General features: G+C 40.0%; 227 protein-coding genes, 6 tRNA genes, 3 rRNA genes, 5 pseudogenes, 1 CRISPR repeat array and 1 riboswitch (1 of these 243 only partly in view). Of the genes and pseudogenes, 109 read left to right on the forward strand and 132 right to left on the reverse strand.

What is annotated here, in order from left to right; genetic code table 11:
* The 3 genes from X781_RS08290 to ruvB form a co-directional block, all read left to right on the forward strand.
* Positions 1-355: the 3' portion of a LysE family transporter gene (locus X781_RS08290; RefSeq protein WP_025236420.1), read on the forward strand. It extends 272 nt beyond the left edge of the window; only the last 355 of its 627 coding nucleotides appear in the window; its start codon lies off the left edge, out of view; the stop codon is at positions 353-355.
* 108 nt (positions 356-463) lie between these two features.
* Positions 464-1,069, forward strand: a complete 606-nt coding sequence (ruvA, locus tag X781_RS08295) for a Holliday junction branch migration protein RuvA (RefSeq protein ID WP_025236421.1) — start codon at positions 464-466, stop codon at positions 1,067-1,069.
* 10 nt (positions 1,070-1,079) lie between these two features.
* Complete coding sequence (gene ruvB / locus X781_RS08300) at positions 1,080-2,084, forward strand: Holliday junction branch migration DNA helicase RuvB (protein WP_025236422.1); 1,005 nt, start codon at positions 1,080-1,082, stop codon at positions 2,082-2,084.
* Positions 2,085-2,155: 71 nt separating this feature from the next.
* Here the strand turns inward: ruvB and X781_RS08305 are convergent, their stop codons facing one another.
* From X781_RS08305 to X781_RS08315, 3 genes are read right to left on the reverse strand one after another with little or no spacing between them, the layout of a single operon-like run.
* A complete protein-coding gene (locus X781_RS08305; protein ID WP_025236423.1) occupies positions 2,156-3,079 on the reverse strand; it encodes a phosphatidate cytidylyltransferase in 924 nt (307 codons plus the stop codon).
* Between the two features lie 3 nt (positions 3,080-3,082).
* Positions 3,083-3,709 carry a lysophospholipid acyltransferase family protein gene (locus tag X781_RS08310; protein WP_025236424.1) on the reverse strand — a complete coding sequence of 209 codons (627 nt, stop codon included), beginning with the start codon at positions 3,707-3,709 and terminating at the stop codon, positions 3,083-3,085.
* Complete coding sequence (locus X781_RS08315) at positions 3,690-4,349, reverse strand: CDP-alcohol phosphatidyltransferase family protein (protein WP_025236425.1); 660 nt, start codon at positions 4,347-4,349, stop codon at positions 3,690-3,692. Before X781_RS08315 ends, X781_RS08310 begins: the two co-directional genes overlap by 20 nt.
* A 226-nt stretch (positions 4,350-4,575) precedes the next feature.
* Here X781_RS08315 and oppB point away from each other — a divergent pair, with 226 nt between their 5' ends.
* The 6 genes and pseudogenes from oppB to X781_RS12680 form a co-directional block, all read left to right on the forward strand.
* Positions 4,576-5,499, forward strand: coding sequence for an oligopeptide ABC transporter permease OppB (gene oppB, locus X781_RS08320; RefSeq protein WP_025236426.1), 924 nt, complete (start codon positions 4,576-4,578; stop codon positions 5,497-5,499).
* A gap of 63 nt (positions 5,500-5,562) precedes the next feature.
* Positions 5,563-6,411, forward strand: a pseudogene (gene oppC, locus X781_RS08325) (oligopeptide ABC transporter permease OppC); the annotation flags it as partial.
* 9 nt (positions 6,412-6,420) lie between these two features.
* On the forward strand, positions 6,421-8,016 hold the full coding sequence (locus X781_RS08330) for an ABC transporter ATP-binding protein (protein WP_025236428.1): 1,596 nt from the start codon (positions 6,421-6,423) through the stop codon (positions 8,014-8,016).
* 321 nt (positions 8,017-8,337) lie between these two features.
* Positions 8,338-8,673, forward strand: a complete 336-nt coding sequence (locus tag X781_RS12675) for a hypothetical protein (protein WP_235068740.1) — start codon at positions 8,338-8,340, stop codon at positions 8,671-8,673.
* Positions 8,666-9,067 (forward strand): hypothetical protein, encoded by a 402-nt coding sequence (locus tag X781_RS08335; RefSeq protein WP_235068741.1) that lies wholly within the window; start codon positions 8,666-8,668, stop codon positions 9,065-9,067. The genes X781_RS12675 and X781_RS08335 overlap by 8 nt, the downstream gene beginning before the upstream one ends.
* Before the next feature lie 46 nt (positions 9,068-9,113).
* Positions 9,114-9,185 (forward strand): annotated as a pseudogene (locus tag X781_RS12680) (IS3 family transposase); the annotation flags it as partial.
* Positions 9,186-9,242: 57 nt separating this feature from the next.
* Here X781_RS12680 and purN read toward each other — a convergent pair.
* The 13 genes from purN to X781_RS08400 all read right to left on the reverse strand — a co-directional run bounded on the left by purN (position 9,243) and on the right by X781_RS08400 (position 16,064).
* The gene (gene purN, locus X781_RS08340; protein WP_025236429.1) at positions 9,243-9,881 is read right to left on the reverse strand and encodes a phosphoribosylglycinamide formyltransferase; all 639 of its coding nucleotides are present in this window, start codon (positions 9,879-9,881) and stop codon (positions 9,243-9,245) included.
* 88 nt (positions 9,882-9,969) lie between these two features.
* A tRNA-Gln gene (locus X781_RS08345) sits at positions 9,970-10,044 on the reverse strand.
* A gap of 55 nt (positions 10,045-10,099) precedes the next feature.
* Positions 10,100-10,174 (reverse strand) — tRNA-Gln (locus tag X781_RS08350).
* A 25-nt stretch (positions 10,175-10,199) separates the two neighbouring features.
* A tRNA-Leu gene (locus X781_RS08355) sits at positions 10,200-10,284 on the reverse strand.
* 3 nt (positions 10,285-10,287) lie between these two features.
* Positions 10,288-10,364: transfer RNA gene (locus tag X781_RS08360), tRNA-Met, on the reverse strand.
* A gap of 170 nt (positions 10,365-10,534) precedes the next feature.
* Complete coding sequence (aroE, locus tag X781_RS08365; protein ID WP_025236430.1) at positions 10,535-11,356, reverse strand: shikimate dehydrogenase; 822 nt, start codon at positions 11,354-11,356, stop codon at positions 10,535-10,537.
* Between the two features lie 3 nt (positions 11,357-11,359).
* Positions 11,360-11,914, reverse strand: coding sequence for a Sua5/YciO/YrdC/YwlC family protein (locus tag X781_RS08370; protein WP_025236431.1), 555 nt, complete (start codon positions 11,912-11,914; stop codon positions 11,360-11,362).
* Positions 11,907-12,443: a DNA topoisomerase family protein gene (locus X781_RS08375; protein ID WP_025236432.1), complete on the reverse strand. Its 537-nt coding sequence runs from the start codon at positions 12,441-12,443 to the stop codon at positions 11,907-11,909. Before X781_RS08375 ends, X781_RS08370 begins: the two co-directional genes overlap by 8 nt.
* A gap of 9 nt (positions 12,444-12,452) precedes the next feature.
* A complete protein-coding gene (gene yqfB / locus X781_RS08380; protein ID WP_025236433.1) occupies positions 12,453-12,764 on the reverse strand; it encodes a N(4)-acetylcytidine aminohydrolase in 312 nt (103 codons plus the stop codon).
* Positions 12,757-13,236: a recombination regulator RecX gene (gene recX, locus X781_RS08385; RefSeq protein WP_025236434.1), complete on the reverse strand. Its 480-nt coding sequence runs from the start codon at positions 13,234-13,236 to the stop codon at positions 12,757-12,759. The genes yqfB and recX overlap by 8 nt, the downstream gene beginning before the upstream one ends.
* A gap of 57 nt (positions 13,237-13,293) precedes the next feature.
* Positions 13,294-14,400, reverse strand: a complete 1,107-nt coding sequence (gene recA / locus X781_RS08390; protein ID WP_025236435.1) for a recombinase RecA — start codon at positions 14,398-14,400, stop codon at positions 13,294-13,296.
* Between the two features lie 91 nt (positions 14,401-14,491).
* Positions 14,492-15,112: an aminotransferase class IV family protein gene (locus X781_RS08395; protein WP_025236436.1), complete on the reverse strand. Its 621-nt coding sequence runs from the start codon at positions 15,110-15,112 to the stop codon at positions 14,492-14,494.
* Complete coding sequence (locus X781_RS08400; RefSeq protein ID WP_025236437.1) at positions 15,090-16,064, reverse strand: aminodeoxychorismate synthase component I; 975 nt, start codon at positions 16,062-16,064, stop codon at positions 15,090-15,092. Before X781_RS08400 ends, X781_RS08395 begins: the two co-directional genes overlap by 23 nt.
* Positions 16,065-16,149: 85 nt before the next feature.
* On the opposite strand from X781_RS08400, the gene rmuC reads away from it, so the two are divergent.
* The 12 genes and pseudogenes from rmuC (at position 16,150) to lolE (ending at position 27,584) form a co-directional block, all read left to right on the forward strand.
* Positions 16,150-17,769 carry a DNA recombination protein RmuC gene (rmuC, locus tag X781_RS08405; protein WP_038644155.1) on the forward strand — a complete coding sequence of 540 codons (1,620 nt, stop codon included), beginning with the start codon at positions 16,150-16,152 and terminating at the stop codon, positions 17,767-17,769.
* Positions 17,770-17,946: 177 nt separating this feature from the next.
* Positions 17,947-18,519, forward strand: coding sequence for an anthranilate synthase component II (locus X781_RS08410; RefSeq protein WP_025236439.1), 573 nt, complete (start codon positions 17,947-17,949; stop codon positions 18,517-18,519).
* A 128-nt stretch (positions 18,520-18,647) separates the two neighbouring features.
* Positions 18,648-19,730: a peptide chain release factor 1 gene (gene prfA, locus X781_RS08415; RefSeq protein WP_025236440.1), complete on the forward strand. Its 1,083-nt coding sequence runs from the start codon at positions 18,648-18,650 to the stop codon at positions 19,728-19,730.
* 75 nt (positions 19,731-19,805) lie between these two features.
* Positions 19,806-20,339, forward strand: a complete 534-nt coding sequence (locus tag X781_RS08420) for a hypothetical protein (protein ID WP_025236441.1) — start codon at positions 19,806-19,808, stop codon at positions 20,337-20,339.
* Positions 20,340-20,379: 40 nt separating this feature from the next.
* Positions 20,380-20,682 (forward strand): annotated as a pseudogene (locus tag X781_RS12530) (ASCH domain-containing protein); the annotation flags it as partial.
* A gap of 69 nt (positions 20,683-20,751) precedes the next feature.
* The gene (gene prmC, locus X781_RS08425) at positions 20,752-21,627 is read left to right on the forward strand and encodes a peptide chain release factor N(5)-glutamine methyltransferase (RefSeq protein WP_038644157.1); all 876 of its coding nucleotides are present in this window, start codon (positions 20,752-20,754) and stop codon (positions 21,625-21,627) included.
* A gap of 9 nt (positions 21,628-21,636) precedes the next feature.
* Positions 21,637-22,503, forward strand: coding sequence for a SirB1 family protein (locus tag X781_RS08430; RefSeq protein WP_025236443.1), 867 nt, complete (start codon positions 21,637-21,639; stop codon positions 22,501-22,503).
* Positions 22,504-22,533: 30 nt separating this feature from the next.
* Positions 22,534-23,388: a 3-deoxy-8-phosphooctulonate synthase gene (gene kdsA / locus X781_RS08435; protein ID WP_025236444.1), complete on the forward strand. Its 855-nt coding sequence runs from the start codon at positions 22,534-22,536 to the stop codon at positions 23,386-23,388.
* Positions 23,389-23,466: 78 nt separating this feature from the next.
* Positions 23,467-24,414: a 2-hydroxyacid dehydrogenase gene (locus tag X781_RS08440; RefSeq protein ID WP_025236445.1), complete on the forward strand. Its 948-nt coding sequence runs from the start codon at positions 23,467-23,469 to the stop codon at positions 24,412-24,414.
* A 37-nt stretch (positions 24,415-24,451) separates the two neighbouring features.
* Entirely contained in the window at positions 24,452-25,624 is a 1,173-nt protein-coding gene (locus tag X781_RS08445; RefSeq protein ID WP_025236446.1) for a lipoprotein-releasing ABC transporter permease subunit, read from the forward strand.
* Positions 25,625-25,638: 14 nt separating this feature from the next.
* Complete coding sequence (gene lolD, locus X781_RS08450) at positions 25,639-26,322, forward strand: lipoprotein-releasing ABC transporter ATP-binding protein LolD (protein ID WP_025236447.1); 684 nt, start codon at positions 25,639-25,641, stop codon at positions 26,320-26,322.
* Positions 26,319-27,584: a lipoprotein-releasing ABC transporter permease subunit LolE gene (gene lolE / locus X781_RS08455; protein ID WP_025236448.1), complete on the forward strand. Its 1,266-nt coding sequence runs from the start codon at positions 26,319-26,321 to the stop codon at positions 27,582-27,584. Before lolD ends, lolE begins: the two co-directional genes overlap by 4 nt.
* 48 nt (positions 27,585-27,632) lie before the next feature.
* Here lolE and X781_RS08460 read toward each other — a convergent pair whose 3' ends face one another.
* From X781_RS08460 to X781_RS08470, 3 genes are all read right to left on the reverse strand, one after another.
* Complete coding sequence (locus X781_RS08460) at positions 27,633-29,402, reverse strand: SLC13 family permease (RefSeq protein ID WP_025236449.1); 1,770 nt, start codon at positions 29,400-29,402, stop codon at positions 27,633-27,635.
* A gap of 135 nt (positions 29,403-29,537) precedes the next feature.
* Entirely contained in the window at positions 29,538-30,617 is a 1,080-nt protein-coding gene (rluB, locus tag X781_RS08465; protein WP_081732115.1) for a 23S rRNA pseudouridine(2605) synthase RluB, read from the reverse strand.
* 71 nt (positions 30,618-30,688) lie between these two features.
* The gene (locus X781_RS08470; RefSeq protein WP_025236451.1) at positions 30,689-31,309 is read right to left on the reverse strand and encodes an L-threonylcarbamoyladenylate synthase; all 621 of its coding nucleotides are present in this window, start codon (positions 31,307-31,309) and stop codon (positions 30,689-30,691) included.
* A gap of 145 nt (positions 31,310-31,454) precedes the next feature.
* On the opposite strand from X781_RS08470, the gene X781_RS08475 reads away from it, so the two are divergent.
* The 6 genes from X781_RS08475 (at position 31,455) to X781_RS08500 (ending at position 36,036) form a co-directional block, all read left to right on the forward strand.
* The gene (locus X781_RS08475; protein ID WP_025236452.1) at positions 31,455-33,017 is read left to right on the forward strand and encodes an anthranilate synthase component 1; all 1,563 of its coding nucleotides are present in this window, start codon (positions 31,455-31,457) and stop codon (positions 33,015-33,017) included.
* A 9-nt stretch (positions 33,018-33,026) separates the two neighbouring features.
* Complete coding sequence (locus X781_RS08480; protein WP_025236453.1) at positions 33,027-33,617, forward strand: aminodeoxychorismate/anthranilate synthase component II; 591 nt, start codon at positions 33,027-33,029, stop codon at positions 33,615-33,617.
* Positions 33,610-33,996: a tautomerase family protein gene (locus tag X781_RS08485; RefSeq protein WP_025236454.1), complete on the forward strand. Its 387-nt coding sequence runs from the start codon at positions 33,610-33,612 to the stop codon at positions 33,994-33,996. The genes X781_RS08480 and X781_RS08485 overlap by 8 nt, the downstream gene beginning before the upstream one ends.
* A gap of 38 nt (positions 33,997-34,034) precedes the next feature.
* Entirely contained in the window at positions 34,035-35,033 is a 999-nt protein-coding gene (trpD, locus tag X781_RS08490; protein ID WP_025236455.1) for an anthranilate phosphoribosyltransferase, read from the forward strand.
* Positions 35,034-35,096: 63 nt separating this feature from the next.
* A complete protein-coding gene (locus tag X781_RS08495; RefSeq protein ID WP_025236456.1) occupies positions 35,097-35,852 on the forward strand; it encodes a class I SAM-dependent DNA methyltransferase in 756 nt (251 codons plus the stop codon).
* A gap of 107 nt (positions 35,853-35,959) precedes the next feature.
* Positions 35,960-36,036, forward strand: a tRNA-Asp gene (locus tag X781_RS08500).
* A gap of 43 nt (positions 36,037-36,079) precedes the next feature.
* On the opposite strand, the gene X781_RS08505 is transcribed toward X781_RS08500, so the two are convergent.
* Positions 36,080-36,457, reverse strand: coding sequence for a SufE family protein (locus tag X781_RS08505; protein ID WP_025236457.1), 378 nt, complete (start codon positions 36,455-36,457; stop codon positions 36,080-36,082).
* 114 nt (positions 36,458-36,571) lie between these two features.
* Here X781_RS08505 and clpP point away from each other — a divergent pair, with 114 nt between their 5' ends.
* From clpP to X781_RS08530, 5 genes are all read left to right on the forward strand, one after another.
* Complete coding sequence (gene clpP / locus X781_RS08510; RefSeq protein WP_025236458.1) at positions 36,572-37,165, forward strand: ATP-dependent Clp endopeptidase proteolytic subunit ClpP; 594 nt, start codon at positions 36,572-36,574, stop codon at positions 37,163-37,165.
* The gene (gene clpX / locus X781_RS08515; protein ID WP_025236459.1) at positions 37,165-38,412 is read left to right on the forward strand and encodes an ATP-dependent protease ATP-binding subunit ClpX; all 1,248 of its coding nucleotides are present in this window, start codon (positions 37,165-37,167) and stop codon (positions 38,410-38,412) included. Before clpP ends, clpX begins: the two co-directional genes overlap by 1 nt.
* Before the next feature lie 77 nt (positions 38,413-38,489).
* On the forward strand, positions 38,490-39,470 hold the full coding sequence (locus tag X781_RS08520) for a Fic family protein (protein WP_025236460.1): 981 nt from the start codon (positions 38,490-38,492) through the stop codon (positions 39,468-39,470).
* Positions 39,471-39,476: 6 nt separating this feature from the next.
* Positions 39,477-40,463, forward strand: a complete 987-nt coding sequence (lpxK, locus tag X781_RS08525; RefSeq protein ID WP_025236461.1) for a tetraacyldisaccharide 4'-kinase — start codon at positions 39,477-39,479, stop codon at positions 40,461-40,463.
* Between the two features lies 1 nt (position 40,464).
* Positions 40,465-40,626: a Trm112 family protein gene (locus tag X781_RS08530; protein ID WP_025236462.1), complete on the forward strand. Its 162-nt coding sequence runs from the start codon at positions 40,465-40,467 to the stop codon at positions 40,624-40,626.
* Between the two features lie 31 nt (positions 40,627-40,657).
* Here X781_RS08530 and X781_RS08535 read toward each other — a convergent pair whose 3' ends face one another.
* The 3 genes from X781_RS08535 to trxB form a co-directional block, all read right to left on the reverse strand.
* On the reverse strand, positions 40,658-41,077 hold the full coding sequence (locus X781_RS08535; protein ID WP_025236463.1) for a YidB family protein: 420 nt from the start codon (positions 41,075-41,077) through the stop codon (positions 40,658-40,660).
* 78 nt (positions 41,078-41,155) lie between these two features.
* Positions 41,156-41,911, reverse strand: coding sequence for a 3-deoxy-manno-octulosonate cytidylyltransferase (gene kdsB / locus X781_RS08540; protein ID WP_025236464.1), 756 nt, complete (start codon positions 41,909-41,911; stop codon positions 41,156-41,158).
* 9 nt (positions 41,912-41,920) lie between these two features.
* Positions 41,921-42,874 (reverse strand): thioredoxin-disulfide reductase, encoded by a 954-nt coding sequence (trxB, locus tag X781_RS08545; protein ID WP_025236465.1) that lies wholly within the window; start codon positions 42,872-42,874, stop codon positions 41,921-41,923.
* Between the two features lie 167 nt (positions 42,875-43,041).
* On the opposite strand from trxB, the gene dhaK reads away from it, so the two are divergent.
* From dhaK to dhaM, 3 genes are read left to right on the forward strand one after another with little or no spacing between them, the layout of a single operon-like run.
* Positions 43,042-44,112 (forward strand): dihydroxyacetone kinase subunit DhaK, encoded by a 1,071-nt coding sequence (gene dhaK, locus X781_RS08550; RefSeq protein WP_025236466.1) that lies wholly within the window; start codon positions 43,042-43,044, stop codon positions 44,110-44,112.
* Positions 44,113-44,131: 19 nt separating this feature from the next.
* Complete coding sequence (gene dhaL / locus X781_RS08555) at positions 44,132-44,758, forward strand: dihydroxyacetone kinase subunit DhaL (protein ID WP_025236467.1); 627 nt, start codon at positions 44,132-44,134, stop codon at positions 44,756-44,758.
* Positions 44,759-44,767: 9 nt separating this feature from the next.
* Positions 44,768-45,175, forward strand: coding sequence for a dihydroxyacetone kinase phosphoryl donor subunit DhaM (dhaM, locus tag X781_RS08560; RefSeq protein ID WP_025236468.1), 408 nt, complete (start codon positions 44,768-44,770; stop codon positions 45,173-45,175).
* 51 nt (positions 45,176-45,226) lie between these two features.
* Here dhaM and X781_RS08565 read toward each other — a convergent pair whose 3' ends face one another.
* A complete protein-coding gene (locus tag X781_RS08565) occupies positions 45,227-46,072 on the reverse strand; it encodes a co-chaperone YbbN (protein WP_025236469.1) in 846 nt (281 codons plus the stop codon).
* Positions 46,073-46,115: 43 nt separating this feature from the next.
* On the reverse strand, positions 46,116-46,445 hold the full coding sequence (glpE, locus tag X781_RS08570) for a thiosulfate sulfurtransferase GlpE (protein WP_025236470.1): 330 nt from the start codon (positions 46,443-46,445) through the stop codon (positions 46,116-46,118).
* Positions 46,446-46,591: 146 nt separating this feature from the next.
* Between glpE and exbB the strand changes: the two genes are divergently transcribed.
* The 3 genes from exbB to X781_RS08585 are packed head-to-tail and all read left to right on the forward strand — an operon-like array spanning position 46,592 to position 48,407.
* Positions 46,592-47,047: a TonB-system energizer ExbB gene (exbB, locus tag X781_RS08575; RefSeq protein WP_025236471.1), complete on the forward strand. Its 456-nt coding sequence runs from the start codon at positions 46,592-46,594 to the stop codon at positions 47,045-47,047.
* A 36-nt stretch (positions 47,048-47,083) separates the two neighbouring features.
* Positions 47,084-47,521 carry a TonB system transport protein ExbD gene (gene exbD / locus X781_RS08580; RefSeq protein WP_025236472.1) on the forward strand — a complete coding sequence of 146 codons (438 nt, stop codon included), beginning with the start codon at positions 47,084-47,086 and terminating at the stop codon, positions 47,519-47,521.
* A 13-nt stretch (positions 47,522-47,534) separates the two neighbouring features.
* A complete protein-coding gene (locus X781_RS08585; protein ID WP_025236473.1) occupies positions 47,535-48,407 on the forward strand; it encodes a TonB family protein in 873 nt (290 codons plus the stop codon).
* A gap of 54 nt (positions 48,408-48,461) precedes the next feature.
* Here the strand turns inward: X781_RS08585 and thrS are convergent, their stop codons facing one another.
* From thrS to X781_RS08600, 3 genes are all read right to left on the reverse strand, one after another.
* The gene (thrS, locus tag X781_RS08590; RefSeq protein ID WP_025236474.1) at positions 48,462-50,399 is read right to left on the reverse strand and encodes a threonine--tRNA ligase; all 1,938 of its coding nucleotides are present in this window, start codon (positions 50,397-50,399) and stop codon (positions 48,462-48,464) included.
* 168 nt (positions 50,400-50,567) lie between these two features.
* Positions 50,568-51,938, reverse strand: a complete 1,371-nt coding sequence (locus tag X781_RS08595) for an MFS transporter (protein WP_038644004.1) — start codon at positions 51,936-51,938, stop codon at positions 50,568-50,570.
* A 123-nt stretch (positions 51,939-52,061) separates the two neighbouring features.
* Positions 52,062-52,628: a biotin transporter BioY gene (locus X781_RS08600; protein ID WP_025236476.1), complete on the reverse strand. Its 567-nt coding sequence runs from the start codon at positions 52,626-52,628 to the stop codon at positions 52,062-52,064.
* A gap of 80 nt (positions 52,629-52,708) precedes the next feature.
* Between X781_RS08600 and X781_RS08605 the strand changes: the two genes are divergently transcribed.
* Positions 52,709-53,464 carry a BPL-N domain-containing protein gene (locus X781_RS08605; protein WP_025236477.1) on the forward strand — a complete coding sequence of 252 codons (756 nt, stop codon included), beginning with the start codon at positions 52,709-52,711 and terminating at the stop codon, positions 53,462-53,464.
* On the opposite strand, the gene X781_RS08610 is transcribed toward X781_RS08605, so the two are convergent.
* From X781_RS08610 to suhB, 4 genes are all read right to left on the reverse strand, one after another.
* Complete coding sequence (locus X781_RS08610; RefSeq protein ID WP_025236478.1) at positions 53,455-54,249, reverse strand: TatD family hydrolase; 795 nt, start codon at positions 54,247-54,249, stop codon at positions 53,455-53,457. The genes X781_RS08605 and X781_RS08610 overlap by 10 nt on opposite strands.
* A 66-nt stretch (positions 54,250-54,315) precedes the next feature.
* Complete coding sequence (locus X781_RS08615) at positions 54,316-55,902, reverse strand: carbon starvation CstA family protein (protein ID WP_025236479.1); 1,587 nt, start codon at positions 55,900-55,902, stop codon at positions 54,316-54,318.
* 183 nt (positions 55,903-56,085) lie between these two features.
* Positions 56,086-57,939 carry a 1-deoxy-D-xylulose-5-phosphate synthase gene (dxs, locus tag X781_RS08620; RefSeq protein ID WP_025236480.1) on the reverse strand — a complete coding sequence of 618 codons (1,854 nt, stop codon included), beginning with the start codon at positions 57,937-57,939 and terminating at the stop codon, positions 56,086-56,088.
* A 54-nt stretch (positions 57,940-57,993) separates the two neighbouring features.
* Complete coding sequence (gene suhB / locus X781_RS08625) at positions 57,994-58,806, reverse strand: inositol-1-monophosphatase (RefSeq protein WP_025236481.1); 813 nt, start codon at positions 58,804-58,806, stop codon at positions 57,994-57,996.
* 180 nt (positions 58,807-58,986) lie between these two features.
* Here suhB and X781_RS08630 point away from each other — a divergent pair, with 180 nt between their 5' ends.
* From X781_RS08630 to glyA, 5 genes are all read left to right on the forward strand, one after another.
* Positions 58,987-60,012, forward strand: coding sequence for a TrmH family RNA methyltransferase (locus tag X781_RS08630; RefSeq protein WP_025236482.1), 1,026 nt, complete (start codon positions 58,987-58,989; stop codon positions 60,010-60,012).
* Between the two features lie 19 nt (positions 60,013-60,031).
* Positions 60,032-60,916: an NAD(+) kinase gene (locus X781_RS08635; protein WP_025236483.1), complete on the forward strand. Its 885-nt coding sequence runs from the start codon at positions 60,032-60,034 to the stop codon at positions 60,914-60,916.
* 187 nt (positions 60,917-61,103) lie between these two features.
* Positions 61,104-62,081: a DUF1852 domain-containing protein gene (locus X781_RS08640; protein ID WP_025236484.1), complete on the forward strand. Its 978-nt coding sequence runs from the start codon at positions 61,104-61,106 to the stop codon at positions 62,079-62,081.
* Positions 62,082-62,093: 12 nt separating this feature from the next.
* A complete protein-coding gene (locus X781_RS08645) occupies positions 62,094-63,125 on the forward strand; it encodes a methionine synthase (protein ID WP_025236485.1) in 1,032 nt (343 codons plus the stop codon).
* Positions 63,126-63,317: 192 nt separating this feature from the next.
* Positions 63,318-64,580, forward strand: a complete 1,263-nt coding sequence (gene glyA, locus X781_RS08650; RefSeq protein ID WP_025236486.1) for a serine hydroxymethyltransferase — start codon at positions 63,318-63,320, stop codon at positions 64,578-64,580.
* Between the two features lie 235 nt (positions 64,581-64,815).
* On the opposite strand, the gene grxD is transcribed toward glyA, so the two are convergent.
* From grxD to X781_RS08665, 3 genes are all read right to left on the reverse strand, one after another.
* Positions 64,816-65,148 (reverse strand): Grx4 family monothiol glutaredoxin, encoded by a 333-nt coding sequence (gene grxD, locus X781_RS08655; RefSeq protein WP_025236487.1) that lies wholly within the window; start codon positions 65,146-65,148, stop codon positions 64,816-64,818.
* 80 nt (positions 65,149-65,228) lie between these two features.
* Positions 65,229-65,834, reverse strand: coding sequence for a recombination mediator RecR (gene recR, locus X781_RS08660; protein ID WP_025236488.1), 606 nt, complete (start codon positions 65,832-65,834; stop codon positions 65,229-65,231).
* 6 nt (positions 65,835-65,840) lie between these two features.
* A complete protein-coding gene (locus tag X781_RS08665; RefSeq protein WP_025236489.1) occupies positions 65,841-66,179 on the reverse strand; it encodes a YbaB/EbfC family nucleoid-associated protein in 339 nt (112 codons plus the stop codon).
* A 141-nt stretch (positions 66,180-66,320) separates the two neighbouring features.
* Between X781_RS08665 and recF the strand changes: the two genes are divergently transcribed.
* The 3 genes from recF to X781_RS08680 all read left to right on the forward strand — a co-directional run bounded on the left by recF (position 66,321) and on the right by X781_RS08680 (position 69,749).
* Positions 66,321-67,415: a DNA replication/repair protein RecF gene (gene recF / locus X781_RS08670; protein ID WP_025236490.1), complete on the forward strand. Its 1,095-nt coding sequence runs from the start codon at positions 66,321-66,323 to the stop codon at positions 67,413-67,415.
* Between the two features lie 107 nt (positions 67,416-67,522).
* Positions 67,523-68,503: an IS1595 family transposase gene (locus tag X781_RS08675; RefSeq protein WP_158497215.1), complete on the forward strand. Its 981-nt coding sequence runs from the start codon at positions 67,523-67,525 to the stop codon at positions 68,501-68,503.
* 715 nt (positions 68,504-69,218) lie between these two features.
* Positions 69,219-69,749 (forward strand): hypothetical protein, encoded by a 531-nt coding sequence (locus tag X781_RS08680; RefSeq protein ID WP_025236492.1) that lies wholly within the window; start codon positions 69,219-69,221, stop codon positions 69,747-69,749.
* Between the two features lie 25 nt (positions 69,750-69,774).
* Here the strand turns inward: X781_RS08680 and X781_RS08685 are convergent, their stop codons facing one another.
* Positions 69,775-71,646, reverse strand: coding sequence for a hypothetical protein (locus X781_RS08685; protein ID WP_025236493.1), 1,872 nt, complete (start codon positions 71,644-71,646; stop codon positions 69,775-69,777).
* A gap of 106 nt (positions 71,647-71,752) precedes the next feature.
* Between X781_RS08685 and X781_RS08690 the strand changes: the two are divergent.
* Positions 71,753-71,875: pseudogene (locus X781_RS08690) on the forward strand (type II toxin-antitoxin system RelB/DinJ family antitoxin); the annotation flags it as partial.
* Positions 71,872-72,180, forward strand: coding sequence for a YafQ family addiction module toxin (locus X781_RS08695; protein ID WP_144084212.1), 309 nt, complete (start codon positions 71,872-71,874; stop codon positions 72,178-72,180). The pseudogene X781_RS08690 and the gene X781_RS08695, both read left to right, overlap by 4 nt.
* A gap of 36 nt (positions 72,181-72,216) precedes the next feature.
* Here X781_RS08695 and tyrA read toward each other — a convergent pair whose 3' ends face one another.
* From tyrA to pyk, 4 genes are all read right to left on the reverse strand, one after another.
* Positions 72,217-73,338, reverse strand: coding sequence for a bifunctional chorismate mutase/prephenate dehydrogenase (tyrA, locus tag X781_RS08700; protein ID WP_025236495.1), 1,122 nt, complete (start codon positions 73,336-73,338; stop codon positions 72,217-72,219).
* Positions 73,339-73,393: 55 nt separating this feature from the next.
* Positions 73,394-74,455, reverse strand: coding sequence for a 3-deoxy-7-phosphoheptulonate synthase (locus X781_RS08705; RefSeq protein ID WP_025236496.1), 1,062 nt, complete (start codon positions 74,453-74,455; stop codon positions 73,394-73,396).
* Between the two features lie 37 nt (positions 74,456-74,492).
* Positions 74,493-75,530: a glycosyltransferase family 9 protein gene (locus X781_RS08710; protein WP_025236497.1), complete on the reverse strand. Its 1,038-nt coding sequence runs from the start codon at positions 75,528-75,530 to the stop codon at positions 74,493-74,495.
* Positions 75,531-75,627: 97 nt separating this feature from the next.
* Positions 75,628-77,067 carry a pyruvate kinase gene (gene pyk, locus X781_RS08715; protein WP_025236498.1) on the reverse strand — a complete coding sequence of 480 codons (1,440 nt, stop codon included), beginning with the start codon at positions 77,065-77,067 and terminating at the stop codon, positions 75,628-75,630.
* A gap of 126 nt (positions 77,068-77,193) precedes the next feature.
* Here pyk and sixA point away from each other — a divergent pair, with 126 nt between their 5' ends.
* The 3 genes from sixA (at position 77,194) to fis (ending at position 79,191) form a co-directional block, all read left to right on the forward strand.
* On the forward strand, positions 77,194-77,682 hold the full coding sequence (sixA, locus tag X781_RS08720; RefSeq protein WP_025236499.1) for a phosphohistidine phosphatase SixA: 489 nt from the start codon (positions 77,194-77,196) through the stop codon (positions 77,680-77,682).
* Between the two features lie 219 nt (positions 77,683-77,901).
* Positions 77,902-78,864: a tRNA dihydrouridine synthase DusB gene (gene dusB / locus X781_RS08725; protein ID WP_025236500.1), complete on the forward strand. Its 963-nt coding sequence runs from the start codon at positions 77,902-77,904 to the stop codon at positions 78,862-78,864.
* 30 nt (positions 78,865-78,894) lie between these two features.
* On the forward strand, positions 78,895-79,191 hold the full coding sequence (fis, locus tag X781_RS08730; protein WP_025236501.1) for a DNA-binding transcriptional regulator Fis: 297 nt from the start codon (positions 78,895-78,897) through the stop codon (positions 79,189-79,191).
* A gap of 99 nt (positions 79,192-79,290) precedes the next feature.
* Here the strand turns inward: fis and X781_RS08735 are convergent, their stop codons facing one another.
* The 4 genes from X781_RS08735 to gloA all read right to left on the reverse strand — a co-directional run bounded on the left by X781_RS08735 (position 79,291) and on the right by gloA (position 85,258).
* Positions 79,291-82,095: a lactoferrin/transferrin family TonB-dependent receptor gene (locus tag X781_RS08735; RefSeq protein WP_025236502.1), complete on the reverse strand. Its 2,805-nt coding sequence runs from the start codon at positions 82,093-82,095 to the stop codon at positions 79,291-79,293.
* A gap of 91 nt (positions 82,096-82,186) precedes the next feature.
* Positions 82,187-83,959, reverse strand: a complete 1,773-nt coding sequence (locus X781_RS08740) for a transferrin-binding protein-like solute binding protein (protein WP_235068823.1) — start codon at positions 83,957-83,959, stop codon at positions 82,187-82,189.
* A 143-nt stretch (positions 83,960-84,102) separates the two neighbouring features.
* A complete protein-coding gene (gene rnt, locus X781_RS08745) occupies positions 84,103-84,768 on the reverse strand; it encodes a ribonuclease T (protein ID WP_025236504.1) in 666 nt (221 codons plus the stop codon).
* Between the two features lie 82 nt (positions 84,769-84,850).
* Positions 84,851-85,258 (reverse strand): lactoylglutathione lyase, encoded by a 408-nt coding sequence (gene gloA / locus X781_RS08750; protein ID WP_025236505.1) that lies wholly within the window; start codon positions 85,256-85,258, stop codon positions 84,851-84,853.
* A 91-nt stretch (positions 85,259-85,349) separates the two neighbouring features.
* Here gloA and X781_RS08755 point away from each other — a divergent pair, with 91 nt between their 5' ends.
* From X781_RS08755 to X781_RS08765, 3 genes are read left to right on the forward strand one after another with little or no spacing between them, the layout of a single operon-like run.
* A complete protein-coding gene (locus tag X781_RS08755) occupies positions 85,350-86,165 on the forward strand; it encodes a hypothetical protein (protein WP_025236506.1) in 816 nt (271 codons plus the stop codon).
* Between the two features lie 4 nt (positions 86,166-86,169).
* Positions 86,170-88,878 carry a YdbH family protein gene (locus X781_RS08760; RefSeq protein ID WP_025236507.1) on the forward strand — a complete coding sequence of 903 codons (2,709 nt, stop codon included), beginning with the start codon at positions 86,170-86,172 and terminating at the stop codon, positions 88,876-88,878.
* Between the two features lie 16 nt (positions 88,879-88,894).
* Positions 88,895-89,089: a YnbE family lipoprotein gene (locus tag X781_RS08765; protein WP_025236508.1), complete on the forward strand. Its 195-nt coding sequence runs from the start codon at positions 88,895-88,897 to the stop codon at positions 89,087-89,089.
* Here the strand turns inward: X781_RS08765 and folK are convergent.
* The 4 genes from folK to thiB all read right to left on the reverse strand — a co-directional run bounded on the left by folK (position 89,086) and on the right by thiB (position 92,830).
* A complete protein-coding gene (gene folK / locus X781_RS08770) occupies positions 89,086-89,559 on the reverse strand; it encodes a 2-amino-4-hydroxy-6-hydroxymethyldihydropteridine diphosphokinase (protein WP_025236509.1) in 474 nt (157 codons plus the stop codon). The genes X781_RS08765 and folK overlap by 4 nt on opposite strands.
* A gap of 52 nt (positions 89,560-89,611) precedes the next feature.
* The gene (pcnB, locus tag X781_RS08775; RefSeq protein WP_025236510.1) at positions 89,612-91,138 is read right to left on the reverse strand and encodes a polynucleotide adenylyltransferase PcnB; all 1,527 of its coding nucleotides are present in this window, start codon (positions 91,136-91,138) and stop codon (positions 89,612-89,614) included.
* Between the two features lie 53 nt (positions 91,139-91,191).
* Positions 91,192-91,641 carry an RNA polymerase-binding protein DksA gene (gene dksA / locus X781_RS08780; RefSeq protein ID WP_025236511.1) on the reverse strand — a complete coding sequence of 150 codons (450 nt, stop codon included), beginning with the start codon at positions 91,639-91,641 and terminating at the stop codon, positions 91,192-91,194.
* Positions 91,642-91,876: 235 nt separating this feature from the next.
* Positions 91,877-92,830, reverse strand: coding sequence for a thiamine ABC transporter substrate binding subunit (gene thiB / locus X781_RS08785; RefSeq protein ID WP_025236512.1), 954 nt, complete (start codon positions 92,828-92,830; stop codon positions 91,877-91,879).
* Positions 92,831-92,872: 42 nt separating this feature from the next.
* Positions 92,873-93,016: riboswitch (TPP riboswitch) on the reverse strand.
* 268 nt (positions 93,017-93,284) lie between these two features.
* On the opposite strand from thiB, the gene X781_RS08790 reads away from it, so the two are divergent.
* Positions 93,285-94,268 carry an amidohydrolase family protein gene (locus X781_RS08790; RefSeq protein WP_025236513.1) on the forward strand — a complete coding sequence of 328 codons (984 nt, stop codon included), beginning with the start codon at positions 93,285-93,287 and terminating at the stop codon, positions 94,266-94,268.
* A 78-nt stretch (positions 94,269-94,346) separates the two neighbouring features.
* On the opposite strand, the gene tdeA is transcribed toward X781_RS08790, so the two are convergent.
* The 5 genes from tdeA to X781_RS08815 all read right to left on the reverse strand — a co-directional run bounded on the left by tdeA (position 94,347) and on the right by X781_RS08815 (position 99,668).
* Entirely contained in the window at positions 94,347-95,744 is a 1,398-nt protein-coding gene (tdeA, locus tag X781_RS08795) for a toxin/drug exporter TdeA (RefSeq protein WP_025236514.1), read from the reverse strand.
* A 111-nt stretch (positions 95,745-95,855) separates the two neighbouring features.
* Positions 95,856-96,479, reverse strand: a complete 624-nt coding sequence (gmk, locus tag X781_RS08800) for a guanylate kinase (protein ID WP_025236515.1) — start codon at positions 96,477-96,479, stop codon at positions 95,856-95,858.
* 62 nt (positions 96,480-96,541) lie between these two features.
* Positions 96,542-97,015: a xanthine phosphoribosyltransferase gene (gpt, locus tag X781_RS08805; protein ID WP_025216824.1), complete on the reverse strand. Its 474-nt coding sequence runs from the start codon at positions 97,013-97,015 to the stop codon at positions 96,542-96,544.
* A 146-nt stretch (positions 97,016-97,161) separates the two neighbouring features.
* Positions 97,162-98,571 (reverse strand): surface lipoprotein assembly modifier, encoded by a 1,410-nt coding sequence (locus X781_RS08810; RefSeq protein ID WP_025236516.1) that lies wholly within the window; start codon positions 98,569-98,571, stop codon positions 97,162-97,164.
* Between the two features lie 80 nt (positions 98,572-98,651).
* Positions 98,652-99,668: a factor H binding protein domain-containing protein gene (locus tag X781_RS08815; protein WP_025236517.1), complete on the reverse strand. Its 1,017-nt coding sequence runs from the start codon at positions 99,666-99,668 to the stop codon at positions 98,652-98,654.
* 214 nt (positions 99,669-99,882) lie between these two features.
* Between X781_RS08815 and X781_RS08820 the strand changes: the two genes are divergently transcribed.
* The 3 genes from X781_RS08820 to X781_RS08830 all read left to right on the forward strand — a co-directional run bounded on the left by X781_RS08820 (position 99,883) and on the right by X781_RS08830 (position 101,987).
* Entirely contained in the window at positions 99,883-101,337 is a 1,455-nt protein-coding gene (locus X781_RS08820; RefSeq protein WP_025236518.1) for an aminoacyl-histidine dipeptidase, read from the forward strand.
* A 104-nt stretch (positions 101,338-101,441) separates the two neighbouring features.
* Positions 101,442-101,690 carry a type II toxin-antitoxin system RelB/DinJ family antitoxin gene (locus tag X781_RS08825; protein WP_025236519.1) on the forward strand — a complete coding sequence of 83 codons (249 nt, stop codon included), beginning with the start codon at positions 101,442-101,444 and terminating at the stop codon, positions 101,688-101,690.
* Between the two features lie 9 nt (positions 101,691-101,699).
* The gene (locus X781_RS08830; RefSeq protein WP_025236520.1) at positions 101,700-101,987 is read left to right on the forward strand and encodes a type II toxin-antitoxin system RelE family toxin; all 288 of its coding nucleotides are present in this window, start codon (positions 101,700-101,702) and stop codon (positions 101,985-101,987) included.
* Between the two features lie 85 nt (positions 101,988-102,072).
* On the opposite strand, the gene lpxM is transcribed toward X781_RS08830, so the two are convergent.
* The 8 genes from lpxM to rsxA all read right to left on the reverse strand — a co-directional run bounded on the left by lpxM (position 102,073) and on the right by rsxA (position 109,999).
* Positions 102,073-103,029 (reverse strand): lauroyl-Kdo(2)-lipid IV(A) myristoyltransferase, encoded by a 957-nt coding sequence (gene lpxM, locus X781_RS08835; protein ID WP_025236521.1) that lies wholly within the window; start codon positions 103,027-103,029, stop codon positions 102,073-102,075.
* A gap of 377 nt (positions 103,030-103,406) precedes the next feature.
* Positions 103,407-104,090, reverse strand: a complete 684-nt coding sequence (locus X781_RS08840; RefSeq protein ID WP_025236522.1) for an electron transport complex subunit E — start codon at positions 104,088-104,090, stop codon at positions 103,407-103,409.
* A gap of 8 nt (positions 104,091-104,098) precedes the next feature.
* Positions 104,099-104,731, reverse strand: coding sequence for an electron transport complex subunit RsxG (gene rsxG / locus X781_RS08845; protein WP_025236523.1), 633 nt, complete (start codon positions 104,729-104,731; stop codon positions 104,099-104,101).
* Complete coding sequence (gene rsxD / locus X781_RS08850) at positions 104,731-105,786, reverse strand: electron transport complex subunit RsxD (protein ID WP_025236524.1); 1,056 nt, start codon at positions 105,784-105,786, stop codon at positions 104,731-104,733. Before rsxD ends, rsxG begins: the two co-directional genes overlap by 1 nt.
* A gap of 39 nt (positions 105,787-105,825) precedes the next feature.
* On the reverse strand, positions 105,826-106,461 hold the full coding sequence (locus X781_RS08855; RefSeq protein WP_025236525.1) for a trimeric intracellular cation channel family protein: 636 nt from the start codon (positions 106,459-106,461) through the stop codon (positions 105,826-105,828).
* Positions 106,454-108,814 (reverse strand): electron transport complex subunit RsxC, encoded by a 2,361-nt coding sequence (gene rsxC / locus X781_RS08860; RefSeq protein WP_025236526.1) that lies wholly within the window; start codon positions 108,812-108,814, stop codon positions 106,454-106,456. The genes X781_RS08855 and rsxC overlap by 8 nt, the downstream gene beginning before the upstream one ends.
* Positions 108,801-109,418 carry an electron transport complex subunit RsxB gene (rsxB, locus tag X781_RS08865; protein ID WP_025236527.1) on the reverse strand — a complete coding sequence of 206 codons (618 nt, stop codon included), beginning with the start codon at positions 109,416-109,418 and terminating at the stop codon, positions 108,801-108,803. Before rsxB ends, rsxC begins: the two co-directional genes overlap by 14 nt.
* A complete protein-coding gene (gene rsxA, locus X781_RS08870) occupies positions 109,418-109,999 on the reverse strand; it encodes an electron transport complex subunit RsxA (protein ID WP_025236528.1) in 582 nt (193 codons plus the stop codon). The genes rsxB and rsxA overlap by 1 nt, the downstream gene beginning before the upstream one ends.
* 234 nt (positions 110,000-110,233) lie before the next feature.
* Here rsxA and ettA point away from each other — a divergent pair, with 234 nt between their 5' ends.
* On the forward strand, positions 110,234-111,904 hold the full coding sequence (ettA, locus tag X781_RS08875) for an energy-dependent translational throttle protein EttA (protein WP_025236529.1): 1,671 nt from the start codon (positions 110,234-110,236) through the stop codon (positions 111,902-111,904).
* A gap of 76 nt (positions 111,905-111,980) precedes the next feature.
* Here the strand turns inward: ettA and X781_RS12335 are convergent, their stop codons facing one another.
* Positions 111,981-112,139, reverse strand: coding sequence for a hypothetical protein (locus X781_RS12335; RefSeq protein ID WP_155930789.1), 159 nt, complete (start codon positions 112,137-112,139; stop codon positions 111,981-111,983).
* A 190-nt stretch (positions 112,140-112,329) separates the two neighbouring features.
* On the opposite strand from X781_RS12335, the gene dnaQ reads away from it, so the two are divergent.
* Positions 112,330-113,106: a DNA polymerase III subunit epsilon gene (gene dnaQ / locus X781_RS08880; protein WP_025236530.1), complete on the forward strand. Its 777-nt coding sequence runs from the start codon at positions 112,330-112,332 to the stop codon at positions 113,104-113,106.
* 52 nt (positions 113,107-113,158) lie between these two features.
* Here the strand turns inward: dnaQ and rplI are convergent, their stop codons facing one another.
* The 4 genes from rplI to rpsF are packed head-to-tail and all read right to left on the reverse strand — an operon-like array spanning position 113,159 to position 114,549.
* On the reverse strand, positions 113,159-113,608 hold the full coding sequence (rplI, locus tag X781_RS08885; RefSeq protein WP_025236531.1) for a 50S ribosomal protein L9: 450 nt from the start codon (positions 113,606-113,608) through the stop codon (positions 113,159-113,161).
* 15 nt (positions 113,609-113,623) lie between these two features.
* Positions 113,624-113,851 carry a 30S ribosomal protein S18 gene (gene rpsR / locus X781_RS08890; RefSeq protein ID WP_005598105.1) on the reverse strand — a complete coding sequence of 76 codons (228 nt, stop codon included), beginning with the start codon at positions 113,849-113,851 and terminating at the stop codon, positions 113,624-113,626.
* Entirely contained in the window at positions 113,826-114,173 is a 348-nt protein-coding gene (priB, locus tag X781_RS08895) for a primosomal replication protein N (protein WP_025236532.1), read from the reverse strand. Before priB ends, rpsR begins: the two co-directional genes overlap by 26 nt.
* Position 114,174: 1 nt before the next feature.
* A complete protein-coding gene (gene rpsF / locus X781_RS08900) occupies positions 114,175-114,549 on the reverse strand; it encodes a 30S ribosomal protein S6 (RefSeq protein WP_025236533.1) in 375 nt (124 codons plus the stop codon).
* Between the two features lie 231 nt (positions 114,550-114,780).
* Here rpsF and purD point away from each other — a divergent pair, with 231 nt between their 5' ends.
* The gene (gene purD, locus X781_RS08905; protein ID WP_025236534.1) at positions 114,781-116,067 is read left to right on the forward strand and encodes a phosphoribosylamine--glycine ligase; all 1,287 of its coding nucleotides are present in this window, start codon (positions 114,781-114,783) and stop codon (positions 116,065-116,067) included.
* Positions 116,068-116,174: 107 nt separating this feature from the next.
* Positions 116,175-118,193, forward strand: a complete 2,019-nt coding sequence (gene malQ / locus X781_RS08910; RefSeq protein WP_025236535.1) for a 4-alpha-glucanotransferase — start codon at positions 116,175-116,177, stop codon at positions 118,191-118,193.
* Between the two features lie 58 nt (positions 118,194-118,251).
* On the opposite strand, the gene pnuC is transcribed toward malQ, so the two are convergent.
* Together pnuC and cysZ are read right to left on the reverse strand one after the other, a co-directional pair.
* A complete protein-coding gene (gene pnuC / locus X781_RS08915) occupies positions 118,252-118,992 on the reverse strand; it encodes a nicotinamide riboside transporter PnuC (RefSeq protein ID WP_025236536.1) in 741 nt (246 codons plus the stop codon).
* Between the two features lie 78 nt (positions 118,993-119,070).
* Entirely contained in the window at positions 119,071-119,949 is an 879-nt protein-coding gene (gene cysZ / locus X781_RS08920) for a sulfate transporter CysZ (protein ID WP_025236537.1), read from the reverse strand.
* A 114-nt stretch (positions 119,950-120,063) separates the two neighbouring features.
* On the opposite strand from cysZ, the gene zipA reads away from it, so the two are divergent.
* From zipA to adk, 5 genes are all read left to right on the forward strand, one after another.
* Positions 120,064-120,963 (forward strand): cell division protein ZipA, encoded by a 900-nt coding sequence (gene zipA / locus X781_RS08925; protein WP_025236538.1) that lies wholly within the window; start codon positions 120,064-120,066, stop codon positions 120,961-120,963.
* Positions 120,964-121,028: 65 nt separating this feature from the next.
* Complete coding sequence (gene ligA / locus X781_RS08930; RefSeq protein ID WP_025236539.1) at positions 121,029-123,086, forward strand: NAD-dependent DNA ligase LigA; 2,058 nt, start codon at positions 121,029-121,031, stop codon at positions 123,084-123,086.
* Positions 123,087-123,162: 76 nt separating this feature from the next.
* Complete coding sequence (gene galE / locus X781_RS08935) at positions 123,163-124,179, forward strand: UDP-glucose 4-epimerase GalE (RefSeq protein WP_025236540.1); 1,017 nt, start codon at positions 123,163-123,165, stop codon at positions 124,177-124,179.
* Positions 124,180-124,301: 122 nt separating this feature from the next.
* Complete coding sequence (locus tag X781_RS08940) at positions 124,302-125,600, forward strand: AmpG family muropeptide MFS transporter (protein ID WP_025236541.1); 1,299 nt, start codon at positions 124,302-124,304, stop codon at positions 125,598-125,600.
* A gap of 104 nt (positions 125,601-125,704) precedes the next feature.
* Positions 125,705-126,349 (forward strand): adenylate kinase, encoded by a 645-nt coding sequence (adk, locus tag X781_RS08945; protein WP_025236542.1) that lies wholly within the window; start codon positions 125,705-125,707, stop codon positions 126,347-126,349.
* Between the two features lie 109 nt (positions 126,350-126,458).
* Here the strand turns inward: adk and X781_RS08950 are convergent, their stop codons facing one another.
* Together X781_RS08950 and X781_RS08955 are read right to left on the reverse strand one after the other, a co-directional pair.
* The gene (locus X781_RS08950; protein ID WP_025236543.1) at positions 126,459-128,729 is read right to left on the reverse strand and encodes an NADP-dependent malic enzyme; all 2,271 of its coding nucleotides are present in this window, start codon (positions 128,727-128,729) and stop codon (positions 126,459-126,461) included.
* A gap of 122 nt (positions 128,730-128,851) precedes the next feature.
* Positions 128,852-129,688, reverse strand: coding sequence for a hypothetical protein (locus tag X781_RS08955; protein WP_025236544.1), 837 nt, complete (start codon positions 129,686-129,688; stop codon positions 128,852-128,854).
* Between the two features lie 186 nt (positions 129,689-129,874).
* Here X781_RS08955 and X781_RS08960 point away from each other — a divergent pair, with 186 nt between their 5' ends.
* Positions 129,875-130,090, forward strand: coding sequence for a YdcH family protein (locus tag X781_RS08960; RefSeq protein WP_025236545.1), 216 nt, complete (start codon positions 129,875-129,877; stop codon positions 130,088-130,090).
* Positions 130,091-130,130: 40 nt separating this feature from the next.
* Here X781_RS08960 and uvrD read toward each other — a convergent pair whose 3' ends face one another.
* From uvrD to argR, 3 genes are all read right to left on the reverse strand, one after another.
* Positions 130,131-132,329, reverse strand: coding sequence for a DNA helicase II (uvrD, locus tag X781_RS08965; protein WP_025236546.1), 2,199 nt, complete (start codon positions 132,327-132,329; stop codon positions 130,131-130,133).
* A 44-nt stretch (positions 132,330-132,373) separates the two neighbouring features.
* Positions 132,374-133,270, reverse strand: coding sequence for a TIGR01777 family oxidoreductase (locus X781_RS08970; RefSeq protein WP_025236547.1), 897 nt, complete (start codon positions 133,268-133,270; stop codon positions 132,374-132,376).
* Between the two features lie 80 nt (positions 133,271-133,350).
* Positions 133,351-133,812 carry a transcriptional regulator ArgR gene (gene argR, locus X781_RS08975; RefSeq protein ID WP_025236548.1) on the reverse strand — a complete coding sequence of 154 codons (462 nt, stop codon included), beginning with the start codon at positions 133,810-133,812 and terminating at the stop codon, positions 133,351-133,353.
* A 198-nt stretch (positions 133,813-134,010) separates the two neighbouring features.
* Between argR and mdh the strand changes: the two genes are divergently transcribed.
* Both mdh and X781_RS08985 read left to right on the forward strand, forming a co-directional pair.
* Positions 134,011-134,973 carry a malate dehydrogenase gene (mdh, locus tag X781_RS08980; protein WP_025236549.1) on the forward strand — a complete coding sequence of 321 codons (963 nt, stop codon included), beginning with the start codon at positions 134,011-134,013 and terminating at the stop codon, positions 134,971-134,973.
* A gap of 73 nt (positions 134,974-135,046) precedes the next feature.
* Complete coding sequence (locus X781_RS08985) at positions 135,047-135,343, forward strand: hypothetical protein (RefSeq protein WP_025236550.1); 297 nt, start codon at positions 135,047-135,049, stop codon at positions 135,341-135,343.
* A gap of 38 nt (positions 135,344-135,381) precedes the next feature.
* Here X781_RS08985 and X781_RS12340 read toward each other — a convergent pair whose 3' ends face one another.
* The 3 genes from X781_RS12340 to serB all read right to left on the reverse strand — a co-directional run bounded on the left by X781_RS12340 (position 135,382) and on the right by serB (position 136,997).
* A complete protein-coding gene (locus tag X781_RS12340; protein WP_158497216.1) occupies positions 135,382-135,549 on the reverse strand; it encodes a DUF5363 domain-containing protein in 168 nt (55 codons plus the stop codon).
* A gap of 79 nt (positions 135,550-135,628) precedes the next feature.
* Entirely contained in the window at positions 135,629-136,120 is a 492-nt protein-coding gene (locus X781_RS08990; protein ID WP_025236551.1) for a YajQ family cyclic di-GMP-binding protein, read from the reverse strand.
* A gap of 13 nt (positions 136,121-136,133) precedes the next feature.
* The gene (gene serB / locus X781_RS08995; RefSeq protein ID WP_025236552.1) at positions 136,134-136,997 is read right to left on the reverse strand and encodes a phosphoserine phosphatase SerB; all 864 of its coding nucleotides are present in this window, start codon (positions 136,995-136,997) and stop codon (positions 136,134-136,136) included.
* Positions 136,998-137,082: 85 nt separating this feature from the next.
* Here serB and X781_RS09000 point away from each other — a divergent pair, with 85 nt between their 5' ends.
* Entirely contained in the window at positions 137,083-137,742 is a 660-nt protein-coding gene (locus X781_RS09000) for a YtjB family periplasmic protein (RefSeq protein ID WP_025236553.1), read from the forward strand.
* Positions 137,743-137,847: 105 nt separating this feature from the next.
* On the forward strand, positions 137,848-138,066 hold the full coding sequence (infA, locus tag X781_RS09005) for a translation initiation factor IF-1 (RefSeq protein WP_025217878.1): 219 nt from the start codon (positions 137,848-137,850) through the stop codon (positions 138,064-138,066).
* Positions 138,067-138,131: 65 nt separating this feature from the next.
* On the opposite strand, the gene X781_RS09010 is transcribed toward infA, so the two are convergent.
* The 4 genes from X781_RS09010 to X781_RS09025 form a co-directional block, all read right to left on the reverse strand.
* A complete protein-coding gene (locus X781_RS09010; protein ID WP_025236554.1) occupies positions 138,132-139,325 on the reverse strand; it encodes an NAD(P)/FAD-dependent oxidoreductase in 1,194 nt (397 codons plus the stop codon).
* Complete coding sequence (locus tag X781_RS09015) at positions 139,325-139,693, reverse strand: DsrE/DsrF/TusD sulfur relay family protein (RefSeq protein WP_038644009.1); 369 nt, start codon at positions 139,691-139,693, stop codon at positions 139,325-139,327. The genes X781_RS09010 and X781_RS09015 overlap by 1 nt, the downstream gene beginning before the upstream one ends.
* Positions 139,694-139,768: 75 nt before the next feature.
* On the reverse strand, positions 139,769-141,070 hold the full coding sequence (locus X781_RS09020) for an NCS2 family permease (RefSeq protein ID WP_025236556.1): 1,302 nt from the start codon (positions 141,068-141,070) through the stop codon (positions 139,769-139,771).
* Between the two features lie 103 nt (positions 141,071-141,173).
* Positions 141,174-142,160 (reverse strand): oxidoreductase, encoded by a 987-nt coding sequence (locus X781_RS09025; RefSeq protein WP_025236557.1) that lies wholly within the window; start codon positions 142,158-142,160, stop codon positions 141,174-141,176.
* 254 nt (positions 142,161-142,414) lie between these two features.
* On the opposite strand from X781_RS09025, the gene ybfE reads away from it, so the two are divergent.
* The 8 genes from ybfE to dnaN all read left to right on the forward strand — a co-directional run bounded on the left by ybfE (position 142,415) and on the right by dnaN (position 151,571).
* Positions 142,415-142,690, forward strand: a complete 276-nt coding sequence (ybfE, locus tag X781_RS09030) for a LexA regulated protein (protein ID WP_025236558.1) — start codon at positions 142,415-142,417, stop codon at positions 142,688-142,690.
* A 5-nt stretch (positions 142,691-142,695) separates the two neighbouring features.
* Positions 142,696-143,220: a flavodoxin FldA gene (gene fldA / locus X781_RS09035; RefSeq protein WP_025236559.1), complete on the forward strand. Its 525-nt coding sequence runs from the start codon at positions 142,696-142,698 to the stop codon at positions 143,218-143,220.
* A gap of 31 nt (positions 143,221-143,251) precedes the next feature.
* A complete protein-coding gene (gene fur, locus X781_RS09040; RefSeq protein ID WP_006250413.1) occupies positions 143,252-143,692 on the forward strand; it encodes a ferric iron uptake transcriptional regulator in 441 nt (146 codons plus the stop codon).
* Between the two features lie 95 nt (positions 143,693-143,787).
* On the forward strand, positions 143,788-146,448 hold the full coding sequence (locus tag X781_RS09045; RefSeq protein WP_442914791.1) for an MlaD family protein: 2,661 nt from the start codon (positions 143,788-143,790) through the stop codon (positions 146,446-146,448).
* Positions 146,449-146,465: 17 nt separating this feature from the next.
* Positions 146,466-146,975, forward strand: a complete 510-nt coding sequence (gene luxS / locus X781_RS09050) for an S-ribosylhomocysteine lyase (protein WP_025236561.1) — start codon at positions 146,466-146,468, stop codon at positions 146,973-146,975.
* A gap of 71 nt (positions 146,976-147,046) precedes the next feature.
* Positions 147,047-148,894 (forward strand): ABC transporter ATP-binding protein, encoded by a 1,848-nt coding sequence (locus X781_RS09055; protein WP_025236562.1) that lies wholly within the window; start codon positions 147,047-147,049, stop codon positions 148,892-148,894.
* 199 nt (positions 148,895-149,093) lie between these two features.
* Positions 149,094-150,443, forward strand: a complete 1,350-nt coding sequence (gene dnaA / locus X781_RS09060) for a chromosomal replication initiator protein DnaA (protein ID WP_025236563.1) — start codon at positions 149,094-149,096, stop codon at positions 150,441-150,443.
* A 24-nt stretch (positions 150,444-150,467) separates the two neighbouring features.
* Positions 150,468-151,571: a DNA polymerase III subunit beta gene (gene dnaN, locus X781_RS09065; protein WP_025236564.1), complete on the forward strand. Its 1,104-nt coding sequence runs from the start codon at positions 150,468-150,470 to the stop codon at positions 151,569-151,571.
* Positions 151,572-151,639: 68 nt separating this feature from the next.
* Here dnaN and X781_RS09070 read toward each other — a convergent pair whose 3' ends face one another.
* The 14 genes from X781_RS09070 to X781_RS09135 all read right to left on the reverse strand — a co-directional run bounded on the left by X781_RS09070 (position 151,640) and on the right by X781_RS09135 (position 166,168).
* The gene (locus X781_RS09070) at positions 151,640-152,260 is read right to left on the reverse strand and encodes a YfgM family protein (protein ID WP_025236565.1); all 621 of its coding nucleotides are present in this window, start codon (positions 152,258-152,260) and stop codon (positions 151,640-151,642) included.
* Between the two features lie 8 nt (positions 152,261-152,268).
* Positions 152,269-153,540, reverse strand: coding sequence for a histidine--tRNA ligase (hisS, locus tag X781_RS09075; protein WP_025236566.1), 1,272 nt, complete (start codon positions 153,538-153,540; stop codon positions 152,269-152,271).
* Between the two features lie 10 nt (positions 153,541-153,550).
* Positions 153,551-154,660, reverse strand: a complete 1,110-nt coding sequence (gene ispG / locus X781_RS09080) for a flavodoxin-dependent (E)-4-hydroxy-3-methylbut-2-enyl-diphosphate synthase (protein ID WP_025236567.1) — start codon at positions 154,658-154,660, stop codon at positions 153,551-153,553.
* A 95-nt stretch (positions 154,661-154,755) separates the two neighbouring features.
* Positions 154,756-155,742, reverse strand: a complete 987-nt coding sequence (locus X781_RS09085; RefSeq protein WP_025236568.1) for a RodZ domain-containing protein — start codon at positions 155,740-155,742, stop codon at positions 154,756-154,758.
* A gap of 184 nt (positions 155,743-155,926) precedes the next feature.
* Positions 155,927-157,303: an argininosuccinate lyase gene (argH, locus tag X781_RS09090; protein WP_025236569.1), complete on the reverse strand. Its 1,377-nt coding sequence runs from the start codon at positions 157,301-157,303 to the stop codon at positions 155,927-155,929.
* 115 nt (positions 157,304-157,418) lie between these two features.
* Positions 157,419-158,582, reverse strand: a complete 1,164-nt coding sequence (gene mnmA / locus X781_RS09095; RefSeq protein ID WP_025236570.1) for a tRNA 2-thiouridine(34) synthase MnmA — start codon at positions 158,580-158,582, stop codon at positions 157,419-157,421.
* A gap of 275 nt (positions 158,583-158,857) precedes the next feature.
* Positions 158,858-159,103 carry a (Na+)-NQR maturation NqrM gene (gene nqrM / locus X781_RS09100; protein WP_006250397.1) on the reverse strand — a complete coding sequence of 82 codons (246 nt, stop codon included), beginning with the start codon at positions 159,101-159,103 and terminating at the stop codon, positions 158,858-158,860.
* Between the two features lie 12 nt (positions 159,104-159,115).
* Positions 159,116-160,156, reverse strand: coding sequence for an FAD:protein FMN transferase (locus X781_RS09105; RefSeq protein WP_025236571.1), 1,041 nt, complete (start codon positions 160,154-160,156; stop codon positions 159,116-159,118).
* Between the two features lie 185 nt (positions 160,157-160,341).
* The gene (nqrF, locus tag X781_RS09110) at positions 160,342-161,571 is read right to left on the reverse strand and encodes an NADH:ubiquinone reductase (Na(+)-transporting) subunit F (RefSeq protein WP_025236572.1); all 1,230 of its coding nucleotides are present in this window, start codon (positions 161,569-161,571) and stop codon (positions 160,342-160,344) included.
* A gap of 10 nt (positions 161,572-161,581) precedes the next feature.
* On the reverse strand, positions 161,582-162,178 hold the full coding sequence (gene nqrE / locus X781_RS09115) for an NADH:ubiquinone reductase (Na(+)-transporting) subunit E (RefSeq protein ID WP_025236573.1): 597 nt from the start codon (positions 162,176-162,178) through the stop codon (positions 161,582-161,584).
* 1 nt (position 162,179) lies between these two features.
* Complete coding sequence (locus X781_RS09120) at positions 162,180-162,806, reverse strand: NADH:ubiquinone reductase (Na(+)-transporting) subunit D (protein ID WP_025236574.1); 627 nt, start codon at positions 162,804-162,806, stop codon at positions 162,180-162,182.
* Positions 162,806-163,579: a Na(+)-translocating NADH-quinone reductase subunit C gene (locus X781_RS09125; RefSeq protein ID WP_025236575.1), complete on the reverse strand. Its 774-nt coding sequence runs from the start codon at positions 163,577-163,579 to the stop codon at positions 162,806-162,808. Before X781_RS09125 ends, X781_RS09120 begins: the two co-directional genes overlap by 1 nt.
* A complete protein-coding gene (locus tag X781_RS09130) occupies positions 163,572-164,807 on the reverse strand; it encodes an NADH:ubiquinone reductase (Na(+)-transporting) subunit B (protein WP_025236576.1) in 1,236 nt (411 codons plus the stop codon). The genes X781_RS09125 and X781_RS09130 overlap by 8 nt, the downstream gene beginning before the upstream one ends.
* A gap of 2 nt (positions 164,808-164,809) precedes the next feature.
* Positions 164,810-166,168, reverse strand: a complete 1,359-nt coding sequence (locus X781_RS09135) for a Na(+)-translocating NADH-quinone reductase subunit A (RefSeq protein ID WP_025236577.1) — start codon at positions 166,166-166,168, stop codon at positions 164,810-164,812.
* 448 nt (positions 166,169-166,616) lie between these two features.
* Here X781_RS09135 and nfuA point away from each other — a divergent pair, with 448 nt between their 5' ends.
* A complete protein-coding gene (gene nfuA, locus X781_RS09140; protein ID WP_025236578.1) occupies positions 166,617-167,213 on the forward strand; it encodes a Fe-S biogenesis protein NfuA in 597 nt (198 codons plus the stop codon).
* Between the two features lie 109 nt (positions 167,214-167,322).
* On the opposite strand, the gene pyrG is transcribed toward nfuA, so the two are convergent.
* The 5 genes from pyrG to X781_RS09165 form a co-directional block, all read right to left on the reverse strand.
* On the reverse strand, positions 167,323-168,960 hold the full coding sequence (pyrG, locus tag X781_RS09145) for a glutamine hydrolyzing CTP synthase (RefSeq protein WP_025236579.1): 1,638 nt from the start codon (positions 168,958-168,960) through the stop codon (positions 167,323-167,325).
* 182 nt (positions 168,961-169,142) lie between these two features.
* Complete coding sequence (locus tag X781_RS09150) at positions 169,143-169,787, reverse strand: hypothetical protein (RefSeq protein ID WP_025236580.1); 645 nt, start codon at positions 169,785-169,787, stop codon at positions 169,143-169,145.
* The gene (cysB, locus tag X781_RS09155) at positions 169,788-170,771 is read right to left on the reverse strand and encodes an HTH-type transcriptional regulator CysB (RefSeq protein ID WP_025236581.1); all 984 of its coding nucleotides are present in this window, start codon (positions 170,769-170,771) and stop codon (positions 169,788-169,790) included.
* Positions 170,768-171,451: a pyrimidine 5'-nucleotidase gene (yjjG, locus tag X781_RS09160; protein ID WP_025236582.1), complete on the reverse strand. Its 684-nt coding sequence runs from the start codon at positions 171,449-171,451 to the stop codon at positions 170,768-170,770. The genes cysB and yjjG overlap by 4 nt, the downstream gene beginning before the upstream one ends.
* 60 nt (positions 171,452-171,511) lie before the next feature.
* Positions 171,512-172,402, reverse strand: coding sequence for a transcriptional regulator GcvA (locus X781_RS09165; RefSeq protein WP_025236583.1), 891 nt, complete (start codon positions 172,400-172,402; stop codon positions 171,512-171,514).
* 443 nt (positions 172,403-172,845) lie between these two features.
* Between X781_RS09165 and rsgA the strand changes: the two genes are divergently transcribed.
* The 4 genes from rsgA to X781_RS09185 are packed head-to-tail and all read left to right on the forward strand — an operon-like array spanning position 172,846 to position 175,230.
* Positions 172,846-173,883, forward strand: coding sequence for a small ribosomal subunit biogenesis GTPase RsgA (rsgA, locus tag X781_RS09170; RefSeq protein WP_025236584.1), 1,038 nt, complete (start codon positions 172,846-172,848; stop codon positions 173,881-173,883).
* Positions 173,883-174,482 (forward strand): ribonuclease HII, encoded by a 600-nt coding sequence (rnhB, locus tag X781_RS09175; RefSeq protein WP_200865334.1) that lies wholly within the window; start codon positions 173,883-173,885, stop codon positions 174,480-174,482. The genes rsgA and rnhB overlap by 1 nt, the downstream gene beginning before the upstream one ends.
* 12 nt (positions 174,483-174,494) lie before the next feature.
* Positions 174,495-174,854 carry a purine nucleoside phosphoramidase gene (gene hinT, locus X781_RS09180; RefSeq protein ID WP_025236586.1) on the forward strand — a complete coding sequence of 120 codons (360 nt, stop codon included), beginning with the start codon at positions 174,495-174,497 and terminating at the stop codon, positions 174,852-174,854.
* A gap of 4 nt (positions 174,855-174,858) precedes the next feature.
* Positions 174,859-175,230 (forward strand): YcfL family protein, encoded by a 372-nt coding sequence (locus X781_RS09185; RefSeq protein ID WP_025236587.1) that lies wholly within the window; start codon positions 174,859-174,861, stop codon positions 175,228-175,230.
* A gap of 35 nt (positions 175,231-175,265) precedes the next feature.
* On the opposite strand, the gene X781_RS09190 is transcribed toward X781_RS09185, so the two are convergent.
* The 5 genes from X781_RS09190 to proQ all read right to left on the reverse strand — a co-directional run bounded on the left by X781_RS09190 (position 175,266) and on the right by proQ (position 180,883).
* Entirely contained in the window at positions 175,266-175,898 is a 633-nt protein-coding gene (locus X781_RS09190) for an MBL fold metallo-hydrolase (protein WP_025236588.1), read from the reverse strand.
* Positions 175,899-175,914: 16 nt separating this feature from the next.
* On the reverse strand, positions 175,915-176,469 hold the full coding sequence (locus tag X781_RS09195) for a YcbK family protein (protein ID WP_025236589.1): 555 nt from the start codon (positions 176,467-176,469) through the stop codon (positions 175,915-175,917).
* 164 nt (positions 176,470-176,633) lie between these two features.
* Positions 176,634-178,136, reverse strand: a complete 1,503-nt coding sequence (locus X781_RS09200) for a L,D-transpeptidase family protein (protein ID WP_051411646.1) — start codon at positions 178,134-178,136, stop codon at positions 176,634-176,636.
* 120 nt (positions 178,137-178,256) lie between these two features.
* The gene (gene prc, locus X781_RS09205; protein WP_025236591.1) at positions 178,257-180,269 is read right to left on the reverse strand and encodes a carboxy terminal-processing peptidase; all 2,013 of its coding nucleotides are present in this window, start codon (positions 180,267-180,269) and stop codon (positions 178,257-178,259) included.
* Between the two features lie 74 nt (positions 180,270-180,343).
* On the reverse strand, positions 180,344-180,883 hold the full coding sequence (proQ, locus tag X781_RS09210; protein ID WP_025236592.1) for an RNA chaperone ProQ: 540 nt from the start codon (positions 180,881-180,883) through the stop codon (positions 180,344-180,346).
* A 325-nt stretch (positions 180,884-181,208) separates the two neighbouring features.
* Between proQ and X781_RS09215 the strand changes: the two genes are divergently transcribed.
* Positions 181,209-181,421 carry a cold-shock protein gene (locus X781_RS09215; RefSeq protein WP_025236593.1) on the forward strand — a complete coding sequence of 71 codons (213 nt, stop codon included), beginning with the start codon at positions 181,209-181,211 and terminating at the stop codon, positions 181,419-181,421.
* Between the two features lie 53 nt (positions 181,422-181,474).
* Here the strand turns inward: X781_RS09215 and X781_RS09220 are convergent, their stop codons facing one another.
* Positions 181,475-182,632 (reverse strand): 3-phenylpropionate MFS transporter, encoded by a 1,158-nt coding sequence (locus X781_RS09220; RefSeq protein ID WP_025236594.1) that lies wholly within the window; start codon positions 182,630-182,632, stop codon positions 181,475-181,477.
* A complete protein-coding gene (gene proC, locus X781_RS09225; RefSeq protein ID WP_025236595.1) occupies positions 182,629-183,447 on the reverse strand; it encodes a pyrroline-5-carboxylate reductase in 819 nt (272 codons plus the stop codon). The genes X781_RS09220 and proC overlap by 4 nt, the downstream gene beginning before the upstream one ends.
* 87 nt (positions 183,448-183,534) lie before the next feature.
* Between proC and rdgC the strand changes: the two genes are divergently transcribed.
* From rdgC to argE, 4 genes are read left to right on the forward strand one after another with little or no spacing between them, the layout of a single operon-like run.
* The gene (rdgC, locus tag X781_RS09230; RefSeq protein ID WP_025236596.1) at positions 183,535-184,443 is read left to right on the forward strand and encodes a recombination-associated protein RdgC; all 909 of its coding nucleotides are present in this window, start codon (positions 183,535-183,537) and stop codon (positions 184,441-184,443) included.
* 21 nt (positions 184,444-184,464) lie between these two features.
* Positions 184,465-185,070 (forward strand): beta-phosphoglucomutase family hydrolase, encoded by a 606-nt coding sequence (locus X781_RS09235; RefSeq protein ID WP_025236597.1) that lies wholly within the window; start codon positions 184,465-184,467, stop codon positions 185,068-185,070.
* Between the two features lie 11 nt (positions 185,071-185,081).
* Positions 185,082-185,879 (forward strand): DUF998 domain-containing protein, encoded by a 798-nt coding sequence (locus X781_RS09240; protein WP_025236598.1) that lies wholly within the window; start codon positions 185,082-185,084, stop codon positions 185,877-185,879.
* A 23-nt stretch (positions 185,880-185,902) separates the two neighbouring features.
* The gene (gene argE / locus X781_RS09245) at positions 185,903-187,048 is read left to right on the forward strand and encodes an acetylornithine deacetylase (protein ID WP_025236599.1); all 1,146 of its coding nucleotides are present in this window, start codon (positions 185,903-185,905) and stop codon (positions 187,046-187,048) included.
* A gap of 61 nt (positions 187,049-187,109) precedes the next feature.
* Here argE and X781_RS12225 read toward each other — a convergent pair whose 3' ends face one another.
* Positions 187,110-187,298 (reverse strand): hypothetical protein, encoded by a 189-nt coding sequence (locus tag X781_RS12225; RefSeq protein ID WP_235068743.1) that lies wholly within the window; start codon positions 187,296-187,298, stop codon positions 187,110-187,112.
* 5 nt (positions 187,299-187,303) lie between these two features.
* On the reverse strand, positions 187,304-187,399 hold the full coding sequence (locus X781_RS12685) for a hypothetical protein (protein WP_442914781.1): 96 nt from the start codon (positions 187,397-187,399) through the stop codon (positions 187,304-187,306).
* Positions 187,400-187,457: 58 nt separating this feature from the next.
* On the opposite strand from X781_RS12685, the pseudogene X781_RS12075 reads away from it, so the two are divergent.
* Positions 187,458-188,529: pseudogene (locus tag X781_RS12075) on the forward strand (IS3 family transposase).
* Between the two features lie 25 nt (positions 188,530-188,554).
* On the opposite strand, the gene X781_RS12535 reads toward X781_RS12075, so the two are convergent.
* The 12 genes from X781_RS12535 to X781_RS09320 all read right to left on the reverse strand — a co-directional run bounded on the left by X781_RS12535 (position 188,555) and on the right by X781_RS09320 (position 198,209).
* Entirely contained in the window at positions 188,555-188,749 is a 195-nt protein-coding gene (locus X781_RS12535; protein WP_025236600.1) for a hypothetical protein, read from the reverse strand.
* 256 nt (positions 188,750-189,005) lie between these two features.
* Entirely contained in the window at positions 189,006-189,236 is a 231-nt protein-coding gene (locus X781_RS12540) for an IS110 family transposase (protein ID WP_025236601.1), read from the reverse strand.
* Positions 189,237-189,437: 201 nt separating this feature from the next.
* A complete protein-coding gene (gene rraB / locus X781_RS09270) occupies positions 189,438-189,863 on the reverse strand; it encodes a ribonuclease E inhibitor RraB (protein WP_025236602.1) in 426 nt (141 codons plus the stop codon).
* Between the two features lie 14 nt (positions 189,864-189,877).
* Positions 189,878-190,489 (reverse strand): ribosome biogenesis GTP-binding protein YihA/YsxC, encoded by a 612-nt coding sequence (yihA, locus tag X781_RS09275; protein WP_025236603.1) that lies wholly within the window; start codon positions 190,487-190,489, stop codon positions 189,878-189,880.
* A 1-nt stretch (position 190,490) separates the two neighbouring features.
* A complete protein-coding gene (locus X781_RS09280) occupies positions 190,491-190,910 on the reverse strand; it encodes a DUF805 domain-containing protein (RefSeq protein WP_025236604.1) in 420 nt (139 codons plus the stop codon).
* Between the two features lie 3 nt (positions 190,911-190,913).
* Positions 190,914-191,744 (reverse strand): ZIP family metal transporter, encoded by an 831-nt coding sequence (locus X781_RS09285; RefSeq protein ID WP_025236605.1) that lies wholly within the window; start codon positions 191,742-191,744, stop codon positions 190,914-190,916.
* A gap of 202 nt (positions 191,745-191,946) precedes the next feature.
* Entirely contained in the window at positions 191,947-192,363 is a 417-nt protein-coding gene (locus tag X781_RS09290; protein WP_025236606.1) for a hypothetical protein, read from the reverse strand.
* Positions 192,356-192,532: a hypothetical protein gene (locus X781_RS09295; protein WP_235068744.1), complete on the reverse strand. Its 177-nt coding sequence runs from the start codon at positions 192,530-192,532 to the stop codon at positions 192,356-192,358. Before X781_RS09295 ends, X781_RS09290 begins: the two co-directional genes overlap by 8 nt.
* 416 nt (positions 192,533-192,948) lie before the next feature.
* Positions 192,949-193,064 (reverse strand): 5S ribosomal RNA (rrf, locus tag X781_RS09305).
* A 145-nt stretch (positions 193,065-193,209) separates the two neighbouring features.
* Positions 193,210-196,110: ribosomal RNA gene (locus X781_RS09310) — 23S ribosomal RNA — on the reverse strand.
* A gap of 286 nt (positions 196,111-196,396) precedes the next feature.
* Positions 196,397-196,472: transfer RNA gene (locus X781_RS09315), tRNA-Glu, on the reverse strand.
* A gap of 197 nt (positions 196,473-196,669) precedes the next feature.
* A 16S ribosomal RNA gene (locus X781_RS09320) occupies positions 196,670-198,209 on the reverse strand.
* Together the 16S, 23S and 5S rRNA genes with 1 tRNA gene alongside form the textbook arrangement of a ribosomal RNA operon.
* A gap of 529 nt (positions 198,210-198,738) precedes the next feature.
* Between X781_RS09320 and cas9 the strand changes: the two genes are divergently transcribed.
* The 9 genes from cas9 to tyrS all read left to right on the forward strand — a co-directional run bounded on the left by cas9 (position 198,739) and on the right by tyrS (position 210,819).
* On the forward strand, positions 198,739-201,882 hold the full coding sequence (gene cas9, locus X781_RS09325; protein ID WP_025236609.1) for a type II CRISPR RNA-guided endonuclease Cas9: 3,144 nt from the start codon (positions 198,739-198,741) through the stop codon (positions 201,880-201,882).
* A 55-nt stretch (positions 201,883-201,937) separates the two neighbouring features.
* Positions 201,938-202,852 (forward strand): type II CRISPR-associated endonuclease Cas1, encoded by a 915-nt coding sequence (cas1, locus tag X781_RS09330; protein ID WP_025236610.1) that lies wholly within the window; start codon positions 201,938-201,940, stop codon positions 202,850-202,852.
* Complete coding sequence (gene cas2 / locus X781_RS09335) at positions 202,845-203,171, forward strand: CRISPR-associated endonuclease Cas2 (protein ID WP_038644018.1); 327 nt, start codon at positions 202,845-202,847, stop codon at positions 203,169-203,171. Before cas1 ends, cas2 begins: the two co-directional genes overlap by 8 nt.
* A 255-nt stretch (positions 203,172-203,426) precedes the next feature.
* A CRISPR array of direct repeats spans positions 203,427-203,858; the repeat unit is 36 nt; unit sequence ATTGTAGCACTGCGAAATGAGAAAGGGAGCTACAAC.
* Positions 203,859-204,010: 152 nt separating this feature from the next.
* Positions 204,011-204,835 carry a DUF5718 family protein gene (locus X781_RS09340; RefSeq protein ID WP_025236612.1) on the forward strand — a complete coding sequence of 275 codons (825 nt, stop codon included), beginning with the start codon at positions 204,011-204,013 and terminating at the stop codon, positions 204,833-204,835.
* Between the two features lie 112 nt (positions 204,836-204,947).
* Complete coding sequence (locus tag X781_RS09345) at positions 204,948-205,760, forward strand: DNA ligase (RefSeq protein ID WP_025236613.1); 813 nt, start codon at positions 204,948-204,950, stop codon at positions 205,758-205,760.
* A 182-nt stretch (positions 205,761-205,942) separates the two neighbouring features.
* Positions 205,943-206,194, forward strand: coding sequence for an oxaloacetate decarboxylase subunit gamma (locus tag X781_RS09350; RefSeq protein ID WP_025236614.1), 252 nt, complete (start codon positions 205,943-205,945; stop codon positions 206,192-206,194).
* Between the two features lie 32 nt (positions 206,195-206,226).
* Complete coding sequence (gene oadA / locus X781_RS09355; RefSeq protein ID WP_025236615.1) at positions 206,227-208,032, forward strand: sodium-extruding oxaloacetate decarboxylase subunit alpha; 1,806 nt, start codon at positions 206,227-206,229, stop codon at positions 208,030-208,032.
* A 9-nt stretch (positions 208,033-208,041) separates the two neighbouring features.
* Positions 208,042-209,346 carry a sodium ion-translocating decarboxylase subunit beta gene (locus tag X781_RS09360; RefSeq protein WP_025236616.1) on the forward strand — a complete coding sequence of 435 codons (1,305 nt, stop codon included), beginning with the start codon at positions 208,042-208,044 and terminating at the stop codon, positions 209,344-209,346.
* 282 nt (positions 209,347-209,628) lie between these two features.
* Positions 209,629-210,819 (forward strand): tyrosine--tRNA ligase, encoded by a 1,191-nt coding sequence (gene tyrS / locus X781_RS09365; protein ID WP_025236617.1) that lies wholly within the window; start codon positions 209,629-209,631, stop codon positions 210,817-210,819.
* 80 nt (positions 210,820-210,899) lie between these two features.
* On the opposite strand, the gene X781_RS09370 is transcribed toward tyrS, so the two are convergent.
* Genes X781_RS09370 through X781_RS09380 form a run of 3 tightly spaced genes read right to left on the reverse strand, consistent with a single transcriptional unit; the run spans position 210,900 to position 212,286 of the window.
* Complete coding sequence (locus X781_RS09370) at positions 210,900-211,175, reverse strand: deoxyribose-phosphate aldolase (protein WP_025236618.1); 276 nt, start codon at positions 211,173-211,175, stop codon at positions 210,900-210,902.
* 30 nt (positions 211,176-211,205) lie between these two features.
* Complete coding sequence (locus X781_RS09375) at positions 211,206-211,670, reverse strand: glycine zipper 2TM domain-containing protein (RefSeq protein WP_025236619.1); 465 nt, start codon at positions 211,668-211,670, stop codon at positions 211,206-211,208.
* Between the two features lie 25 nt (positions 211,671-211,695).
* The gene (locus X781_RS09380) at positions 211,696-212,286 is read right to left on the reverse strand and encodes a VOC family protein (protein WP_025236620.1); all 591 of its coding nucleotides are present in this window, start codon (positions 212,284-212,286) and stop codon (positions 211,696-211,698) included.
* A 42-nt stretch (positions 212,287-212,328) separates the two neighbouring features.
* Here X781_RS09380 and argS point away from each other — a divergent pair, with 42 nt between their 5' ends.
* The 3 genes from argS to X781_RS09395 all read left to right on the forward strand — a co-directional run bounded on the left by argS (position 212,329) and on the right by X781_RS09395 (position 216,078).
* Positions 212,329-214,056, forward strand: a complete 1,728-nt coding sequence (gene argS / locus X781_RS09385) for an arginine--tRNA ligase (protein ID WP_025236621.1) — start codon at positions 212,329-212,331, stop codon at positions 214,054-214,056.
* A 143-nt stretch (positions 214,057-214,199) separates the two neighbouring features.
* On the forward strand, positions 214,200-215,378 hold the full coding sequence (gene cgtA / locus X781_RS09390; protein ID WP_025236622.1) for an Obg family GTPase CgtA: 1,179 nt from the start codon (positions 214,200-214,202) through the stop codon (positions 215,376-215,378).
* Positions 215,379-215,460: 82 nt separating this feature from the next.
* Positions 215,461-216,078 (forward strand): HI_0552 family protein, encoded by a 618-nt coding sequence (locus X781_RS09395; RefSeq protein WP_025236623.1) that lies wholly within the window; start codon positions 215,461-215,463, stop codon positions 216,076-216,078.
* A gap of 42 nt (positions 216,079-216,120) precedes the next feature.
* On the opposite strand, the gene X781_RS09400 is transcribed toward X781_RS09395, so the two are convergent.
* From X781_RS09400 to hda, 7 genes are all read right to left on the reverse strand, one after another.
* Positions 216,121-218,079: a heme lyase CcmF/NrfE family subunit gene (locus X781_RS09400; protein WP_025236624.1), complete on the reverse strand. Its 1,959-nt coding sequence runs from the start codon at positions 218,077-218,079 to the stop codon at positions 216,121-216,123.
* On the reverse strand, positions 218,076-218,636 hold the full coding sequence (ccmE, locus tag X781_RS09405) for a cytochrome c maturation protein CcmE (protein WP_025236625.1): 561 nt from the start codon (positions 218,634-218,636) through the stop codon (positions 218,076-218,078). Before ccmE ends, X781_RS09400 begins: the two co-directional genes overlap by 4 nt.
* A 208-nt stretch (positions 218,637-218,844) precedes the next feature.
* Complete coding sequence (gene ccmD / locus X781_RS09410) at positions 218,845-219,039, reverse strand: heme exporter protein CcmD (protein ID WP_025236626.1); 195 nt, start codon at positions 219,037-219,039, stop codon at positions 218,845-218,847.
* 17 nt (positions 219,040-219,056) lie between these two features.
* Positions 219,057-219,794, reverse strand: a complete 738-nt coding sequence (locus X781_RS09415) for a heme ABC transporter permease (protein WP_025236627.1) — start codon at positions 219,792-219,794, stop codon at positions 219,057-219,059.
* A 64-nt stretch (positions 219,795-219,858) separates the two neighbouring features.
* Positions 219,859-220,521: a heme exporter protein CcmB gene (ccmB, locus tag X781_RS09420; protein WP_025236628.1), complete on the reverse strand. Its 663-nt coding sequence runs from the start codon at positions 220,519-220,521 to the stop codon at positions 219,859-219,861.
* Positions 220,518-221,159, reverse strand: coding sequence for a cytochrome c biogenesis heme-transporting ATPase CcmA (ccmA, locus tag X781_RS09425; RefSeq protein WP_025236629.1), 642 nt, complete (start codon positions 221,157-221,159; stop codon positions 220,518-220,520). The genes ccmB and ccmA overlap by 4 nt, the downstream gene beginning before the upstream one ends.
* Before the next feature lie 143 nt (positions 221,160-221,302).
* Positions 221,303-222,013, reverse strand: coding sequence for a DnaA regulatory inactivator Hda (gene hda, locus X781_RS09430; RefSeq protein ID WP_025236630.1), 711 nt, complete (start codon positions 222,011-222,013; stop codon positions 221,303-221,305).
* A gap of 219 nt (positions 222,014-222,232) precedes the next feature.
* On the opposite strand from hda, the gene X781_RS09435 reads away from it, so the two are divergent.
* The 5 genes from X781_RS09435 to X781_RS09455 all read left to right on the forward strand — a co-directional run bounded on the left by X781_RS09435 (position 222,233) and on the right by X781_RS09455 (position 228,102).
* On the forward strand, positions 222,233-223,834 hold the full coding sequence (locus tag X781_RS09435) for an ABC transporter substrate-binding protein (protein ID WP_025236631.1): 1,602 nt from the start codon (positions 222,233-222,235) through the stop codon (positions 223,832-223,834).
* A 262-nt stretch (positions 223,835-224,096) separates the two neighbouring features.
* On the forward strand, positions 224,097-225,101 hold the full coding sequence (locus X781_RS09440; RefSeq protein WP_025236632.1) for an ABC transporter permease subunit: 1,005 nt from the start codon (positions 224,097-224,099) through the stop codon (positions 225,099-225,101).
* 104 nt (positions 225,102-225,205) lie between these two features.
* Positions 225,206-226,096, forward strand: a complete 891-nt coding sequence (locus tag X781_RS09445) for an ABC transporter permease subunit (RefSeq protein WP_025236633.1) — start codon at positions 225,206-225,208, stop codon at positions 226,094-226,096.
* 10 nt (positions 226,097-226,106) lie between these two features.
* Positions 226,107-227,108, forward strand: coding sequence for a dipeptide ABC transporter ATP-binding protein (dppD, locus tag X781_RS09450; RefSeq protein WP_025236634.1), 1,002 nt, complete (start codon positions 226,107-226,109; stop codon positions 227,106-227,108).
* A 1-nt stretch (position 227,109) separates the two neighbouring features.
* The gene (locus X781_RS09455) at positions 227,110-228,102 is read left to right on the forward strand and encodes a peptide ABC transporter ATP-binding protein (protein ID WP_025236635.1); all 993 of its coding nucleotides are present in this window, start codon (positions 227,110-227,112) and stop codon (positions 228,100-228,102) included.
* A gap of 65 nt (positions 228,103-228,167) precedes the next feature.
* On the opposite strand, the gene sohB is transcribed toward X781_RS09455, so the two are convergent.
* Positions 228,168-229,220, reverse strand: coding sequence for a protease SohB (sohB, locus tag X781_RS09460; protein ID WP_025236636.1), 1,053 nt, complete (start codon positions 229,218-229,220; stop codon positions 228,168-228,170).
* A 23-nt stretch (positions 229,221-229,243) separates the two neighbouring features.
* A complete protein-coding gene (gene lpxB, locus X781_RS09465; protein ID WP_025236637.1) occupies positions 229,244-230,425 on the reverse strand; it encodes a lipid-A-disaccharide synthase in 1,182 nt (393 codons plus the stop codon).
* Positions 230,426-230,686: the final 261 nt, after the last annotated feature.

Raw genomic sequence — 230,686 nt, forward strand, 5'->3', positions numbered from 1 at the left:
AAGTGTTACATTTAAAGAACATAAAACCAAACTAATGCCGCTCAATAACTGTGAAGAAATTAGAAAAGGCTTATTAATCAATATTTTTAATGCTAAAGCAGGCGTTTACTTTACCAGCGTTGTTTCTGCTTATTTAAGTAATTTCACTCAAATATCACAAATGTTTGAGCTACTCTTTTTATTTGTGATAAGCACATTAGCTTATTTCTGTGTGGTAGCCCTACTCTTTTCTCGTAAGCCTATCAGACAATTTTACTCAAAGCATAGTCGCTATATTGATAACATCTCAGGTGTGATTTTTATCCTGTTTGGTCTGATGTTGATTTATGAAGGATTTACTCATCTCATCAGCTAACAAGCGGTCGTTTTTTTACAAAATTTTGCATATTTAACATAAATTCAATAGTGTTATTTTATACAGTTTCTGCTATGCTACTGCCAATTTTAACTTTCGGATAAAACAATGATAGGACGATTACACGGCAAGATTATTGAAAAGCAGCCACCGGAAATTTTACTGGACGTACAAGGTGTAGGCTATGAGCTGCTACTCCCAATGACAAGTTTCTACAGCCTACCACAAATAGGCGATGAAACGACTATTTTCACGCATTTAGTTGTGCGAGAAGATGCTCACTTGCTCTTTGGTTTTGCTCAAAAACAAGATAGAACCTTATTTCGTGAGTTAATTAAAACCAATGGTGTTGGTCCAAAACTTGCTCTTGCCATTCTTTCTGCAATGTCTGTTTCACAATTTGCGACAGCAATTGAAAATGAAGAATTAGCAAAACTCACGAAAATTCCGGGTATTGGTAGAAAAACCGCAGAACGTTTGCTTGTTGAGCTAAAAGGTAAATTCAAAGGCATTGCCCAAAGCGATTTCTTTGTTGAAGTTTCACACGATCAAATTGTGGCAAGCAGCACACCAGACCCGGCAAATGAAGCTCTTGATGCTCTAATTGCTTTAGGTTACAAACCAAATGATGCAGAGAAAATGATCAAGAAGGTCAATAAAGCAGGAGCAACGAGCGAGCAGCTCATTCGTGAGGCATTAAAAAATTCCTTATAAGTATTAAATTATGATTGAAGCAGATAGAATCATCAGTGCCTCGCCAAAGCGTGAGGAAGAAGTCATCGACCGAGCAATTCGCCCTAAATTACTTACCGATTACGTTGGACAGCCCTCTGTGCGTGATCAAATGGAGATCTTCATCAAAGCCGCCAAATTGCGTGATGAGGCTCTCGATCATTTACTGATTTTTGGTCCTCCCGGTTTAGGTAAAACCACCCTTGCCAATATTGTGGCAAATGAAATGGGCGTGAATATCCGCACGACTTCCGGACCTGTATTAGAAAAAGCTGGCGATTTAGCCGCAATGCTCACTAACCTTGAGCCTTATGATGTACTTTTCATTGATGAAATTCATCGCCTATCTCCTGCTATCGAGGAAGTGCTTTATCCTGCAATGGAAGATTATCAACTCGATATTATGATTGGCGAAGGTCCTGCCGCACGATCAATTAAACTTGATCTACCTCCCTTTACCTTAGTGGGGGCAACTACTCGTGCTGGATCACTCACCTCACCATTACGGGATCGCTTTGGCATTGTACAACGATTAGAATTTTATTCAGTGGATGATCTCACGTTAATTGTGAAACGCAGTGCGGACTGTCTCAATCTTAATTTATCCGCAGATGGAGCTTATGAAGTAGCTCGCCGCTCACGTGGTACACCTCGTATTGCTAACCGCCTACTTCGCCGTGTGCGAGATTACGCTGATGTTCGCAATAACGGCATCATTACGTCTGATATTGCAAAGCAAGCCTTAGCAATGCTTGATGTGGATTCTGAAGGTTTTGATTTTATGGACATCAAACTCTTGCAAGCAATTGTCGAGCGTTTTGACGGCGGACCCGTTGGTTTGGATAACCTTGCAGCAGCGATTGGCGAAGAGCGAGATACAATAGAAGACGTACTCGAGCCTTATCTCATTCAACAAGGCTTCCTACAACGCACGCCAAGAGGCAGAATTGCAACCAATAGAACCTATGCCCATCTTGGTATTACTAAAATTGGCTAACTCACAAGCGGTTGCTTTTGTTTAAAAATTTGCAAAATTTTAGATAAAAACCACCGCTTGTTGAGCATTCCCTATGCCCAATAATACCTCACAATATGGAAGAACACAGGAGCAGAAAAACAAATTGAATCTACTCTATCTAACATTCCGCCGTGTCCTTTAATCATTCTGCCCCAATCTTTTACGCCATAATCTCGTTTAATTGCAGACATCACCAATCCGCCAAAAAAGCCCATTAAACAAATCACAAAACCAATAACACCTGCTTGTAACGTTGAGAATGGTGTAATAGGAGCAAGCAAGATTGCAATAGCAGTTGCACTTAAAATACCTCCTACTGTGCCGGCAACTGTTTTAGATGGCGATAGACTTGGCATAATTTTACGTTTACCGACTAATTTGCCCCAAATGTACTGCAACACATCACTTAATTGAACAATTGCAATTAAGAAAATCAGCAGTTGGATATTTTGATTTTTATCTAATCCTTGAACATTTAAGGTAAGCAATGCCGGAACGTGCGAAAGACAGAAAATACTGATCATCGCCGCCCATTGAATTTTGGCTGAACGCCCTAAAAAATGCTCGGTTTTGCCTGTTAAGCTCCCTACAATCGGCAATAATAAAAAGCCATAAACAGGAATAAAAATAGAGAACATTCCATACCATTCTGTCCACACAAAATAGTATTGTATCGGTAGTAGTAAATAGAAACAGACTACTAAGGCGTAATAGTCGTGCCTGTCTTGATAGACCAGCGTCATAAACTCCCGCAATGCAGCAAAAGAGATAAGGAAAAAGAGCAAAATTGTGCCGTTTTGCCCGAATGCAAAAGCGAATAACAACACAAAAAGCATTACCCACCAGGCATAGATACGAGCATTTAAATTCTCAATGGTATTCGTATTGCCTTTACGTTTTTTAAGCACAAAGCCAATTAATGATGCAAAAACTAAAACCCCGAAAAAAGAGAGAAAAATTGTACTCATTGTCATTATTTACTCCTTATGCGTTGGGGAAAGAGTAAGCAACGCTTGGCGTGTGCGTTCGATAAAATCGGCTTTTTCTTCACCTTCCTGCAATGAAATTGCTTCACCAAAACGAACCTGGCACATTAGCGGAATAGGCAAAATTGCTCCTTTTGGTAAAACTTGTTTCATATTATCAATCCAGACCGGTACAAATTGAATATTAGCTTGTTGTTTGGCGAGATGATAAATCCCACTTTTAAAAGGTTGTAGTACTTCTTCACTTAAATTACGTGTACCTTCCGGGAAAATAATCAGATTTTCGCCTGTTGAAAGCCGGTTAGCCATATTTTCAATCGCAAGTTGCGGATTATCACTGTTACGTTCTACCAACAATACATTAAAAACAGCATTCGCAATAAAACGGCGAATAACTCCTTTCTGCCAATAATCCGCCCCCGCAACAGGTCGGGTTTTTAGGCGTAAATGTTGCGGTAATGAAATCCAAACTAAGATAAAATCACCGTGGCTATGATGGTTTGCGTAATAAACCGTCGGTACGCTATTTTCAGTTAATTGTTGAGGACGAACACCCGTAATAAAAGAGGTAAAAAAGCAAATAACATGGTCAATAAATTTAGCGAGTAACCTTTTCATTCTGTTTCTCCAAAGAATTAAGCTCGGCTGAAATCGCCATTGTACGAACATAGCAAGTATAAGCTGTGCCAAGTGTGATAATAATTAAGGTTGCAGAAAGTGTATAAGCGGTTAAATTAAAATAGATTTCTACCGCAGCAAGCAAACAACCCACCGTGATTGCTGCCATTCTTTGTTGTTTTGCCATCGGACCTTGAAAACGTTGCGGTAATCCTAAACTTCCACCAAAGATACGAATATAGGCAGTTAAAGCCGCCAACAATGCTGCCAGCCAGCCTAACCAGAAAAATGGTGTAGCATAACCTAATGCAATTAAAAATAAACTGTCTGCTACCCTGTCTGGAAATTCATTAAAAATTGCTCCATTTGCGGTTTTCTTTCCGCCTTCTACTGCTACCATTCCATCAAACAAATTACACAACAGACGCATTTGCACCATCAAAGCACAGAAAATCAGTGCTGAAATCGATTGGCTAAAAAATAAAGCAACTGCCCCAAATAACGCAAACAACATACTTAAACACGAAATTTGATTAGGTGTTGGGAAGCTTTTACGGGCAAGCCAAGCCGCAAACCCTGCAAGCCATTTATTGTTGCGAGAACTTAGCGGGCGGCGATTTTCTATCTTATTTTCAGACATCGTATTTTCCTTTTAGATATAAAGGCTTTTACTTTAACTTAACTTTTACTAGATAGATAGCAAATTGTACTACTTTTGTTTAATAAGATTGCAAAATTTCAACAAAAAATAACCGCTTGTAAATTATATTTGATCACAAAAATAACTATAACTAATCAATATCTTTACAAAACCTTTAATTTACGCTATTAATTGCCTACCAATATAACTAAAAAGAGTGGTACTTATGCTGAAGTTTATTTTTAAACGTCTTCTTGAGGCGATTCCAACCCTATTTATCCTCATTACCTTTTCTTTTTTCCTGATGCGGCTTGCTCCCGGCAGCCCGTTTACCAGTGAAAAAGCTTATCCACCAGAAGTAATGGCAAATATTGAAGCCAAATATCATCTGAATGAGCCACTTTATAAACAGTATTTTCTTTATATGGAAAATCTCTCGAAAGGGGATTTTGGTCCTTCATTTAAATATAAAGATCAAACCGTAAACAGTTTGATTGCCTCTGCATTTCCTGTTTCGATAAAACTAGGCATTACTGCTTTTATTTTTGCTGTCATTATTGGCTTAACGGCAGGAACAGTTGCTGCCCTTAAGCAAAACAGTAAATGGGATTATTGGGTGATGGGCTTTTCAATGACCGGGATCATTATGCCAAGCTTTGTATTCGCTCCGCTTTTGGTTCTCGTCTTTGCTATTTATCTCAAATGGTTACCTGCCGGCGGCTGGAATGGTGGTCAGATCTATTATATGGTACTACCTGTTCTTTCTTTAACCATCAGCTATGTTGCTGGGATTGCCCGTATCACACGAGGCTCAATGATTGAAGTGTTACATTCAAACTTCATTCGTACCGCTAAAGCGAAAGGCTTACCGATGAGTAAAATTATCTTCAAACACGCTTTACGCCCAGCTTTACTGCCAGTGATTACCTATTTGGGTCCAGCCTTTGTAGGAATTATTACAGGTTCAATGGTAATTGAAAGCGTATTTGGCTTACCGGGTATTGGGCAGCTTTTCGTGAACGGAGCGTTAAACCGCGATTATTCTTTAGTGCTAAGTCTTACCATTTTAGTTGGCACATTAACTATTTTATTTAATGCGATTGTCGATATTTTATATGCGGTAATCGACCCGAAAATTCGTTATTCATAAGTAGGAGCGGAAATGCAAAATTCTGATAAAAAACAACCGCTTGTTGATGTTACCTCAACGATTCAAGGCAGAAGTTTATGGCAAGATGCCCGCCGCCGTTTTTTCCGAAACAAAGCGGCTGTAGCAAGCTTGATTATTCTTTGCTGTATTATCCTTTTTATTATCTTTGCCCCAATGCTAATGCCGTTTAGCTATGAAGATACCGATTGGAATATGATGGGTATTCCGCCGGATTTTGAGTCTCAACACTATTTTGGTACAGATTCATCAGGGCGTGATTTGCTGGTGCGTGTTGCTATGGGTGGACGTATCTCATTAATGGTAGGCATTGCCGGTGCATTAATTGCCGTGCTTATCGGCACAATCTACGGTGCAATTTCCGGCTACTTCGGGGGCAAAGTGGATATGGTAATGATGCGTTTTTTAGAAATTTTAAGCTCATTCCCATTTATGTTCTTTGTAATTTTACTTGTTACCTTCTTCGGACAAAATATTTTCTTGATTTTTATCGCAATCGGAATGGTGGCGTGGCTCAACCTTGCCCGTATTGTGCGAGGACAAACCCTTTCACTTAAAAATAAAGAGTTTGTGGAAGCTGCGATTGTATGCGGTGTTTCTCGCCGCCAAATTATTTGGCGACACATTGTGCCAAACGTTTTAGGCTTAGTAGTAGTTTATGCTTCCCTTGAAGTACCCTCTCTGATTTTATTTGAATCTTTCTTAAGCTTCTTAGGGCTCGGTACACAAGAGCCGATGAGTAGCTGGGGAGCATTATTAAGCGATGGTGCAGCACAGATGGAAACTTCGCCTTGGCTACTTGCTTTCCCTGCATTTTTCTTATGTTTAACGCTATTTTGCTTTAACTTTATTGGTGATGGCTTGCGTGATGCACTCGATCCAAAAGATAAATAGAGGTTTAAGATGAAATTATTAGAAGTAAATAATCTTGATGTTTATTTAAAAACGGACGAAGAATTAGTTCACGCAGTTCGTAATGTCTCTTTTTCGATTGAAAAAGGGCAAACTCTCGCAATTGTTGGGGAATCCGGTTCAGGTAAATCAGTTACCTCAATGGCGATTATGCAATTATTGCCAAAAAATATCGTTAAATTTGGCGAAAACTCCAGAATTGTGTTTGAAGAGCAGAACCTGTTAAATCTTTCTGAAAAAGAAATGCAGGCAATTCGAGGCGATCGTATCGGTATGATTTTCCAAGAACCGATGACCTCGCTTAATCCTTATATGCCGATTGGTAAACAAGTGGCTGAAGCAATTCAAACGCATAATCCACAAATTACCAATGCTCAAGCCGAAGAATTGGTATTGGAAACCTTACAGAAAGTAAAAATTCCTGATGCCGAAAAGAAAATGGTTTGTTATCCGCACGAGTTCTCAGGCGGTCAGTTACAACGTATTATGATTGCGATGGCAATTATCAATAAACCGGATTTATTAATTGCTGATGAGCCAACGACAGCGTTAGACGTAACGACCCAAGCAGAAATTCTTGATTTAATGCACGATCTACAAAGTGAAATGGGAATGGCGATTATCTTAATTTCTCACGATCTACGCTTAGTGCATAAATATAGTGATATGGTTTGTGTAATGCAAAATGGGGAAATTATTGAGCGTGGTGAAACGGAAACGGTCTTTACCAACCCTCAGCACCCTTACACTGTTGAGCTATTAACTCCGATTCCAAATAACTTAAAAAGTGAATTGCCACTCGATGCTCCAACCTTAATTAAGGCAGATAATATTGAGGTAGACTATATTTTAAAACGCTCGCTATTTGGCAAACCGAAAAAAGTATTTAATGCCTTAAAAAATATTTCACTACACCTTAAAACAGGCGAAACACTAGGAATTGTAGGAGAATCCGGCTCGGGCAAATCCACACTTGGGCGTGCGATTATGCAGATTTTAGACTATCGTGGCAATATCACTTTTGCTGACCAAGATATTACAACACTAAGTAAATCTGAACAGAAAGCGTTAAAAAGAGATATGCAAATGGTATTCCAAGATCCATTTAACTCACTTTCGCCACGTTTAACAGTAGGCGAAATTATTGCGGAAGGTTTAACGGTACATTATCCACAAATGAGCAAAGCCGAACGCCGTGAAAAAGTGATTAAAATTTTGGAAGAAGTAAATCTTAATCCTGCAATGATCAATCGCTATCCGCACGAATTTTCAGGCGGACAACGTCAGCGTATTGCGATTGCAAGAGCAATTATTTTAGAACCAAAATTTGTGCTTTTAGACGAACCAACCTCTGCTCTTGACCGCTCAACACAAATTACCGTGATTGAATTGCTCAATCGATTACAGAAAAAATATGGCTTAAGTTATATATTTATCAGCCACGATTTAGCGGTAATTAAAGCATTAAGCGATCGAGTGATTGTAATGAGTCAAGGCGATATTGTGGAAAGCGGCTCTGTACAGCAGATCTTCGAAACCCCACAACAAGCCTATACCAAGCGGTTAATTTTAGCCTCTAATTTGTAAATAACGCTATAAAAAAGAAGCTGCAATTGCAGCTTCTTTTTTTATGGCATAGTAGACAAAATAGTTGCTAAAAAGTGGCTTAAAGCCTTATAGTACAAGGCTTTAAGCCCTATTTTTGAAAAATGAATAAAAAACTGCCCATTTTGCTAAAGTACGAATATCAAGAAGCACGGTAAGCAAAATAATATTCAACGCCATTATTGCAATCAATGTAATAAAACCTTTACCTTTCAAAAGAAATTAAACGCTATTCAAATTTGGTCTGATTACACGACAGGAAAACAGACTTATCCGCAACTTGCTGAAAAATATCATTGTTCGGTGAGAACTATTCAACGATATATTGAAAAAGCCCCTAAAAGCCAGGCAAATATAATAGAAGGAAAATATCTGAATATTATTATAGATACAACTTTCTTTGGTCGAGAATTTGGTGTATTGGTTTTAATCAATAGTCTGAAAAAGAAGGTAATCTATCATCGTTTTGTAAAAACAGAAAAAGATGTTTATTATCAGTTAGCTCTCAATCAGTTGAGGGAAAAAGGCTATATCATTCAATCAGTTACCTGCGATGGTCGGAGGGGGTTATTAAAAGATTTACTCAATACCCCCGACACAAATGTACCCGTTTTATATGATTGCGATAGTGATGCGTAAATTAGGCAGAAAACACCAATCTCAAGCCGGAAAGGAATTAAAAATTCTTGTTAAGACTTTCACAAAGAGTACGAGAAATATATTTTATAGGGAACTACACAATTGGTATTTAAAACATCAGGACTTTTTAAATGAACGTTCAGATATAGCGAATGAGAGAGGTTATTTCCCTTATAAACATCGAAATATAAGGGGAACTTATGCCAGTTTAAAGCGATATCACGATTATTTATTTACTTTCGAGAAATACCCTGAGCTAAATATTGAAAGAACCACAAATAGAGCGGAAAGTCTTTTTAAAGACTTAAAGCAGAAGTTAAATAATCACAACGGATTAACAAAGAAACATAAGTTGATATTTATAAAGGATTTTTTGAATAAAAAAAGCTACTAACCTAATTAAAAAAATAAGGTTAGCAACTATTTTGTCTACTATGCCCAACAATGAGCGTATTCAAGTGAAACTAAAAGGACTCAGCCCTGTGGAATACAGAACTCAGTCCTTGAATTAAATGAGTCTAACTTTTTGGGGTCAGATCATTGCAGCTTCTTTTTTTATGGTAATGCAATTACTCTTCTGCATACCCTGTAGCAGACAGTTCTTTCCCATCTAAATATGCTTTTCTATTTTTGGCGACTAAACGCTCTGAGCAAAACCACTCAACAACTAATGGATAATATTGATGCTCTTGTTCAACAACACGAGCCATCACATCTTCAACTTCATCATCAGGGTAAATAGGAACTTTTGCTTGTAGCACAATCGCTCCTGCATCAACTTCTTCATTTACAAAATGAATAGTTGTTCCGTGTTCAGAATCACCTGCTTCCATCGCTCTTTGGTAAGTGTTTAATCCCGGATATTTTGGTAATAATGAAGGATGAATATTTAGAATTTTTCCCTCAAAACGTTGGGTAAATTCAGGCGTTAAAATCTTCATATAACCTGCAAGCACGATTAATTCTGCACCTAACTGCTCGATTTTCTCAGCAATAGCTAAATCCATTGCTAAATTACTTTCATAATCTTTACGAGAGAATACAAAGGTTGGAATGCCTTCTTGTTTAGCTCTAACTAAGCCATACGCATCAGCTTTATTGCAAATTACACCACAAATTTGACCGCTTGCATTAACTGATTTTTGACGATCAATAATCGCTTGGAGATTTGAGCCATTACCTGAAATTAACACAACAAATTTTTTCATTTTAATTACTTATTGAAAATTAATAATAGCTTACATTATGCCCTGAATTAACCATACAGTACAGAAATTAAAAAAGAATAGGAAGATATGGCTGGGGTACTAGGATTCGAACCTAGGGATGCCGAGATCAAAACCCGGTGCCTTACCGCTTGGCGATACCCCAAAAGAAAAAAACTAACTTACGTTAGTCTAATAAGATTTGATAATTTGAAATTAGATGGCTGGGGTACTAGGATTCGAACCTAGGGATGCCGAGATCAAAACCCGGTGCCTTACCGCTTGGCGATACCCCAACACTAATTTTTGTTAATCGATAAATGGTGCGGGACGAGGGACTTGAACCCACACACCTCTCGGCGCCAGAACCTAAATCTGGTGCGTCTACCAATTTCGCCAGTCCCGCAAATGGTGGCTACAGCGAGATTCGAACTTGCGACCCCAACATTATGAGTGTTGTGCTCTAACCAGCTGAGCTATGTAGCCCTTTGCGTTCACCATATCGGCTAACGGAGTGCATTATGCTGATTTTAAGGCTCTCCGTCAAATACTTTTTTTTGAATTTTTTGATTTTTTGGTTTGCTTGTATAGATATTCGTCGTTTTGTCGGAAATATACCGTTTTTTGTTTATAAAATAATAGGTTATCTTTTACTATTATGCAGATTGCATCTCTTGCTTTAATTGTTTTAGTACGAATTCAATATCAGGAAACTTATCTTCCCACAATGCAAAAGCAAAAGCAGCTTGTCCAACCAACATTCCTAAACCATCTTGATATTCGATAGCACCACAATCTCTCGCATAATTGAGAAATGGAGTTTGCATATTAACGGCATATTGCATATCATAAATTTTGGCTGAAGCCATTAAAGATGTCGGTAGTTCAACATATTTTCCCTGTAAGCCTAAAGAAGTGGCATTAATGATTAGATCAAACTGTTGTTCGGCAAGCTCCTCTAAGCAAGCGGTCTGAATTTTGCCAAATTTTGCAAATTTTTCCTCTAAAATGACCGCTTTATCTATAGTACGGTTATAAATCGTAATCTCTAGCCCAGACTTAAGTAACGGAAGCAATACGCCTTTGGTTGCTCCTCCTGCCCCTAAAATTAAGGTCTTTTGCCCTGTTGTTAGCCAACCAAGCCGTTCTAAATCAGCCGCTAAACCTTTACCGTCGGTATTATCGGCATATAAACGACCGTCATCTAATCGTTTTAAAGTGTTACAAGCCTCTGCTAATAAGCAACTTTCACTATATTCATCAGCAACAGCAAATGCCCGTTCTTTAAAGGGAGCTGTGATATTACACCCTTTCGCCCCTGAATTAAAAAACTCCTCTAATTGTTGCTCAAAGGCAATTTCATCACCTAATTTCGCAACATATTCAATCTCTCGTTGAGCCTGCAAGCCAAAAAGTTGATGAATACGAGGTGATTTACTTTGTGCAATTGGATTGCCCCAAACAGCATATTTGTTCATTATTTATCCTTGTCTAAAAATCTGTTGCGTGAAAATATCTCGAATTTCGGAAGGATTTTCTCTGCCTAAAGTTTCTGCATTTAATGCAGGAAAATCCTCTCCAAATTGAATTCGTACTTCCTCTGAATTTCTGCAAGGCGGCTCGCCTGTTAAATTGGCACTGGTTGAAGTAAGAGCAAAACCGGTTGCCTCGCAGAGTGCTGCTACAGCAGGTACTTTGCATAAACGCACGGCAATAGAATCAAATTTGCCTGTGAGGTAACTCGGCACACTATTTTTTACAGGCACAATCCAAGTAATGGCTTGCTCACCAATTTGGTTTAGCTGTTGCCAAGCCTGCTCTGTCATTCTGTTGTCATCAATATAAGGAAGAAGATATTTTAAATCGGAAGCCAGTAAAATTAAGCCTTTCTCTTCAGGGCGTTGCTTTAATGCGAGTAGTTTCCTCACTGCTTTTTCACTTTGCGGATTGCAACCTAAGCCAAAAACCGCTTCGGTTGGATAAGCCACAACTTCTTCTTGCTTTAATTGATTAACTATTTCTAAAAAATTATTCATTCGCTTTTACTTCAGTTTGGTGTTGGCAGCTTTTGTTAGCACAGATACTGTATTGTCTACCCTTCACTTTTTTGATGGTAGCAAGTTCGCAACCACATCTTTCACACTGTTGCTTAATCGGTCGAGTTGCTAAGGTAAATTTACAATCAGGGAAGCCTGCACAGCCATAAAATGTTTTTCCCGACCGTCCTTTCCTAGCAACCAGTTTATGTTGCTTGCATTCAGGGCAATCAAATTCTTCTTCTACCTCAGCCTCTTCGTGAACAATAAAATGACATTCAGGATAGTTACTGCAACCAATAAAAATGCCATAGCTGCCTTGCTTTAATTGGAGATGATGTCCGCACTCAGGGCAACATTCTTCCAACGCTTTAATAATATGATTTTCTTGGTGCAATGGCTTGATGTAATCACACTTAGGATAAGCCGAACATCCCAAAAACAAGCCTTTCTTCCCTTGTTTAAGTTGTAAGGGAGAATGACATTTGGGGCATAATTCAACTTGTTTGGTGGATTTAAAAAGTACCATAGCATTAACTTAAATCAGCTTGAAATCAATCACAAAAAAGGAATCGTCATTCGGATAAATCTCTCGGATGACTTTTTTCAATTCAGCTAAGCTCATATTCTCTTGTTGAGCGTGTTGATCATTTAGCTCATCATATTGAATCGGAGTAACAGAAAGTACTTTGATGTTAGCAAAAAATCGATCCGTTTCGTTGGTAAAAACGGCTAATTCTTGGTTAGGGTGAAAGTAAGATTCTGATTTATCCCGAATGGTAATAGTTTTTTTACCACTTACAATATCCGCTTCAAATCGGCTAAAAAAGGTAATTTTCTCTCTATTCATATTCATCACTGTTATAATCTATACCCATTAAATGGCTAAAATGATCATTGTAAAAACCACGGCTGATCATAAACCGCCACATTTTTTGTTTGGCTTTAAGATCCCATACAAGCGGTCGTTTTTTCTCAAAAATTTGCTCGGCTAATTCAAACCAATCTACTTCTGCATTTTCGAGTTCTTGGTTAATTAACCAATCTTTAATTCCTTTGAGCTTTAATTCTTGCTTTAGTCGGCGAGGACCTACACCTTGCATTGAGCGGTAACGAATAAAAGTTACACAAAAACGTTCATCACTTTGCCAATTATTGACTTGTGCCTTTTCTATTGCTTCATCAATTTCATCAAAATCATATTCTTTTTGCTTCAATTTTTGGCGAAGCTCTTGCTCACTGTAATCACGCTTTGAGAGTAAATATAGCAGATAATTAACCGCAGTGTATTTATTTGTTTTGGTTGTAGAAATGGTTGTCATAAGTTGAAATAAAAATGCGATTTTCACATTGAGCGAAAATCGCATAAATTTAGTTAATTATAGTTCTTCTTCATTAAACTCTTCGCTGTCATCATCTGAATTGTTGGAATCTTTAGTAGAAACCAAATTTGGATTAGCAATGAGTAAATCTCTCACATCTTTCTCAATTTTCTCTGCGATTTCAGGGTGTTCTTTTAACCATTTAATCGCATTGTTTTTACCCTGACCGATTTTTTCACCTTCATAAGAGAACCAAGCTCCCGCTTTTTTGATAAAGCCATTTGCTTCTGCCAGAATGAGTAATTCATTAGTGCGAGCAATCCCTTCGCCATACATAATATCGAATTGAACTTCACGGAATGGCGGAGCAACTTTGTTTTTTACCACTTTTACTTTCGTTTCACTACCGATAACTTCATCACCATCTTTTACCACACCTGAACGGCGAATGTCTAAACGCACAGAAGCATAGAATTTTAACGCGTTACCACCTGTTGTAGTTTCCGGATTACCAAACATTACACCAATCTTCATACGAATTTGGTTAATGAAAATAACCAGGCAGTTTGTTGCTTTAATGTTTGCTGTTAACTTACGCAATGCTTGCGACATTAAACGAGCTTGTAAACCCATATGAGAATCACCCATATCCCCTTCAATTTCCGCTTTTGGCGTAAGTGCGGCTACAGAGTCTACAATAATTACATCCACCGCACCGGAACGTACTAGGGCATCACAAATTTCTAATGCTTGTTCACCGTTATCCGGCTGTGAAATTAATAATTCGTCTGTATCTACACCTAATTTACGGGCATAAACAGGGTCAAGTGCGTGTTCTGCATCAATAAAGGCACAAGTTTTACCTGTTTTTTGTGCCTGAGCCACAACAGATAAAGTTAAGGTTGTTTTACCTGAAGATTCCGGACCATAGATTTCAACAATACGCCCCATTGGTAAACCACCAATCCCTAACGCGGAATCTAACCCTAAAGAACCGGTTGAAACTGCTTCAATATCTAATGTTTGCGTATCGCCCAATTTCATAATTGAACCTTTACCGAACTGTTTCTCAATTTGAGCTAATGCGGCAGCAAGTGCCTTCTCTTTTTGTTCCGGTTCAACCTGTTTTACAGGTGTATTTTTTTGACTTTTCTTCTCAGCCATATTTTATCCTTTGTCAATTTTAATAAACGCTTATTGCGTAAAATAACTGTATATTATTATAGTATATACTTATCCAGTTGCAAGTGTTTTTTTAAACTTTTCGATCCAGATTACAAAAATAGATTTGTGAACAAGGTAAAGCTCTTGATTCATCAAATGGGTTAAGTGCATTAATTAACATTATTTTTTCATATTGCCCTAAATCAGCTTGAGTGATTTTCGTTAAATTCACTTTATTCTGTTCTAGTAATTGAGTTAATTGAGTGCCTTTCAACAAATAATCTTTCGGACTACACCAAACTCCATCTTTTAGAAAGAGTAAGTTACCAATGGAGCAATCACTCACATTGCCATTATTGATAATCACCACTTCTTCATTTTGCAAAATATTGAGTAAATCAAACCGCTTGCGATCGCTAAATTTTAAGTGATAATCCCAATTTTCCACCTCCACACAACGAAAACGTTCGACTTGTTTTGGCGAGTATGCAAAAAATTTTATCTCAAATTCGGAAGCATTATAATCAATTCGGCAACGTATTTTGCCTTGTTGATAAGCCTCTGGCACAACTAGAATCTGTGCCAGTGTAAAAGTTGGCTCACAGTCAAAATATTTTTGCACAGCTTGTTCAAAACGCTTCTGATGATAGTCCAAATTCTGAACTTTCCCATCAATAACCGAGAGAGTTTCAAAGAGTGGAAATTGGCACATAGACTTTCTCTAAAATTTCGTTATATTCATCTTCTAACACACTTTGTGAAGTAATTCCGCCGCCGCTGCGGAATAATAATCCATTTGCAGTTTGCTCGATGTAGCGAATTGCTACTGCACTTTCTAAACTTTTGCCATCGAAATAGCCAAAAATGCCCGTGTAGTAACCACGTTTACCTCGTTCTGCCTGCTGAATAATGGAAACCGTTTTCTCTTTTGGAGCCCCACTAATTGAGCCAGCTGGTAATAAAGCAGCTAAAATAGATCCAATATTTTCTTGCCAATTTTCAGCTAATTCACCGCAGATCTCAGAACTTGTCTGCAAAATCGCCCCGCGATGAGTGTGTACCTTCTCCGCATAACGATATTTTGTAACCTCAATATTTTTAGCAACTAAGGCGAGATCGTTTCGGATCAAATCTACAATAGTATTATGTTCAGTAAACTCTTTTTCAGAAGCCATTAATTTCTGCTCAGCATTTTCTTCGCTCGCATTAATCGTGCCTTTCATCGGGTAAGAAAAAATGCGGTTCTGCTCAATTCGCACAAAGCATTCGGGCGAAAAGCAGACAAATTGATCTTGCAGATAACATTTATATTTTGCCTTACTACTTGCAAAAATCTCCGCTAATGAATAATTGGTTTCAATGGCTGTTGGATAGCTTAAATTCAGCAAATAGCTATTACCGGCTTGAATTTCTTTCTTCACTAATTCAAAACCTGCTTGATATTCAGCAAAAGTAATTGGATTTGCTGAAAATTCAAAAGATTTAGCCACTTTTTCAAAGGTTTTTTCTGCATTCGATTTGCAAAAAAACTCAAAAAAAAGACCGCTTGTATGAGCCTCTTCGAGCGGAAAAATAAGCGGCTTTTCCTGCTCAAAATCAATTAAAAAGAAAAAAGGACGTTTGGCTCGCCCATATTGATTGGCTTTGTCTATAAAATCTTGCATAAAACTGAAATGCTTAATATTGGAAAGCTCTGTTATAATGCAAAGTAATAGTTTTGAAAAGCATTTTTTGAAAAAGGTTTTACCGATGAACACATCACTTAATATTGATGAAATTTGGATTTATATCGCTCTTGCAATTTGCGTGATAATGGGGATTTATCTGTTTTTCTTGAAATCACGTTATCAGCGAGATGCTTATGAATTAAGCCAAGATCTCGATATAATCACCACAAAATTCGAGCAAATTCAACAAAAGTATGAGGTTTTAGCCCAAGAAAAACATCAGCTGGAACAGTGGGCGGTGCAACAACAAACGAAATATGAAGCCGTAAGCGAACGCTTGAGTGAACGAGATGCTCAGCTACAACGTTTTCAACAAAAAATCGAGCTTGCTGAGCAGCAAGAAAATCAGCTGGAACGTTATATTAATGAGTTGAAAGAAAGAATAGGTTCTTCACACGCTAAAGCCGAGAGCTTGGAAGAACAGTTGCAATTTAGCCAGAGTTCCCTTTCGCAAAAAGAGCGAGAAAATCAATCGCTTTTTAGCCGCTTAAATGAGGTGCAAAATGAACTGACAGAACTACGCACTACGCTTTCAGAAAAACAGGCGAATTTTGAGCAGCAACAACGCAATTTTGTCGAGGTAAAACAACAGCTTAATATGGAATTCCAACATTTGGCTCAACAAATTTTGGAAGAGAAAAGTAAACGTTTTAGCGAAACCAATCAAAGTTCACTTGAGGCGTTGCTCAAACCGTTTAAAGAGCAAATTGAAGGCTTTCAAAAACGGGTGAATGAGGTGCATAGCGAATCGCTTAAAGGCTCGGCGAATTTAGAGGCGGAAATTAAGCGGGTGCTGCAAATTGGTGTATCAATGTCGGAAGAGGCACAAAACCTCGCCACCGCATTAAAAGGCAACAATAAAATTGCCGGCAACTGGGGAGAAGTGCAGTTAGAAAGTGCATTGCAATCGGCTGGCTTATTGGCGGGCGAGCATTATCAGGCACAAGAGAGTTTTCGAGATGAAGAAGGGCGACGTTTCGCCCCCGATTTTGTCGTACATCTGCCCGACCAAAAGCATCTGATTATTGACAGCAAGGTATCGTTAGTGGCTTACGATCAAGCGGTCAGATCCGAAGAAAATTGTGCGATTTCCCAAGCGTTAGACGAACATTGCCGTTCATTGAGAAATCATATCGAAGGGCTTTCCAAGAAAAATTACAGTGCCTTGTTAGGCGTGAAAAGCCCTGATTTTGTGCTAATGTTTGTGCCGATTGAGCCGGCGTATATTGAGGCGATGAAACACGATCCGCAGCTCTTCAATTTTGGCTACGAACGCAACGTGATTTTGGTTTCCTACACTACGCTAATGCCAATTTTACGCACGGTGGCGAACTTATGGCGAATTGAACGTGGCAACACAGAGGCACGAGAAATCAGCGAAAAAGCCGGTGAAATTTATAACCAAGTATGTGCGGTAGCAGACCGCTTAGCCAAATTAGGTAATACGCTGAACACAGCAAATAATCAATATAATCAAACAGTTACCTCACTCGTTGGGCGACAAGGCTTAATCGGTAAAGTGGAACGTTTTCAACATCTTTCCAGCAAAGCCAGCCAAATAATGCCGCAGGTGGAATTGCTGGAAAACGAGGCAGACACGATAAAACTAGAAATGGTGTCTAGGGAATTATTGGAAGAATAGTCAAATCTCCCCTAACCCCTCTTTATCTAAAGAGGGGGACGAGATCACCAAAATCCATAAATTCATCTTTCATCATTAAAAATCAATAGCCAGATGAATTGAATCTTCCCTCTGAATGATCACCCCTCTTTAGAAAAGAGGGGAGGGGGAGATTTGAAATAACAAAGAACCAACCAAATGCAAAAAAAACTATTAATCATCGACAACCACGACTCTTTCACATTCAACTTGGTGGATTTACTTCGCAAAATTCAAGTACCTGCCAAGGTGGTATTGGTGGAAGAGCTCAACCTAGACGAAGTGGAACAATTTAGCCATATTTTGATTTCCCCCGGCCCCGATGTGCCGAGGGCTTACCCACAAACCTTTGCGATGCTAGAACGCTATCATCAAAGCAAGTCTATTTTAGGCGTATGCTTAGGGCATCAAACCATTTGCGAATTTTTTGGTGGCACTTTGTATAATTTGAAAGATGTCCGCCACGGGCAGCAACGTACGTTAAGCCAAATTCAGCCTAATCCGATTTTTAACGGCTTACCGAATACCTTTCAGGTGGGCTTATATCACTCTTGGGGCATTTTGCAAAATTCTTTGGAAAAGACACCGCTTGTTGCCACCGCTGTTTGCGACCAAAACGTGTTGATGGCATTTAAACACCAAAATTTACCGATTTACGGCGTGCAATTTCATCCTGAATCCTTTATTACCGAATATGGGCTTCAAATTTTACAAAATTGGCTCGATATCTAGTCTTAGAGCAAGATTTTTAGCCGAAAATCCGCTATAATCTACCGATTATTTACCTCCTTTTTAAATTTCCTTTTTTTAATTTATAGAGGCGAAACATTTTTCGCCCCAATACTCAAGAGATAGTTTAAATGAAAGATTCCATCATTAATAAATTAGAAAGTTTAAGTGAACGCCACGAAGAGTTACAGGCGTTATTGGGTGATGCCTCTGTCATTTCCGACCAAGACAAATTCCGTGCTTATTCCAAAGAATATTCCCAATTAGAAGAAGTGGTTGGCACATTCAACCGCTGGAAAAAGTTAAACAGCGACATTGAAGACGCTCAATTACTTCTTGATGACCCAGATATAAAAGATATGGCAGCAGAAGAAATTGCCGAAAACAAAGCAGAAATTGAGAACCTTGAGCAACATTTACAAATTTTATTACTGCCAAAAGATCCGAACGATGAATATAATGCATTCCTAGAAATTCGTGCCGGCACAGGTGGTGATGAAGCAGGGATTTTCGCCGGCGATTTATACCGTATGTACAGCCGCTACGCTGAAAGTAAACGTTGGCGAATTGAAGAAATGTCGGCAAACGAAAGCGAACAAGGCGGATACAAAGAGATTATCGTCAAAATCAGCGGCGAAGGTGTTTACGGACAGCTTAAGTTTGAATCAGGCGGTCATCGTGTGCAACGTGTGCCGAAAACCGAATCACAAGGGCGTATTCACACCTCAGCCTGTACGGTTGCGGTAATGCCGGAACTGCCGGAAAGCGAAATGCCGGAAATTAATCCGTCTGACTTGCGTATTGATACCTACCGTTCATCGGGTGCAGGCGGTCAGCACGTTAATACCACCGACTCCGCGGTGCGTATTACCCATATTCCAACCGGCATTGTGGTGGAATGTCAAGACGAGCGTTCGCAACACAAAAACAAAGCTAAAGCAATGGCGGTGCTTGCCTCCCGCATCGTACAAGTGGAACAAGAACGCCAAGCGGCAGAACAAGCAGACACCCGCCGTAACTTACTCGGTTCGGGCGACCGTTCGGATAAAATCCGCACCTACAACTATCCACAAGGGCGTGTAACCGACCACCGTATCAACCTAACAGTTTACCGCTTAGACGAAGTAATGAACGGTAAAATTGATGAGCTGATTCAGCCGATTATTACTGAATACCAAGCGGATCAGTTGGCGGCGTTGTCGGATCAAAATTAAATTACAAGCGGTCAGATTTTGCATAATTTTTGTAAAATTTGACCGCTTGTGAACTAAAGAAAGAGGAATTTCAATATGAAAAAAATATTATTAGCCATAGCAACTACTCTACTTGCTGCTTGTAACAGCTTTATTAACTCAAGCCCTGCGGTAAAAAACGAAGTTATTACACCAATTACCGAGCATTTTGTTGGAGAGTGGGAATGTGCGATGAATGGTGTTGCAGCAACAACCAATAAAGTGAAATTGGGCAAAGATGGCAAAGCAAACTATCTTGGAAATGTAACGCTCCCTGCTGAAAACCCAATCTTTAACTATGCTCTTGAGCGTTCAGGCAGCTGGAAATTTGCAGATAACGCCTTAACTTATAACTTTACCCAGAGCAAAGTTTCTCGTGCTCACGCTGATGAAGTTCAAGCTAATTTACAAGCAAATCAAGAGTTACAAAGTTTAGAGCAGCAATATTTTGATGCATTAAACCAACAAACAAAAAAAGCAGGAAAAACCAAAGTAAGCCTTGCCGTAAGTAACTTTACAACCAAAGCATTTAGCATCGAACAGAAAGTTGCTGAAACTGTACGTTCGGGGAATTGTGTAAGGGTTTTATAATTTACATTGAGAATAGATCGATTTTTTAGCATATATTAATATGGAACCTAACTTCTCTTATCAATGGCAATTTGGCATAAAACCTAATACCTTAGCCAATCTCGTGGTTGCGGGTAGAAAGACTGCAACTTGTTCTGGTTATTGCTTTTATGCGTTAGAAAATCAACCGCTTCCACAAAAAGGTGAAAAACACATTGTATTAGACAGCCAAAATCAAGCTGTCGTGTGTATTCAGCTAAGTGAAGTCTTCATTGAACGCTTTAATGAAGTCACAGAAGAGTTTGCCCTTGCCGAAGGAGAAGGCGACTATCAATCTTGGAAAATTGCCCACCGCGATTTTTTTAAAGGGGAACTCGGCAAGGAGATTGATGAACACTTTGAAGTAGTTTGTGAACGGTTTTACGCGGTAAATATTTTCCCCAAAACTTACGCAGAATGGCTCACCTTCGCCGAACAAACATTGCTCGAAAATGCTGAAAATAACCCTTTTTTAGATGCTAAGTTCGACGTAAATTTGCTCCTACAAGCAGTTACAAAACGCACAAAATCAGCAATTTTTGCGTTTAGCGAAACTATCTTAACCGAAAATGAGCTAAAACAACTTGCCGAATACTTAGCAAGACGTGCAAACGGTGAACCAATGGCATATATTTTAGGCGAAAGGGAGTTTTGGTCGTTACCGTTAAAGGTTTCAACCGCAACTTTAATTCCCCGCCCTGATACGGAGCGATTGGTTGAGTTGGCGTTAGATTTTGCTTACAAGCGGTTAGAAAAGCAAAAAAATTTGCAAATTTTGGATTTAGGCACCGGTACTGGGGCAATTGCGTTGGCAATGGCAAGCGAGCTAGACGATAAAGCTGATATTATCGGGGTGGATTTTCAGTCTGAGGCAGTTAAACTTGCGGAAGAAAATCGCCAAAATCTTGGTTTAAATAACGTACGTTTTATACAAAGTGATTGGTTTTCTGCGATTAAAAATCAGCAGTTTGACTTGATTTTATCCAATCCGCCCTATATTGATGCAGAAGATGGAAATTTAACCGTAGGCGATGTACGTTTTGAACCTTTAACTGCTTTAGTTGCCGATAATCAAGGGTTGAGCGATTTGCAAAAAATTATTGAAAATGCACCGCTTTACTTAAAGCATCAAGGTACATTAATGTTGGAGCACGGCTGGCAGCAAGGCGAGCAGGTAAGAAATTTATTTGATCCAAATTTGTGGGAAAACATCACAACCGTTCAAGATTACGGTGGTAATGATAGAGTTACCCAAGCAATCCTAAAGTAAAGGCAGGAAATGGACGATATTATTGAAGAATTATTGAAAGAGTTGGCAGAGCCGAAAATTAAGATAAGCGATACCGAGTTGAAAAAGTTTCTCTATCGTGAAATCTTACGGCTTACCACGCTAATTGACGATACGGTAAATGAGCAACAAGTATTTGGGCAGATGTCTGCATTAACTAAAAAAGCTCGCTACAACGTCAATGGTGAAGGCGATGAAGAACGAATTAATCAACTGCTCCATTTAGTTTATAAAGAATGGGGATTTCATTGCTACTATGAAGACTATTTCCACACGGAAAATTTATTGCTGAATCAAGTCATCAAAAAACGTCGTGGAATGCCGGTTTCATTAGGAGCTGTGGTGCTTTATTTAGCCTCTGTGCTAGATTTACCTCTTTACCCTGTAAACTTCCCGACTCAATTAGTCTTAAGAGCGGAAATGAAACAGCCGAATGGGGCAACCAAAGTCCGCTTTATTAACCCGTGGAATGGCGAATTTATCAGCATTGAAATGCTCAATAAATGGCTGGAAGGTGAAATAGGCTTTGGTATGGAAGTTACTCCCGATCTTCTTAGAAGAGCCGAGCCACAAGAACTCCTTGAGCGGATTGAAACAGTGTTTAAAATGGCTCTTACCCGTGAAGGGAAATATGAGGAAACATTGCGTTTAATTGAGTACCGCTTAGCAATGAGCCCTGAAGATCCGTATGAAATTCGTGATCGTGGAATGGTATTAGCAAGTATGGATTGTTACCAAGCTGCGTTGGAAGATATTAATTATTTCATCGACCAATGCCCTGAAGACCCTTCCGCTGAAATTCTAAAAATGGAAGTCAAAGGCTTAGAACAAAAAAGCCAAGGAAGCGTGGTACATTAATTATTTAGAATTTATAAACAAGGAAACCCTATGACAGATAAAATCGTAAAAATTGGTAACATTGAAGTAGCGAACAACAAGCCATTTACCCTATTTGGTGGTATGAACGTGCTGGAAAGCCGTGATATGGCACTTAAAGTGTGTGAGCAGTATGTCGAAGTAACCCAAAAATTAAACGTCCCTTATGTATTTAAAGCCTCATTCGATAAAGCAAACCGTTCGTCAATCCACTCTTATCGTGGACCGGGTATGGAAGAGGGGTTAAAAATTTTCCAAGAGCTAAAACAGACTTTTGGGGTGAATATCATCACTGATGTCCACGAAATTTATCAGTGCAAGCCTGTAGCGGAAGTAGTGGATGTAATTCAACTTCCTGCATTCTTAGCCCGACAAACCGATTTAGTGGAAGCAATGGCTCGTACCGGTGCCGTGATTAATGTGAAAAAACCACAATTTTTAAGCCCGGGGCAAATGGGTAATATCGTGGAAAAAATTGCTGAATGCGGTAATGAAAACGTGATTCTTTGCGATCGTGGCACTAACTTTGGTTACGATAATCTAATTGTGGATATGCTTGGCTTCGGTATTATGAAAAAAGTGTCGAAAGGTTGCCCTGTGATTTTTGATGTAACCCATTCTTTACAATGTCGCGATCCGTTCGGTGCTGCTTCAGGCGGTCGTCGTGATCAGGTAACCGAACTTGCTCGTTCAGGTATGGCGATTGGTTTAGCAGGGCTTTTCTTAGAAGCTCATCCGGATCCAAACTCTGCAAAATGTGATGGTCCGTCAGCATTGCCGCTTTCTAAATTAGAAGCCTTTGTTTCACAAATGAAAGCGATTGATGATTTAGTGAAATCCTTTGCTGAAATCGATACTTCAAATTAACACCGTAGGGGCAAATTACAGTTTGCCCCTATAATTCACATTCCTACTCTGCGATTCTCCATTAATAAGGAAGAAGCTATGCTCAATATTGTTTTTCTTGACCGTACAGGTATTCCTGCCACTCACGAAATCCCTCGTCCTAGCTTTGCTCATACTTGGACGGAATACAATTCCACCACAGCCGAGCAAACCTTTGAGCGTGTGAAAGATGCCGATATTATTGTTACCAGCAAAGTGTTACTACAGCGTGATCTGCTGGCTAAATTACCCAAGTTAAAATTAATTGCGATCACAGCAACAGGTACAAATAATGTGGATTTAGAGGCAGCGAAAGCGTTTGGGATTACCGTTAAGAATGTAACAGGCTATTCAACCGTTACTGTGCCGGAACACGTGATTGGTATGATCTATTCCCTTAAACATCGTTTAGCCGATTATTACCGTGATTTGATTACTTCAGACTGCTGGGCAACTTGTGGACAATTCTGCTATGTCGATTATCCAATTCAGGATATTCAAGGCTCAACCTTAGGGATTTTCGGCAAAGGGAATATCGGTGCGGAAGTCGCTCGCCTTGCACAAGCGGTCGGAATGAAGGTGATTTTTGCAGAACATCAAGGAGCAACGGAAATTCGTGAAGGCTATACCGCTTTTGAAGAGGTATTTAAACAGGCGGATATTATTTCCCTACATTGCCCTTTAACCGATAAAACGAAAAATTTGATTAACGACGAAACCTTAGCCTTAATGAAACCAACGGCTTATATTATCAACACCGGGCGAGGTCCGTTAATTGATGAACAGGCACTTTTGAACGCACTTGAGCAAGGTAAAATTGCAGGTGCAGCACTTGATGTATTGGTAAAAGAGCCGCCAGAGAAAGATAATCCGCTAATACTTGCAGCAAGACGTTTACCGAATTTACTGATTACGCCCCACGTTGCGTGGGCAAGTGATTCTGCAGTTACGACACTCGTAAACAAAGTTACACAAAATATGGAAGAATTTGTAGCAACAGGTAAGTAAAAAACCGCTTGTATCGATCTATTTTTAGAAGAACCAAATGAATTTAACCCCTTTTTTTATTGCTTTTCGTTATTTTAGATCGAAAAGTGCAGACCGTTTCGGGCGGCTTGTAACCAACCTTGCAAGCCTTGGCATTGTGCTAGGTGTGATGGCGTTGGTCATTGTGCTATCGATTATGAACGGATTGGAAAATATGCAGAAAAATAATCTGCTTTCTACCTTACCACACGCCATTATTACGCCACAGGAAGGATATTTTTCCAAACAAGAAAAACTCACTTTACCTGCATTTGCCACGCAAAGTGTGGTGATTAACCGTGCGAACGTGGTCATTCAAAGCTCGGAAGGCATTAATGCCGGGCAGCTGATTGGTGTTGAAAATGCTACAGACGATCCGCTATTAGTTGATCAAAATGTGCCTCAATTATTGCCAACAGGTGAATTTAAGGTGCTGGTTGGTTCTCGTTTGGCTAATAAACTTAATTTAAACGTGGGTGATAAATTGCGGTTAATGATTACCGAAAACAGCCAATACACCCCAATGGGACGTGTACCGGTACAGCGTTTATTTGAAATTTCAGGCATTTACCACTCTAATCGTGAGGCGAGCGAATTTACGCTATTTGCCAATTTAGCTGATGTCGGCAGATTACTGAGAATTACCGAAGATCAAGTACAAGGCGTACGTTTGTATCTGCAAGATCCCTTCCAAGTTACCGAACTTGGCAACCATTTTGATGCAGAACGTTACAAAATCAGCGATTGGCGTGAACAAAAAGGCGAATTTTTCCAAGCGGTAAAAATGGAAAAAAATATGATGGGCTTGTTGATTAGTTTGATTATTGTGGTTGCTATTTCAAACATTGTTACCTCATTGAGCCTAATGGTGGTAGATAAACAGGGCGAGATTGCAATTTTGCAAACACAAGGCTTAACTAAAAAACAAGTAATGCAGATTTTTGTATTTCAAGGAGCGATTGTGGGCGTGATTGGCTCAATTATCGGTGGATTGCTTGGCGTGCTGGTAGTGTCTAATTTGGATCAGATTATTCTCTTACTCAACCCGACAATTCATTTACCAACCTTGATTTCAGGTACACAAATTGCGGTGATTGTAGGCATTTCGATTTTACTTTCGCTACTTTGTACCATTTACCCGGCATATCGAGCCTCAAAAATTGAGCCAGCTCAGGCATTAAGATACGAATAAATAACGGAAATAAAATGACAGAATTACTTCGCTGTGAAAATATCAGCAAATTTTATGATGAAGGTGAACAAAAAGTTCAAGTGCTAAAAGATGTTTCGTTTTCGATGAATGAAGGTGAGTTAGTGGCGATTGTCGGTAGCTCCGGTTCAGGTAAAAGTACCTTATTGCATACGCTTGGTGGGCTAGATCAACCCAGTTCAGGCGAAGTGTGGGTGCGTGGACAGTCGTTACAACATTTAAGCTCTGATAAATTAGCCTTATTGCGTAACCAAAACTTGGGATTTGTTTATCAGTTTCATCACTTAATGGCAGATTTTTCCGCTCTTGAAAACGTGATGATGCCAATGTTAATTGGCAAGCAGAATAAAACCGAAGCGGCAAATCGAGCGGAAAAAATGCTACAAGCGGTCGGATTAGCTCATCGAATGACACATCGTCCGTCAGCACTTTCAGGCGGTGAACGCCAACGTGTGGCGATTGCTCGAGCGTTGGTAAACAACCCTGCTTTAGTGCTTGCTGATGAGCCAACCGGCAACCTCGACCAAAAAACGACCGAAAGCATTTTTGAGCTGATTCAACAGCTCAACCAAGAGCAAAACATTGCCTTTTTATTGGTTACGCACGATTTAAACCTTGCGAATAAACTTTCACGCAGCCTTGTAATGCGAGATGGGGTACTAAGCGAGGGAAGCTTATGAGTACGCCCTTTTTTATTAGCTGGCGTTACCAACAGGGCAAACAGAAAAACCGACTGGTTTCGCTGATTTCTTGGTTTTCAAGTATCGGTATTGCACTCGGCGTGGCAGTGTTGATTATCGGGCTAAGTGCGATGAATGGTTTTGAGCGTGAGCTGAATAACCGTGTACTTTCAGTTGTGCCACACGCAGAGCTGGTTTCGTTTCGGGGTAATCAAGCCCACCCCATTGCAGATAGCCAAAAACTAGAAGCATTGGTAAAAAAATCGGAAAATATCACCGCTAGCTCCCCTTTTGTGAGCTTCACTGCCTTAATTGAAAACGGTTCACAGCTTAAAATTGCACAGGTGAGAGGGGTAGATCCACACAAACAAGATCAGGTGAGCAAACTCAGCCAATTTATTCCGGCGGAACAGTGGCAGGCTTTTACTGCTCAGTTTAAAGCTGATGAAGATGGCTTAATTCTTGGAGCAGGTATTGCAAAAGCCCTCGAAGTAGAAGCCGGCGATGAGGTAACATTACTGATTCCCCAACCGACGGAAGACGGCAAATTAGCTCAACCTCTGCGTTTTAATATGCCTGTTACCGGGGTGTTACGCTTAGATGGTCAGTTAGATCATAGCTATGCATTAATTCCGCTCAATAAAGCCCAAGAGCCGATGGAATATCAGCCAAATCAAGTTTCAGGTATTGAAATGAGTTTAAGCAATCCATTTGCGGTGCAAAGCCTTGCGATGCCCCAGCTTAATGGTTATCCGCAGCCACTTTATTTAAATACTTGGATCGAAAAATTCGGCTATATGTATAACGATATTCAGTTGGTTCGTACGGTAATGTATATCGCAATGGTGCTCGTCATTGGTGTTGCTTGCTTCAACATTATCTCTACGCTAATTATGGCAGTAAAAGATAAGCAAGGCGATATTGCAATTATGCGAACACTTGGGGCAAACAATGGCTTTATCCGCCGAATTTTCTTATGGTATGGTTTACTTTCGGGTATGAAAGGGGCTGTATTCGGTATTATTTTAGGCGTAATTTTATCGCTAAATTTGACCGCTATCATTAAAGCAATTGAAGGCTTCTTCGGCGTAAAATTACTTTCAGACGGCGTTTATTTTGTTGATTTCCTACCGAGTGAATTACATTGGCAAGATGTCGGCTATGTACTCATTGCAACTATTGTATTAAGTTTGTTTGCCAGCCTTTACCCAGCTAATCGAGCAACGAAACTAGAACCAGCGAAAGTGTTAAGCGGACACTAAAAAGAAAACAAAAAAGTGGCTAAATAATTAGCCACTTTTTTTCGTTTATTATGGATTAAACGGGAAGAACATAGGAATAAAAATCACGCCTAAAATCCAGAATATAATATTGAGCGGTAAGCCAATCTTGATAAAATCACTAAATTTATAGCCACCTGCCCCATAAACCATCGTATTAGTTTGATAACCAACCGGTGTCATAAAGCTGGTTGCCGCTGCAAACATTACTGCAATAATAAATGGCGAGGCATCAACACCTAAAACTTGAGCCGTTGAAATTGCTATTGGTGTTAGTAACACGGCAGTGCCGGCATTACTCATAAATTCCGTTAATACCGAAGTAAGTAGGTAAAGCACCGCAAGCACCACTAACGGACCAAAATGCCCTACTTTGCCAAGCGTATTATCTACAATAAATTGAGCAGCTCCACTGTTTGCCATAGCCTCTCCAAGGGGAAGTAAACCGGCAATTACTAAAATAATTTTCCAGTCAATGGATTGGTAAGCTTCATCTGCCGTTAAACAACCCGCTAAACACATTGCAACCGCACCAACTAGAGAACTTATCGCAATAGGTACAATGCCGATTGCTGCTGTACCAACTACACCAACCATTACCCATAAGGCAAATTTGGCACGCCAAGATTCTTCTGTTTTCACTAAATCAGAAGAGAGTACGATAAAATCTTTATCTTTGCGTAAATCGTCCATATCTTCTTTTGGTAACGTTAATAACAGGATATCCCCCATTTTAAAGCTGATACCACGCAAACGCTCTCTAATGACTCGGCTACGACGCTGCAATCCTAATACGGTAGCATCTTTATTCCAACGTTGTTGTAAAATCGGAATTGTGCCCCCCACCCAACGTGAAGTTGGGGAAATCATCACTTCTGCTATCATTAAATCATCAAAATCATCTTCATCAAGATCTCGGCGACCATAAACAACGTGATGTAAGCCATATTTTTCACGTGCACCTGATAAATCTGCCGATTCTCCACGCAGTAATATAATGTCGTGTTTCTGTAATATTTGATGGCTTGGAGTAGATAAACGTTCCCCATTTCGTAGTAAACCTACAGCAAACAAACTAAATTCTTCAATTAAACCAGATTCGGCTAAACTCTTACCAATTAAAACAGAATTTTTATTTACTTTTAATTCAGAGACATATTTACCAAATCCTACCCCTTCTTCAAGTTGCAAGCGTGATTCAGGTAATAAGAAGCGACTGGTCAATAATAAATAAACCGTACCAACTAAGAAGAAAATAATCCCTAAAGGAGCAAATTCAAACATTCCGAAGCCTGAATGCCCTTGATTTTGTGCAATGGAGTTTACCAATAAATTAGTTGATGTCCCAATCAGAGTACAAACCCCAGCCATTTGGGAAGCAAAAGATAAAGGAATTAAGGATTTAGACGGTGCGAGATTAATATTTTGTGATGCTGCAATCACGATTGGAATTAATACCGCAACGACTGCTGTATTATTCACAAAAGGCGAAATTGCCGCATTTACGCCACATAATACCAATATGAATACCCAAGGCGTTTTAACTTTTGCCAGTAAGCCACCGATGCTATCTAATGCTCCACTATTCTGTAAACCTGCCGCTAACACAAACATTGCGGTAACAGCAACTGTTGCCGAATTTGAAAATCCACTTAATGCGGATTTAGTATCAATTTGCCCTAATAATACTAATGACGATAAAACTAAAACAGCAACCGCATCCATACGAATTTTTTCAGTTGCAAATAAAAACACCGCAATAAAAGTTACTGCCAGTGTTACTACAATATCCCAAGACATCCTTTTACTCCAACTTTAATATAAATAAGAGCTGCAATCATAAATCAAGCTATTGTGTTTGTCTCTAAATTTTATTAACTTAAAAATAACAAAAAAGCTGATTATACAAATAATCAGCTCTCTATTTCTCATTGATTAACCACGATATTTCTGGTGTTGCTTAACTGCCTTACGAATTTGACGAATATTGGTTCGACGACGATTTGCAGTTACATCCACTTTTGTTTCAGTTTCAGGCTCTAGCCCAACCAATTCACGCAAGTAATTGACCTGCTCAAGCCCCATCTCTTCCCAGCCGCCACGCGGTAAGCCTTTATCTAATTTAATGTTACCGTAACGAATACGGATTAAACGGCTCACTTCCACCCCTTGTGATTCCCACAAGCGGCGAACTTCACGGTTACGCCCTTCGGTTAAAGTTACATCAAACCATTGGTTTAAGCCGGTTCCGCCAACTACTTTAATTTGCTTAAAGTTAGCCGGACCGTCTTCCAACTGCACACCTTTGCGTAAGCGTTGCAACATTGCATCGTCAATATTGCCGAACACACGCACTGAATATTCACGCTCCACTTCACGGCTTGGGTGCATTAAACGGTTAGCAAGCTCGCCATCTGTAGTAAAGAGTAATAATCCCGAAGTGTTAATATCTAAACGCCCAACTGCAATCCAACGAGCCCCCGTTAAACGAGGTAAGCGATCGAACACCGTTGCTCGTCCTTCAGGATCTGAACGTGTACATAACTCCCCTTCCGGTTTGTAGTACATCAACACTCGGCAAACCTCTTTTTGAGCAGGCATTAAATTCACTAAATGCCCATCAATACGGATTTTGGTAGAAGAACTCACTTGCACACGGTCGCCCAAAGTAGCAATTTTTCCGTCTACACTCACACGCCCGCTAGCAATAATCTCTTCCAACTCTCGGCGAGACCCCTGCCCTGCTCGAGCTAAGATTTTTTGTAGCTTTTCGCCCACTACCTTGGCTTTTTTCTCTTGAGATACCGTCTCACTAGCGGTTGTTTTTTCCACTTTTTTTGCAACTCTCACCGTTAATGGCTTAGAAGTTGGACGTTGTGGTTTTTCTGAGGTTTTACCGAATTTGCGTTCAGATTTCTCATTTAATTTCGGCTCGCCTTTTTTGAAAGATGGACGATTATCCGCGTTTCTCTCTGAGCGGAAAGTATGGCTTGGTTTCTTTTGAAAAGTTGTCATAAAGTTCCTTTTGTCGCTTTCACAAGCGTCTGAATTTTAGTAGATCTCCCTTTATGGGAGATAGGGTAATTTTAATTAAACGGCGTTGGATCGCCCGAACCTTCTCGGATAACGACCGGAGCATCTTCGGTTAAATCAATCACAGTTGTCGGTTGTTGCCCTAAATAACCGCCGTGAATGATTAGATCGACCCTATGCTCTAATTGCATACGAATTTCATCAGGGTCAGATTCCGTCATTTCAGTATCAGGCAACATCAACGAGCAAGAAAGAATTGGCTCACCGAGTGCCGCAATTAAAGCTAACGCAATCGCATTATTCGGCACACGAATTCCCACCGTTTTACGCTTTGTCATCAATCTACGAGGCAACTCTTTGGTTGCAGGCAGAATAAAAGTATAAGGGTTTGGCGTGTTATTTTTAATTAAGCGATAGGCTTGATTATTCACTAACGCATAAATAGAAAGTTCAGATAGATCACTACAAACTAAGGTGAAATTATGATTTTCCGGCAATTTACGAATTGCGACAATTCTATCCATTGCGTGCTTATCGCCCATCGCACAACCTAAAGCATAGCCTGAATCGGTTGGATAAACAATCACACCGCCATCTTTAATAATTTCTACCGCTTGATTAATTAATCGTTGCTGTGGATTATCGGGGTGAATATAAAAAAATTGCGTAGTCATCGTCTTCACGCCTTTCGCTTGATAAAAATTGGGCTAATTATACACCAATATGCCCGAAGCTCTATAAATATCTACAATAATTGCTTGACTTATTTATTTTGTACTAGTTTAATAGTACAAAATAAATTTTCTATAGGAATTTGCAATGTCTTATTTAACTATTACCCAAACAGAGCTTCCTTACTTTTCAGATACAACCCATATTTACTATGCGTTATGTGGCGAACGTACGCATACTTTATTATTAGATTCTGCCGAAATTCAAAGCAAAAATAGTTTAAAAAGTTTATTGTTTGCCAAATCCGCTGTGCATATTTTTTGTGAAGATCAACAGGTTACTTTTCACGCCTTAACCAAAAACGGCGAAGCTGTATTGCCATTGATTGAAAAAGTGTTAAACCAACTTTCTCCAGCTCCAATTTGCAAATTTTTAAGCAAAAATGACCGCTTGCAAGCCATATTCCCAACCATCAGCAACTATTTAGATGAAGACAGTAAACTCAAAACCACTACTGTTTTTGATGGTTTACGCACTGTCAGCCGGCTGTTTGCAAATTCAGCATCGCCAATCTATTTAGGTGGTTTATTTAGCTACGACTTAGTGGCGAATTTTATTCCGATGGAAAACATCAGCCTGCAAGATGATGGTTTAAGCTGTCCTGATTACAGTTTTTATTTAGCAGAGCAGCTCGTTACAATCGATCATCAAACAGAAAAAGCAATACTAAATACGTTTTGCTTTGAGCCAAGCGAGCAATCTCACCTCCAACAACAAGCAGTCGAATTTTCCCAAAAACTTGCAAATCTTTCTGAAACCGAGCTTTCACTAGAAATTAAAGCTGCAACAGATGAAGCAACTGCTAATATTGAAGATGAAGACTTTAAGGCGATTGTCCGAAAAATCAAACACCATATTAACATTGGTGATGTATTCCAAATTGTGCCTTCTCGCCGTTTCAGCTTGCCTTGCCCGAACACGCTTGCCAGCTATAAGCAGTTAAAAATTAACAACCCAAGCCCTTATATGTTCTATATGCAAGGAGAAAATTTCACTCTATTTGGGGCTTCGCCGGAAAGTGCGTTGAAATATTCCGAGAGTAACCGCCAGTTGGAAATTTACCCGATTGCCGGTTCTCGCCCTCGTGGATTTGACGAGTGCGGCAACATCGATCCTGAACTAGACAGCCGTTTGGAGCTGGAACTACGCCTAGATCAAAAAGAGCTTGCCGAACATTTAATGTTGGTGGACTTGGCTCGAAATGATGTGGCTAGAGTGAGCGAATCAGGCACTCGCCGTGTGGTGGATTTAATGCAAATTGACCGCTATTCGCAGATTATGCACCTAGTTTCCCGTGTGATCGGCACACTTCGCTTTGATTTAGATGCCCTTCACGCTTACCAAGCCTGTATGAATATGGGTACACTGACCGGTGCACCGAAAATCAAGGCGATGCAACTTATCTACCAAGTAGAGCAACAAAAACGCCACAGCTACGGCGGTGCGGTAGGTTATTTAACTTCAGACGGCAATTTAGACACCTGTATCGTAATCCGCTCAGCCTTCGTACAAAACGGCATTGCTTATGTGCAAGCAGGTTGCGGTGAAGTATTAGATTCCGATCCGCAATTAGAAGCCGATGAAACCCGCCACAAGGCACGAGCAGTGTTAAAGGCGATAGGGCAAGTAAATGCAAAGGCGAGAGTATAAGGACGAACTATGGCAAACATTCTTTTTATTGATAACTTCGACTCTTTTACCTACAACTTAGTCGATCAATTCCGTGAATTAGGGCATCAAGTTACGATTTTCCGTAATGATTACCCCCTAGCGGATTTCTTAGACAAAGCCTTAAACACGCCTGACTGCTTGGTCGCACTTTCTCCCGGTCCGGGCAACCCGGCTGAAGCAGGCAATTTATTAGAAATTATCCGCCAATTAAAAGATAAAGTACCGATGATTGGAATCTGCTTGGGTCATCAAGCCTTAATCGAAGCCTTTGGTGGAAAAGTGGTGCATACCGGCACGGTGTTACACGGCAAAGTTTCCCGCATTGAACACGATAATCAAGCGATGTTTGAAGGTATCAATAACCCAATGCCTGTGGCACGTTACCATTCATTAATGGGCGATGATTTGCCAGAAGAATTTGAAGTAAACGCCAAATTCGAGCATATCGTGATGGCAATTCGCCACAAAACTTTGCCAATTTGCGGCTTTCAATTCCACCCTGAATCCATTTTAACGGTAGAAGGCACAAAATTACTCAAACAGTCGGTAGAATGGTTGTTAGGGGCAAAAAATGATTAGTGTATATGGTCTAAAGCAGACATTGGCAGACCGCCGACCCCAAATTGCCGAAGTCATTTTTGACTGCTTGGAAATGAGCTTAGGCGTGCCGAAACAACGCCACGCCTTGCGTTTTGAGCTGTTAGAGGCAGAAAATTTTTATCCGCCAATTAATCGTAGCGAAAATTTCATCGTTATTGAAATTAACCTGATGCTTGGACGGAGCGAACAAATCAAAAAACGGCTGATTAAAGGCTTATTTAGCTCATTGCAATCAAAAGTCGGGATTATGCCGATAGATGTGGAAATTACTATTAAAGAACAGCCCGAACACTGCTGGGGCTTTCGAGGAATGACCGGCAATGAAGCAACCGATTTGGAATATCAGGTACACCGCTAATCGGTTGATACATCAAGCGGTCAAATAAGGAAAATTTTATGCAAAAATTACTTGATAAATTATTCGCTAACCAAGCCTTAACCCAAGCGGAATCTCACGCTTTGTTTAGCGAAGTGGTGAAAGGCAACCTTTCCAACGAACAATTAGCCGCTGCCTTGATTGCGTTAAAACTACGAGGCGAAACGGTAGAAGAAATTGCCGGAGCCGCCACAGCAGCGTTAGAAAATGCTAATCCGTTCCCTACCCCGGATTACCCTTTTGCCGATATTGTCGGCACAGGCGGCGATGGACATAACACCATCAATATTTCCACCACCTCAGCGTTGGTTGCAGCGACAATGGGCTATAAAATTGCCAAACACGGCAACCGCAGCGTATCCAGCAAAACAGGCTCAAGCGATGTTCTTACCCATTTAGGCATTAATGTTGACGTAACACCACAAACCGCACGCCTAGCCTTAGATGAAGCCGGTATCTGCTTTTTATTTGCCCCAATGTACCACAGCGGTTTTAAATATGCTGCACCGGTTCGCCAAGCATTAAAAACCCGAACCCTCTTTAATATTTTAGGACCACTTATCAATCCGGCACACGCCAAACGCCAGTTACTTGGGGTTTATTCGCCAGAACTCGTAAAAGTTTATGCCGAAACTGTCAAAACGTTAGGCTATGAGCATACGATTGTCGTTCACGGAGCAGGCTTAGATGAAGTTGCCATTCACGGCGAAACCTTAGTGGCAGAAATTCAAAACGGACAGATTGACTATTACACTCTCACCCCTGAAGATTTCGGCATTTCACGCCATTCTCTTGAAGATCTCAAAGGCGGAGAGCCTGCAGAAAATGCAGAAAAAATCACCGCTATCTTACAAGGTAAAGGCGAAGCCGCTCATATTGATGCGGTGGCGGTAAATGTAGCATTGTTGATGAAACTGTTTGGAAAAGCTGATCTTAAAGCAAATGTCGCAGAGGTTAAAAACACCCTTGCCAGTGGAAAAGCATTTGAAACTTTGAGAAAATTAGCCACATATCAATAACTATATCGTAGAGGCGAGTTTTAACCAGCCTCTATTAACGATCGACTAACAGCCCTAACTAAAGTGAAAAAAAGCATTTACGACACCCCGATTTTCTTTGAACGCTACCAACAACTTCGACAAAACCCGATTAGTATGAATGAGGTCGTAGAAAAGCCGACAATGTTCTCGCTACTGCCTGATTTAAAAGGCAAAAAAGTGTTGGATTTAGGTTGTGGAACTGGGGTTCATCTCGCCCATTATTTAAGTTTAGGGGCAGAAAAAGTGGTTGGATTAGATTTATCCGAATTAATGCTACAGCAAGCCGAAACCGAGCTTTCCGCACAATACCAAAAAGGAAAAGATTTCTCGCTCTACTGCTTGCCGATGGAGCGTTTAGATGAAATTCAAGAGAGCGATTTTGATGTCGTTACCAGTTCTTTTGCCTTTCACTATATTGAGGATTTTGCCTCGCTCCTTGCAAAAATTTCGGCAAAAATGACCGCTTGTGGCACGCTGATTTTCTCTCAAGAACACCCGATTGTTACGTGCTACAGAGAAGGATACCGTTGGGAAAAAAACGAAGCAAAACAACAAGTGGCTTATCGGTTAAATTATTATCGAGATGAGGGCGAGCGGGATCGCAGTTGGTTTCAGCAATCGTTTAAAACCTACCATCGCACAATGGCGACCATTTTAAATCAGCTTATTCAAAGTGGATTTAACATTCTGCAAGTGGAAGAGCCGATGCTTACTGAGCAGCCTGAATGGCATAATGAATTTAAAGATTTACAACATCGTCCGCCATTGCTATTTGTAAAAGTACAAAAACAAAAATAGCAAACAGCGAGTTATCAATGTGGTTATTTTACAATCAATTAAACATTATTTTTTAAAATTTGATTGCTCAATTTTCGTGAACCCACTATTATTTGTACTACCAGTACGGAGCGGTAGTTCAGCTGGTTAGAATACCTGCCTGTCACGCAGGGGGTCGCGGGTTCGAGTCCCGTCCGTTCCGCCAATAAATTTAAGCCTCTGAGAAATCAGAGGCTTTTTTGTTTCTGTCAAACGATAATCAACTTCTGTAACTGACTTATGCCATTCAACCTTGTGCTGGTTAAATTCGGTGAAATTTTCAGCTCATCAAACATTTCTCGTAAATTAAAATTCTCAAGTTCCTCTACAGATTTTTCGGTAAGTGCCGTTACTACAATAAATAAAATCCCCTGCATTAAACGGGCATCGCTATAGGCTTCAACCTTGCGTGGCGAGAGCTGAAACTGAAACCATAATCGGCTTTCACAACCTTCAATTTCGGGTAATTCGGCAAGCTCTTCTTCTGTTGGTTTTGGTAACTGACGGCTAAATTGAATTAACAAGCGGTATCTTTCTTCCCACGATTTGCAATTTTCAAATTTTTGGTAAATCTCTGCTAATGTCATAGTATCCTCAATAAATTTGCAAAAGATTTTAACAATCTGACCGCTTGTTGTTAATGATTTTCTGAAAATTTGCTAGAATAGAGCGATTTTCGTATTACGATAGAGGAAATGATAATGGCATTAGTTCCAATGGTGGTAGAACAGACCTCAAAAGGCGAACGTTCTTACGACATTTATTCACGCTTATTAAAAGAGCGTATTATTTTTTTAAACGGTCAAGTTGAAGACCAAATGGCAAATTTAATTGTGGCACAACTGCTCTTTTTAGAAGCGGAAGATCCGGAAAAAGATATTTATTTATACATTAACTCGCCGGGTGGTGTAGTAACGGCAGGGCTTGCAATTTACGATACAATGAATTTTATTAAACCTGATGTGGCAACTCTTTGCACCGGGCAAGCGGCTTCAATGGGGGCATTTTTACTTTCCGCCGGAGCAAAAGGCAAACGCTTTGCACTTCCACACGCACGAATTATGATCCACCAACCTTTGGGTGGGGCGAGAGGTCAAGCAACCGATATTCAAATTCAAGCAGAAGAAATTTTACGTTTGAAAGAGATGCTTACCCACAGAATGGCAGAGCATAGTGATCAGCCTTTTGAGAAAGTAGCAGCGGACACCGAGCGTGATAATTTTATGTCTGCCAAAGAAGCAGCTGAATATGGCTTAATCGACAAAGTTTTAACCTCTCGCAGTGAGGTGGCATAATGGCGTTTGAAAAAGAACCACATTGCAGTTTTTGCGGTAAAAAACGCACCGAAGTCGATCAGTTAGTAGAAGGTACTGAAGGCTATATTTGTAACGAATGTATTGAAGAATCTTACGCTCTGCTACACGGCGAAGAAGAGCCGCTAATTGATGAAAGCCAAGAAGATGAAGCGAGTTTCTTCACAAATGTCCCAACGCCGCACGAGTTACATCAACACTTAGATGATTATGTCATCGGGCAAGAACACGCCAAAAAAGTACTTTCTGTGGCAGTTTACAATCACTACAAACGTTTAAGAAGTGCGTTATCAAATTTTGATGCTACAAATGGTGTGGAATTAGGTAAAAGTAATATCTTATTAATCGGACCAACAGGGAGCGGTAAAACTTTACTGGCAGAAACGCTTGCTCGCCGTTTAAATGTGCCGTTTGCGGTTGCCGATGCAACAACCCTTACCCAAGCTGGCTATGTGGGTGAAGACGTGGAAAACGTTATTCAAAAATTATTGATGAAATGCGATTTTGAAGCAGAACAAGCGGAACGTGGCATCGTCTTTATTGATGAAATCGACAAAATCACCCGCAAATCGGAAAGTGCTTCAATTACCCGAGATGTTTCGGGTGAAGGCGTGCAACAAGCCTTATTAAAACTGCTTGAAGGCACGGTAGCTAATATCAATCCGCAAGGTGGTCGTAAGCACCCGAAAGGCGAAACTATTCCGGTGGATACTTCCAAAATCCTATTTATTTGTGGTGGGGCGTTTGCAGGTTTAGATAAAATTGTAGAATCTCGCACAAATACGCAGGGCGGTATTGGCTTTGGTGCGGCATTGAGAAAAGATAAAGATCGCCAAGATTTAACAGAATTATTCAAACAAGTTGAGCCTGAAGATTTGGTTAAATTCGGCTTAATTCCTGAGTTAATCGGTCGTTTACCTGTAGTTACGCCACTACAAGAGTTAGATGAAGAAGCCTTGATTCAGATCTTAACCGAGCCTAAAAATGCAATTATCAAGCAATACCAAGCCTTATTCGAAATGGAAGGCGTAGAATTACACTTCACCAAAGAAGCATTAATCGCCATTGCAGGCAAAGCCATTGCCCGTAAAACAGGGGCTCGCGGTTTACGTTCAATCGTAGAAAACTTGTTGCTTGATACAATGTACGATCTCCCAACCTTAAATGCGAAAAAGGTAACTATCGGCAAAGGTTGTGTGGAAAACGGCGATAAGCCGAAGGTGGAATAATAGTTACGAAATATTTGAAAGTTTAGAGGATTTTTAAACAAAAAATTTCAAACTATTTACAATAAGGGAAGAATGTAATGGAACCAAAATTTACCATTAACCATAAAATAGTTAATTATATTGTGGATATTTCTTCCCTTGTTGGTCGGCTATCATTAGAAAAACGGGATCTGCATTTACGGAAAGAGCAACGTATTCGTTCAATCCAATCCTCATTGGCGATTGAAAGCAACCCTTTGACTCTAGAGCAAGTTACAGGTATTTTAAACGGTAAACGTATTCTTGCTCATCCTAAAGATATTAGAGAGGTCGAGAATGCTTACCAAGCATACGATCTTGCTTTTACGCTAAATCCATATAAATCCAAAGATTTACTACTTGCTCACAAACTACTCACTCAAGATCTGATTAAAGAGTCAGGGAAATTTAGAAACAGAGAAGTTGCTGTCTATAGTGGAGAAAATATTGTCCACATTGGTGCTAAAGCTGATTTTGTCCCTAAATTAGTTCAAAACTTACTTAAATGGGCAGAAAAGAGTGAAGTCCATACATTAATCAAAAGCTGTATTGTTCATTTTGAGTTGGAAATAATCCACCCTTTTGCAGATGGAAATGGCAGAATCGGGCGTTTATGGCAAAGTTTAATTTTAAGTCAGTGGGATTCACTTTTTGAATGGCTTCCTATTGAAACTATCGTATATCAGCATCAACAGCGTTACTACCAAGCACTTAATAGTAGCAATATAAAAAACGATTCTACCGATTTTATTGAGTTTATGCTTGAGGCAATCCTTACGACATTAAATGCTTATTCAATAAATAAAATGAGCGATAAAATGAGCGATAAAATAAGCGATAAAATAAGCGATAAAGAGCAATTGATCTTCCAAAGAATAAAAAGCTATTTATCTGAAAATGCGATGATTACCAACCAAAAAGCCGTACAGTTACTAGAATTAAGTCCAGCCACAGCAAGACGATACCTAGCAAAATTTGTGAAACTCGGTTTACTGACAGCACAAGGTGAAAATAAAAATAGAATTTATTATATTGAGTAATATCAAATGAAAATCTGGCAAACAAAATCCCTTATTACTTGGCTGCTCGCACCGTTCTCATTGCTGTTTTGGTTGATTAGCAACGTTCGCAAGCGGTTATATTCTTGGAATATTTTGCAATCGTATCGCTCACCTGTGCCGGTGTTGGTTGCGGGCAATATTTCTGTTGGCGGTAATGGCAAAACTCCCGTGGTGGTTTGGTTGGTGGAACAATTACAACAACGCGGAGTAAAAGTGGGCGTGATTTCTCGCGGTTATGGTGGGAAAAATAAAGTATTTCCACAGCTTGTTACACAGCAGAGTTCTGCTGAAATGGTGGGCGATGAGCCAGTGTTGATTGTGCAACGCACTAATGTACCATTGGCGGTTTCCCCTAACCGTCAGCAAAGTATTGAATTATTACTTAGCCAATTTGAGTTAGATTTAATCATCACCGATGATGGATTGCAGCACTACGCACTACAGCGAGATTTGGAATGGGTGGTCGTTGATGGTAAAAGACGTTTCGGCAACGGTTTTGTCTTACCTGCCGGTGGATTGCGTGAGCTGCCAAGCCGTTTAAATTCGGTAGATGCCATCATTTGCAACGGCGGAATTGCCAAGTCAAATGAACATTTAATGAGCCTAGAGCCAAGTTCAGCGGTTAATCTTCTAACTAATGAATATAGACCTTTAAGTGAATTTAGCCAACATTGTGTCGCCATTGCAGGAATCGGGCACCCGCCTCGTTTTTTCACGATGTTGGGGAAATTAGGCATTCCGCTTGCCAAAACGCAAGGCTTTGCCGATCATCAAGATTTTGATGCCAATCAACTGAAAGCATTAGCTGACAGCCAAACTCCATTATTGATGACGGAAAAAGATGCGGTAAAATGCAAAGCCTTTGCGGAAGAAAATTGGTGGTATGTGCCGGTTTCTGCAAAATTCTCCGAAAAATCGACCGCTTGTTTAATCGAACAAGTGATGAATAAAATCAAAAAAGGAACAACCTAAGATGAATGAAAAATTACTGAATAATCTGGTCTGCCCGATTTCCAATGAAAAATTGGAGTGGGACAAAGAAAACGACCGTTTAATCAATCGTAAACTTAACATTACCTACCCGATTAAAAACGGCATTCCTGAATTGTTACCCGAAGCAGGGAAAGCTTTATAAAGATAGGGCTGATTTAAATCAGCCCTTTGTTTTATTTGAATAAGTTACCCAAAATTCCTTTAGCCGCTTGGGCTAATAAGTCATCAGCCCCCAGATTTTTTAAATCATCTACATTGCCGTTTGGGGTCAAAGTATCCACGATTTTAGGGAGTAGCTGAGCTAATAAATCACTCGCATCTGTCGCATCCACACCGGCGTCTTGAGCTGCATTTTGAATATTTTCTTGACCAAAAACATTACTGATTTGCTCGCTTGATACCGGAGCATTATCTTCATCGCTGCTAACCCAAGTGCGTAATAAATCGTCTAAGCCGCCTTCTTGGAATTTAGCGATTAAACCTTCCACACCACCTTGTGATTGCAGTAAGTTTTGAATTAATTGAATTGCGGTTGATTGGTTGTTGCCGCCCAAAACAGACGATGCCAATGAACCTAAAATATTACCTAACATAATTTCTCCTAGACAAGCGGTCGTTTTTTCTCATAATTTTGCAAAAAATCGGTGAAATTTAACCGCTTGCAATACTGATTAACGAGCTAAAATCGCTCGCACTCTTTCCAAATCTTCCGGCGTGTCCACCCCAACTTGTGGGGCTTCTTTTGCCAGTTCGATATGAATTTTTTCGCCATACCATAAAGCACGCAACTGCTCTAAGGATTCTAATTGTTCCAATGCCGTTGGCTGCCAAGCCACATACTGTTTCACAAAACCGGCACGGTAAGCGTAAATGCCGATATGGCGTAAGTAGCCTTGTGAAACAATAAAACTATCATCGCAATCCGGAAAGCTATCTCTGGCAAACGGAATTGAGGCACGCGAGAAATATAACGCCATACCGTTTTTATCCGCTACTACTTTCACTGCGTTTGGATTGAATAACTCCTCACGAGTTTCTAACTTCACACCAAGTGTTGCCATATTCACTTGGAAACTATCTAAATTGCGAGCAACCTGAGCGACAATCACAGGTGGAACTAGCGGCTCATCGCCTTGAATATTGACGATAATTTCATCATCGGCAATTGCCATTTTGTCGATCACTTCTGCCAAACGCTCAGTGCCTGAATTGTGCTTGTCTGACGTCATACACACTTCCGCCCCAAAGGCTTTAGCAGTGGCTTCAATTTCGGGGTGATCGGTGGCAATAATTACTCGAGTTGCCCCAGAAAGTTGGGCTTTTTCCCAAACGTGTTGGATCATCGGTTTGCCGGCAATATCCAACAACGGCTTGCGAGGCAAGCGGCTAGAGGCATAACGTGCCGGAATAATCACGGTAAAATTCATCACAGTTCCTTATGCTTCTTGAGCATCTAAAAAACGTTCCGCATCAAGGGCTGCCATACAGCCTGTTCCGGCTGAAGTAATGGCTTGGCGGTAGTTGTGATCCATTACATCACCGGCAGCAAATACGCCTTCAACCGAAGTCGCTGTTGCGTTGCCTTCTAAGCCTGATTTCACTTTGATATAGCCGTTTTCAAGCTCTAACTGCCCTTCAAAAATGCCGGTATTCGGTGCGTGCCCAATTGCTACGAAGAATCCATCAACTTTAATTTCTTCGGTTAGTTCTTCTTTAGTTGATTTTAAACGTAAACCGGTTACGCCCATATTATCGCCCAACACTTCTTCGACTGTGCGGTCGGTGTGCAGAATGATTTTGCCTTCTTCAATACGTTTTTGTAGGCGACCTAATAAAATTTTCTCGGCACGGAAGCTATCACGGCGGTGAACCAAATGCACTTCGCTCACTAAATTCGCTAAATATAATGCTTCTTCAACCGCGGTATTGCCGCCGCCAACTACCGCAACAGGTTTATTGCGATAGAAAAAACCATCACAAGTTGCACAAGCGGAAACACCTCTGCCTTTGAATTTTTCCTCAGACGGCAAGCCTAAATATTTTGCCGATGCCCCTGTAGCAATAATTAATGCATCACAAGTAAAAGTGTTTAAATCACCTTTTAAGGTAAATGGGCGTTTAGAAAGATCTACACTGTGGATATGGTCAAACACAATTTCAGTTTCAAATTTTTCGGCGTGCTTGAGCATTTTATTCATTAATTCCGTGCCGGTAGTATGCTCAAATTCACCCGGCCAGTTTTCGATTTCATCAGTAGTGGTTAATTGCCCACCTTGTTGCATCCCCGTAACTAATACAGGGTTTAAGTTAGCACGAGCGGCATACACCGCAGCGGTATAGCCAGCAGGACCTGAGCCTAAAATTAAAAGTTTTGCGTGTTTAGTTGTCATAATCAATCCTCTGAATGAAATTAGCATCTATTTTATCTTAAATTCACATTTAACTCCATTTTCGCTTTCGCTCACATTTTTTTGATTTTGTGACAAACTTAACAGAAATATCAGCATTTTTCCTGTAGATTAGAACAACTTCACTCACTTCTAAAAGGAGAAAACTTATGAAAAAGCTTATTAATTCAATTGAAACCGTGTTAGATGAACAACTCTCCGGTTTCGTAAAAGCACATTCTGACTTAATATTAAATAAAGAACCTGTCTATATTTATCGCACACCACCAAGTAATCAACCGAAAGTCGCTTTAATTTCAGGCGGTGGAAGCGGACACGAGCCAATGCACGCCGGTTTTATTGGAAAAGGAATGCTTGATGGGGCTTGCCCGGGAGCAATTTTCACCTCGCCAACACCGGACCAAATGTTTGAATGTGGTTTAGCACTAGATCGTGGCGAAGGCGTTTTGTTAATCATCAAAAACTACACCGGTGATGTACTAAACTTTGAAACGGCAACTGAATTATTGGCAGACAGTGGTGTTCAAGTGGCGACCGTATTGGTTGATGATGACGTGGCTGTAAAAGACAGCCTCTATACCGCCGGTCGCCGCGGTGTTGCCAATACCGTGTTGATTGAAAAATTACTTGGTGCAGCCGCAGATAAAGGCTATTCCTTAACCGAACTGGCTGAGCTCGGTAACAAACTCAATAATAATGGGCATTCAATCGGCATTGCACTTGGGGCTTGTACCGTTCCTGCCGCAGGTAAGCCATCGTTTACCTTAGCAGAAAATGAAATGGAGTTTGGTGTGGGTATTCACGGCGAACCGGGCATTGAACGCCGTCCGTTTGAGAATTTAGATAAGACTGTCAAACAGATGTTTGAAACTTTAATTGCTCACGGCGATTACACTCGCACAATTCGCCACTGGGATAATCAAAATCAGCAATGGAATGAAGTGGAAGAAAGTAAGCAAGCCTTACAAAAAGGCGATTGTGTTATCGCTCTTGTGAATAATCTTGGCTCGGTGCCGCTTTCAGAACTTTACGCAGTTTATGATGCCCTTGAAAAAGAGAGCCATGCTTTTGGTTTAACTATTGAACGTAGCCTTGTCGGTTCTTATTGTACCTCACTGGATATGCAAGGAATGTCAATCACCTTACTCAAAGCCGATGATGATATTCTACAATTATGGGATGCACCGGTTAATACACCTGCATTACGCTGGGGCGAATAATCACATTGAAGGAAAAAGTATGAAAATATCAAAACAACAAATTTTAAAATGGCTTGAATTATGCCAACAAGTAATGGACGAAAAGCGTGATTATTTGACCGAGTTGGATACCGTTATCGGTGATGGAGATCACGGCTTGAATATGCAGCGTGGCTTTAGCAAAGCAATTGAAAAAGCTAAAACGGTGGAAGACAAAGACATCGGCACAATTTTAAAGACGGTCGGAATGACCTTACTTTCACAAGTTGGCGGTGCAAGCGGTCCACTTTACGGTACATTTTTCATTAAAGCTGCTCAAAGCACAAATGCAAAAGAAGCTCTCAGCTTTTCAGATCTGCTACTCTGTTTAGAGCAAGGGGTTGAAGGCATTGTGCAACGAGGGAAAGCAGAAATTGGCGACAAAACAATGTGCGATCTGTGGTTGCCTTTGCTGGAAGAGCTAAAAAAAGCAGATACCTCTCAATCAATTGGCTCAATTTTGTTACAAGCGGTCGAAAAAGCAGAACATTTTGCAAATCAAACGATTCCACTTATTGCTAAAAAAGGACGAGCCAGCTATCTGGGAGAACGAAGTGCAGGGCATCAAGATCCGGGAGCAACATCGAGTTATTACATTTTTAAAGCCTTAGCAGATGCAGTGCAATAAGGAGCTACAATGGTTAATTTAGTAATTGTTTCCCATAGCGCAAAACTGGCTGAAGGGGTTGCAGAAATTCTTTTGCAAATGACTCAAGGTGGTTGTCAGATTGCTGTTGCAGGGGGAATTGACGATGCGGAGAATCCGATCGGCACTGACGCCGTTAAAATTATGCAGGCGATTGAATCGGTCTTTACACCTGATGGTGTGATTGTTTTTGTCGATTTAGGCAGTGCAGTATTAAGTACCCAAACCGCCATTGATTTACTCGAACCGGAAATTGCCGAAAAAGTGGTTATCAGCTACGCACCTTTAGTGGAGGGAGCTTTTGCTGCGGTGGTAGCAGCATCAGCCGGTGATAGCTTAGAGTTAATTTTAAAAGAAGCCAATGAAGCTGCTCAACTTAAACAAGAGCAGGCTGAATAATCTAAATTCACAAACAAAAATGCCGTAATCAATTACGGCATTTTCATTTCATTAATATAACAGAGAATAAAGCTGCCTTCTGAATTTAGGCACAATAGGATCTGTTCCAAGTGCTGATAATATGGCTAAAAATTGGTTTTTCAGCTCGCCGTTTGATACATTCAAATCTGACTTCAACCAATCAAATAAGAGCGTTAAAGCTTCTTCATTTTTGTGAGCTTGGTGTAATTGATTAGCCAGTTTAATCGCAATTTCAGGTGTTTTGCTTTGAGCATAATCGGCTTGCAACTGTTGCAACTCGGGGGATTCACTCGCCTGCTCTAATAACTCGATTTGAGCCTGCAAACCGTGCCAGCGGCTGTCTCTGTCTTGAATTGGAATAGCTTTTAAGATTTCACGAGCCGGCTCAACATTTCTCATTGCGATATAAGTTTCAGCATAGAGCAAAGCAAAATCGCTGTTTTTCTTGTCCGTCATTTCCCAAGCAGCTTTTAATAGAGGCAATGCTTCATCGTAACGTTGATCTTGTAGAAGCTCTAAGGCTTGGTGAAATTTAAGATCTTCCTCTTTCGGCAGAATGTTAGCAAGCCGAATTCGCAACTCTTGCTCACTTACCGCACCTTGAATAGCATCAATAGGCTGACCGTTCGAGAAGAGATAAAGCGTTGGAATTTGTTGAATGCGAAACTGTGCGGCTAATGTCTGCTGTTCATCGCAGTTAATCGTTGCCAACAAAAATTGCTGTGGATTTTCATCCGCAATACGGCGGAGTAAGGCATCCATTTCTAGCGAGGCAACCTCACGGGGAGAAATAAAATGGAACACTGTAGGCATTTGCCCAGCGGCACTCCACACTTCACTAAAATTTTGTTCGTTTACATTTACCAAATAGTCCATAAAAACCTTCTTTAAGCTAAAAATTACATTTTATATTGTAGCGTTAATAAGAGGTTTCAATAGGTAGCCCGTTTCTTTCCCACGCTTCAAAACCACCTTTTACGCTGTAAACGTTTTCAAATCCCTGCTCAATCAAAAATTGAGCGGTACTTTGGCTACTCACCCCGTGATAACAAATGACAACAACAGGATCATCATAATCAACTTCATCTAAAAATTTGCCGTAGCTTTGGTTAGTTAAATGAAAAGCATCTTGTGGGTGGCTATAAACATAGCGGCGAGCATCACGCACATCGGCAAGTACCGCACCGTCGTTTTCAATCATCTCCCACGCTTGCTGGGGAGTAATTTCTTTAAATGTAATATCAGTCATAATTTATCCTCAAAAATGGCGAAACTATACCACAAAATAGCGAAGGTATCGGCGATTATTTCAAGTTGAAAAATTGATGTTTGTCTTATATAATTGCGAACTATTTTCAAATGCAAGATTTATCCATTTTTTATTTGAGGTTTTATATGAATCAACTTTTTCATTTTTTAGAACGTTATACAGACTTCGTTATTTTAGGCTTACTAGGCTTATTAAGCGTTATTTGCGTGTGGAAAGCAATTGAACGTATTATGTTCTATTCAAAAGTGGATATTTCCAAATATAGCACTTTGGAAGAATTAGAAATCGACTTAACCCACAACCTAACTACCCTTTCTACTATTGGCTCAAATACACCTTATATCGGGCTATTAGGCACAGTTATTGGTATTCTTCTCACCTTCTACAACTTAGGACAATCAGGTGGCGATATTGATGCTGCCGCTATTATGGTAAATCTTTCCTTAGCATTAAAAGCAACTGCCGCAGGTATTTTAGTAGCGATTATTGCAATGGTGTTCTATAACGGTTTTGGTCGTAAAGTAGAAGAAAACAAGTTGAAATGGTTAGCTCTACAGGCTAAAAATCATCAAGCGGTCTAATTTCCTCTATTTTTTGCAAATTAAGAAGGCATAAAGATGAAAAAATTTGATGAAATCAACATCATCCCATTTATTGATATTATGTTGGTATTGTTGGCTATCGTGTTAGTTACAGCCTCTTTTATCTCACAAGGTAAAATTCAAGTGAATGTACCAAAAGCGACAACAACACAGCCAATGCAAGCAGATGAACTTGCTAAACTTTTGACCATTACTGAAAACAATGAATTTTTCTTTAATGATAAACCTATCACAAAAGAGCAGCTTGTGGCAGAGGTTTCAACTTGGGATAAAAGCCAAAAAGTTTCGCTTAAAGTCGATGGTGCAGTTGCTTTTGAAAAATTTGTGGAATTAACTGATGTTTTATCTGCAAATGAGATCAAAAATGTGGCAATTATTACTAAAAAAGAAACCGTTGCTACACCGGCTGCTAATACGCCAGCCTCGCCTAATCAAGCACCAATAACGCCTTAATAGGATAAGAGAGATGAAAAAACACCATTCTCGAATCGGATTAATTGCCTCACTAGCCATTCACGGTGCATTGATTGGTGGTAGCTTTGCTTTACTTAATGAGCAAAAAATCGAAAAAGCGGCAGAGCAAAATTCGCTTTCAATGGAAATGGTTGCTGCTTTATTAGAGCAACCACAGGTGGCAGTTTCACCTGATCCTATTGAAGAAGTAAAGGAAGCTGCTCCAACACCCGAACCAGAGCCTCAACCCGAGCCAAAACCTGAACCTGAAGCTATTCCTGATCCAGTCATAAAACCGAAAAAAGAAGAGCCGAAAAAGGAAAAGCCAAAGGAAGAAAAACGTAAAGAACGTCCAAAAGAGAAAAAAGAAAAACCAAAAGAAGAAAAACGTAAAGAGAAGCCAAAAGAGCCAGAAAAGCCTCAGCAAAAACCGATCAAAGCATTAGAGCGTGGTCCTGAGGTAAAACAAGGTATTGTTGCAAAAGCCATTCCAAATGCTGTACAAGGCGAAAAAATGGTTTCAGGAGTTGTAGGCGGACAAAAAGGTGGCTCATTGAATTCAACCTCTACGACAGGGAGTAACGTAACAGGGGGCAATGCAAGCGAACTTTCAGCCTATAAAACCGCATTACAGCGTGCGTTACAACGCAAGGCAAATAATTCATACCCTCAGCGTGAAAAGATGATGCGGAAAACAGGCACGGTAACCATTAAATTTACCATTACCTCATCCGGTGCAATTTCAAATGTTTCTGTAGTAAATTCATCGGGTAACAGTAATTTGGATAATGCAGCGGTAAAAAGTGCACAGGCAGTGAGTATGCCACCGCCACCGGCAGGTTTCCCACCTTCAGTTACCGTACCAATTAGATTCTCTCTTGAATAAAAAAACACCCTCAGAAGCAATCGCTTTTGAGGGTGTTCATCTTTAAAACTATAATTAGTCTTGTGTTTCGCCTAGTAAAGCCAACTCTCGAGCTTTAATTTGGTTTTTCAGAATGTCCACTAAGTCTGAAACGAGGTAAGTGCCTAAGTCTGCACCTTTGCGGGTACGTACAGATACTTTGCCTTCAGCGATCTCTTTATCACCGCAAACAAGCATATAAGGCACACGGCGTAAGGTGTGTTCACGCACTTTGAAACCAACTTTTTCGTTACGAAGGTCAGCTTTCACACGAATCCCTGCATCGCTTAAGGTTTTCACTACTTGTTGTACATAATCTGCTTGGCTGTCGGTAATATTCATTACCACTGCTTGCACAGGGGCTAACCAAGTTGGGAAGAAACCTGCGTATTCTTCGGTAATAATACCGATGAAACGCTCAATAGAGCCAAGAATTGCACGGTGAATCATCACGGGTGTACGGCGACCATTATCTTCCGCCACATAAGAAGCTTCTAAGCGACCCGGTAGGGCGAAGTCTAATTGCACTGTACCACATTGCCATTCTCGACCTAAGCAATCACGAAGTGCAAACTCAATTTTCGGACCGTAGAATGCACCTTCGCCTTCTTGGATTTGATACTCTAAACCATTGTTGCGAAGTGCGTTTGCTAAGCCTTCTTCCGCTCTGTCCCACATTGCATCATCACCAATACGGTTTTCCGGACGGGTTGAAAGTTTAACCGCAATGTTAGTAAAACCGAATGTGCTGTAAATATCGTACACCATTTTGATACAGCTTGTTACTTCAGACTCAATTTGTTCTTCAGTACAGAAAATATGTGCATCATCTTGGGTAAAACCACGTACACGCATTAAACCGTGTAAAGAACCGGACGGCTCGTTACGGTGGCAAGAACCAAATTCTGCCATACGAATTGGTAAATCACGGTAAGATTTCAAACCTTGATTAAAGATTTGAACGTGCCCCGGGCAGTTCATCGGCTTAATCGCATATTCACGGTTTTCAGATTGCGTGGTGAACATTAAATCCGCGTAGTTTTGCCAGTGCCCTGTTTTCTCCCAAAGCACTCTGTCCATCATAAATGGACCTTTTACTTCTTGGTAATCGTACTCTTTTAATTTGGTACGCACGAAAGTTTCTAATTCACGGAAAATTGTCCAGCCGTCATTGTGCCAGAACACCATACCCGGTGCTTCTTCTTGCATATGATATAAATCTAATGCTTTACCAATACGGCGATGGTCGCGTTTTGCCGCTTCTTCTAAACGAGTTAAATATTCACTCAATTGTTTTTTATCTGCCCAAGCCGTGCCGTAAATACGTTGCAACATTTTGTTTTTGCTATCGCCACGCCAGTAAGCACCCGCCACTTTTTGCAGTTTAAAATGTTGGCAGAAACGCATATTTGGTACGTGTGGACCACGACACATATCAATATATTCTTCGTGATGATATAACGCAGGGGTTGCGGTACGTTCGATGTTTTCATCTAAGATTGCCATTTTGTACGGCTCGCCACGTTTTTCAAACGTATCACGGGCTTCTTGCCACGTTACCGGGCGTTTTACCACATCGTAGTTGGTTTTCGCTAATTCCAACATACGTTTTTCAATTGCATCTAAATCTTCTTGAGTTAAAGAACGATCTAAATCCACATCATAGTAGAAACCGTTTTCGATGGTCGGACCGATAGCCATTTTCACATCGGGGAATAATTGTTTGATTGCGTGCCCTAATAAGTGAGCCGTTGAGTGGCGAATGATCTCTAAACCATCTTCATCTTTTGCGGTAATGATTTCAAGAGTGCTGTCTTGGCTGATAATGTCGCACGCATCACGGCGTTCGCCGTTTACACGACCGGCAATGGTTGCTTTCGCTAAACCTGCACCGATTGATTGAGCAACTTCCATTACGGAAACCGGGTTGTCAAATGAACGTTGTGAACCGTCCGGTAAAGTAATAATTGGCATAATAAATCCTTACAGTGGTAATCCATACGAGAGATTACTTGTTGAGTTTGAGAATGAAAAAACCGCTTACAAGCGGTCTTTTTTGATTAAAATTTTGCAATTTGCTTATTATTTCCCTTACAAATGGGGAATAAAAGCACAATAATTCTAGCACAAAACAAAGGAAAATTAAACCTTACTGTTTTCGCTATTCGTTAGACTATCCTGAGATTTTTCTTCATCCAGCTCAATATTTTCGTTTTCTGTTTGCTGCTCTTCTTCAAATGTTTCAAGCTGAGCTTGGTATTCTTGCACTACCTCTTCATCAAATGGAATAAGTTCTTCCTCAACTAATTCAATTTCTTCAATCGGGCTTGCGGTAGCAATAGGTGTGGCGTATTGCATCTCTGCACGCTCCGCTTTCGGAACAGGTTTAGTTCTGACAGCACAAATGAATAAAATAAGTGAAAACAGACCAAAGAGTGCATAAAAACCGTACTCAGCAGACAGGCTCATCGCAAAACCGATAAGCGGTGGAGCAACCAATGCCCCTAAACCATAGCAAAATAGCAAGCCTCTGCTAACTTCAACGGTGTTCATATTATTCGGCAATTCATCGTTAGCCCGGGCGATACTCAACGCATATAAACTAAATAAACTACAGCCAAATAAAAAGGCAATGATGTATTGTATCCAAGCGGTCAAATTTTCTTGAAAAATTGCAAATAGCCCAATAAGTGCAGTAAGAGTACCGACCACCGCACAAGCTAAAATAGCGTTACGTCTGCCAATGCGGTTTGAGAGCATCGCCATCGGCATTTGGCTGATAAAACCGCCGATCATCGAGATCATCAAATAAAGCGAAATTTCGCTTAGTGAAAAGCTAAATTTCAGCAGAAATACCGACACCATTGTGAAAAAGCCATTGACCAACATTCCGCTAATAAAACTGGTAGCTAAGGCTAATGGCGAAATCGAAAATAGTTTAGGAATGCTAATACGTTCACGAGCTGGAATATCGGGTTGAACCATTTTAGTTAAAGCGATGGGGATCATCGACATCACTACTAAAATGGTCGATAAGGTAAAAATGTTTCGGCTGCTAAGCTCTAAACTTAATAAACTCACCCCTAAAATAAAGGCTAGGTAGAAAATAATATTATAAGTAGCAAGCACTTTGCCTCTGGTATCAACATTCGTTTTTTCGCTTAACCAACTTTCCACTAAAAGCAACAAACTATAATGACAGAAGCCCAAAATGATGCGTAACACACCCCAGATCCATAAATTATCCACCATCATATGACTAAGGGCAGCAATAGCAAAAACGGCACAAAATACACTAAATGAGCGGATATGCCCGACACTCGAAACAATACGGTGAGCCAAAATGGTGCTTAGTGCAGCTCCAATAAAGAAAGCCGCATTGAGTAAACCGATGATAATATCCGTTACCCCCATTTCGGCAAGTTTAATTCCTGCTGAGTTTAGAAATAAACCATAGCCGAAAAACAGAAAAAAGATACCTGAATAAAGGGAGTAAAATTTAGTGCTATTCAATGAATTCTCCTTAATCGGTTTACTATTATTAAAAAACATTGTACCGACTTAATCACTTTTAAGCAAAAATAGGATAATCAGTTGAATAGAAAAGGCTTTGCATTAAGCAAAGCCTTAGAAAGATTAGAGTTTAGAGAAAAATTTGTAGCTTGGGCTAACTAAGATGCTTGCGAGAAGTGCTTTAAGCACTCCACCTAAAATAAATGGATATAAACCGGCTTGTAATACTGTGCCTTCCGGTACAAAGAAATAAAGTTGTGCTAAGCCGAATGCAAAAGTAATCACACTAGCAATCAATGCAACAAATAAGCTCTTCCAAAAAGAATTTAATACGCCTTTATCACTATAATAGCCTAAGAAATAGGCAGTTGGGATATAACCCAATAAGTAGCCCCCTGTCGGACCAAAGAAATGATGGAAACCTGAAGCACCACCGGCAAAAACGGGTAATCCAATAGCCCCTTCAAAGAGATAAAGTAATACTGCTGCCGTTGCCGCTTTACGCCCCATTGCAAAACCAACAACCGTTAAAGCAAGTGTTTGCCCTGTAATTGGCACTGGGTACATTGGTACAGAAATTTGAGCAAAAATCGCAAGTAAGGTTGCACCGATGAAGGTTTTCAACCAAAATGTTGTTGTACTATTGGCTTCTAGCCAACGTTTAGTTTGAGTTAATTGAGTGGTGAACATACTTTTCTCCTTAAATATAGTAAAAATGTTCGCAACGAATTATATAGGAATATATCTTTTAGGGTAAACGTAAATTGTGTATGGTAAAACCAGTTTATATTTATTGTGATGAAGGTAGCAGTGAAATTGGGGCTCAGTCATTGCTATTAGCGGTAGAACAATACTTACCGCACCCGGCTTGCCTGATTAATGCTGAACAAATTATTCAAGGCAAATTATCTGATGGCTGTTTATTGATAATGCCCGGTGGTGCAGATTTGCCTTACTGCAAAAAATTAAATGGAGAAGGCAACCGCAAAATTCGTCATTTTGTTGAACAAGGCGGAGCTTATCTCGGTATCTGTGCCGGAGCTTATTATGGTTGTGCTGAATTGGATTTTATAGGACTTGGCTATAGTGTAAAAGGTAGCCGAGAACTTTCGTTATTTAATGGTGTTGCAAAAGGTAGCTTACCTAAGTTTACGAATGGAAAGCTCTACGATGAAGGGGTCGAGAGTAAAGCGATGATCGAGATAACACTTGCAGAAGGTAAAAAAATGACGTTTTATTACCACGGTGGTTGCTGCTTCGAGCCAACACCTAAAGCAGTTTACCACCCATTGGCTTACTATCCAGATGGATCATACGCGATGATAGAAGGAGATTTAGGGCAAGGATATTATCTGCTCTCCGGAGTGCATTTTGAATTACAAGCGGTCATTTATCAGCAGAAAATTGTAAATTGCTGTGAAGATCGTGAAATAAAAGCAAAAGAAGAAACAATTTGTGCCTATTTTGATAAAAATTATGGCTTGCAGGTTTGGCAACACCTAAAAAGAAGATTAAATCAAGTGTGAGAAAATAATCTCTCACTATTCTGCCAAATGGTTTCAGCGATAATTTGGGGTTGCTCATTTCGCAATTCACACAAGCTATTAAAACTCATAATAAGCCGTTCCGGTCGATTAGGCTGCCCTTGAAAACCGAAAACAGGCATATCAGGAGAATCAGTTTCCAACAATAAACTTTCTAGCGGTAATTTTCGGATTGCTTCACGGGTTTTGTTCGCTCGTTGATAAGTAATTGTGCCGCCCACGCCAATTTTATAGCCGAGATCAACAAAACGTTTTGCTTGTTCATAACTCCCAGCAAATCCGTGAATCACGCCGGTTTGAGAAAGCTGTGCTTTTTTTAAAAACACAAATAACTGATCGTGGCTTTTACGTGAATGAAGATTAACCGGCAAATTGAATTTTTTAGCAAGGGCAAGCTGTGCCTCTAAAAACTCACACTGTTTTTTCCATAGTTCAGGAGAAGAAACTTCGATCACGGCTTTTTCTAAGCCTATTTCACCAATTGCAGTACAGAGTGGCACTTTTTGACTTAATCGATTTTCTAATAAATCTAAATCAGAAAGTTGATGTTGTTGAATATAGAGTGGGTGTAAACCTAAACCATAAACAATATTTTCCGGCTTTTCATTAGCACAAGCGGTTACTTTTTCAAAATTTTTTGCAAAAACAGAAACCACTAATATTTTTCCCACTTGATGTTTTTGAGCATTTTCCACCAGTTCAGAAATACTTAAATTAAGGCTTTCTGAAAGGTAATCAAGATGAGTGTGAGTATCAAAAAATCGCATAGACAAAGTTGTACAGCTAATAAAAATGGGGACTTATTGTCCCCATTTTTGCATTTTTAATCAAGTTTAGCTGGTAGCTAACTCATCTTCATCACGCACATTATATGGTTTAAGTAATGTGAAGAAGCAGATGATACATACTACTGTAATCGCTAAACCGATGTACACTGATAATTGGTAATCTAAACCAAAGCCGATTTTATTATAAGCTAAATAAGTTGCACACACGGTTGTTATGAACCACGCCGGGATTGAACATACCCAGTGGAATTTGTTGTAGCGATATAAGTAACCTGCGGCTGTCCATAACATTACCATTGCTGTCATTTGGTTTGCCCAAGTGAAGTAACGCCATAATACGCTGAAGTCTAATTTCGATACAATAAAGCCAAGAACAAACAGTGGAATTGCAATGTATAAACGTTTTACTAATGCACGTTGTTCGATACCAAAGATTTCCGCTAATTGTAAACGTGCTGCACGGAATGCGGTATCGCCTGAAGTAATTGGTAATACCACCACACCTAATACCGCGAAGATACCGCCGATAAAGCCTAAGAAGTGTAATGAGCTATCATATACTACTTTAGACGGTGAACCTGCTGCGATGGCATCTTGTAATGCTTGTGGGCTTTCATAGAATGCAAGACCTACCATACACCATACTAATGCGATTACACCTTCAGTAATCATCGCACCGTAGAAAATGAAGCGACCTTCGCTTTCATTTTGTGCACAACGTGCCATTAATGGCGTTTGTGTTGCGTGGAAGCCTGATAATGCACCGCAAGAAATCGTTAAGAATAGTAATGGCCAAATTGGAACATCACCTTTCACTTGGAAGTTTTGAGTGAATTTTTCCCACGTTAAGCCCTGACCATCAGCATTTACCGTACGGAAGAAGTCAATTGGATCTGCCGCACTTAAATGAGCACTCACTAAACCATACACCATACCCACAGACATAAAGAGCAATAATGCACCGAAGAATGGGTAGATACGACCGATGATTTTATCCACAGGTAATAAGGTAGCTAAAATATAGTAACCGAAGATAATTAGTGTCCAAACTGAGATAACGGTTGCTTTATCCATTCCCCAGACAGTAATACCGCCTGCTGCAACAGCTTCTTTTACCGCTTCAACATCACCTAATTCCATTGCACCTTGGGTTGCACCTGCAACATCCATTGTAATGGTTGCTAATAATTGAGCCGGGCTTGCAACGAACACCACACCTACTAATAAAAGCAGAACTAATGCCATTACGTTAATAAATAATTTAACCGGACGACCTAAAAACTTACCTGCAAGGTTTGGCATTGTTGCACCACCATTACGGATACTTAACATACCACAGAAATAGTCGTGTACTGCACCGGCAAAGATACAGCCGATAACAATCCATAACATTGCAACCGGTCCGTATAACGCACCTAAAATCGGACCAAAGATAGGACCCGTGCCGGCAATATTTAATAATTGAATAAGCCAAATTTTCGTTTTCGACATTGGCATATAGTCCACACCATCTCTCATTGAGTTAGCCGGTGTTAATTTATTTGGATTAATCACGAAGATTTTTTCGATGATTTTTCCATAGGTAAAATAGCCAAGAATAAGTATGGCTACGCAAAAGAAGAACCACAACATAATAGAAATCCTATAATCTATAAATGAATGAAGAAAGATTTTTAGTATAAATACTAAAAAGTCGTGTCATTGTAAGTAGGAGTATGAGTAAAGTAAAATAAATTGTGAGATTTGTGTGAAATATTTTGCCAGAAATGTGAACTATGTCAAAAATCCCCTGCCTAAAGGGGATTTTTTATATGATTAAGAATAGAATTTTTGAATTTTTGCTTCAATTCCCTTCGCATCTAACTCAAGTTCGGCATAAGCTTCAGGTTGAGTAGATTGAGGCACGAAGAAATCAGGAATACCAAGCATTACAAGCGGTTTAATTTTGCCGATATTTTGCAAATATTCATTTACAAAACTCCCTGCTCCACCTTGAATAGCATTTTCTTCAAGGGTAACGAAAAGCTCGTGTGAATCCGCCATTTTTTGGAGTAAATCTTCATCAAGCGGCTTAACAAAACGCATATCAACAAGCGTATAATCGTGTTTTTCTGCCACAATTTTGGCTTCATCTAATAATGCCCCGAAGTTTAAAATTGCGACTTTTTTGCCTTCACGAATTACCCTCGCTTTACCCACTTCTAATGCTTGCATTGGTTGCAACGCTACACCTTTTGCATTTCCTCTAGGGTAACGAATAGCGGTTGGCGTATTCATTGTATAAGCGGTATAAAGCATTTGACGCATTTCGTTTTCATCGCTTGGTGCCATAATTGTCATATTTGGAATACAACGCATAAAGCTTAAATCAAATGCACCTTGATGAGTTTGACCATCTGCTCCCACAATACCGGCTCGGTCAATGGCAAAAATGACAGGCAAGTTTTGAATTGCCACATCGTGAATAAGCTGATCGTAAGCTCGTTGTAAGAAACTCGAATAAATAGCAACAACAGGTTTATAACCTGCAATTGCTAAGCCTGCACCAAAGGTAACAGCGTGTTGTTCGGCAATTGCCACATCAAAATACTGTTCCGGAAAACGTTTGGAAAACTCCACCATCCCCGAACCTTCACGCATTGCTGGAGTAATGCCGATAATTTTCGAATCACGCTCTGCCATCTCACATAGCCAATCACCAAAAATATTGGAATAGGTTGGCGGAGCTTTTGATTTAGGCAACTCATTAATTGTTGGATCAAATTTAGGTACACCGTGATAGCCGATAGGATCATTTTCCGCAGGACTATAACCTTTCCCTTTCTTAGTGCGAACGTGTAAAAATTGCGGTCCTTTCAACTCACGCATATTGCTTAAAGTTTTCACTAATTCATCAATATTATGACCATCAATCGGACCAATGTAGTTAAAGCCTAATTCTTCAAATAGAGTACTTTCTGGCGAAAAAATAACGCCTTTCATATGCTCTTCACTTTTCTTCATAAAGTTTTTGATGGTCGGCACTTTATCAAGAATTTTTTTGCTTCCATCACGCACAGAAGTGTAAAGCGAGCCAGAGAAGATGCGAGCAAGATGATTATTTAATGCCCCCACATTTTCTGAAATCGACATTTCGTTATCGTTTAAAATCACTAACATATCAGTATGCAATGCACCTGCGTGATTTAACGCTTCAAACGCCATACCTGCGGTAATTGCTCCATCACCAATCACACAAACGGTTTTACGTCCGGCATCTTCTTTTTCAGCTGCAACCGCAATACCTAAGCCGGCACTAATGGAAGTAGAAGAATGCCCAACACTTAATACATCATAAGGGCTTTCTTCACGCCAAGGAAAGGGATGAATGCCATCTTTTTGGCGAATGGTGTGCATTTGCTCACGGCGACCTGTTAAGATTTTATGTGGGTAAGCCTGATGTCCTACGTCCCAAATCAGTTGATCAAATGGGGTTTGATAAACATAATGCAATGCAACCGTAAGCTCCACCACACCTAAACCGGAGGCTAAATGACCACTTGTTCGACTCACAGACTCCAGTAAATAGGCTCGCAATTCATCAACCACCTCTTGCAGTTTATCTGTCGGGAGCAAACGCAAGTCTTCAGGAGAGTTGATTTCATTTAACAGAGGATACTTCTTTTCCATCATATTTATTCCCACAATTTATTCGCAAAATGAGCAAATGATATTGTTATAAAATTAAGCTTTTAATTCTTCAGTTAAAGTTGGTTGAATACTGTTTAAAATTTCTTTTACGACACGACCATTACCAACCACTAAGTTGCCCGATTTTAAGTAATCTGTTCCGCCGACAAAGTTAGTTACAATCGCCCCTGCTTCACGAGCGATTAATTCACCTGCTGCACAATCCCACGGTTTTAAGCCGATTTCAAAGAAACCGTCCACACGACCGGCTGCAACATAAGCTAAATCTAATGCTGCCGAACCTGTACGACGAAAATCAGCCACACCATTATTCATTAATGCTTCAAGCATATTTAAGTGTGCTTCACGATGTCTTAACACTTTAAAAGGGAAACCTGTTGCTAATACAGTGCCTTTTAAATCACGGCGTTCTGCATCAATGCGTAAGCGGAACTCATTTAATTTTGCTCCTTCACCACGCACTGCAGTGAAAAGCTCATTACGGATAGGATCGTAAACCACTCCTACTGTTGTACGACCATTCTCACGAATGGCAATAGAAACAGAGAAATGCGGTAAGCGTTTTACGAAATTAGTTGTGCCATCTAATGGATCAATTACCCATTGCACATTTTCATTGCTACCGTTTAATACGCCTGACTCTTCCGTTACGATAGAATGATCAGGGTAAGATTTACGGATCACATCAATAATTGCCGCTTCAGCCGCTTTATCAATATCGGTTACATAATCATTTGTATTTTTTTGATAAACTTGAGTATCTTGAGGCGATTGCTCATAGCCTTTGGCAATAATATTGCCTGCTTTTCGTGCAGCACGAATAGCAATGTTTAACATTGGGTTCATATTTCCACCAGATTTTAAAGAACATTAAGAAAGCACCGATTATAAAGAAAGTAGCCCGATAAAGAAACAACAAGCGGTCTAATCTGTGAAATTTTTTGCAAAAAAATGGCTTTTTCTAACCGCTTATAAATTGTATTCGTTATAATAAGCTTAATTTTAGCCACAACTTAGGTATGAAAAATGAAATTTAAAGAAAATAATGAGCCTCGTTTTAAAACTAGAGATGAAAAGAGAACGAGTGATCGTTCTTCCCGCTTTTCGGAAAAAGGCAAAGAGCGAAGCTTTGAACGCAAAAATGAGCGAAATGATAACCGTAAAGCCAATTTTCAACGTGAACGCTCTGAACCAATTTACCCAACCGAGGGCAGAAAAGCCAGCGGCGAAGGCAGCGTGCAAATTTGGGTAAAAGGCGGTAACTCATCAAAAGAGAAAAAAACAGGTCCGCTTTCGCCTCGAGCACCGGAAAAAATTAAGAAAAACCGCTTAGAGGAAATGAAAGTGTATGGCGAAAATGCGTGTATCACATTATTCCAACAACGTCCTGAATCTATTGTGCGTTTATGGGCAACAGTTGAAGGTGCGAAGAAATTAGGCGATGTAATGAGCTATTTAGCCGAACATAAAAAGGCATATCACGTTATCGATTGTGAAGAAATGGAACGTGTAACCGGTACTGAACATCACGGCGAGATGTGCTTATTAGTGAAAAAATCGTCATCATTCGTGTTAGAGGGCTACTTACAAGTCCCGAAAAAGCAAGATTGTTTAGTATTGCTAGATGGCGTGAATAATGCACAAAATGTTGGCGGTATTATCCGTACCTGTGCATTTTATGGGGTGAAAGGGATCATCACGGAAAATGTAGATAGCTTAAATTCAAGTGCCGCAGCTCGTGTAGCGGAAGGTGGATTAGAGTTTGTGCGTGCTTTAGAAACGAAGAATAAGCAAATTGCGTTAGTGCAGTTACGCCAAGCCGGCTACCAAATTGTACATCTAACCCGCCATAAGCAAGCTCCATCTTTAACTAAAACGAAATTGGCAGAGAAAGTGGTCTTTGTATTAAGTGAAATTCCGGCAAGCGAGATTGCTTATATGGAAGATACCACCGTACAGCTTTCATTTAACAATCCGTTAAATAGTGGTTTAAATGTGGCAGTTAATACAGGTATTCTGCTTAACCAATGGTATCAAACCCATATTCTCTAGTCGTTTATAGGAATAGAAAATGAACCCACAAAAACCGTTTGAAGTTATTGCAATCGTTGGCACGCCTCGCCACGATAGTGCCTTTGAAACACATCTCGCAGTGTATAACTGGTTAAAAGATCGAGATTACACCATTTTAGTGGAAAAAGAGGTCGCTACCCAGTTACAGCTTGCCGAAAGTTATTGCCTAGATGAAATCGGGCAACGTGCCGAACTTGTAATTGTGATTGGTGGTGATGGCAATATGCTAGGCATTGCTCGTGCTTTAGCCAAATATCGTGTACCGCTTATCGGCATTAATCGTGGTAATTTAGGTTTTTTAACCGATATTGCCCCTCAAACGGCTTTTGAGCAGCTTTATAGCTGCTTAGTGAAAAATGAATATGTCATTGAAGAGCGTTTCTTGCTTGAAGCCTATATTGAACGTAACGGCAAAATCATTTCATTAAATAATGCCTTAAATGAAATTGTGGTTCACCCAACACAAGTCGCTCGAATTATTGAATTTGAAGTTTATATTGACGGCAAATTTGCCTTTTCGCAACGAGCAGATGGCTTAATTGTGGCAACCCCAACAGGCTCAACTGCTTACTCACTTTCTGCCGGCGGTCCAATTCTCACCCCGAATATGAATGCTATCGCACTTGTGCCAATGCACCCACACACGCTTTCATCACGTCCGTTAGTCATTGATGGCGACAGCCAAATTTCACTCCGCTTTGCAAAATATAATACCCCTGATTTAGAAGTGATTTGTGATGGGCAGGAAAAGATGAGCTTTAGCCCTGAAGATCGTGTATTAGTTAGAAAAAGCCCTGATAAATTACAACTACTGCATTTAAAAGATTACAACTACTTTACTGTGCTAGGTTCAAAATTAGGCTGGGCGAGTAAGTTATTTTAAAGTGTAAAATATCCCTGCCCGTTATAGATACTCATTTTTTACAAGCGGTCATTTTTTTCTGACATTTTGCAGGTTGAATATGAAAGTTATTCATATTCAACTTCAAAACATATCATTTTTATTCAACAAAAATTTATGGTTCAATAAGTCATCTCAACAACAATAAGAACTCAAAGGAGACGTTAAGATGACTACAGATTTCAAATGCCAAGTTCACACCATTGAATTTGATGAAAACTATGAACCAGCCAATAGCACTCGCTTAACCACCAATTTTGCCAATCTTGCACGTGGCGAAAACCGTAAGCAAAATTTGCAAAATACGATTACGATGATCAATAACCGTTTTAATGATTTAGCGAATTGGGATAACCCAAATGCGGATCGTTATTCTGTGAAATTAGACATTGTGTCCGTAGATATTGACGTAGAAGGTAAAGGCGAATTTTTCCCTGCTCTTGAATGGCTTAAAACCTATGTAATCGATCACAAAACAGGTAAGACCATTGATGGTATTGTAGGTAACAGCTTTTCATCTTATGTGCGTGATTATGACTTTAGTGTTCTATTACTTGATTACAACAAAGATAAACCAAGTTTCAGCGTACCGGAAGGCTATGGCGATTTACACGGCAAGCTCTATAAACACTTGGTAAACTCCCCTGAATATCAAGCAAAATTCCCAAAATCACCTGTGATTTGTTTAAGTGTGGCAACCACTCGCACTTATCACAAAACCACTAATGTTCACCCAATTTTAGGGGTAGAATATGTGCAAAATGACTATTCATTAACCGATGAATACTTTGCCAAAATGGGCTTAAAAGTGCGTTACTTTATGCCACAAAAATCAGTTGCACCTTACGCGTTCTATTTTGATGAAAACACGGATCTACTGAACGATTATAGTAACTTGGAACTTATCAGTACCATTGCAACAATGGAAGCTTTCCAAAGAATCTATCGCCCGGAAGTGTATAACGCAAACTCTGTAGCAGGACAGGTTTACAAAGCCAGTTTGACTTATGGCGATTACTCTACTACCCAAGTGGAATATGACCGTGAAGAGCGTACTCAGCTTGCGATCAAACAAGGCAAATACACCGAAGAACATTTTATTAAGCCATATCAAGCTATTTTAGATGCTTGGTTAAGTGAAAAATAGGAATAAAAAAAGATGAGCAAAATCCTTCTCCCAACTTCTACCGCTGGCAGTTTACCCAAACCGGCTTGGCTTGCTGAGCCTGAAAAACTCTGGTCTGAATGGAAATTCAGTGGCAGTGAATTACTACAAGCAAAAAAAGATGCTCTTTTAGTTTCACTTGCTGAGCAAACGGCAGCTGGCATTGATATTGTGAGTGATGGTGAACAGACTCGCCAACATTTTGTAACAACCTTCATTGAGCATTTAGACGGCGTAGATTTTAACAAGCGTGAAACCGTCCGCATTCGTAACCGTTACGATGCCAGTGTGCCAACCGTGGTAGGAGCGGTTTCTCGCCCTAAATCCGTATTTGTTGAAGATGCAAAATTCCTTCGAGCCCATACTGACAAACCCATTAAATGGGCATTGCCGGGTCCAATGACGATGATCGACACCTTATACGATGCTCACTACAAAAGCCGTGAAAAGCTAGCGTGGGAATTTGCTAAAATTTTAAACGAAGAAGCGAAAGAGTTAGAAGCCGCAGGCGTAGATATTATTCAATTTGACGAACCTGCGTTTAACGTATTCTTTGATGAATTAAACGATTGGGGCGTTGCTGCTCTTGAACGAGCAATTGAAGGCTTAAAATGCGAAACTGCGGTGCATATCTGCTACGGCTACGGCATTAAAGCAAATACGGATTGGAAACAAACGCTCGGTTCAGAATGGCGACAATACGAAGAGAGCTTCCCGAAATTACAACAATCTAAAATTGATATTGTCTCTCTTGAATGCCAGAATTCCAAAGTACCAATGGATTTAATTGAACTTATTCGTGGTAAAAAGGTAATGGTGGGAGCTATTGATGTCGCAACCAATACAATTGAGACACCTGAGCAAGTAGCAGATACATTGCGTAAAGCATTGCAATTTGTCGATGCCGATAAGCTCTACCCTTGCACTAACTGTGGTATGGCTCCACTATCTCGTGAAGTCGCTCGTGGCAAACTCAATGCACTTAGTCAAGGTGCGGCGATAATTAGAGCAGAATTGGCGGGTTAGAAAAGCAAAACTTACTATCTTACAAGCGGTCATTTTTGGTAAAAAATTTACAAAATATGACCGCTTGTTGCTTTCTGCTTTTATAGGAGTATGATTATTTAAATTAATACTATCTATTAGATTAAAAAATACGTAAAATATCGGCAAATCAACTTACGCAAACGTTTACTTAAGCTTTATAGGAGTCCAACAATGTTAAAACGTGATATGAATATCGCAGATTATGATGCTGTTTTATGGCAGGCTATCCAAGATGAAGATCGCCGCCAAGAAGAGCACATTGAGTTAATTGCCTCAGAAAACTACGCAAGTCCGCGTGTAATGCAAGCTCAAGGTTCACAATTAACCAATAAATATGCAGAGGGCTACCCTAATAAACGCTACTATGGCGGCTGTGAATATGTAGATATTATTGAGCAATTAGCGATTGATCGTGCTAAAGAATTATTTGGTGCTGATTATGCTAACGTGCAGCCACACTCTGGCTCACAAGCAAATGCTGCGGTGTATATGGCGTTGTTAAATCCGGGTGATACCATTTTAGGTATGAGCTTAGCTCACGGCGGACATTTAACACACGGTGCTTCAGTTAGTTTTTCCGGCAAAATCTATAAAGCTGAGCAATATGGCATTACCGCAGAAGGCTTAATTGATTACGATGCATTGCGTAAGCAAGCTCAAGAAGTCAAGCCGAAAATGATTGTGGCTGGTTTCTCTGCTTATTCTCAAGTGATTGATTGGGCTAAAATGCGTGAAATTGCTGATGAAGTAGGAGCTTACTTATTTGTGGATATGGCACACGTTGCAGGTTTAATCGCAGCAGGTGTTTACCCAAATCCACTTCCACACGCACACGTTGTTACAACCACAACACATAAAACATTAGCCGGTCCTCGTGGTGGTTTAATTTTATCTGCTTGTGGCGATGAAGAAATCTATAAAAAACTACAATCTGCGGTATTCCCGGCAGGTCAAGGTGGTCCGTTAATGCACGTTATTGCAGCAAAAGCGGTTTGTTTTAAAGAAGCATTAGAGCCTGAATTTAAAGCCTACCAACATCAAGTAGTGAAAAATGCGAAAGCGATGGTCGAAGTATTTAAACAACGTGGCTTTGACGTTGTTTCTAACGGAACGGAAAACCACTTATTCCTAGTAAGTTTTGTAAAACAAGGCTTAACGGGTAAAGCAGCAGATGCGGCTTTGGGTGCAGCAAACATCACGGTAAATAAAAACTCAGTACCAAACGATCCACAAAAACCATTTGTAACATCAGGTATCCGTGTGGGAACACCATCTGTTACCCGTCGTGGTTTTAAAGAAGATGATGTAGCAACATTAGCCGGCTGGATGTGTGATGTGTTAGAAAGTATCGGTAAAGACAACCACGAACAAGTGATTGCAGAAACAAAAGCGAAAGTATTAGAAATCTGCAAACGTTTACCTGTTTATGCTTAGTATGCTGTAATTTATCTTTAAAAAAGCAAATTATGATCTGCACCTCAAAAGTTGGACTAAACAACCAACTGATTAAGGTTCAGATTTTATCTTCAACATATTCACAAATATTATTTGTTCGTATTCAAATGAAATTAAAAGGACTAAGCCCTTAGAATATCGGGCTTAGTCCTTGAATTAAATCAATCTAACCATTATTGGGAACTGATTAAATTAAGAGCCTTAACGATTGACTTTAAGAATTTGCTGCGTGCTTTTCTGCCGTTGCTTTTAACAATTCTTGTAATTCACCTTTTTGGAACATTTCTAACACGATATCACAACCGCCGATTAACTCGCCTTCTACCCATAATTGTGGGAAAGTTGGCCAGTTTGCGAATTTTGGTAATTCAGCACGAATGTCTGGATTAGCTAAAATATCCACATAACCGAATGGCACTTGGCAGTTGATTACTGCTTCCACCGCACGAGCTGAGAAACCGCAAGATGGGAATTTTGGCGAACCTTTCATATAAAGTAGAATTGGATTTTCGCTAATTTGTTGTTTGATTTTGTCAATAGTTTCCATTTTTTAACCTCAATAAAATAGAATTTTAAAATTAAAATAGTTGAGTAATTATATCAGAATTAAGCCTATACCGAAATAGTTTAAAAGGTAATATCACGTCGCCCGGCAAATGAATGGGAAAGCGTCGTACCATCTACCATTTCAAGCGAACCGCCAACAGGCACTCCGTGTGCAATTCTAGTTGCTTTTACGTTGTACATCTTACACATTTCGGCGATATAGTTTGCCGTCGCATCGCCCTCAATGGTTGGATTAGTGGCTAAAATCACTTCGTGGAATGATTCATTTTCCAAACGCTGTTGGAGTAAATCCAGCCCAATTTCACGTGGACCAATACCATCAATCGGCGACAAATGCCCCATTAACACAAAATAACGCCCTGAAAACTGCCCGGTTTGCTCAATAGCTTGAATATCTTCCGGCATTTCAACCACACAAAGCTGTCCGCTCATTTGACGGCGAGGATTTTTACAAATTGTGCATTCCTCTTCTTCGGTAAAGGTACGGCAAGATTGGCAATGCCCGATATGACTCATTGCTTCGCTTAATGCCTTAGCCAATGCTACACCGCCTGAACGATTACGTTGCAACAGATGATATGCCATTCGCTGTGCCGATTTTGGACCAACGCCTGGCAAAGCTCGTAAGGCTTCCATTAAATTTTCAAGTAAAGGACTGGTTTGCATACTCAATTAGAATGGGAATTTCATACCCGGTGGTAATTGCATACCTGCTGTTACACTCGCCATTTTTTCTTTTTGCATTTCTTCTGCACGGCGAACGGCATCGTTAAACGCTGCTGCAACTAAATCTTCCACCATCTCTTTATCATCTTCCATTAATGATGGGTCGATCTCAATACGGCGGCAGTTGTGTGCCCCGTTAATGGTTATTTTCACCAAACCTGCTCCAGATTCGCCTGTTACTTCTAATTGTGCGATCTCTTCTTGCATTTTTTGCATACGCTCTTGCATTTGCTGAGCCTGTTTCATTAAGCCGCCTAAGCCACCTAAACCGCCTTTTCCAAACATAATTTTTCCTCTAAATTTAGCGATAAAATAAGCGGTTCATTTTACTGAACGCTTGTCTAATCTGCAAGCGGTTAATTTTTCCCAAAATTTTGCAAATTTGGTAAAATACCACTCATTTTTAACCGCTTGTATTCTCACTTTATGGCTTTAACCCGTTTACTGATTAATCATTTCCGCAATATCCAAAGTGCCGATTTAACATTTAGCCCCCATTTTAACTTTTTAGTCGGCTCAAACGGCAGCGGTAAAACCAGCCTGTTGGAAGCCATTTTTTATCTCGGGCACGGACGTTCCTTTAAAAGCCATATCAGCAACCGCATCATCAATTATGATAGTGATGATTTTGTCTTACACGGCAAAATTGACGAAGCCCAACATTCGTGGTCGGTTGGCATTCAGAAATCTCGAAGCGGCGATACCACTCTCAAAATCAACGGCGAAGATGGCAATAAAATTGCTGATCTCGCTCAGTTACTCCCAATGCAAGTGATTACGCCTGAGGGCTTAACACTGCTAAACGGCGGTCCGAGCTATCGCCGAGCCTTTTTGGATTGGGGCTTGTTCCACCAACATTCTGATTTCTACACCCATTGGACTAACCTACGCCGTTTATTAAAACAGCGAAATTCTGCCTTGCAGCAAGTGCGTTCTTACCAAGAGCTAAAAGCGTGGGATATTGAACTGGTGAAAACCACCTATGCAGTGAGCCAAATGCGAGCAGAATATGCCGAAGCTCTCCGCCCTGAAATTGAGAAAACCTGTCAATTTTTCTTGCCGGAATTAGAAATCGGCTTAAGTTTTCATCAAGGTTGGGAAAAGGGAGCGGATTATGCCGAAATTCTGGCACAAGGCTTTGAGCGTGATAAAGCGATTGGTTACACAATGATTGGGGCACAAAAAGCGGATTTCCGTTTTAAAGCGAACGGACTGCCGGTAGAAGATGTGCTTTCCCGCGGGCAACTCAAATTACTGATGTGTGCTTTACGCTTAGCACAAGGGGAACATTTAGTTGCTCAAAAACAACGCCAATGCCTGTTTTTGATTGACGATTTCGCCTCAGAGCTTGACCCAACCAAACGTGAACTTTTAGCCCACCGTTTAAGAGAGAACGGCTCACAAGTGTTTGTTACGGCAATTACCCAAGATCAGCTCAACCAAATGCAGTGGCAAGATAGGGCGGATGATCGCTTGTTTGAAGTGAAAAACGGTGATATTCAGCCACTTGCAAGCGGTTAATTTATGGCAAAAATTTGCAAAAAATATTTTCTCATCTATTTGGTTTTCTCCCTATCGCATTTTTAAAATAAATTGTAATGTCGAAAGACGCTATTTTATTTTTAAAAATGCCTCACAAATTATTAGGATTAGATAAAGAAAACCCAAAATTAACCATAAAATCAATTAGAAATATTAATGAAGAAACCGCTCGCAATTTCTTTCAATATTTACGTTGGGAGAGTTTAAGCGAGCAAATTTGCCCCCATTGTCAAAAAAAGCATCAAGCCTATTATATAAAAACACGCAAACAGTGGCGTTGCAAATACTGCAAACATACCTTTAGTTTAAGTTCCGGCACGATATTCCATTCTCGAAAATTATCTTTTGTTGATATTTATCATTTATTACTATACTTTAATAACCGAAAATGTGCTATTTCTATTTATCAACTAAGTATCGATCTTGGCATTTGTTATAAAACCGCCTTTATGAATGTAAAGAAAATCCAACATACTTTTTTAAAAGAACAAGAAAGCATTTTATTACAAGGTGAAGTGCATATTGATGGAAAATATAAAACCAAATCCATTAGAAAATGCAATTCTCAGCAAGCCAATGCAATAAATAAAGATAAAAACAAACTTGATAAGCAGAAAAACAAATTTTCAATTATTAACGCCACCTGTAAATACAAAGATGAAAAACAGCCGAATAAATGGGTAAAAAAGAGCATTGTTTATATTGCTAAAACAGAAGATAAAGAAACGGTATTAAAAATATTAAATCAGGTAGATAAAAATAGCAAAATTCATACTGATTCCGCCCCTGTTTATTCGATTATTAAACAGCAAGGCTTTAACCACCAAAAAGTTAATCACGCCAAAGAATTTTGCACCCCAAATGGGGTAAGTAATAACATTGCGGAAAATTTTAATAGTTTGCTTGTTCATAATTTAAATATCGTCAAACATATTAGCCAGAAATATATTTTCTTATTTAGCTTAGAAACCGCTTATCGAAGAAACCATAATCAAGATAGCCTTATTCAAAAACTAATACATTTATCTACACTTTGTTTTAATCACCCACCGATTAAGCTTATCTAGCAGCCTTCCAAACTGAAGGCGGTATGCAGAGCAACTTAGTAGGCTAAAACCCTATCAAAACCACCCCTAACGCTTGCGTTCAGGGGCGTTTGTGCTGGAGATTTCTTGGATTTTGTTAAAATCACTGATTATTTTCTGAATAGATATTGACGAAAAAAAAACGATTTAGAATGGTAATCTCAAATTTCAACTATAAAGAGGTTACCAATATGAAATTTATAAATAAAAACATATCACCAATCAGCATCCTTAAAACTTTTAATATCTCATTAGTAGTATTATTTATATCACACATCTGCTTCCTCGCATTGAACTACGAAAAAATATCTTTAAGAGAAGATATAACTTTATTTATTCCAATACCATTTTACATACTATCAATAGTATTCTCCTGTTGCTTTTTAAAAACAGGTAAAACAATAACATATTACTTATTCATCATATTTATGACAGCACTATGTTTATCATTTATTGAAATACATACCCAAACAGAAAAAATGGCAGAAACACTAAATAACATAAGTAGCTGCTTACTCTTTATGATAAAAACATTAAGCATTTTAATATCTTTAACAACTATTTTTATAGGACTATTTTCTAAAAAGATAATTAATTTATTTAACGATAATGAAAAACATTAGAAATTACCATCCCCCCCAAAATGCACAAAATTTTTTATTAAAATAAAGATTACCCATTAAAAATGGAACCCATTATGAAAAAACTTATTACGATTGCACTACTTGCATTAGCCACCGCACACGCTAAAATTGGCGATACGTTTACCGACCCTGAATTTGGGAAGATTACAGTGAAAGCGCCAGCGTTTCCTAACGATGGTAAAACCAAATATGAAATGGTGAATGGTGAGCGAAAAGCGATTTTAACACCCCAATGGAAATTTACTATGAAAGCCTCTGGTGCAAAAGTTAAAATCGAATTCGCATTGGAAAAGTTCTTAAAACAAGAGACTAAATCTGAAAGCGATATTGTTGAGATGACGAAAGTCTTTATTGGGGGGTTACAAGAATTAAAACCAATGCGTAAAACCATTTATTTAGATGGCTATAACCCTGAAATGCTTTTCCAATATGATGCTACAATTAAAAACATTCAGCGAGCGTTTAAATATCAATTTTTAGATTACTTTATAAAAATTGAGGGTACGCCTGAATTTGACCAATTAAGAAATGAAATTAACTTTTCTACTCAAATTCTAAAAAACTTAAAACTATATGAAGAATAATAAAAGCGGGTTAAACCCGCTTTTATTATATTCCAACCTCAATACTCTTTTGATTTAATATATTTTCTGCAACTTGCTCTTTCGTTTGCTCATTTGCATTTTCTTGATTAAATGCGACCGCCTCGTGTTCTTTTGCGACAAGCTTATCTAATTGAGGATATTCTTCTTTAATTTCCCCTAACGGTTTCCCTTGTTTAGATAATTCATCTAGGGCGAACTGTTTTTCTTCCTCGCTAACAGGCTCTTTATTTTTCATTTTCTGTAAAATAACCCCCAAAGTATAAGCGGGCGTTAATTGATTAGCCTCTTCTTTTTTATAAACATTATTGTATGCCCCATAAGCAGAATAACGCATAATTTCATCTTCGGTCATACGATTTATAAAACGCTCTGCTTCTTCTCGATTCATTTTTAGATGAGGATCATTAACATAAGCGGAAATTAATGTTTTTTTCATCGCATTAATATGTTTATCCAACATATCCATTAACTCTGCATTATCTTTATTTTCCAACTTATAGCTCACCAATGCTCTTAACTTCGCATATTGCTCATTAATACCGTTAAATTTTGCCTCATTTCCATCTTCTTCATTCACAAGCGTAAATTTTGTATTGGTATTGGTGAAATCTTTTAAGAAGTCGTCAATTGAGTTAATATCTGTTTTATTTTCCGAAGTTAAATTTTTCAACCCCACTTTCAACATCGCTTCGGTAAAATCCAACATAACTTGTCCGCCATCTTTGGATTTTAATGAAATCACCCCCATATCGGAGCCAAAGCTGCTGATTTTAATTTGATACCCTTTGAGGTTTTCGTCATCTTTTTGTTTTGCAAGAATATGATTAGTTACCCCCACGGTGATTTCAGTGTAAATTAAATTATTAAGCTGTCCTTTTAAATGGGCGGGGACTTCATCCTCTTTGTAGGTGGCGATTTTCGCTTGCAACTCTTTACGTTTTTGAATGGTTTCATTAATATTTGATTCAGCGACAAAAGCATCAAAATAAAAAACTTGGCTTTTTATATCTTGAATCTTTATTTTGCCACTTTCGATATTTTTATACAATTCCAACAAATCTTCTTCTGAAAGCTCACTTTTCCCTATCTTACGTGCAAACTCTCTAATCACATTCGCTTGAAGCGGAGTCAATTTATCACCATTCTCTTTTAAATAAGATTTAAGTTCTAATACACTTTTAATTTGCACAAGCAATAATTCTTTTAATTTTTGTTCTTCACTTAAACTATCATTTTGTAAAATTTGTTGGCTATTTACTAGATACGAAGCACTTGTTTCGGCAATTTTTTCTGCATTTGGCAAAGGAGGAATTGAATTTTTAGCCATTTCAAAAAGTTCTTTAGCCGCAATAAGTTTTCCTTCTGTTGGTTTAACTTCATTCCAAATTTCCGCAAACTCAGGACGTTGAGAAACAAAAGCGTCCATTTTTCTCTCAATTTCTTTATATTCTTGTGATTGGAAAAACGCTTCCACTTTGTCAAAACGTTGTTGTAATACCGCCATTGCAGCTAAATGAGATTGAATATTGTATTGCTGTCTTTCAATATTACGCTGAATACGACTATCCTCTTCACGAGTATTTTGAACCTGTACCGTTTTCTCAATATAGTCAAGGTTTCGCATAAAACGCACACGCTCACGCAAAAGCTCTTGTTTTTCTTGCTGCTCTTGCAATGCGGCTTCTAAAATAATCTTATTGTTCGCCTCTGTCGCAAACTGTTTAAATTGCTCGACTTTATCTTTGATTAAAGCGGAAAAATCCAAATCCCCTTTCACTTGCTCCATATAATCAATGATTAATGCAAGCTGTTCTTTGGTGGCGTTTTCAATGTCTGCTTTGGTTAGGTTGCTGAGGTAGGTTTTGATATTATTCATAGCTTTATTCTTGAAAAATCACTTTGTTTTATTTTAAATAAAAAACATAGAAAACAAGTTCAAGCAAGGAATAACGGCTTTGTGCATTTGGTCAAGAGGGTTTCTTTATCTTCGCCCAAATAAAGAAACCCTAGCATCTATTGATGAATTAGAGAGTTTCTTTATTGAAGCGAGTGAAAATTACTCTGCTGAAGAATTTACAAAACGCATTCTTAATGGCGGTCAATAATGTCAGCAAAGCCATTAAAAGTGAGCTATTCAAAACAGTTTGTAAGGGATTTAACTGATTTAGCTAAACGCTCCCCCAATGTGTTAATTGGACCAAAATACATTACTGTAATAAACTGTTTATTAAATCGCTTACCGTTGCCCGAAAGCTATCAAGATCACGCATTAGTTGGAGAATGGAAAGGTTATCGAGATTGCCATATTCAAGGTAATTTAGTCCTGATTTACCAATACGTTATAAACGATGAATTTGATGAATTAAAATTTTCTCGTTTAAATACCCACTCGCAAACTGCTTTGAAATAGAAGTAATCAATATAGTTTCAAAAATACCCTCAATAACTAACGTCTTGAATCATTCGCCTGTTGCAGCAAAATGCGGCTTTCTTTTAGGAATTGTTCGGAATAGTCGCCAAACCAATGGTGTACTTCATCAAAAGCTTGGATAAAGCCGGCTTTATCGTTACGTTTGAAGAAATCCAGACCTTGTTCAAAGCTCTCTTTGAGTGATTCAATAATGTCTATATTTTCCGGTTTATCGGCAATAATATCTGCGTATAGGCTACCGTCTTGGGCAAATAAACGCCCGATCATCGCTAATTCTAATCGGTAAATTGGTGAAGATAACGCCAATAATTGCGACAATTGTATAGGCTGACGGGAAAGGTGCAGCCCGAATACAAAAGTTGAAAAGTGGCGTAACGCTTGAATATACGTCATTGCGTGGTCGTGTTCTACTGCTTCAATCTGTTCGATTTTCGCTCCCCAAATTTTCATTTGTTCAATCAACCATTCATAACGCTCAGGGTAACGACCATTACAGCAGGCAATCACTTGTTTTGCTTGACTCGCAATATCCGGTCCGAACATTGGGTGTAAGCCAACTACCGCTCCATTATGCACTTCCAGCATTTTTTGCAGTGGCTGATATTTAACAGAAGTTAAATCTGCTAAAATCATATTTTCGGTTAAATAAGGCTTTAAACGCTCGATAGTTTCTAAGGTGTTGGCAATCGGCACACAAACAATCACTAAATCAGCGTTGGCTAAAATAGTTGCGGCATTGCCCCAATCATTTCGCCCTAAGGCTTCAACGTTATAACCGGATAAGGTTAGATAATTGCCGAATAATCCACCTAATTTCCCTTTACCGCCTACAATTACAATTTTTTGGATATCAGAATTCACTCTTTTGAAACCGTGCTTGTTTTCATTAGCGTAAGATTCACGCATTACACGGCGTAGCACATCTTCAATTAGATCGGCAGGAACGCCTTGCTTTTCTGCCTCTTCTCGGCGGGCGGAAATCATTGCGGTTTCTCGCTCAGGGGCATACACAGAAATGCCGTGTTCTGATTTTACTTTTCCCACTTCTGCCACAAGGGCCAGGCGTTGGGAAAGTAATGCTATAAGTTGTTGATCAACTTGGTCAATTTGTTCACGTAACGGAGCTAATGGGTTCATAATTCTTACCAATATAAAAACAAGCGGTCGTTTTTATCTCATTTTTTGCAAATGATTAATCACGCAATTTTGCTGCAAAATTCGTTAAGAGATCTTCTGTAGTTTGCCAGTCAATGCAAGCATCGGTAATAGAAACACCGTATTTCATCTCACTAAACGGCAATTCTGATGATTGATTACCTGCGTGCAAATTACTTTCAATCATTAAACCGATAATCGAGGTATTGCCTGCAAGTAGTTGCTCCAATACATTTTCTGCCACAATCGGTTGGCGGCGGTAGTCTTTATTTGAATTACCGTGACTACAATCGATCATAATCGCCGTAGGTAAGTTTGCTTGTTTTAGCACCCATTCACAATCATCAACGTATTGCTTTTCATAATTTGGGGTTTTGCCGCCACGTAAAATAATGTGTCCATCGGCATTACCTTTAGTTTTGAGTAGAGTTACCTGCCCTTTTTGGTTGATGCCGATAAAACGATGACTTTGAGCAGAAGATTGCATTGCATTGAGAGCAACAGCTAAACCACCGTCTGTACCATTTTTAAAGCCAACCGCCATTGATAAACCTGAGGCTAATTCCCGGTGAGTTTGGGATTCTGTGGTTCTCGCACCAATTGCAGACCAGCTGAATAAATCCGCTAAATATTGCGGTGTCATAGGATCTAAAGCTTCCGTTGCAAGCGGTAAACCGAGTTCTGCTAAATCAAGGCAGAGTTTACGCCCAATACGCAACCCTGTTTCAACATCAAAAGAGCCGTCTATTTTAGGATCGTTAATTAAGCCTTTCCAGCCTACTGTTGTGCGAGGTTTTTCAAAATAAACACGCATTACGATGTAGAGCTTATCGCTTACTTGGTCTGAAAGTGCCTTAAGTTTTTTGCCGTATTCAATGGCGGCGATTGGATCGTGAATAGAACAAGGTCCGATCACAATTAATTGGCGTTTATCACGTTTGTGGATAATATCCGAGATCTCTTTGCGTGAACGTTCAATTTGCTCGCGTAAGTGTTCAGGCAATGGGAACTCTTGTTTTAGTTCTTGTGGGGTAAGTAAAACTTTTTCATCTTGAATATTCACATTATGCACGCTATCTTGATTAAATACAGTGTTCATTTTTATTTCCTTATGTAAACTTTAAATTACAAATACTTTACAGCTTTATTTTTAAAGTTTCAACTATTTTTTGCTTAACCGCATCAACACTGATTTTCTCCATCCAATTATTGCCTTTGGCTTTAGTCGCCCAAGCCATTTCTTGCCAAGATTTACCGTAGGATTGCAAAATCGCTTCATCATACACAGACACCACTTTATCTAAATCTTGATAAGGTCCTGTTCGTCTTGGGTTATGAATAGCATATAAACCAATAACAGGCGTATTTTGAGTAGTAGCAATATGAGCTGGTCCTGAATCTGAAGAGATCACTAAATCAACCTGACGGATAATGCCTGCAAGTTGTTTTAATGACGTTTTACCCGCAATATTTGTACTTTCCGGTGCAAGTTGCTGAATGTTAGCTGCTGTTTCCATTTCATATTGCGAAGGAGAACCTGCAATTAATACATTAATATTTTGCTTACTTAACCAATTAGCAATTTCTGCGTATCTTTCCGGCAGCCAATCTTTCTCTTTTTTACTTGAACAAGGAGCAATTAGTATATTTTTCCTTGTAAAATCAATGAATTGCTTACCATAAGCTAAATCTTCATCATTCACAGGTAAATTCCATTTTGCTGATAGATCCGTTACCCCAATCGCTTTCGCAAACATCATTTGACCATCAAGAACGTGAGGGGAATTTGTTATTTCTACTTTCTGATTGGTAAATAACCATTGCATTTCTCTTGCTCTATCTTTATTAAAGCCGATTTTTTTATCAGCTTTAATGCCAAGCGAAAGCATTGATGCCCGAAATGCAGTTTGCAAATTAAGTAAAAAATCAAACCGCTTGTGAGAAAGTTTTCTCCACATTGTAAATATTTCTTTCCACCCTAATTTTTTATCAAAAGGAATTAATTGCACATTAGGGATATCTTTCATTAAAGCGGCTTCGGTTTTACCGATAATCCAAGTAATTTCAGCGGAAGAATAATGCCGCTGAATAGCTTGCACAACGGCTAAAGTATGGCATACATCACCAATAGCGGAGAGGCGTAAAATACAAATTGAGAGAGGTTTATTTGACATCATAATTTACTGGATTAAACATTGAGTAAGCTTATATTAAGATATAAAAAAAGCCACATAAAGTGTTTTATGTGGCTTTTGGTGCTACTCGGTTAGATTATTCAACTCTTAAAATACGGCAAGTGTTTGTGCCACCTGCTTTTAATTCATCACCGTGTGTCAAAAGCACTAATTCGCCAGTTAATAAATAACCTTGCTCTTTTAATAAAGAGATTGCTTTTTTCGCTCCGTCCATTGTACGGCTGTCTTCATTGTAATATACAGGGGTTACACCACGATATAATGCACAAAGATTTAATGCTTTTTGATTGCGAGACATTGCATAAATTGGTAAGCCTGAGCTGATACGGCTAGTTAATTTTGCTGTTTCACCGGAGTGAGTTAATGAAATAATTGCAGATACGCCTTCTAAATGGTTTGCTGTGTACATTGCAGACATTGCAACGGCTTCTTCAATTGATTTAAATGTGCCTTCCATACGGTGGCGAGAGATGTTGATGCTTGGCATTGTTTCTGCACCTAAGCATACATCAGCCATTGATTTTACTGTTTCAACCGGATAATCGCCGTTTGCTGTTTCGCCTGAAAGCATTACCGCATCCGTACCATCTAATACTGCGTTAGCAACGTCCATTACTTCAGCACGGGTAGGCATTGGTTTTTTGATCATCGACTCCATCATTTGTGTTGCGGTAATCACTACACGGTTTAATTTACGTGCACGACGGATTAAACGCTTTTGTACACCAACTAATGCTGCATCACCAATTTCAACCCCTAAATCACCACGAGCCACCATCACAACGTCTGCACCTAAAATGATGTCGTCCATTGCTTCTTCGGTTGCAACAGTTTCTGCACGCTCAACTTTTGCCACAATTTTAGCATCTAAACCTGCTTCTTTCGCTAATTGGCGAGCATATTCTAAATCTGCACTTGATTGTGGGAATGAAACCGCTAAGTAATCTACACCAATTTTTGCCGCTAATTTGATATCTTCTTTATCTTTTTCAGTTAATGCAGGAGCTGATAAACCACCGCCTAATTTGTTGATCCCTTTATTGTTTGATAAAGGACCACCAACGGTTACTTCAGTGTGAACACGTACACCTTCAACCTCTAATACTTTAAGTTGCACGTTACCATCATCTAATAACAGAATATCGCCCGGTACTACATCATTTGGTAAGTTTTTATAATCTAAACCTACTGCTAATTGATGACCTTCACCACGCGGTAACTCTGCATCTAAGGTAAATTTGTCGCCAATGTTTAAGAAAATTTTGCCATCTTTAAAAGTCGAAACACGAATTTTAGGACCTTGTAAATCGCCTAAAATAGCCACGTGGCGACCTAATCTTGAGGCAATTTCACGCACTTTATTCGCACGCTCGATATGATCTTCAGGAATACCGTGAGAGAAGTTCATACGAACCATATTCGCACCTGCCGCAATAATTTTTTCTAATGTATTGCCACGATCCGTTGCTGGTCCCATTGTACAAACGATCTTGGTTCTTCTGAGTTTTCTAGACATTATTTGACTCCGTAATAAATTTAAAAAATATAAGTTAAAATCTTTCTAAGCACTTGATTATGCGTTAAACGAGGGTCATTATACGCCTAAATGACAAGAGTTTAAATACAAGTTAAGGAGAATGTTATGAATATTTGGATTATGCGGCACGGAGAAGCAGGTTTTAATGCCCCAAGCGATGCTACTCGTAGTTTAACCGACAACGGTATAAAAAATGTTATTTCACAAGGCAAATGGCTTGGAGAATATTTAAACAGCAAGCAAATTAAACTCGACAAAATTCTGGTTAGCCCTTACCTCCGTGCTAAACAAACCCTTGAAAATCTCATTACAGGTATGCAAGCGGTCAATTTTTCACAAAATTTTGCAAATCTTACTGAAGAATGGGAAGAAATTACGCCTGATGGTAATCCTTATGTGGTTGAAGACTATCTCCATTTTCTAAGAGAAGAAGGGGCAAAAAATATTCTACTGATTTCTCATTTACCTCTGGTGTTCGATTTAAGCCAACGTTTAACGAATAATCAAGGTAATGTACAATTTCCAACTTCCACCATTACTGAAATTCATTGGGTTGGAAACAACGGCAAAGTTGCCGAAATAAAACACGTTTAGTCCTATTTTTTATATTGTCAATAAAAATATTTTCACTATTTTTGCAAATTGTCTAATTTATAGACTTCCAAAATGATTAAAAAGTGCGTATTATACGCCCCCTAAATCAGTAAAACTGATAATTAAATGATTAATAAAGAAGTACGGTATTTGCCGTACTTTTTATTTGGATATCCCTCTGGTTAAAATTACTTCAAGTTTGTTAATAAAAGGTTAAAAATGCAAATAGGGCAATATGAAATTAAAAACCGTATTTTCCTTGCACCGATGGCAGGTATTACTGACCAGCCGTTTCGCCGATTATGTAGCCAACTTGGTGCAGGTTTGACGTTTTCAGAGATGATGTCCACAAATCCTGATGTATGGCATACCGAAAAATCGAGATTGCGTTTAGCTCATCACGAAGAAATCGGCATTAATGCTGTACAAATTGCAGGTTCAGATCCAATAGAGATGGCAGAAGCCGCAAAAGTGAATGTTGAGTATGGTGCCGATATTATTGATATTAATATGGGTTGCCCCGCTAAAAAGGTAAACAAAAAAATGGCAGGCTCTGCTCTGCTGCGTGAACCTGAATTAGTCGCTCAAATATTAGATGCTGTGGTTAATGCCGTTGATGTGCCTGTTACGCTAAAAATTAGAACAGGCTGGGATCTTGAAAATAGAAATTGTCTGACAATAGCCAAAATTGCAGAACAAGCCGGCATTAAAGCCCTTACTATTCACGGACGCACCCGCAGTTGTTTATTCAATGGCGAAGCGGAATATGAAAGCATCAAAGCCGTTAAACAAGCTGTATCAATCCCCATTATTGCTAATGGCGATATTATTTCGGCTGAAAAAGCGAAATCTGTTTTAGATTACACCAATGCTGATGCAGTAATGATTGGGCGAGGAAGTTTTGGCAATCCTTGGCTATTTAAGGAAATCAACGATTTTTTTGAAACCGGGCAATATTCCACATTACCCGAAAATGAAAAATATCAACTGATGTTTAAGCATATTGAAGACTTACACCACTTTTATGGGGAAGAAAAAGGCTATCGAATTGCCCGTAAACACGTTGGTTGGTATGTGGAACAGTTACAACCGGAATCAAATTTTAAACGCACTTTTAATACGTTAAGCTCAACCAAAGAGCAATTAAACGCATTAGAAGATTTTGTTAAATCGATTCGTTAGAATCTTAATAATAAAGTTGGATAGAAAAAAATGTTAGAACAACAACCTACACAAAACCCATTAACAGTAACAATGTTAAATGCACCAGCACAACAGGTTAATAAACCTCTTCGTGATAACGTTAAAGCAGCATTAAAAAACTATTTATCTCAATTAAATGGTGAAGATCCAACAGAATTATACGAATTAGTATTATCTGAAATCGAACACCCGATGTTAGATATGGTGATGCAATACACTCGTGGTAACCAAACCCGTGCAGCAACAATGTTAGGTATCAACCGTGGTACATTACGCAAAAAATTAAAAAAATACGGTATGGGTTAATCTGAACCACCATAAAAAACGATTTAATTCGTATATTAATTAGGCAAAATAAAAACGCTGAACATACCATTCAGCGTTTTTTCTATTTTATTTAAGTGCCTAGAACTTCATTTCAAATGCTAAACTGAAATTTCGTCCGGGAGCAGCAAATCGGGTATAATTACTACCTTGGTCTTGATTGACTGCATTCACACTAGATTGGCGTACAGACTCCCAAGTGGAATATTTACGATTAGTTACGTTATAAATACCGCCACGTAAAGTATAGTTTTTATAGTTGAGATAGCCCGTAATATCATGCGTATACCAAGAATTGGTGAGCTTACCGCCTAAATCAACACGATGTATACCGTGGTGTCGTGTTCCTGAAACCTCCTCTGCTTTTTTAGCTCTAGAGTAAGTAGTTGTAATTCCAATTCCCCATTTTTCTTCGGGATGATCATAGCCAAATCCAAACACATAGCGAGCAGGTTGAATCGCATCTAATATCGGATCATTTACGCTGGTCAATCTTTGGTCGGTGAGCTTCCGATCTTTTACTTTGACACGGTTATACGCTACCGAAGAATAAAATCCATCAGGAATTAGTGAGAGAATACCGTGTAGATCGAATTTGGCGATTAAATTCACTCCATTTAAAACCACATCTTGAATATTATGGTAGTTATAGAAACATTCGGATTTCTTATGTGTGAGTTTTTTACAAGCCGTTGCGATCATATTCCGATAATTATTTCGGAAATAGCTCACATCAATATAACCAAATTGCCCTTTAAAACTTACCCCCATTTCATGATTCATTGATTTTTCCGGCTCTAAGCGGTGGTTGCGTTGCTCATTTTGCACATATTCATTATCAATCAAGCCAATATGAGTTCGTTTACCATAAAGTTCGTAGAAAGCCGGTACTCTAAATCCATTGGAAATACGGTATGAAAGTGCAATAAAGTCGCTTGGTTTGAGCGTAATACCACCATTCCAAGACCAATTTCGATAAGTTCGACTAAGTGTCCATAGATCATCAGATTTAAATCGATGTTGATCAAAACGTACCCCTAAGCCAAGATCAACATACTCGCTAGTTATTAAATCACGGAAGCTGACAAAACGGCTGTCTCCTTTAATTTTACGAGGTTCGCAGTTTAAAATACCACCATGTTTATTATCACATAATGATACAGTTTCAATACTACGTGGAAGGCGTCGATAGATATAAGGATCATCTAATCGTCCTCTGCCGCGAATATTGATATAGCCGCCTTTGGTGTATTGGGCATACATATCACCGTGGTTCATTAGAGAATTAAAACGATCAAAGCCAAGGCTAAAATTCATCTTATGAGTCTGTTTAAATATTCCTTGCCCAGCAGTAAATGCTTTATCAAATTCTAAGCGGATCAAGCGGTGTTTTTCTTGATAATTATTGCGTTCAGTTTGATACATAGACCAAGCTTTATCCAAGCTAGGGCGGCAATTTTTATCAACGTTCGGATAATCGCTACAATGCAAGCGGTGCATACGGCTATATAACTCAATATTTTGTTTATCAGCAATGAGTTTAAAACTATCCAGCCAACGATTATTTTCCGGCTTATATTGATAATTGAAACCTAAACGACGTTTATGATGATGTTCATCAAAGAATTTTACACGGCTATAACGCAGCCCGTAAGGGATACTTCTATCAAATACTAAGCCATCTAAAATATTATTACCTTCATAAACAGGGTTCTTACTCCATAGATTATCTAGCTTGATATTAACATCATCTTTTGTGTAGTAAGCCGGCGTTTGCATATCACGTATATCATAACGCTGCTTCGTATCTTCTAACACCGTACCAAGATAATGAGAAGAGTTAAAATGATAACCTAACTTCACGAAAACAGAATTGCTCTTATAATCCAAAGGATTTGGGGCAATACGCTCTTTACCTGTATATTCTTTAGCAGATAACTGCTCTGTACGATAAGGAATTTGCTCAATCTGTTTACGTTCTTCGGAAGTATATTCCGGTGCTTTTCTAAACGGGAAATTATCACGATTCAATTTAACGCTTGCTCGTGGGGTACAATCCAATGTTGGACAAGCATCCTCTACGATAAAAAATGATCCTCCAGGAGCATTTTGTGCAGACCCGGGGTAAAGATCATAGCGATTTTCAAAACCGGTGATACGTTGAATATTATGATGTAGTTTATTGGCTTCAGAGTGAGTTTTAGTCTCTTTACCGTTACGATGGGTCGCAATTACAAGGGCTTCAAATCCGTTGGCTTCTCCCGCAGCGGCAATAGATTGTAAAAAATGGCTATTTTTGCTGGTATAAGCGGTCTTAGTATCTAATCCCCACTGTTGCCCATCTTTAATTACATCCTGAGCATCTTTACTGCGAAAACTAATTGCTCCACCGAGAGCACCAGAGCCATATTCAGCAGAGCTTGCCCCTTTACTTAATTCAATTGAGCGAATATTCTCATATTCGATTTCATTTATCGCCCCACCATTAGCACTTGAGCCAAGAGTATTATAATGCTGTGCTTGTGGTAGACCATCAACTAACATAGCAACTCGGTTTTTATCTACTCCTCGAATAGCATAACCACTACTAGCCCCTCTACCTTGTTCAACAACCGAAATCCCGGGATCATAGCGAGTTAAATCACGAATCCCAAGAATTTGATTTTTACTCATCTCACTATAATTTTTAACAACTTTTCCTAATCCGGTTACTTCGTTTTGACGCTCGTGAGCGTAACGACTTTCTGTTACAATAACTTCGTCTAAAACAGCCACATCACTATTTTCTGTCATTTTTTCATTTTCAGTCGCCGCACTATATGAATGGGAAAGTGCAAACAATACCGCTGACGCAATGGTTGAATAGCGAAAATGATGATATTTCATTATCATTAAGTAGGATCTCCTTTATTTAATTTTGCAAATTTTTATAAAAAATAACCCGCTTGCTTAAGTGAAACGAGCGAAGAAATTATGATTATTTTTCTATTTGACGTTTACCGCCAAACATAATACTGACTTTATCTTTATCCGTTTCTGCACTATGTACAATACCACCTAATTCAGTTGCTTTAGGACCATAAAACCCTCCTTCAAATTGGGTATTGATATGAACTACCGTGCCACCATTGGTACTTTTCGGATCAAGATTAAAACCAGAATCACTCGTTTTGGCAGTCCCTGCAAAACCATTAGCCTTCACTTCACCTTCAAGTGTTAGCATTGGACGTTCTTCAACGCCATCATTAGCAATCAATTTGCCATTGATTTTTTTATTGGCAAAATCTACATCAAAGAGTGAGCGAGTACCACTTTCACTATTACTTGGTGACTCAGCTCCTACCGGACCGGATTTGCTATGAATTGTCCCATTCCAAGTTCCGCGATATTGCACCATTCCGCTTGGTAAATCCATCACAGCTGTACGTTCACCCACCAAATATTGATGAGCACTATCATTATCGTTTTCTACATTGTAAGTCCCAAATTTGACATAGTCTAAATTATTACAACAGACTGAAATTTTGTAATCTTTGCCATTTATGTTTTTTGTTAATACTTGATAAAAATCCATATCAGCAAAACGTGCTTTTCCTTCTGGTAATAAAGCAATTTGAACGCCATCAATAACTAAATGAGTTGCCAGACCAAAAGTATCCATATCTGATTTAGCCAAATCTTTCAAACTCACTTGCACTGAATCAAATTTCTTTTCGACCTTGTCTTCGCTTTTTTCATCACGCTTACCTGCGAATACAACGAAAATCGATTTATCATCTGCCAAAAATTTTCCCGCAAGTTCCTGCGCTTTATCGCCATAAAAACCGCCTTCTACTGTATTACTATCTTTACCAAAGTAAGGATCGTCTGTTTTTAAAGCCTTTGCCTTACCATTAAAGCGGTTTCCGTGGATATTCGCTTCTATCTTATAATGATCAGTAATTTCCTGCTTGTCCTTTTCCCTTGGATTTACATAGCCATTTTTGGTTAAAGTACCTTTAAGTGTTTTCTCACTAAAATTAACCGTAAACTCACTGCTATGCCCTATAGGCTTATCCTTATCATCTGTATTTGCTTGGTTATCTTCTGACGTTGCCCCAACATTCGTGCCAGCATTACTTCCTTCAAAATACTTACTGTTGTTTTTTGCAGATGCATTAGTAGTAAAATCCCAAGTCCCTTTATAAGTTGCTATTTCGGTTGGGAAAGCTTTAGATGGTTGAGTGCCTAAATAATATACATACCCTGTAGGACCTGTTTTTAGAAGACGAGGTTCTCCTCTTTTACTTCTCTCGGCTGAAGCCCCTAAATGAATGAAATAACCCGAACGAACAAATTTCATCTCTCGCTTACGGTGTAATTTTTTTCCATCGTGGGTGTGAATAATGTCATCTTCATCATAACCGAGTTTTTTTACTTCTTCCTCAAGCTTTTTCATTTCTTCTTCAAGAGATAATGGCTTGCCTGGCTCACCAACAATTGGTGTAATTTCACCAATCGCCCCATTTTCCTCTCCAGTGCCACCAAAGAAATTACGACGTGGAATTTTAGTTTGAAATCCTAAGGATGGTTGAGCTGAGCCTTCAGCCGAAGATATCGTTCTGCGTTCTGATTTAGGCTGAGTTGCTGAGTCTTTAGAAGAGCTGGAATGAGATGGGCTTGCCTTAACTGAATTGGTATCAAAACTACCACCGTTTGAAGTACAAGCCGCAAGTAGTACAGCATTTAATAAAATAACGCTATTTTTCATTTTAAACACAATTTTCTCCTTAATTAAAAATGATTACCATTTTATTTATATAGAAGAACTGTGTAAATAGCTAGATTATATTTTTTTAGAGAGCCATCTTTTAAATAATAAAAATTGAAAAATAACGCCCATCTTCCTCTACACTAAATGTGTGGAAAGCCGCCCAAATCTTTTAGTTTATTCACCATAGCACAAAATAGCTCTGTGGTCTTTTCGGTATCGTATAATGCTGAATGTGCTTGGTGTCCGTCAAAACTAATTTGGGCGGCTTGGCAGGCTTTAACTAACACCGTTTGTCCGTACATAAAACCTGCAAGAGTTGCAGTATCAAACATTGCAAAGGGGTGGAAGGGATCACGTTTAGCATTAATCCTTTTAACCGCTGCCTGTAAAAATCCCTGATCGAACGCAGCATTGTGAGCCACAATCACCGCACGTTGGCAACCCTGCTCTTTCATCGCTCTACGCACCATTTTAAACATTTCGGGAATAGCGATATTTTCTGCCACCGCACCTCGCAATGGGTTATCAATATCAATGCCGTTAAACTTTAGCGACTCTGGGTTAATATTCGCCCCTTCAAACGGTTTGATATGAAAATGGCATTTTTGGTCTTCCACTAAGTAGCCGTTTTCGTCCATTTTAACCGTAATTGCCGCCAGTTCTAATAACGCATCAGTTTGAGCATTAAGCCCCGCAGTTTCAACATCAATCACAACGGGCAAATAACCACGAAAACGATTTTTTAATAGATTATAATCGGTTGGTGGTGTAGTCGATTGAGAGGTAGATTCAGTTATATTTTCCATTTTTATTTCAACTTAAAAATACAAGCGGTCTGATTTGCAAAATTTTTTACAAATCCGACCGCTTGTGAATAGATAAAAGGAATTAGTTTCCTAATGCGGCTTGTGCGTTTTTGTTTTCAATAAATTCGATTTTATAACCATCCGGATCTTCCGCAAAAGCAATAACCGTTGTGCCGCCTAATACAGGACCCGGCTCACGGGTAATTTTACCACCTGCCGCACGCACATCTTCAATCGTTTGATAAATATCATCAACACCTAATGCGATATGACCATAAGCCGTACCTAGCTCGTAGCTATCCACACCCCAGTTGTAAGTCAGCTCAATAACTGCACTTTCGCTTTCGTCAGCATAGCCTAAGAAGGCTAAAGAGTACTTGTATTGCTCGTTCTCACTTCTGCGTAACAAACGCATACCTAACACTTCGGTATAGAATTTGATTGAACGCTCTAAATCTCCAACGCGTAACATTGTGTGTAAAATTCGCATATTTTCTTTCCCCCTTGAAGTTAAAAAATCTTGCGTATTATGGCATAATTTGAGCTTAAAATCATTTTCTTTCCATTTTTTAGGATTATTTATGGCTCACGATCACAACAGCCCATCAAAACTTGAAATTGCCACACACGCAGCCCTGCCGATGGTGTTAATGCTATTTATTGAAATGGCACTTAATTTTTACGCCTCTCCGGATAATGCTATTTTCATCTCCCCTTATTTATTGGCGTTGTTTGTTACCTCTTTCATCGCCATTTTAGTATTATGGAAAGGTGAGATTTGTCGTGGGCAAACCAGCCGCTTAACCTTTATTCTGCCTTTTTTACTGATTTTTGCAGTCGGAAATTTTATTTATTCGATTGCTTTCACACCTAAATATAACCCAATGGCAATTGCAAGTTTTGCTGCCATTTTATCTTGCTTGATCTATTTTCGTTTGCCGGAAGATGAAACGCTCTACAACACGTTGATGTATTGTGGTTTTGGCATTGTGGCAATCGGCATTATTCAATATTTAGCAATTTATTGGATTGAACTGCCTTCACTATTTAACGGCATTCGTGCCAATAATTTTGCTCAAGTGCTGCTTGGTATTTTACTCGCCGGCTGGTATTTAATGTTGGCAAAAAGCCGTTTAGAGGTTTTCTTGAAATTATTGGTAAAATCCGCCTTGATTGTCTTGATACTTAACTACTGCTGGTCAGCATTTGTGTTATATCAACATTTGCAAATTATGCCGGAAATGCCATTGCTCTCATTCATTCTTTATTTCGCTGTACAATTTGTGATTTTACTGATGCTGGCGTGGTTACTACTTGGAAAAAATATCAAAAATCCGACCGCTTGGAGTGTCGCTACAACCCTTGCGATCTTATATCCATTCGCCAATGTAGCCTGATTTTATGAAATGGGTATTACGCATTTTCGGCATACTTACCGCAATATTCATTGCGGTGATTGCCTTTTTATGTGTGCCTAATACCCAACTTGCGACTCCCATTAACTGGATTTTACCGAAAGAGTGGAAAGTGAAAATTCCACAAGGGTTACACCTAAATTGGCAAGGTTCATCAGTTTCACAATTTCAACTTTCTTATCGAGATTGCCCGCTGATTAGTGCAGATAAAACAGATCTCACTTGGATTAAGCAAAACCACCTATTTGTTGAAAAATTAGACATTGACTACCACTGCTTATCACTCTTTCCCAAATCGGAAAATAATTCCAACACTTCGCTAAAAGCATTACTGGCGGTGATTCCTGATGGCGAAGCAACTATCCACTCGCTTAATTGGAAAAATCTCCCAGAGAATTTTAACCCAAGAATTATCCACTTGTTAGAACAACAAACCGCCTTGAAAATTTCTCTGTTCAATGCGGAAATCAAGGCTACATTAGCTCAACAGGAGGTCGATTTTTCCGCATTTTTTACAAATGGGAAATTGAATGCCGATTTAACTTACCAACCGAGCAAACAAGAGCAACATAAGCTTACACTTTCTGCTGAAATTGAAGATAATTTCCTTACGCTTCCACACACTCTTTCAGCAGAATATTACTGGCAGCTGCCCGATGAAATCATTACAACCAAAGCCTTACAAAACGGGCACTCAACCTTGAATTGGCAGAAAAACGCCCAACAACAATTTGAAGGATACTGGCAGGCAAGCCTTAGTAGTGAAAATGATAAGCTCAATTTCCCTTTTCTGTTTGACGGCAAAAGCCTAGAAATCAAACAAGGGCGTTTTGATTGGAGCTTAACCGAACGTTTTCCGCTTCACGGCTTTGTTACAGCAAAAGTTACTCCACAATCTTTTACCAACCAGCCATTTTTGCCGCTTAAAACGGCTATTCGTATCAGCTTGCTTTCCCAAAACAGCTTGGGAAAAGGCAATATTGTGATCTCCAATTCAGAGGGCGAAATTACCGAACAAGGGCTAAATTTACCACTACGTTTGACGGGTAACATCAAGCACGGTAACTTTATTTTATACAGCAGTATTCCGCTGGATCTTCAGGGTAATTACGATGATTTAACCTTGAAGTTTTTACCCACTTCCCTGCTTCGTTTGACAGGGAAAGAGCGTTATTTAACGATTGATGATTTACGTTTTCCGCTTGCCGGGATCAAAATAGATAAACAAGGTATTCACGGGCGATTACACGCTATTCTTCGAGGGCAAAGTCCTGACTTTAAAAATATTGAATTCCATTTAGATGGACAAGCTCAAAATTTTAAAGCAGGAGCGTTAGATTTTTTCCAAGATCCGAAAGACCCAAAAGCCGTTAAAGATAGCTGGAAATGGCGAATTTGGGGAAACTCCAATCTTAACGCTTTTAACAGTAAAGTAAATTTAAGCGGTAGAGGGCAATGGCATAAAAATACTGTGCAACTTAACGAACTGAAGGGCGATTTATCCTCTGTGAGGCTTGATGGCACAACTATTTCCAAAACAGAGCTAACCAACGCCCAAGCAATACAATTTAATATCAAAAAATTCACGCTTGACGGAGCTATTCAGCTCAAATCACCTGAAATTAAGTTTGATTACGGTGGGCTGCTACCAAAACCACAAGCAAAACTTGCTTTTAGCGGTGAGTTAGAAAATCTTAATTTCAAAGGTACAGTAAATACCACCGAACTTGGTCCGCTTAGATTATTTGCTCGCCGCCAATTAACCGCAGATGCCAGCCAAATTATCGGTAAACTCTATTGGCTAGAGCAGTCTGCACAAGGCTTCCAACCTCTTTTTCCATTCCGTAGCCAATGGATAATTAATAACGGCACAATTCGTGGCGAAACGGCATTTACCGCCAGTGCAGAAAAAGGCTTAATTGCAGGCGGGCATTTAACCATTCGCAACGGAGGATTATCCTTACCAGATGGCGAGGCAAAAGGCATTGAATTTGCTCTACCTTACCGCTATCAAGATGGACGCTTTCATTTCGGCGTAAAAAAACCGATTGATGTCAAAGTCGCACAAATCAAACTCGGCGAATTAGCCCTTGATAATGCCTCAATGAAAATTAATGGTTACTACCCTTACACTAAAGCTAAACCATTGAATTTAAATCAATTATCCTTTAATTTATTTGGCGGTAAACTCAATGTAAAACGCTTTGCCTTACCGCAAACCGAAATTGCTTATCTGAATTTAGAGCGGTTAGATTTTGAGAAAATTTTGCAATTTATGCAATATCAACAAATCGATCTGAAAGGCAAAGCCAACGCTACTTTGCCATTTTGGCTAAGCGGCAAACCTTGCTACATCTGCGATGGCTTACTTACACAAGCGGAAACCTCTTATTTAACCTTTACTCCTGAATTACTTTCAGAAATGAAGAAAAGTGGTTACACCGAGCAAATTTTGTTACATTTAGTGGATAAAAGCACGCTTAATGATTTTCGCAGTCTGATTAATGTCGGCTCAAAAGGCGATTTAGTGTTGGACGGAAAATTAAAATTATCGTCTAACCAAGATCAATCCAAAGTGAATTTAAACTATAATCACCGAGAAAATATGTTTGATTTGTGGAAACTAATTAACTACAGCTCACAATTTGAGCAAAAGCTAGAAAATTATCTCTACCAAAAATTAGATGATGAATAAAAATAACGGAAGAAAAATGAAAAAAGCCTCATTTTGTTTTGCAATTTTTTTGCTAAATTTGACCGCTTGTACCCCCAAAGTGCAGCTCGAAACGCCAGCTGATGGGATAACCATTAATATGAATGTAGTGGTAGATCACCGCATTGATGTGAAGATGGACGAAAAATCCCGTGTGGTGATCACGAAAAGTGAAAATAAAACGAAAAATTAGTTAAAGGTTGCCATTTGGTGATCTTTAAATTGCTGATAAATATCGGCTAATTTTTCCCCTGTTGGTAATACCAAATTCGGGCTTAAATCAAACATCGGCACAATCACAAATTCACGATTTTTCATCTCAATATGTGGCACGTTCAAACGCTCGGTTTGAATTTGCTCATTGCCGTATAAAATAATATCCAAATCCAACGTCCGCTCGCCCCAACGGCGTAAACGCACTCTGCCCTGTTCATTTTCAATGCTTTGTAACTTATCTAGCAATTCAGTTGGCGATAATTCGGTTTCAAATTTCGCTACAGCATTCACATAATCAGGCTGATCTTGCGGTCCAACAGGTTTTGAGCCATAAAATGGGCTAATTTCAAAATGAATTGCAAATTTTTTCAATTTTTCGACCGCTTGTTTAAGCTGTTCGAGAGGATTATCAAGGTTTGAGCCTAAGGCGATGTAGACAGTTTGCATAATTTTCCTTTCCTAAAAAAGTAGGAGCGAAAGATTTTTCGCCCCTACAACATTATTCAGTTTTAGATGTTTTCGTTTTTTTCTTAAACGTTCTACGGCGGCGTTTTTTCTTCGCTTCAGGCTGAACATTAGGCAAATGACGAACCGATTTTAACAACTCACCACGTTGCCCCTCATTGCTGAATTGGTATTCGTGCCACCAAGCAGCCAGTTCAACTAAATCGCCGCCTTCAATCTCCGCACGCATCACTAACAAGTCAAAGCCTGCACGGAATTTGATATGTTCCAGCGTTTGTTGCGGGCGGTTGCCACTACGTTTCATCATTTGGAATTGCAATGCCCAAATATCACGAATAACCGAAGTATGACGACGGTGCAAGGCGATAGCTTTGCAGCTATCTGCCAAGATGTCATTTGCCGCTAACATCATTGCATCGTGGCTGTTGAAACCACCTTCATTTTTAAGCTGTTCCATTTTTTCACGCAATGGATACCAAAGCAGTGCAGCAAATAAGAAAGCTGGATTAACAGGCAATTGATCTGCAATGCGTTCATCTGTTGAGGCTAATGCTTTATTAATCATACGCTCAGCATTTGAATCCCCTTTCGGAGTGAAAAACGGCGTTAATACAGGGAACAAGAATTGCCACAAATCGTATTCACGCAATAATTGATAGGTTTTTAGCCCTGCTCCTGTTTGTAATAATTTGAGCGATTCGTCAAACAAACGAGCTGCCGGGATATTCGTTAAAAGCACCGCCATATCACGAATTGGAGCTTCTGTTGCTTTATCAAGGAACATATCCAGCTTCGCCATAAAACGAATGGCTCTGATCATACGCACAGGGTCTTCTTGGTAGCGGATTGCAGGCTCGCCGATGAGCGATAATTTGCCTGCTCGTAAATCATCAATACCGTTGAAGAAATCAAAAATCAAGTTACGTTTGGTATCGTAATATAACGCATTAACGGTAAAATCACGGCGTTCGGCATCGTCTCTTAATGTGCCGTATACATTATCACGCAATAGCATTCCTTCATCGCTTACTTTCGAGATTTTGTCATTGCTGTGGGAAGCGTGCCCTGCTCGGAAGGTTGCCACCTCAAAAATTTCACGCCCGTAAACAATGTGAGCTAAGCGGAAACGACGACCAATCAAGCGGCATTGTCTGCCGAAAATACGTTGAATTTCTTCCGGGCGAGCATTGGTGGCAATATCAAAATCTTTTGGTTTTTTCTCAAGTAATAGATCACGAATACAACCACCAACAATATAGGCTTCAAACCCGGCAAGATGTAATTTATCTACAATCGAAAGAGCATTTTTAGGGAAATCCTTCGGACTAATCCCATATTGAGCTGCACTTACCGTGAATTTTTTATGTAGGAGATGAGAAGGCACATCTGTTTGATGACCTTTACTGCCTTTTTTATGGCTTTTTTGTTCTGTTAATTTAGGGGCTGAACGTTTAGAGCGACTGGATTTAGTTGTTTTCTCTGCTCTTGGTTCAACTTCTGGCTTACTTTCCTTCTCTTGCTTTTTTGGTTTGGAAAATAATGACTTAATATAATTAAAAATAGTACACCTCTAAATAGTAAATGCCTCTTTAAAAGAGGCATTATGTAACTTGATTATAAACCTAGCTGCTTCTCACGAATTTCAGCTAATGTTTTGCAATCTATACATAAATCTGCGGTTGGGCGAGCTTCTAAGCGTTTGATGCCGATCTCAACACCACAGGTTTCACAAAAACCGTAATCATCTTCTTGAATTTTATGTAACGTTTGCTCAATTTTTTTCAACAATTTACGTTCACGATCACGATTACGAAGTTCTAAACTAAACTCTTCTTCTTGACTTGCACGATCGTTAGGGTCAGCGAAGTTCGTCATATCTTCTTGAAGCTGGCTTTTTGTGCGTTCTGCTTCTTCCATAATTTGACCGTGCCACGCTTTCAGAATTTTTTTGAAATGCTCACGTTGAGCTTCATTCATATACTCTTCATCTTTTGCTGGCTCATAAGGCTCAACACCTGCTAATGCTAATAAACCAAGAGAGGTGGTTTTAGCCGTTTCAGTCATAGATTACTCCTTGTTTGGAATTTTATTGTTAAAATTATATCCCGAATACAACCTAACTTCCTTGTAACTACATTATACGAAAAAATCAACATCTTCGGGTTTTTAGTAATGGCGGCTATAAATAACACAAAATCGAATGACTAACAAATAAATTTGCAAAAATTTTGCATTTATATTGATTTATTTGCTCAAAATTATAGCCGAATTTACGTTCGGCTATCATTCTGTTTATTTCTTACCAGCTTTTTGACCAATCGGCGAGCCATTTTTGAATCGTTTCATTAGAGGGCGAAGTAAATTCTAATTTGTTGTAGGTTGGCATTTCTGCAAAAGCAGGATCAACACCTTCCGCTAAAACAGGATTCATTACATTATGGTAAGAAATAATATGTTGCGACTCAGGCTTATGCAAAAATGCTAAAAATTGATTCGCTAACGCTCTTTGTTTAGTCGTTTTTACAATTGCCGCATTTTCTACTTGAACTAAATGCCCTTCCTCGAATGGAGCTGCTACATATTTATCGGTGTTTTCGTGCCACTTATGATATAAAGGCGATGTAGTATAACTTAATACTAAATCCGATTCCCCTTTTAAGAAAGCTCCATAAGTTTCAGACCAGCCTTTACCTACCGTTACGGTATGTTTTGCCAATGTTTTCCAAGCCGTTGGAGCTTCATCACCATACACTTGATTTAGCCACATTAAGAAACCACGTCCAACGCTACTGGTTCTTGGATCTTGGTAGATAATCTTTAAGTCTTGGCGTTCAACCAGCTCTTTCAAACTTTTCGGCGGATTTTTCAACTTTTCTTTATCGTAAATAAAGGCATAAGAGCCTGTATCATACGGAAAGAAAATTTTATCTTTCATCTCTAATTTGGTTTTTGCCTCAAATTCCGTGAACAACCCTGAATTTTCAGCTTCAGTTTGCAAGAAATTATCAATGCCTAACACCACATCGGCTTTGGTTTTTTCACCTTCTAAACGCACACGGTTGAACATTGTTACACCATTATCAAACGGCATAAATTTTAAATCACAGTTACACTCTTTCTCAAAATTTTGCTCTAATTTTGCAGCCGGACCATATTCAGAGGCAAACGAACTATAAGTGTAAACGGTAAGTGTTGGTTGGTTGGCAAAAGCGGTGGAGGTAAGTAGTGCCAATGAAGATAAAATCAGTTTCATAAAAAGTCCTTCTAAATTACGTTGATAGAAGGATTTAAGAGGCAAGTTTGCTATCTCAAATCCCTACGCTGATATTAATCAGATCAGGTTCTATGGGTATTTCTCAGCCACAAGCGGTCGGATTTTAGAGAAAATTTGCAAATTTTTAAGCAAATTAAACCGCTTGTTGCACCCCAATGAGAACGCTTTATTGTAAAAAGTTTGTTGCTGAATTTCAATATTCGCAAACGTTTGCTATTTAGCAAAAAAATCATTATACTACCCACCTAGTTCAAACAAGGAACTAGAAATGAATTATCCTACTTTAATAATGACTCCAAATTCTACGCAGCTACGCATCGTTTCACGAGGCGTGGCTGTTTTTTTATTCATTTCTAAAATTAAAAATCGCTCTTAAAGGCGATTTTTTTATGATACTTAATCTACATTGACAATATTGAAAGGAATAGCATAGATGAGCCAATTGATTCGTACCCTAAAAGGTCATATTCGTGATGAAATCATTAAAAAAGGCGGCTGGGTAAATGCTCACGCTCACGCAGATCGTGCATTTACAATGACACCCGAGAAAATCACTGTTTATCAAAATGCGAATCTACAACAAAAATGGGACTTGGTAGATGAAGTAAAACGTAATTCAAGCGTAGAAGATTACTACCGTCGCTTCTCGCAAGCGATTGAATTGATGATTTCACAAGGGGTTACGGCATTCGGTACTTTTGTAGATATCGATCAGGTATGTGAAGACAGAGCCATTATTGCCGCTCACAAAGCCCGTGAAGTGTATAAAAACGATATTATCTTAAAATTTGCTAACCAAACCTTAAAAGGAGTGATTGAGCCAACGGCGAAAAAGTGGTTTGATATTGGCTCTGAAATGGTGGATATCATCGGTGGCTTGCCTTACCGTGATGAATTAGATTATGGCAAAGGCTTGGAAGCAATGGATATTTTAATGGAAACTGCCAAATCACAAGGTAAAATGTTGCACGTTCACGTCGATCAATTTAACTCACCAAAAGAAAAAGAAACCGAGCAACTATGTGATAAATCAGTTGAACACGGAATGCAAGGGCGAGTTGTCGCTATTCACGGTATCTCAATTGGGGCTCACCCAAAAGATTATCGTAAAATGTTGTATCAAAAAATGCGTGATAGCCAAATGATGGTGATTGCCTGCCCGATGGCGTGGATTGATAGTGGTCGTAAAGAAGACCTCCAGCCGTTCCACAACGCTTTAACACCTGCGGATGAATTAATTCCTGAAGGCATCACAGTGGCAGTGGGGACAGATAACATCTGCGACTATATGGTGCCACTGTGTGAAGGCGATATGTGGCAAGAGTTAAGCCTACTTTCTGCGGGTTGCCGTTTCACAAACTTAGAAGAAATGGCGAATATCGCCAGTATTAATGGACGAAAAGTGCTGGGTTTATAATTCACAGTTTTATTTATTCAAAATAAAAAAGAGTTAATATTTGTCATATTAACTCTTTTTTAGTTCTACTGTACTTGCTTATCTTCTATATTTACCTGCCATTGCTTGGTACACGGCATTTTCATTCGCTAAGATGGTGTACTTGGCATTTAAAATGGCAAGTTGGGAATTACGCTCGGTGTTCATTGCAGCTATCCATTCACGGAATTCTGAAACACCTTGTTCATAACGATTTTTGTAGTATGTACTGATGCGTTTATCTTGATTATATGCATCTTGTAGCACTTTTAACGAGCTTCTTGATTGCGTATAGCCATAATAATAACGGTCAATTTCATTTAACGCCGAAGTAATTTTTTGCTCATAATTTAAACGAGCCGTTACATAATCCGCTTCTGAAATTTTTACGTTATTTTTTACACGATTCCAATCTAAGAATGGTAAATCCAGTTTAATTAACGCATTACCAACCGGGTTATCTGCAATATTCCCCACATTTGTAGCATTACCAGTAATAGAACCGCCAATAGTTAAAGTTGGGAACCAGCTTTTCTCTGTCGCCGTTAAAGATTTAAAGGCACTTTGTAAACGTTGTAATGAACCCACTACATCAGGGCGATTTGCAATCGCTGAAACCGGCACATTTAAATCCACACCTTGCAATTTCACGTTCATAATATTTGGATAGCGGATATTAAGCGGTGTATTTGGGTGAACATTTAGCAAATTGCGTAACGTCTGCTCTGCCGTTTTTTGCATTGTGCGTAATTCAATCACCTTGTTGCGAGCAGTTAAAACTGCTTGCTGTGCTTGATCTACCGCTAAACGGTCAATTGCACCTGCATTCATCTTGTTCGTTAAAATACGGCTGATTTGCTCATAGTTTTTAATGCTTTCTTCGGTAATACGAATAGCATCACGGTAATAAGCTAATTGATAATAAGTAGTTACCACTGAGTTGATGATAGATAAGCGAGTTGCTTTTAAATCTTCAACCGTCGCTTTATGAACCCATTCTGCCGCACTCGCGGTGTCAGCTAAACGCTGCCATAAATCAATGGTATAACTTAAATTGAATGCTGCTTGAGCCGCTGTAGTTGAAACACCGGTTGAAATATTATTAGAAGAAGCCGAACCCAATCCTTTTGCTGCTGAAGCAGAACCTGAACCACTAAAGGTTGGAACTAGATTTGCCCCCACTAAGTTCGCATTATAAAGAGCTTTATTTACTGCAATCCCACTTTTTGCTAAATCAAGATTGTTTTTAACGGCTAAATCAACAACACGGTTTAATTCAGCATCACTATAACCTTGCCACCATTGCTCGTTAATTTGATATTGCTTAGTGATTTCATCATAACTTTGATAAGTTTCTTGTGCTTTTTGCAAAGAACCATCATTGCTCATATTTCCGGTAGTACAAGCCGTTACCGTTAAGGCTAACACCACAGAAAAGGCTAATTTTGAGAGTTTCATTCTATGTCCTTATTTGGGATAAAATAATTTTGTGAAAAAATTTGGGTAGAAAACCGGCGTATTCTACCCAAAAACTACGTTTCTTTCCAGCTAAAATGAACGCTTGTTCATTTAGTTATGTAATAGTTCACTAATCAGATTGGTATGACGAATTTTCTGACTATTTAAGCTGACACGCTCTGCCACTAAAATTGCTTTTAGCTCAGAAAGAGCTTGTTCAAAGTTATCATTAATAATCACGTAATCAAACTCATCATAATGGCTCATTTCAGAAACGGCTTCTGCCATACGTTTTGCAATGGTTTCTGCTGAGTCTTGCCCTCGCCCGATTAAGCGTTTTTCGAGTTCAGCTTTTGAAGGTGGCAAAATAAAGATCGTTTTCACATTTGCCACTTTTTCCCGAATCTGTCTTGCCCCTTGCCAGTCAATATCAAGGAAAACATCAATCCCTTGTTCAAGGCTGCGTTCAATCATTGGTAGCGATGTGCCATAGTAATTACCGAACACTTCCGCCCATTCCAAAAAATGCTCTTGCTCAATTAAACGCTTAAATTCTTCGTGGTTGGTAAAGTAATAATGCACGCCATCTTGTTCAGCCGGACGTGGATTACGGGTTGTGTGAGAAACAGAAAGTTGGACTTCAGAACGTGGCAAATCAGCTAATAATGCGTTAATTAACGACGATTTACCTGCACCACTGGGGGCTGAAATAATATAAAGATGACCTAAACTCATTTTCTTAATCAATTTAAAACAGATAAAAATAATGGACAATTTTCATTGTCCATTACACAAAATTACTTACGAGCCAAAGGCGGAACAAAGGTAATACCTAAATCCCAAGGCTGCTCAATCCAAGTTTCTTGTGGAATGTCGATGATATAATCATCAACTAATGGAGCACCTTGTGGTTTAGCAAATACGGTTACAAAACGTGCTTTCGGGTACATTCTGCGAATTTCTTTTGCGGTATTTCCGGTATCCACCAAATCATCTACCACAATAAAACCTTCGCCGTCAGTTTCAGCTGCGTGTAATACTTTTAATTCACCTTGATTATCGTGATCGTAGCTTGCGATACACACTGTTTCTACGTGGCGAATACCCAACTCACGTGCTAAAACAGCAGCAGGGAATAAACCGCCACGACTTACTGCAATAATCCCTTTCCACTGAGAAGCGGGTAATAAATTTTCTGCCAACTTACGGGCGTGCATATGGAACATATCCCACGTTACCACATATTTTTCGTTTGTGTATTTTTCGCTCATAGAAACAACCTAATATAAAATTGGGGCTCACCCCGATATAAAAAAATTGCACTAGAATAACCTGAAAATGTTTTTTTCGCCATCATTTCATTCATTTTTTTATACAACTTATTACGCAACCGTATGCGTAGTGCAAAAAATCAGCACTAAAATAGCTTCTCTAACGTAAAAAACAGTTCTTTATTTTGTCGAGAGTAAAAATCGGCAATATTACTATCCATTTTTTGATAACGGAAATTCAACTTCGGCACAATGCCTTGCCAATGCCAAGTACGATTCCAAACCGCAAGATTAACTTGATATTCCTTATCTTGCCGTTTATAGCCAAATAAATAGTGCTTATCGGCAAAATAGCGTTTTCCAAAGCCTAAACTTGCCTGAGTTGCCCATTTTTCGCCGTGATAAACTGCCCCGACTCTTGCTAACCACTTATTTGACGTTTGAGCTTTCTCACGAGCGATTTCACGGCTGCCGTCTAAATTTGCAAAAAATCGCCAATTTTTGACCGCTTGCCACTGCAGTCCAGTACTGATTTGGTGCTGATAACTGTTATAACGACTTGCGGTTAGCTCATCAAAATAGCGTTTTTGTAAATGGGTAAAACTACCTGACATCAACCATTGCGAATTGAGATAACGAAAACCACTTACCGTTGCTCCAAATTGGTAATTATAACGGCTACTTCCCAACCAATTCTGCTCAATAAACGGCGAAAAACTAAAGCGATAGCGAGCCTTGCGGTAACTATAACTTGGCGAAATAGAAAGAGATTGCTCACGGTAATCTTGATTATCCCAATAATAAATACCGCTATAATTCAGCCCTAACCCCACAAAATGGTTGCCACGCAAATTCTGCAATTTGCTTAATCCGAAACCATAGCGAACACCTTTTGCCGATTGTGGAAGACTTTCTTCATTTTTACGGAAAATCCGCCCATTTACGCTTACAATCGGCGAAGATGAAGCATTATTCACGTTATTTGTCTGGGTATATTGCAAGTAAAAATCAGGCTGCCAACGCTCATTTTCTGCAATTTGCATTTGAGTATTCGCCGCAATTTTGCCTAAATCGGGCGGTAAATAGGCTTGAATATGGCTAAATTCACGCTCCGCCTCACGAAATTGCTGATCTTCTGCCAAAATTAACGCTAAATCAAAACGTGGATAAACCAAATTGGGATTTCTGGCGAGTAATTGGCGGTAGTGAAAAATGGCTGAATGATGATCTTTTTCCGCATAGGCAAGTGCCGCTTGGGCGTAATGCCAAAGTAACGGATCAACATTGGGCATTTGCTGATAACGACTTAAAAGCGGTGCTAAGTTTTCCCAATTTTGGCTCAAAATCGCTTGGTTAATTTGCTGTTCAACATTCTGATTTAACGAATATTTGGGCTGATAAGCGGTCGTTTTTTGTGGCTTTTTTGCAAAATTTTGCTCAAATTTGACCGCTTGTGAATGGCGTTCAAAAGAAACGGGATCTGTGTTGTGCTCAATCACGGTTTCTGCCAACACAAAAGGACTGAAAAGTGGAAATAAGAGGGTATATTTTTTCATAAAGATAAAGAAATGAGTAGATACTATCAATACAAATGCCGCTTAATTTTTCATTAAACGGCATTGAATATTAGAAAAGATTATTTTTGGACTTCTCCACGAATGCCTGAGAAACCAAAGCTATCTGGATTCCCATTAATATCTGTTTCCATTTTTATATAGCCACTAATTTCTTCTGCGTTTGGACCAAAAAATTCTACCTTATAGCTTCCATCACCATGATGATGAGTTCCATAATAAAGACTAGCAGTAGATGAAATACTATTTTTTTCTAAATTTCCTTTAGCCAATGTTATACTTCTAGCATAACCTCCCTCTATCTTTCCCGAACCAGTACGATTAGTAAAATCAACATCGTATGTTAAATGACCACCGATTGCACCGTCATAATCCCCATTATAATTAAAAGCTTTTCCTTCATAAGTTGCTTTACCTTCAGGTGGTAATTTTTCTGTTTTTAATCCTTTAACTGTAATTGTTTTATCTGATATATCAATATATTTTCCATTTTCCCAGCCTGTTCTTTTAACCTCTTGTGCTGTAACAACTGAATATGGTTGATTATATAAGTAGCTTTGTGTTCTAACTTTGATTTTTCCTTCTGTTTTTTCGTTAAAATCATTAAATCTTATACCGTAATTTTCATCATCAATGCCTTTTGCTTTAACAATTGCTAAACGCTCTGCTTCTGCTTTCTCTTTCGCTGCTTTTTCTGCTGCTAAACGTTCCGCTTCCTCTTTCGCCGCTTTTTCTATTGCTGCCTTTTCGGCTGCTAAACGCTCTGCTTCTGCTTTCTCTTTCGCTACTTTTTCGGCTGCTAAACGCTCTGCTTCCGCTTTCTCTTTCGCTGCCTTTTCCGCTGCTAAACGTTCCGCTTCTGCTTTCTCTTTCGCTGCTTTTTCTGCCGCTAAACGTTCCGCTTCCGCTTTCTCTTTAGCCGCTTTTTCGGCAGCGGCTTTATCGGTTTGTTGTTGAGTGGTTTGCGGTTTAGCATTCGGTTTTGTTGCATTGTTTGAGTTGCCACCGGAGCCGCCACTACCACAAGCCGTTAAACTCAATAAAATCAAACTTGCTAATGTTACTTTTTTGATAGACATAGAATGTTCCTTTTGTAAGATAAAAGATGATTTTTGTGTTTAAAACACACGCAGATTGTACAAAAAAAAAACAACTCGTCATCAAGTATTTTTTTCACTTTTTTAAGATTTTTTTATTAAATTCATCTCAAATTATTCTACAATGGTAGAGATAGCTATCCAGCTTAAATACAAGCGGTGATTTTTTCTCAATTTTTTACAAAAGGAGCTCATTATGTCTGAAATTTCAACTCTCGCCCCTCAACTGCTCTGGCAATGGTTTGATAAAGTGTGTGCTATTCCCCACCCCTCTTATCACGAAGAGGAATTGGCTGAATTTATTGTAAATTGGGCAAAATCGAAAAATTTCTTTGTTGAGCGTGATGAAGCTGGTAACGTGTTAATCCGTAAGCCTGCAACGGCAGGAATGGAAGATCGTGCCGTCATTGCCCTACAAGCTCATTTAGATATGGTGCCACAAGCCAATGCCGGCACAGTTCACGATTTCAAAAAAGACCCAATCCAGCCTTATATTGACGGTGAATGGGTGAAAGCGAAAGGTACAACACTTGGGGCTGATAACGGCATTGGTTTAGCTTCGTGCTTAGCGGTGTTAGATAGTGATGATTTAGCCCACCCAACCATTGAAGTGCTGCTCACAATGACGGAAGAAGCGGGAATGGAAGGGGCGATTGGTTTACGCCCGAACTGGCTGACTGCCGATATTATGATTAATACTGACACCGAAGAAAATGGTGAAATTTATATCGGCTGTGCCGGTGGCGAAAATGTGAATATAACGCTTCCCGTTTTTTTAGTGCCACATCAGCAAGATGCGGCTCTTACCTTTACGCTTAAAGGCTTACAAGGCGGGCATTCAGGTTGTGATATCCACACAACTCGAGCAAATGCGATTAAAGTTTTTGCTCGTATTTTGGAAGAAGCTTACAACGAAGTGGAATTTCAAATTTCCGCTGTTCAAGGTGGTTCTGTGCGTAACGCTATTCCACGTGAAGCTCACGCAACACTGATTGTTTCTGCAGAAAATAAGGAAAAATTGACCGCTTGTTTAACCCAAACTGCCGAGCAGTTAAAAACAGAGCTCAGAATTGCAGAGCCAAACTTCCAATTTTTCATTGAAGAAGCTGACGTGCCTGAACAAGCATTCGACCCGGCAAGTACCGCACGTGTAATTCACTTCATTAACGCTCTGCCAAATGGTGTGGTGCGTAATAGCGATGTTGTGGAAAATGTGGTGGAAACTTCATTAAGCATTGGCGTGCTGAGTACCAAAGAGAGCGATGTAAAAGCGACTATTCTCGCTCGTTCTTTAATTGAAGGGGGCAAAGCCGATATTCGCAGTAAAATTCGCTCATTAGCTACTCTTGTGGGAGCGGAGGTTGATTTTTCCGGCAATTATCCGGGCTGGGAACCAAATCCAGATTCAAAAATCACCCCATTAACCAAAGCGATTTACGATGATATTTTAGGTTATGAATCTCAAATTAAAGTTATTCACGCAGGTTTAGAATGCGGTTTAATCAATAAAATCTATCCTAATATGGATTTTGTGTCGATTGGACCAACTATTCTCAACGCCCACTCACCAGATGAAAAAGTGCATATTCCGGCGGTGGAAACGTATTGGAAGTTATTAACTCGTTTGCTAGCACAAGCACCGAGTAAATAAGTCTATAGGGTAAGTAAATATGCTTACCCTTAATTTTTCCATATCCTTAACATTGCTTATGTTTTACAAACGTTTTACAATAAATATAAAAAGGGGAAGAAATTATGGCAAACTTGAATATTCGTATTGACGATAATGTTAAGCAACGAGCCTTTTTAGCTTTCGATAATTTGGGCATTAGCCCATCGGATGCTATCCGTACATTTTTAGCTTATGTAGCAGATACAGGTAAAATGCCGATTAAGCAAATTATTGTTTCAGATGAAGATGCCCAATTGTATAACATCGTGAAGAAAAGACTAAATGAACCAGAAAAAATCAAAAATACGACACTCGATGAGCTATTTTCATAAGGCGTTATTATGGTTTATTCTATTAAAGTTCACGAAGATTTTGTGGCAGAACTAAATAAACTTGATCCTACTATTAAGCAACAACTACGTAAAAAACTAGATAATGTCATTGAAAATCCTCATATTCCCAAGAATCGCTTAAGTGGCGAACTGCATAATTGCTACAAAATCAAATTAAGAAAAGCAGGTGTTCGGCTTGTTTATCAGGTTAATGATGATGAAATCTATATTTTATTACTGACAGTTGGCAAACGTGAAGATAATGAAGTATATGATACAGCGTTAAAACGAGTGTAAAATCCGTTATAAAATTAACCGCTTGCTATACCAAATCTATTTTATATTACATAAAAGGCGAACTATTAGTTCGCCCTAAGTCTATTTATTCACCTTTATAAATATCTTCCCCATTTCGTCTGGTTTTAAGCAAACGTAAAATCCAAACATATTGCTCCGGGTTCTTCTCTACAAAATATTCAATCACTCGGTTCATTTCTCGGGCAGATTGAACAGGATCGCCTGAAAATTCAAGTGGTGGTAAAATTTCCATTTCATATTTTGCTTTTTCGGCATTATAGATTGAGAACATTGGAATCACTTCCGCGTTAGCTACTCTCGCCATTTTATTTAAACCGGGAAGAGTGGCTTTTTCAGTTGCGAAGAAATCTGCGTATACACTTAATTCTTCACCAAAATCTTCATCCGGAAGGAAATAACCGACATCGCCTTTGCGTACATCCGCTAAAAAGGCTTTAATACCGTTTTGACGAGTGTGCATTCGCCCACCTAAACGCTCTCGGGTAATGTTCCATAGCCAATCGACTAACGCATTGCGGTGTGGATTGTACATTGAGGTCATCGGGTAACCCAATGAGAACATTGCCACGCCCGCCATATCAATAGACCAAGTATGTGGCACAAGCATTATCACGTTTTTACCGCTCTCTTTGGCTTTTACTACGTGTTCAAATCCTGTAAATTCACAACGTTTTTGTAAATAAGCAACAGGGCGAATAGCCGTTTCACCAATCGCTAACATTGTTTGAGCCACTGTGATAAACATTTTTTCAACTACATCTTCCCGTTTTTGCTCACTCCACTGCGGAAAGCAATAGCGTAAGTTTACTTTTGCCCGATGATAGCCTTTTTTATTTTTCTTTTTGAGATATTTATAGGCAGTTCTTCCCACAAAAGCAGAAAATTTATCTCTTATTCCTGCCGGCACATACGCCAAAATCACAAGTCCCAATACGCCTAACCACACCACCCAATACTTTGGGTGGAGAAAAGACCATAGGAATTTGTGAGTGTAACCGTCTTGAGCGGTAATTCTTGTCATTCTGTATTCCTCAATATTATTGTTACTTTCTTTGCTTCGCCACAAAACATTTATGTTTTGAACGTTGGCTTTGCCAACGGCACGAAGTGTGAGCGTAGCGAATAAAGAAAGTAACCAAAGAAAGGCGACCCTACTTCACATAGCATTGTTTTGCAAAATTTTTCAAAAAAATCACCGCTTGTATAGACGGTTCGGGTTCCCTTCTGAGTTGCCCGAACGACTTGAAATTTTTAGGAAAATAACCCGAGCGAGAGCGAAGCGAACATCAGGTTTATTTTTCGTTAAGAAAATTTCAACCAAGTGAGGAAAGCAACGAAGCAGGGTGTGCTTTCTTTTGGTTACTTTTCTTTGCACAAGCAAAGAAAAGTAACAAGAAACTATCTTTTATCAATAATATTCTTCACCGCCAATATCACCCCAAGCCCAATAAAGGCTCCCGGCGGTAAAATCGCAAGTAACAATCCTGAATCAATATGTAATACATCAATATAGAGTGCTTTTGCCCAGTTGCCGAGTAATAAATCTAAACCGTAGAAAAGCGTTCCATTACCGATAATCTCACGCAAAGCTCCCAGCACCACAAGGCTTAAGGTCATTCCTAACCCCATTGAAAAACCATCAAAGGCGGAGAATTTTACTTCATTTTTCGAAGCATAGGCTTCTGCTCGCCCGATAACAATACAGTTGGTAACAATCAACGGAATAAAAATACCCAGCGATTGATACACAGGGAATGCAAAGGCATTCATTAGAAGCTGTACTGCCGTTACAACGGTTGCAATAATCATCACATAAATCGGAATGCGGATATCGTGCGGCGTAATTTTACGGAAAAGCGAGACGGTTACATTGGTAAAAATCAGCACAAACATTGTTGCTAAGCCTAAACCTAACGCATTGGTTACGCTGTTTGAAACCGCCAGTAACGGGCAAAGCCCTAATAATTGGACTAACGCACCGTTATTTTTCCATACACCATCGGTAAACAGATCTCGCCAAACAGCCACTTGTTTGGGCTCTATCTCAATATTGGTTACAGGGATTTGGTTTTCTCTTTCCATTTTATACCCTATTTACAATCTTTAAATTGGTCGATCATTTGCGGATTTTGTGCAAGCTCTGTGAGAGCCCATTTTGCACTTTGGCGGATATTATTCACTACTGCACGAGGCGTAATGGTCGCACCAGTGAATTGGTCAAATTGTCCGCCATCTTTTTTCACATTCCATTCTGCTTCATTTTCTAAGCTAAAATGTTTATTGGTGAAAGATAAAATCCAGTCTGACACACGAGTTTCAATTTTATCACCCAAGCCCGGCGTTTCTTTATGTTCTAGCGTGCGTACCCCTAACAGATTACCGTTTGGCTCTATTCCCATTAATAATACGATATTACCTGAATAACCGTCCGGAGCTGTACTTTGAATTAAGTAAGCGGTCGTTTTTTCCGATTTTTTTGCAATATAAATGCGGTTCAGATAAGGAGCATTTTCAAGCTGAAGCAGTTTACAACTGCCTAACACATCATTGTCAAAAAGGCTTCTCGGCACAACTTCTTCTAATAATTTACGTTGCTGCATTGCCGTTACATCGTCAATTCTGCCTTTAGTAAGCAGATACACACCGGTGGAAACTGCGGTACTTAACAACGCAATCAAGCCTAAAATTAAGGCATATTTTAACGTGATTTTTGAGGTATTCATTATTTTCTATCCAATTTCGTACCGTAAAGTCTTGGTTGTGTGTAGTGGTCGATTAACGGTACGCAGATATTTGCCAATAATACGGAAAACGCAATTGCATCAGGATAATTGCCGTAATAGCGGATCACATAAAGCAAAACGCCGACCAACGCCCCGAAAATCAGTTTTCCTCTTGGGGTAATAGAAGCACTGACAGGATCAGTGGCAATAAAAAACGCCCCAAACATCATCGCACCACTGAATAAATGGCTGACAAAATGAAGATATGCTTGATCTGTTACCAACTCAGTTATACCACTTAAAACGATAAAGGCAGCAAGCATTGAAACAGGAATTTGCCAATGGATAATTCGCTTATAAATCAGCACAAGTCCACCTAATAAAAAGGCAATATTCAGTTGTAGCCAGCCTGTTGCAAATAATCCATTAAAAATCGGCGTATTCATTACAGCATCGAAACCAGATTTGGCTAAACTGCTTTTCATACTGTCTAACGGTGTGGCTTGTGCGATGCCATCAACACTATTCACCAGTTGATGAAGACTAAAACCATCACTGGTTACTCCACTGAAAATTAATGAAATTGCATCACTAAATGTAGGTGGCTCATTTAACAAATCAATCGGCACAATCCAAGAAGTCATCTGTACAGGGAAAGAAACCAATAATAAGGCATAACCAATCATTGCAGGATTAAACAGATTCTGCCCTAAGCCGCCATAGCTATGTTTTGCTAATAAAAGAGCGGCAATAATACCAATGATGATGATCCAATAAGGAGCATAAGGAGGAATCGACATTGCTAAAATCAATGCGGTTAAAATGCCCGACATATCCGCTAAATAGAAAGCGGTCGTTTTTTTACGTAATTTTGCAACTCCAATTTCAATGATAATTGCTAAAACTACCGCAATCACAATTTGAATTAGCACCCCGAAACCGAAATAGTAAAGTTGAACCCCAAGTGCGGGCAACATCATCGCAATAACCCACAGCATAAAATTTGCTGTAAGATTGCTTGAATGGGTATGTGGGGAACTTACAATTTTGAACATTAATATAAGCCTTTTTATAAAAAATAAGAAAAGATCTAATTAAACCTTTGGCAAATTCAAATTAAACCGAATTGCTAATAAGCGGATAATAATAACGGTGAAAACAGTGGCAAGATAAACCCAATCACTTTCTAGCCCAAATGAATTTGCCATCACAAAAATCACACCACCAATCAAGCTTGCCGTTACATAAACTTCTTTTTGTAGCACAATCGGCACTTCATTGCGTAAAATATCTCGAATCACGCCGCCGAAACAACCGGTAACACCGCCCAGTGCCACACAAATTAATGGGTGAAGCCCAAAATCTAAGCCTTTTTGTACCCCAATCACCGTAAATACACCAAGCCCAATCGCATCGAATACCAACAAGCCTGTTTGCCAACTTTTACGGGAAATTTGATTGCGGAAAATCGCCGTAATTACTACTGCCAAGCTAATCATCAGCACATAAATCGGCTGCTTCATCCAAAATACCGGAGTTGAGCCAATCATCATATCCCTCAATGTGCCACCACCTACGCCTGTTACAAACGCTAAAATAAACATTCCGAAAATATCCATTTTGTGCTGGCGAGCCGCAATCGCCCCTGAAATGGCAAACACGATTGTACCGATTAAATCCTGAATAAACAGGAACGACCAAGGCAGTGGTGGAATTAGCTCACTAAACATCTTTTTGCTCCTGTTCAGCTTGCTTACGAGCTTTGGCTCGAGCAATTGCAGCAGCTACAGCGGCTTTGCGAGGATCTTCGCTTTCCGTTTTGGGCGAATTGCTATTCGCCCCTACAGCTGCAATATTTTCTGCTTTTTCAACCGCTTGTTGAGCTTCTTTTTTCGCTTTGGCTCTAGCAAGGGCGGCAGCAACTGCTGCTTTGCGTGGATCGGTTTCCACATTTTCTGTAGGTTCAGGTAAATTACAATTCGTCCCTACAGTTGCAATATTTTCTGCTTTTTCAACCGCTTGTTGAGCTTCTTTTTTCGCTTTGGCTCTGGCAAGAGCGGCAGCAACTGCCACTTTGCGTGGATCGGCTTCCACATTTTCTGTAGGTTCAGGCGAACTGTAATTCTCCCCTACAGTTGCAATATTTTCTGCTTTTTCAACCGCTTGTTGAGCTTCTTTTTTCGCTTTGGCTCTAGCAAGAGCGGCAGCAACCGCCGCTTTGCGTGGATCGGTTTCCACATTGTTTGTTGTTTCGGGCGAATTACTGTTCTCCACTACAGGATCTTTCTGAGCCTCTTTTTTCGCTTTGGCTCGAGCAAGTGCTGCGGCAACTGCAGCTTTGCGAGGGTCAGTTTCAGCATTATCTGTGGCTTCAGTTTCAGTGTTTGCAATATTTTCTGCTTTTTCGACCGCTTGCTCTGCCTGTTTAGCTAGACGTCTGGCTTTGCGTTGTGCCATTAAATCGCTATTATCAGGCTCACCGTTAGATTTTACTTGCACTTCTGCCGGTGTTTCTTGAATGGTTTCAGCTGCTTTTTTCGCTTTCAAGCGTTCAAGAGCTGCTTTTACAGGATCAACGCCACCTGCATTTGCCACTTCTTCACGGCGTTTTTCAGCCGCTTGGGTAATCCGAGCCGTTCTTGCATCTCGTTCTTTTTGTAAACGGGCTTCTCGTGCTTCAAAACGGATTTTAGCTTCTTCCGCCTTGCGAGCTTTTTCTTCAATTTCATTGATTTTCGCTTTTTCTTGGCGGAAATACTGAATAAGTGGGATATAGCTTGGGCAAACATAGGCACAAACGCCACACTCAATACAAGCATCCAAATTGTACTCTTTAGATTTGTCGTGATCTTCCGCTCTGGCAAACCAATAAAGCTGCTGTGGTAATAACCCCACAGGGCAAGCATCAGAGCAGCTTGAGCAGCGAATGCAACTACGTTCAGGCTCCGGTGGTGCGTATTCAAAATGATCCGGGGCAATCAAGCAGTTTACGGTTTTGGTTACAGGAGCTTGCAATGAAGGCAAAATAAAGCCCATCATTGGTCCGCCCATAAACACAGGAAAACGCTTGTCAGCTTGGTAGTCCACTTGTTCTAACAAATGCTGAATTGGTGTACCGAGCCTTGCCCACACATTACCTTTGTTGCGGATTTTGTCGCCAGTCAGAGTAACCACTCGCTCAATTAACGGCTCGTCATCAATAATCGCACGTTTAACGGCATACGCTGTGCCGACATTGTGCATTACAATACCCATTTGAATCGTGCGTTGTCCTGCCGGAATTTCAAGCCCGGTCAATACTTGGATTAACTGATCAGATGCCCCGGACGGATATTTAGTCGGAATGGCTCGCACAAACATATCATTTGAACCTTTCAAGGCTTCTTCTAGTGCTTTAATGGCGTGCGGTTTGTTATCCTCAATCGCAATCACCACTTCTTCGGGGCGAAGCACATAACGCAAGATCCGAATTCCTTCAATCAGATCCTGCGTACAATCTTGCATTAAGCGGTCATCACAAGTAATGTAAGGTTCACATTCCGCCCCGTTAATCACAAGCAATTTACAGCGTTTATCCGCAAGGCTTAATTTTGTTGCAGTTGGAAACACCGCTCCACCTAAGCCCGCAATGCCGTATTGGTAAACTTTTTGGATAATTTGATCGCTTGTAAGGCTTAAGAAATCTTCAATTGGCTGGCGTTCTACCCATTCATCTTTGCCATCGGTTTCGATGATAATCGTCATCTCAGGCAAGCCTGAAGCGTGAGTGGAAACATAAGGCTCAATGCCAATCACTCGTCCTGAAGTTGGACTATGTACCGGAAGCTGACGGTAGTTATCGCCTTTAGTGAGCGGTTGCCCTTTTAGCACCAAATCGCCCACTTTTACTAATAGTTCTCCCGCCCAACCGGAATGCTGAACCAGCGGCACATAGAAAAAGCGAGGTAAATTGAGGGTTCGAATCGGCTTACTATTAGATTGATCTTTATTTTCCATCGGGTGAATACCACCCGGGAAATCCCATAACTTGCCGCTTTCTTTGTTTTGGCGGATACGCTCAATCACTAAGTTAGGATTGCTCATTCTTCCCTCCGCCTGTTACCAATTTTTTCTGTAATTCTGTTGTATTTACCACAGGAATAATTAAATTTTGGTCAAATTTCCAATTCCACGAGTTCGTGGTTTGTTTAACCGGGATCATTTCAATACAGTTAGTTGGGCAAGGGGCAACACAAAGCTCACAACCTGTACAGAGATCAGGAATAATAGTGTGCATTGCCTTATTTGTGCCGATAATCGCATCAACAGGGCAAGCCTGAATACATTTAGTACAACCAATGCAAAGATCTTCAATCACAAAAGCTACTTTGACTTCGGGCTCTTCCATTCCCTCCATTGGCGGTACTTCAACCCCTAATAGCTCGGCAAGATTAACCACCAAAGGTCGTCCACCCGGTACACATTTTGTAATGACATCACCATTAGCAATCGCTTCTGCGTAAGGTTTACAACCCGGATAACCGCATTGCCCGCATTGGCTCTGCGGTAATAAAGCATCAATTTGTTCAACAATCGGATCGGCTTCAACTTTTAGTTTAATTGAGGAATAGCCCAAAATCGCTCCGAAAATCAGTGCGATAAAAGCGATAGCGATAAGAATATAAGCAATAATTGGTAAATCAAGCATTAGAGTTTCACCAATCCTGTAAAGCCCATAAAGGCAAGCGACATCAAGCCTGCGGTAATTAAGGCGATAGATGCTCCTTGGAATGGACGAGGCACATCAGCAGCGGCTAAACGTTCACGCAGAGCGGCAAATAATACCAAAACAAGCGAGAATCCAGCTGCGGCACCGAAACCATAAAGTACGGATTCCACTAGGTTATTAGATAAATTCACGTTTAATAACGCCACCCCAAGCACCGCACAGTTAGTAGTAATCAGCGGTAAGTAGATGCCTAATAAGCGATAAAGAGTCGGGCTGGTTTTATGGACGATCATTTCTGTTAATTGCACAATCACCGCAATCACCAAAATAAACACCAACGTTCTTAAAAACTCGGCATTGAGCGGCTCAAGCAGGTAAGTTTCCACCAAATAGGCTGAAAGTGAGGCAACCGTCAAAACGAAAGTGGTGGCAAGCCCCATTCCGATTGCGGTTTCTACCTTTTTCGACACCCCCATAAACGGACAAAGCCCTAGGAATTTCACTAGAACAAAGTTGTTGATTAAGGCGGTGCTGATGACTAACAGAATATAATCGACCATAACATCCACAAAATTAAATATACAAGCGGTCAAAAACACATTTTATTTTGCAAAAAACAGAGAAAATCTGACCGCTTGTTAAAGTAGCTCATTAAAATAAACGTGATATTATCCCCTGTTTTTACTTCATTCACAATAAAAAATCAGAGGTACTTTTTAAGCGAAAAACCACCCTATATTTCAAGCTAAAATTCAAGTAGAATAAGGCGAATTTTTTTGTGAGGAATACGAACAATGTCAAGTCAATTTGTTTATACGATGCACCGAGTCGGCAAAGTTGTGCCACCGAAGCGTCATATTCTTAAAGATATTTCTTTAAGCTTCTTCCCGGGTGCAAAAATCGGGGTTTTAGGTTTAAACGGTGCGGGTAAATCGACTTTATTACGCATTATGGCAGGTGTGGATAAAGAGTTTGAAGGTGAAGCTCGCCCACAACCGGGTATTAAAATCGGTTATTTACCGCAAGAGCCAAAACTCGATCCACAACAAACCGTACGTGAAGCGGTTGAAGAAGCGGTTTCAGAAGTGAAAAATGCATTAACTCAATTAGATGAAGTTTATGCAATGTACGCAGACGAGAATGCCGATTTCGACAAGTTGGCAGCGAAACAAGCGGAACTTGAGGCGATTATCCAAGCCCACGATGGTCATAACTTAGATAACCAATTAGAACGTGCTGCCGATGCATTACGTTTACCGGATTGGGATGCCAAAATCGAGCATTTATCAGGTGGTGAACGCCGCCGTGTGGCTCTTTGCCGTCTGTTGCTCGAAAAACCGGATATGCTGTTGTTAGACGAACCGACCAACCACTTGGATGCAGAGTCTGTGGCGTGGTTAGAACGCTTCCTACACGACTACGAAGGTACTGTTGTGGCAATTACCCACGACCGTTACTTCTTAGATAACGTTGCCGGCTGGATCTTAGAGCTTGACCGTGGTGAAGGTATTCCTTGGGAAGGAAACTACTCATCTTGGTTGGAGCAGAAAGAAAAACGCCTTGCCCAAGAGCAAGCAGCGGAATCGGCTCGTCAAAAATCCATTGAGAAAGAGTTGGAGTGGGTACGCCAAAATCCAAAAGGTCGCCAAGCGAAAAGCAAGGCACGTATGGCTCGCTTTGACGAACTTAACAGCGGCGAATATCAAAAACGTAACGAAACCAACGAGCTCTTTATTCCACCTGGTCCACGCTTAGGGGATAAAGTAATTGAGGTGCAAAATTTAACCAAATCTTATGGCGAACGTACTTTGATTGATGATCTCTCATTCAGCATTCCGAAAGGGGCGATTGTTGGTATTATCGGGGCAAACGGTGCAGGTAAATCGACCTTATTCCGTATGCTTTCAGGACAAGAACAGCCGGATAGCGGCTCTATTGTAATGGGTGAAACTGTGGTGCTTGCTTCTGTGGATCAGTTCCGTGATGCAATGGACGATAAGAAAACCGTGTGGGAAGAAGTATCAAACGGACAAGATATTTTAACCATCGGCAACTTTGAAATTCCAAGCCGTGCTTATGTTGGACGTTTCAACTTCAAAGGTGTGGATCAACAAAAACGTGTGGGCGAATTATCGGGCGGTGAACGTGGTCGTTTACACTTAGCGAAACTTCTACAACGTGGCGGTAACGTACTGTTATTGGACGAACCGACCAACGACCTTGATGTAGAAACCCTGCGTGCGTTGGAAAATGCGATCTTAGAATTCCCTGGCTGTGCAATGGTTATCTCGCACGACCGCTGGTTCTTAGACCGTATCGCCACCCACATTTTAGACTACGGCGATGAAGGCAAAGTAACCTTCTACGAAGGTAACTTCTCGGACTACGAAGAGTGGAAAAAGAAAACCTTTGGTGAGGCAGCTACTCAGCCGCATCGTGTGAAATATAAACGAATTGCGAAATAAAGCGTAATAAACTAAAAAAGCTCAAATCTGCCATCAGATTTGAGCTTTTTCATATCTCTATGTATAAAAATAGAATTTATTTTTTACACGGAGAAACCGCTTCAATAATAGAAATGCCCATAAAGGTCGCATTTTCACATACAGGACCTGAACCGTCGTGTCCACGCACACCTGTACAAGCGGCTAATGTTGCAACAACAGATACAACTGCAAAAATTTTCATTATATTTTTCATATTTTGTCTCCTTTAAAATTAAAGCTTTTATATTATATTAAAAATCATCTTTTAACGAAAGCAATTTAACCACATTCAATGTATGGTTTTTGTGCATTTAATCTACTTTTAAAACTCAAAGTAAAAATTTCTCTACAAGCGGTTCAATTTTGGTAAAATTTTACAAGATCAAATTATAGAAAGGAAAAATATGACAGAAGAAAAAATTATTCGCCAAGTGGTTCTGGATACTGAAACCACAGGAATGAATATGGCAGGTGGACCGCCACAAATTGGGCATAATATTATCGAAATCGGAGCGGTTGAAGTAATTAACCGCCGTTTGACCGGGCGAACTTACCACGTTTATATCAAACCACCGCGTGAAGTCGATGAAGAAGCGATTGCAGTTCACGGAATTACCAATGAATTTTTGCAGGATAAACCTGTTTTTGCTGACATCGCCGATGAGTTTTTAGATTTCATCAAAGGAGCTGAGCTGATTATTCATAATGCACCCTTCGATGTGGCATTTATGGATCAGGAATTTTCTTATCTGCCTAATCCTCCGGCGAAAACATCTGAAATGTGTACAGTTACCGATAGCCTACAAATGGCACGTAAGATGTATCCAGGTAAGCGAAATAATTTAGATGCTTTGTGCGACCGTTTAGGCATTGATAACAGCAAGCGTGTACTTCACGGAGCTTTGCTGGATGCAGAGATCCTAGCCGATGTTTTCTTGATGATGACCGGCGGGCAAATTTCATTACTAGGCGAAGAAGAAGTAGAAACGACATCGGTTGTTGTCGATAGTGAAGAAGAATTTTCAGCAATTACACTAAATGCAGATGACGCTATTATTCTTAAAGCCAATACTGAAGAGGAAGAATCGCATTTGGCATTATTAAAGCTGATTGAAAAGAAATCGAAAGGTAATTGTCTTTGGACAAAAGCAATGACTGAAGAATCGGAAATCTTAAATTAATTCAAAAATAAACCCAGCACTAGGCTGGGTTTATTTTTATCTTTATTACTGATTATTCAGCGACAACGTTTACTGCTACAGTTGCGTTCACTTCAGGGTGTAAGTGAATTTTAACTTGGTGTTCGCCAGTTGTACGAAGTGGACCTTCGCCTAAACGAACTTCAGATTTAGCAACTTCAACGCCTGCTGCAGTTAATGCTTCAGCGATGTCTTTTGCAGAGATAGAACCGAATAAACGACCATCATCACCTGCTGTTGCAGATACTGATACAGCTGCAATTTCAGCAATTTTAGCTGCACGAGCTTGTGCTGCATTTAATGCAGCAGCTGCTTTCGCTTCTAATTCTGCACGACGAGCTTCGAAGTGAGCAATGTTAGCTGCTGTTGCCATAACTGCTTTACCTTGTGGGATTAAGAAGTTACGAGCAAAACCAGATTTAACTGTTACTTGGTCGCCCACAGAACCTAAGTGAGCAACTTTGTCTAATAAAATAACTTGCATTGTACTCTCTCCTGATTATTGGTGGTTATCAGTATATGGAAGTAACGCAAGGTAGCGAGCGCGTTTGATTGCACGAGCTAATTGACGTTGATACTTCGCACGAGTACCAGTAATACGGCTAGGAACAATCTTGCCGCTTTCAGAAATGTAGTTCTTTAATGTAGCGATATCTTTGTAATCGATTTCAACAACATTTTCCGCTGTGAAACGGCAGAACTTACGACGACGGAAATAACGTGCCATTTGGCTTCTCCTGATCTATAAATTCAATTTGTTCGGTGTGTAAAACTAATTGGTTTAAACCGTTATAGTCTTTGTGAGTATGGATAAAACCTTTAATTCTCACGTTCTCACCGAGCTTAATTTGTTGGGTTAAATAACTAAATTGATTGCCACTCAAAATCACTTGGATTTTACACCACGCCTGACGTTCTAAATTCACTTCAATTTGATTTGAACGATGTTCCAACCAAAAACTGTAATGTGGAACTCCTAGCGGGCTTAGGCTCTGTTTAACTAAGCTGGCAACTTTGCCACTTAAAATTAAACAATTTTCAACAGACAAATTATTCGCCTGCTTCTTCTACTTCAACTTCTGCTGCTTCAACAGGTTTACGCTCTTCACGTGCTTTTAACATTGGAGACGCTTCTGTTACCGCCGCTTTAGTGTGAACGATTAAGTTACGAAGAACCGCATCGTTGTAGCGGAAGTTAGTTTCTAACTCATCGATTACGCTTTGTGGCGCTTCTACATTCATTAACACATAGTGTGCTTTGTGAAGTTTGTTGATTGGGTATGCTAATTGACGACGACCCCAATCTTCTAAGCGATGAACTTGACCGCCAGCTTCTTTAACAGATGCTGTGTAACGCTCAATCATTGCTGGTACTTGTTCGCTTTGGTCCGGGTGAACCATAAAAACGATTTCGTAGTGACGCATTGACTATCCTTACGGGTTAGCAGCCTCCAACTTTAGCCAGTCACCAACTTGTGGAAGCAAGGATTAAAAAACGGATGTGACTGAACGGCAGAATTATACGGAAAAAAGCCTATTTTGCAAGCAACAATTCATCTTTTTGCAAAAAATTGAGTAAAAACGACCGCTTGTCATCAAACAAATAAATAAAGTACAATACGCAAACGTTTGCTTTTTATTTTATCAAGGAATTATATGAACATTTTAATTATCGGCAACGGTGGGCGTGAGCACGCTCTTGCGTGGAAAGTCCGCCAATCTCCATTAGCAGACAAGGTTTTTGTTGCTCCGGGTAATGCAGGAACTGCAACCGAAAACGGTATTGAAAATGTAGCAATTTCCGGCACGGATTTACCTAATCTTGTTGCCTTTGCCAAAGAACAGGAGATCGGCTTAACTATCGTTGGTCCTGAAGCTCCGCTCGTTGCCGGTGTGGTTGATGCTTTCCGTGCCAATGGTTTAAAAATTTTTGGTCCAACCCAAGCCGCTGCACAGTTAGAAGGCTCAAAAGCCTTTACCAAAGATTTCTTGGCTCGCCATAATATCCCAACCGCAGAATACCAAAACTTCACCGAAGTTGAACCGGCACTTGCCTACTTAAAAGAAAAAGGTGCTCCGATTGTGATTAAAGCGGACGGTTTAGCCGCAGGCAAAGGCGTAATTGTGGCAATGACCTTACAAGAAGCCGAAGATGCTGTGCGTGATATGCTTTCAGGTAACGCCTTTGGGGAAGCCGGCAGCCGTGTGGTAATCGAAGAATTTTTAGACGGCGAAGAAGCGAGCTTTATCGTGATGGTGGACGGCAAAAATGTGGAGCCGATGGCAACCTCGCAAGACCATAAACGTGTGGGCGAAGGCGATAAAGGTTTAAATACCGGCGGAATGGGGGCTTATTCACCGGCTCCGGTTGTAACCGCTGAAATTCACAACCGTGTGATGGAAGAAATCATCTACCCAACCGTGCGTGGAATGGCGAGTGAAAATAATCCATACACCGGCTTTTTATACGCAGGTTTGATGATTATGCCAAACGGTCAGCCAAAAGTGATTGAATTTAACTGCCGCTTTGGTGATCCTGAAACGCAGCCGATTATGATGCGTTTGGAATCAGACTTAGTCGAACTTTGCTTAAAAGCCTGTGAAGAAAAATTAGATACCATCAAATCAAAATGGTGCGAACAAGCTGCTCTTGGTATCGTGCTTGCCGCTGAAGGTTACCCGGGCGATTACCGCAAAGGCGATGAAATTACTGGAATTCCTACCGCAACTGCAAACCAAAAAGTTTTCCTTGCCGGTGTGGAACAAAAAGAGGGTAAATTACTCACCAACGGAGGACGTGTACTGTGTGCAACCTCATTAGGAAATAGTGTGTTTGAAGCCCAACAAAAAGCTTTAAAACTTGCCGAGCAAATCCAATGGACAGGCAGATTCTATCGCAAAGATATTGGTTATCGAGCTGTTGCAAGAGAAGAAGGTAAATAAGCTTAAATGTATAGTTAATAAAGGCATACCAAATATTGTATGCCTTTATTTTTATGGTTATTATTGCTGCTTATTTTATAAGCTAAATAATAAAAACTAAGGAAATTATGACAACTACAATCACCCCTTATTTTTACGATCCGAATATTCAAGAATACGCCAATCCGAGTGCATTTGAGAAAATCAAGCAAATTTTAAATGCACCTTTAGATTTGCAAAAAAATCCGAAAATCTTACCGCTTGTAAAAGTGATTAAAGAGAAACAAGCGGTTGAAATTCCACTTTTTTTTGCGAATGACGATAAAGCACGATGGATAATCACTCTTGAAAATGGCGAACAATTAACAGGTGAAATTGAAAAAAGTGAAGAGGCAGTTTTAACCCTGCCAAAAGATCTCCCTTTGGGCTATCACACTCTCTTGCTTAAAACAGAGGAGACAGAGGAAAACTGTTCTCTAATAGTTACCCCTGAAAAAGCCTTTCAGCCTATCCTATTACAACAACAGAAAAAATTATGGGGTGCATTTTTACAGCTTTATACGTTACGCTCAGCACAAAACTGGGGCGTGGGTGATTTTGGTGATTTGAAGCAATTTCTTGCAAAGATTGCTGAATATGGTGCAGATTTTGTCGGTCTAAACCCAATTCACGCTCTATTTCCAGCCAACCCTGAAGGGGCAAGCCCTTACAGTCCGTCATCTCGCTTGTGGCAAAATATTATCTATATTGATATCAATGCAGTTGAGGCATTCAAACAATCGAAAAAAGCCCAAGAATGGTTTAACGCTACAGATATTCAGCAACAACTTGCTGAATTAAGGGCTAGAGATTACGTGGATTACAGCACAGTAACCAAACTGAAATTAACCGCATTACATTTTGCCTTTGAGCAATTCTCAACCGAAAGCCAAGCCGAATTTAACGATTTTATTGAACAATCGGGAGAATCGTTAAAAATTCAAGCAACCTTTGATGCTTTACACCAACACTTTTCTGAGCAACTTGGTCTGCACGGTGGTTGGCAGGATTGGACAGAAGAATATCAAAATTACCAATCGCCTAAGGTTTCAGAATTTCAGCAAACTCAAGCCCAACTTATCCGTTTTTATATGTGGTTACAATTTATTGCTATTCAGCAACTTTCAGAATGTGATCATTTTGCTAAATCATTAAATATGCCGATTGGGTTCTACCGTGATTTAGCGGTAGGTGTAACTAATAATGGAGCGGAAACTTGGGCAGATAAGGCACTATTTGTGCAAGAGGCTTCTATCGGAGCACCGCCTGATATGCTTGCCCCAAATGGACAGGGCTGGGGGCTTTCACCAATGCACCCATATATTTTAGCAACCCGAGGCTATCAACCTTTCATTGAGTTGGTGCGAGCCAATATGAAACATTGTGGTGCATTACGCATCGATCATATTCTTGGTTTTGCCCGTATGTGGTGGGTAGCAAATGGTGAATCAGCTAAAGAGGGGATTTATGTTCGCTATCCGTTAGACGATCTGCTTTCCATTTTGGCGTTAGAAAGCCAACGCCATCAATGTTTAATTATTGCTGAAGCTCTTGGTACTGTGCCGGAAGGCATTTTAGAATCCCTCGAAGAAAAAGGGATTTTAGCCTACAACATTTTCTATTTTGAAAAAGCAGAAAATAGCTATAAGTCGCTGGAAGATTACCCTTACCAAGCAATGACAACGCTTAGTACGCACGATTTACCGACAATTCAAGGCTATTGGAAAGGCTATGACTTTGAGTTAGGCGAAAAATTTGACACTTACCCAAGTAAAGCGGTATTACGCAAGCTAAAAGAAGAGCGATCTTATGACCGTTTAAATATCCGCACAGCAGTGGAAAAGGTAATGGAACTCGAGCCAAATGAAGTGGGCATAACCGTGAAATTCACCCACCAATTACAACGCTATGTAGCACACACCAACAGTGCGTTATTTGGTACACAACCTGAAGATTGGTTGAATATGCTAGAGCCTGTGAACATTCCGGGAACAAGCACAGAATACCCGAACTGGCGAAGAAAATTATCAGCCACGACGGCGCAGATTTTTGCAAATCCGGATATCCAAAAATTGCTTACAGACATCAACACCATTCGCAAGAAATAATGTAACAAGCGGTTGTTTTTTCGTAAAATTTTACCGAAAAACAACCGCTTGTACTTAATTATCTAATCTCTTGCTGATGATTTCTGTGAAGTTTAATCCAGTTATAATAACCATAAATAGAGTTACAAAGATACATCACATACATCACTAATAACGGTAAGCTGGTTTCGCCGTTTTGGAAGTACATTGCCGTCCAAAGTGAAATCGTCATAATATTAACGATAATCCACAACGCCCATTGTTCACGGTAACGTAGCACCATTAGGATTTGAGCCACAATTGAAATAACCACTGTTGCTCCATCAAGTAACGGTAAAGCACTATCTAAATATTTCAGTAATTCAACATAAAGGAATGTACCGATAATTGCAGAGATAATCACAATCCCCCACTGCTTCGCGGTTAGGGCTTTTGCAATCACTTCCTCTACCCCTGCATTATTTACCGTATTTTGGCTTGTCATATTTTTACGCCAGAAATAGAATCCGATAAATTGCACCGGTACATAAACGAGTAAATTTAACATCATCTCGCCATAAAGCTGGAAAGTGTATGAAATATAAGCATAAAGCGAAACGGAGATTAAGCCGAAAAAGTAGTTACTGATTTTCCCCTTACCCACAAAAACGACACATAAAATGCCTGTAATTGCTGCAATAGTGGCAATCCAGCTATCTGGTTGGTAAATAAAAATGGCGATTTGTATCGCAAGGAAAGTCAGCAACCACCCTGCTTCAAATTTAGTCCAACCGCCGAAAAGTTCTTGTTTTAATTTCGTTGAAAATGATGAATCTTGCATACACGCCTCCGATGTAAAAAATATATCTCAAATCATAGAACATAAAAACAAAAAAAGCAAAATTTAGTAAAGGGAATTTTACTTAGGTTTGATATCGCCTTTTCTTACTTCTGTACTTACGTCTCCTGAACGCATTTCTGTAGTTACTGCGGTTCCTGAACGTTTAAAGGTATAGTCTGCTTTGCTGAACTCGCCTGTTTGATTATTTAAGAAGAAATGGCGATATTCATTTACCCATAACGCCGTTGCCCCACAGACTGCCACAGGCATCACCACCAAATTCACAAATGGGAGCATCGTAAATAAGCTCACTAACGCACCAAAGGTAAAATTAAGCGTGCGGTATTGTGTAAGTGCATTTCGCATACGCTGAAAGCTGATTTTATGGTTATCAAACGGATAGTCGCAATACTGAATGGCAATTAACCACGCCCCAAACATAAAGGTAAGAATAGGCACAATGGTTTGCCCCACCACAGGTAAAAAACCAAGTACAAAAAGGGCAATTAATCTTGGAATGCTATACATCATTTTTTGCCACTCACGTTTTAGCATTCTTGGCACATCTTTTAACATTGCCCCGAAAGACATATCACCCAATGGATCGCCCGTGAGTTGTAGTTCAACTTTTTCAGCCAGTAAAGCATTAAAAGGAGCAGCTACAAAGTTTGCTAATGTGGTAAAGGCAAAATAAAAGCCAACTAAAATCATCAAAAAAATCAGCGGAATGAGAATAAAGCTAAGCCATTCCAACCAAGTTGGTAACATTAATGCCAACAACCCTCCAATGTTGGCAAAAAACGCCCATATCAGCCCAACCATTAACACGGTATTAATCAAAATCGGAAAAATCACAAAGGGTAAAAATTGGCGTTGCAGCAACAATTTCCAGCCATAAATAAAGTAGTGAAAACCAAGCCCTATCTGAGTTTGTGGCTGTGAAAAAGCAGAAGACATAATCATTCCTTATTTTTTATCAAAAATTTGTTAGAAATATGGTAAGCTACGCACACTATTTTCGCAAATATGAAAATGTATTTTTTACTGATTATTTAAAATAAAGAGGACACAATGGAACTGCATATTATTTTCTTTATTCTAGCCGGATTATTGATTGCGGTCTTAATCGGCTTTAGTATTTGGTCTGCCCGCCGTGAAAAATCGAACATTTTCTCAAACACTTTTTCAAGCAGACCTGTTGTTGTACCTCCGTCAAGTAATGAGCTAAATAACAATATTCCTGCTTCATTACAGCCGCAAGCTAATGAATATCAAGCAATGTCTGTGCCGGAAGAAAATCCACAGCAGATCCAACAGGAAGTGGAAAGCTCATTGCAAAATATCAAAATCAGCTTACCGGGAGAACCTCAAGTTCAAACAACAGTGCAGCTTCAACAACCTATAGCAGAGCCTGTTAGCACCTACGGTCAGCAAATTTCTAATCAGCAACATATTCAAAATACACCTGATTTTGCGAACCCAACGATTAATGTTGTTATTACGCCTGAACAAGAAGTGCAAGTTGCACCTGTAGAAGAAACCGAAGTTGTGCAAATTGAACAGCAAGAAAATCCATTTGTAACGCTTTATGTTTACGCACCGCAAAATGAGCCGTTCCGTGGCGATTATGTGGTTCATTATTTAGAAGAAGTTGGATTACGTTTTGGCGAACACCAAATTTTCCATCGCCACCAACACATTGACGATTCGCTCAGCCCGATTATTTTCAGTGCGGCGAACTTAATGAATCCGGGTACATTTGATTTACACAATATTGCTAACTTCTCCACCGCCGGTTTGGTGCTATTTATGCAGTTACCAACCGAAGGCAACGATATTGTGAATATGAAATTATTACTGAGCAATGCTGAGCACTTGGCATCATCACTCGGCGGTTATTTATATGACGATGCTCAACAACCGTTTAGCGAAGAATCTCGCCAGCGTTATATGCAACGTGTAATGCGTTAATTGCAAAAATAATTGTTTTTTCGACCGCTTGTTACAAGCGGTCTTTTTTGTAGAGAATTTTACCAATGTCTTTATTTAGTCAAGGCTCTTTATTTGAAGAAAATGCCACATCTGCATTAGTTGAGCAAATCGAACAACTTCGCCAAACGTTACGTCAATACGAGTATGAATATCACGTTTTAGATAATCCTAGCGTACCGGATGCGGAATACGACCGCTTAATGAATGAACTGAAAAATATTGAATGGCAACACCCGGAACTGATTACCGCAGATTCTCCAACGCAACGAGTGGGTGCAAAGCCATTGTCAGGCTTTGCTCAAGTTACACACGAAATGCCAATGCTTTCGTTAGACAACGCCTTTGGTGATGATGATTTAGATGGCTTTTTACGTCGAATGGAGAGCTATATTATCAATAATCCAAATGAGTTAGCATTTTGCTGCGAGCCCAAATTAGACGGTTTAGCGGTAAGTATTTTGTATGAAAACGGCTTGCTCACCCGTGCGGCAACCCGAGGCGATGGCACAACAGGCGAAGATATTACGGCAAATATCCGTACCATTCGTAATATTCCGTTAAAACTCAACACGCTCAATCCACCTGCTCGTTTAGAAATTCGTGGTGAAGTCTTTATGCCTCAAGCAGGCTTTAATGAGTTAAATGAAAAAGCCTTAGCCAAAGGCGAGAAAACCTTTGCTAACCCTCGCAATGCAGCAGCTGGTTCACTACGCCAGTTAGATCCGAAAATTACTCGCCAGCGTCCACTTGTGCTAAATGCTTACGGCATTGGCGTTTATGAAAGTGATGACGAATTGCCAAATACTCAGTTTGAGCGTTTACAATGGCTGAAATCGCTCGGGATTCCTGTGAATAATGAAATCCGCTTAGCTCAAGGCAAAACAGAACTCTTGGCGTATTATGCCGAAATCCAAGCTAAACGCCCAACGCTAGGCTATGACATTGATGGTACGGTATTGAAAGTCAATGATATTGCCTTACAAGAGCAACTTGGTTTTATCTCTCGTTCCCCACGCTGGGCGATTGCTTACAAATTCCCTGCACAGGAAGAAATGACTATTTTGAAAGAAGTAGATTTCCAAGTAGGGAGAACAGGGGCAATCACGCCAGTGGCGAAATTAGAGCCTGTTTTTGTAGCGGGTGTAACGGTGAGCAATGCAACACTACATAATGGCGATGAAATTGAGCGTTTAGGCATTGTAATTGGCGATACCGTGATTATTCGCCGTGCAGGCGATGTTATTCCACAAATTACAGGTGTAGTTGCTGAACGTCGTCCTGAAAATGCAAAAAAAATTGAATTTCCGACCGCTTGCCCTATCTGTAACTCTGCGGTTGTTCGGGTAGAAGGCGAGGCTGTCGCACGTTGTACCGGCGGCTTATTCTGTGGGGCTCAACGTAAAGAGGCATTAAAACATTTTGTTTCTCGGAAAGCGATGGATATTGACGGCGTAGGCGAAAAACTGATTGAGCAGTTAATGGCTCGTGAGTTAATTAAAACTCCAGCCGATCTATTCAAGCTCGATCATACAACCTTAATGCGATTAGAACGAATGGGCGAAAAATCCGCTCAAAATGCTTTAAATAGTATCGAAAAAGCGAAAAATACCACCCTTCATCGCTTTTTGTTCTCACTAGGTATTCGTGAAGTTGGGGAAGCAACTGCTCTCAATTTAGCTAATCACTTTGGTAGCCTAGAAGCAATCCGCCAAGCTAATTTTGAGCAATTAAAAGAGGTTCAAGATGTCGGCGAAGTGGTGGCAAACCGCATTGTGAGTTTCTGGCAAGAACCACATAATGTTGAAGTAGTGGAAGATTTAATTGCTCAAGGCCTGCATTGGGAAAATGTGGTTAAAACTGAAATTGCCGATAATCCATTAAAAGACAAAAATGTGGTATTAACAGGCACACTCACTCAGCTGACTCGTGATGAAGCCAAAGCTCTATTACAAAGTTTAGGTTGCAAAGTTTCGGGTTCTGTTTCCGGCAAAACCGATTACCTCATCGCAGGTGAAAAAGCAGGATCAAAACTGGCTAAAGCCCAAGAGCTAGGTATTCAGATTTTAACCGAACAAGATTTTATTGACCTCACAACGCATTAATATTCGTAAAACGAGGAAAAAACGAGTAAAATACAAGCGGTTATTTTCTTCGTAAATTTTGCAAAAGGAACATAAAATGGCAATTTTAGTCACAGGCGGTGCAGGGTATATTGGTTCACATACCGTTGTTGAACTCTTAAATGAAAACAAAGAAATTGTTATCTTAGATAACCTTTCTAATTCCTCTGAAGTTTCACTTGAGCGTGTAAAACAGATCACAGGCAAAAGTGTAAAATTCTACCAAGGCGATATTTTAGATCGTGAAATATTACGCAAGATTTTTGCTGAAAATAAGATTGAATCGGTTATCCACTTTGCCGGTTTAAAAGCTGTTGGTGAAAGCGTAAGAGAGCCACTACGCTACTATCAAAATAACGTAACCGGTTCGATTGTTTTGGTAGAAGAAATGCTAAAAGCAAACGTGAATACAATTGTATTTAGCTCGTCTGCAACCGTATATGGCGATCCACAAATTATTCCAATTGTGGAATCTTGCCCTGTAGGCGGAACAACTAACCCTTACGGCACATCAAAATATATGGTAGAACGTATTCTTGAAGATACTGTAAAAGCCTTCCCACAATTAAGTGCGGTAGTATTACGTTATTTTAACCCCGTAGGTGCTCACGAAAGCGGCTTGATCGGTGAAGATCCGAATGGCATTCCAAATAACCTAATGCCATTTATCAGCCAAGTGGCTGTAGGTAAATTACCACAATTATCTGTTTTTGGTGGCGACTACTCTACCCACGATGGCACAGGTGTACGCGATTATATTCACGTTGTTGATTTAGCTATCGGACATTTAAAAGCATTAGAAAAACACCAAGACGATGCTGGTTTCCACATTTACAATTTAGGCACAGGTACCGGTTATTCCGTGTTAGATATGGTGAAAGCATTTGAAAATGCTAATGGTATTACCATTCCATATAAAATTACAGACCGCCGCCCAGGCGATATTGCTGTTTGCTACTCTGCCCCTCAAAAAGCCCTCGAACAACTCGGCTGGAAAACCGAGCGTGGCTTAGAGCAAATGATGAAAGACACGTGGAATTGGCAAAAAAATAACCCGAATGGTTATAAAGGCTAAAGAAATGAAGGGCTATCGAAAGATAGCTCTTTTTTCTTAAATCGCAAATAATTAGAGAAGGTATTCAAGCTATGGTATATTAACCTAATATCATCTTTTCTTTTGCAAAATTTAGGAAAAATATGACCGCTTACACGCCTGAAAATAATGCTACAAAGCCTTCTATTTGGCAGCAGATTTTTACAAAAAATATGCTCCTTTGTATTTACACGGGTTTTTGTTCCGGCTTGCCGTTATTTGTGTTAATTCAATTAATGCCGGCTTGGCTTACCAGTGCGAATTTAGATATTAAAACCATCGCGGCATTTACCCTTACTTCCCTTCCCTACACTTGGAAATTTCTTTGGGCTGCGTTATTAGACCGTTATTTTCCACCATTTTTAGGTAGACGTAGAAGTTGGATTTTTATTTCTCAAATTGGGCTTTTAGTTATTTTAGCCAGCTTTGGCTTGTTTGATCCGGTGAAAGATATTTCGATGGTGGTAACGTTATCGGTAATATTAGCATTCCTTTCCGCTACGCAAGATATTGTTGTTGATGCGTTCCGCCGTGAGATTTTATCGGATAACGAACTGGGTTTAGGTAATTCCATTCACGTTAATGCTTATCGCATTGCAGGTTTAATTCCCGGTGGCTTATCACTATTTTTAGCGGATCACTACGCTTGGGATACGGTTTTCTTGATTACGGCTGCTTTTTTAGTGCCTTGCTTATTTATTACGTTAATCGCCGCTGAACCTAATCATAAACCTATCGATCGTTCCAAGCCGTTTTATATGGCGTTTGTTGATCCGTTCAGAGAATTTTTTACCCGTAAAGGAGTCGCTGGGGCTATCGGGTTAATTTTATTTATTTTTCTCTATAAATTAGGCGACTCTCTCGCCACCACACTGCAAACTAAATTTATCTTAGATATGGGTTTTACTAAATCGCACATTGCAGGTATTGTAAAAATGACTTCTCTTTGGTGTAGTATTGGCGGTGGTATTATTGGCGGTATTGCAATGTTGAAATTGGGTGTAAACCGTGCCTTGTGGTTGTTTGGCTTAGTTCAGTTAGTAACCATTTTAGGTTTTGCGTATCTTGCCAGCTTTGGATATTTCCCCACCGAAAGCATTGGAGCTGCGGAACTTTGGAAATTAGGTTTAGTGATGGCAGGCGAATATCTGGGCGTAGGGCTAGGCACGGCTGCTTTCGTTGCCTTTATGGCACGTGAAACTAACCCTGCTTATACTGCAATGCAACTGGCTATTTTCACTAGCCTTGCTGCCCTGCCAAGCAAAATGCTCGGGGCATACACCGGGCATTTGGTAGAAATGATGGGCTATTATCAATTCTTCTGGCTCTGCTTCTTTATTGGTATTCCGGGAATGTTAATGCTATTTAAAGTTGCCCCTTGGACAGAACAAAACTCAGCTTAGTTACAAGCGGTTAAATTTATAAAAAAATTTGCAATTTTAGGCAGTAATCGGTAAGGTTATTGCCTAAGTTATTTATTCATTTTTTTAGTTATTGAGGTTTACAAATGAAAGTTATTTTATTAGGTGCACCGGGTGCAGGCAAAGGCACTCAAGCTCAGTTTATTATGAACAAATTCGGTATTCCGCAAATTTCAACGGGCGATATGTTCCGTGCGGCTATCAAAGAAGGCACTGAATTAGGCAAACAAGCCAAAGCCTTGATGGACGAAGGAAAACTTGTACCGGACGAATTAACCGTGGCGTTAGTAAAAGATCGTATCGTACAACCAGACTGTGCTAAAGGTTTCTTATTAGATGGCTTCCCTCGTACTATCCCACAAGCTGATGCGTTAAAAGAATCAGGCGTAAAAATTGACTTAGTGCTTGAATTTGATGTTGCTGATGAAGTGATTGTTGAGCGTATGAGTGGTCGCCGAGTACATCAACCGTCCGGTCGTACTTACCACGTAGTGTACAATCCGCCAAAAGTAGAAGGCAAAGATGACGTAACCGGCGAAGATTTAATTATCCGCCAAGACGACAAGCCAGAGACAGTATTAGAGCGTTTAGCGATTTATCACAAACAAACTAAGCCGTTAATTGCTTATTACACCACTGAAGCAGAAGCGGGGAACACTCGCTATGAGCGTTTAGACGGAACAAAACCGGTTGAAGAAGTAAGTGCTGAATTAGAAAAAATCTTACTTTAATTGAATATACAAAATCTGCACTATTCAATTAGTGCAGATTTTTTATTGTCTATGGCAAGCGGTCAAAATTTTGCATTTTTTTGCAAATTTTCGACCGCTTGTTATTTTATTAGGCTTGTGTTTGGGCTTTTACCGCTGCAAATGCCACCATATTAATAATACGGCGAACAGAAGCCACCGGCGTTAAAATATGGGCTGATTTCTTCACCCCCATTAGGATTGGACCAACTGTAATAGCTGTTGTGGTTGCACGCAGTAGGTTATAACTGATGCGGGCAGATTCCACATTTGGCATAACCAATAAGTTTGCCGAGCCTTTTAAAGTGGTCTCCGGCATATGAGCTAAACGCAACTCTTCATTAAGAGCTAAGTCGCCGTGCATTTCGCCATCAATATTGAGACTAGGATCACGTTCTTGCACAATACGTAACGTTTCACGCATTTTCGGTGCACCAAGATAGTTATTTGAGCCAAAGTTTGAATGTGAAAGCAATGCAACCGCCGGCTCAATACCGAAATGTTTGATCTCCTCCGCTGCCATTAGCGTGATTTCTGCTAACTCTTCAGCCGTTGGATCGGCATTAACATAAGTATCGGTTAAAAACACATTTCCTGTTGGCAACACAAGGCTGTTTAATGCAGCTGGTACTTTTACCCCTTCTTTAGTGCCGATAATATCTTTAATTGCTTCTAAATGGCGACTGTATGAGCCAAACAAGCCACACACTAAACCATCTGCATAGCCCATTTCAACAAGCAATGAAGCAATTACAGTGGTATTTGAGGTGGTTACTCGTTTTGCAATCGCTTCCGTAATACCACGACGGCTCATTAGAGCGTAGTAACGTTTCCAAAGCTCCTCGTGGCGGTCATCTTGTTCGTTATTTACGATTTCAAAATCTCTGCCTGCTAAAATTTGTAAACCTAATTTTTTGATTTTAGCTTCAATAACCGCAGGACGACCGATTAAAATCGGATATGCCAAGCCCATTGAAATAATCTCTTGGGTAGCGTGTAGCACTTTAGTTTCTTCGCCTTCAGCAAGTACAATGCGTTTTTTATCGGCTTTCGCTTGACTGAAAATTGGCTTCATAAATAAACTCGTTTTGTAAACAAACTGCGTGAGTTTTTCAATATAGCCTTCCCAATCTGTAATCGGGCGAGTTGCAACACCAGAATCCATCGCAGCTTTTGCAACAGCAGGGGCAATACGCACAATTAAGCGAGGATCAAATGGTCGAGGAATAATATAGTCCGCTCCAAATGTTGCCCCTTCGCCTCCATAAGCCGAAGTAACCACTTCATTTTGTTCTGCCAGAGCAAGATCTGCGATGGCATACACCGCCGCCATTTTCATTTCTTCATTAATGGTGGTTGCCCCCACATCTAACGCCCCACGGAAAATAAATGGGAAGCAAAGCACGTTATTTACTTGGTTTGGATAATCTGAACGACCTGTACAAATAATTGCATCAGGGCGAGCTGCTTTTGCTTCAGGAGGAGTAATTTCAGGGTTCGGGTTAGCAAGAGCAAGAATAATCGGGTGAGCAGCCATTGAACGAACCATATCTTGCGTTAATGCACCCGCTGCCGAACAACCTAAGAAAATATCTGCATTTGGCATAGCATCGCCCAACGTACGCCAGCCGTTATCCACAATTGCATAGGCTTTTTTGGTGTCGTCCATACGATCATCACGGTTTTGATAAATTACACCTTTGGAATCACATACCACAATGTTTTCGCGTTTCATACCAAGTGAAACAAGCAGATTCAAGCACGCAATTGACGCAGCCCCCGCACCTGATGCAACTAAACGAACCTCTTCAATTTTTTTATCCACAATACGCAGGGCGTTAATGACTGCTGCAGCACTAATAATTGCCGTACCGTGTTGGTCGTCGTGGAAAACAGGAATGTTCATTCTCTCACGCAGTTTTTGCTCAATGTAGAAACACTCTGGTGCTTTAATATCTTCAAGATTTACGCCACCGAAAGTCGGTTCTAATGAGGCAATAATATCCACAAGTTTTTCCGGATCGGTTTCATTGATTTCAATATCAAATACATCAATACCAGCAAACTTTTTAAATAGTACGCCTTTACCTTCCATCACAGGCTTACCAGCCAATGCACCGATGTTACCTAAACCCAGTACCGCTGTACCGTTTGAAATTACTGCAACTAAGTTGCCTTTTGCTGTGTAGCGATAAGCTGCTGATGGGGCTTTTTCAATTTCCAAACAAGGCTCAGCCACTCCCGGTGAGTACGCCAGAGCTAAGTCTCTCTGCGTAGCAAGAGATTTGGTTGGGGTAACTTCGATTTTTCCCGGTTTTGGAAACTCGTGGAAATCCAGTGCAGCTTGGCGTAAATCACTCATAGTTCAATCCTTAATTTGATGGTAAAATTAATTATATTTCAACAACTTAATATTCTCTTCCAGATATATAAACCCGGAAAAGGCAATTTGCAAAAAATGATATAAATTCAACCGCTTGTTTATTAGATATAATGCTTATTCAACATTAAGAAATCATCATAAATCGGTAAAATCAGCACCTCTGGTTTTTCAATTTTAAGCACTTTGGGCTTTTCTTCTGCTTTATTTTCAGAGCTATTCTCATCTTTTTTATTGGCAGTGATATCTTGTTCTTGTTTATCTTGTGGAGGAGCTAGCTCTGCTTTAACATTCGGTTTTGCTTCATTGATATCTATTTTTTTAGCTAATTCTTCCGTTTTATTTTCCGTTTGCGGAGACTCAATCTTCGTTTCTTGGGTATTAACTTGTTCGGTTTTTTGTTCAGTTTCCACTTGCTCTACAGTCTGCTCTGTACTATTTTCTTCCACTTTTGGTTTATATGATGGATCTAATAATTGGCGGCTGATATCCATTTTAGAATCGAGCCAGATCGCAGCAATAGCATCGCTAAATTTTTTATTAAACACTTCAGATACAACACGATCATTTAAAATAAAGTAGCCACTATCTTCTAACGCGATATAGTGCAAAGTATCTTCCGGTTTAATGTCAGGGAATGTTTTTCTCAGACGAGTAATAACTTCATCAACCTCTTGTTCAGGCAGTTGAATGCCTAAATTATTCCAAGTTCTTGCTAAAGAAACCGCAAAATCACGCCCTTCCCACGGCTTTTTATATTGCAATGTGAGCATTAATGGACGTGTACCTTCATCATAGCGACCCGTTTCGGTAAAAAGTGTGATGTGATAAATATTGAACGGTCCCCAAGTATAATTGACATCATTAATTTTTTTCCAAGTTGCATTTGCTGTGCCTAAAAATAGAGAGAACAGTGTAAAAAAGACCGCTTTATAACGCATTATTTGGTATCCTAAAGATAAAAGTTATGGTGGCTATTATAGCCTTAAATAGGGTTATCACACATACTAATTTTCGATATAAATTTTGTGATCAAGTTCAAAAAATCAGAAAGATTTATGCGTAGAATCACGAAAAAATGCTAGTATTTTGTTATAAATATGACAAACAACAAATAGGAGTTAAATATGTTTCCGGAATTTCGTGATTTAATTACAGAATTAAAACAAAGCGATGCACATTTTTCTCGCTTGTTTGACAAACATAACGAGCTAGATCAGCGTATCAAAAATATGGAAGCTAATATTGAGATCGCCACCCACGAAGAAGTTGAGACTCTAAAAAAAGAAAAACTGCATCTAAAAGATCAGCTTTACGCTATCCTAAAACAAAAATCTGCTTAATACTTAAAGAAAAAGTCCAGAATTTCTGGACTTTTTTCGTTTATAGCTTCTCTAAATTTGCCATTTTTGCAATCAGCCATTTTATCCCATTACCGACGAATGCCACTTGTAAACGGGTTGCTTCGCCTGAACCTTCCACATTGATAATCGTACCTTGTCCGAATTTGGCGTGATTTACTTTCTGTCCCATTTTCCAGCTATCATCATTTAAGATGGAAGCGGTCGTTTTTGCTGGATTTTTTGCAAATGCAGAAGATTGATTAAAACTCGCCGCACGATTAATTGAACCTCTTAAACGCACTTCACGAATATGTTCTTCCGGTAACTCGGCAATAAAGCGAGAAGGTATATGACGTTCTTCCTTGCCGTATAAACGGCGGGATTCCGCATAGCTGATAGTGAGCTTTTTCTTCGCTCGAGTAATGCCAACATACGCCAAGCGACGTTCTTCTTGCAATCTGCCTTCATCAAAACTCATTCCACTTGGGAAAATCCCTTCTTCCACACCCACCATAAATACACGTGGGAATTCTAAGCCTTTCGCTGAGTGTAATGTCATTAGCTCCACATAATCTTCGTGTTGAGAGGCTTGAGCTTCACCGGCTTCAAGGGATGCGTGAGTTAAAAAGGCAGTGAGATCAGTTAAATCTTCTGCTTCATCAGGTTTAACAAACTGTTTAGTGGCAGTTACTAGCTCTTCTAAGTTTTCAATACGAACTTCACCTTTCTCGCCTTTTTCTTGTTTGTACATTTCATACAAGCCCGATTTTTTAATTACATAATCGGTTTGCTCAGCTAAAGACATCTGCTCGGTTTCTTGATCTAAGGCATTAATCAATTCAACAAAGCGGAGCAACGAAGAAGCCGCTCTGCCTGAAAGTTGTTCTTCCTGCACTGCCACTTGAATGGCTTGCCATAAGGTAATTTGGCGGTTTCGAGTAATTTGGCGAAGCGTGTCTAAGGTTCTGTCGCCAATACCTCTGGTTGGGGTGTTAATCACACGCTCAAATGCAGCATCGTCCTGGCGGTTGGCAATCAAACGCAGATACGCCAACGCGTCTTTGATCTCTTGGCGTTCAAAGAATCGCATTCCGCCGTAAATGCGGTACGGAATATTGGCTTGAATTAAGGCTTCCTCAATCACACGGGACTGGCTGTTGCTACGGTAAAGCACCGCACATTCGGCAAGATCGCCCTCGTCCTCTTTCCATTGTTTGATTTGAGAGGCGACAAAGCGGGCTTCGTCCAACTCATTGAAGGCACAGTAAATATCTACGGGTTCGCCATCACCACTATCTGTCCATAAATTTTTGCCCAAGCGGTTATCATTATTGGCAATTAATTCATTGGCACAGCTTAAAATATTGCCGGTGGAACGGTAATTTTGCTCCAAACGAATGGTTTGAGCATTGTCATAATCGTTCAAGAAACGCTGAATATTCTCCACCTGAGCTCCACGCCAACCGTAGATCGATTGATCATCATCGCCCACGATCATCACTTTGCCGACATCACCTGCTAATAAGCGAATAAGATCGTACTGAATGTTGTTGGTGTCTTGGAACTCATCGATCAAAATCTGCTGAAAGCGTTGTTGATAACGCTGCAAAATCGCAGGTTTGCGTTTGAATAACTCATAAGTTCGAATAAGCAGCTCGGCAAAATCCAATAAGCCTGCACGGTCGCACGCCTCTTGGTAGATCTGATAAATCTCAACCAGTTTTTTCTCATTTGGATCGTTATGGTGTTCGATATCTTTGGCTCGTTTTCCCTTATCTTTTTGAGCATTGATATACCAAGCAACGTGTTTCGGCGGGAAATGTTTTTCATCAATATTGTGTAGTTTCAGCAAGCGTTTGAGCAAACGCTGCTGATCTTCGGTATCCATAATTTGGAAATCTTTCGGTAAATCGGCATCTAAGTAATGGGAGCGTAATAAACGATTAGCAATACTATGAAAAGTGCCTACCCACATACCAAACAGGCGGTTATCGCCTGATTGGGAAAGGGTATGCTCAATACGGTGCCGCATTTCTGCAGCAGCTTTATTGGTAAAAGTTACGGCGAGAATGTTTGATTCCGGTATATTTTCCACGCCAATTAACCACGCAATGCGGTGAGTTAAAACCCTTGTTTTGCCCGAACCGGCTCCCGCCAGAACCAAGTAATTGCCGATTGGTGCAGCAACAGCCTCTCGCTGCTTGTCATTTAAACCATCTAATAATAATGAAAAATCCATAATCACCTTTTAATCTGTGCTTTTATACAGCATTATAGCCTAAATTATGGGTTTAAGAAAATGTTCTCCGTTAAAATGGGATCTTGGAATTCAAAACCGGCTGCGAGGAGTTTTTCTGGAATGAGTTGTTGGTTATCTAATACTAAGCAAGCTCGTTCACCTAAGCCTAATTTCAACGCAAATTCAGGCACAGCAAAGAAAGCGGGACGATTAACTGCATTCGCTAGAATACGATTAAATTCCTCATTTCTTACGGGATTTGGTGCAACAAAATTGTAAACACCCGAACAATTTGCATTTTTTAGTAAAAAAATGACCGCTTGTACGTGATCTCGGCGGCTAATCCACGCCCAATATTGTTTGCCTGAACCAAGTTTTCCGCCTAATCCGCATCTATAAATCGGTAAAATTTTCTTTAATGCTCCACCTTCAGGCGAAAATACCGTCCCAGTACGAATTAAACAAACTCTGGTTTTATCACTTTCAGCTTTTAGTGCAGCGGCTTCCCATTGTTGGCAAAGGTAGTTAGTGAAACAATCTTGATAACAAGCGGTCGATTCTGTATAAAAATTTGCAGATTTCGGTAAATCGCCATAAATTCCGATTGCCGAACCTGAGAGAAAAGTATGCGGAGGATTAACACTCGCATTAATTAATTCGCTGAGCTTATTGGTAATTTTAACTCGGCTTTCAATGAGTTTACGCTTTTGTTGCTCCGTCCAACGCTTATCAAAAATGGGCTCACCGGCAAGGTTAATAACCGCATCAAAGTCGTTTAAATCGGAAAACTCATCGAGTGAATAGCAATGTGTAATCCGTTTATCATCACTTTTTTTGTCTTTATTTCTAACTAAAAGAGTAAAGTGATGATTTTCAGATTTTAACTTTTTAATTAACTCAGTGCCAATAAAGCCCGTACCCCCCGTAATAAGAATATTCATACGTTATCTCCTTATAAAGAAATGGCAAACTTGCCACGCTACTGCCTTAATTATTTACAATTTAGTTATCTACCATCTAGCTACAATGATGTTTCAAATAGCTCCGTGATATTTTTAATTAAATCTTCCACCAAAACCTGACGGACAGGGGTAATAAAAATGGTGTCATCGCCTGCAATTGTACCTAAAATGCCTTCAGCTTTTCCCATTGAATCCAGTAAGCGTGCAATAAGTTGGGCTGCTCCCGGGCTGGTTTTTACCACAATTAATGCTTCATTGTAGTCAATATCAACCACTAAATTTTTAAGTGGACTTGATGTTGTTGGCACACTTAATTCTACAGGGAGCTGATAGACCATTTCCATTTTGGTGTTACGTGTTCTAACCGCTCCAAATTTAGACAACATTCGAGAAACTTTTGATTGGTTAATGTTCTCAAACCCCATTTCTTGTAATGCGGTTACAATTTCACTTTGTGAGCTGAATTTTTCTTCTCGCAGTAGTGATTTAAACGCTTCTGATAAATTATCGATCTTATCCACATTCATTCTCTTATTCATAAAAAAGCTAAAATTATTCATCATTCTTGCTTATTTATGCAAATAAATCAATAAACCAAGAAAAAATCCAATAAAAAATTTGCTCTATGTCTCAAAAATGAGATTTGCTGTTTGAATCCCGAAAAAATTTGCCTTACACTAAAATTAATCTAAACTTCCATAACTTATTAGGAGAAATTTATGTGTAAAAAAGTCGCTCTTTTAGGTGCAGCAGGTGGCATTGGTCAATCTCTCGCATTATTATTAAAACTCAATTTACCTGCTAAATCTGAATTATCTCTTTATGATATTTCCCCTGTTACACCCGGTATTGCGGTTGATTTAAGCCATATTCCAACGGATGTTAAAGTAACAGGTTTTGCAGGTGAAGATCCGACTTATGCACTTAAAGATGCTGATGTGGTTGTGATTTCTGCAGGTGTTGCTCGTAAGCCGGGTATGACGCGTGCTGATTTATTCAATGTCAACGCAACTATCGTACATAACTTAGTGGAAAAAGCAGCAAAAGTTTGTCCGAAAGCGTGTATCGCAATTATCACTAACCCGGTTAATACGATTATTCCTATCGCGGCAGAAGTACTGAAAAAAGCCGGTGTTTACGATAAAAACAAACTCTTCGGGGTAACCACATTAGATGTAATTCGTGCTCACACTTTTGTAGCTGAAGCTAAAAATGTGAATGTGAAATATGTGAGAGTACCTGTTATTGGCGGGCATTCAGGCACAACTATTCTTCCATTACTTTCACAAGCAACCGTAAATGGCTTAAAACTTGAATTCACTCAAGAGCAAATTGAGCAATTAACTCACCGCATTCAAAATGCAGGCACGGAAGTGGTTGAAGCGAAAGCAGGTGGTGGCTCAGCAACCTTATCAATGGCACAAGCAGGTGCAGAATTTGCACTTGGTTTGGTAAGAGGATTAATTGGTGAAGATGTTCTTCGCTATGCTTATATTGATAACACAAACGGAGAAACCTCTCCGGCATTCTTTGCCTACCCTATTCGTTTAGGTTCGGATGGCTTGAAAGAAGTGCTACCAATTGGCAAATTAAGCGATTTTGAGAAAAAACAAGTAGAAGATTTAATTCCAATTTTAAATGAAGAGATCGAATTAGGTCAAAAATTCAATAAAGATGCTTAATTAAAATATGAGGGCTGATCAATCTGTCAGCCCTTTTTTCATCTAATTTTATTATTATCAGAAGGAAATGATTATGTTAAAACACAAGATTATTATTAGTTTAATGGCATTTTCTATTATCGCTTGTTCATCTAATAAGCCAGTGAAAGTCGTAAGTGGTGATAATAAATTAGATTATGCACAACAAAAGAATATTCATATTAGTGAATCAACATTAGCAAATAACACGACGACTACAAATCAGAATATGCAAAAGCCGAAAAATGCAACGGCACTTTGCTTTAATGGGATTTATTCAACAGATATACAAAATCCTTGTGCAAATCAAGGCGGAGTAAAAGAGAAATATAGCCATTACTATGCTGATTAAATAGAGAATAGCAATACGCCCATTTTATGGGCGTATTGTTACCCTTTCTTTTCGGCTTTTTGCTCTTTTTCGGGTTCAGGGTCAAATTTCACTACTGGCACACAGCCTCGACAAGCACCTTGATTTACACCTAATTCATCACAAAATTGGTCGTACTTTTCAAGGGCTTTTTTAAACCAGCTTTTCTTTTCGGTTTGTTCGCTCATTGTCTTTCTCCACTAGAAGAAATGACAAGCGGTTGTTTTTGGTAAAAAATTTGTAAAAAACAACCGCTTGCCTACTTAATTAATCACGGAAGTTATTGAATTGGAAAGGCTGTCCTAAATCTGCCCCTTTCACTAATTGAATAGCTGCCTGTAAATCATCACGAGATTTACCCGTTACACGCACTTGTTCGCCTTGAATTTGAGCTTGCACTTTGATTTTCGAATCTTTAATCAGCTTAGTAATTTTCTTCGCCATATCCGATTCAATCCCTTGTTTGAGCTTAATCTCTTTGGAGTAAAGTTTACCGTGATGCTCACTTTCAGTTGGAATATCAAGTGAGTTATGCTCAATGCCACGTTTTACGCAAGAGCCGATTAAAATTTCAATTAACTGTTCTAATTGGAAATCCGATTCGGTGGTAAGCTTAATAGTTTCGTTTTTCTCGTTTAACTCAATCACCGCTTCAACACCACGAAAGTCATAACGAGTGCTTAACACACGGTTTGCATTTTCAACCGCATTACGCACTTCGTGCATTGTGATTTCAGATACAATATCAAATGATGGCATTTTTTCTTCTCCATTAATTTTGAAATAAATTCTTCGCATTCAGCAGCAAGCACAATGCGGTTAAGTCGCCAAAGTTTACCACAAAATTCGCCTGTTCTTGTACTTTTGGTTTGGCGTGTAAGGCAACGCCTAAGCCGGCGGTTCTTAACATTGGCAAATCGTTTGCTCCATCGCCTACCGCAACCCATTGATTTTTTGGAATATTAAATTCTGTCGCAAGTTGTTGTAGTGTATCGGCTTTATGTTGAGCATCCACCACCTTACCCAATACATTACCGGTTAATTTGCTATCAATAATTTCCAGCTGGTTCGATACAGCAAAATCTAAGCCATATTTTTCTTTTAAGTAATCAGCAAAATAGTCAAATCCACCGGAGGCAATTGCCAATTTCCAGCCTTTGCTTTTCAGAAGCGACACCATTTGCTCAAAGCCGTCCATAAGCGGTAGATTTTCTCGCACTTTTTGTAAAATGGCTTCAGGTGCATTTTCAAGTGTAGCGACACGTTTGCGTAAGCTTTGCTCAAAATCCAACTCGCCACGCATTGCACTTGCGGTAATCGCAGACACAATTTCGCCCGTGCCGGCAAGCTTAGCGATTTCATCAATACACTCAATTTTAATGGCGGTTGAATCCATATCCATTAATAACAAACCGGCTTGGTTTAAATTTGGAATAATATTGAGATCGCTAATATCCGCATTGACTTGTTGAGCCGTTTCACGCAATTCACAAGCGGTCAAATTTGTCGAAAAAAATGCAATTTTATAGTCTAAATAGACCGCTTGTTTGAGCAACGTTGCCTCTGCTTGTTGCGAAAACTGCTTAATTTCACGCTCATTTAACGTTTTTGAATAAATAAAAATTGTATTTACCATAGTCTTATTTTAGGTTGTTTAAATTTACTGCATTAATCTAACAGAAAACCGTGCTACAATCACGCATCATTTTAAGAGGAATGCTATGTATATTACTCGCGAAAAAATAGCTAAAACGCTTTTACTGGCTGGGATTACTGCTCTCTGCATCGCGGTTGTGGCGGTTATTTTAACGGGCGTAAATCAGTTTAAATTAGGCTCTCAATTAGCAAGTATTAACCAAGTGTCAAATCTGTCGCATTTATTGGTTCGCCAACAAGCGAATATTTTCTCGTTTTTATTAGTAAAAAATGCAAAAACAGATGAATTGGTTGATGCATTGGATAGTTTTGCAAAAGAAGATTTTATTATTGATGCAAATATTTATTCGCCCAAAGGTGTGCTGCTCGCACAAAGTCAAAATGCGAAAGAGTTAAAAACTCTATTAACCTCTGAACAAGTAGAAAAAACACAGCAAATTGTTGAGCCTATTTTTGCCCAGCAAGCATTGGTTGGTTTTTTACGCGTTACGTTTGATGCCGAGTACGGACAAACTACAAAAGCCCGAGTAGAGCAACAATTCCATCAACTTTATGGCGAGATGATTATTTTGCTTTTAACAGGTATATTGCTGGCAAGCAGCGTACATTATTACTTCCGCCGTAAAATTCATCAGCTACAAATCGCTCCAAAACCAATGATGAGTGAAGTAAAAACACAAACCCAGCGTTTTCATTCACGTCGTCGATGGATTAAGCAGAAATAGCGTGTTATCAAAGAAACGATTGTAATTTGAACGAATAAGCGTATAATATCCGCCGTTTTTCGCCAAATGGCATAGCAAAGAAAATTAAAATTTAAAGAGGAATAAATGGCTAAAGAAGATAGCATTGAGATGCAAGGTACAATTTTAGAAACCTTACCAAATACAATGTTCCGTGTGGAATTAGAAAATGGGCACGTGGTAACTGCTCACATTTCAGGCAAAATGCGTAAAAACTATATCCGTATTTTAACCGGCGACAAAGTTACCGTTGAAATGACACCATACGATTTAAGCAAAGCACGCATTATTTTCCGTGCGAGATAATTTGTATAATCAAAAAAAATAGAGGCGAACACTTAACAGGTTCGCCTTTATTTTCAGATTGAAGTTTAACCTTTCTCAATAATTGCTTCTGCACAAGCAAAAGCGGATGACCACGCCCATTGGAAGTTATAGCCACCAAGCCAGCCTGTTACATCGAGCACTTCGCCGATAAAATAAAGCCCATCAACATTTTTAGCTTCCATTGTTTTAGAAGAAATATAATGGGTATCGATCCCGCCCTTTGTTACTTCTGCGGTACGATAGCCTTCTGTGCCATTTGGTAAAAATTGCCAGTGATGGATAAATTCATTTAAGAAAGCGAGATCTTTTTTGCTCAAATCGGCAATGATTTTATCAGCCAGCAATTTCTGCTCTAGCCAAATATCAACTAATTTTTTCGGAAAATAGCGAGATAATACGGTTTTTAACTGCAATTTCGGCGAAGATTGACGAAGTTCTTTCAATATATCAAGAATGGATTCACTTGGAAGTAAATCAATTTCCACCGTTTCGCCCAATTCCCAATAATTCGAGATCTGTAAAATAGCAGGACCAGATAATCCTCTATGAGTAAACAACATTTGATTACTAAAACTTTTTCCATTTTGGCTGGAAACAGTAACAGGAATGGCAATGCCTGAAAGTTCGGTAAAGTATTTATCAGTTTCTTTCCAAGTAAAAGGCACAAGGCTGGCACGAGGAGCAATAACAGGAATGCCAAACTGTTCGGCAATTTGATAACCAAAAGGGCTTGCACCTAATGCTGGCATTGATAATCCGCCTGTGGCAATCACTAAATGCTCCGCTTGGAACTGCTCACTAGCGGTCGAAATTTGGAAATTTTTTGCAAATTTTTCGACGGAAATGACCGCTTGTCGTAAAAAGATCTCGACTTTACCTTTCTCACATTCTGCTTGTAATAAATCGACAATCTGTTGCGAGCTTTCATCACAGAAAAGTTGTCCAAGCTCTTTTTCGTGATAGCTGATGCCGTAACTCGCAACAAGGGAAATAAAATCCCATTGAGTGTAACGAGAGAGAGCCGATTTTACAAAATGACGGTTTTGGCTAAGGTAATTCCCGGCTCCAATCTCTAAATTGGTAAAATTACAAAAACCACCACCCGACATTAAAATCTTACGTCCGATTTTCTTGCCACTATCTAGCAGTGCAACTTTTTTGCCGCCTTGCCCTAGTTGAGCGGCACAAAATAACCCTGCCGCCCCTGCACCAATAATGATGACATCAAATTTTTGCATTAGAAATTGAGTACCTTATCTACTTCTACTGTCCAATCTGCAAGCTCAATAAGTGTGCCTATTTCTACACCATCTACCAACATTAAATGAGTAATACCACGTGTGTTTGTGCAAGTTTTACAGAGTTTCACTATTGCCCCCTGTGCAGTTAAAATTTCCAGCATCTGCTGAACGTGATACCCTTCTACAGGATTTTGTTTGGCAAGCCCAGCAGTAACCGCATCAGACATTAAAAAAATCCGAATTTCGGCTTTTTCTTTGTATTGCTCTTGAATTTGTAATGCCAAACGCAAACCACTAAAGAAGGTTTCATTACCGTAAGGTGCTGAATTGATGATGAAAAGTAGTTTTTGAACTTGATTAGACATAGTTTTACCTCGGAATACACGAAACACATAGATAATTTAAAAATTCCCTCTCACAGGAGAGGGAAACCTACAAAGTTAATGAGCATCAGCCCAAATAAATTTGATCATAAAGAGCAATGAAATCACTAACACAGACGGGCTGATTTCTTTCCAACGCCCAGTGAATGCTTTCATTACACAGTAGCTGATAAAACCAAAGGCAATTCCTTCGGTAATTGAGTAAGTAAATGGCATCATTGCTGTAGTAATGAATGCCGGTGTAGCTTCAGTTAAGTCGTCCCATTTTACCTCAATCAGGCTTGAAGCCATCAAAATCCCGACGAATACCAACGCACCTGCGGTTGCATAAGCAGGCACTAAACCAGCTAATGGTGAGAAGAAAATAGTCAGTAAGAATAAAATCCCCACAACAACCGCAGTTAAACCGGTACGACCGCCAACAGAAACACCTGAACCACTTTCAATGTAAGTTGAGATCGCCGATGTTCCCATATAAGAACCAGCCATTGCTGCGGTACTATCCACTAATAGAGCCTGTTTCATTCTCGGAAAACGACCTTGCTCATCTGCAAAACCCGCTTTAGTGGTTACTGCAATCAACGTACCTGATGAGTCAAACAAGTTTACTAACATAAAGGAGAAAATAATGCCAAGTAAGGCGACATCAAAAGCTCCGGCAATATCAACCTGCCCGACAACAGCCCCTAAACTTGGCGGCATAGACATTATACCGTTGAATGTTACAGCAGGATCGAAAATTAAAGCTAAGCCTGTAACCACTACAATCGATACTAATACACCAGAGTGAACGCCCTTAGCCGCTAACACAACGATGATAAAGAAACCTAAAATCCCCATTAATACTTTAGGATCGTGTAAGTTACCTAATGCAACTAAGGTCGCTTCATTTGGCACAACAATACCCATATTTTTAAAGCCGATTAACGCAATAAATAAGCCGATACCTGCCCCAATGCCTACTCGTAAACCAAGTGGAATCGCAGACATAAACCAGTAGCGAACTTGCAATACGGTTAATAGGAATAAGCCCACAGAGCCTAAGAAAATTGCCCCCATACCTACTTGCCAAGAATAGCCTAATTTTTGCACTACTACAAAAGCAAAAAAGGCATTCAACCCCATTGCGGGTGCAAGTGCAATCGGTAGATTACTGAATAAGCCCATTGCAATAGTACCAAATGCAGCAATTAAACAGGTGGTTACGAATACGACTTGAGTATCCATTCCTGCTACACCTAGAATGGACGGATTAACGAAAACAATGTAAACCATTGTGAAAAAGGTAGTAATCCCCGCGATGATTTCGGTTTTAGCATTACTGCCTTTTGCTTTAAGCTGAAATAATTTTTCTAACATAAGACCTTCGTAACTTAATAAATTGTGAAAATGACAACGCCCAAGCAATCGGTTGCTCGGGCGTTGATGATTTTTATCACGGAATGAACCGTTTGGCAAGTATTTAATATTCTAAAACTAATTTTAATAGTTCAACCGATAACAATGCCAAGCTAAAACGTTGCTCATCAGCCACAGACCAGAACTGAATTTCTTGTTCTGATTTTGCTAATAACTGGCTGATTTCTAATGCATTTCGCTCTTCGTTTTCCCCATTTTTTACCGCAGTAATCACTGAATTTTCATTAAAATTAATCCAACTTGTTGCTTTCCATTCCGTACTTAAATTTTCAGCATCTAGCGGATACTCAGATTGTACCGAAACCATTTGCGACACACCATAAAATACCGGCACTTGAATAGTGTGGAAAGTAATACACGCGGTCAAATTTGGTAAAACTTTTGCAAGTTGCAGTTCAAAGGCTTTAGAGAAAGGCAATTTTTTCTCCTCACCTTGCACATTAGCAGGCACAACATCAAACGCAATACGCTCTGCATTTTCATAAAACGGAATGCCATTTAATAAACGTGCAGTTTGCCCGGCTAATTCTTTAACTTTCTCATCGCCAAAATAAGCTGAAGGTAAAAGTGAAGTTACAAATACTTGATTTAAAGGCTGAGCCAATAATGGCTTTAATGCCAATGCAAGTTGTGAAACTTGTGGATTGGCTAGAGCTACAATATTTCGCTCACGCACATTTGCCACATTTTCATCATTTACACTTGGCACAATTACAGGTACATCGCTAATCAATGCGGTAATGCCATATAAATCTAAAATCACACAGCCCGCTTTCACCGCTTCAGCCAACACTTCTGCTTGAGCCATTTTGCCTGCAAATAAAACGTGAGTAAATTCAGCCCAATTCACTTCATCTAACGCATATTGTGCAACGGCTTTTGCTCCTAAGCGTAAGTTTTGCTCTTCTCCGAAAGGCTCTAATTCTACCGCTGAAATTTTCTCAATGCCTAAATCTTGGGTTTCTAGTACTTCAAGTAGTTTTTCTGCAAGCGTAAAATCGCTCGCAATAGCTAAATGGATAATTGACACATTTTCTCCTTTTCATCATTTTCGTTTCAGAATTATAGTGCAATTTACCTTTCTTCGCTATTCTGAATAGTAACGACAGGTTTATACCCACAACGAGTTAATTGCAACTTTTTAGCAAAAAAACACCGCTTGTTTTCCGACTGATTTACTTTTCAAATGTTTGGATTTTTGATATAGTTCACACTTTGGAAAGTAGCTTCTCATTCTCATTAAAATGGAAAGTGAATGGAAGTCAAAAAGCCCGATATAAAGAAATGGCAAAACAAGATTCAGATTGTATCACATTAGATCTGTTTGCGACTGTACCAAAAGTTGGGCGTCCTCGCACTAATCCTCTTGATAGAGAACAACAAATTCGAATCAATAAACGTAATCAGCTAAAGCGAGATAAATCGTCGGGTTTAAAGCGGGTTGAACTTAAATTGCATTCTGATTTAGTCAAACTTTTAGAGGAACAGGCAGCCGAACAAGGTATTTCACGCGGGCAGTTGATTGAAATAATTCTAAATAATTATATCAAAAATAGGTAGTAGCAATGGCAGTTGTAGGTTTATTTTACGGTAGTGATACCGGCAATACAGAAAATATTTCTAAAATGATTCAGAAAAATTTAGGTGCTGAATTAATTGATATTCGTGATATTGCTAAAAGTACGAAAGAAGATATTGAAGCATATGATTTTCTAATGTTTGGTATTCCGACTTGGTATTACGGAGAATCTCAAGCAGATTGGGATGATTTTATGCCAACGTTAAAAGAGATTGATTTTAACGGTAAAGTGGTAGCAATTTTTGGTTGTGGAGATCAAGAAGATTACGCAGAATATTTCTGTGATGCAATGGGTACAGTGCGTGATATTATTGAGCCAAACGGTGCGGTTATTGTTGGGCATTGGTCAACTGAAGGTTATAACTTTGAGGTTTCACAAGCTTTAGTTGATGATGCAACTTTTGTCGGTCTTTGCATTGATGAAGATAGACAACCGGAATTAACCACTGAGCGTGTTAATAAATGGTGTGCACAGTTAAAAGAAGAAATGTGTTTAGACCAACTTGCATAAGGTTTTGAGTAAAGATAATTAGGTGGCAGATATGTCTGAAGCAAATATTAAACGTTTAAAAGAGGTAGGCTTAAAAGTTACCGAGCCTCGTTTAACCATTCTTGCATTAATGCAAGACATTCGTGATGAAATGCAACATTTTGCAGCGGAAGATATTTATAAGATTCTGTTAGAAAAAGGTTCAGATATTGGTTTGGCAACTGTTTACCGTGTATTAAACCAATTTGAAGAAGCGGGCATTTTAACTCGTCATAATTTCGATGCAAACAAAGCGGTATTTGAATTAAATATGAACCACGAACACGATCACATCATCTGTATGGATTGCGGTAAAGTATTTGAATTTAAAGATCCGGATATGGAACGCCGCCAACGTGAAATCAGTGAAAAGCACGGAATGGAACTAACCAACCACAGTTTATATCTCTACGGTAAATGTAGCAATTTAACCAATTGTGATGAGAAAAAATAAGATCGCTTATTTAACTTAATTATCTATTACCGAAGCCCCTTTTTAAGGGTCTTCGGTATTGTTCTATATAGGTTTCGCTAATTATTAATATTATGATGGAAGAACAGACACAACCTGTAATGGATGCCCAAATCAGGCAACCTCGCAAAATATCGCCTTTTTGGCTCTTGCCAATTGTCGCTTTTATTATTGGGGCTTTACTTTTTTTCCAGATCTTAAAAGAACAGGGCGAAACAATCTCGATCCGATTTGCTAAAGGCGATGGAATTGTTGCAGGAAAAACCATTGTCCGTTATCAAGGTTTAGAAATCGGGCGAGTAAAACGTGTTTATTTTGTTGATAATTTAAGAGAAGTTGAAGTTTTAGCCGAGATCAATGCTGAGGCGAGAAGCCTATTACGCCAAGATACTAAATTTTGGCTGGTTCAACCCTCTGCTTCATTAGCAGGGGTTTCCGGGTTAGATGCGATTGTTTCGGGTAACTATATTACTCTCTTACCCGGCGAGGGCGAGTCTGCCGATGAATTCATTGCTGAAGAAGATCCCCCGGCTGTTACCGTAAGTGATGGCGATTTACTTGTCCGTCTCGTTTCTGATGATATCGGCTCAATTAATGTAGGAGCAAGCGTTTATTTCCGTAAAGTGCCTGTGGGAAACATTGCCGACTACCGTTTTACCAAAGATCAGAAGAAAATAGAAATCGACGTTATCATTCAGAAAAAGTACGCTCATTTGGTGAAAAAAGAGAGCCGTTTCTGGAATATTAGTGGTATTAGTGCCGATCTTAATTTACAAGGCATAAGAGTTAATATGGAAAGTCTTGCCTCTGTAGTGCAAGGAGCGGTTGCCTTCGATTCGCCTGATAATATGGAAGCTGCCGAACAAGGGCAAAAATTTGAACTATATCCGGATTTAAAATCGGCAAAACGCGGTATTGAAATCAAGGTTAAAGTACCACTTTCGCCTAATTTAAGAGTGAATGAAACCTCTGTTTTTTATCAACGTACACAAATCGGTACACTTTCTCAGCTCAAATTACCTGAAGTAACCGATAACGGCTTACCACAGCAAAACTTGGAGCAAGATAAATTAATTGAGGGCATTTTATTAATCGATCCAAGTTACGAAAATTTACTGCGTTCACAAACGAAAATATTGCTGAAAGAGCCCAAATTTGCATTAAATGCGGAGCAATTAACTAAAATTGGCGAGCTTCTGCGTGGCATTTATTTTGATGTTCAACCCGGAGAAGGAGAGCCTCAATCTGAGTTTATCGTACAAAATGAAGCCGATTACTTATTAAGTTTACCAAATTTACTGAGTTTCAGCCTAACTGCACCGCAAGCCTATGGGGTTGATGTAAATCAAGGTATTTACTATAGCGATGTGCAAATTGGCGAAATTGTTAAACGTTCATTAGATTTAGAGAATATTCGCTTTGATGCGATTATCTATCCGCCTTATCGTAATTTAATTGGCAGTAACAGTAAGTTTGTTGCCATTTCCAATCTGGATATGTCAGTCGGTTTAGATGGCTTACGTATACACGCAGGCTCGACCTCTGATTGGTTAAAGGGAGGGATTCGCTTAATTAATGGTAAGAGTGAAGGTAATCCTAAAAAGCAGTATCCGTTATATAAAGATATAGAAAGTGCGGAATCTGGTATTTCAACTTTAAGCAAAAACGCAACTGTTACACTTTCCGCCGAATCATTATCAGGTATTAGTGAAGGTTCAATTGTACTCTATCGAGATTTTCAAGTCGGCGAAGTTTTAAAAGTAACTCCTAAGCAAAATCGCTTTGATGTTGAACTCTTTATTCAGCCTAATTATCGCCATTTATTAACAGAAACGAGCCGTTTCTGGATTGAACCTGCAACCAATGTTGATGTGTCATTAAAAGGTGTAAACATCACTACTGCACCTTTAATGCGAACATTAAAAGGAGCGATTAGCTTTGATAATGGCGGTTCAAAAGGCAATAAAACCCTTTACGCAACAAAAGAGAAAGCAACTTCAGGTAATACTTACATTACTCTCATTGCGAAAGATGGTAGCAAACTCAGTGAGGGTATGGATATCAAGTATATGGGCTTAACAGTGGGTCGAATTGAAAAACTGGAATTGCAAAATGCAAAAAAACAGATAAAAGCGACCGCTTACATTCAAGGCAAATATTATCCGTCTATTGCTAAAGCAGGTGCAAAATTTAGTGTGGTTTCGCCTGAAATTAGTACGGCTGGCTTTAAAAATTTAGATGCTGCATTGCAAAACTATATTACCGTTGATGCAGGTTCTGGCAAAGCTCAAAACTATTTTGAGCTATCACAAACCGATACAGTAAAAACAACCTACGCAAGCGGCTTCCCAATTATTGTGGAAACCACAAATGCCAATGGTATTCAGCCGGAAGCACCTGTACTTTATCGTGGAATGCAAGTCGGTATTGTGAGCCACTTAAGCTTAAGTGAACTCAACGACAGAGTGTTAATTCACCTTAAAATTAACAACAAATACAAACACTTAGTCAGAACTAATACCCAATTCTGGCAAGCTTCGGGCTATACAATGGATATCAGCTTACAAGGTGTGAGTATGAATTCCGGTACGATGTCGCAATTATTAAACGGCGGTATTGAATTCTCTACCCCTTACACTAAAGTGGTGAAGCCACAAGCCCAAGCCAATAGAAGATTTTTCTTACAACGCAAACTTCCTGAAGACGCCCCAGCGTGGGAACAAGGAATTGCAGAATAATATTATGGAGTGAAAAAATGCCTTTATTAGATAGTTTTAAAGTTGATCATACTAAAATGAATGCCCCTGCGGTGCGTGTTGCTAAAACAATGACAACACCAAAAGGCGATACTATTACCGTGTTTGATTTACGTTTTTGCCGCCCGAATATTGATATTCTTCCTGTGCGTGGTATTCACACAATGGAGCATCTGTTTGCTGGCTTTATGCGTGATCACTTAAATAGCGAAAACGTGGAAATTATTGATATTTCACCAATGGGTTGCCGCACTGGCTTTTATATGTCGCTAATCGGCTCACCTTCTGCACAAGAAGTTGCAGATGCTTGGACGGCTTCTATGGAAGATGCGTTAAACAAAATTCCAGATGTTTCCGCAATTCCGGAACTGAATGAATACCAATGTGGCTCTTATAAAGAGCATTCATTAGAAGAAGCTCACAAAATTGCTCGTGATGTTTTAACTGTAGGAATTGGTATTAACCGTAATGAAGATTTAGCATTAGATGACAAATTGTTAAATCCGTAATCTTTATTAAAATCTTACTGGGGCAAATTGCTATTTGTCCCTACTTTTTTATACTCGGAAATCATTAGTTTATGTTTGAAAAACTCTTTAGATGGTTTGAGGCAAGGGTGGAAACCTACCCAAATGAAATGCCGAAAACGCCAAAATCAGGTTTAATTCCTTTTATTTTTGATGCTACAAAAGGAATGCGAATTTATATTCTAATTCTGACAATCTTTGTAGCAGCAGTCGGCGTTATTGAAGCCATTCTGTTTCAATTTATGGGCGATTTAGTCGATTGGATCAACAAATACACACCTGCTGAACTCTGGGCTGAAAAAGGTTGGACAATTATAGGAATGTTTTTTATTGCGATACTCGCCGTTGTATTCGTTTATCTCGCCAGCAGCATACGCTTCCAATCTTTACAAGGCGTTTTCCCAATGCGTTTGCGTTGGAACTTCCACCGCTTAATGCTAGGGCAAAGTCTAGGCTTTTACCAAGATGAATTTGCAGGGCGAGTATCCGCAAAAGTAATGCAAACTGCCCTCTCCGTGCGTGATGTGATTATGACTTGTGCGGATATGTTGGTTTATGTATTAGTGTATTTTACCACCTCAAGTGTGATTTTATTGCAACTGGATAGCTGGTTATTTGTCCCCTTTATCTTATGGGTAATTTCACTTGCTGCCACTATTATCTATTTCGTGCCTAAACTGGCTCAAGCAGCCCAAGAACAATCTGATGCTCGAAGCCTTATGACCGGTCGAATTACAGATGCTTACTCAAACATTGCAACTGTCAAGTTATTCTCTCACGGTAATCGTGAATCTGCTTATGCGAAAGAATCAATGGAAGAATTTATGGTTACAGTACATAAACAGATGCGTTTAGTTACCGTGATAGAAACCGTAACCAACCTAACTTCTATGGCATTAATTATCTCCACAGCAGGTATCGGTTTATGGCTTTGGGGGTCAAGCATAGTAACTGCTGGGGCTATTGCCACCTCAACCGCGTTAGCATTAAGAATCAAAGGATTATCGCAATGGATTATGTGGGAGTTTGCCCGTCTATTTGAAAATTTAGGTACCGTACAAGACGGTATGATTACTCTTTCCAAACCGCACAATGTGGTAGATAAAGAGAATGCTCAACCGTTAAATGTAACCAAAGGCGAAATTAAATTTGAGAACGTAGATTTTGCCTACGATGTCAAAAAACCATTACTGAAAGATTTTGATTTAACCATCAAACCGGGTGAAAAAGTGGGCTTAGTAGGTCGTAGTGGTGCAGGTAAATCAACGCTTACCAACTTACTATTACGTTTTTACGATATTCAAGACGGCTCAATTACGATTGATGGTCAGAATATTCGAGACATTACACAAGAAAGCCTCCGCTCACAAATTGGCTTAGTAACGCAAGATACCTCACTACTCCACCGTTCTGTGCGTGAAAACCTAATGTATGGTCGCCCAACTGCCACAGAGGAGGAGATGATAAAAGCCGTTGAGCAAGCCGCTGCAAGTGAATTTATTCCAAACTTGCAAGATGCCAAAGGTAGAACAGGTTTTGATGCACACGTTGGCGAACGTGGTGTAAAACTTTCAGGCGGACAACGCCAACGTATTGCAATTGCCCGTGTGATGTTAAAAGATGCCCCAATTCTGTTATTAGATGAAGCAACCAGTGCCTTAGATTCTGAAGTGGAAGTGGCAATTCAAGAAAACCTCACCAAACTGATGGAAGGCAAAACGGTAGTGGCGATTGCTCACCGCCTCTCTACCATTATGGCAATGGATAGATTAATTGTGCTAGATAAAGGCGAAATTGTTGAACAAGGCACACACGAAGAATTACTCGCTCAAAATGGCGTTTACGCAAGACTTTGGGCTCATCAAAGTGGGGGATTCTTACCGGAACATACCGATATCTAAACGTAGATCTCACCTTATCTTTTAAGATCAAGCGGTCATTTTTAGTGAAAAATTTGCAAATTTTCAGCAAAAAATGACCGCTTGTTCACCAATTAAAATGTCCTTGAAATTCATACCGAACCTATCAAAATTTTGACAAAAATTTTCAAGATTTCTCCCCTTTTTTCAGGTATCATTACTACCTTTATTAACAATAATTTTGGAGCAAATTGTGTCTTCCCTTTGGTCTGATTGCCTTAATCACTTACAAACGAAAGTATCGCCAACTGATTACAGTACTTGGCTACGCCCTCTGCAAGCCGGGTCTGATAATGGGGAACTCACTCTTTATGCACAAAATCAATTCGTTGAAAATTGGGTTAAAGATAAATTTTTATCGGAAATTACGGAATTAGCTCGTTTTTTATCTAAAAATGATAATTTGGTTGTAAACCTAAAAGTAGGTATTAAGCCTGCGGAACAAGCAAAACCACAAATTAGCTCAAAAAACGAACTTTCCGAATTTAGCAATACAGGCTTTAAAACAGGGTTAAATCCACACCAAACTTTTGATAATTTCGTACAAGGTCGTTCAAACCAACTGGCGAAATTAGTTGCTCAACAGGTGGTTGATAATCTTGGCGAAAGCCACTGTAATCCACTTTCTTTCTATGCCGGCACTGGTTTAGGTAAAACCCACTTATTGCACGCTATCGGTAATGAATTGGTCAAACGCAATCCAACGGTTCGTGTGCTTTATATTCATCTTGAGCGTTTTTACCGTGATATTATTAAAGCCATTAACAGCTCAAATAATGATGCGGAAAAAATCAAGAAATTCTATCGCTCGCTTGATGTGTTGATGATTGACGATATTCAATTTCTTGCCAACAAGCCAAAAGTACAAGAAGAGTTTTTACATCTATTAAATGCCCTATTTGAGCAGAAAAAGCAGATTATTCTAACTTCTGATGTTCTGCCGAAGAATATTGATAAAATTGATACCGCAATTAAATCACGCTTAAGTGGTGGTATTAGTGCCACTATTGAGCCGCCGGAGCTGGAAACCCGTGTAGCAATTCTCCGCCAAAAAGCCTTAGAACGTGGTGCAGATTTACAAGAAGATGCCGCTTATTTAATGGGGCAAAAACTTCGCACCAATGTGCGTGAATTAGAAGGAGCATTAAACCGCGTAATTGCGTGGCAAAAACTCACGCTTCGCCCCATTACCGTTGATGCAGTACGTGAAACCTTACAAGACTTATTTGCCTCTTTCGATTACTTAATTACAATTGAAAATATTCAACGCATTGTGGCGGAATATTACGGCATTAAAGTGGCTGATATTAAATCAAAAAGCCGAGCGAGAAGTGTTGCTCGCCCTCGTCAAATAGCAATGGCGTTAGCAAAAGAACTCACTAACCATAGCTTGCCTGAAATTGGCAGAGAATTTGGCGGGCGAGATCATACCACCGTGCTACACGCTTGCAAAACCATTAATGAATTGCGTGATACCGAAAGCGGTATTCAAGAAGATTATATAAATTTAACGCGTAAATTATCATCTTAAGCTGTTAAGAATAAAGGAATGATTATGCAAATTACGATTACCAGAGACCAATTACTCAAGCCTTTGCAACAGGTATGTGGCGTGTTGAGCAGCCGCCCGACATTGCCTGTGATTAACAATATTTTATTAGAAATTGAAGGCGATCGTTTATCTTTAACCGGCACGGATTTAGAAGTTGAATTAACAACTCAAGCTCAGCTGCTACAAGCGGTCGATTTTGCAGGAAAATTTACTATTCCAGCAAAAAAATTCTTAGACATTAGCAAAAGTCTGCCTGATGATAGCGTTATTTCAGTAACGTTCGAAGAAGATAAAGCCATTATCAAAGCAGGTCGCAGCAAATTCAGCTTAGCAACTTTACCTGCCAGCGACTATCCAAATTTAATGGATTGGAAGCCTGAAGTGGACTTTTCTATTGAGCAGGCGACTCTTGCCCGTCTTATTGATGCAACGCAATTTTCAATGGCAAACCAAGATGCACGCTATTTCTTAAATGGAATGAAGTTTGAAACAGAAGGCAATTTATTACGTACCGTTGCCACAGACGGGCACCGTTTAGCCGTTTGCACAATGGTGCTAAATCAAGAGCTTTTAACCCATTCGGTTATCGTACCACGTAAAGCAGTGCTTGAGCTTTCACGTCTTGTATCTGCCAGCAATGAAGAAGTGCGTTTAGAGATTGGCTCAAGCAATATCCGTATTACAATGAACGGCATTGTCTTTACATCAAAATTAATTGACGGCAGATTCCCTGACTACCGCCGAGTTCTTCCTCGCAACGCAGATCGCATTTTAGAAGCGGATACCGAAACGTTAAAACGTGCATTAATGCGTGCGGCTATTCTTTCAAACGAGAAATTCAGAGGCGTGCGTTTAACGCTAAGCAACAATCTACTTAAAATTACCGCCAATAACCCAGAGCAAGAAGAAGCAGAAGAAATAATTGATGTTGCCTACGACAGTCCGGAAATGGAAGTAGGCTTCAATGTCAGCTATGTGCTAGATGTACTCAATACGCTAAAATGCCAACGAGTACGCTTCAGTCTCGTGGATTCAAGCTCAAGTTGCTTAATTGAAGATTGCGATAACACTTCCGCGGAATATGTGATTATGCCGATGCGTTTGTAATACGAAAAAGCCCTGTTAAAACAGGGCATTAGCGAAAAATAAAGCCTGATTTACATCAGGCTTTTTAGTTATAAATTATTCAAACGCACATCAATCAAAGTTTGTTCTTGAGGGGTCGCATTCGCTTTCGCTTGCTCGTAAGCAGATTTTGCAGCTGGAATATCGCCTTTTGCAGTAAGAATATCGCCTGTTAGGATTTGCTTACGCAATTCCCACGCTTTATCTTGAATTTGAGCGAGGCTTGCAAGGGCTTCATCGTAAGATTTTAATTGGTAATCCACCTGTGCTAAACGGAAATGCACCACTGTTTGTAACGTGGAATCCGAGTGTGTTAAAGCCGATTGTAATGCAGCTCTTGCTACAGAAAAATCACCTTTTTCGACCGCTTGTTTTGCTGATTCTAACTGTGCAAATATCGCATAGCTTGAATCTTTATTATCTGCAATAAACTTCTCAACAAGCGGTTGATTTTTGCTTGGATTTTGCAAATAGCTTTCCATCACGCTTTGGTATGAAGCAGAGGTTCTTTGTGCCGTTTCAAGTTGATGATTTTTCCAGAAGTTCCAGCCTGCAGTTGCAGCACAAGCTAAAATAATCGCGACTAAAATCGGTGTGCCATTCTCTTTGAACCAGTTTTTGGCATCTTCAAACTGCTGTTCTTCGGTTTTATTTAAATATTCGTTGCTCATTTTCTCTCCTAAAATCGTTTATTAAGCTCAGCAATCATCTCTGATTGAGCAATAGTGATTTGCTCCGCACCTGAACGTAAGTCTTTAATCACAACTTGCTTTTCCGCCACTTCACTTTCGCCGATAACCAATGCGATCTTGGCTTCCACTTTATCAGCTCGTTTGAATTGTTTTTGGAATTTACCGCCTGAGCAGTGCGTCATTACACGCAGTTGCGGTAACTCGCTACGAATTTGCTCGGCAAGTTGGAACGCATTAACGGTTGCCCCTTCACCAGAGAATACCAAATAAACATCCACCGCTTTCGGTAAATCAATCTCTTTATTTACCTCTTGAACTAATAATACTAAACGCTCTAAGCCCATCGCAAAGCCTACGCCTTGAGTTGCGTGTCCGCCAAGTTGTTCAACTAAGCCATCATAACGACCACCGCCACAGACTGTGCCTTGCGAGCCTAATGCTGAAGTTACCCATTCAAATACAGTTTTATTGTAATAATCTAAACCACGTACCAATTTTGGGTTGATTTCATAAGTAATACCCATTGCATCAAGTAATGAACAGAGTTGTGAAAAATGCTCACGGCTGTCATCATCTAAATAATCAAGAAGTTTCGGTGCATCGTTTAGCACTTGTTGTAAGGCTTCGTTTTTAGTGTCTAAAATACGCAGCGGATTTTTTACCAAACGCTCTTTCTCTTCTTCACTCATTAAAGCGGTGTGATTTTGTAAAAAATTTACCAATGCAGAGCGGTAATTTGCACGAGCTTCTAACGAACCGATTGAGTTTAGTTGCAAAGAAACGTGCTGATCAATGCCTAATTCTTTCCACAAGCGAGCAGTTAAAATAATTAATTCTGCGTCAATTTCCGGATTAGGGATCCCAAATACTTCCACACCTGCTTGGTGGAATTGGCGGTAACGCCCTTTTTGTGGACGTTCGTGGCGAAACATTGGTCCCATATACCATAAACGCTGTTCATTATTGTAGATCCAACCACGTTCAATCGCAGCACGCACGCAACCTGCGGTACCTTCAGGACGGAGCGTTAATTGCTCATCATTATCCCAAAAGGTGTACATTTCTTTTGAAACCACATCGGTAACTTCGCCAATCGCACGAGCAAATAAAGGCGTACTTTCCACAATCGGCATACGTACTTCTGAATAGCCATAACTTGCCAGTACATCACGTACTTTTTCTTCAACCCATTGCCATAATGGAGATTCTGTTGGAGAGCAATCGTTCATTCCACGAATTGCTTGAATTGTTTTTGCCACTATCTTATTCCTATTTATTTACAATATCTATACGGTTATTTTGCTGTGCTACTCTAGCACGGATTTTAGCTTCTAATTGGTCGATTAATTTTGCATTATCAAAACGCTCTTTTTGACGAACACCATCTAAATAGAAGCCGCTCATTTTATTACTGCCGGTTACACCCAAATCGGAAATTAATGCCTCACCCGGTCCATTTACCACACAACCAATAATGGAAACATCCATCGGGGTAATAATATCTTCTAAACGCTGTTCTAGCTCATTTACCGTTGCAATCACATCAATTTCTTGGCGTGAGCAAGTTGGGCAAGCAATAAAATTAATACCGCGTGAGCGAATACGCAGTGATTTTAAAATATCAAAGCCGACTTTTATCTCCTCAACTGGATCAGCCGCCAGTGAAATGCGTAGCGTATCGCCAATCCCTTCTGCCAAAAGTAAGCCTAAACCTACCGCAGATTTAACCGAGCCAGCTCTTGCTCCGCCCGCTTCTGTGATCCCTAAATGAAGAGGTTGCTCAATTTGTTTTGCAAGAAGTCGATAAGATTCGACCGCTAGGAACACATCTGAGGCTTTCACACTTACTTTGAATTGATCGAAGTTGAGACGATCGAGATGATCAACGTGGCGTAATGCCGATTCTAATAACGCTTGCGGCGTGGGTTCACCATATTTTTCTTGTAGATCTCGTTCAAGTGAGCCTGCATTTACGCCGATACGAATTGGAATATTTTTATCTCTCGCACAATCCACTACCGCCCGAATACGCTCTTCATTACCGATGTTACCCGGATTAATACGTAAACAATCTACACCATATTCCGCTACTTTTAACGCAATACGGTAGTCAAAATGAATATCTGCCACTAATGGCACATTGACTTGCTGTTTGATTACTTTAAAGGCTTCTGCCGCATCCATTGTTGGCACAGAAACACGTACAATATCCGCCCCCACACGCTCTAAAGACTTAATTTGAGCGACAGTTGCTTCCACATCGGTAGTGCGGGTATTTGTCATCGATTGTACCGAAATTGGAGCATCGCCCCCGACAGGCACATTACCAACATAGATTTTTTTCGATACCCGACGTTTAATTGGAGATTGATGTATCATATTTTTAAATAGTCGTTAAAAGTTATAAAGCAGAAAACGCTCGTAAAATAAAAGTGCTAAGCAACTATTTTACGTGCGTTTTTATTCTTAAAAGATTATTGCAATGGCAAACGAATACGAGCGACGCGACCATCAATTTTTAACGGTACTTCCTGTCCTTTATAGTAAATTTTTACATTTGCCGGTGCACCGATGGTTAAACGATATTGCTCATTCTCATTAAAGGTTAATACTTCACCATTATTATAGAGCTTTTCAGCTAGGCGTTTATTTTTAGCATTTCTGACCGTAATCCAACTTTGTGAGCCTGTAATTTCAATACGTAACTCATCGTTGCCTGCCGTTGCCGGTTGCTCTGTCGTGGCTTCAGGTTCTGTTGTTGTCTGCTGGAGAACATTCGCTGGCTCAACAGTGGTTTCCGTTTCAGGTTTTGGCGGCTCAACAGTCTGCGTTGTTGTACTTTCCTGCTGGTTTGGCTCTACTGTTTGAGATGATGTAGGCTCTACAACTGTAGCCGTTTCAGGCTGTGGTTGAGCTTGGGGCCCTTGCACTTGAATTGGCTGTTGAACAGGCACAGAAACTTGATTTCCAGACTCAACAGATGCAACATTTGTTGTTTCAGCAACAGGGGCAGAATTAACAAGCTGTTCACGGTTTTCCTGCTCTTTCTGATAACCTTGCCACCACCATAAAAGCGTCATACCTAATGCCGCTAAAAGCACGAATATTGTTAAATATTTCAACGCTTTGCCCTGTGAATTAGACGACGGTTTTACAGGCGAAACTTTTGTAATCTCTTTTGGAATGATTACTTCGCCATAATTAACAGAAGAAACCAACGATTCCGGCAAACGTAAAAATTTCACATAATTACGCACATAACCACGTACAAAGGTTGGAGCAACATTTTTTAAAATAAAAATATCATTTTCAATTGACTCAATATGTGATTTTTTTAGATTTGTTTTTTGAGCAACATCTGCAATTGAAAGATTTAATGCCTCACGAGCAGCTCTTAATTGTTGCCCTAATGTGAGAGCTGAATTAGGCTGTTCCTGAATAGGATTCACTGATTCGGTCATACAACACTCTTGAAATAAAATAGTGGAAATAAAAATTCAAAAAATTATTCGAGAGTTTAAAGAGGTAATGCCCATTTTGCAATCTTAACGAGCAAAAATTTGAAAATTAAATGTGTAAGCGGTCATATTTACAAAATTTTTTGCAAATTTTGTTAAAAATACGACCGCTTGTATCTAAAAATAATTAAGAAGCTAACGAAGCTTTTGCAGCTGCAATCGCTTCTGCCACACGTTGTGGATTTACCCCACCTTTGGCACAACGTTTTTCTAAGCAAGATTCTAATGACAAAATCGGGTAAACATCATCATTAATTGTGTGATGGAATTGCTGGAACTCGCTAATGCTTAGTGCCTCAAGCGGCTCTTTTTTGCTGATTGCATACACGACCGCTTCGCCCACAATATGATGTGCTTCACGGAATGGTACGCCTTTCGCAACTAAATAATCGGCTAATTCTGTCGCATTCGCATAACCTTGCTGAGCCGCTTCACACGTACGTTCAGTATTTACTTGAATATCTACCAACACCAATTCTGCAATTTCTAAGCAAGCCTGCCACGTTTCTAACGCATCAAAAATACCCTCTTTATCTTCTTGCATATCTTTGTTATAAGCCAGCGGTAAACCTTTTAACGTGGTCAAAAGCCCTGTTAATGCCCCAAATACACGTCCTGATTTACCACGAATGAGCTCGCAAGCATCCGGGTTTTTCTTCTGTGGCATTAACGATGAACCAGAGGTTACGCGATCAGACATTTCAAGGAAACCCGATTCACCGCTGTTGAAAATAATTAGATCTTCCGCAAAGCGAGATAAATGCACCATACTAATTGAAGCCGTTGAAAGTAGTTCCAAAATATGATCGCGGTCCGACACGCTATCTAAACTATTACGCGTGGCTTCTTCAAAGCCTAAATCACGGGCAAGTAGATCACGATCAATGCCATAAGCCGTTCCTGCCAAAGCTCCCGAACCAAGCGGACAAGTGCTCATACGTTTATTGGCATCACTTAAACGGCTGAAATCACGCTCGAGCATTTCATAATATGCCATACACCAATGAGCAAAAGTAACAGGTTGAGCACGTTGTAAATGAGTGTAACCCGGCATTACTGAGCCTTGGTTTTCATCCGCGACAGATACCAAACGTTCTTGTAAAGCACGGATTCGCTCTTGTAAGGCGACTGCTTGCACTTTGCACCACATTTTAATATCCACTGCTACTTGGTCGTTACGGCTACGCCCTGTATGAAGTTTTTTGCCTAAATCGCCTACTTTTTCGATTAGTTTAGATTCTACCCAGCTATGAATATCTTCCGCATCATCTTTTAAAATAATGGCAAGGTTTGATTCTACTTCTGCTCGAACTTCGTTAAGTGCTGCGATTAATTGCTCTAATTCACTTTCAGTTAAGATACCCACCGAAGTAATCGCTTTCGCCCAGCCGATAGAACCTTCGATATCTTGGATTGCCAAGCGGTAGTCAAAACGTAGTGAGTCATTAAAATATTTAAATTTTGCATCTGCTTGTTGTGTGAAACGTCCACCCCAAAGAGCCATAGTGTATTCCTTGTATATTCTTTTTGTATTTAGCCAAAATGAAAAAGGCGTTTTACCGCCTTAATTTCCCTCTATTTTGCATAAATATGCAAAATATTTCAATATTTATTTACAACTATTTTAGTTGTTCTTCAATAATTCCACCACCTAAGCAAACTTCGCCTAAATAAAACACGGCAGATTGCCCAGGCGTTACCGCGATTTGTGGCTCATCAAATATCACTCGAATAGTTTCATCATCAATCACTTGAATTTCACACGGAATATCAGCCTGACGATAGCGAGTTTTCACTGTACAACGTAAATTTTCACGTAGTGGCTGCATATCTACCCAAGTGAGCTGCTTTGCAATTAAACCTGTTGAAAGTAGTGCTGAATTATCGTGCCCTTGAGCAACCACCAGAACATTATTAATTAGATCTTTTTCTACCACATAAAATGGATCTTCACTCAAACCTTTCACACCGCCAATACCTAAGCCTTTACGCTGACCAAGTGTGTGATACATCAAACCATCGTGGCGACCAACTACTTTACCATCAACAGTGCGAATTTCACCCGGCTGAGCAGGTAAGAAACGAGCCAAGAAATCTTTAAATTTACGTTCACCGATAAAGCAGATCCCCGTAGAATCCTTTTTCTTCGCCGTTGCCAATCCTAAATCTTCCGCAATCGCTCGCACAATCGGCTTTTCAATTTCGCCCACCGGGAACAAGCTTTGACCAACTTGCTTTTTATTGATGGCATATAAAAAATAGCTCTGATCTTTATTTTCATCTAAACCACGCAATAATTTTGCGTTTTGATCATCTCCACTACGGCGAACATAATGCCCTGTGGCAATATAGTTCGCCCCAAGATCTTCTGCCGCATATTCCAAAAAGGCTTTGAATTTGATCTCTTTATTACACAAAATATCGGGGTTTGGCGTACGTCCTGCTTTATACTCTGCAAGGAAATATTCAAACACATTATCCCAATATTCTGCCGCAAAATTAATTTTATGCAGTTTCATTCCGAGCTTATCGGCAACCGCTTGAGCGTCTGCCAAATCAGCAGCAGCAGTGCAGTAATCGGTGTCATCATCTTCTTCCCAGTTTTTCATAAACAAGCCTTCTACTTGATAGCCTTGTTGTTGAAGGATAAAAGCGGAAACGGAGGAGTCCACTCCACCTGACATTCCGATAATCACTTTTTTCTTGCTGTTTTCGGCAAGTTGCCCTGGGCTTAATTTAGAAAAATGGGTGTCGTAGGTTTTTGAGGTTAATTGAGTTGTCATAAATCTCCCGTAACTTCGGTTAAGGCGAAGCACTTGGTTGGTTAAAAAATCTAGGGCGAATAATAATTCGCCCCTACAAAATAACGGTTAATTCCCGAATTTCACAGGGGGAAATTACAATTTTCCCCTACGCAGGAATTGCAAAAATTTAGCTAAATTTAACCGCTTGAAATTACATATAGGCACATAACATATGCCCATAAAATCGCTATTAATTCCTAAAATCTGTAGGGGCAAATTGCAATTTGCCCCTACGGAGGAATTGAAGAGTTTTGCTATTTTACTTCGTAAAATTGAGGCTCTTTATTAAAGCGTGCCACTTCTTCAGGATCTGCCGTGCCGTCTGCAATTTTTGACTTTAAGTTATCGCACGGTTCTTCACAATCGCACATTTTTTTCATACCTAAAGCGGTAATACCACCACAACTGCCTTTAATAGTTTTGCCTTTTACAATAAAGCCAATCGACATTGCAAAAATCACGGCAACAAAAAATCCGAAAGTTAATAATACAGTTTCCATTTTCCACTCCAACTATTGTGATTGAGTTAGTTTTTTAAATTCGCTCGACATTTGTGTTTCAAACTTGTCGCCGCTTTTAACAATTAAAAATATCGCTAATTTTTCACGCTCTGCAAGGGCTAACGCTTTTTCTGCTCCCAAAACAAATAAACCTGTTGATAACCCGTCTGCCGTCATCGTTGTTGGGGCAAGGACGGTAATTGAAGCTAAGTTGTGGCTCACCGGGCTTAATTTTTGTGGGTCAATAATATGTGAAAGGCGGTTGCCATTTTCATCTTCAAAATAATTACGGTAATTGCCCGATGTTGCCATTCCTAAATTATGTAAAGGCACGGTAATTTGTACAGATTGTGCTTGCTCCATTATAGGCTGTTCAATCGCAATTCGCCAATCTAAACCTTGTAAATTTTTGCCTTTGCCACGCAACTCACCACCAATTTCAACTAAGTAGTTGCTCAAACCTATTTTTTCAAGATGTTCCGCCAATTTATCTACTCCAAAACCTTTCGCAATAGAGGATAAATCTAAATAAAGATTAGGCTCGCTCTTGGTAAGCATTGGCTTACTGTCTGTTTTTAGGCTAATTTTATTAATTCCCACATAACTAGAACGCTCTTTAATCTGTTCATCAGAAGGGACTTTATTTAAGCGTTTATCGGGTCCAAAACCCCATAAATTAACCAAAGGTCCAACAGTAACATCTAATGCCCCTTCTGTCATTTTGTTTAAGCGTACTGCTTCCGCCACTACTTTTGCAAAATCTTGCGAAATTTCGACCGCTTGATTAGCTTCTTTTAACTGATTGAAGCGGCTAATTTCAGAATCCTGCTGGTAAGTAGACATTTGGTTGTTCACTTCTACCAATAATCCGTCTAACTCACTCTTTATTTTTTCGGGATTAGCTAAGCTTTTAACCTCACCATTATCAATATACTTGACAGTGTAAGTCGTTCCCATCGTTTTACCTTGTAGGGTAATTTGCTCGGGAGCTTTTTCACAGGCGGTTAAAAATAGCGAAAAAATAGCAAAATACAGCACTTTTTTTAATTTCACAAGAACTCCGTTAGGGCATAACTTTTGCCCATTTTTATATCTAGGGTGAATATCATTTCATTTCCCTACAATTCATATCATTAAATTCCTTAAAGAGAAACTTGATGATATGAACTAAATCAAGCGGTGCATTTTGCAAAAAATTCTGCAAAACGCACCGCTTGTCATTATGTGGAAGTTAAGGATTAACCACCGAAGTCATCTAATAAGATGTTTTCGTCTTCAACACCTAAGCTCTTCAACATACCGATTACGGCAGCATTCATCACCGGTGGACCACACATATAGTATTCACAGTCTTCAGGTGCTTCGTGATTTTTGAGGTAATTTTCATAAAGCACATTGTGAATAAAGCCACGGTAGTAGTCTTCACGGTCGCCCGGTAATGGGTCAGAAAGTGCCACATACCATTTGAAGTTTTCGTTTTCTGCTTGAAGCATATCGAAATCTTCGGTATAGAACATTTCACGCTCTGAACGTGCACCGTACCAGAAGGTCATTTTGCGTTTTGATTTCAGACGTTTTAATTGGTCGAAAATGTGTGAACGCATTGGTGCCATACCTGCACCACCACCGATAAATACCATTTCATTGTCGGTATCTTTTGCGAAGAATTCACCGAATGGACCTGAAATCGTTACTTTATCACCCTCTTTTAATGACCAAATGTAAGATGACATTTGACCCGGCGGTACGTCTGGATTACGTGGTGGAGGCGTTGCGATACGCACGTTCAGCATAATAATGCCTTTTTCTTCTGGGTATGAAGCCATTGAGTAAGCACGGATAATATGCTCGTCCACTTTTGACACATAACGCCATAAGTTAAATTTATCCCAGTCTTCGTGGTACTCTTTTGGAATATCGAAGTCTTTATAATTAACTGTGTGTGGCTCTGCTTCAATTTGGATATAACCACCGGCACGGAATGGAACTTCTTCGCCTTCAGGAATTGCCAATTTAAGCTCTTTGATGAAAGTCGCTTTGTTGTCGTTAGAAATAACGGTACATTGCCATTTTTTCACGCCGAAGATTTCTTCAGGTAATTCAACATCCATTGAAGATTTTACGTTTACTTGGCACGCTAAACGCCAGCCTTCTTTCGCCTCTTTCTTCGAAATGTGTGATAACTCAGTTGGTAGAATTTCGCCACCGCCTGATTTCACTTGCACTTTACATTGACCACAAGAGCCACCGCCACCACAAGCTGAGGAAACGAAGATCCCTTTGCTCGCTAAAGCACCGAGTAATTTTCCGCCAGCCGGTAAGGTGATGCCTTTTTCCGGGTCGTTATTGATTGAAATGGTAATGTCGCCAGAATCCACTAATTTAGATTTAGCGAATAGGATAATCACCGCAAGCACTAGAACAAGAGCAGTAAATGCGATAATACCGAAAATAAAATTACTATCCACGATATGCTCCTTATAATTGAATGCCTGAGAATGACATAAAGCCTAACGCCATTAAGCCAACCGTAATAAAGGTGATACCTAAACCACGTAAGCCTGCCGGTACATCAGAATATTTCATTTTTTCGGTTAAACCTGCAAGAGCTACGATAGCTAACATCCAGCCTGTACCGGCACCAACACCATATACCACAGATTCTACGAAGTTATATTCGCGTTGTACCATAAATGATACACCACCGAAGATCGCACAGTTTACCGTGATAAGTGGTAAGAAGATACCTAATGCACTGTACAACGCAGGGAAGAACTTGTCTAAAATCATTTCAAGAATTTGAACAAGTGCCGCAATTACACCGATGAATGTGATGAAGTTTAAGAAGCTTAAATCTACCCCCTCAACTAATGCACCGTCTTTTAATACGTGGGTATAAACTAATTGGTTAGCCGGTACAGCAATACCTAACACCACGATTACCGCAATACCTAAGCCAAATGCGGTTGAAACTTTCTTAGACACCGCAAGGAATGTACACATACCAAGGAAGAAAGAAAGTGCCATATTCTCAATGAAAATGGACTTCACTAAAATGCTAAGATAATGTTCCATCTTATTTCTCCACTTGTTCCGGTTTCCACGTTCTAATACCCCAGATTACAAATCCGATGATAAAGAACGCACTTGGTGCTAATAAGAATAAACCATTTGCTTGATACCAACCGCCATTTTGCACAGTTTCAAGAATAGTGATACCGAAAATTTTACCTGAACCGATAAGTTCACGTAAGAAAGCAACGATAATTAACATTGCACCGTAGCCTAAGCCATTACCAATACCATCCACAAAACTTTCAACCGGACCTGATTTCATTGCGAATGCTTCTGCACGTCCCATTACGATACAGTTAGTAATAATCAAACCAACGAATACCGATAATTGTTTTGAAAGATCGTAAGCATAGGCACGTAAAATTTGGTCTACTAAGATTACAAGTGATGCAATAATTGCCATTTGTACAATGATACGAATACTATTTGGGATATAGTTACGGATCATTGAAATGAACATACTTGAGAATGCGGTTACTAAACTTACCGCAATCGCCATTACTACTGCCGTTTGTAATTGAGTAGTTACCGCAAGTGCAGAACAGATACCTAAGATCTGTAATGCAATTGGGTTGTTATCTGCGATAGGCGATAACAATAATTTTTTAAGATTGTTATTGTCTGCCATTAGTTAGCTCCCATTGCTGCTTTAAATTTTGCTAAATATGGACCAAAGCCGTTTTGACCAAACCAGTATTTGAATGAGCCATCAACACCGTTTGAGGTTAATGTCGCACCAGATAAACCATCCACACCGTGATCTTTATCTGCTGATGCCCCTTTACCTACTCTTAAAGCAACTTCATTATTCTCATTGAATAATTTTTTGCCTACAAAGTTCTTTTGCCAGTTTGGGTTAGCAATTTCGCCACCAAGACCCGCAGTTTCACCTTGTTCATAGTAAGTAATACCATTTACTGTGTTTGCATCTGGTTGAACCGCTACAAAACCGTACATAATTGACCACAAACCATTACCATGCATTGGTAATACAACTTGCGTTGTTTTACCTGCTTCATCTTTTACTAAGTAAACTTCAGCATATTTTGCACGCACTTTGATGTTTGCTTTATCATCAGCCGGATTAATTGCAACACTGTTTTCCGGATCTTTCGCTGCTGCACGAGCATCAAAGTTTTGAATACCTTCAACATAGTCGCCGGTTGCTAAATCAACGATTTTCGGCTCAATGAATTTGGCATAGGTTTCTTGCACGTTAGTTTTTTCTTGCATTAAACCGGCCGCTTGTAAGATATTTTTCTGTTTATCAAGCTGTTTCTGAATATCTTGCGTTGGTTTTAACAACACCGCAGCACCTGCTACGATAAGAGAACAGATCAAACTTAATAGAACTACAACGGTTAGTGTGCCACCAACGCTATCTTTATTAAATTTAGCCATTGTTTGCTACCCTCGCTAATCTGCGTTTGATATTGCCTTGAACCACTAAGTAGTCGAAGATCGGAGCAAATAAGTTAGCAAATAAGATCGCTAACATCATACCCTCTGGGTATGCCGGATTCACTACACGGATTAAAACGCACATAAAGCCAATCAAGATACCGTAAGCCCATTTACCTTTGTTGGTAAATGCAGCAGAAACAGGATCGGTTGCCATAAAGAACATACCTAATGCAAAACCACCTAAAACTAAGTGCCAGTGCCAAGGCATTGAGAATAATGGGTTTGTATCTGAGCCGATAACATTAAATAATGTTGCCGTTGCAGCCATACCAACCATTACACCTGCGATGATTCTCCACGATGCAATGCGAGCAAAGACAATAATTGCCGCACCGATGATCAACATTAGGGTAGAAGTTTCGCCGATTGAACCCGGGATATTACCTAAAAATGCATCCATCCAAGTGATCGTTTCGCCTGTTGCAACGTGTTTTAATGCACCTTGTCCACCTACTGCCCATTGAGAAAGTGCTGTTGCACCTGAGAAGCCATCTGCTGCAACCCATACAGCATCACCGGAAATTTGACCCGGGTATGCGAAGAATAGGAATGCACGACCAGCCAATGCAGGGTTCATAAAGTTTTTACCTACACCACCAAACACTTCTTTTGCTACAACAACACCGAAAGTCGTTGCAAGTGCAGCTTGCCAAAGCGGTAATGTTGGAGGAACGATAAGTGCAAGCAAGATAGATGTTACAAAGAAACCTTCGTTAATTTCGTGCTTACGCACCATTGCAAACACAACTTCCCAGAAACCACCGACTGCAAATACGGTCAAGTAGATTGGTAGGAAATAAGTTGCACCCAATAACATTTTGGTTCCCCAACCGGCATCTTGAACTGAGCCTAAACTATCAGCCAAGCTATAGTGCCAGTTGTTAGCAATTAAATCAGATAATGTACCCATTTTAAGTGCAGCTAAAATGCCTTGTGCACCCACATTATACATACCGTAGAACATCGCAGGGAATAACGCCAACCATACAATTAACATCATACGCTTAGAGTCAATCGCATCACGCACGTGGGCATCTTTGCGAGTTACTGTACCCGGCGTATAGAAAATGGTGTATGCCGCTTCAAAAAGCGTGTACCATTTTTCATACTTTCCACCTTTATGGAAAGCGGGTTCCATTTTTTCAAAAAGATTTTTCAAACCCATTTTTAACCATCCTTCTCGATCTTATCTAACGCTTGGCGTAATAATGGTCCCCAGTTGTTTTTCCCTGAGCACACAAAAGTACATAACGCTAAATCTTCTTCGTCTAACTCTAAACAGCCTAATGCTTGTGCAGAGTCAGTATCGCCTGCAGCCAAATCACGGAGTAATAAAGTTGGAATAATATCCAACGGCATTACACGCTCATAAGCACCTGTTGGCACCATTGCACGCTCACTACCGTGCACTGCGGTAGTGAAATTAAATAATTTCTTCGCAAAATGACCTAAGGTTGTACGAGTGATGGAGTATTTATCTGCATAAGGTGCGATCATACCAAAGAAAGCTTTCTCACGACCTTCTAACAACACAGAAACTTGTAACGCATAGCGACCTAAGTAATCGTGAACGCCTGTAGCCGTTGCACCGCTTAATACAGAACCTGAAATCACACGGTTTTCTCCTGCGTTTAATTCATTCGCAGTAAGCTGAGAAAGATTAGCACCTAAACGGGTACGGACTAAACGTGGATTTTTCACTTGCGGACCGGCTAAAGCAACCACACGATCGGTAAATAACTCACCGGTAGTGAATAATTTACCGATGGCAATCACATCTTGATAGTTTAAATACCAAACCTGTTTAGTTGCACCAACTGGATCAATAAAGTGAATATGCGTACCGGCAAGACCAGCCGGGTGCGGACCTTTGAAACGGTTGGTTTCCACATTTTGGATTTGACGGCTTTGTGCCGCATTTAAAATATTAGAATCAGCTGCACCACAAAGGTGAATTGTCTTTTTACCTTCAAATAAACGACTTAACACTGTTAAACCGTCAAAGAAAGCTTGCTGATGTTCTGCGATAATCACTTCAGGATTTGCCGCAAGTGGATTGGTATCCATTGCATTGACAAAAATAGATGAAGGATTTGCATCTAATGCAGGCACTTTGCTAAACGGACGAGTACGGAATGCTGTCCATAAGCCTGATTCTACTAAGTTTTGTTTGACTTGCTCTGAAGTTAATGAAGCTAATTGAGCAGCTTCATAACGAGCAAAGGTAATTTGCTCATCACCCTCAACTTTAATTACTACCGATTGAAGAACGCGTTTTTCGCCACGGTTGATTGCCGTAACGGTTCCGCTTGCAGGAGCAGTAAATAACACGCCCGGATTCTTTTTATCTTCAAAAAGAACTTGACCTTTCTTCACTACATCACCTTCACGCACCTTCATTGAAGGACGCATACCCACATATTCTTCACCAAGCATAGCAACTTCAGTAACGGTATTCCCGTTATGGATTACTTGCTCAGGTTGTCCCGCAATTGGGAGATCTAAGCCTTTTTTGATTGTAATCATATTGTTTGCACTACTTTTCTTTTGGGTTAAAAATATGATTGCGTATCACGCAATCGCTTCTATTGAGCCGCAGCTAATTTAAAAATAAACGAATTCCCCCACTTATTTTTAAACGCCACATTAAGTTCTCAAATCTGTTTTTGCCTTTGTCTAATTTTTGTAACAAAAGGTTAATAAAAAATAATCCTGCTATTTTACCTAAAAACCGCCCCTTATGGCTAGAAAAACCCCTCAATTTTTCTCTTTTCCCCTGCTAAAATTTGAAATAAATCAAGATTTCCACAGCACATTACCAAAAGATAACCCAAAATAGTTAAGCATCTTTCAGCACAAGCGGTTAATTTTTGTTAATAATTTGCAAAAATTTTTTTAGCTAGGCAATTATCAAATTCAGGCGTAAAATAGTTGATAGATTTTGTAAAATATTTTAATTACAGGACAAGATAAAATGGAAGAACAAACTATTCATATTTCAATTTCAGATGCGGCACAAGCCCACTTTACAAGACTCTTAGAGCAACAAGAAGAAGGCACAAATATCCGCATTTTTGTGGTAAATCCCGGTACGCCCGGTGCAGAATGTGGAGTATCTTACTGCCCACCAAATGCGGTAGAAGAAACCGATACTGAATTTACTTTTGACCAATTTTCCGCCTTTATTGATGATGTGAGTTTACCGTTCCTTGATGAAGCGGAAATTGATTATGTAACTGATCCAATGGGTTCACAGCTAACCCTCAAAGCTCCTAACGCTAAAATGCGTAAAGTAGCTGATGATGCCCCTTTCATTGAGCGTTTAGATTATGTTATTCAAACTCAGGTAAATCCCCAACTCGCCAGCCACGGTGGTAAAGTAACCTTAATTGAAGTAACCGAAGATAAATACGCTATTCTACAATTTGGTGGTGGCTGTAATGGTTGCTCAATGGTTGATGTAACTTTAAAAGAAGGGATTGAAAAGCAACTCTTAATGCAATTCCCTGATGAATTGGTTGGTGTAAAAGATATTACCGAGCATCAACACGGCGAACACTCTTACTACTAGAATGATAAAAAGGATAAATCAATTTGATTTATCCTTTTTAAATCTCGTCATTCACAAGCGGTTATTTTTTGCAAATTTTTTACAAAAGACGACCGCTTGTAAAATTCAATTAAGCCATACGGCTGTCTTGATAATCTTTAGCTGCTTTTACAAAACCGGCAAATAATGGGTGTCCATCACGCGGAGTTGAAGTAAATTCAGGGTGGAATTGTGCAGCCACAAACCAAGGATGATTTGGCACTTCAATAATTTCCACTAATTTACGATCCGCTGATAAGCCCGTTACTTTTAAGCCTGCCGCTTCGATTTGAGGTAATAAATTATTATTTACTTCATAACGGTGGCGATGACGCTCTTCAATCGTTTCTGCTCCGTACAATTCACGGGCTTTAGAACCCTCAATTAAGTGGCATTGTTGCGAACCTAAACGCATTGTGCCACCTAAATCTGACTTATCTGTTCGTGTTTCTACATTGCCATCGGCATCTTGCCACTCCGTAATTAAGCCGATAACAGGTTGTGAGCAATCTTTATCAAATTCTGAAGAATTTGCTTCAGTTAAACCAGCCACATTACGTGCATATTCAATTAAGGCAATCTGCATACCTAAACAGATACCTAAGTATGGAATCTTGTTCTCACGAGCATATTGTGCGGTGCGGATTTTGCCTTCCACCCCACGATAGCCAAAGCCACCCGGCACTAAAATACCGTCTAAGCCGGCAAGTAACTCTGTGCCTTTGGTTTCAATATCTTGCGAGTCGATGTATTTAATATTGACAGTTAAACGATGAGTTAAACCTGCGTGTTTTAATGCTTCATTGACTGATTTATAGGCATCCGGCAACTCAACATATTTACCTACCATACCGATGGTAACTTCGCCTGTTGGGTTTGCTTGGCGATATAACACTTGCTCCCACTCTGAAAGATCGGCTTCTTGACAATCTAAACGGAAACGCTCACATACAAATGAATCTAATCCCTGTGATTTCAATAATTCAGGAATACGGTAAATGGAATCTACGTCTTTTAGTGAAATTACCGCACGTTCCGGCACGTTACAGAATAATGCGATTTTTTTCTTCTCATTTTCAGGAATCGCTCGATCTGAACGGCAAATTAACACATCCGGCTGAATACCGATTGAAAGCAACTCTTTCACCGAGTGTTGGGTTGGCTTCGTTTTCACCTCGCCGGCGGTTGGAATATAAGGCACAAGCGTTAAGTGCATAAATAAGGTTTTCTCACGCCCAATATCCACTGCTAATTGGCGTAATGCTTCTAGGAATGGTAGTGATTCAATGTCGCCTACCGTACCGCCAACTTCAACAATGGCTACATCACGCCCTTTACCACCTTCAAGCACGCGTGCTTTAATTTCATTTGTGATGTGTGGAATAACTTGAATGGTTGCACCTAAATAGTCGCCACGACGCTCTTTACGCAACACTTCTGAATAGATTTTACCGCTCGTAAAGTTGTTCGCCTTGCTCATTTTTGAACGAATAAAACGCTCATAATGACCTAAGTCTAAATCGGTTTCCGCACCGTCTTCCGTTACAAACACTTCGCCGTGCTGAGTTGGACTCATTGTACCCGGATCAACGTTGATGTAAGGGTCGAGCTTCATAATGGTTACATTTAACCCACGAGCTTCAAGAATAGACGCAAGAGAGGCTGCCGCAATACCTTTACCTAAAGAAGATACAACACCGCCCGTTACGAAAATATAATTCGTTGTCATTGTTATTGCCTTTGCTGATTAGTTTGATTGGAAATTAAGAATACAAGTTTTCTTTTCATAAAAAGAAACTATTAGGACGGGATAGTAGTTTACATCAAATCAATTTTTTTTGCTAATCCAAAATCTGCAAGCGGTCGATTTTGCAAAAAATTTTACAAAATCAACCGCTTGTAAATTACATTTTACTTCACAAAACCATCGAAGGTTAGCTCGTAGTTATCACCATCTCGGCTGTAGGAAATATAACGTGGGAATTTCTCTCCGTCATATTTTTTAACCGTGATATCTTTTTTATCGCTGGTTCTAAACTTATAAGTGATTTCTTGATACGTTTTCCCACCCGATTTTACTTCTTTTTGTGATTTGCGTAGTTGCACATTTGGCGTTGGATAAAGTTTTTTACCGTTCGTAGTTTGGAAACTTGTTGGTAATTTATCGTAATAGCTCAGCTGGAATGCAGTAGTAAACAAATCATAAGTTGGCATTGTTAATGCTTCTTCTTTTAATGGCTCTTTTACTTTTCCATATTTTACTGTTTTAGAATCAATTTCTGCCATTGCATAAGTTTTACCGTTACGCGTATCTCGGTAACTTAACATATCAAACTGCCCGTTTTTTTCTGTTCCTTTTGCAGTAAATACAATATTGTACAAAGGTACGTTGATTTTAGCTTGAATATTATATTTTCCTCCGCCATTATTGAAGTTAATGTAGGCTGGCATTAAATAATTTGAGCTATATTTAATATTGTAGCTATCTGCGTAAGCAGTGGAAATTAACCCTGATGTTGCAATAATAACAGTGGTAAGTTTCTGCCAAATTTTCATCTACTTCTCCTCTAAAGATACACGTTCAAACAATCTTGAGATTGCATTGTTATCTCGCAATTGTTCTGCTTTCTCCACTTGCACTCGTGTTAAATGTGGCGAAAAATAATGAATAAAATCATACATATAATTACGAAGGAATGTCCCTCGTTTAAATGCGATTTGAGTCATACTTGGTTGGAATAAATGACTTGCATTGATTGCAACTAAATCTTTATCCGCCTCAGTATATGCCATTGATGCCATAATTCCGACCCCTAAACCTAAACGGACATAAGTTTTAATCACATCTGCATCGGTTGCGGTAAACACAATATTTGGCAAAATGCCTTCCTTATTGAAAGCGTGATCTAAATCTGATTGCCCCGTAAACCCAAAGGTATAGGTGATCAAATCATATTTACCTAGTTCTTCGACAGTTAAATTTTGACTTTGGTTCACAAAAGTTGCCAATGGGTGATCCGGTTTAACAATAACTGAACGATTCCACCAATAGCAAGGCAGCAATATTGCGTCTTCAAATAAGTATTGTGCTTCTGTAGTAATAGCTAAATCCACCTCGCCTGCCATTAACGCATCATAAATTTGATTAGGCGAACCTTGATGCAAATGCAAACTCACTTCCGGATAACGAGCTTTGAACTTTTCAATGACTTCAGGCAACATATAGCGAGCTTGAGTATTAGTGGTCGCAATTCTTAACACTCCTTTATTCGGGCGAGTTTGTTCCTCTGCTACAGATTTAATACTCTGAGCTTTAACCAATAACTCACGGGCAATTGCTACGATTTTCTCGCCCGCAGGTGTTAATCCTTTAACGTGCTTACCATTACGTTCAAAAATATTAATCCCCAGCTCACTTTCTAATAAGCGAACCTGCTTACTAATGCCCGGTTGAGAAGTGTAAAGCACTTCTGCGGCTTCAGTAATATTCAAATTCTGATTTACTATTTCCACAATGTAACGTAGCTGCTGTAGTTTCATCCCTGTGTTCCTTCTACAATCTCAATAATTTGATTAATCGTGTTAATTTCATAAGTTGGCTTGATATTCGTTTCATTTTTTAGATTGAGTGTATTGAGCCAACAAGTATCAATACCTGAATTATTCCCACCTAAAATATCAGAAGCGAGTGTATCGCCCACCATCAATACTTTAGTGCGGTCAAATTCGTCCATTAAAGCAAAAGCATAGTCAAATACTTGGCGATCAGGCTTAGCTGCTCCAATCTGCTCTGAAATCACTACAATATCAAAAAAATGCGAAGTTTGAGTATTATCTAAACGCTTTTGCTGTAATTCGGTAAAACCATTGGTGATAATGCCCATTTTTACTTTGCCGTACAAAGCGTTTAATGTCTCAATTACCCCGGCTAACGGCTGGCTAATCAACGCCATTTCCGCCATTAATTCTTGGTTTAATCTGAATGGTTCAACACCCGTTTGTTCCGATAATTTCGCAAAACGGCGTGTTTGAATATCTTGTGCCGTAATTTCATTATTCTGATAAGCAACCCAAAGTGGCTTATTAATGGCTTGGAAATCTTGATAATCTTGCTCGCTGAAATCAATTTGATAACGAGCTAACATTGCTTTCAAGCCAAAATAAGAATTAAATGAAAATAAAGTTTCATCAGCATCAAATAATACCCATTGGTATTTCATAATCTTCCTTTTATTACTACAAGCGGTGAAAATTTTCAAAAAATTTGCAAATATGGCAATTTATTCACATTCTGCCATTTTTTGTTGTATCCACTCTACAAAAAACTTCACTTTTGGCACTTGAGCCGATTGAAATGGATACACCACATAAAACGATTTCTCATCAAATAATGCTGTTGGGAAAGGTTCAATTAACGTACCCTTTTCAATTTCGTGTTGGGCTAGAACTTTATTCGCAATCGCTACACCTTGCTGGTGCATAGCTGCTTGCAATACCATAAACGTATGACTAAAAATAGAACCTGTTTCTGCATCAACTTTATCTGCTATATTGAGATGCTCTACCATTCTTTTCCATTTGTTATGAGTAGAAGAGTGTAACAAATGCTTATCAACTAAATCTTTTGCCGACTGAATGCGATTTTTCGATAAATACTCTGGCGAGGCTAAAATCACAATGCGAGATTCCGTTAAACGGATAGATTCCAAGTCCTGCCAATCGCCTTTACCGTAATAAATGGCTACATCGGTTTCTTTACCAAGTAATCCCTCATCTTGATCCACACCTTTAATACGCACTTCAATGTCTGGGTATTTATCGTGAAAATCAGCTAAACGTGGTACTAGCCAGTGCATACCAAAGGTTTGTGGCACACTGATAGTCAGAATTTGGCGACAGCTCTGCTGACGAACTTTATCAGTTGCTAATGCAATTTGTTCCAATAAAGGTTGTACCTCATAGAAATATTGTGCCCCTAACTCCGTTAATTCTAATAAACGGTTACGACGATGAAATAACGAAGCCCCTAAAAAGTCTTCTAATAACTTAATTTGATGACTAACAGCGGCTTGAGTTACAAAGAGATCTTCTGCCGCTTTGGTAAAATTCAAATGGCGGGCAGCAGATTCAAATGCTTTTAATGCATTGAGCGGTGGAAGTTTTCTGTTCATAGTATTTCAAATATAATTAACTGCTAAAATAAAGCAATTCCATTATTTTTTCTGATGGTTAAAATAAAAAAAATTCGCTTGATGACTGAAAGTAGAAACAATAAAATATTCTCCATACTTAATGGATAGTCGTAGAATTTATTCTATTCCTAAATTTTAAGTATGATGTTGTGTTTGCATATTGGTCTAGGAAACTAGACTGGAGTAACGAAAGTTACTCGTTTCACTTCCTGTATATTTTGAACCGTATTGGTTTATAACCGCCCACTTTGGGCGGTTTTTTCTATCTAAAGGTAAATATAAAAGATTGGTTGCCATTCTATATTATTCGTTATATTTATTCTAGCTTTTATACTCTTTTATTCTTTCACTTTCATCTGTTATAAACATAGGTTTTATAGTATTCTAACACCATAACTATTTTTTAATAGCAGAGTATCCTTTTGAGTAAACCAAAACTAACCCACAATCAACAACGTAGAATTAAGTCTAATCATCATAAACGTATCAATAAAAAAGAGATTGAATGGCAAGATGATATGCTGGGCGAAATGCAACAAGGCATTGTAGTAACTCGCCACGTTAAACACGCTGATGTCGAAACTGAAGCAGGTGAAATTTTCCGTTGTAATATCCGCCGTACATTAAAAAATGTAGTGGTGGGTGATCGTGTTTCTTGGCGTAAAGGCAGTGAACAGCTACAGGGCATCAGTGGCGTAATTGAAGCTGTATTCCCTCGTAAAAATGAGCTTACCCGCCCCGATTATTATGATGGTATTAAAGTAATGGCATCAAATATTGATCAAATCATCATCGTGTCAGCAGTTGTGCCTACGCTTTCACTCAATATTATTGATCGCTATTTAGTCATTTGCGAAACTGCCAATATCCCGGCTCTTATCGTGCTGAACAAAATTGATTTACTTGATGAAACAGAACGAAAAGCCGTTCAAGAACAATTAAAAATTTACGAAGATATTGGCTATGAAACACTTTGCCTATCCGCCGATACCGGCGAGAATATACACGCTTTGCATCAATATCTTGCAAAAGGAACATCCATTTTCGTTGGTCAATCAGGTGTAGGAAAATCGAGCCTTATTAACCAGCTTATGCCGGAAGTCAATGCACTCACAGGATCTGTAAGTGATAATTCAGGATTGGGGCAACATACTACTACCGCTTCACGTTTATACCATTTACCACAAGGCGGTCAATTAATTGACTCGCCGGGTATTCGTGAATTTGGATTATGGCATTTAGAGCCGGAACAAATTACGCTTGGCTATCGTGAATTTCAATCAGTGCTAGGTACTTGCAAATTCCGTGATTGCAAACATAAAAACGACCCGGGCTGTGAATTAAAACAAGCGGTCGAAAATGGTAAAATTTCTGCAATTCGGTTTGAAAATTACCACCGCTTAATTGAAAGCCTGTCTGAAACCAAAAGCCAACGCCATTTTAGAAAAGAAGAAGTATAATAATGAGTGAGTTTATCTATCCAAACGCCCAATTGATTGCAGGCGTTGATGAAGTCGGGCGAGGTCCATTAGTTGGAGCAGTTGTAACCGCAGCAGTGATTTTAGATCCTAATAATCCGATTGAAGGGTTAATGGATTCTAAAAAACTATCGGAAAAGAAACGCTTAGTATTGGCAGAAGAAATTAAAGCAAAAGCCCTGAGCTGGTCGCTTGGTCGAGCTGAACCGGCTGAAATTGATGAATTAAATATTCTTCACGCCACTATGTTAGCGATGCAACGTGCTGTGGAAGGTCTACATATTCAGCCCGATTTCATCTTAGTTGATGGCAATCGCCCACCACAATTCTCCGTGCCGACACAAGCAGTAGTTAAAGGTGATAGCTTAGTAGCTGAAATCAGTGCCGCATCGATTATTGCCAAAGTAGCTCGTGATCAAGAAATGGAGGAATTAGATAAACAATTTCCGCAATACGGTTTTGCCAAACACAAAGGCTATCCGACTAAGTTACATTTTGAAAAGTTAATTGAATTTGGGGCAACACCTTATCATCGCAAAAGTTTTGCCCCAGTGAAAAAAGTATTAGGCTTAATTGACTAGAAGGAACATTTTATGACTACAGAATACCAAGAAACGATTTTTACCAAAATCATCAACAAAGAAATTCCTGCCAATATTGTCTATCAAGACGAGCTTGTTACGGCATTTCGTGATATTTCTCCACAAGCCCCTACGCATATTCTGATTATTCCGAATAAATTTATTCCAACCGTTAATCACGTTACTGCTGAAGATGAGTTAGCATTAGGGCGTTTATTTACCGTTGCAGCCAAAATTGCTAAAGAAGAAGGTATTGCCGAAGATGGCTATCGTTTAATTATGAATTGTAATAAAAACGCAGGGCAAGAAGTGTTCCACATTCATATGCACTTACTTGGTGGAGAGAAATTAGGTCCATTAGTGGCGAAGTAACATTATGCGTTTATCCTATTTTACTTTTGCAATTTTTTCACTCTTTTTAACCGCTTGTGCAAGCAAGCCGGTAAGCTATTTACCAACAGGTTCAAAGCCTATTGTTAATATTGAGGAAAATATTGCACAAAAAGTGGAACTCAATACCAATGGCAAAACCTTTAGTGCCACTAACTTAACAGATTTTCCGCTCAATATGATTTACAAGCTATTTTGGTACGATAAAGATGGTGTAACCCAATCACCAAATGGTATTTCAGAAAGTTCAGGCTGGCAACCATTATGGCTACAGCCAAAGCAAAAACAGACCGTGGCATTAATTAAACCTACTGAAGAAAGCCATAATTACCGGCTTTATTTGCGAGGTGCAAGATAGTAAAAAAGCAGAGTGAAAACTCTGCTTTTTTATCTCTACGACTTCAAAAACGGATTACTCTGTTTTTCTCGCCCAATAGTGGTATGTGAGCCGTGCCCCGGCACAATGATGAAATCATCATCTAAATCAAACATTTTAGTACGAATAGTTTCTAAAAGCTGATCATAACTCCCCATATACAAATCAGTTCTTCCAATGCTGTCTTGGAATAAAACATCACCACTAAAAGCGATTTTATTCTCAAAATCAAAGAAACCAATATGTCCCGGTGCGTGTCCCGGCAAGTGGCGAATATGGTATTTTAACTCACCTACCTCAACCACATCGCCTTCTTCTAGCCAGTGATCCGGATAAAATCCTTCTACCGCTGGTAAGCCAAATTGTTGGCACATTTCAGGTAAATGTTCAAATAACGGTTTATCTGCTATCTGAGAACCAAACACTTCAACGTTAAAATGATCTCTAACAGCTTTAACAGCCATAATATGATCTAAATGTGCGTGAGTAATCAGCAATTTTTGCACGTTTAAATTTTGAGATTCTACAAATTGAATGATACGGTCTGCATCATCACCGGCATCAATAATAGCTGCATTTTTATTGTTATCCCATATCACAGTACAATTTTGCTGGAATGGGCTAACAGGAATAATTTGCAAATTAAACATAAAATATGACCGCTTGTTAGCCTCTCCAAGTACGAACAGGACCGGTATCAACGTGAACAAAATTACTACGAGGATAGTAACCAACCCCTCCATTTTTCAAACTTTCTGCTGCTTGCCTTACTTTATTTAAAGGCACTCCTGAAACTTGAAAATCTACTGCTTGACCAAGAATATGATAGCTATGATGTGCTACACCACGACTTCTACGACGCATTCTTGCATTAGTTTGTGCCGAGCGATAACCACTTAATACTAGAATTTCTGCATTATGGAAACCTAAACGACGCTGTAATTGGTTAAGTTTAACGAATAATTTTGGATCAATCGCTTTAACTTGATTGATATGACGATCTCGCATCAAATAATTTAATTGACCGAGATCTTTTTTATTTAAACCACCTGCACCAAATTTCGCTGTGTAGGTATCACCTGTATTAATATTACGAAAACGTAATGCAGCAGGGGCAGGGGTAGAAAGAGCTGCCATTACTTGACCCGGCAGAAGGCTAGCCCCTAAAACAAGTCCGCCGAGTGATAACCACTTACGGCGTTGAACATCAATTTGTTTCATTTTTTCCTCATAGGTTAGCTAATAATTTAGAGAAAATCGCTTCGATAAACGAATTTCTGTAAATCTATAGTGTAATTTTTAATCATAGATTACAATTAGTAATCTAAATTATAAAAAAGTTCCAAGAAGATACCGGATCTTCTTGGAGCTTGTGATGTATTACGTTAAATCAAACTTTTAACTTTTCCCCAACTAATTGAATATTGTGGAATTTTCGCATCAAGGTTGTAAATATCCGGCAAAGTTTGTACTTTTCCACCTTCAACCCAAGCAGTTACATAATATAAATAAACCGGGTTATCCGAGCGAATTTGTGCAGAAGTGGTTTTTTTACTACCTAACACTTGGTTCTTTTTATCCACGCTCCAACCTGATTCTTTAAGAAGGATTGTCGCTAAATCATCTGCTTTTTCTACACGCACGCAACCTGAACTTAACGCTCTGTCTGTCTTACCAAATAGTCCTCTGTTTGGCGTATCGTGTAAATAAATTGCATCTGAACTTGGCATATTAAATTTATAGCGACCTAATGCACTATCATCACCTGCTTGCTGGCGAATACGGTATGGTGTACTTTTTGCATTTAAATACTGCGACCAATTCACGCTACGCGGATTAATTTTATTACCGCTGCCATCTAAAATTTCAAAACTAGCACGATCTGCATAGCCTGGATCACGGGCAAGTTTTGGCACAATATCTTTTGTCATAATACTCGTTGGAACATTCCAAGGCGGATTTACTACAACATTACTTAATTTGCTGTACATTACAGGCGTTTTACGATCAGCTCGTCCAACAATCACTTTAGACTGCAAAGCCAATGCCCCATCACGGAAGTAATATAATTGATAACTTGGAATATTCACAAAAATACCGTTATTGAAACTTGGAATAATACGCAAGCGTTGAGCATTTAGTGCTAATTTATAGAAAGAACCGCCATTATTTGCTACTTCTCCCCCCGCTACTTTACCTTTTTTAGATTTTGCTGAAGATGAACCACCTGCCATTGCTAATACTCTTTCCACAGTATCACGATATAAATGATTTCTTGGCACAAGATTAGTTACAAACTGACCTGATGAACCATCTTTTACCGCACTCGTCCATTTAGTAATTTGTTCCAGAGAAGGGGCTTTAGGTGAGTAGCTTCCTAAGTTATATAACCAGTTATTGGCATTTTTAAACACATTTTTGTTGTAATACAAATAATCTAAAAAGCCATCTGTTAATAAAATATCTCTACCCAAACCTTCCGGCTGATTTAAGATTTGTTGTAATGCTTTAGCAGATTTAGACGATACACCACTTGCAGCAAATAAAGCATATTCTTTTAAAAAAGCTTTTTCTGCAGCTTTGTCATTCCACATTGTGGCAAATTCATTGTCTAAATAAACTTTTGTTGTCGCTTGGTTTAGTAATAGGGCATTATTACCAATTTCTTGATTCACTCTCGCTTCTGCCTCTGCAAATTTTCTTGCTTGCTCTTGGCGAATTTGTTCTTGAGCTAACGCATAATCTGCCTGTTTTACCAATTCTGCGGCACGAGCTTGTTGGGCTGCAAAACTTAACTGCGGTAAAATTGTATCTTGCACAACAGGTGTAGCTGTAGCCTGAGTAACTGTTGCCGTTTCAGCTAAAGCTAAACCTGAAAAAGCCATCATAATAGGTAATAATTTAAAGGTTTTCACCCACTCTTCCTCTTAATATCATTTGCAAATTTTTTCAAAAAATAGACCGCTTAGTAATCTAAGCGGCAATATTTGTGTATATTATAAACACATTTATGGTTTTTTACCAATATTCGACCAATCTACTACCATTTGTACAGTTTCTTTTAAGAAAAAGTCAGGTGCTTCATAATCTTTTGGTAAATCATCAATGCTTTTCAATGCTTTTTTGCCTTCTCTTGCGAAACGGGCATTAATATCTTTCAAGCGTTTTACATCATCGGTTTTCTCTTCTTTCAAACGCTCTTCTAAATTTAACGATAAGAATTTACGCTCATCACGCTCTTTACGAATAGCGATATTTTCATTTAATACGATGAACTCCGGATGTTTCGCAATACGCTCTTCGTGTTTCGTTTTTAACTCTGAAACTGCATTGCGTGCATTACCCGCTTCTTGATATGTCGCTGCAGGCACTTTATCCCAAGGCAGAGCGTTGTCTTCAAAACTTTCGCCAGTTTTTTCCGCATTAATGATTTCAGGGAATTTAATATCCGCATCAACTCCTTTCAGCTGAGTACTACCACCATTAATACGATAGAATTTTTGAATTGTATATTGAATAAAACCTAATGGCTCTTTATCTAAATCATACACAAAATTCAACGAACGGCTTTGCTGCACTGTACCTTTACCAAAGGTTTGCTGACCAACAATAATCGCACGGTTATAGTCCTGCATTGCAGCTGCAAAAATCTCGGAAGCCGATGCACTATGGCGATTAATCATTACCATAATTTTACCGTCATAAACGATTTTTGATTCAGGATCTTCGTGTACTTTGATACGGTTAAAGGCATCTTGCACTTGAACTACCGGTCCACCTTTAATAAATAAACCCGTTAATTCAATCACTTCCGTTAATGAACCACCACCGTTCTCACGCAGATCGATGATTAAACCTTCCACATTTTGCTTACTCATATCCGCTAATAATTTACGCACATCTTCAGTTAAGCCAATATAGAAGGTTGGAATTTTAATTACCCCAACACTTTTTCCATCTACTTTCTCAAGAGTTAATTTAGCTGCACTATCTTCAATACGCACTTTATCACGCACAAGTGTGATGATCTTCGTTTTCCCGCCTTTTTCCGGCTCAATCTCTAGGCGAACTTTTGTGCCTTTTTTACCTTTAATCTTATCGACTACATCATCTAAACGCCAACCGATAACATCTTCAATTTCGCCTTTCTCACCTTGACCAACGCCGATAATTTTATCGCCAACCACAAGTTTCTTACTTTTCGCGGCTGGAGCACCCGGCACTAAAGACTTAATACTGGTTACATCATCTTCTTGAGTAAGTGTTGCCCCAATCCCTTCTAATGAAAGATTCATACTTTCTTGGAAGGCTTTTGCCGCACGAGGCGATAAATAACTGGTATGAGGGTCAATCTCACGAGAAAATGAATTCAAGTAAGTTTGTAAAATATCATCTGCTTTCACTTGAGTTAAACGTTTAATTGCAAAATTATAACGTTTGACTAAAGTTTTCTTAATATCAGTCCATTTTTTATCTTTCAAATATAAATTGATAATATCGTTTTTGACACGCTGTTCCCAAAGTGTATTCGCTTCTTCCACACTTGTTGGGAATGCCGCTTTTTCACGGTCTATCTCAATTTTATCGCTACCTTTTAAATCCGGCTCTTTATCCAATAAAGACAATGCGTAGCTATAACGTTCATAACGGCGTTTAGACATCAGCTCATACATTGCAAATGCTGCATCTAATTTACCGGCGTATAGATCATCATCTAATAACATAGCATATTTGCTATGCATTTCATCAATATCCGATTGCAAGAAAGTATTATGCGATGGATCAAGCCAATCAACATAACGGTTAAAAATTTTCAATGCAAACTCATCATTTAGTTGGAATTTATGATAATGAGATTGAGTGAGACGAGCTGTAACACGTTTGGTTGATAAGCTGTGCTGTTCACTTGGTTTTGGAATAACAATGTTATTCTCTTTAATATCAGGTTGAACCGCAAAGACATTGCTAACCAATAAACCTAAAGTTAGTGCAACTATTTTGTTTAATTTTGTTAATTTCATTTTCTTTTCCAATCTACAAGCGGTCATAAAACGATAAAAATTTGCAAAGGGCGTTTATACGCCCACTATACATATTATTTACGACCAAATTTACTTGCTAAAGCTGCTAATTTTTCCTCTGATGCTTTAGGTAAATTATCTGCTACTTTTTTTGCTTTAGAAGCCACACGTTTTTTAGCATTTTCTTCACGTGCTTTTTGCTTAAAGAATTCTTTACGTTGCTCTTTACGTTCTTGTGCTTTACGCTCTGCAACAACTGCTTTAGCTGCTGCTAAGGTTTCTGCTGCGTGAGTTGCTTCTTCTTCTGTTACAAAGCCAACTTCTTCGCCTTGTAAACCGACACGAGCTGCATTCGGTTGGCTTGCAGCTAAATAACGCCAAGAATTTGTATAGTTACGCAACACTTGACGTAATAAGGTTTTACTTACTTTTTCATCATCTTTTAACGCTTCTGCTAATTCTTGGAAAAGCCCCACTTTTAGCGGTTTAACTTCCCCTTCAACAGTGAAACAAAGCGGGAATTTTTCCGCTAAATACCCAATCACTTCCTTTGTGCTTGGGTTCGTTTTATTGTTAGTCTGTTCTGTTGTTTGCTCTACTTGTTGTTCCGACATAATAAGTTCCGTTAATAAAAAATTCGAGAATTTGCTAAGTTAAAATCTAACTTAATACTATATTTGATTTATAAAGCTTCGTCCATATAAATCGCATATTCGTTTTACAAAAAACAGACTATTTTTTTAGATAAATGTTCACAAAAGCGTAAAAATCATTTGCTTAAAAAATGAATAAATGCTCTAATGGTAAAAGCTTTTCGTGTGTTAATTAGTAGTTGAATCTTTTTAGTTATTTTCCTAAAAGGTAAGTGATTGATAGATGCGTCTGTAATATCCCGTCTAGCTATCTTTTATCACTTTTTATATTTATAAGGAAAATCCTATGTCAGCAGTTACTGGTACAGTAAAATGGTTCAATTCAACTAAAGGTTTTGGTTTCATCACTCCAGACCAAGGCGGAAAAGATGTATTCGTTCACTTCTCTGCAATCGAAGCAAACGGTGGCTACCGTACTTTAGAAGATGGTGCAAAAGTACAATTTGAGATCCAAGATTCAGATCGTGGTGCATCAGCAGTAAACGTGAAAAAAATCTAATTTTTAACGATTTTTAAAAATAAATGCCGACATAATGTCGGCATTTTTTATGCTTATTTCAAAATCTGTACCTCAAATTTTTTCGGTACAATAAACATCACCGGTACAACAAAAGCCGCCATTAACCAGAAGGTTAAACTTGGCGAATATTGATAGATCATTCCCGCTACAAAGGTAAATATCGCCATAAACGCACAGCTTGCCAAACCGAAATATAAGCCTTGCAACTTCGTAATATTTTCTGCCGATTGCATTGAAATATAACGAATCATTGCAATATGAGAAGCCCCAAAGGTAACTGAGTGTAACATTTGTGCAAAAATCATTAATACAATATCTGTTGTACTCCCCATAATCCCCCAGCGGATAAAAGCAAATACCGCAGATAAAATCATCAAATGACTAATTTTCCACGACTTAAACAACTGTTTAGAGACTAAAAAGAACAAAATCTCCGATACCACCGCTAATCCCCAAAATAAACTGGTGATTTCCGTTGAAATGCCTGCATTTGACCAATGAATGGTGCTATAGGTGTAATAAGTCGCGTGGGAAGCTGAAATTAACGATACCGCAATTAACATTCGTAAGGTGGTAGGTTCTTTTAATAAGGCTAAGTAAGTTACATTAGAGCCATTAGTTACCACATTCTTATCTTCAAAACCAACTGTTGGTCTAGCGAATTGCCCAATGCCAAACAAGACTAGAAAGCCAATAATAACCCAAACTACAATATCTTCGCCTAGCTGCCCGATAAAATAGCCACCGCAAAGCGAACCAACCACAAATGCGATTGAGCCAAAAAGTCTGGCTTTACCATAATCCAAACCGACTTGTCGTTGCCAAATGGAAGCTATACTATCTGCAATCGGCATCGCCCCTGAATTAAACATTTGAAACAGCATTAAGACAGGAAAGACCAACCAAATAGAATCGCCAGAAAATGCCAGCACAACGGCAACTGCAATATTTAGCCACGTTAAGGTTCTTGCGGTTGGAATAAGCTGGTTTACCGCTTTTACTCGCTGCGAAGCCAGCATACTGCCGCCAAAGCGAAACAGGTAGCCTACAGCAGCCAGTAAGCCGATAATTTCAGTGGAATAGCCGTGATGCTTTAGCCAAACAGGTAAAAATGGCAGTATTACGCCGTAGGCACAAAAGAAACCGAAATAGTTAAATGCCGCCCATTTAAACGGTGAAACCGCTATCATAATGACTTCTCCATTTCCTCAGCACGGTAAATTGCCGCCCACATTGCTTTATCTACCGTATCGGCAAGATTGGCTTGCTCAAATACCTCAAGGGCTTTAGCCGTTGTGCCACCTTTGGACGTTACATTTTCTCGTAAGGTTGAAAGGGGAACTGTTGGATTTGCCTCTACTAATTTTGCCGCTCCAAGTGCGGCAGATTGCACAAGCAATCTTGCATCTTGCTCGCTAAAACCCATTTGCATTGCACTTTGTTGCATTACTTCCATAAAACGGAAAAAATAAGCAGGACTTGAGCCGGTAATGGCAATAATGTGGTTGATTTTGTCCTCAGTTTCCACCCAATAACATTTCCCTACCGCACTCATTAAGTTCTCAGAAAATTCACAAGCGGTCGAATTTACCGATTTTTTTGCAAATAGCCCCGTCATTCCTTCACCAATCAATGAAGGCGTATTCGGCATTGTGCGGATAATATTTTTCGCTGTTGGAAGCAACTCTTCCAAGCGTTTTACCGAAATTCCTGCGGCAACAGAAATGACCCATTTATTTGAAAAATCGATGTCCGCAAATTCTGCACAAACCTCTGCCATCACCTGAGGTTTAACCGCTAACACCACCACTTCCGCTTGTTCTACCGCTTCACGATTTGCAAAATGTGTGGAAATTCCGACCGCTTGTAATGCCTCTCTCCGAGCAATATTGCTTTTATTACACGCAATGATTTGAGAAGCGTGATAACCGCTTCTCAATAAACCTTGAATAATGGCGAATGCCATATTGCCCGTGCCGATAAAGGCAAGTTTTTTACTGTTCATTTGCAAATTCTCTACTGTGTTGGGGTTGGCTCTGTTAAAATACCTTATTCTACACCTTAAAAGATTTCTCTAAAAGGACAGGCAAAAATGGTTTTCTTCAAAAATGTGATGATTTATAAATTAACCGGCGAGCTTTCGCTTGATAGCAAAAGCCTAGAAGATTTATTACAAGAAACAAAATTCACGCCTTGTACTCAATTTGATATGAGTAAATTCGGCTGGTCTAGTCCACTAAAAGGGTCTGATTTACTTCATTTTTCACAAGGTAATCAATTTTTGCTGGTTTCACACAAAGAGGATAAATTACTGCCTGCCAATGTAGTCAAAGCAGAAACCGAGCAACGCATTGCAGAATTGGAAGAAAAAGAGGCTCGTAAACTCAAAAAAACCGAAAAGCAGGCAGTGAAAGATCAGGTGGTGTCTAATCTTTTACCTCGAGCCTTTAGCAAGCATCAATTTACCGCTCTTTGGTTAGATTTAGATAATCAATTGGTTTATGTTGATGCTGCTTCAAGTAAGAGAGCAGAAGATACCCTTGCATTACTGCGTAAAACGCTTGGCTCATTACCTGTTGTGCCAATTTCGTTTACGCTTTCGCCATCAGAAGTGATGACAAACTGGATTGCAAAAGGGCATACACCAAGTTGGCTAACTTTATTAGAAGAAGCCGAGCTGAAATCCTTTGATACCGACAGCGTTATCCGCTGCAAACGCCAAGATTTGGAAACAGAAGAAATCGCCCAGCACTTACAAGCGGGTAAATTTATCACAAAACTTGCAATTGAGTGGGAAGCCCATTTCTCTTGTGTTCTCAATGAAGATGCCACGCTTTCTCGCCTTAAATTTGCTGATGAAGTGCGTGAGAAAAACGATGATATTCTAAAAGAAGATATCGCCCAACGTTTTGATGCCGATTTCTTGCTGATGACGGAAGAATTAAAAACCTTTACCGCTAAAATAATTGAAGAATTTGGTGGGCTTAAAGCCAGAATTTAGGACCAAAATTTAGGAAAAGCAATGTTAGATCAAACTATTATTGACCAATACGATGCCCTTATTTTTGATATGGACGGCACATTAATTGACACTATGCCAAGCCACGCCAAAGCGTGGGAAAAAGTAGGCGAGCTGTTGGGCTATCCTTTAACTTCAGAGGCAATGTTTGAACTCAGCGGCTCAACTACCTTTGTGATTGCCCGTGAAACAATGAAGCGAGCTAATATGCCGGAGCATTATTTTGATGAAGTGGTTAAATTAAAACGCCAATTTGGTATGGAATTAATTCCTGAAAATGCAACATTACTGCCCGCTTTCGAGATAGTGAAAGCCAATCTCGGTAAAAAACCAATGGCAATCGGTACAGGTTCGCACCGTGCAATGGTGGAATTATTAGACGAAAAATTTAACCTACGTCAATATGTTTCGGTTATTGTAGATTCTGATGATGTAAGCAACCATAAGCCAGATCCTGAAACATTTTTAAAATGTGCTGAAAAACTGGGTGTGCCTGCTCATCGTTGTTTGATATTTGAAGATGCCGATTTAGGCGTGCAAGCCGCTCTTAGCGGTGGAATGGACGTGTTCGATGTGCGAACCCATACATTAACCCACGCAACTCGTTAATAAAGGTCGTTATGAAAACAGAGTGGATTAAAAATCTCGTACAAAAATTAATCGCAATTTCAAAAGCGGTGGAAAACTATTTTACAAGCGGTTCATTTGGGGTGAAATTTTACCCTTTTCTGATGCATCCTTGCTTTCGCAAAAGCTGTGCATTTCTAGTATCTATCATTGCGATTGTTTCTAGTTTCAGTGGTGTTTTTTACCTACTGGCAGAACATTTCACAATTTTATTCAGTGAAAGATCGCTTACTACCTATTTCCACCACAGCACCTTAGAATTGCTTGTGCCTGTTGGCACAATGCTTGATGGAAAAATCACCGAACTCTCTCCCCTCTCCATCGTAATGCGTACGATGTTTGTGATACAAGCGATCGTTTTTTTCTTTATTTATGCAATCGGCATTACCCACATTACCCACAATAAACTGCGTGTTATCGGCTTAGTTTTAGCACTCGGTTTTGCAATTGGTTGCTCGTTAATTTCGGGTATTCAACCGACAAGCCAGGGGGAATTTGGTATTTACAATCTAGGGGCAAGCATCACTTTTTTAATTGGTAACTTAACTTTGATTATCGCAGGGCTAGATATTTACCACCCAACAATGCGTTTTTTCAAACGTTTTAGCATTACGGCAGGCATTATCGGGGCAGTTTGTATTTTAATTACAATGTTCTTACCGACGATTTTCAGTCCATTAATTGAGCGAGCAGGCATTTACACTATTATGATGTGGGAAATTTTAGCCGGTTTTGCCATTATTAAACGGTTAAGAAAAATTCCGTCATTAACTCGCCCTATAGAAACATAAAATAAGATACAACAGGATAAACTATGAAACACAACATTCCGTTTATTAACCGCTATGCACAACTTATTGAGCTACCCACGATTTCAAGCCTAGTGGCAGAAAATGATTTATCAAACCGTGCATTGATTGAATTACTCGCCACTTGGCTTGCCGATTTTGGCTTTAAAACCGACATTTTAGCGGTTGAAGGCAGCCGTAATAAATACAACTTACTTGCAACCTATGGCGAGGGCGAAGGTGGATTATTACTGGCAGGACATACCGACACCGTGCCGTTTGATGATGGCAAATGGACATTTAACCCCTTCAAACTAACCGAAAAAGAGGGGAAATTATACGGCTTAGGCACAGCGGATATGAAAGGCTTTTTTGCTTTTGTAGTGGAGGTAGTCAGCCAAATTGACTTATCGCAAATCAAAAAGCCGATCCGCATTTTAGCCACTGCGGATGAAGAAACCACGATGCTTGGGGCAAAAACCTTCGCACAGCACACCCACATTCGCCCAGATTGTGCCATTATCGGCGAGCCGACCTCACTTAAGCCAATTCGAGCCCATAAAGGACATATGGGGGAATCAGTCAGAATCACAGGTAAAAGCGGGCACTCAAGCGACCCAAGTAAAGGGATTAATGCAATTGAATTGATGCACGAATCTATCGGCTACTTAATGAAAATGCGTGATGACCTGAAAGAGAAATATCATAATCCGCTTTTCCAAGTTACTCACCCGACAATGAACTTCGGTAACATTCGTGGTGGCGATGCGATTAACCGCATTTGTGCTTGCTGTGAATTACAGTTTGATATGCGACCATTGCCAAATATGCCGTTAGCCGATTTATACGCAATGGTTGATGAATACTTAAAACCTATGCTTGAACAATATGGCGATTTAATTGACATCCGCCCGATACACGACGGCATTCCGGGCTATGAATGCGAACACTCCGCCCAAATCGTACAAGTGGTTGAAAAATTATTAGGTGAAAAATGTGATGCAGTAAACTACTGCACCGAAGCCCCATTTATTCAGCAACTCTGCCCTACACTCGTGCTAGGACCTGGCTCAATTGAGCAAGCTCACCAGCCTAATGAATTTTTAGAAATGAAATATATTGAGCCGACGAAAGAACTATTAACCAAGTTGATTTATCATTTCTGTCGATAGAATTAGAAACATTAATGATGTAGATACTGCCTCCCAACCTCAAAGTCAAATTGTTTTTGCATTACGCTAAAACTATCCGTGATTGGTAAACAGACTGGTTCTTTAATACCTCAAAGCAGATATGTACTAAGCATCTCATTGCCGTACCGACCGCTTGCATTTTGGTTTTACCTTTGGCAAGTAATCGGTCGTAATGGGCTTCAATATCAGGGTTACAGCATTTGGCAACAACGGCAGGTAAAAAGAGCAATGCTCTTAGCCGTGTGGTGAGCCCCTCTTACTCAACGTGGTTTTGCCTTGCATAAGCCATGATTTTATCTCTTTGGGAATTAATCCTAAAAAGGCAGCCATATGATCTGCCCCCCAAAAGTTGGACTAAATAACCAACTGATAAGGTGCAGATTTTTTTATGACTAAATACAACCAATCTTTCAAACAACAAGTGATCGAATTTTATCTTCAAAACGGGAAAAATCGATCACTCACTCGTCAGCATTTTCAGCTTGCCAAAACAACATTAGAGCGTTGGATTAACCAATATAATCATAATGGAAACAATGGGTTAGCTGTTTTAGGTAAAAAGCGGATTTACTCACCCGAATTTAAATTATCCGTTGTACAAGCGGTCAAAAACGGACAATTTTCTGCAAGAAACGCTTGTTTTCATTTTGGGATTGCCAATTCAGGTATCATCAGTCAATGGTTGCAAGCCTTGATAAACAGGGTATAAACGGCTTATTACCCAAACCCAAAGGTCGTCCGACAATGAAACCGAAATACCCGAAAATGCCACCGCCACCCCAAACCGAAGAAGAACGCTTGCGTTATCGCATTTTAGAATTGGAAGCGGAGGTAGCTTTACTAAAAAAGTTGCAGGAGTACAACCAACAAAAAATGCGGAAAAGGCAAATCTCGTAAAGGCATTACAATACCGCTCGTATCAATGGTAAGTGGGTAAGATTGCGGATAATCTGTTGGGACGAAATTTCCAAACCACCAAGCCCAATGAGAAATGGGTTACTGATATCACGGAATTTAAATGTGCAGAAGGCAAGCTCTATTTATCGCCAATCAAGGATTTGTTCAATGGTGAAATTATCGCCTATGATTTAGCAGAAAGCCCTCATTTTGAGCAGATTAGCCGAATGATGACGCAGGCGATAGCAAAGCTTAACGGTGCAAAACCGATACTGCATTCTGACCAAGGTCGGCAATATCAGATGGCAAGTTTTAGGGAAATTTGTCGAAAAAACGGCATTAGGCAAAGTATGTCAAGAAAAGGAAACTGCTTGGATAATGGGGCAATGGAAAGTTTTTTTGGACGTTTGAAAACAGAATGCTATTTTGGCAAGCGATTTGAAACCTTTGCCGAACTGAAGAAAGCTATTCACGATTACATTCATTACTACAACAATGAGCATATTCAAGTGAAACTAAAAGGACTCAGCCCTGTGGAATACAGAACTCAGTCCTTGAATTAAATGAGTCTAACTTTTTGGGGACAGATCACATATCGGCGGCTTTTTGGAAACGTTTGCTGTAGTAAACCACAAGCACTTGATTGGCAATCACTTCGCCAACACCGGATATGCTTTTAAGTAATGTCTTGCCATTTTTGAGGTCCGGATTACCATCAATACTCTGTGATAAAGCTTGAATAGCCGATTGCAACGCCGTGCGAATGGCATAAATAGATTGCAATACCTCACATTACCCGATAACACCTGTTCCAAGCGGTTATTTTCTCGTAATAAATCGCCTTTTGAAGCTTCAAGCCAAGCGAGCTTCGCTTTGAGTTGATGAATTGTCAAGGGTTCAGGCTGTCAACTGTTTAAGGGAAGTTTCTGCCCCGAACAAGGCTAATGATTTACTGTCGCCCTGGTCGTTTTTATGCATGAAGCCTTTATATTCAGCAAATTTAGGAAAACAGGCAGGGTTGATTAAATTGACGATGAACTTATTTGTCGTGTAAAAAGTAAACCAATGCTTCGTAGTACACGCCGGTCGGTTCAAGCGTAATATAGTCATCGCTAATATTTTTCTTTATCCAATCAAGGAGTTGGGAAAAGCCTTTCGGGTTATTTTCCAACACTTTTATTTTTACTGTTTGACGGGCTTTATCTTTGAGATAAGCGACGTCAAATTTATGTTTAGCAATATCAATACTGATAAAATGGTGTGCATTCATTGTATTTGTCCTTGTCGATGCAGTGTCTCATCTGAGCTGACGGCACTATGTAAGATTGTCGAATGAAACTCAGGATAAGTTAATCTATAGCACAGTGTCTAGCACTTTGGAGCAAATCTATCTCTTACCATGAGACTTATATTTTACTTGGTATTGGGAGATACAAGGGGCTAGTTGAAATTTAGCCCCTACATTTTGCTATTAATGACACGCCTCTTCATCAAAATCATCATCTTCATCGAAGAACTCGCCATCATCGCCGTACTCATCGTCATCGGCATTTGGGTCTTCAAAATACGTTCCCCAGCCTTCATATTCAGCACCCGCTTTTTCAATTAAAGGCAGTAATTCTTTCTGTTGTGCCGTAATGAGTTCCGCGTTTAAGTTAATTTCACTCACAATATCACACACAAAAATGACTTTTCCATTTTCTTCTTCTACTTCCTCCGCTTCGGAAATTTCATAGCCAAGTTTATAAGCATCAACCACTAGTTTCTCTAATTTATCAAAATCACGGTGTGCGACGTGATGCTCAATAATGTAAAGTGCATCAGGATCTGAACCGTCTTTTAATAAATTCTCAATAATTTCATCGGTTTCAGAACGTAATTCTTCTAAGTTGTACATATTCAATTCCTCATTTATTCTTCAGTTAATATGGGAGCAAACCAGCTATCTAATTTAGCTGAGAGCTTATCCACGCCAATTTTATTTAATGCCGAGTAAGCCTCAACTTGGATATCGCCTTGAAAAGGCAAAATTGCCTCTCGCACCATTTTCACTTGTTTAGAGCGAGCGGATTGACTTAATTTATCCGCTTTGGTCAATAGTAATAAAACGGGTAAATCTGCTGAAACTGCCCATTCGATCATCTGTTGGTCAAGATCTTTTAATGGGTGGCGAATATCCATTAAAATTACTACACCACCTAAGCATTCTCGTTTTTGTAAGTATTCACCCAATGCCTTTTGCCATTGAATTTTCATTTGTTCTGGAACAGCTGCATAACCGTAGCCCGGTAAATCCACCAATTTGCAGTTTGGCTCAACTTCAAATAAGTTAATCAACTGAGTTCGACCAGGTGTTTTAGAAGTTCTCGCTAAACTTTTTTGATTTGTTAGAGCATTTAATGCCGTCGATTTACCGGCATTTGATCGCCCTGCAAAGGCAATTTCCACGCCAATGTCTTCAGGTAAATGGCGAATATCCGGTGCAGAAGTTAAAAAATGGGTTTTGTGATAATTTAATTTCATTTTATTCTCTTAATTTAAACGATAAGCCTCGCTCACCGTATTGGTTTGGATTTGAGTTTCCTTTAAAAATACCCCATTCTAAGAAGAGGATCATTGCAATAAATGCAGGCATCACATTGCCAAGTAATACTTTCATTATGCCTTGAGTATAGGCTGATGCTAGGTAGCAAATAATCGGCACTAATACCATTAAAAGGGCTTTACCTGAGCGGTCTCTATCGTGCAAACGTTTCACAATAATCGAAGATAGGCTAAATACTGAAATCCATAGAGGTAAAAAACTTAAAAAAGTTAAATTAGTTAAATCTGTCATAAAAACAGCAACTATCAACAAGAAAATGAAGTTAATCAAAAAACCTATCCAAAATCCTTGCCTGTTTAATCTACCTTTAAAGCCAAAAAGTGCATTATACCAAATCATATCTTACCCTAAAGCAACATCTAATATCATCATTACCACGAATCCTAGCATTAAACTTAAAGTTGCAATATCTGTATGCCCATTACTTTGTGATTCAGGAATTAATTCTTCTACTACAACGAAAATCATCGCTCCAGCAGCAAAAGCAAGAGCATAAGGAAGAATTGCCGTCATCGAAAGCACAAAAATCGCGCCAATAACCGCTGCAATAGGTTCAACTGCCGCAGACATTGCACCATACCAAAAAGCTTTTTTTCTACTATGTCCCTCAGCTCTAATTGGAAGAGCAAGAGAAGAACCTTCAGGAATATTTTGCAAACCAATACCTATTGCTAAGCCAATCGCCCCCATAATAGAAGCATCTACACTCGCCATTTGGCTTGCTAAAGCTCCAAAAGTTACACCAATAGCCAACCCTTCCGGAATATTATGGATCGTAATGGCTAAAAACAATAAAGTGGTTTTTGACAATCCTTTTGTAAGCTGTTTATTTCCTTCTGCCTGCTCAATAGGCTTACTGAGGTGTAAATGTGGAACAATATAGTCAATTAGTCTGATGAAAGCACCACCGGCAAGAAATCCAATCGCTGCCGGCAACCAAGCAAGCTCACCATAATCAGCTTCGGCATAGTCTAAAGAAGGTGAAAGCAAAGACCAAAATGAAGCTGCAATCATCACACCGGCAGCAAAGCCCATCATACTGTCCAATAATTTTCGATTTACCGATCTAAAAAAATAGACAAATGATGAGCCTAAAATTGTACATCCCCAAGTAAATAACCCGGCTAAAAATGCCTGCCATACAGGAGAAAGCGAAAGGAAATATTCAAACAAAGCAAATTAGCCATAAAAAATCAATATGGATTTATTCTATCAAATATTCAAATCTATTAATATAGCGTAAATATAGCTATGATGATGATTCTATTTGTAAAATTTAATAAAAAACCCCACGGATTCTTTACCTTGGGGCTTGGAGTTCGTTCTTAATTTTTTTGCTTCTTTAAGAAGCTCACTAAGTCGAATTTGAGATAGGTTACTTAAACATTTTCAAGAGGCTGGCTAAACCACCTAATCTAGATAAAGAAAATATTTTCTGGACTGTTATAAATCTATTGATAGATTTTAATAAATACGCTTCTGTCATTCCTGATTCTAAACTCATTTTTAAACATACCTTTCCATCATCGTTTTTATAAACGGTAACAAATCGCTTTTCACAATTCCACTCATTCATTTCTTTAAATGATATATCGATATCACTAAATGCCATAAATATTTCTATGGAACCATCATCATATCCATTACTTATAAGATAATTCATACCATCACGAGTAAATGCAATAAGACCTCGTTTAACAATTCTCACATTTTCATAATCTGCTTCTTCTAAAATAGACACTAATTGTCTATCTGTGAATTCATCAAAAACTTCTTCATAAGAACTACTCATAGATACCTCCACCGTTTTTATCTCTAGTCAGATTTAGCGATAATTGATCTCTCATTTGAGCATCTACATCTATTTTATAACTAAGTTGGTCACTTGGATCGGTTAAATCATATTGGTATTTATTTCCTATATTATCGGTATAAAACCGTTTACCATTTTCAAATTTCATTATCAGCATTATTGGGTTCCTATATAAAAACCATATTAACTAAACAAAATATCTCATTATTTTGTCAGTACTTTATTTGTTCTACTTGCTATGCAAGTAGAACAATGGGATTATCCCATTGGCTGTCTAATTTTTATCCCATATTCATTTTGCAAATTTTATTTATAAAAAAGCCGCTTGCAACCTCATTTCAGGTAACAATCGGTCATTTTTATACCTTATTTTGCAAAATAACCTTCTATGCTATGGTTATGGTTATGGTTATGGTTATGGTTATGGTTATGGTTATGGTTATGCTAAGATAAAAAACAAAAACCCCTAAGTATCTCTACTTAGGGGCTCTTTATGCCTTGTTTATTTATGTTTATATCTTCGTTCTTTTCTTCTGTCTCTTCCGCTTTCGCTTCAAATTAATAACCCGACGATGCTCTACTCTCACATGGCGAATCACCACACTACCATCGACGTTACTGTGTTTTACTTCTGAGTTCGGAATGGAATCAGGTAGAACCACAGCACTATTGTCGTCGGGAAAATCCGTTAAAATCTAAAAACAAGCTGTTACTTTGAGTATGCTTTCTCTGTTCGTCTTTTCTTTGTTTGTCTTCTGTTTAGTCTTTACTCTACTTCGCTTCTCGTCTTTCTCGCTTTCGCTTCCAAAAACACTTGAGCGTTGTATAGTTAAGCCTCTCGGGCAATTAGTACGTGTTAGCTCAACGTATCACTACGCTTACACACCACGCCTATCTACGTCGTAGTCTCCAACAACCCTTACAGACTTATAGTCTGGGAGAACTCATCTCTTGGCAAGTTTCGTGCTTAGATGCTTTCAGCACTTATCTCTTCCGCACATAGCTACTCGGCAATGCGTCTGGCGACACAACCGAAACACCAGCGGTGCGTCCACTCCGGTCCTCTCGTACTAGGAGCAGCCCCAACCAATTCTCCAACGCCCACGGCAGATAGGGACCGAACTGTCTCACGACGTTCTAAACCCAGCTCGCGTACCACTTTAAATGGCGAACAGCCATACCCTTGGGACCTACTTCAGCCCCAGGATGTGATGAGCCGACATCGAGGTGCCAAACACCGCCGTCGATATGAACTCTTGGGCGGTATCAGCCTGTTATCCCCGGAGTACCTTTTATCCGTTGAGCGATGGCCCTTCCATTCAGAACCACCGGATCACTATGACCTGCTTTCGCACCTGCTCGACTTGTCTGTCTCGCAGTTAAGCTTGCTTATACCATTGCACTAACCTCACGATGTCCGACCGTGATTAGCAAACCTTCGTGCTCCTCCGTTACTCTTTGGGAGGAGACCGCCCCAGTCAAACTACCCACCAGACACTGTCCGAGTACTCGTTCCGAGCACTTCGTTAGAACATCAAACGTTAAAGGGTGGTATTTCAAGGACGCCTCCAACAACACTGGCGTGTCATCTTCAAAGGCTCCCACCTATCCTACACATCAAAATTCAATGTTCAGTGTCAAGCTATAGTAAAGGTTCACGGGGTCTTTCCGTCTAGCCGCGGGTACACCGCATCTTCACGGCGATTTCAATTTCACTGAGTCTCGGGTGGAGACAGCCTGGCCATCATTATGCCATTCGTGCAGGTCGGAACTTACCCGACAAGGAATTTCGCTACCTTAGGACCGTTATAGTTACGGCCGCCGTTTACTGGGGCTTCGATCAGGAGCTTCTCTTTCGATAACACCATCAATTAACCTTCCAGCACCGGGCAGGCATCACACCCTATACGTCCACTTTCGTGTTTGCAGAGTGCTGTGTTTTTAATAAACAGTTGCAGCCAGCTGGTATCTTCGACCGGTTCAACCTTCACCCGCGAGGGGCTACAATCTACGCCGGCGCACCTTCTCCCGAAGTTACGGTGCTATTTTGCCTAGTTCCTTCACCCGAGTTCTCTCAAGCGCCTGAGTATTCTCTACCTGACCACCTGTGTCGGTTTATAGTACGGTTCAGTGTAATCTGACGCTTAGTGGCTTTTCCTGGAAGCGTGGTATCGGTTACTTCAGCACCGTAGTGCCTCGTCATCATCTCTCAGTGTTAATGGAAGACCGGATTTGCCTAATCTTCCCACCTACCAACTTAAACAGGGATATCCAACACCCTGATAACCTAACCTTCTCCGTCCCCACATCGCAATTACACCAAGTACGGGAATATTAACCCGTTTCCCATCGACTACGCTTTTCAGCCTCGCCTTAGGGGCCGACTCACCCTGCCCCGATTAACGTTGGACAGGAACCCTTGGTCTTCCGGCGAACGAGTTTTTCACTCGTTTTGTCGTTACTTATGTCAGCATTCGCACTTCTGATACGTCCACCAAACTTCTCAATTCAGCTTCTTCCGCTTACAGAACGCTCCCCTACCCAACAATGTATCCATTGATGCCGCAGCTTCGGTGACTAGTTTTAGCCCCGTTACATCTTCCGCGCAGGCCGACTCGACTAGTGAGCTATTACGCTTTCTTTAAATGATGGCTGCTTCTAAGCCAACATCCTAGCTGTCTAAGCCTTCCCACTTCGTTTCCCACTTAACTAGTACTTTGGGACCTTAGCTGGCGGTCTGGGTTGTTTCCCTCTCCACGATGGACGTTAGCACCCACCGTGTGTCTCCTATGCATTACTCTTCGGTATTCGCAGTTTGCATCGGGTTGGTAATCCGGGATGGACCCCTAGCCGAAACAGTGCTCTACCCCCGAAGGTATTCACATAAGGCTCTACCTAAATAGATTTCGGGGAGAACCAGCTATCTCCCGGTTTGATTGGCCTTTCACCCCCAGCCACAAGTCATCCGCTAATTTTTCAACATTAGTCGGTTCGGTCCTCCAATTAGTGTTACCCAATCTTCAACCTGCCCATGGCTAGATCACCGGGTTTCGGGTCTATACCTTGCAACTACACGCCCAGTTAAGACTCGGTTTCCCTTCGGCTCCCTTATTCAGTTAACCTTGCTACAAAATATAAGTCGCTGACCCATTATACAAAAGGTACGCAGTCACAGAATAAATCTGCTCCCACTGCTTGTACGCACAAGGTTTCAGGTTCTATTTCACTCCCCTCGCCGGGGTTCTTTTCGCCTTTCCTTCACAGTACTGGTTCACTATCGGTCAATCAGGAGTATTTAGCCTTGGAGGATGGTCCCCCCATCTTCAAACAGGATATCACGTGTCCCGCCCTACTTGTTGTTAGCCTAGTACCACAAGAATGTTTTCGGATACGGGATTATCACCTTCTACGATTGAGCTTCCCAGCTCATTCTCCTAACAAACTTGCTATCACTAACTGGCTCTTTCGCGTTCGCTCGCCGCTACTAACGAAATCTCGGTTGATTTCTTTTCCTCGGGGTACTTAGATGTTTCAGTTCTCCCGGTTTGCCTCATTATCCTATGTATTCAGATAATGATAGTAGATTCTTCATCTACTGGGTTTCCCCATTCGGATATCTTGGATTAAACGCCTCTTATCGACTCATCCAAGCTTTTCGCAGATTAGCACGTCCTTCTTCGCCTCTGATTGCCAAGGCATCCACCTTGTGCGCTTAGTCACTTAACTATACAACCTCAAATGTTTTCATTTAAATTTTCATTTAAATCAATCAAACGATTTTATTTGAAGCGATATTATTCAACTAAACACTTGAGTGCTTTTGTTCACTCAAGATTTTTTATACTCAGACTTTCAATTTATTCACTATTGCTTTTTGCTTTTTGCTTTTTGCTTTTTGCTTTTTGCTTTTTGCTTTTTGCTTTTTGCTTTAGTGAACTTGAAAAATCTCTCAGTTTTTCAGCTTGTTTCTAAATTTTTAAAGAACATTAAGACAATAAAAATCATCTTTAAATGGCGTCCCCACGGGGATTCGAACCCCGGTTACCGCCGTGAAAGGGCGATGTCCTAGGCCTCTAGACGATGGGGACATCATTTAAAGATGCTTTCCGCTTTGCCAGTTTAGGTCAAGTATTCTAGCAATTTTTGCAAAATTTTTCAAGATTCTAACCGCTTGAATGCCTAAATCTCATTCATCTTTTGTCCTACTGCTTTATCAAACAATCTGTGTGAACACTTGCTGTCGTTCTGGCTTTACGCCATCAAGCTCTCGCTTCTTGATTCTTGGTAAGGAGGTGATCCAACCGCAGGTTCCCCTACGGTTACCTTGTTACGACTTCACCCCAGTCATGAATCATACCGTGGTAAACGCCCCCCTTGCGGTTAAGCTATCTACTTCTGGTACAACCCACTCCCATGGTGTGACGGGCGGTGTGTACAAGGCCCGGGAACGTATTCACCGCAACATTCTGATTTGCGATTACTAGCGATTCCGACTTCATGGAGTCGAGTTGCAGACTCCAATCCGGACTTAGACGTACTTTGTGAGATTCGCTCCCCATCGCTGGCTCGCTGCCCTCTGTATACGCCATTGTAGCACGTGTGTAGCCCTACTCGTAAGGGCCATGATGACTTGACGTCATCCCCACCTTCCTCCGGTTTATCACCGGCAGTCTCCTTTGAGTTCCCGACCGAATCGCTGGCAACAAAGGATAAGGGTTGCGCTCGTTGCGGGACTTAACCCAACATTTCACAACACGAGCTGACGACAGCCATGCAGCACCTGTCTCAGAGCTCCCGAAGGCACACTCGTATCTCTACAAGCTTCTCTGGATGTCAAGAGTAGGTAAGGTTCTTCGCGTTGCATCGAATTAAACCACATGCTCCACCGCTTGTGCGGGCCCCCGTCAATTCATTTGAGTTTTAACCTTGCGGCCGTACTCCCCAGGCGGTCGATTTATCACGTTAGCTACGGGCACCAGACTCAAAGTCCAATCCCCAAATCGACAGCGTTTACGGCGTGGACTACCAGGGTATCTAATCCTGTTTGCTCCCCACGCTTTCGCACATGAGCGTCAGTACATTCCCAAGGGGCTGCCTTCGCCTTCGGTATTCCTCCACATCTCTACGCATTTCACCGCTACACGTGGAATTCTACCCCTCCCTAAAGTACTCTAGACTCCCAGTCTGAAATGCAATTCCCAGGTTAAGCCCGGGGCTTTCACATCCCACTTAAAAGTCCGCCTGCGTGCCCTTTACGCCCAGTTATTCCGATTAACGCTCGCACCCCCCGTATTACCGCGGCTGCTGGCACGGAGTTAGCCGGTGCTTCTTCTGTAGTTAACGTCAATTGATTGCTCTATTAAAACAATCACCTTCCTCGCTACCGAAAGAACTTTACAACCCGAAGGCCTTCTTCATTCACGCGGCATGGCTGCATCAGGGTTCCCCCCATTGTGCAATATTCCCCACTGCTGCCTCCCGTAGGAGTCTGGACCGTGTCTCAGTTCCAGTGTGGCTGGTCATCCTCTCAGACCAGCTAGAGATCGACGGCTTGGTGAGCCATTACCTCACCAACTACCTAATCTCACTTGGGCTCATCTTATGGCAGGTGGCCCGAAAGTCCCACCCTTTAGTCCTAAGACATTACGCGGTATTAGCTACCGTTTCCAGTAGTTATCCCCCTCCATAAGCCAGATTCCCAAGCATTACTCACCCGTCCGCCACTCGTCAGCAAAGAAGCAAGCTTCTCCCTGTTACCGTTCGACTTGCATGTGTTAAGCCTGCCGCCAGCGTTCAATCTGAGCCATGATCAAACTCTTCAATTAAAAGTTCAATCGCTCAATACTGCTGACATAAAATAATCACACTAATTTAAGTAAACTTAAAAAAGTTAAAATGAATTTCTAGTTAGCACCTATTAAGACTTCAAAATTAAAAAATATTTTCAAAATCAAGTCAATCAACAAGTGCCCACACAGATTGTCTGATAAATTGTTAAAGAACAAAATAAAACGACGCACCGGAATCAAACTTAATCTCTTCACAACAGTGCGTCGTTGTGTGGGGTGCATTATAGAGAAATCTAAAATGAACGCAAGTGTTTTTTGCAAAAAATTTTAAAAATTTTACCGTTTGTTGAATTTGCAACCATATTGAAAATAATTTCATCAAATACTGATTTCTATTGCATCAATAACAATGATGCCCCTTAATACCAAAGTATCAAGGGGCAGAGCATTACGGTAATTCTTTCGAATTCCTTATTGTAGCAACGTTTCTCATTTCGCAGTACTACACGGCATATTTTAACTGTTGTATAATTTTTGTCAAATCTATTTGATAGGAGAAATGTAAATGAAACTGCTTCGCTATATTCTTGGTTTAGACTTAGGTATTGCTTCCGTTGGTTGGGCAATAGTAGAAATTGATGAGAATGATTTTCCGATTCGGTTAATTGATATCGGCGTACGAACCTTTGATAAAGCAGAAGTCTCCAAAACAGGTGAATCGCTTGCCCTCGCCCGCCGTCTTGCCCGTTCCACCCGCCGCTTAATCCGCCGCCGCGCATTTCGCCTATTAAAAGGAAAACGTCTCTTAAAACAACATAATGTAATCAATAAAGAAGCACTGACTACCCTGCCTACCGATTGCTGGGCATTACGGGTAAAAGGTTTAGACGAACGCCTCTCGCCAACAGAGTGGTCGGCGGTATTGCTTCATTTATTGAAACATCGTGGCTATCTTTCTCAACGTAAAAATGAAGCGAAAAGTGCAGATAAAGAAATGGGGGCATTGCTTTCCGGTGTGGCAAGCAACCACCAATTATTAGTCGAAAACCAATTCCGTACACCGGCAGAGATTGCAGTGAAAAAATTTGCTCTCGAAGAGGGACATATCCGCAATCAGCTAGGGGCTTACACGCACACCTTTAATCGCCTCGATTTACTCGCCGAAATGAAATTACTGTTTCAAACTCAGCGAGAACTCGGCAACCCACATACAAGCGGTCAATTAGAGCAGGAATTTTGCGAATTGCTGATGTGGCAGAAACCGGCGTTATCGGGCGATGCGATTTTGAAAATGCTCGGTAAATGCACCTTTGAAACCAACGAATATAAAGCCGCCAAACACAGCTACACGGCGGAACGTTTTGTTTGGCTGACGAAACTGAATAATTTACGGATTTTAGAACACGGCTCAGAGCGTGTTTTAAATACCGATGAACGGAGCTTATTGCTCAATCAGCCTTATGAAAAAGCCAAACTAACCTACACCCAAGTGCGTAAATTATTGGGTTTATCGGAAGAGGCTCGTTTCAATGGTGTACGTTACGGCAAAGAGAAAGCCGAAGATGCCACACTGATCGAGCTGAAAGCCTACCACGCTATTCGTAAAGCGGTGGAAAAGGCGGATAAATCAGCGTGGGAAACCTTGAAAAATCAGACCGCACTTTTAGACGAAATCGGCACGACATTCTCGATTTATAAAACCGATGACGACATCACTGAACAACTCAACGGCAAGCTGAGTGATACGGTACTGAACGCCCTGCTGGAAAACCTCAACTTCGATAAATTCATTCAACTTTCCTTAAAAAGCCTCTACAACATTGTGCCACTAATGGAGCAAGGATTGCGTTATGACGAGGCGTGCCAACAGATTTACGGCGACCATTTTGGTAAAAAATCGGGTGAAATCAACCGCTTGTTACCCCCAATCCCTGCCGATGAAATTCGTAATCCGGTAGTATTGCGTTCGCTTACCCAAGCCAGAAAAGTGATCAATGCTGTGATCCGCCTCTACGGCTCGCCAGCTCGGATTCATATTGAAACCGCCCGAGAATTGGGTAAATCCTACAAAGATCGCAAAGAGATTGAAAAACGCCAAGAGCAAAATCGTGCCGAGCGGGAAAAAGCAACGGCACAATTCAAAACGCTTTTCCCTACCTTTATTGGCGAGCCGAAAGGCAAAGATATTTTGATGATGCGGCTGTATGAACAGCAAAACGGGCAGTGCCTATATAGCGGAAAACCGCTCAATTTAAACCGCTTGTTGGAAAAAGGCTATGTGGAAATCGACCACTCCCTACCGTTTTCCCGCACGTGGGACGACAGTCAAAATAACAAAGTTCTGGTGCTTGCCGGCGAAAATCAGAATAAAGGCAATCAAACGCCGTTTGAGTGGCTCGGCAAAGACGAACATCAATGGGCGTTATTTGTCGCTCGGGTGAATGGCTGTCGCTTTCCGTATGCGAAAAAGCAACGGATTTTGACCCAAAAACTCGATGAACAGGGCTTTATTGAACGTAACCTAAACGACACCCGCTATATCGCCCGTTTCTTGGTGAATTTTGTGCGTGAGAATTTACATTTAACCGGCAAAGGCAAAAATCGGGTGTTTGCCTCAAACGGTCAAATCACCGCTTTCTTGCGTGGGCGTTGGGGATTAAGCAAGGTGCGTGAAGAGAGCGACCGCCACCACGCCCTAGATGCGGTGGTTGTTGCCTGTTCAACGGTAGCGATGCAGCAAAAAATCACCCGCTTTGTGAAATATCAAGAAGGGAATTTACAGACGGCAGAACGCATTGACCGAGAAACCGGCGAGATCATTCCGCTGCATTTCCCTGATCCGTGGCACTTCTTCCGCCAAGAGGTTATGATCCGCATTTTCAGTGAAAATCCACAGGAAGATCTGATTATCCAACTGCCGGATCGCCCTGAGGCAAACCACGAATTTGTGCAACCGCTGTTTGTTTCTCGTATGCCAACGAGAAAAATGAGCGGACAGGGGCATATGGAGACGATTAAATCCGCCAAACGGTTAGACGAGGGCATTAGCGTTTCCAAAGTGCCACTCACCCAGCTCAAATTGAAAGATCTGGACAATATGGTCAATCGTGAGCGGGAAAAAGCCCTTTATGAAGCATTAAAAGCACGTTTAAATGCGTTTAATGACGACCCAACCAAAGCCTTTGCCGAACCATTCTATAAAAAAGGCGGGCAACAAGTGAAAGCCGTGCGGGTTGAGCAGGTGCAAAAATCGGGCGTGGTGGTACGTAACGGCAACGGCGTTGCCGACAACGCCTCAATGGTACGGGTTGATGTGTTTATCAAAGGCGGAAAATACTTCCTTGTGCCGATTTACACTTGGCAAGTGGCGAAAGGAATTTTGCCGGATAGGGCGGTTGTTGCTGCAAAAGACGAATCTGAATGGGAATTGATGGATAAAACCGCTCAATTTTTATTCTCGATGTTCCCAAATGATTTAATCCAAGTCAAAACGAAGAAAGAAACATTCTTTGGTTATTACAATGGATTAGATCGTGCAACAGGTGCAATTAACCTCAAAGAACCCGATAGTAATATCAACAAAGGTAAGTCGGGCTTACATCGTAGTATTGGCGTAAAAACCGCCCTTTCCGTTGAAAAATACCAAGTCGATGAACTCGGTAAAAATATCCGCCCTTGTCGCCCAAGCAAACGACAAGCCGTTCGCTAACCCAATCCCTGTACCGCTCTGCGGTGCAGGGATTTTTTTATAGGAGATAGAAACAATGAGTTGGCGAAGCATTTTAATCAGCAAAGGCGGAAAATTATCCCTCCGCCAAAACCAAATGGTTATCTGGCAGGAAGAGCAGGAATTTTGCGTACCGTTGGAAGATATTGCGGTGATTGTGATTGAAAGCCGTGAAGTGGTGATTACCACCCCTCTACTTTCCGCCCTTGCCCTTAACGGCATAACCCTACTGACCTGTGATGAACAATTTATTCCGTGCGGGCAGTGGCTGCCGTTTGGGCAGTATCACCGCCAACTAAAAACCTTAAAACTGCAATTGGAAATGAGCCAACCGCTGAAAAAACAGCTCTGGCAAGCGATTGTGCAACAAAAAATCCGCAATCAGGCGTTTGTATTGAGCCAAACCAAGCGGTCGGATATGGCTGAAAAATTGCAAAATATGGCAAAACGGGTCAAATCCGGCGACAAAGAGAACCTCGAAGCCCAAGCTGCCCTGCTCTACTTCCAAACCGCTTTCGGCAAAGATTTCCGCCGTTGGCAAGAAAATGCGATCAACGCTCATCTCAATTACGCCTACACTGTGCTACGTTCGGCAGTGGCTCGCTCACTGGTGCTTTACGGCTGGCTGCCGACGCTCGGTATTTTTCACCATAGCGAACTGAACCCGTTTAACCTTGCCGATGATTTTATCGAACCGTTTCGCCCACTGGTAGATTTACAGGTGTGGGATTTGTGGCGACAAGAAAAATTAAGCGACAGCCTGACACCACACACCAAACAAAAGCTTGTCGGGCTGTTGCACTATCAACTGCGTTTTCAAGACCAAACATTCAGCACACTGGCAGCGATTGATCGCACTGTCGGCTCATTCCAAGCCGCTGTCGCCCAGCGAGACCCGAGCTTATTAAAACTGCCCAAAATTCTGCCGTTAAAGGAACATCATTATGAGTGAGGCTACATTTATGCGAATTATCGTTTTCTTTGACCTACCGGTTACCACCAAAGCCAAACGCCGAGCTGCCAGCCAATTTCGGCAATTTCTACTCAAAGACGGCTATCAAATGTTGCAACTTTCGGTTTATACCCGAATTGTACGAGGGCGGGACTCGCTCGAAAAACATAACAAACGTCTCACCCAACACCTGCCGGAAGAAGGTTCGGTGCGTTGCTTGGAAGTCACCGAAAAACAATTTACCTCAATGCTATTGTTAGTCGGTGAATTAAAACCACAAGAGGAAAAAGTCAATGCAAACCAAATGCTACTCTTTTAGGAAAAAGACAGGATAAAAAAATTTTATGCTACATCGTTAATTTTGGTTTGTTTGCTGAATTTTTAACCTAAACATCATACCCAAATGCCTACTTTCAGCCATTTTTGGCAAAAACAAGCGGTTATTTTTCTAAAAAAATCTGCAAAATTTGCAAAAAATTTCAGAAAAATAACCGCTTACAAAAGGGCTCTAGCTCAATTTTTTATCGAACTGCCCCTCGCAAAACCCTTGATAAATAAGACCCTAAGCGAGAGGATTGTAGCACTGCGAAATGAGAAAGGGAGCTACAACTCAAAACTATCTAATATAACTTGCCAATCTATTGTAGCACTGCGAAATGAGAAAGGGAGCTACAACGTCGCACAACAACGAGCGTTATTGAGAAAAATTGTAGCACTGCGAAATGAGAAAGGGAGCTACAACTTCATCGCCTTGTATGCCAACCTTGATTTCATTGTAGCACTGCGAAATGAGAAAGGGAGCTACAACGTTGCCGTTGTTATAATCATCACGCACAAAATTGTAGCACTGCGAAATGAGAAAGGGAGCTACAACTGTGGCAAGCGAATTATCTAGAGGTTGTGAATTGTAGCACTGCGAAATGAGAAAGGGAGCTACAACTTCAACGAATAAATGGGCTGATGTTTGTCGATTGTAGCACTGCGAAATGAGAAAGGGAGCTACAACAAGAGCTAAATCGCAAAATCTTTACCGAAGATTGTAGCACTGCGAAATGAGAAACACTCACCTCAAACCCAAATTAGATAAAATAAATATTCGCAATTTTCTTTCGCAAGCGGTAGAATTTTATCCAACTTTTACCAATTAAGGAGTAGATTATGGAACATTTTATCGGTTTAGGTGTAGCTGGTAATTTTGCCGGACACTTGGAGCAAGCAGGTGAAGCTGCGGATTTCGTAAAAGTAAAAACCGTTGAAGCTGTGCAACCAAAAGCAATTTTTCCATTTTATGTACCAGCTGAGAATTTGGGGGATTATCAGTTCTTATCAACTTATCCGCTTTCAAATACTGCGATTAATTTCCCTACCGATGCGGATAATCTGCAAATTGAGCCTGAAGTAGCATTGATTTGTACCATTGGCTACCAAGACAATCAAGTTGTTTCTCTCACTCCCACTCATTTTGCCGCTTATAATGACTGCTCTATCCGTCGCCCGAATGCAAATAAAATCTGTGAAAAGAAAAACTGGGGAGCTTCTTCTAAAGGGCTTTCAGCTACTTTGTTAGAACTTGATAATTTTAATGAAGGTAGCACCTTAGATAACTACAACATCGCTTGTTTCCATAAACGTAATGGCGAGCTGAATGCTTATGGTATTGATAGTCCGGCAGTGGAATATAGCTACTTCCATCAAAAATTATTAGATTGGATTGTGGATAGAATGAATAATCAGCCAGATGAAGGTCCGATGAATAACATTGCTGAAATGTTAAAGCAGGCTAATTATCCAGCAAAAGCCATTATTAGCATTGGGGCAACACGCTATACCCCTTTTGGCGAAACCAATTTCTTGCAAGTGGGCGATATGAGTATAGTCGTGGTATACAATGCGAAGAAATATACTCACAGTCAAATTGAAGAAATGGCGAAGCTGGAAACCTTTAGCGAAGATATTTCTGCCTTAATTCAAACAGTTCGTTAATTACAAGCGGTCTTTTTTGAAGAAAATTTTGCGATCTGAATCGAAAATTTGAATTTCTTTTCTGACGCGTCCCTTCCTTTATCTTATAGTGCCTTCAACCGTTGGAGGCACTATGAAAAAAATTCTCTTTTTATTACTACTTTGCTCTTCTCTTTTTGCCAAATCACCCGATTTAATGCTGCTCGGTCAATATAAAGATCAAGATATTACCGGCTGGGTGATGAGCGAAAAACTCGATGGCGTGCGTGGTTTTTGGGACGGTAAACAACTGATCAGCCGTCAAGGTTATTCGCTTAATCCGCCTGATTATTTTGTAAAAGATTTTCCACCTTTTGCCATTGATGGCGAACTGTTTAGCGAACGAGGAAAGTTTGAAGAAATTTCTGCCACCGTCCGTTCTGCTGAACCTAAAGGTTGGTATAAATTAAAACTTCACGTTTTTGATGTGCCAAATGCAACAGGCAATTTATTTGAGCGGCTATCAAGTTTACAGAAATACCTTAACCAGCACCCTAATGCTCATATTGAGATTATTCCGCAAATCCCGATTCAAGATAAAGCCCACCTTCAGCAATTTTACCAAGATATTCTAGCTAAAGGGGGAGAAGGTGTGGTCGTTCGCAATCCAAATGCTGAATACATACAAGGGCGATCCGCTCAGATTTTGAAAATCAAACCTGTGCTAGATGAAGAATGTACTGTAACCGCACACCACAAAGGCAAAGGGAAATATGCCGATAAACTCGGGGCTGTGAGCTGCGAAAACCATCGTGGGCGTTTTCGCATCGGCTCCGGCTTTAAAGATAAAGAGCGTGAAAATCCACCGCCGATAGGCTCAACTATTACTTATAAATATCGAGGATTAACCGAATCTGGCAAGCCTCGCTTTGCTACCTTTTTAAGAGTACGAGAACCTGCTGAGTAACAAAATCTCCTTACGTAAGTTATCAAGCGGTTAAATTTGGTAAAAAATTTGTAAAATTCGACCGCTTGTCAAAAATAATTTGTGATCCATTCATCATTTATGAACTAAAACATTTGAAATTTTACTCGATTTTTTTTATTTTTTTGTTAAATTTATTCATTATAAAATTAAAGGAAATCACAATGACAAACGCAGAACTTTTTAGTGAAGGGCTAAATCTGATGTTTGCAGGAATGGGATTTGTAATATTCTTCTTGCTTGCATTAATTTATGCCATCAGTTTTATTTCAAGCCTCATTAACCGTTATTTCCCCGAGCCAATTCCTAGCCCAACTCCCAAAACAATACAGCCTGCCGTTGATGATTTAGAACGCTTACGCCCTGTGATTGCAGCTGCTATCGCTCATCACCGCCGAATGAAAGGTCAGAATTAATATAAAACTCAAAAATTAGAAGGAAGTTTACTATGACAACTCAACCGAAAAAAATTGCCATTACCGATGTTGTTTTACGCGATGCTCATCAATCTTTATTTGCCACTCGCTTACGCTTAGACGATATGTTACCGATTGCTGCAGAACTCGATAAAATCGGCTATTGGTCGTTAGAAACTTGGGGGGGAGCAACTTTTGACAGCTGCATTCGCTTTTTAGGGGAAGATCCGTGGGTTCGTTTACGTGAGTTAAAAAAAGCAATGCCAAAAACGCCAATGCAAATGTTATTGCGTGGACAAAATTTGCTCGGCTACCGCCATTACGCCGATGATGTGGTAGATAAATTTGTTGAACGTTCTGTGGCAAACGGTATGAGTGTTTTCCGTGTATTTGATGCGTTGAATGACCCTCGCAATATGCAAGCGGCATTACAAGCGGTTAAAAAACACGGTGGACACGCACAAGGGACTCTGAGCTATACCACTAGCCCGGTACATACTTTAGAAACCTGGTTAGATGTTACTGAGCAACTATTGGAAATTGGCGTGGATTCTTTGGTGATCAAAGATATGTCGGGCATTTTGACGCCGATGGCGGCTTATGAATTAGTGAGCGAAATTAAAAAACGCTACGATGTGGAACTTCACTTACATTGCCACTCCACCACCGGTATGGCTGAAATGGCGTTGTTGAAAGCGATTGAAGCGGGTGTTGATGGCGTGGATACTTCTATTTCTTCAATGTCCGGCACTTATGGACACCCTGCAACAGAATCTATTGTGGCTACCTTACAAGGCACACCGTATGATACAGGATTAAATATTCCTGAATTAGAAAAAATTTCCGCTTATTTCCGTGATGTGCGTAAAAAATATGCGAAATTTGAAGGGCAACTGCGAGGCGTGGACAGCCGTATTTTAGTGGCTCAAGTGCCGGGTGGTATGCTCACTAACCTTGAGAGCCAATTAAAACAACAAAATGCGTCAGATAAACTTGATCTCGTATTACAAGAGATCCCTCGTGTACGTGAAGATTTGGGGAATATTCCACTTGTAACTCCAACCTCCCAAATTGTCGGCACGCAGGCAGTTATGAATGTGTTGATGGGCGAGCGTTACAAAACAATTGCGAAAGAAACCGCTGGGATTCTCAAAGGTGAATACGGTCGTACACCAGCACCGGTAAATAAAACGTTACAAGAAAGAGTGTTAGAAGGTGCAACGCCGATTACCGACCGACCTGCCGATCATATTCCACCGGAGCTAGATAAATTAGTAGCAGAAGTAACTGCTCAGGCAAAAGAAAAAGGTATCTCGCTTTCTGAAAACAGCATTGATGATGTATTGATTGTGGCGTTATTCCAACAAATCGGTTGGAAATATTTGGAAAACCGCAACAATCCATCAGCCTTTGAGCCAGTACCTAGTGCTGATGATGTAAAAGCTGCACCAGCTGCTGCACCAAAAGCCCAAGCACAATCCGGTTCTGCGGTTTACACCGTTGAACTTGAAGGCAAAGCCTTTGTGGTGAAAGTGAGCGAAGGAGGAGATATTACCAATATTGCTCCGACAACCGCCCCTACTCCAGCTCCACAAGCGGTCAATTCCGCTCAAAAACCTGCAAATGCCGAACCGGTCAATGCCCCAATGGCAGGTAACATTTTAAAAGTGGAAGTAAAAGAAGGGCAACAAGTTGCTGAAGGCGATGTGCTATTGATTCTTGAAGCAATGAAAATGGAAACCCAAATTTGTGCGGCGAAATCAGGCACAATTCAAGGCATTAATGTGAAACAGGGCGATGTGGTTGCCGTGAATGATACCTTAATGAGCATCGCATAGAGGTGATATATGGAAGGTATTATTGCACTCTTTAAAGGAATGGGCATTATGCACCTAGAGTGGGGGCAAGCCGTGATGATTGCGGTAAGCGTACTGCTACTCTGGCTTGCGATTGCCCGTAAATTCGAGCCACTGTTACTCGTCCCGATTGGCTTTGGAGGCTTGATGTCTAACATTCCCGAAGCCGGTTTGGCGATGACAGCTTTAGACAATTTGCTTCATAGCGGTACAGCGGAACAACTTGCCATTATTGCGGCGAAAGTCAATAGCACAAGCCTTGATGTTCACGCTATCAAAGACGCCATTGCTCTTGCTGCACCATCAGTTCAAAATGAATTGGAAATAATGGCTGGCGATATGGGCTACACTGCCGGTGTATTAGCATTATTCTATAAAGTGGCGATTGGCTACGGGGTTGCTCCACTCATCATCTTTATGGGGGTGGGAGCGATGACAGACTTTGGACCGTTACTCGCCAACCCAAGAATGCTATTACTTGGTGCCGCCGCTCAGTTTGGTATTTTTGCAACTGTTCTTGGAGCATTAGGCTTGAACTGGTTAGGCTTAATTGATTTTACCTTACCTCAAGCCGCAGCTATCGGCATTATCGGGGGAGCAGACGGTCCAACCGCTATTTATCTAGCAAGTAAACTTGCTCCTGAATTATTAGGTGCAATAGCAGTTGCAGCTTACTCTTATATGGCATTAGTGCCGCTTATTCAACCACCGATTATGAAAGCACTGACTACCGAGCAAGAACGCAAAATCAGAATGACACAGCTGCGTAATGTCAGCAACCGTGAAAAAATTATCTTCCCGATTGTGTTATTGCTATTAGTGGCTCTGCTATTACCTGATGCTGCACCATTACTCGGTATGTTCTGTTTCGGTAACTTGCTCCGCACCAGTGGCGTGGTAGAACGCTTAAACGATACAGCCCAAAATGCGTTGATTAACATCGTTACCATTTTCTTGGGCTTATCAGTTGGGGCGAAATTGGTTGCCGATAAATTCCTCCAACCGCAAACTTTAGGGATTTTAGTGCTAGGCGTAATTGCATTTGGCATTGGCACAGCAAGCGGTGTGATTATGGCGAAAATTATGAATCGCTTTAGTAAACACAAAATCAACCCACTCATCGGCTCGGCTGGTGTATCCGCCGTACCAATGGCGGCTCGTGTATCCAATAAAATCGGTCAAGAATATGACAAACAAAACTTCCTATTGATGCACGCAATGGGTCCAAATGTGGCTGGTGTAATCGGCTCAGCCATTGCAGCAGGTGTAATGCTGAAATATATTGCCAATATGTAACCGTTATTTGAAAGTACAAAAGTAAAAACAAGTCTCCGAGAATTTTCTTTCGGAGACTTTTTAATTTTGTTGATAATAATTCTCAAAAAGTTATTGACTTCTCAGTTGAGAACTATTATCATCAACTCACTTCAAAAATAATAGGTAATCACTCCAACTCTTTACGCCGTATTCCCCCACAAAATACGGCGTTTTTTTTGCTTATCCGCCAAAACCTCTATTAATTTCAATTCATACCGCTATAATAGAGCCATTTTTATTGATAAAAGAGAAGGAAGATCAATGACTCAATCTATCGAATCAACACTTGCCGAGCTTAAACGTGGTGTGGAAAATATCTATTCAGAAGAAGATTTAATTGCAAAACTTAAAGAAAATCGTCCGTTACGCATTAAATTAGGTGCAGACCCAACTGCACCGGATATCCACTTAGGACACACGGTAGTGTTAAACAAACTCCGCCAATTCCAACAATTTGGGCACGAAGTTTATTTCTTAATTGGTGATTTCACCGGTATGGTGGGCGATCCATCAGGTAAAAACTCTACCCGTCCGCCACTGAGTCGTGAAGATGTGTTACGCAATGCGGAAACCTACAAAGAGCAGATCTTCAAAATTTTAGACCTACAAAAAACCAAGATCGTATTCAACTCTGATTGGTTAGGTAAATTAGGCACGGAAGGAATGATCCGCTTAGCCTCAAATTACACAGTGGCTCGTATGCTTGAGCGTGAAGATTTCAAAAACCGTTTCACCAACCAGCAGCCGATTGCAATTCACGAATTTATCTATCCATTATTACAAGGACACGATTCCGTTGAATTAAAAGCAGATGTAGAATTAGGCGGTACAGACCAAACCTTCAACTTATTAGTAGGTCGTGAATTACAAAAATCTGCCGGGCAAAAACCGCAAGTGGCGATGACATTACCACTACTCGTTGGCTTAGACGGCGAGAAAAAAATGTCGAAATCACTTGGCAACTACATTGGCGTAACTGAAGCTCCAAACGAGATGTTTGGTAAAATTATGTCAATTTCTGATGATTTAATGTGGGATTGGTATAACTTACTTTCATTCCGTCCATTAGACGAAATCGCCCAATTAAAAGCAGATGTGGCAAACGGCAAAAACCCTCGTGATGTGAAAATTTTGTTAGCGAAAGAAATCATTGCCCGCTTCCACGACGAAGCCGCCGCTGATGCCGCAGAGCAAGAATTTATCAACCGCTTCCAAAAAGGGGCAATTCCGGATGAAATGCCTGAATTTACCTTTGAAGGCGAAATCGGCTTAGCCGCTCTATTAAAAGAGGCAGGACTTGTTCCATCAACCTCAGAGGCTATCCGCTCTGCCCAACAAGGCGGCGTGAAAATTGACGGTGAGAAAGTGGAAGATATGAAACAAAATGCTCAAAAGGGTACTTTTGTTTACCAAGTCGGAAAACGTAAGTTTGCTCGCATTACGGTGAAATAATCTCCCAATAAGCAAGAGGTCATAATTTGCAAATTTATTACAAATTATGACCTCTTCATTTTATAGTGATTTAAACGGAATTATTTAAATTCGTAACGTCGAATAGTTTTCACGTCTGAATCTTGCTTTTGGATCTCATCAGCAAGATGGATACGAGCACCTACTGCTGCATGAGCATCGTATTCACGTGTTAAAGTTACTACTTCACCGTTATCTCTTTGAATAGTCAATTCAACAACTTCCGGAGATACTTCTTTGCTAGATAATACAGTTGCATTACCTTTATCAGAGTACACATCAGCAGTACAAGCTGCTAAAGCGAAAGTTGCTAATACTGCTAAAGAAAGTTTTTTCATTATAATATATCCTCTAGGAAAAACTAAAAATTAAAGGAGAGATACATTCAGATCTGAGTTAGACCCTACAATTCTCACACGTTTGCCAGGCACAAAACCGTCTTCTTTCTTTTGAACTACAACGATTTCTTTACCATCATCTTTGCGAATCACCATTTCTAAAGAAGAAACTTGGCTCGCTTTTTGTTCTACTTGGCTACCGATTACAGAACCTGCAATCGCACCTACTGCTGTTGCAATAGCTTGACCTGTACCACCACCAACACCGCTACCTGCAATACCGCCTAATACGCCACCACCAACAGTACCAATTACACCTTGACTATCAGCTTGGATTTTAACATCACGCACAGATAAAATTGTACCATAAGAGATAGAGCGAGCTTCTTTGGCTTGTGATCCAGAATATACACTGCCACTATAAATATCTGTATTAGCACAACCAACTAACACAAAACTTGACATTAACGCCGCTGCTAAAGCTAATTTTTTCATTTTAATTCTCCGAAATACCAAAAAATTACATTTCTGACATAATTATGTTGTTTATATCATAAGGGTGCAGCTTTAGACAACAAAGATTACAAAAAGTTACATTTCTCAAACTCATCGCAATACTTGGATTCGGTAATCTTTCCCCTTCTACTTTCGGCTGGCTAATTTTTAATTTCAGATTGGAATTTTCTACCAAACCAAAGTGTGATAAAGCTCTTTCCACCCATTGCTCTGCATTTTCATCTGCTAAAATCGGGAATACTACCTCAATATGCTCCCAGCCTTCCTCAGGATAAACTTTATCTTTCGGGAAAGGGAGCTCAACAATCTTTACATTTTGTCCGCAAAATTTAACCGCTTGATCTAAGGTAAATAAACCAATCGGTCTGCCATTCACTTCGCTTTCCTTCAACAAGCTCGCCCCTTCTAATAAAAGGCTTTTCCATTGCTCGGCAGTTTCGTGTTGATTCATTCTGACCGCTAGATGATCGATTTGATAAAGGGATAAATCAATGCTGGCAATATCGGCAATTTGTTGAATTTTTTGCTCAAACTGAGATAAATCACCAAAACAAGCGGTCATTTTCTCGAAAAATTTTGCATTTTCTGCTATAATCTTGTCCATTTTTTTGTAAATCGAATTTAATAGGTTAAATCAGTGAATATTCAACAAATTCTATCAGATAAAATTAAACAGGCAATGATTGCAGCAGGGGCAGACGAAAATGTAGAACCGTTAGTGCGTCAATCAGGTAAACCGGAATTTGGCGATTATCAAGCCAATGGAGCAATGGGGGCAGCAAAAAAATTAGGCATGAACCCTCGTGAGTTTGCTCAAAAAATCTTAGATAACGCAGACTTAAACGGCGTTGCGGACAAATTAGAAATTGCTGGTCCGGGCTTTATCAACATCTTCTTAAACCAAAAATGGCTGGCTCAAAATGCCAATAGTGCATTACAAGCGGTCAATTTTGGGATAAAAACTGCAAATCCGCAGACTATTGTCATCGACTACTCTTCTCCAAACGTAGCAAAAGAGATGCACGTAGGGCATTTACGCTCAACCATTATTGGCGACGCAGTAGTTCGAACCCTTAAATTTCTAGGCAATAACGTGATTCGTGCCAACCACGTGGGCGACTGGGGAACCCAATTCGGTATGCTTATCGCTTACCTTGAAAAAATGGAAAACGAACACGCCAGTGAGATGGAATTAAGCGATTTGGAAGCCTTCTACCGAGCAGCTAAAGAGCATTATGATTCCGATGAAGTTTTTGCCGAAAAAGCCCGCAATTATGTGGTGAAATTGCAAAGTGGCGATAAGTATTGCTTAACGATGTGGAAAAAGCTCGTGGACATCACAATGCACCACAACCAAGAGAACTACAATCGCCTAAACGTAACCTTAACGGAAAAAGATGTAATGGGCGAAAGTCTTTACAACCCAATGTTGCCTGAAATTGTTGCCGACCTCAAAGCCAGAGGCTTAGCGGTGGAAGATGATGGTGCGTTGGTGGTGTTCTTAGATGAATTTAAAAACAAAGACGGCGACCCAATGGGCGTGATTGTGCAGAAAAAAGATGGTGGTTTCCTTTACACCACCACCGACATTGCCGCTGCAAAATATCGCTATGAAACCTTAAAAGCCGACCGTGCATTAGTGTTCTCCGACAGCCGCCAAGCCCAACATATGCAACAAGCGTGGTTAATTACCCGCAAAGCAGGCTATGTGCCGGAAGGTTTCAGCCTTGAACATCCATTCTTCGGAATGATGTTAGGCAAAGACGGTAAACCGTTTAAAACCCGCAGCGGTGGCACAGTTAAACTGAAAGATCTATTAGACGAAGCGGTAGAGCGTGCGGATAAACTGATTTCAGAACGTTCTACAGATTTAACCGCGGAAGAGAAAGCGGCAGTAGTGGAAGCTGTGGCAATCGGCTCGGTAAAATATTCCGATCTATCGAAAAACCGCACCACCGACTATGTGTTCGATTGGGACAATATGCTGACGTTTGAAGGCAATACTGCCCCTTATATGCAATATGCCTACACCCGTATTCGCTCAATTTTCGCCCGTGCCGGCATTAATGCCGACAGCTTAAATGCTAAAATTCAACTTAGCGAAGATAAAGAACGTACTTTAGCGGTGAAATTACTGCAATTTGAAGAAGCACTAAACGGAGTGGCAAAAGACGGTATGCCGCATATTCTCTGCCAATACTTATACGAATTAGCCGGCACATTCTCCAGTTTCTACGAGGCTTGCCCTATTCTCAATGCCGAAGAAAATGTGAAAAACAGCCGCTTAGCCTTAGCCGCATTAACCGCTAAGACTTTAAAACAAGGTTTGGATTTACTCGGTATTAAAACGGTAGAGAAGATGTAATTTCCGCAGGGCGAAAAATATTTCGCCCCTACAAGCGGTTATATTTTAGAAAAAATTTGCATCCGTAGGGGCAAATCATTATTTGCTTCTCAAAGATACAGCGGAACGAAATATTTTTCGCTCCAAGACCAAAGGATAACAAAATGAAATTTATTGACGAAGCCCTGATTCGTGTTGAAGCAGGCGATGGCGGAAACGGCTGTGTGAGTTTTCGCCGTGAAAAATATATCCCGAAAGGCGGACCGGACGGTGGCGATGGTGGCGATGGTGGCGATGTTTACTTAATCGCAGATGAAAACCTTAACACCCTGATCGACTACCGCTTTGAAAAACGTTATGCTGCAGGGCGTGGTGAAAACGGTCGCAGTGCAGGCTGTACCGGTCATCGTGGTAACGACATCACCTTGCGTGTGCCAGTCGGAACCCGTGCGATTGACAACGACACCCAAGAGGTGATCGGCGATTTAACCCGCCACGGAATGAAAATGTTGGTGGCAAAAGGCGGCTATCACGGCTTGGGCAACACTCGTTTCAAATCTTCGGTAAACCGTGCTCCACGCCAAAAAACCAACGGCACACCGGGCGAGAAACGTGATTTATTGTTAGAGTTAATGCTGCTTGCCGATGTGGGAATGCTCGGCTTGCCGAACGCCGGTAAATCAACCTTTATCCGCAGCGTCTCTGCCGCCAAACCGAAAGTGGCAGATTATCCGTTCACTACCCTTGTGCCAAGTTTAGGCGTGGCTCGTGTGGGGGCAGATCGCAGCTTCGTGGTTGCCGATATTCCGGGCTTGATCGAGGGTGCAGCGGAAGGGGCTGGCTTAGGTATCCGCTTCCTCAAGCACTTAGAGCGTTGCCGCATTCTAATTCACCTTGTGGATATTATGCCGATTGATGAAAGCGACCCGGCTCACAATATTTCAGTCATTGAATCTGAGCTTTACCAATACAGCGAAAAACTCTCCGAAAAACCGACTTGGTTAGTGTTCAACAAAATCGACACCATCGGCGAAGAAGAAGCCGCTGAACGAGCCAAAGAGATTGCCGAGCAAATCGGCTGGGAAAGCGATTATTACCTAATCTCCGCTGCTACCGGTCAGAACGTGCAAAATCTTACCCGTGATATTATGGATTTCATTGAAGCGAATCCGCGTGAAGTGGAAGAAGAAAATAAAGCAGCGGATGAAGTGAAATTCAAATGGGAAGACTACCACAACGAAGCCATGCAAAATGCAGTGGAAGAAGATTGGGATGACGACTGGGACGATGATTGGTCTGAAGAAGACGATGAAGGCGTAGAGTTTATTTACGAACGTCGTTAATTTAAGTACAAGCGGTTGTTTTTAACTGGAAATTTGCAAATTTCTGAGGTAAAACAACCGCTTGTGTTTTTAAGGAAAGCTTATGCTCACATCAGAATCTTGCGATTTATTTAATATTCCGTTCTTCCAATTTGCTCAGCTGAAAAAATATTGCCCCGAGGAAATTCCGCGTATTAAGGCGGATTATAAAACCCATTGGGAAATTTGGAAGAACCTGCATCTTGAAATCCACCGTCAGCTAGGGCAGCCTTTTAGCGAGCCACATATTGAGCGTTGGTGCAACGGCTGGCAAGTTAGGGCTCACTTTTTTGCCTATTACAAATATGAATTTAACCAAAATTCGGCAGCGATTATTTCCGTCATTCTTAACCGCCGCAGGTTGCAGGTGAGCCTTGATTGGCATTGCTATCGGGCTGACCGCTCGCAGATTAACGTGCATCAATATAATCAATGGTGGGAAGATTTAGATCGAGAACGCTTTGCCGATTTTGATGTTTGGAACGGAAGTGAGAGTGAATATGCTGATTTCCGCCAAGTAAAAACCTTTTCCGAAAACGAATTTGCCTTAAAAGATGAAGAAGATTTTTGGTGTATCGGGAGAAATTTAGAAAAGGATGATTTAGATAAAACGGATGTAGTAGAGTTTATTTATCAGGCAATTCGAGATCTGCTGCCGCTTTATGAAAAGTGTCATCAATAGATAAAACAAAAGGACTAAGCCGTTAAGCTTAGTCCTTTAAATTTATGCCGTTGCAACATCTTTATTTTGTAGACGTAAACGATAGCGTTTGTCCATCATACAGAGTAATCCTCCCAACCCCATAAAGAGTCCGCCAATCCAAATCCAGCGGATAAACGGTTTATAATATAAGCGAACCGCCCAAGAATTATCTTCAAGTTTTTCTCCTAATGCAGCGTAGAGGTCGCGAGTGAAGCCCCAGTCGATAGCCGCTTCAGTCATTCCCATTTTACTGACGTTATAAAAACGTTTTTCTGCATTGAGTGTGGCTTCATACTTGCCGTTGTGGGTAATTTCAAGCTCAGCCGTACCGCCTTGATAGTTTGCACCATCGGTAATTTTGATGCCTTTAAATTCAAATTGATAATCTAAAATTTCAGCTTTATCACCCACATTCATTCTCACATCTCGTTCGACACTGAAGTTTTGGCTAAAGGTAATACCAAATACCGTCATCGCCACACCGAGATGAGCTAACACCATTCCCCAATGTGAGCGGGAAAGCTTGAATAATCCAGCAAAGAATGAATGACGGTGCGTAGCTCGTTGTTGCAATTCATATAAGCTCAATAATACGATAAAGACCGACATCATTGTGCCAAGCACAACGCTTACGGTAATCGTATTGCGGAATAGATAAGGAAGAGCAAAGCCAAGCAAAGCCATTAAAATCAAGGTAATAATTACTGGTTTACGAATGACAGAAACTTGGTCTCGACGCCATTTCACAAGCGGTCCAATTCCCAGCACAAATGCAAAAGGCACCATTAAAATCATAAACATTTGGTCAAAGAACGGTGCACCAATTGAGATTGTACCTAAACCGATTTGCTTATGAACAAGCGGTAATAAAGTCCCCAAGAATACTACCGATAAAAATGCCATCAATAAAATATTATTGATTAATAACATTGTTTCACGCGAATAGCGTTCGTAGTTATCAAGACTTTTAATTTGCGAGCCTTTAAACGCATATAACAATAATGAACCACCTACTACCACAACTAGATAAGCCAAGATATATAGCCCTCTCGTTGGGTCTGATGCGAAAGCGTGAACTGAAACTAAAATACCTGAACGAACTAAGAATGTTCCCACTAAACAGAGGGAGAAGGCGAGAATGGCTAATAACACCGTCCACGCTTTAAATGTGCCACGCTTTTCAGTTACCGCTAATGAGTGAATTAATGCCGTACCGGCAATCCACGGCATAAGTGAAGCATTTTCCACCGGGTCCCAGAACCACCAGCCCCCCCAGCCGAGTTCGTAATATGCCCACCAAGAGCCTAGCACGATACCGAGCGTTAAAAACACCCACGCTGCCATTGTCCAAGGACGAGACCATCTAGCCCAAGCGGTATCTAAACGACCCGTCATTAATGAAGCAATCGCAAAGGCGAAGGCAACCGAGAACCCTACATACCCCATATAAAGCAGCGGCGGGTGGAAAATTAAGCCCACATCTTGCAACATTGGGTTTAATTCTTTGCCATCAACCGGGAAATTCGGGAATGTGCGATCAAACGGGTTGGAAGTAAAAATCACAAACACCAAAAAGCCGATGCTGATCATCCCCATTAAACCTAACACACGAGCAACTGCATCTTCCGGCATTTTACGAGTAAAAGTCGCAACCCCTATCGACCAAAGCGAAAGCAACCAAACCCAGAGTAAGAGCGAGCCTTCGTGAGCACCCCATACGGCAGAAAGGCGATATTGAAGGGGTAAACGACTATTTGAGTTATTTACCACATATTGCACAGTAAAATCGTTTACCGCAAATAAGTAAAATAATGAACCAAAAGAGACGGTTAAAGCTAAAAACATCGCCCACGTCATTGGTCTGGCTAGGGCAATTAAAGTGCTATTATGTTTTTCTGCCCCCCAAATCGGCAGAATGGCTAATAACACAGAAATAGCTAAGGCAAGTGCCAAAGCATAATTGCCTAATTCCGCAATCATTTAGTTTCCCCTTGCATATTAGCTTTTTGGGCTTCGGCTTCGGCTTCCGCTTTCATTTTGCGATCAGTTTCTGATTCGCCTTTTAAATCTTGCTCTGAAACACCCGATTTTTTATGTTGATCTTTCAACTTATCGCCCAATTCCGGTGGCATATAGTTTTCATCGTGTTTTGCCAATACTTCGGTTGCTTTTAAACGTGTTGGCTCAATGAGCACGCCCTGTGCCACAATACCCTGCCCTTCACGGAATAAATCCGGCAAAATACCTTCGTATTCTACCGTAATAGAAGGTCCAACATCATTTAAATCAAACACCACTTTTAAAGTTTTATCATCACGCTTGACCGTATCTTCCACAACCATTCCGCCAACACGAATACGCTGCCCGACTTCCGGTTTTTGTTTAGGATCATCATTTTTACCATTGACAATTTCAGATGGTGTGTAGAAAAGATCGATATTTTGGCTTAACGCATAAAGTGTCAATCCTGCTGCCACAGAAAGCCCAAGCAATACTGAAAGTACTACTTTCAATCTTGATTTTCGTCTTGGATTCATCGTAATCACCCTTAAAAATAAATGCTTAAAATAAATGCTATTGCATTAAAAAATTAAAAATATAACCAACTATAAGCATAACAAAAAATCGCAAAACATTCCCTAAATTTGAAGGAAGTTTTGCGATTTCTCAAACCAAATACCTATAAAGAAGTATTAATGCGATATTTGCAAAATTTTAACGTTTTTTAACCGCTTGTATTGCCTATTAAAGTGGTTGTTTAAGCTTTTCTTCTCTTGCCAGCTCTTTTTTCGCTTGAGCTAAAATTGCCTTGTGTTCACGGCGGCTTAACCAAATCAGTACTCCCATTGCAATAAAGGTAATGGCATAAGAGAGCCAAACATAGAAACCGTAACCACCCATTGCGAAAAATTCGCTAATTGATTCAAATTGAAAAGTCATCTCTATCTCCTACTTTCTTACACTGCTTTTGCTAAATTTTTAACCCAAGGGCGATTACGTTCATCTTTTAATAATGCGATACGATAACGCCAAATACTAAACCACACAGTAAAAATCAATGAGCCAAAAATCGCCAGTAATAACGGAATGAGCATTTCGACCGCCATTGACGGCTTGTCAAGCTTAGTAATGGTTGCACCTTGATGCAGCGTGTTCCACCACTCTACCGAGAAGTGAATAATCGGCAGGTTAATTACCCCAACCACCGAAAGCACCGCAGCAGCTTTTGCCCCAGTCTGTTTATCTTGAAAGGCTGAGTAAAGAGCCATCACGCCAATATAAAGGAAAAAAAGCACTAAGGCAGAAGTTAAGCGAGCATCCCACACCCACCAAGTTCCCCACATCGGTTTGCCCCAAATTGCCCCTGTGGCAAGCGAAATAAAGGCGAACACCAAGCCAATCGGTGCCATTGAAATCATCGCCAAATTCGCTTGGCGAATTTGCCAAACTAAAGCAACTAAGCCCGCTACTGCCATTGAGCCATATACACCCATCGACCAAATCGCCCCCGGCACGTGAATAAAGATAATACGGTAGCTATCGCCCTGTTGGTAATCTTTCGGTGCGTAAGCAAGCCCCCACACAAAAGCCACCGCTAACATAATTAAACTTAACCAACCCAAAAACGGTTGGATTTTCCCTAGCAAATGATACTGTGTTTCAGATTTTGCGTAAGGGTGTAACCATTTCCACATAGAAAAACTCCGTAATAAATGAAATGTTTATTTACTTATTTTTGTAAAATTACTGCTTTCAAATCTAGTTCAAACTAATCCTTAACGCCCCTGCAATCGCAAATGGCGAAAAAGTTAAAGTAACCGCTAAAATTGCACCGATAATCGCAAGTTGTCCGCTGTAGCCCATATTCAGGGTAGCGGCTTCAAGCACTGCGGCGGCAAAAATTAATACCGGTAGAAATAACGGTAAAATCAATAGGCTTAACAAAGTACCACCTTTGCGTAATCCTACAGTCAATGCCACGCCAATTGCCCCTAAGCAGCTTAAAATCGGTGTGCCGAGTAATAATGTCATCACTAACGCCCACCAAACGTGGGTTTCTAGCGAGAGCAAAATTGCCGCAATGGGGGAAAGTAAAATCAACGGCAAGCCGGTTAAAATCCAGTGAGCAATCACTTTCGCCAATGCCACTTGCGGTAAACCTAACGGCAATAACATTAATTGTTCAAGTGAGCCGTCTAAATAATCATCTCGAAATAAACGTTCAAACGAAAGCAATGCAGAAAGGAGTGCCGCTACCCACGCAATGCCACCGGCAATTTTGCCCAATAATTCAGGATTTGGTCCCATTAAAATCGGGAATACAGTAATCACCATTAAAAAAAACCAAAGCGGATTTAAAATTTCCGATGGTTTGCGAAAGGCAATGGTTAATTCACGCTGAATAATGCTAAATAAAATCATACTTTAAATTGATCTAAAGAAATAATAGCAACTTTATCGCTCTCTGCTGCTTGATGGCTGGTAAAAATGACTAATCCGCCTTTGGCACAATGTTGCTCAATATGAGCAATTAAATCTGCTACCCCTTTTTTATCAATGGCGGTAAAAGGTTCATCTAAAATCCAAAGTTTAGCTTGGGTCAGCCATAATTTAGCCAACGCAACACGGCGTTGTTGCCCTGCTGATAATTGAGAGCAAAGCAAATCTTCTCGCCCGATAAGGGAAACTTTATTTAACGCCTCCCACAACGCTTCGTCATCTTGCGGCAGTTGTTGAATTTTTTGGAAAAAGCGTAAATTCTCCCACGCAGTCAGCTCCGGTTTCACACCCGAATAATGACCTAAATAAAAGAGTTCCGAATAATATTCATCACGTTGCTTTTGAATGGGAATATCGTTCCACAGCACTTCGCCTTCAGCAGGTAATGAAAGCCCGGCTAAAATACGTAATAGACTGGTTTTACCGATGCCGTTATGCCCTTCAATCTGCACCCAATCGCCACTGTTTACAGTAAGATTACACCCTTCAAATAAACGGGTTTCACCTCGCTCACAAGCGATATTCTGTAGTTTAAGCTGATATTGGGGTGTTTGCTTCATCATAACTCAATGGGTAAAAAATGTTAGCTGAAGTGTAACACAAGCTATTCTTTTAACGTAGCAAATAAGTTACTTATTTAGAGGTAGCAAGCGGTCAAATTTGCAAAAATTTTTGCAAATTTTGATAAGAATCAAACCGCTTGTTACAGAGAAAGGGCTTCCTTCACAAAAGGAATGGTTAATTTTCGTTGGGCTTGTAAAGATGCGTGATCTAATTTATCTAATATTTTGGACAATTCTTCCAAATCAGACCCTATTTTTTTCAGCAGAAAATGAGCAACTTCATCGGATAACTCAATTCCTTTTTGATGTGCATTGGCTTGCAAAATATGGCATTTTTGTTCGTCAGTGAGATCACTTAATTGATACACTTCTCCCCACGTTAAACGGGAGCGTAAGTCCGGCAATTTAATATTTAATTGATGAGGCGGGCAATTCGCACTGATTAACAACAAGGTTTTTATACCATCACTAAATAATCCCTGCTGTTCTCGAATTTGATTGAATAAGTTGAAAATTGCCAGCTCCCATTCCTCATCACCTGCAATAGCTTGAATATCATCTAAACAAATCACATTCAGTAGCTCGGCGTTATCTAAAACCAACGGTGAGAAATAATGAGCTTTTGTTAAAGGAATGTAACTTGAGGTTTGCTGGTTTAAAAGAAAGTGATTGCTCACGGCTTTTAACAAATGACTTTTACCACAACCTTTTTCGCCCCAAATATAGAAAAACGGCTGTTGTACATCGGCAAAATTCCGTTTGAGAGATTCAAGCAACACTTCACTATTCTCTGCGTAAAAATTATCGAAAGTGTCTTCATCAATTTGATAAATCGGTAGAGGTAACTGCAAAAATATTCCTTAAAGCCAGCCATCAAAAACTTTGTAAGAATATCGGAAAACTGCCGTTTTGAGAAGTGGAAATTGCTCAATCAAATTTCATTTGTAAATTTTGATAAAGTCCTACCTCTATTTGTTAAAAAAAGATTGCAGTTCGCTAAAAAAATTGTATATTCAAAACTTCACATAAAAAAAGTAATTCAATCTATAAATAAAACTCAAGGAGTGAAAATGAAACACCTAGCTAAACTTTCGTTAATTGCAATGGCGGTTGCAGGTTCTGCAACTGCAATGGCTGCACCAAAAACCTTCGTCTATTGCTTAGAAGCATCGCCTTCAGCAATGAGCCCTGTTCTTGTAACAGACGGTGCAAGCCTTGATGCCAACGCTCGTCCTATCTATAACAAATTGGTGGACTTTGCAGAAGGCACAACCGATGTTATCCCATCATTAGCAGAAAAGTGGGATATCTCTGAAGATGGTAAAATTTATACTTTCCACCTACGTAAAGGTGTAAAATTCCACGACAACAAAGAATTCAAACCAAGCCGTGAATTAAACGCTGATGACGTGGTATTCTCAATCAACCGTCAGCTTGATCCAAACCACCCATTCCATAAAGTATCAGGTGGCAACTATGAATACTTTGTCGGTATGGATATGCAAAATATCATTGAAAAAGTGGAAAAAGTGGACGATCACACAGTTAAAATCAGCTTAAAAGTGCCAAATGCCCCGTTCTTAGCAAACTTAGCAATGGACTTTAACGCAGTTTATTCTGCTGAATATGCCGAACAATCATTAAAAGCAGGTAAACCGGAGCGTATTGATACTAACCCAATCGGTAGCGGTCCGTTCCAATTTGTTGATTACCAAAAAGACTCAACCGTCCGTTACAAAGCTTTTGAAAACTACTGGCAGGGTAAAGCAAAAATTGACCGTTTAGTGTTTGCGATTACACCAGATGCGTCTGTACGTTTAGCCAAATTACAAAAAGGCGAATGCCACGCAATGCCATATCCTAACCCTGCGGATGTTGAAGCACTTAAAAAAGATGCCAACATTGAGTTAATGAGCCAATCTGGTATGAACGTAGGTTATCTTGCATTGAACTCATCAATTAAACCGTTAGATAATCAAAAAGTTCGCCAAGCCTTAAACCACGCAGTAAACAAACAAGCGATTGTGGATGCGGTGTATCAAGGTGCCGGTCAAGTGGCGAAAAACCCTATTCCACCAACAATGTGGAGTTACAATGACGCTGTTCAAGACTATGACTATAACCCTGAAAAAGCCAAAGCGTTATTAAAAGAAGCAGGCTTTGAGAACGGCTTTACCACAGAACTTTGGGCAATGCCGGTATCTCGCCCGTACAACCCGAACGCTCGCCGTATGGCTGAACTTATCCAGGAAGACTGGAAAAAAGTGGGCGTGAATGCGAAAATCGTAAGTTACGAATGGGGTGAATACCTCAAACGTTTACGTCAAGGCGAAGCAGCAACTTCAATGATTGGTTGGACAGGCGATAATGGCGACCCGGATAACTTCCTGAACACACTATTAAGCTGTTCAGCGGTTGAAGCTGGTTCAAACTACTCAAAATTCTGCCACAAACCGTTTGAAGACGTAGTGCTTGGTGCGGCTCAAGAAAGCGACAAAGCAAAACGTACAGAGCTTTACAAACAAGCACAAGTTATCTTCAAAGAGCAAGCTCCTTGGATTACCATTGCTCACTCAACCGTTTACTTCCCGGTTCGTAAAGAAGTAAAAGGTTATGTAATGAGCCCGTTTGGCTTACATAACTTCTATAATGTAGAGCTTGCGGATAAATAATCTGCCTGCAAGCGGTCAATTTTGCGAATTTTTTTACAAATTTGACCGCTTGTTCTCCCCTCTTTAGCAAAGAGGGGCAGGGGGAGATTTGGTAGCAACGATTTGCGAAATGGGAGAATGAAAAGATCTCTTTGAATGATTATTTATTTTCTCCGGCAATGACTTCTGTCAAATCTCCCCTAATCCCTCTTTTCTAAAGAGAGGAATCAGATCGAGAGGTCAGATAACCCTTTATAAAATCCCAACATATTAGAGATTTTGAATGTTTCAATTTATTCTTAAACGCGTATTAATGGTGATTCCCACCTTTATCGCAATTACTTTAATTACTTTTGCCCTTGTGCATTTTATTCCCGGTGATCCAATTGAGATCCGAATGGGAGAGCGTGGATTGTCGCCTGAAGTTCATCAACAAATGATGGAACAGCTTGGCTTAAACCGACCATTGTTTGAGCAGTACATCAGCTATATCAGCGGTGTGCTACAAGGTGATCTTGGCAGGTCGTTTCGTAACAACGAACCTGTACTGAAAGAATTTTTTACCCTTTTCCCTGCAACTGTTGAGTTGGCATTTTTTGCATTGTTATGGTCGCTCATTTTAGGGATCTTCTTAGGCGTGATTGCAGCGGTTAAAAAAGAGTCGTGGATTTCGCATACAGTTACCACGCTTTCTCTGACAGGTTACTCTATGCCGATTTTCTGGTGGGGCTTAGTGCTAATCCTTTATTTTTCTACCCCGCTGGGTTTACCCGCTTCGGGACGTTTACCGTCTGAATATTGGATTGAAGCCGAAACAGGTTTTATGCTGATTGATACTTGGCGTTCAGACGAACCGGGGGCATTTTTAGCAGCGATAAAATCATTAATTTTACCTGCTATTGTACTGGGTACAATTCCGCTTGCGGTGATTACCCGAATGACGCGTTCTTCAATGCTTGAAGTTCTGGGCGAAGATTATATATGCACCGCAAAAGCTAAAGGCTTGAATACCACTCGCATTGTGATTGTTCATGCCCTGAGAAATGCGTTAATTCCAGTAGTAACCGTTGTTGGTTTGATTGTAGGGCAACTTTTGTCCGGGGCAGTTTTAACCGAAAATATTTTCTCGTGGCCTGGCATCGGTAAATGGATTATTGATGCCATCAACAGCCGTGATTACCCTGTGTTACAAGGCTCTGTATTAATCATAGCCACTATTATTATTTTAGTTAATTTAACCGTAGATTTAATATACGGTATTGTAAACCCAAGAATCCGCCATTCATAACAAGGTTTCAAGCGGTTAATTTTGCTTATAAATTTGCAAAAAGTATCTAAAAACCAACCGCTTGTTCTCTAGGATTTGGGATCTTTTTATTTTTGGAGTGATGAATGTCTTCAATAACATTATCTGCACCTAAACCAAAAACACCATTGCAGGAGTTTTGGTACTATTTTTGTCAAAATCGAGGTGCATTAATCGGACTTACCTTTATTGCAATTGTCTTTGTTGCCTGCGTGTTCGCACCTTGGGTTGCCCCATTTGACCCAATTGAGCAAAACCGTAGTGCATTACTACTCCCTCCGGCTTGGTTTGAAGGGGGAAATTCCGCTCATTTACTCGGTACTGATGATATCGGGCGTGATATTCTGTCTCGTATTATTTACGGTGCAAGATTATCCGTCTTTATCGGCTTAATCATTGTACTACTTTCTTGCGTATTCGGGGTAATTTTAGGCTTAATCGCGGGCTATTACGGCGGTATGCTTGATATTATCATTATGCGATTTGTAGATATTATGCTTGCCATTCCAAGCCTACTTTTAACCATTGGGGTAGTAACCATTCTTGGTCCATCACTCACCAATGCAGCAATTGCCATTGCGGCAGTATCCATTCCAAGCTATGTGCGTTTAACTCGTGCTCAAGTATTAAGTGAGAAAAACCGTGATTATGTAACCGCTTCCCGTGTAGCTGGTGCAAGTGTGTTCCGCTTAATGTTTGTGGTTATCTTACCAAACTGCTTAGCTCCACTGATCGTTCAAATGACAATGGGGATTTCAAATGCGATTTTAGAACTTGCCGCACTCGGCTTTTTAGGCATTGGGGCTCAGCCCCCAACACCTGAACTGGGTACGATGTTGGCAGAATCACGTGGCTTTATGCAATCCGCAAACTGGTTAGTTACCATTCCGGGACTGGCGATTTTATCACTTGTATTAGCATTCAACTTAATGGGCGATGGCTTGCGTGATGCACTCGATCCAAAACTCAAACAATAGGAGAGACAAGATGGCATTATTAACTGTTAATCAGCTTTCCGTCCATTTTGGCGATGAAAAAACGCCATTTAAAGCGGTGGATCGCGTAAGCTACGAAATCAATGAAGGCGAAGTATTAGGCATTGTAGGAGAATCAGGTTCGGGTAAATCGGTCAGTTCATTAGCGATTATGGGCTTAATTGACTTTCCCGGTCGTGTAATGGCTGAAAATTTACACTTTAATGGTAATGATCTGTTGGCATTAAAACCAAAGGAAAAACAACAAATTGTGGGTGCGGACGTGTCTATGATTTTCCAAGATGCAATGACCAGCCTCAACCCAAGCTACACCGTAGGCTATCAGATTATGGAAGCGTTGAAAGTCCATCAAGGTGGTTCAAAAGCAAGTCGCCGTGAGCGAGCCATTGAGTTACTCAAAATGGTCGGAATTCCCGATCCTGAATCTCGTTTAGAGGTTTATCCGCATCAACTTTCGGGCGGTATGAGCCAGCGAGTGATGATTGCAATGGCAATTGCCTGTAACCCTAAATTATTAATTGCTGATGAGCCAACAACCGCATTAGATGTAACCATTCAAGCACAGATCATCGACTTACTGTTAGAATTACAACGCAAAGAAAATATGGCGTTAATTCTCATTACCCACGATCTCGCCCTTGTTGCGGAAGCGGCTCATCGCATTATCGTAATGTATGCCGGACAAGTAGTTGAAGAAGGCAAAGCGGCGGAAATTTTCAGCTCGCCACTTCACCCTTACACCCAAGCATTGCTGAAAGCATTACCTGAATTTGCCGAAGGGAAATCCCGTTTGCAATCTCTACCGGGTGTTGTACCGGGCAAATATGACCGACCACAGGGTTGTTTACTCAATCCTCGTTGCCCTTATGCAACGGATAAATGCCGTCAAATTGAACCGGAGCTACATACATTAAACGGTCGCCAAGTGAAATGTCATACACCACTAACACTCGCAGGCACACCACTTGCATTTGAACAACATCTGAGAGGTTAAAATGAGCGATTTGCAAAAAAATGATAAAAACGCACCGCTTCTCGATGCGATTAATCTAAAAAAATATTACCCCGTTAAAAAAGGAATGTTCGCACCGCCAAAGCTAGTTAAAGCAGTGGATGGCGTATCATTTACGCTTGAGCGTGGCAAAACATTGGCAATTGTAGGCGAATCGGGCTGTGGAAAATCAACGTTGGGGCGAATGCTCACAATGATTGAAAGCCCAACTGAAGGCGAATTATTCTATAACGGACAGAATTTCTTAGTAAATGATAAAGAAACTGCTCAGCTACGCCGTAAAAAAATTCAAATTGTATTCCAAAATCCATATAGCTCTCTCAATCCTCGCAAAAAAGTAGGAGCAATTTTAGAAGAGCCGTTGTTAATTAACACCGAATTGTCGGCAAAAGAACGTAAAGATCGCGTGTTAGAAATGATGGCAAAAGTGGGGTTAAAACCTGAGTTCTACGACCGCTATCCACATATGTTCTCGGGTGGACAACGCCAGCGAATTGCAATTGCTCGTGGCTTGATGCTACAGCCTGACATTGTAGTTGCTGATGAACCGGTTTCCGCATTAGACGTTTCGGTTCGAGCCCAAGTGCTTAACTTGATGATGGATCTGCAAGAAGAAATGGGGCTGTCTTATGTCTTTATTTCTCACGATTTATCCGTTGTTGAGCACATTGCTGATGAAGTGATGGTGATGTATTTAGGTCGCTGTGTTGAACAAGGCGATACTAAAACGATTTTTAGTAATCCTCGCCACCCTTATACCCAAGCATTGCTTTCAGCAACACCACGTTTAGATCCAAATCAACGTCGTGAACGCATTAAGCTAACAGGCGAATTACCAAGCCCACTTAAGCCACCAAAAGGTTGTGCTTTCAATGCTCGCTGCCGTTTTGCAACGGATCTATGCCGTGTCAGCCAGCCAGATCTCAAAACCTATGCAGATGGCACTCGCATCGCCTGCTTTGTGGTAAATGAGTAATAACAAGCGGTTTAATTAAAATGAAAAGGGCTGAACTAGATTAAGTTCAGCCCTTTTGCTTGACACTACATTATCGTTGAACGACCTTTATTTAAGATCTTAGTTAAAACATTTTCCGCAGATTGTTCTAGCTGTGAGCCGATTTTCTGGCTCAATTTTTTCTTCTCTTTGTATTTTAATTCAATTACCTCTTTCTCAGAGATTGCATTTAAAATAAGATCATCACTGGTTGCAATTTCATCAACCAAATTCAGCTCAATCGCCTGCTTACCAAACCAATGCTCGCCTGTTGCTACTTTTTCAATATCTAATTGTGGGCGGTGTTGAGCGACAAATTGTTTGAACAATAAATGGGTTTCTTCCAATTCTTGTTGGAATTTTTGCTTACCTTTCTCTGTATTTTCGCCGACTAAAGTTACTGTACGTTTATATTCGCCTGCTGTCATCACATCCACATCAATATCGTGTTTTTTCAGGAAACGATGAATATTTGGCACTTGAGCTACAACCCCCACCGATCCAATTACCGCAAAAGGAGCAGCAACAATTTTATTTGCCACACAAGCCATCATATAACCTCCACTTGCAGCAACTTTATCTACTGCTGCAATTAAAGGAATATTGCGATCACGCAAGCGTTGTAACTGTGAAGCTGCTAAGCCATAACCGTGAACCACGCCCCCCGGACTTTCCAACTTCAGCAAAACCTCATCTTTTTCAGGATCGGCAAGGCTAATCACCGCATCAATTTCTCGGCGTAGAGAATTAACCTCGTGTGCCATCATATCGCCATTAAAATTCAGTACAAACAAGCGAGATGGGGCTTCTCCGCTTGTTCCCCCTTCTTTTAAACGCTTCTTCTCAAATTTTGCCTTCTCTTTCTCTGCTTTTTTCTCTTGCTTTTCTTGATGCTTTAGCTCTGCTTCACTCAAGAAAAATCCTGCAAGCGATTTTTGTTGTTCCTTATATTTTTTTGTTAAATTTGTAATGGATACTGTACCATTTCCAGTTTGTTTTTTGGATTCCAAAATCAACATCACAACCACTGCAACAATACCGAAAACCGTTAATAATTCTAATAAGAAAATCCCATAATTAAGTAAAACTTCTTTCCACATACATCTTCCCTTTTGCAAAAAAATTAATAAATATGACCGCTTGTAGAATAATTTAATAAATCAACAACCGCTTGAGCTGCTTGCTCATCTGCATTACATTGAATTGACCTGTGTAGCTCAACAAATCGCTGTTTTAAATCCGCTTTCTTAGCTTGGTTTTCCATATCCTCTGCGAGGAAAACCGTTAAATGGTTTGCCAAATTCTCCGGATTACACTCCTCTTGGATTAGCTCTGGCACAAGAAGTTCTTGAGCAAGTAAATTAGGTAGAGAAATATAATCCGTCTTTACCAGCCTTTTTGCCAGCCAATAAGTAAGCGGTTTCATTTTATAGCCAACTACCATTGGAGATTTACACAACATTGCCTCTAATGCGGCCGTGCCGGACGCTAAGAGCGTACATTCCGCTGCAATCATCGCTTCACGAGCCTTGCCTTGAATAATATTAAGTTCTAGCTCTGGAGCGATTTGTGCTTTAATCTCATTAAATTGTGCAATTCGCTTTTTATTAACCATTGGCACTAAGAATTGCAAATCAGGAAAGCGAGCCTTTAGAAGCTGAGCGGTTTTTAAAAATGGTTCAGCTAAAAACTGAATTTCACTCCCTCTGCTTCCCACCAAAATAGCCATATAACGTTTGCTTTCATCAATATTGAGCGATAAACAGGCTTGTGAACGCTCCGGCTCTAACGGAATCGCATCTGCCATTGTATGACCAATAAAACGGCAAGGCACATTAAACCTATCATAGAATGCCTTTTCAAACGGCAGAAATGCCAATACCAAATTAGTTGCTCTGGCAATTTTAAACACTCGCTTTTGACGCCACGCCCACACCGATGGGCTCACATAATGAATAGTTTTAATGCCACTCGCTTTAAGTTTTTCTTCAACAGTTAAATTGAAATCCGGTGCATCAATACCGATAAAAATATCAGGCTTTACTTGAAGCATTTCATCAATCACTTGTTTACGGCGTTTAAGTAATCTTGGAAGATGTTTAACCACCTCAGCTAAACCCATAACCGAAAGTTCCTCCATATCAAACAAAGTCTCGCAACCCGCTGATATCATTCGTGGACCGGCTACGCCAATAAAACGAGCACTTGGATAATGCATTTTTAATGCTTTAATTAGGCCTGCTCCGAGAATATCGCCAGATACTTCCCCTGCAACTAGAGCAATAATAGGTGATTTGTTTTTCATAGTTAGATTTATAAAAAAGGAATATTTAAATTCTGCCATTATAGCCAATCATTATAAAAACTGATAAAAAAATATTGTGCTAATGCTACAGGAGTAAAATATAATTTAATGCCATTTTAAATTGAAGAGTTAAATTTTCTTTTGCAACTTTCCCCGAAAACTCAACCGCTTGCAACCTCATTTCAGGTAACAATCGGTCATTTTTATACCTTATTTTGCAAAATAACCTTCTATGCTATGGTTATGGTTATGGTTATGGTT

The organism is Mannheimia sp. USDA-ARS-USMARC-1261 (genome assembly GCF_000521605.1).
In the GTDB taxonomy this organism is placed as follows: Bacteria; Pseudomonadota; Gammaproteobacteria; order Enterobacterales; family Pasteurellaceae; genus Mannheimia; species Mannheimia indoligenes.

Bases quoted from the DNA above. Each gene is read 5' to 3' on its own strand.
- ruvA (WP_025236421.1), top strand. From the start codon at position 464: ATGATAGGACGATTACACGGCAAGATTATTGAAAAGCAGCCACCGGAA.
- ruvB (WP_025236422.1), top strand. From the start codon at position 1,080: ATGATTGAAGCAGATAGAATCATCAGTGCCTCGCCAAAGCGTGAGGAA.
- X781_RS08305 (WP_025236423.1), bottom strand. From the start codon at position 3,079: ATGACAATGAGTACAATTTTTCTCTCTTTTTTCGGGGTTTTAGTTTTT.
- X781_RS08310 (WP_025236424.1), bottom strand. From the start codon at position 3,709: ATGAAAAGGTTACTCGCTAAATTTATTGACCATGTTATTTGCTTTTTT.
- X781_RS08315 (WP_025236425.1), bottom strand. From the start codon at position 4,349: ATGTCTGAAAATAAGATAGAAAATCGCCGCCCGCTAAGTTCTCGCAAC.
- oppB (WP_025236426.1), top strand. From the start codon at position 4,576: ATGCTGAAGTTTATTTTTAAACGTCTTCTTGAGGCGATTCCAACCCTA.
- X781_RS08330 (WP_025236428.1), top strand. From the start codon at position 6,421: ATGAAATTATTAGAAGTAAATAATCTTGATGTTTATTTAAAAACGGAC.
- X781_RS08335 (WP_235068741.1), top strand. From the start codon at position 8,666: ATGCGTAAATTAGGCAGAAAACACCAATCTCAAGCCGGAAAGGAATTA.
- purN (WP_025236429.1), bottom strand. From the start codon at position 9,881: ATGAAAAAATTTGTTGTGTTAATTTCAGGTAATGGCTCAAATCTCCAA.
- aroE (WP_025236430.1), bottom strand. From the start codon at position 11,356: ATGAACAAATATGCTGTTTGGGGCAATCCAATTGCACAAAGTAAATCA.
- X781_RS08370 (WP_025236431.1), bottom strand. From the start codon at position 11,914: ATGAATAATTTTTTAGAAATAGTTAATCAATTAAAGCAAGAAGAAGTT.
- X781_RS08375 (WP_025236432.1), bottom strand. From the start codon at position 12,443: ATGGTACTTTTTAAATCCACCAAACAAGTTGAATTATGCCCCAAATGT.
- yqfB (WP_025236433.1), bottom strand. From the start codon at position 12,764: ATGAATAGAGAGAAAATTACCTTTTTTAGCCGATTTGAAGCGGATATT.
- recX (WP_025236434.1), bottom strand. From the start codon at position 13,236: ATGACAACCATTTCTACAACCAAAACAAATAAATACACTGCGGTTAAT.
- recA (WP_025236435.1), bottom strand. From the start codon at position 14,400: ATGGCTGAGAAGAAAAGTCAAAAAAATACACCTGTAAAACAGGTTGAA.
- X781_RS08395 (WP_025236436.1), bottom strand. From the start codon at position 15,112: ATGTGCCAATTTCCACTCTTTGAAACTCTCTCGGTTATTGATGGGAAA.
- X781_RS08400 (WP_025236437.1), bottom strand. From the start codon at position 16,064: ATGCAAGATTTTATAGACAAAGCCAATCAATATGGGCGAGCCAAACGT.
- rmuC (WP_038644155.1), top strand. From the start codon at position 16,150: ATGAACACATCACTTAATATTGATGAAATTTGGATTTATATCGCTCTT.
- X781_RS08410 (WP_025236439.1), top strand. From the start codon at position 17,947: ATGCAAAAAAAACTATTAATCATCGACAACCACGACTCTTTCACATTC.
- prfA (WP_025236440.1), top strand. From the start codon at position 18,648: ATGAAAGATTCCATCATTAATAAATTAGAAAGTTTAAGTGAACGCCAC.
- X781_RS08420 (WP_025236441.1), top strand. From the start codon at position 19,806: ATGAAAAAAATATTATTAGCCATAGCAACTACTCTACTTGCTGCTTGT.
- X781_RS08430 (WP_025236443.1), top strand. From the start codon at position 21,637: ATGGACGATATTATTGAAGAATTATTGAAAGAGTTGGCAGAGCCGAAA.
- kdsA (WP_025236444.1), top strand. From the start codon at position 22,534: ATGACAGATAAAATCGTAAAAATTGGTAACATTGAAGTAGCGAACAAC.
- X781_RS08440 (WP_025236445.1), top strand. From the start codon at position 23,467: ATGCTCAATATTGTTTTTCTTGACCGTACAGGTATTCCTGCCACTCAC.
- X781_RS08445 (WP_025236446.1), top strand. From the start codon at position 24,452: ATGAATTTAACCCCTTTTTTTATTGCTTTTCGTTATTTTAGATCGAAA.
- lolD (WP_025236447.1), top strand. From the start codon at position 25,639: ATGACAGAATTACTTCGCTGTGAAAATATCAGCAAATTTTATGATGAA.
- lolE (WP_025236448.1), top strand. From the start codon at position 26,319: ATGAGTACGCCCTTTTTTATTAGCTGGCGTTACCAACAGGGCAAACAG.
- X781_RS08460 (WP_025236449.1), bottom strand. From the start codon at position 29,402: ATGTCTTGGGATATTGTAGTAACACTGGCAGTAACTTTTATTGCGGTG.
- rluB (WP_081732115.1), bottom strand. From the start codon at position 30,617: ATGACAACTTTTCAAAAGAAACCAAGCCATACTTTCCGCTCAGAGAGA.
- X781_RS08470 (WP_025236451.1), bottom strand. From the start codon at position 31,309: ATGACTACGCAATTTTTTTATATTCACCCCGATAATCCACAGCAACGA.
- X781_RS08475 (WP_025236452.1), top strand. From the start codon at position 31,455: ATGTCTTATTTAACTATTACCCAAACAGAGCTTCCTTACTTTTCAGAT.
- X781_RS08480 (WP_025236453.1), top strand. From the start codon at position 33,027: ATGGCAAACATTCTTTTTATTGATAACTTCGACTCTTTTACCTACAAC.
- X781_RS08485 (WP_025236454.1), top strand. From the start codon at position 33,610: ATGATTAGTGTATATGGTCTAAAGCAGACATTGGCAGACCGCCGACCC.
- trpD (WP_025236455.1), top strand. From the start codon at position 34,035: ATGCAAAAATTACTTGATAAATTATTCGCTAACCAAGCCTTAACCCAA.
- X781_RS08505 (WP_025236457.1), bottom strand. From the start codon at position 36,457: ATGACATTAGCAGAGATTTACCAAAAATTTGAAAATTGCAAATCGTGG.
- clpP (WP_025236458.1), top strand. From the start codon at position 36,572: ATGGCATTAGTTCCAATGGTGGTAGAACAGACCTCAAAAGGCGAACGT.
- clpX (WP_025236459.1), top strand. From the start codon at position 37,165: ATGGCGTTTGAAAAAGAACCACATTGCAGTTTTTGCGGTAAAAAACGC.
- X781_RS08520 (WP_025236460.1), top strand. From the start codon at position 38,490: ATGGAACCAAAATTTACCATTAACCATAAAATAGTTAATTATATTGTG.
- lpxK (WP_025236461.1), top strand. From the start codon at position 39,477: ATGAAAATCTGGCAAACAAAATCCCTTATTACTTGGCTGCTCGCACCG.
- X781_RS08530 (WP_025236462.1), top strand. From the start codon at position 40,465: ATGAATGAAAAATTACTGAATAATCTGGTCTGCCCGATTTCCAATGAA.
- X781_RS08535 (WP_025236463.1), bottom strand. From the start codon at position 41,077: ATGTTAGGTAATATTTTAGGTTCATTGGCATCGTCTGTTTTGGGCGGC.
- kdsB (WP_025236464.1), bottom strand. From the start codon at position 41,911: ATGAATTTTACCGTGATTATTCCGGCACGTTATGCCTCTAGCCGCTTG.
- trxB (WP_025236465.1), bottom strand. From the start codon at position 42,874: ATGACAACTAAACACGCAAAACTTTTAATTTTAGGCTCAGGTCCTGCT.
- dhaK (WP_025236466.1), top strand. From the start codon at position 43,042: ATGAAAAAGCTTATTAATTCAATTGAAACCGTGTTAGATGAACAACTC.
- dhaL (WP_025236467.1), top strand. From the start codon at position 44,132: ATGAAAATATCAAAACAACAAATTTTAAAATGGCTTGAATTATGCCAA.
- dhaM (WP_025236468.1), top strand. From the start codon at position 44,768: ATGGTTAATTTAGTAATTGTTTCCCATAGCGCAAAACTGGCTGAAGGG.
- X781_RS08565 (WP_025236469.1), bottom strand. From the start codon at position 46,072: ATGGACTATTTGGTAAATGTAAACGAACAAAATTTTAGTGAAGTGTGG.
- glpE (WP_025236470.1), bottom strand. From the start codon at position 46,445: ATGACTGATATTACATTTAAAGAAATTACTCCCCAGCAAGCGTGGGAG.
- exbB (WP_025236471.1), top strand. From the start codon at position 46,592: ATGAATCAACTTTTTCATTTTTTAGAACGTTATACAGACTTCGTTATT.
- exbD (WP_025236472.1), top strand. From the start codon at position 47,084: ATGAAAAAATTTGATGAAATCAACATCATCCCATTTATTGATATTATG.
- X781_RS08585 (WP_025236473.1), top strand. From the start codon at position 47,535: ATGAAAAAACACCATTCTCGAATCGGATTAATTGCCTCACTAGCCATT.
- thrS (WP_025236474.1), bottom strand. From the start codon at position 50,399: ATGCCAATTATTACTTTACCGGACGGTTCACAACGTTCATTTGACAAC.
- X781_RS08600 (WP_025236476.1), bottom strand. From the start codon at position 52,628: ATGTTCACCACTCAATTAACTCAAACTAAACGTTGGCTAGAAGCCAAT.
- X781_RS08605 (WP_025236477.1), top strand. From the start codon at position 52,709: ATGGTAAAACCAGTTTATATTTATTGTGATGAAGGTAGCAGTGAAATT.
- X781_RS08610 (WP_025236478.1), bottom strand. From the start codon at position 54,249: ATGCGATTTTTTGATACTCACACTCATCTTGATTACCTTTCAGAAAGC.
- X781_RS08615 (WP_025236479.1), bottom strand. From the start codon at position 55,902: ATGTTGTGGTTCTTCTTTTGCGTAGCCATACTTATTCTTGGCTATTTT.
- dxs (WP_025236480.1), bottom strand. From the start codon at position 57,939: ATGGAAAAGAAGTATCCTCTGTTAAATGAAATCAACTCTCCTGAAGAC.
- suhB (WP_025236481.1), bottom strand. From the start codon at position 58,806: ATGAACCCAATGTTAAACATTGCTATTCGTGCTGCACGAAAAGCAGGC.
- X781_RS08630 (WP_025236482.1), top strand. From the start codon at position 58,987: ATGAAATTTAAAGAAAATAATGAGCCTCGTTTTAAAACTAGAGATGAA.
- X781_RS08635 (WP_025236483.1), top strand. From the start codon at position 60,032: ATGAACCCACAAAAACCGTTTGAAGTTATTGCAATCGTTGGCACGCCT.
- X781_RS08640 (WP_025236484.1), top strand. From the start codon at position 61,104: ATGACTACAGATTTCAAATGCCAAGTTCACACCATTGAATTTGATGAA.
- X781_RS08645 (WP_025236485.1), top strand. From the start codon at position 62,094: ATGAGCAAAATCCTTCTCCCAACTTCTACCGCTGGCAGTTTACCCAAA.
- glyA (WP_025236486.1), top strand. From the start codon at position 63,318: ATGTTAAAACGTGATATGAATATCGCAGATTATGATGCTGTTTTATGG.
- grxD (WP_025236487.1), bottom strand. From the start codon at position 65,148: ATGGAAACTATTGACAAAATCAAACAACAAATTAGCGAAAATCCAATT.
- recR (WP_025236488.1), bottom strand. From the start codon at position 65,834: ATGCAAACCAGTCCTTTACTTGAAAATTTAATGGAAGCCTTACGAGCT.
- X781_RS08665 (WP_025236489.1), bottom strand. From the start codon at position 66,179: ATGTTTGGAAAAGGCGGTTTAGGTGGCTTAGGCGGCTTAATGAAACAG.
- recF (WP_025236490.1), top strand. From the start codon at position 66,321: ATGGCTTTAACCCGTTTACTGATTAATCATTTCCGCAATATCCAAAGT.
- X781_RS08675 (WP_158497215.1), top strand. From the start codon at position 67,523: ATGCCTCACAAATTATTAGGATTAGATAAAGAAAACCCAAAATTAACC.
- X781_RS08680 (WP_025236492.1), top strand. From the start codon at position 69,219: ATGAAAAAACTTATTACGATTGCACTACTTGCATTAGCCACCGCACAC.
- X781_RS08685 (WP_025236493.1), bottom strand. From the start codon at position 71,646: ATGAATAATATCAAAACCTACCTCAGCAACCTAACCAAAGCAGACATT.
- tyrA (WP_025236495.1), bottom strand. From the start codon at position 73,338: ATGAACCCATTAGCTCCGTTACGTGAACAAATTGACCAAGTTGATCAA.
- X781_RS08705 (WP_025236496.1), bottom strand. From the start codon at position 74,455: ATGAACACTGTATTTAATCAAGATAGCGTGCATAATGTGAATATTCAA.
- X781_RS08710 (WP_025236497.1), bottom strand. From the start codon at position 75,530: ATGTCAAATAAACCTCTCTCAATTTGTATTTTACGCCTCTCCGCTATT.
- pyk (WP_025236498.1), bottom strand. From the start codon at position 77,067: ATGTCTAGAAAACTCAGAAGAACCAAGATCGTTTGTACAATGGGACCA.
- sixA (WP_025236499.1), top strand. From the start codon at position 77,194: ATGAATATTTGGATTATGCGGCACGGAGAAGCAGGTTTTAATGCCCCA.
- dusB (WP_025236500.1), top strand. From the start codon at position 77,902: ATGCAAATAGGGCAATATGAAATTAAAAACCGTATTTTCCTTGCACCG.
- fis (WP_025236501.1), top strand. From the start codon at position 78,895: ATGTTAGAACAACAACCTACACAAAACCCATTAACAGTAACAATGTTA.
- X781_RS08735 (WP_025236502.1), bottom strand. From the start codon at position 82,095: ATGAAATATCATCATTTTCGCTATTCAACCATTGCGTCAGCGGTATTG.
- X781_RS08740 (WP_235068823.1), bottom strand. From the start codon at position 83,959: ATGAAAAATAGCGTTATTTTATTAAATGCTGTACTACTTGCGGCTTGT.
- rnt (WP_025236504.1), bottom strand. From the start codon at position 84,768: ATGGAAAATATAACTGAATCTACCTCTCAATCGACTACACCACCAACC.
- gloA (WP_025236505.1), bottom strand. From the start codon at position 85,258: ATGCGAATTTTACACACAATGTTACGCGTTGGAGATTTAGAGCGTTCA.
- X781_RS08755 (WP_025236506.1), top strand. From the start codon at position 85,350: ATGGCTCACGATCACAACAGCCCATCAAAACTTGAAATTGCCACACAC.
- X781_RS08760 (WP_025236507.1), top strand. From the start codon at position 86,170: ATGAAATGGGTATTACGCATTTTCGGCATACTTACCGCAATATTCATT.
- X781_RS08765 (WP_025236508.1), top strand. From the start codon at position 88,895: ATGAAAAAAGCCTCATTTTGTTTTGCAATTTTTTTGCTAAATTTGACC.
- folK (WP_025236509.1), bottom strand. From the start codon at position 89,559: ATGCAAACTGTCTACATCGCCTTAGGCTCAAACCTTGATAATCCTCTC.
- dksA (WP_025236511.1), bottom strand. From the start codon at position 91,641: ATGACTGAAACGGCTAAAACCACCTCTCTTGGTTTATTAGCATTAGCA.
- thiB (WP_025236512.1), bottom strand. From the start codon at position 92,830: ATGAAACTGATTTTATCTTCATTGGCACTACTTACCTCCACCGCTTTT.
- X781_RS08790 (WP_025236513.1), top strand. From the start codon at position 93,285: ATGAGCCAATTGATTCGTACCCTAAAAGGTCATATTCGTGATGAAATC.
- tdeA (WP_025236514.1), bottom strand. From the start codon at position 95,744: ATGAAACTCTCAAAATTAGCCTTTTCTGTGGTGTTAGCCTTAACGGTA.
- gmk (WP_025236515.1), bottom strand. From the start codon at position 96,479: ATGAGTTTAGGTCATCTTTATATTATTTCAGCCCCCAGTGGTGCAGGT.
- gpt (WP_025216824.1), bottom strand. From the start codon at position 97,015: ATGAGCGAAAAATACACAAACGAAAAATATGTGGTAACGTGGGATATG.
- X781_RS08810 (WP_025236516.1), bottom strand. From the start codon at position 98,571: ATGAAAAAATATACCCTCTTATTTCCACTTTTCAGTCCTTTTGTGTTG.
- X781_RS08815 (WP_025236517.1), bottom strand. From the start codon at position 99,668: ATGTCTATCAAAAAAGTAACATTAGCAAGTTTGATTTTATTGAGTTTA.
- X781_RS08820 (WP_025236518.1), top strand. From the start codon at position 99,883: ATGTCTGAAATTTCAACTCTCGCCCCTCAACTGCTCTGGCAATGGTTT.
- X781_RS08825 (WP_025236519.1), top strand. From the start codon at position 101,442: ATGGCAAACTTGAATATTCGTATTGACGATAATGTTAAGCAACGAGCC.
- X781_RS08830 (WP_025236520.1), top strand. From the start codon at position 101,700: ATGGTTTATTCTATTAAAGTTCACGAAGATTTTGTGGCAGAACTAAAT.
- lpxM (WP_025236521.1), bottom strand. From the start codon at position 103,029: ATGACAAGAATTACCGCTCAAGACGGTTACACTCACAAATTCCTATGG.
- X781_RS08840 (WP_025236522.1), bottom strand. From the start codon at position 104,090: ATGGAAAGAGAAAACCAAATCCCTGTAACCAATATTGAGATAGAGCCC.
- rsxG (WP_025236523.1), bottom strand. From the start codon at position 104,731: ATGAATACCTCAAAAATCACGTTAAAATATGCCTTAATTTTAGGCTTG.
- rsxD (WP_025236524.1), bottom strand. From the start codon at position 105,786: ATGTTCAAAATTGTAAGTTCCCCACATACCCATTCAAGCAATCTTACA.
- X781_RS08855 (WP_025236525.1), bottom strand. From the start codon at position 106,461: ATGTTTAGTGAGCTAATTCCACCACTGCCTTGGTCGTTCCTGTTTATT.
- rsxC (WP_025236526.1), bottom strand. From the start codon at position 108,814: ATGAGCAATCCTAACTTAGTGATTGAGCGTATCCGCCAAAACAAAGAA.
- rsxB (WP_025236527.1), bottom strand. From the start codon at position 109,418: ATGCTTGATTTACCAATTATTGCTTATATTCTTATCGCTATCGCTTTT.
- rsxA (WP_025236528.1), bottom strand. From the start codon at position 109,999: ATGGTCGATTATATTCTGTTAGTCATCAGCACCGCCTTAATCAACAAC.
- ettA (WP_025236529.1), top strand. From the start codon at position 110,234: ATGTCAAGTCAATTTGTTTATACGATGCACCGAGTCGGCAAAGTTGTG.
- X781_RS12335 (WP_155930789.1), bottom strand. From the start codon at position 112,139: ATGAAAAATATAATGAAAATTTTTGCAGTTGTATCTGTTGTTGCAACA.
- dnaQ (WP_025236530.1), top strand. From the start codon at position 112,330: ATGACAGAAGAAAAAATTATTCGCCAAGTGGTTCTGGATACTGAAACC.
- rplI (WP_025236531.1), bottom strand. From the start codon at position 113,608: ATGCAAGTTATTTTATTAGACAAAGTTGCTCACTTAGGTTCTGTGGGC.
- rpsR (WP_005598105.1), bottom strand. From the start codon at position 113,851: ATGGCACGTTATTTCCGTCGTCGTAAGTTCTGCCGTTTCACAGCGGAA.
- rpsF (WP_025236533.1), bottom strand. From the start codon at position 114,549: ATGCGTCACTACGAAATCGTTTTTATGGTTCACCCGGACCAAAGCGAA.
- purD (WP_025236534.1), top strand. From the start codon at position 114,781: ATGAACATTTTAATTATCGGCAACGGTGGGCGTGAGCACGCTCTTGCG.
- malQ (WP_025236535.1), top strand. From the start codon at position 116,175: ATGACAACTACAATCACCCCTTATTTTTACGATCCGAATATTCAAGAA.
- pnuC (WP_025236536.1), bottom strand. From the start codon at position 118,992: ATGCAAGATTCATCATTTTCAACGAAATTAAAACAAGAACTTTTCGGC.
- cysZ (WP_025236537.1), bottom strand. From the start codon at position 119,949: ATGTCTTCTGCTTTTTCACAGCCACAAACTCAGATAGGGCTTGGTTTT.
- zipA (WP_025236538.1), top strand. From the start codon at position 120,064: ATGGAACTGCATATTATTTTCTTTATTCTAGCCGGATTATTGATTGCG.
- ligA (WP_025236539.1), top strand. From the start codon at position 121,029: ATGTCTTTATTTAGTCAAGGCTCTTTATTTGAAGAAAATGCCACATCT.
- galE (WP_025236540.1), top strand. From the start codon at position 123,163: ATGGCAATTTTAGTCACAGGCGGTGCAGGGTATATTGGTTCACATACC.
- X781_RS08940 (WP_025236541.1), top strand. From the start codon at position 124,302: ATGACCGCTTACACGCCTGAAAATAATGCTACAAAGCCTTCTATTTGG.
- adk (WP_025236542.1), top strand. From the start codon at position 125,705: ATGAAAGTTATTTTATTAGGTGCACCGGGTGCAGGCAAAGGCACTCAA.
- X781_RS08950 (WP_025236543.1), bottom strand. From the start codon at position 128,729: ATGAGTGATTTACGCCAAGCTGCACTGGATTTCCACGAGTTTCCAAAA.
- X781_RS08955 (WP_025236544.1), bottom strand. From the start codon at position 129,688: ATGCGTTATAAAGCGGTCTTTTTTACACTGTTCTCTCTATTTTTAGGC.
- X781_RS08960 (WP_025236545.1), top strand. From the start codon at position 129,875: ATGTTTCCGGAATTTCGTGATTTAATTACAGAATTAAAACAAAGCGAT.
- uvrD (WP_025236546.1), bottom strand. From the start codon at position 132,329: ATGGATTTTTCATTATTATTAGATGGTTTAAATGACAAGCAGCGAGAG.
- X781_RS08970 (WP_025236547.1), bottom strand. From the start codon at position 133,270: ATGAATATTCTTATTACGGGGGGTACGGGCTTTATTGGCACTGAGTTA.
- mdh (WP_025236549.1), top strand. From the start codon at position 134,011: ATGTGTAAAAAAGTCGCTCTTTTAGGTGCAGCAGGTGGCATTGGTCAA.
- X781_RS08985 (WP_025236550.1), top strand. From the start codon at position 135,047: ATGTTAAAACACAAGATTATTATTAGTTTAATGGCATTTTCTATTATC.
- X781_RS12340 (WP_158497216.1), bottom strand. From the start codon at position 135,549: ATGAGCGAACAAACCGAAAAGAAAAGCTGGTTTAAAAAAGCCCTTGAA.
- X781_RS08990 (WP_025236551.1), bottom strand. From the start codon at position 136,120: ATGCCATCATTTGATATTGTATCTGAAATCACAATGCACGAAGTGCGT.
- serB (WP_025236552.1), bottom strand. From the start codon at position 136,997: ATGGTAAATACAATTTTTATTTATTCAAAAACGTTAAATGAGCGTGAA.
- X781_RS09000 (WP_025236553.1), top strand. From the start codon at position 137,083: ATGTATATTACTCGCGAAAAAATAGCTAAAACGCTTTTACTGGCTGGG.
- infA (WP_025217878.1), top strand. From the start codon at position 137,848: ATGGCTAAAGAAGATAGCATTGAGATGCAAGGTACAATTTTAGAAACC.
- X781_RS09010 (WP_025236554.1), bottom strand. From the start codon at position 139,325: ATGCAAAAATTTGATGTCATCATTATTGGTGCAGGGGCGGCAGGGTTA.
- X781_RS09015 (WP_038644009.1), bottom strand. From the start codon at position 139,693: ATGTCTAATCAAGTTCAAAAACTACTTTTCATCATCAATTCAGCACCT.
- X781_RS09020 (WP_025236556.1), bottom strand. From the start codon at position 141,070: ATGTTAGAAAAATTATTTCAGCTTAAAGCAAAAGGCAGTAATGCTAAA.
- ybfE (WP_025236558.1), top strand. From the start codon at position 142,415: ATGGCAAAACAAGATTCAGATTGTATCACATTAGATCTGTTTGCGACT.
- fldA (WP_025236559.1), top strand. From the start codon at position 142,696: ATGGCAGTTGTAGGTTTATTTTACGGTAGTGATACCGGCAATACAGAA.
- fur (WP_006250413.1), top strand. From the start codon at position 143,252: ATGTCTGAAGCAAATATTAAACGTTTAAAAGAGGTAGGCTTAAAAGTT.
- X781_RS09045 (WP_442914791.1), top strand. From the start codon at position 143,788: ATGGAAGAACAGACACAACCTGTAATGGATGCCCAAATCAGGCAACCT.
- luxS (WP_025236561.1), top strand. From the start codon at position 146,466: ATGCCTTTATTAGATAGTTTTAAAGTTGATCATACTAAAATGAATGCC.
- X781_RS09055 (WP_025236562.1), top strand. From the start codon at position 147,047: ATGTTTGAAAAACTCTTTAGATGGTTTGAGGCAAGGGTGGAAACCTAC.
- dnaN (WP_025236564.1), top strand. From the start codon at position 150,468: ATGCAAATTACGATTACCAGAGACCAATTACTCAAGCCTTTGCAACAG.
- X781_RS09070 (WP_025236565.1), bottom strand. From the start codon at position 152,260: ATGAGCAACGAATATTTAAATAAAACCGAAGAACAGCAGTTTGAAGAT.
- ispG (WP_025236567.1), bottom strand. From the start codon at position 154,660: ATGATACATCAATCTCCAATTAAACGTCGGGTATCGAAAAAAATCTAT.
- X781_RS09085 (WP_025236568.1), bottom strand. From the start codon at position 155,742: ATGACCGAATCAGTGAATCCTATTCAGGAACAGCCTAATTCAGCTCTC.
- argH (WP_025236569.1), bottom strand. From the start codon at position 157,303: ATGGCTCTTTGGGGTGGACGTTTCACACAACAAGCAGATGCAAAATTT.
- mnmA (WP_025236570.1), bottom strand. From the start codon at position 158,582: ATGACAACTCAATTAACCTCAAAAACCTACGACACCCATTTTTCTAAA.
- nqrM (WP_006250397.1), bottom strand. From the start codon at position 159,103: ATGGAAACTGTATTATTAACTTTCGGATTTTTTGTTGCCGTGATTTTT.
- nqrE (WP_025236573.1), bottom strand. From the start codon at position 162,178: ATGGAACATTATCTTAGCATTTTAGTGAAGTCCATTTTCATTGAGAAT.
- X781_RS09120 (WP_025236574.1), bottom strand. From the start codon at position 162,806: ATGGCAGACAATAACAATCTTAAAAAATTATTGTTATCGCCTATCGCA.
- X781_RS09125 (WP_025236575.1), bottom strand. From the start codon at position 163,579: ATGGCTAAATTTAATAAAGATAGCGTTGGTGGCACACTAACCGTTGTA.
- X781_RS09130 (WP_025236576.1), bottom strand. From the start codon at position 164,807: ATGGGTTTGAAAAATCTTTTTGAAAAAATGGAACCCGCTTTCCATAAA.
- X781_RS09135 (WP_025236577.1), bottom strand. From the start codon at position 166,168: ATGATTACAATCAAAAAAGGCTTAGATCTCCCAATTGCGGGACAACCT.
- nfuA (WP_025236578.1), top strand. From the start codon at position 166,617: ATGGAAGAACAAACTATTCATATTTCAATTTCAGATGCGGCACAAGCC.
- pyrG (WP_025236579.1), bottom strand. From the start codon at position 168,960: ATGACAACGAATTATATTTTCGTAACGGGCGGTGTTGTATCTTCTTTA.
- X781_RS09150 (WP_025236580.1), bottom strand. From the start codon at position 169,787: ATGAAAATTTGGCAGAAACTTACCACTGTTATTATTGCAACATCAGGG.
- cysB (WP_025236581.1), bottom strand. From the start codon at position 170,771: ATGAAACTACAGCAGCTACGTTACATTGTGGAAATAGTAAATCAGAAT.
- yjjG (WP_025236582.1), bottom strand. From the start codon at position 171,451: ATGAAATACCAATGGGTATTATTTGATGCTGATGAAACTTTATTTTCA.
- X781_RS09165 (WP_025236583.1), bottom strand. From the start codon at position 172,402: ATGAACAGAAAACTTCCACCGCTCAATGCATTAAAAGCATTTGAATCT.
- hinT (WP_025236586.1), top strand. From the start codon at position 174,495: ATGACTACAGAATACCAAGAAACGATTTTTACCAAAATCATCAACAAA.
- X781_RS09185 (WP_025236587.1), top strand. From the start codon at position 174,859: ATGCGTTTATCCTATTTTACTTTTGCAATTTTTTCACTCTTTTTAACC.
- X781_RS09190 (WP_025236588.1), bottom strand. From the start codon at position 175,898: ATGTTTAATTTGCAAATTATTCCTGTTAGCCCATTCCAGCAAAATTGT.
- X781_RS09195 (WP_025236589.1), bottom strand. From the start codon at position 176,469: ATGAAACAAATTGATGTTCAACGCCGTAAGTGGTTATCACTCGGCGGA.
- X781_RS09200 (WP_051411646.1), bottom strand. From the start codon at position 178,136: ATGATGGCTTTTTCAGGTTTAGCTTTAGCTGAAACGGCAACAGTTACT.
- prc (WP_025236591.1), bottom strand. From the start codon at position 180,269: ATGAAATTAACAAAATTAAACAAAATAGTTGCACTAACTTTAGGTTTA.
- proQ (WP_025236592.1), bottom strand. From the start codon at position 180,883: ATGTCGGAACAACAAGTAGAGCAAACAACAGAACAGACTAACAATAAA.
- X781_RS09215 (WP_025236593.1), top strand. From the start codon at position 181,209: ATGTCAGCAGTTACTGGTACAGTAAAATGGTTCAATTCAACTAAAGGT.
- X781_RS09220 (WP_025236594.1), bottom strand. From the start codon at position 182,632: ATGATAGCGGTTTCACCGTTTAAATGGGCGGCATTTAACTATTTCGGT.
- proC (WP_025236595.1), bottom strand. From the start codon at position 183,447: ATGAACAGTAAAAAACTTGCCTTTATCGGCACGGGCAATATGGCATTC.
- rdgC (WP_025236596.1), top strand. From the start codon at position 183,535: ATGGTTTTCTTCAAAAATGTGATGATTTATAAATTAACCGGCGAGCTT.
- X781_RS09235 (WP_025236597.1), top strand. From the start codon at position 184,465: ATGTTAGATCAAACTATTATTGACCAATACGATGCCCTTATTTTTGAT.
- X781_RS09240 (WP_025236598.1), top strand. From the start codon at position 185,082: ATGAAAACAGAGTGGATTAAAAATCTCGTACAAAAATTAATCGCAATT.
- argE (WP_025236599.1), top strand. From the start codon at position 185,903: ATGAAACACAACATTCCGTTTATTAACCGCTATGCACAACTTATTGAG.
- X781_RS12685 (WP_442914781.1), bottom strand. From the start codon at position 187,399: ATGGCTGCCTTTTTAGGATTAATTCCCAAAGAGATAAAATCATGGCTT.
- X781_RS12540 (WP_025236601.1), bottom strand. From the start codon at position 189,236: ATGAATGCACACCATTTTATCAGTATTGATATTGCTAAACATAAATTT.
- rraB (WP_025236602.1), bottom strand. From the start codon at position 189,863: ATGTACAACTTAGAAGAATTACGTTCTGAAACCGATGAAATTATTGAG.
- yihA (WP_025236603.1), bottom strand. From the start codon at position 190,489: ATGAAATTAAATTATCACAAAACCCATTTTTTAACTTCTGCACCGGAT.
- X781_RS09280 (WP_025236604.1), bottom strand. From the start codon at position 190,910: ATGATTTGGTATAATGCACTTTTTGGCTTTAAAGGTAGATTAAACAGG.
- X781_RS09290 (WP_025236606.1), bottom strand. From the start codon at position 192,363: ATGAGTAGTTCTTATGAAGAAGTTTTTGATGAATTCACAGATAGACAA.
- X781_RS09295 (WP_235068744.1), bottom strand. From the start codon at position 192,532: ATGAAATTTGAAAATGGTAAACGGTTTTATACCGATAATATAGGAAAT.
- cas9 (WP_025236609.1), top strand. From the start codon at position 198,739: ATGAAACTGCTTCGCTATATTCTTGGTTTAGACTTAGGTATTGCTTCC.
- cas1 (WP_025236610.1), top strand. From the start codon at position 201,938: ATGAGTTGGCGAAGCATTTTAATCAGCAAAGGCGGAAAATTATCCCTC.
- cas2 (WP_038644018.1), top strand. From the start codon at position 202,845: ATGAGTGAGGCTACATTTATGCGAATTATCGTTTTCTTTGACCTACCG.
- X781_RS09340 (WP_025236612.1), top strand. From the start codon at position 204,011: ATGGAACATTTTATCGGTTTAGGTGTAGCTGGTAATTTTGCCGGACAC.
- X781_RS09345 (WP_025236613.1), top strand. From the start codon at position 204,948: ATGAAAAAAATTCTCTTTTTATTACTACTTTGCTCTTCTCTTTTTGCC.
- X781_RS09350 (WP_025236614.1), top strand. From the start codon at position 205,943: ATGACAAACGCAGAACTTTTTAGTGAAGGGCTAAATCTGATGTTTGCA.
- oadA (WP_025236615.1), top strand. From the start codon at position 206,227: ATGACAACTCAACCGAAAAAAATTGCCATTACCGATGTTGTTTTACGC.
- X781_RS09360 (WP_025236616.1), top strand. From the start codon at position 208,042: ATGGAAGGTATTATTGCACTCTTTAAAGGAATGGGCATTATGCACCTA.
- tyrS (WP_025236617.1), top strand. From the start codon at position 209,629: ATGACTCAATCTATCGAATCAACACTTGCCGAGCTTAAACGTGGTGTG.
- X781_RS09370 (WP_025236618.1), bottom strand. From the start codon at position 211,175: ATGAAAAAACTTTCTTTAGCAGTATTAGCAACTTTCGCTTTAGCAGCT.
- X781_RS09375 (WP_025236619.1), bottom strand. From the start codon at position 211,670: ATGAAAAAATTAGCTTTAGCAGCGGCGTTAATGTCAAGTTTTGTGTTA.
- cgtA (WP_025236622.1), top strand. From the start codon at position 214,200: ATGAAATTTATTGACGAAGCCCTGATTCGTGTTGAAGCAGGCGATGGC.
- X781_RS09395 (WP_025236623.1), top strand. From the start codon at position 215,461: ATGCTCACATCAGAATCTTGCGATTTATTTAATATTCCGTTCTTCCAA.
- X781_RS09400 (WP_025236624.1), bottom strand. From the start codon at position 218,079: ATGATTGCGGAATTAGGCAATTATGCTTTGGCACTTGCCTTAGCTATT.
- ccmE (WP_025236625.1), bottom strand. From the start codon at position 218,636: ATGAATCCAAGACGAAAATCAAGATTGAAAGTAGTACTTTCAGTATTG.
- ccmD (WP_025236626.1), bottom strand. From the start codon at position 219,039: ATGACTTTTCAATTTGAATCAATTAGCGAATTTTTCGCAATGGGTGGT.
- X781_RS09415 (WP_025236627.1), bottom strand. From the start codon at position 219,794: ATGTGGAAATGGTTACACCCTTACGCAAAATCTGAAACACAGTATCAT.
- ccmB (WP_025236628.1), bottom strand. From the start codon at position 220,521: ATGATTTTATTTAGCATTATTCAGCGTGAATTAACCATTGCCTTTCGC.
- ccmA (WP_025236629.1), bottom strand. From the start codon at position 221,159: ATGAAGCAAACACCCCAATATCAGCTTAAACTACAGAATATCGCTTGT.
- X781_RS09435 (WP_025236631.1), top strand. From the start codon at position 222,233: ATGAAACACCTAGCTAAACTTTCGTTAATTGCAATGGCGGTTGCAGGT.
- X781_RS09440 (WP_025236632.1), top strand. From the start codon at position 224,097: ATGTTTCAATTTATTCTTAAACGCGTATTAATGGTGATTCCCACCTTT.
- X781_RS09445 (WP_025236633.1), top strand. From the start codon at position 225,206: ATGTCTTCAATAACATTATCTGCACCTAAACCAAAAACACCATTGCAG.
- dppD (WP_025236634.1), top strand. From the start codon at position 226,107: ATGGCATTATTAACTGTTAATCAGCTTTCCGTCCATTTTGGCGATGAA.
- X781_RS09455 (WP_025236635.1), top strand. From the start codon at position 227,110: ATGAGCGATTTGCAAAAAAATGATAAAAACGCACCGCTTCTCGATGCG.
- sohB (WP_025236636.1), bottom strand. From the start codon at position 229,220: ATGTGGAAAGAAGTTTTACTTAATTATGGGATTTTCTTATTAGAATTA.
- lpxB (WP_025236637.1), bottom strand. From the start codon at position 230,425: ATGAAAAACAAATCACCTATTATTGCTCTAGTTGCAGGGGAAGTATCT.